At 70.8% G+C, this 230,686-nt stretch carries 209 protein-coding genes and 4 tRNA genes (2 of these 213 cut by a window edge); 163 read left to right on the forward strand and 50 right to left on the reverse strand.

Going from position 1 to position 230,686, the window contains the following annotated elements:
* A protein-coding gene (gene cds1, locus FO059_RS03125) for an L-cysteine desulfhydrase Cds1 (protein WP_143906277.1) crosses the window boundary here: on the forward strand, nt 1-603 show its 3' portion. It extends 510 nt beyond the left edge of the window; the window shows 603 of its 1,113 coding nt (coding positions 511-1,113); the start codon falls outside the window, past its left edge; the stop codon is at nt 601-603.
* Here cds1 and FO059_RS03130 read toward each other — a convergent pair.
* A complete protein-coding gene (locus FO059_RS03130; RefSeq protein WP_233266993.1) occupies nt 531-1,838 on the reverse strand; it encodes an acyltransferase family protein in 1,308 nt (435 codons plus the stop codon). The genes cds1 and FO059_RS03130 overlap by 73 nt on opposite strands.
* Nucleotides 1,835-3,670, reverse strand: a complete 1,836-nt coding sequence (locus tag FO059_RS03135; protein ID WP_143910390.1) for a hypothetical protein — start codon at nt 3,668-3,670, stop codon at nt 1,835-1,837. Before FO059_RS03135 ends, FO059_RS03130 begins: the two co-directional genes overlap by 4 nt.
* A gap of 286 nt (nt 3,671-3,956) precedes the next feature.
* Between FO059_RS03135 and FO059_RS03140 the strand changes: the two genes are divergently transcribed.
* The 3 genes from FO059_RS03140 (at nt 3,957) to FO059_RS03150 (ending at nt 5,365) form a co-directional block, all read left to right on the forward strand.
* Nucleotides 3,957-4,124, forward strand: a complete 168-nt coding sequence (locus FO059_RS03140; protein WP_143910391.1) for a helix-turn-helix domain-containing protein — start codon at nt 3,957-3,959, stop codon at nt 4,122-4,124.
* 124 nt (nt 4,125-4,248) lie between these two features.
* Nucleotides 4,249-4,944: a Clp protease N-terminal domain-containing protein gene (locus tag FO059_RS03145; RefSeq protein ID WP_168226577.1), complete on the forward strand. Its 696-nt coding sequence runs from the start codon at nt 4,249-4,251 to the stop codon at nt 4,942-4,944.
* Between the two features lie 40 nt (nt 4,945-4,984).
* Nucleotides 4,985-5,365 (forward strand): phage holin family protein, encoded by a 381-nt coding sequence (locus FO059_RS03150; protein WP_372497874.1) that lies wholly within the window; start codon nt 4,985-4,987, stop codon nt 5,363-5,365.
* Between the two features lie 47 nt (nt 5,366-5,412).
* Here FO059_RS03150 and FO059_RS03155 read toward each other — a convergent pair whose 3' ends face one another.
* On the reverse strand, nt 5,413-6,282 hold the full coding sequence (locus FO059_RS03155; protein ID WP_143906283.1) for a 1,4-dihydroxy-2-naphthoate polyprenyltransferase: 870 nt from the start codon (nt 6,280-6,282) through the stop codon (nt 5,413-5,415).
* A gap of 54 nt (nt 6,283-6,336) precedes the next feature.
* Complete coding sequence (locus tag FO059_RS03160; RefSeq protein ID WP_143906285.1) at nt 6,337-6,876, reverse strand: MarR family winged helix-turn-helix transcriptional regulator; 540 nt, start codon at nt 6,874-6,876, stop codon at nt 6,337-6,339.
* Nucleotides 6,877-7,129: 253 nt separating this feature from the next.
* On the opposite strand from FO059_RS03160, the gene FO059_RS03165 reads away from it, so the two are divergent.
* Nucleotides 7,130-10,585, forward strand: coding sequence for a BTAD domain-containing putative transcriptional regulator (locus FO059_RS03165; protein ID WP_158726653.1), 3,456 nt, complete (start codon nt 7,130-7,132; stop codon nt 10,583-10,585).
* A 42-nt stretch (nt 10,586-10,627) separates the two neighbouring features.
* Here the strand turns inward: FO059_RS03165 and FO059_RS03170 are convergent, their stop codons facing one another.
* The 3 genes from FO059_RS03170 to FO059_RS03180 form a co-directional block, all read right to left on the reverse strand.
* On the reverse strand, nt 10,628-11,494 hold the full coding sequence (locus tag FO059_RS03170) for an ABC transporter permease (RefSeq protein ID WP_143906289.1): 867 nt from the start codon (nt 11,492-11,494) through the stop codon (nt 10,628-10,630).
* On the reverse strand, nt 11,491-12,510 hold the full coding sequence (locus FO059_RS03175; protein ID WP_143906291.1) for an ATP-binding cassette domain-containing protein: 1,020 nt from the start codon (nt 12,508-12,510) through the stop codon (nt 11,491-11,493). The genes FO059_RS03170 and FO059_RS03175 overlap by 4 nt, the downstream gene beginning before the upstream one ends.
* A gap of 77 nt (nt 12,511-12,587) precedes the next feature.
* Nucleotides 12,588-13,247, reverse strand: a complete 660-nt coding sequence (locus tag FO059_RS03180; protein ID WP_143906293.1) for a TetR/AcrR family transcriptional regulator — start codon at nt 13,245-13,247, stop codon at nt 12,588-12,590.
* Between the two features lie 125 nt (nt 13,248-13,372).
* Between FO059_RS03180 and FO059_RS03185 the strand changes: the two genes are divergently transcribed.
* Together FO059_RS03185 and FO059_RS03190 are read left to right on the forward strand one after the other, a co-directional pair.
* Nucleotides 13,373-14,569, forward strand: coding sequence for a phosphotransferase family protein (locus FO059_RS03185; protein WP_143906295.1), 1,197 nt, complete (start codon nt 13,373-13,375; stop codon nt 14,567-14,569).
* 56 nt (nt 14,570-14,625) lie between these two features.
* Entirely contained in the window at nt 14,626-15,789 is a 1,164-nt protein-coding gene (locus tag FO059_RS03190) for a hypothetical protein (protein ID WP_143910392.1), read from the forward strand.
* Nucleotides 15,790-15,827: 38 nt separating this feature from the next.
* On the opposite strand, the gene menE is transcribed toward FO059_RS03190, so the two are convergent.
* From menE to FO059_RS03225, 7 genes are all read right to left on the reverse strand, one after another.
* Nucleotides 15,828-17,024 carry an o-succinylbenzoate--CoA ligase gene (gene menE, locus FO059_RS03195; RefSeq protein ID WP_143906297.1) on the reverse strand — a complete coding sequence of 399 codons (1,197 nt, stop codon included), beginning with the start codon at nt 17,022-17,024 and terminating at the stop codon, nt 15,828-15,830.
* A 7-nt stretch (nt 17,025-17,031) separates the two neighbouring features.
* Nucleotides 17,032-17,373, reverse strand: coding sequence for a DUF3349 domain-containing protein (locus FO059_RS03200; RefSeq protein WP_143906299.1), 342 nt, complete (start codon nt 17,371-17,373; stop codon nt 17,032-17,034).
* Nucleotides 17,370-17,756 carry a DUF3349 domain-containing protein gene (locus FO059_RS03205; protein WP_143906301.1) on the reverse strand — a complete coding sequence of 129 codons (387 nt, stop codon included), beginning with the start codon at nt 17,754-17,756 and terminating at the stop codon, nt 17,370-17,372. The genes FO059_RS03200 and FO059_RS03205 overlap by 4 nt, the downstream gene beginning before the upstream one ends.
* A gap of 22 nt (nt 17,757-17,778) precedes the next feature.
* The gene (locus FO059_RS03210) at nt 17,779-18,036 is read right to left on the reverse strand and encodes a hypothetical protein (protein WP_143906303.1); all 258 of its coding nucleotides are present in this window, start codon (nt 18,034-18,036) and stop codon (nt 17,779-17,781) included.
* A complete protein-coding gene (locus FO059_RS03215) occupies nt 18,033-19,286 on the reverse strand; it encodes an inorganic phosphate transporter (RefSeq protein ID WP_143906305.1) in 1,254 nt (417 codons plus the stop codon). Before FO059_RS03215 ends, FO059_RS03210 begins: the two co-directional genes overlap by 4 nt.
* Nucleotides 19,287-19,435: 149 nt before the next feature.
* A complete protein-coding gene (locus tag FO059_RS03220; RefSeq protein ID WP_143906307.1) occupies nt 19,436-20,452 on the reverse strand; it encodes an LmeA family phospholipid-binding protein in 1,017 nt (338 codons plus the stop codon).
* A 376-nt stretch (nt 20,453-20,828) separates the two neighbouring features.
* Entirely contained in the window at nt 20,829-21,719 is an 891-nt protein-coding gene (locus FO059_RS03225; RefSeq protein WP_143906309.1) for a 1,4-dihydroxy-2-naphthoyl-CoA synthase, read from the reverse strand.
* 51 nt (nt 21,720-21,770) lie between these two features.
* Here FO059_RS03225 and FO059_RS03230 point away from each other — a divergent pair, with 51 nt between their 5' ends.
* The 7 genes from FO059_RS03230 to FO059_RS03260 all read left to right on the forward strand — a co-directional run bounded on the left by FO059_RS03230 (nt 21,771) and on the right by FO059_RS03260 (nt 30,065).
* A complete protein-coding gene (locus FO059_RS03230; RefSeq protein ID WP_372497869.1) occupies nt 21,771-22,430 on the forward strand; it encodes a PaaI family thioesterase in 660 nt (219 codons plus the stop codon).
* Nucleotides 22,431-22,452: 22 nt separating this feature from the next.
* Nucleotides 22,453-23,454: an o-succinylbenzoate synthase gene (locus FO059_RS03235; protein ID WP_143910394.1), complete on the forward strand. Its 1,002-nt coding sequence runs from the start codon at nt 22,453-22,455 to the stop codon at nt 23,452-23,454.
* Between the two features lie 215 nt (nt 23,455-23,669).
* Nucleotides 23,670-25,217, forward strand: coding sequence for a lipase family protein (locus FO059_RS03240; RefSeq protein WP_233266991.1), 1,548 nt, complete (start codon nt 23,670-23,672; stop codon nt 25,215-25,217).
* Between the two features lie 210 nt (nt 25,218-25,427).
* The gene (locus FO059_RS03245; protein ID WP_143906311.1) at nt 25,428-27,122 is read left to right on the forward strand and encodes a 4Fe-4S binding protein; all 1,695 of its coding nucleotides are present in this window, start codon (nt 25,428-25,430) and stop codon (nt 27,120-27,122) included.
* Nucleotides 27,123-27,208: 86 nt separating this feature from the next.
* A complete protein-coding gene (gene menD / locus FO059_RS03250; protein ID WP_143906313.1) occupies nt 27,209-28,906 on the forward strand; it encodes a 2-succinyl-5-enolpyruvyl-6-hydroxy-3-cyclohexene-1-carboxylic-acid synthase in 1,698 nt (565 codons plus the stop codon).
* Between the two features lie 20 nt (nt 28,907-28,926).
* Entirely contained in the window at nt 28,927-29,379 is a 453-nt protein-coding gene (locus FO059_RS03255; protein ID WP_143910396.1) for a DUF3592 domain-containing protein, read from the forward strand.
* A complete protein-coding gene (locus FO059_RS03260; RefSeq protein WP_268892891.1) occupies nt 29,376-30,065 on the forward strand; it encodes a demethylmenaquinone methyltransferase in 690 nt (229 codons plus the stop codon). The genes FO059_RS03255 and FO059_RS03260 overlap by 4 nt, the downstream gene beginning before the upstream one ends.
* A 6-nt stretch (nt 30,066-30,071) precedes the next feature.
* Here the strand turns inward: FO059_RS03260 and FO059_RS03265 are convergent, their stop codons facing one another.
* Nucleotides 30,072-31,382, reverse strand: coding sequence for a geranylgeranyl reductase family protein (locus FO059_RS03265; protein ID WP_143906317.1), 1,311 nt, complete (start codon nt 31,380-31,382; stop codon nt 30,072-30,074).
* A gap of 254 nt (nt 31,383-31,636) precedes the next feature.
* On the opposite strand from FO059_RS03265, the gene FO059_RS03270 reads away from it, so the two are divergent.
* From FO059_RS03270 to FO059_RS03285, 4 genes are all read left to right on the forward strand, one after another.
* Complete coding sequence (locus FO059_RS03270; protein ID WP_233267008.1) at nt 31,637-32,653, forward strand: polyprenyl synthetase family protein; 1,017 nt, start codon at nt 31,637-31,639, stop codon at nt 32,651-32,653.
* Between the two features lie 82 nt (nt 32,654-32,735).
* Nucleotides 32,736-33,602 carry a zinc metalloprotease HtpX gene (gene htpX / locus FO059_RS03275; protein ID WP_268892890.1) on the forward strand — a complete coding sequence of 289 codons (867 nt, stop codon included), beginning with the start codon at nt 32,736-32,738 and terminating at the stop codon, nt 33,600-33,602.
* A 95-nt stretch (nt 33,603-33,697) separates the two neighbouring features.
* Nucleotides 33,698-34,267: an ATP:cob(I)alamin adenosyltransferase gene (locus FO059_RS03280; RefSeq protein ID WP_143906321.1), complete on the forward strand. Its 570-nt coding sequence runs from the start codon at nt 33,698-33,700 to the stop codon at nt 34,265-34,267.
* 56 nt (nt 34,268-34,323) lie between these two features.
* The gene (locus FO059_RS03285) at nt 34,324-36,135 is read left to right on the forward strand and encodes a BCCT family transporter (RefSeq protein WP_143906323.1); all 1,812 of its coding nucleotides are present in this window, start codon (nt 34,324-34,326) and stop codon (nt 36,133-36,135) included.
* Nucleotides 36,136-36,168: 33 nt separating this feature from the next.
* Here the strand turns inward: FO059_RS03285 and FO059_RS03290 are convergent, their stop codons facing one another.
* Nucleotides 36,169-36,660: a YajQ family cyclic di-GMP-binding protein gene (locus FO059_RS03290; RefSeq protein ID WP_143906325.1), complete on the reverse strand. Its 492-nt coding sequence runs from the start codon at nt 36,658-36,660 to the stop codon at nt 36,169-36,171.
* 166 nt (nt 36,661-36,826) lie between these two features.
* On the opposite strand from FO059_RS03290, the gene FO059_RS03295 reads away from it, so the two are divergent.
* From FO059_RS03295 to FO059_RS03420, 26 genes are all read left to right on the forward strand, one after another.
* Nucleotides 36,827-36,909: transfer RNA gene (locus FO059_RS03295), tRNA-Tyr, on the forward strand.
* A 313-nt stretch (nt 36,910-37,222) separates the two neighbouring features.
* Nucleotides 37,223-37,295 (forward strand) — tRNA-Thr (locus FO059_RS03300).
* A gap of 47 nt (nt 37,296-37,342) precedes the next feature.
* Nucleotides 37,343-37,415 (forward strand) — tRNA-Met (locus tag FO059_RS03305).
* A gap of 98 nt (nt 37,416-37,513) precedes the next feature.
* Entirely contained in the window at nt 37,514-37,678 is a 165-nt protein-coding gene (gene rpmG, locus FO059_RS18300) for a 50S ribosomal protein L33 (protein ID WP_158726652.1), read from the forward strand.
* Between the two features lie 182 nt (nt 37,679-37,860).
* Nucleotides 37,861-38,352 carry a (3R)-hydroxyacyl-ACP dehydratase subunit HadA gene (hadA, locus tag FO059_RS03315; RefSeq protein ID WP_143906330.1) on the forward strand — a complete coding sequence of 164 codons (492 nt, stop codon included), beginning with the start codon at nt 37,861-37,863 and terminating at the stop codon, nt 38,350-38,352.
* A 62-nt stretch (nt 38,353-38,414) separates the two neighbouring features.
* Complete coding sequence (locus FO059_RS03320; protein WP_143910398.1) at nt 38,415-38,843, forward strand: MaoC/PaaZ C-terminal domain-containing protein; 429 nt, start codon at nt 38,415-38,417, stop codon at nt 38,841-38,843.
* A 241-nt stretch (nt 38,844-39,084) separates the two neighbouring features.
* Nucleotides 39,085-39,157: transfer RNA gene (locus tag FO059_RS03325), tRNA-Trp, on the forward strand.
* Between the two features lie 58 nt (nt 39,158-39,215).
* Nucleotides 39,216-39,545: a preprotein translocase subunit SecE gene (gene secE, locus FO059_RS03330; protein ID WP_143906331.1), complete on the forward strand. Its 330-nt coding sequence runs from the start codon at nt 39,216-39,218 to the stop codon at nt 39,543-39,545.
* Between the two features lie 175 nt (nt 39,546-39,720).
* Nucleotides 39,721-40,695, forward strand: coding sequence for a transcription termination/antitermination protein NusG (gene nusG, locus FO059_RS03335; RefSeq protein WP_372497867.1), 975 nt, complete (start codon nt 39,721-39,723; stop codon nt 40,693-40,695).
* Nucleotides 40,696-40,760: 65 nt separating this feature from the next.
* Nucleotides 40,761-41,195, forward strand: a complete 435-nt coding sequence (gene rplK, locus FO059_RS03340) for a 50S ribosomal protein L11 (protein ID WP_143906333.1) — start codon at nt 40,761-40,763, stop codon at nt 41,193-41,195.
* Nucleotides 41,196-41,308: 113 nt separating this feature from the next.
* Nucleotides 41,309-42,022: a 50S ribosomal protein L1 gene (gene rplA, locus FO059_RS03345; protein WP_143906335.1), complete on the forward strand. Its 714-nt coding sequence runs from the start codon at nt 41,309-41,311 to the stop codon at nt 42,020-42,022.
* A gap of 383 nt (nt 42,023-42,405) precedes the next feature.
* Nucleotides 42,406-42,939 (forward strand): 50S ribosomal protein L10, encoded by a 534-nt coding sequence (gene rplJ, locus FO059_RS03350; RefSeq protein ID WP_143906337.1) that lies wholly within the window; start codon nt 42,406-42,408, stop codon nt 42,937-42,939.
* A 105-nt stretch (nt 42,940-43,044) separates the two neighbouring features.
* Nucleotides 43,045-43,434, forward strand: coding sequence for a 50S ribosomal protein L7/L12 (gene rplL, locus FO059_RS03355; protein WP_143906339.1), 390 nt, complete (start codon nt 43,045-43,047; stop codon nt 43,432-43,434).
* 463 nt (nt 43,435-43,897) lie between these two features.
* Complete coding sequence (locus tag FO059_RS03360; RefSeq protein ID WP_143906340.1) at nt 43,898-45,028, forward strand: ABC transporter ATP-binding protein; 1,131 nt, start codon at nt 43,898-43,900, stop codon at nt 45,026-45,028.
* 17 nt (nt 45,029-45,045) lie between these two features.
* Entirely contained in the window at nt 45,046-45,846 is an 801-nt protein-coding gene (locus FO059_RS03365) for an MlaE family ABC transporter permease (protein WP_143910400.1), read from the forward strand.
* A 6-nt stretch (nt 45,847-45,852) separates the two neighbouring features.
* Nucleotides 45,853-46,710 carry an MlaE family ABC transporter permease gene (locus FO059_RS03370; RefSeq protein WP_143906342.1) on the forward strand — a complete coding sequence of 286 codons (858 nt, stop codon included), beginning with the start codon at nt 45,853-45,855 and terminating at the stop codon, nt 46,708-46,710.
* 3 nt (nt 46,711-46,713) lie between these two features.
* Nucleotides 46,714-48,033, forward strand: a complete 1,320-nt coding sequence (locus tag FO059_RS03375) for an MCE family protein (RefSeq protein ID WP_143906344.1) — start codon at nt 46,714-46,716, stop codon at nt 48,031-48,033.
* A gap of 8 nt (nt 48,034-48,041) precedes the next feature.
* Nucleotides 48,042-49,112, forward strand: coding sequence for an MCE family protein (locus tag FO059_RS03380; protein ID WP_143910401.1), 1,071 nt, complete (start codon nt 48,042-48,044; stop codon nt 49,110-49,112).
* A complete protein-coding gene (locus tag FO059_RS03385; RefSeq protein ID WP_143906346.1) occupies nt 49,109-50,110 on the forward strand; it encodes an MCE family protein in 1,002 nt (333 codons plus the stop codon). Before FO059_RS03380 ends, FO059_RS03385 begins: the two co-directional genes overlap by 4 nt.
* Nucleotides 50,111-50,113: 3 nt before the next feature.
* Nucleotides 50,114-51,346: an MCE family protein gene (locus tag FO059_RS03390; protein ID WP_143906348.1), complete on the forward strand. Its 1,233-nt coding sequence runs from the start codon at nt 50,114-50,116 to the stop codon at nt 51,344-51,346.
* Nucleotides 51,347-51,459: 113 nt separating this feature from the next.
* Nucleotides 51,460-52,776 carry an MCE family protein gene (locus FO059_RS03395; protein WP_158726789.1) on the forward strand — a complete coding sequence of 439 codons (1,317 nt, stop codon included), beginning with the start codon at nt 51,460-51,462 and terminating at the stop codon, nt 52,774-52,776.
* On the forward strand, nt 52,776-54,023 hold the full coding sequence (locus FO059_RS03400; RefSeq protein ID WP_143906353.1) for an MlaD family protein: 1,248 nt from the start codon (nt 52,776-52,778) through the stop codon (nt 54,021-54,023). Before FO059_RS03395 ends, FO059_RS03400 begins: the two co-directional genes overlap by 1 nt.
* A 190-nt stretch (nt 54,024-54,213) precedes the next feature.
* Nucleotides 54,214-54,927 (forward strand): hypothetical protein, encoded by a 714-nt coding sequence (locus FO059_RS03405; RefSeq protein WP_143906355.1) that lies wholly within the window; start codon nt 54,214-54,216, stop codon nt 54,925-54,927.
* 11 nt (nt 54,928-54,938) lie between these two features.
* Nucleotides 54,939-55,736 carry a hypothetical protein gene (locus FO059_RS03410; RefSeq protein WP_143906357.1) on the forward strand — a complete coding sequence of 266 codons (798 nt, stop codon included), beginning with the start codon at nt 54,939-54,941 and terminating at the stop codon, nt 55,734-55,736.
* Nucleotides 55,737-56,222: 486 nt separating this feature from the next.
* Nucleotides 56,223-59,714 carry a DNA-directed RNA polymerase subunit beta gene (gene rpoB / locus FO059_RS03415; protein ID WP_143906359.1) on the forward strand — a complete coding sequence of 1,164 codons (3,492 nt, stop codon included), beginning with the start codon at nt 56,223-56,225 and terminating at the stop codon, nt 59,712-59,714.
* 127 nt (nt 59,715-59,841) lie between these two features.
* Complete coding sequence (locus FO059_RS03420) at nt 59,842-63,822, forward strand: DNA-directed RNA polymerase subunit beta' (protein WP_143906361.1); 3,981 nt, start codon at nt 59,842-59,844, stop codon at nt 63,820-63,822.
* 94 nt (nt 63,823-63,916) lie between these two features.
* Here FO059_RS03420 and FO059_RS03425 read toward each other — a convergent pair whose 3' ends face one another.
* A complete protein-coding gene (locus FO059_RS03425; RefSeq protein WP_158726788.1) occupies nt 63,917-64,444 on the reverse strand; it encodes a SixA phosphatase family protein in 528 nt (175 codons plus the stop codon).
* Between the two features lie 135 nt (nt 64,445-64,579).
* Between FO059_RS03425 and FO059_RS03430 the strand changes: the two genes are divergently transcribed.
* From FO059_RS03430 to FO059_RS03450, 5 genes are all read left to right on the forward strand, one after another.
* Nucleotides 64,580-65,074 (forward strand): MarR family winged helix-turn-helix transcriptional regulator, encoded by a 495-nt coding sequence (locus tag FO059_RS03430; protein WP_143906365.1) that lies wholly within the window; start codon nt 64,580-64,582, stop codon nt 65,072-65,074.
* The gene (locus FO059_RS03435; RefSeq protein WP_143906367.1) at nt 65,071-66,663 is read left to right on the forward strand and encodes a DHA2 family efflux MFS transporter permease subunit; all 1,593 of its coding nucleotides are present in this window, start codon (nt 65,071-65,073) and stop codon (nt 66,661-66,663) included. Before FO059_RS03430 ends, FO059_RS03435 begins: the two co-directional genes overlap by 4 nt.
* Nucleotides 66,664-66,853: 190 nt before the next feature.
* Nucleotides 66,854-67,354, forward strand: coding sequence for a DUF3558 domain-containing protein (locus FO059_RS03440; RefSeq protein WP_268968816.1), 501 nt, complete (start codon nt 66,854-66,856; stop codon nt 67,352-67,354).
* Between the two features lie 20 nt (nt 67,355-67,374).
* A complete protein-coding gene (locus FO059_RS03445; RefSeq protein ID WP_158726787.1) occupies nt 67,375-67,920 on the forward strand; it encodes a DUF3558 domain-containing protein in 546 nt (181 codons plus the stop codon).
* Nucleotides 67,921-68,051: 131 nt separating this feature from the next.
* Nucleotides 68,052-68,954, forward strand: a complete 903-nt coding sequence (locus tag FO059_RS03450; protein ID WP_143906373.1) for a PaaI family thioesterase — start codon at nt 68,052-68,054, stop codon at nt 68,952-68,954.
* A 107-nt stretch (nt 68,955-69,061) separates the two neighbouring features.
* Here FO059_RS03450 and FO059_RS03455 read toward each other — a convergent pair whose 3' ends face one another.
* Nucleotides 69,062-69,763, reverse strand: a complete 702-nt coding sequence (locus FO059_RS03455) for a TetR/AcrR family transcriptional regulator (protein ID WP_143906375.1) — start codon at nt 69,761-69,763, stop codon at nt 69,062-69,064.
* Between the two features lie 159 nt (nt 69,764-69,922).
* Between FO059_RS03455 and FO059_RS03460 the strand changes: the two genes are divergently transcribed.
* The 9 genes from FO059_RS03460 (at nt 69,923) to acuI (ending at nt 80,953) form a co-directional block, all read left to right on the forward strand.
* Nucleotides 69,923-71,137, forward strand: coding sequence for a lipid-transfer protein (locus FO059_RS03460; RefSeq protein ID WP_143906377.1), 1,215 nt, complete (start codon nt 69,923-69,925; stop codon nt 71,135-71,137).
* An 86-nt stretch (nt 71,138-71,223) separates the two neighbouring features.
* Nucleotides 71,224-71,655 carry a type II toxin-antitoxin system Rv0910 family toxin gene (locus FO059_RS03465; protein WP_143906379.1) on the forward strand — a complete coding sequence of 144 codons (432 nt, stop codon included), beginning with the start codon at nt 71,224-71,226 and terminating at the stop codon, nt 71,653-71,655.
* 10 nt (nt 71,656-71,665) lie between these two features.
* The gene (locus FO059_RS03470; RefSeq protein WP_143906381.1) at nt 71,666-72,586 is read left to right on the forward strand and encodes a MaoC/PaaZ C-terminal domain-containing protein; all 921 of its coding nucleotides are present in this window, start codon (nt 71,666-71,668) and stop codon (nt 72,584-72,586) included.
* 65 nt (nt 72,587-72,651) lie between these two features.
* On the forward strand, nt 72,652-73,521 hold the full coding sequence (locus FO059_RS03475) for an SDR family oxidoreductase (protein WP_143906383.1): 870 nt from the start codon (nt 72,652-72,654) through the stop codon (nt 73,519-73,521).
* A 5-nt stretch (nt 73,522-73,526) separates the two neighbouring features.
* On the forward strand, nt 73,527-75,791 hold the full coding sequence (locus FO059_RS03480) for an acyl-CoA dehydrogenase (RefSeq protein ID WP_143906385.1): 2,265 nt from the start codon (nt 73,527-73,529) through the stop codon (nt 75,789-75,791).
* A gap of 100 nt (nt 75,792-75,891) precedes the next feature.
* On the forward strand, nt 75,892-76,758 hold the full coding sequence (locus tag FO059_RS03485) for a class I SAM-dependent methyltransferase (protein WP_143906387.1): 867 nt from the start codon (nt 75,892-75,894) through the stop codon (nt 76,756-76,758).
* 198 nt (nt 76,759-76,956) lie between these two features.
* Nucleotides 76,957-78,456: a hypothetical protein gene (locus FO059_RS03490; protein WP_143906389.1), complete on the forward strand. Its 1,500-nt coding sequence runs from the start codon at nt 76,957-76,959 to the stop codon at nt 78,454-78,456.
* 216 nt (nt 78,457-78,672) lie between these two features.
* Entirely contained in the window at nt 78,673-79,842 is a 1,170-nt protein-coding gene (locus tag FO059_RS03495; RefSeq protein ID WP_233267067.1) for a lipase family protein, read from the forward strand.
* A gap of 118 nt (nt 79,843-79,960) precedes the next feature.
* Nucleotides 79,961-80,953, forward strand: a complete 993-nt coding sequence (acuI, locus tag FO059_RS03500) for an acrylyl-CoA reductase (NADPH) (RefSeq protein ID WP_143906391.1) — start codon at nt 79,961-79,963, stop codon at nt 80,951-80,953.
* A gap of 40 nt (nt 80,954-80,993) precedes the next feature.
* Here acuI and FO059_RS18625 read toward each other — a convergent pair whose 3' ends face one another.
* Nucleotides 80,994-81,779, reverse strand: a complete 786-nt coding sequence (locus tag FO059_RS18625) for a DnaJ family domain-containing protein (protein ID WP_143906394.1) — start codon at nt 81,777-81,779, stop codon at nt 80,994-80,996.
* 186 nt (nt 81,780-81,965) lie between these two features.
* Between FO059_RS18625 and FO059_RS03510 the strand changes: the two genes are divergently transcribed.
* Nucleotides 81,966-83,477, forward strand: a complete 1,512-nt coding sequence (locus FO059_RS03510) for a hypothetical protein (protein ID WP_143906396.1) — start codon at nt 81,966-81,968, stop codon at nt 83,475-83,477.
* A gap of 60 nt (nt 83,478-83,537) precedes the next feature.
* On the opposite strand, the gene FO059_RS03515 is transcribed toward FO059_RS03510, so the two are convergent.
* Nucleotides 83,538-84,407 (reverse strand): glycine-rich protein, encoded by an 870-nt coding sequence (locus FO059_RS03515; RefSeq protein WP_199257148.1) that lies wholly within the window; start codon nt 84,405-84,407, stop codon nt 83,538-83,540.
* Between the two features lie 254 nt (nt 84,408-84,661).
* Between FO059_RS03515 and FO059_RS03520 the strand changes: the two genes are divergently transcribed.
* From FO059_RS03520 to tuf, 16 genes are all read left to right on the forward strand, one after another.
* Nucleotides 84,662-85,495 carry a TIGR03084 family metal-binding protein gene (locus tag FO059_RS03520; protein WP_143906401.1) on the forward strand — a complete coding sequence of 278 codons (834 nt, stop codon included), beginning with the start codon at nt 84,662-84,664 and terminating at the stop codon, nt 85,493-85,495.
* Entirely contained in the window at nt 85,492-87,243 is a 1,752-nt protein-coding gene (locus tag FO059_RS03525; protein WP_143906403.1) for an acyclic terpene utilization AtuA family protein, read from the forward strand. The genes FO059_RS03520 and FO059_RS03525 overlap by 4 nt, the downstream gene beginning before the upstream one ends.
* Before the next feature lie 56 nt (nt 87,244-87,299).
* A complete protein-coding gene (locus FO059_RS03530) occupies nt 87,300-88,433 on the forward strand; it encodes an acyl-CoA dehydrogenase family protein (protein ID WP_372497914.1) in 1,134 nt (377 codons plus the stop codon).
* Nucleotides 88,430-90,040, forward strand: a complete 1,611-nt coding sequence (locus FO059_RS03535; protein ID WP_143906405.1) for an acyl-CoA carboxylase subunit beta — start codon at nt 88,430-88,432, stop codon at nt 90,038-90,040. Before FO059_RS03530 ends, FO059_RS03535 begins: the two co-directional genes overlap by 4 nt.
* 67 nt (nt 90,041-90,107) lie before the next feature.
* Nucleotides 90,108-92,186: an acetyl/propionyl/methylcrotonyl-CoA carboxylase subunit alpha gene (locus FO059_RS03540; RefSeq protein ID WP_143910404.1), complete on the forward strand. Its 2,079-nt coding sequence runs from the start codon at nt 90,108-90,110 to the stop codon at nt 92,184-92,186.
* Entirely contained in the window at nt 92,183-93,343 is a 1,161-nt protein-coding gene (locus FO059_RS03545) for an acyl-CoA dehydrogenase family protein (RefSeq protein ID WP_143906407.1), read from the forward strand. The genes FO059_RS03540 and FO059_RS03545 overlap by 4 nt, the downstream gene beginning before the upstream one ends.
* Nucleotides 93,344-93,398: 55 nt before the next feature.
* Nucleotides 93,399-94,208 (forward strand): enoyl-CoA hydratase family protein, encoded by an 810-nt coding sequence (locus tag FO059_RS03550; protein WP_143906409.1) that lies wholly within the window; start codon nt 93,399-93,401, stop codon nt 94,206-94,208.
* 63 nt (nt 94,209-94,271) lie between these two features.
* On the forward strand, nt 94,272-94,910 hold the full coding sequence (locus tag FO059_RS03555) for a TetR/AcrR family transcriptional regulator (RefSeq protein WP_143906411.1): 639 nt from the start codon (nt 94,272-94,274) through the stop codon (nt 94,908-94,910).
* A gap of 192 nt (nt 94,911-95,102) precedes the next feature.
* Nucleotides 95,103-109,217: an amino acid adenylation domain-containing protein gene (locus FO059_RS03560; RefSeq protein ID WP_143906413.1), complete on the forward strand. Its 14,115-nt coding sequence runs from the start codon at nt 95,103-95,105 to the stop codon at nt 109,215-109,217.
* Nucleotides 109,214-109,483 (forward strand): MbtH family protein, encoded by a 270-nt coding sequence (locus FO059_RS03565; RefSeq protein WP_143906415.1) that lies wholly within the window; start codon nt 109,214-109,216, stop codon nt 109,481-109,483. Before FO059_RS03560 ends, FO059_RS03565 begins: the two co-directional genes overlap by 4 nt.
* Nucleotides 109,480-110,469 (forward strand): ATP-binding cassette domain-containing protein, encoded by a 990-nt coding sequence (locus tag FO059_RS03570; protein WP_143906417.1) that lies wholly within the window; start codon nt 109,480-109,482, stop codon nt 110,467-110,469. Before FO059_RS03565 ends, FO059_RS03570 begins: the two co-directional genes overlap by 4 nt.
* Before the next feature lie 173 nt (nt 110,470-110,642).
* On the forward strand, nt 110,643-111,458 hold the full coding sequence (locus FO059_RS03575; RefSeq protein WP_233267071.1) for an ABC transporter permease: 816 nt from the start codon (nt 110,643-110,645) through the stop codon (nt 111,456-111,458).
* A 364-nt stretch (nt 111,459-111,822) separates the two neighbouring features.
* A complete protein-coding gene (gene rpsL, locus FO059_RS03580) occupies nt 111,823-112,197 on the forward strand; it encodes a 30S ribosomal protein S12 (RefSeq protein WP_143906421.1) in 375 nt (124 codons plus the stop codon).
* A complete protein-coding gene (gene rpsG, locus FO059_RS03585) occupies nt 112,197-112,667 on the forward strand; it encodes a 30S ribosomal protein S7 (RefSeq protein WP_143906423.1) in 471 nt (156 codons plus the stop codon). Before rpsL ends, rpsG begins: the two co-directional genes overlap by 1 nt.
* Nucleotides 112,668-112,802: 135 nt before the next feature.
* On the forward strand, nt 112,803-114,905 hold the full coding sequence (gene fusA, locus FO059_RS03590) for an elongation factor G (protein WP_143906425.1): 2,103 nt from the start codon (nt 112,803-112,805) through the stop codon (nt 114,903-114,905).
* A gap of 206 nt (nt 114,906-115,111) precedes the next feature.
* Complete coding sequence (gene tuf / locus FO059_RS03595) at nt 115,112-116,302, forward strand: elongation factor Tu (RefSeq protein ID WP_143906427.1); 1,191 nt, start codon at nt 115,112-115,114, stop codon at nt 116,300-116,302.
* Between the two features lie 79 nt (nt 116,303-116,381).
* Here tuf and FO059_RS03600 read toward each other — a convergent pair whose 3' ends face one another.
* From FO059_RS03600 to FO059_RS03625, 6 genes are all read right to left on the reverse strand, one after another.
* The gene (locus FO059_RS03600; protein ID WP_143906429.1) at nt 116,382-116,987 is read right to left on the reverse strand and encodes a hypothetical protein; all 606 of its coding nucleotides are present in this window, start codon (nt 116,985-116,987) and stop codon (nt 116,382-116,384) included.
* Nucleotides 116,984-117,595 carry a DUF6286 domain-containing protein gene (locus FO059_RS03605; protein ID WP_143906431.1) on the reverse strand — a complete coding sequence of 204 codons (612 nt, stop codon included), beginning with the start codon at nt 117,593-117,595 and terminating at the stop codon, nt 116,984-116,986. The genes FO059_RS03600 and FO059_RS03605 overlap by 4 nt, the downstream gene beginning before the upstream one ends.
* Complete coding sequence (locus tag FO059_RS03610) at nt 117,592-118,020, reverse strand: Asp23/Gls24 family envelope stress response protein (RefSeq protein WP_158726784.1); 429 nt, start codon at nt 118,018-118,020, stop codon at nt 117,592-117,594. The genes FO059_RS03605 and FO059_RS03610 overlap by 4 nt, the downstream gene beginning before the upstream one ends.
* Nucleotides 118,013-118,192 carry a DUF2273 domain-containing protein gene (locus FO059_RS03615; RefSeq protein ID WP_143906434.1) on the reverse strand — a complete coding sequence of 60 codons (180 nt, stop codon included), beginning with the start codon at nt 118,190-118,192 and terminating at the stop codon, nt 118,013-118,015. The genes FO059_RS03610 and FO059_RS03615 overlap by 8 nt, the downstream gene beginning before the upstream one ends.
* A gap of 73 nt (nt 118,193-118,265) precedes the next feature.
* Nucleotides 118,266-118,766: an Asp23/Gls24 family envelope stress response protein gene (locus FO059_RS03620; protein ID WP_143906436.1), complete on the reverse strand. Its 501-nt coding sequence runs from the start codon at nt 118,764-118,766 to the stop codon at nt 118,266-118,268.
* A gap of 160 nt (nt 118,767-118,926) precedes the next feature.
* Nucleotides 118,927-120,060, reverse strand: coding sequence for a CaiB/BaiF CoA transferase family protein (locus tag FO059_RS03625; protein ID WP_199257144.1), 1,134 nt, complete (start codon nt 120,058-120,060; stop codon nt 118,927-118,929).
* A gap of 346 nt (nt 120,061-120,406) precedes the next feature.
* Between FO059_RS03625 and FO059_RS03630 the strand changes: the two genes are divergently transcribed.
* The 5 genes from FO059_RS03630 (at nt 120,407) to narI (ending at nt 128,660) form a co-directional block, all read left to right on the forward strand.
* Nucleotides 120,407-121,642, forward strand: a complete 1,236-nt coding sequence (locus tag FO059_RS03630; protein ID WP_143910406.1) for an MFS transporter — start codon at nt 120,407-120,409, stop codon at nt 121,640-121,642.
* Nucleotides 121,643-121,793: 151 nt separating this feature from the next.
* The gene (locus tag FO059_RS03635) at nt 121,794-125,507 is read left to right on the forward strand and encodes a nitrate reductase subunit alpha (RefSeq protein WP_372497913.1); all 3,714 of its coding nucleotides are present in this window, start codon (nt 121,794-121,796) and stop codon (nt 125,505-125,507) included.
* Nucleotides 125,507-127,189: a nitrate reductase subunit beta gene (gene narH / locus FO059_RS03640; RefSeq protein WP_143906438.1), complete on the forward strand. Its 1,683-nt coding sequence runs from the start codon at nt 125,507-125,509 to the stop codon at nt 127,187-127,189. Before FO059_RS03635 ends, narH begins: the two co-directional genes overlap by 1 nt.
* Entirely contained in the window at nt 127,189-127,890 is a 702-nt protein-coding gene (narJ, locus tag FO059_RS03645; RefSeq protein WP_143906440.1) for a nitrate reductase molybdenum cofactor assembly chaperone, read from the forward strand. The genes narH and narJ overlap by 1 nt, the downstream gene beginning before the upstream one ends.
* Nucleotides 127,887-128,660, forward strand: coding sequence for a respiratory nitrate reductase subunit gamma (narI, locus tag FO059_RS03650; RefSeq protein ID WP_143906441.1), 774 nt, complete (start codon nt 127,887-127,889; stop codon nt 128,658-128,660). The genes narJ and narI overlap by 4 nt, the downstream gene beginning before the upstream one ends.
* Nucleotides 128,661-128,678: 18 nt before the next feature.
* Here narI and FO059_RS03655 read toward each other — a convergent pair whose 3' ends face one another.
* Nucleotides 128,679-129,509 carry an oxygenase MpaB family protein gene (locus tag FO059_RS03655; protein ID WP_143906443.1) on the reverse strand — a complete coding sequence of 277 codons (831 nt, stop codon included), beginning with the start codon at nt 129,507-129,509 and terminating at the stop codon, nt 128,679-128,681.
* Between the two features lie 145 nt (nt 129,510-129,654).
* On the opposite strand from FO059_RS03655, the gene FO059_RS03660 reads away from it, so the two are divergent.
* Nucleotides 129,655-130,287 carry a TetR/AcrR family transcriptional regulator gene (locus FO059_RS03660; RefSeq protein ID WP_143906445.1) on the forward strand — a complete coding sequence of 211 codons (633 nt, stop codon included), beginning with the start codon at nt 129,655-129,657 and terminating at the stop codon, nt 130,285-130,287.
* A gap of 15 nt (nt 130,288-130,302) precedes the next feature.
* Here the strand turns inward: FO059_RS03660 and FO059_RS03665 are convergent, their stop codons facing one another.
* Nucleotides 130,303-131,010, reverse strand: a complete 708-nt coding sequence (locus FO059_RS03665; RefSeq protein WP_143910408.1) for a GntR family transcriptional regulator — start codon at nt 131,008-131,010, stop codon at nt 130,303-130,305.
* Between the two features lie 79 nt (nt 131,011-131,089).
* Nucleotides 131,090-132,226, reverse strand: a complete 1,137-nt coding sequence (locus tag FO059_RS03670) for an acyl-CoA dehydrogenase family protein (protein WP_143910409.1) — start codon at nt 132,224-132,226, stop codon at nt 131,090-131,092.
* A 275-nt stretch (nt 132,227-132,501) separates the two neighbouring features.
* On the opposite strand from FO059_RS03670, the gene FO059_RS03675 reads away from it, so the two are divergent.
* From FO059_RS03675 to FO059_RS03685, 3 genes are all read left to right on the forward strand, one after another.
* Nucleotides 132,502-133,965 carry an aldehyde dehydrogenase family protein gene (locus FO059_RS03675; protein ID WP_143906447.1) on the forward strand — a complete coding sequence of 488 codons (1,464 nt, stop codon included), beginning with the start codon at nt 132,502-132,504 and terminating at the stop codon, nt 133,963-133,965.
* A gap of 76 nt (nt 133,966-134,041) precedes the next feature.
* Nucleotides 134,042-135,007: an oxygenase MpaB family protein gene (locus tag FO059_RS03680; protein ID WP_143906449.1), complete on the forward strand. Its 966-nt coding sequence runs from the start codon at nt 134,042-134,044 to the stop codon at nt 135,005-135,007.
* A gap of 32 nt (nt 135,008-135,039) precedes the next feature.
* Nucleotides 135,040-135,534 carry an FABP family protein gene (locus tag FO059_RS03685; RefSeq protein WP_143906451.1) on the forward strand — a complete coding sequence of 165 codons (495 nt, stop codon included), beginning with the start codon at nt 135,040-135,042 and terminating at the stop codon, nt 135,532-135,534.
* Between the two features lie 11 nt (nt 135,535-135,545).
* Here the strand turns inward: FO059_RS03685 and FO059_RS03690 are convergent, their stop codons facing one another.
* Complete coding sequence (locus FO059_RS03690) at nt 135,546-136,742, reverse strand: TetR/AcrR family transcriptional regulator (RefSeq protein WP_143906453.1); 1,197 nt, start codon at nt 136,740-136,742, stop codon at nt 135,546-135,548.
* A 74-nt stretch (nt 136,743-136,816) separates the two neighbouring features.
* Here FO059_RS03690 and FO059_RS03695 point away from each other — a divergent pair, with 74 nt between their 5' ends.
* Nucleotides 136,817-137,623, forward strand: a complete 807-nt coding sequence (locus tag FO059_RS03695; RefSeq protein WP_143906456.1) for an enoyl-CoA hydratase-related protein — start codon at nt 136,817-136,819, stop codon at nt 137,621-137,623.
* 60 nt (nt 137,624-137,683) lie between these two features.
* Here FO059_RS03695 and FO059_RS03700 read toward each other — a convergent pair whose 3' ends face one another.
* Nucleotides 137,684-139,540, reverse strand: coding sequence for a penicillin-binding transpeptidase domain-containing protein (locus FO059_RS03700; RefSeq protein WP_143906458.1), 1,857 nt, complete (start codon nt 139,538-139,540; stop codon nt 137,684-137,686).
* Nucleotides 139,541-139,750: 210 nt separating this feature from the next.
* Here FO059_RS03700 and fadD5 point away from each other — a divergent pair, with 210 nt between their 5' ends.
* The 9 genes from fadD5 to FO059_RS03745 are packed head-to-tail and all read left to right on the forward strand — an operon-like array spanning nt 139,751 to nt 149,719.
* Entirely contained in the window at nt 139,751-141,370 is a 1,620-nt protein-coding gene (gene fadD5, locus FO059_RS03705; protein ID WP_143906460.1) for a fatty-acid--CoA ligase FadD5, read from the forward strand.
* 10 nt (nt 141,371-141,380) lie between these two features.
* Nucleotides 141,381-142,193, forward strand: a complete 813-nt coding sequence (locus tag FO059_RS03710; RefSeq protein WP_143906462.1) for an MlaE family ABC transporter permease — start codon at nt 141,381-141,383, stop codon at nt 142,191-142,193.
* On the forward strand, nt 142,190-143,050 hold the full coding sequence (locus FO059_RS03715) for an MlaE family ABC transporter permease (RefSeq protein ID WP_143906464.1): 861 nt from the start codon (nt 142,190-142,192) through the stop codon (nt 143,048-143,050). The genes FO059_RS03710 and FO059_RS03715 overlap by 4 nt, the downstream gene beginning before the upstream one ends.
* Nucleotides 143,047-144,159: an MCE family protein gene (locus FO059_RS03720; RefSeq protein WP_143906466.1), complete on the forward strand. Its 1,113-nt coding sequence runs from the start codon at nt 143,047-143,049 to the stop codon at nt 144,157-144,159. The genes FO059_RS03715 and FO059_RS03720 overlap by 4 nt, the downstream gene beginning before the upstream one ends.
* Complete coding sequence (locus FO059_RS03725; protein ID WP_143906468.1) at nt 144,159-145,232, forward strand: MCE family protein; 1,074 nt, start codon at nt 144,159-144,161, stop codon at nt 145,230-145,232. The genes FO059_RS03720 and FO059_RS03725 overlap by 1 nt, the downstream gene beginning before the upstream one ends.
* Nucleotides 145,229-146,320: an MCE family protein gene (locus FO059_RS03730; RefSeq protein WP_233267065.1), complete on the forward strand. Its 1,092-nt coding sequence runs from the start codon at nt 145,229-145,231 to the stop codon at nt 146,318-146,320. The genes FO059_RS03725 and FO059_RS03730 overlap by 4 nt, the downstream gene beginning before the upstream one ends.
* Nucleotides 146,317-147,426 (forward strand): MCE family protein, encoded by a 1,110-nt coding sequence (locus FO059_RS03735; RefSeq protein WP_233267064.1) that lies wholly within the window; start codon nt 146,317-146,319, stop codon nt 147,424-147,426. Before FO059_RS03730 ends, FO059_RS03735 begins: the two co-directional genes overlap by 4 nt.
* Nucleotides 147,423-148,496, forward strand: coding sequence for an MCE family protein (locus FO059_RS03740; protein WP_143906470.1), 1,074 nt, complete (start codon nt 147,423-147,425; stop codon nt 148,494-148,496). The genes FO059_RS03735 and FO059_RS03740 overlap by 4 nt, the downstream gene beginning before the upstream one ends.
* The gene (locus tag FO059_RS03745) at nt 148,493-149,719 is read left to right on the forward strand and encodes an MCE family protein (protein WP_143906473.1); all 1,227 of its coding nucleotides are present in this window, start codon (nt 148,493-148,495) and stop codon (nt 149,717-149,719) included. Before FO059_RS03740 ends, FO059_RS03745 begins: the two co-directional genes overlap by 4 nt.
* Nucleotides 149,720-149,791: 72 nt before the next feature.
* Here the strand turns inward: FO059_RS03745 and FO059_RS03750 are convergent, their stop codons facing one another.
* Both FO059_RS03750 and FO059_RS03755 read right to left on the reverse strand, forming a co-directional pair.
* The gene (locus tag FO059_RS03750; RefSeq protein WP_143906475.1) at nt 149,792-150,367 is read right to left on the reverse strand and encodes a hotdog fold domain-containing protein; all 576 of its coding nucleotides are present in this window, start codon (nt 150,365-150,367) and stop codon (nt 149,792-149,794) included.
* Nucleotides 150,368-150,563: 196 nt separating this feature from the next.
* Nucleotides 150,564-151,091, reverse strand: coding sequence for a hypothetical protein (locus FO059_RS03755; protein ID WP_143906477.1), 528 nt, complete (start codon nt 151,089-151,091; stop codon nt 150,564-150,566).
* 890 nt (nt 151,092-151,981) lie between these two features.
* On the opposite strand from FO059_RS03755, the gene rpsJ reads away from it, so the two are divergent.
* From rpsJ to map, 24 genes are all read left to right on the forward strand, one after another.
* Nucleotides 151,982-152,287: a 30S ribosomal protein S10 gene (rpsJ, locus tag FO059_RS03760; RefSeq protein WP_003938093.1), complete on the forward strand. Its 306-nt coding sequence runs from the start codon at nt 151,982-151,984 to the stop codon at nt 152,285-152,287.
* A 29-nt stretch (nt 152,288-152,316) separates the two neighbouring features.
* Nucleotides 152,317-152,973: a 50S ribosomal protein L3 gene (gene rplC / locus FO059_RS03765; RefSeq protein WP_143906479.1), complete on the forward strand. Its 657-nt coding sequence runs from the start codon at nt 152,317-152,319 to the stop codon at nt 152,971-152,973.
* The gene (gene rplD, locus FO059_RS03770) at nt 152,970-153,641 is read left to right on the forward strand and encodes a 50S ribosomal protein L4 (RefSeq protein ID WP_143906481.1); all 672 of its coding nucleotides are present in this window, start codon (nt 152,970-152,972) and stop codon (nt 153,639-153,641) included. Before rplC ends, rplD begins: the two co-directional genes overlap by 4 nt.
* Complete coding sequence (gene rplW / locus FO059_RS03775; RefSeq protein ID WP_143906483.1) at nt 153,638-153,952, forward strand: 50S ribosomal protein L23; 315 nt, start codon at nt 153,638-153,640, stop codon at nt 153,950-153,952. Before rplD ends, rplW begins: the two co-directional genes overlap by 4 nt.
* A gap of 49 nt (nt 153,953-154,001) precedes the next feature.
* Nucleotides 154,002-154,841 (forward strand): 50S ribosomal protein L2, encoded by an 840-nt coding sequence (gene rplB / locus FO059_RS03780; protein ID WP_143906484.1) that lies wholly within the window; start codon nt 154,002-154,004, stop codon nt 154,839-154,841.
* A 13-nt stretch (nt 154,842-154,854) separates the two neighbouring features.
* Nucleotides 154,855-155,136, forward strand: a complete 282-nt coding sequence (gene rpsS, locus FO059_RS03785) for a 30S ribosomal protein S19 (RefSeq protein ID WP_143906485.1) — start codon at nt 154,855-154,857, stop codon at nt 155,134-155,136.
* Complete coding sequence (gene rplV, locus FO059_RS03790) at nt 155,133-155,540, forward strand: 50S ribosomal protein L22 (protein WP_143906486.1); 408 nt, start codon at nt 155,133-155,135, stop codon at nt 155,538-155,540. Before rpsS ends, rplV begins: the two co-directional genes overlap by 4 nt.
* Nucleotides 155,540-156,328, forward strand: a complete 789-nt coding sequence (gene rpsC, locus FO059_RS03795; RefSeq protein ID WP_143906487.1) for a 30S ribosomal protein S3 — start codon at nt 155,540-155,542, stop codon at nt 156,326-156,328. The genes rplV and rpsC overlap by 1 nt, the downstream gene beginning before the upstream one ends.
* Nucleotides 156,329-156,330: 2 nt before the next feature.
* Complete coding sequence (gene rplP / locus FO059_RS03800) at nt 156,331-156,747, forward strand: 50S ribosomal protein L16 (RefSeq protein WP_143906488.1); 417 nt, start codon at nt 156,331-156,333, stop codon at nt 156,745-156,747.
* Entirely contained in the window at nt 156,747-156,983 is a 237-nt protein-coding gene (gene rpmC / locus FO059_RS03805; RefSeq protein ID WP_143906489.1) for a 50S ribosomal protein L29, read from the forward strand. Before rplP ends, rpmC begins: the two co-directional genes overlap by 1 nt.
* Nucleotides 156,980-157,291, forward strand: a complete 312-nt coding sequence (gene rpsQ / locus FO059_RS03810; protein ID WP_143906491.1) for a 30S ribosomal protein S17 — start codon at nt 156,980-156,982, stop codon at nt 157,289-157,291. The genes rpmC and rpsQ overlap by 4 nt, the downstream gene beginning before the upstream one ends.
* 211 nt (nt 157,292-157,502) lie before the next feature.
* A complete protein-coding gene (rplN, locus tag FO059_RS03815) occupies nt 157,503-157,871 on the forward strand; it encodes a 50S ribosomal protein L14 (RefSeq protein WP_143906493.1) in 369 nt (122 codons plus the stop codon).
* Nucleotides 157,871-158,185: a 50S ribosomal protein L24 gene (gene rplX, locus FO059_RS03820; protein ID WP_143906495.1), complete on the forward strand. Its 315-nt coding sequence runs from the start codon at nt 157,871-157,873 to the stop codon at nt 158,183-158,185. Before rplN ends, rplX begins: the two co-directional genes overlap by 1 nt.
* Nucleotides 158,186-158,187: 2 nt before the next feature.
* Nucleotides 158,188-158,754 carry a 50S ribosomal protein L5 gene (rplE, locus tag FO059_RS03825; RefSeq protein ID WP_143906497.1) on the forward strand — a complete coding sequence of 189 codons (567 nt, stop codon included), beginning with the start codon at nt 158,188-158,190 and terminating at the stop codon, nt 158,752-158,754.
* Between the two features lies 1 nt (nt 158,755).
* The gene (locus FO059_RS03830; RefSeq protein ID WP_143906499.1) at nt 158,756-158,941 is read left to right on the forward strand and encodes a type Z 30S ribosomal protein S14; all 186 of its coding nucleotides are present in this window, start codon (nt 158,756-158,758) and stop codon (nt 158,939-158,941) included.
* Between the two features lie 93 nt (nt 158,942-159,034).
* Nucleotides 159,035-159,433 carry a 30S ribosomal protein S8 gene (rpsH, locus tag FO059_RS03835; RefSeq protein WP_143906501.1) on the forward strand — a complete coding sequence of 133 codons (399 nt, stop codon included), beginning with the start codon at nt 159,035-159,037 and terminating at the stop codon, nt 159,431-159,433.
* 11 nt (nt 159,434-159,444) lie between these two features.
* Entirely contained in the window at nt 159,445-159,984 is a 540-nt protein-coding gene (gene rplF, locus FO059_RS03840) for a 50S ribosomal protein L6 (protein WP_143906503.1), read from the forward strand.
* A gap of 2 nt (nt 159,985-159,986) precedes the next feature.
* Nucleotides 159,987-160,394, forward strand: coding sequence for a 50S ribosomal protein L18 (gene rplR / locus FO059_RS03845; protein ID WP_143906505.1), 408 nt, complete (start codon nt 159,987-159,989; stop codon nt 160,392-160,394).
* Nucleotides 160,395-160,425: 31 nt separating this feature from the next.
* Entirely contained in the window at nt 160,426-161,079 is a 654-nt protein-coding gene (gene rpsE, locus FO059_RS03850; protein ID WP_143906508.1) for a 30S ribosomal protein S5, read from the forward strand.
* A 2-nt stretch (nt 161,080-161,081) separates the two neighbouring features.
* Entirely contained in the window at nt 161,082-161,267 is a 186-nt protein-coding gene (gene rpmD / locus FO059_RS03855) for a 50S ribosomal protein L30 (RefSeq protein WP_143906510.1), read from the forward strand.
* A complete protein-coding gene (rplO, locus tag FO059_RS03860) occupies nt 161,264-161,707 on the forward strand; it encodes a 50S ribosomal protein L15 (RefSeq protein WP_143906512.1) in 444 nt (147 codons plus the stop codon). The genes rpmD and rplO overlap by 4 nt, the downstream gene beginning before the upstream one ends.
* A gap of 267 nt (nt 161,708-161,974) precedes the next feature.
* A complete protein-coding gene (secY, locus tag FO059_RS03865) occupies nt 161,975-163,288 on the forward strand; it encodes a preprotein translocase subunit SecY (protein ID WP_143906514.1) in 1,314 nt (437 codons plus the stop codon).
* The gene (locus FO059_RS03870) at nt 163,285-163,830 is read left to right on the forward strand and encodes an adenylate kinase (protein WP_143906516.1); all 546 of its coding nucleotides are present in this window, start codon (nt 163,285-163,287) and stop codon (nt 163,828-163,830) included. The genes secY and FO059_RS03870 overlap by 4 nt, the downstream gene beginning before the upstream one ends.
* A 2-nt stretch (nt 163,831-163,832) precedes the next feature.
* Entirely contained in the window at nt 163,833-164,627 is a 795-nt protein-coding gene (map, locus tag FO059_RS03875) for a type I methionyl aminopeptidase (protein ID WP_143906518.1), read from the forward strand.
* Nucleotides 164,628-164,652: 25 nt separating this feature from the next.
* Here the strand turns inward: map and dtd are convergent, their stop codons facing one another.
* On the reverse strand, nt 164,653-165,123 hold the full coding sequence (gene dtd / locus FO059_RS03880) for a D-aminoacyl-tRNA deacylase (RefSeq protein ID WP_143906520.1): 471 nt from the start codon (nt 165,121-165,123) through the stop codon (nt 164,653-164,655).
* Nucleotides 165,124-165,169: 46 nt separating this feature from the next.
* Nucleotides 165,170-165,685, reverse strand: coding sequence for a hypothetical protein (locus FO059_RS03885; protein ID WP_143906522.1), 516 nt, complete (start codon nt 165,683-165,685; stop codon nt 165,170-165,172).
* Between the two features lie 260 nt (nt 165,686-165,945).
* On the opposite strand from FO059_RS03885, the gene infA reads away from it, so the two are divergent.
* The 15 genes from infA (at nt 165,946) to FO059_RS03960 (ending at nt 176,123) form a co-directional block, all read left to right on the forward strand.
* Nucleotides 165,946-166,167, forward strand: a complete 222-nt coding sequence (infA, locus tag FO059_RS03890) for a translation initiation factor IF-1 (protein WP_143906524.1) — start codon at nt 165,946-165,948, stop codon at nt 166,165-166,167.
* 92 nt (nt 166,168-166,259) lie between these two features.
* Nucleotides 166,260-166,373, forward strand: coding sequence for a 50S ribosomal protein L36 (gene rpmJ / locus FO059_RS03895; RefSeq protein ID WP_143906526.1), 114 nt, complete (start codon nt 166,260-166,262; stop codon nt 166,371-166,373).
* A gap of 174 nt (nt 166,374-166,547) precedes the next feature.
* Nucleotides 166,548-166,922: a 30S ribosomal protein S13 gene (gene rpsM, locus FO059_RS03900; protein WP_143906528.1), complete on the forward strand. Its 375-nt coding sequence runs from the start codon at nt 166,548-166,550 to the stop codon at nt 166,920-166,922.
* Between the two features lie 3 nt (nt 166,923-166,925).
* On the forward strand, nt 166,926-167,333 hold the full coding sequence (gene rpsK, locus FO059_RS03905; protein WP_143906530.1) for a 30S ribosomal protein S11: 408 nt from the start codon (nt 166,926-166,928) through the stop codon (nt 167,331-167,333).
* 33 nt (nt 167,334-167,366) lie between these two features.
* A complete protein-coding gene (gene rpsD / locus FO059_RS03910; protein WP_143906532.1) occupies nt 167,367-167,972 on the forward strand; it encodes a 30S ribosomal protein S4 in 606 nt (201 codons plus the stop codon).
* Nucleotides 167,973-168,100: 128 nt separating this feature from the next.
* The gene (locus FO059_RS03915; RefSeq protein ID WP_143906534.1) at nt 168,101-169,141 is read left to right on the forward strand and encodes a DNA-directed RNA polymerase subunit alpha; all 1,041 of its coding nucleotides are present in this window, start codon (nt 168,101-168,103) and stop codon (nt 169,139-169,141) included.
* A gap of 57 nt (nt 169,142-169,198) precedes the next feature.
* Nucleotides 169,199-169,756, forward strand: a complete 558-nt coding sequence (rplQ, locus tag FO059_RS03920; RefSeq protein WP_143906536.1) for a 50S ribosomal protein L17 — start codon at nt 169,199-169,201, stop codon at nt 169,754-169,756.
* 6 nt (nt 169,757-169,762) lie between these two features.
* Nucleotides 169,763-170,668, forward strand: coding sequence for a tRNA pseudouridine(38-40) synthase TruA (gene truA / locus FO059_RS03925; protein WP_233267063.1), 906 nt, complete (start codon nt 169,763-169,765; stop codon nt 170,666-170,668).
* A gap of 68 nt (nt 170,669-170,736) precedes the next feature.
* Entirely contained in the window at nt 170,737-171,612 is an 876-nt protein-coding gene (locus tag FO059_RS03930; protein WP_143906538.1) for a hypothetical protein, read from the forward strand.
* A gap of 502 nt (nt 171,613-172,114) precedes the next feature.
* On the forward strand, nt 172,115-172,558 hold the full coding sequence (gene rplM / locus FO059_RS03935) for a 50S ribosomal protein L13 (RefSeq protein WP_143906540.1): 444 nt from the start codon (nt 172,115-172,117) through the stop codon (nt 172,556-172,558).
* Nucleotides 172,559-172,614: 56 nt separating this feature from the next.
* Nucleotides 172,615-173,100 carry a 30S ribosomal protein S9 gene (gene rpsI / locus FO059_RS03940; RefSeq protein WP_372497912.1) on the forward strand — a complete coding sequence of 162 codons (486 nt, stop codon included), beginning with the start codon at nt 172,615-172,617 and terminating at the stop codon, nt 173,098-173,100.
* Between the two features lie 186 nt (nt 173,101-173,286).
* The gene (glmM, locus tag FO059_RS03945) at nt 173,287-174,639 is read left to right on the forward strand and encodes a phosphoglucosamine mutase (RefSeq protein ID WP_143906545.1); all 1,353 of its coding nucleotides are present in this window, start codon (nt 173,287-173,289) and stop codon (nt 174,637-174,639) included.
* Between the two features lie 86 nt (nt 174,640-174,725).
* Entirely contained in the window at nt 174,726-175,097 is a 372-nt protein-coding gene (locus tag FO059_RS03950) for a hypothetical protein (RefSeq protein ID WP_143906547.1), read from the forward strand.
* Entirely contained in the window at nt 175,094-175,669 is a 576-nt protein-coding gene (locus tag FO059_RS03955) for a hypothetical protein (protein ID WP_143906549.1), read from the forward strand. The genes FO059_RS03950 and FO059_RS03955 overlap by 4 nt, the downstream gene beginning before the upstream one ends.
* The gene (locus tag FO059_RS03960; protein WP_143906551.1) at nt 175,662-176,123 is read left to right on the forward strand and encodes a hypothetical protein; all 462 of its coding nucleotides are present in this window, start codon (nt 175,662-175,664) and stop codon (nt 176,121-176,123) included. The genes FO059_RS03955 and FO059_RS03960 overlap by 8 nt, the downstream gene beginning before the upstream one ends.
* A gap of 6 nt (nt 176,124-176,129) precedes the next feature.
* Here FO059_RS03960 and FO059_RS03965 read toward each other — a convergent pair whose 3' ends face one another.
* Nucleotides 176,130-177,092 carry a dienelactone hydrolase family protein gene (locus FO059_RS03965; protein ID WP_143906553.1) on the reverse strand — a complete coding sequence of 321 codons (963 nt, stop codon included), beginning with the start codon at nt 177,090-177,092 and terminating at the stop codon, nt 176,130-176,132.
* A gap of 94 nt (nt 177,093-177,186) precedes the next feature.
* On the opposite strand from FO059_RS03965, the gene glmS reads away from it, so the two are divergent.
* The 3 genes from glmS to FO059_RS03980 all read left to right on the forward strand — a co-directional run bounded on the left by glmS (nt 177,187) and on the right by FO059_RS03980 (nt 182,491).
* Entirely contained in the window at nt 177,187-179,055 is a 1,869-nt protein-coding gene (gene glmS, locus FO059_RS03970) for a glutamine--fructose-6-phosphate transaminase (isomerizing) (RefSeq protein WP_143906555.1), read from the forward strand.
* A 46-nt stretch (nt 179,056-179,101) separates the two neighbouring features.
* Nucleotides 179,102-180,598, forward strand: a complete 1,497-nt coding sequence (locus FO059_RS03975; RefSeq protein WP_143906557.1) for a bifunctional ADP-dependent NAD(P)H-hydrate dehydratase/NAD(P)H-hydrate epimerase — start codon at nt 179,102-179,104, stop codon at nt 180,596-180,598.
* A gap of 303 nt (nt 180,599-180,901) precedes the next feature.
* Entirely contained in the window at nt 180,902-182,491 is a 1,590-nt protein-coding gene (locus FO059_RS03980; RefSeq protein ID WP_233267062.1) for a sugar transferase, read from the forward strand.
* 40 nt (nt 182,492-182,531) lie between these two features.
* Here the strand turns inward: FO059_RS03980 and FO059_RS03985 are convergent, their stop codons facing one another.
* On the reverse strand, nt 182,532-183,689 hold the full coding sequence (locus FO059_RS03985; protein ID WP_143906559.1) for a class I SAM-dependent methyltransferase: 1,158 nt from the start codon (nt 183,687-183,689) through the stop codon (nt 182,532-182,534).
* Between the two features lie 32 nt (nt 183,690-183,721).
* Between FO059_RS03985 and FO059_RS03990 the strand changes: the two genes are divergently transcribed.
* Complete coding sequence (locus tag FO059_RS03990; protein WP_143906561.1) at nt 183,722-184,303, forward strand: dTDP-4-dehydrorhamnose 3,5-epimerase family protein; 582 nt, start codon at nt 183,722-183,724, stop codon at nt 184,301-184,303.
* A 28-nt stretch (nt 184,304-184,331) separates the two neighbouring features.
* Here the strand turns inward: FO059_RS03990 and FO059_RS03995 are convergent, their stop codons facing one another.
* From FO059_RS03995 to FO059_RS04015, 5 genes are all read right to left on the reverse strand, one after another.
* On the reverse strand, nt 184,332-185,414 hold the full coding sequence (locus FO059_RS03995) for an NAD-dependent epimerase/dehydratase family protein (protein ID WP_143906563.1): 1,083 nt from the start codon (nt 185,412-185,414) through the stop codon (nt 184,332-184,334).
* Nucleotides 185,415-185,418: 4 nt separating this feature from the next.
* Entirely contained in the window at nt 185,419-186,120 is a 702-nt protein-coding gene (locus FO059_RS04000; protein WP_143906565.1) for a PIG-L deacetylase family protein, read from the reverse strand.
* Nucleotides 186,117-186,935, reverse strand: a complete 819-nt coding sequence (locus FO059_RS04005; RefSeq protein WP_143906567.1) for a sugar phosphate nucleotidyltransferase — start codon at nt 186,933-186,935, stop codon at nt 186,117-186,119. The genes FO059_RS04000 and FO059_RS04005 overlap by 4 nt, the downstream gene beginning before the upstream one ends.
* A gap of 38 nt (nt 186,936-186,973) precedes the next feature.
* On the reverse strand, nt 186,974-188,200 hold the full coding sequence (locus FO059_RS04010; RefSeq protein ID WP_143906569.1) for a class I SAM-dependent methyltransferase: 1,227 nt from the start codon (nt 188,198-188,200) through the stop codon (nt 186,974-186,976).
* A gap of 98 nt (nt 188,201-188,298) precedes the next feature.
* Entirely contained in the window at nt 188,299-189,669 is a 1,371-nt protein-coding gene (locus FO059_RS04015; protein WP_143906571.1) for a glutamate-1-semialdehyde 2,1-aminomutase, read from the reverse strand.
* A gap of 183 nt (nt 189,670-189,852) precedes the next feature.
* On the opposite strand from FO059_RS04015, the gene FO059_RS04020 reads away from it, so the two are divergent.
* From FO059_RS04020 to FO059_RS04040, 5 genes are all read left to right on the forward strand, one after another.
* On the forward strand, nt 189,853-191,256 hold the full coding sequence (locus FO059_RS04020; RefSeq protein WP_143906573.1) for a YveK family protein: 1,404 nt from the start codon (nt 189,853-189,855) through the stop codon (nt 191,254-191,256).
* Between the two features lie 132 nt (nt 191,257-191,388).
* Entirely contained in the window at nt 191,389-192,780 is a 1,392-nt protein-coding gene (locus tag FO059_RS04025) for an O-antigen ligase family protein (protein ID WP_158726782.1), read from the forward strand.
* Nucleotides 192,780-193,892 carry a glycosyltransferase family 4 protein gene (locus FO059_RS04030; protein WP_143910414.1) on the forward strand — a complete coding sequence of 371 codons (1,113 nt, stop codon included), beginning with the start codon at nt 192,780-192,782 and terminating at the stop codon, nt 193,890-193,892. Before FO059_RS04025 ends, FO059_RS04030 begins: the two co-directional genes overlap by 1 nt.
* The gene (locus FO059_RS04035; RefSeq protein ID WP_210416605.1) at nt 193,889-196,240 is read left to right on the forward strand and encodes a glycosyltransferase; all 2,352 of its coding nucleotides are present in this window, start codon (nt 193,889-193,891) and stop codon (nt 196,238-196,240) included. The genes FO059_RS04030 and FO059_RS04035 overlap by 4 nt, the downstream gene beginning before the upstream one ends.
* The gene (locus FO059_RS04040; RefSeq protein WP_143906577.1) at nt 196,237-197,463 is read left to right on the forward strand and encodes a glycosyltransferase family 4 protein; all 1,227 of its coding nucleotides are present in this window, start codon (nt 196,237-196,239) and stop codon (nt 197,461-197,463) included. The genes FO059_RS04035 and FO059_RS04040 overlap by 4 nt, the downstream gene beginning before the upstream one ends.
* Here the strand turns inward: FO059_RS04040 and FO059_RS04045 are convergent.
* Genes FO059_RS04045 through FO059_RS04055 form a run of 3 tightly spaced genes read right to left on the reverse strand, consistent with a single transcriptional unit; the run spans nt 197,440 to nt 201,664 of the window.
* Complete coding sequence (locus FO059_RS04045; protein WP_143906579.1) at nt 197,440-198,993, reverse strand: oligosaccharide flippase family protein; 1,554 nt, start codon at nt 198,991-198,993, stop codon at nt 197,440-197,442. The two genes, FO059_RS04040 and FO059_RS04045, sit on opposite strands and share 24 nt — an antisense overlap.
* Entirely contained in the window at nt 198,990-200,411 is a 1,422-nt protein-coding gene (locus FO059_RS04050; RefSeq protein ID WP_143906581.1) for a polysaccharide pyruvyl transferase family protein, read from the reverse strand. Before FO059_RS04050 ends, FO059_RS04045 begins: the two co-directional genes overlap by 4 nt.
* Nucleotides 200,408-201,664: a phenylacetate--CoA ligase family protein gene (locus FO059_RS04055; RefSeq protein WP_235671114.1), complete on the reverse strand. Its 1,257-nt coding sequence runs from the start codon at nt 201,662-201,664 to the stop codon at nt 200,408-200,410. Before FO059_RS04055 ends, FO059_RS04050 begins: the two co-directional genes overlap by 4 nt.
* A gap of 402 nt (nt 201,665-202,066) precedes the next feature.
* Here FO059_RS04055 and FO059_RS04060 point away from each other — a divergent pair, with 402 nt between their 5' ends.
* From FO059_RS04060 to FO059_RS04085, 6 genes are all read left to right on the forward strand, one after another.
* Nucleotides 202,067-203,407 carry a nucleotide sugar dehydrogenase gene (locus FO059_RS04060; protein WP_143906583.1) on the forward strand — a complete coding sequence of 447 codons (1,341 nt, stop codon included), beginning with the start codon at nt 202,067-202,069 and terminating at the stop codon, nt 203,405-203,407.
* A 5-nt stretch (nt 203,408-203,412) separates the two neighbouring features.
* Nucleotides 203,413-204,465 carry a glycosyltransferase family 2 protein gene (locus tag FO059_RS04065; RefSeq protein WP_143906585.1) on the forward strand — a complete coding sequence of 351 codons (1,053 nt, stop codon included), beginning with the start codon at nt 203,413-203,415 and terminating at the stop codon, nt 204,463-204,465.
* A gap of 3 nt (nt 204,466-204,468) precedes the next feature.
* Entirely contained in the window at nt 204,469-205,050 is a 582-nt protein-coding gene (locus FO059_RS04070) for a YdcF family protein (protein WP_233267058.1), read from the forward strand.
* A 1-nt stretch (nt 205,051) separates the two neighbouring features.
* The gene (locus FO059_RS04075; RefSeq protein WP_143906587.1) at nt 205,052-206,080 is read left to right on the forward strand and encodes a hypothetical protein; all 1,029 of its coding nucleotides are present in this window, start codon (nt 205,052-205,054) and stop codon (nt 206,078-206,080) included.
* A 210-nt stretch (nt 206,081-206,290) separates the two neighbouring features.
* Nucleotides 206,291-206,950 carry a TetR/AcrR family transcriptional regulator gene (locus tag FO059_RS04080; RefSeq protein ID WP_143906589.1) on the forward strand — a complete coding sequence of 220 codons (660 nt, stop codon included), beginning with the start codon at nt 206,291-206,293 and terminating at the stop codon, nt 206,948-206,950.
* Nucleotides 206,951-207,564: 614 nt separating this feature from the next.
* Nucleotides 207,565-208,068, forward strand: a complete 504-nt coding sequence (locus tag FO059_RS04085; protein ID WP_143906591.1) for a PAS domain-containing protein — start codon at nt 207,565-207,567, stop codon at nt 208,066-208,068.
* A 9-nt stretch (nt 208,069-208,077) separates the two neighbouring features.
* Here FO059_RS04085 and FO059_RS04090 read toward each other — a convergent pair whose 3' ends face one another.
* Nucleotides 208,078-209,115, reverse strand: a complete 1,038-nt coding sequence (locus FO059_RS04090; RefSeq protein WP_143906594.1) for an LCP family protein — start codon at nt 209,113-209,115, stop codon at nt 208,078-208,080.
* A gap of 187 nt (nt 209,116-209,302) precedes the next feature.
* Between FO059_RS04090 and alr the strand changes: the two genes are divergently transcribed.
* The 6 genes from alr to FO059_RS04120 all read left to right on the forward strand — a co-directional run bounded on the left by alr (nt 209,303) and on the right by FO059_RS04120 (nt 213,885).
* On the forward strand, nt 209,303-210,451 hold the full coding sequence (alr, locus tag FO059_RS04095; protein WP_143906596.1) for an alanine racemase: 1,149 nt from the start codon (nt 209,303-209,305) through the stop codon (nt 210,449-210,451).
* Nucleotides 210,451-210,918: a tRNA (adenosine(37)-N6)-threonylcarbamoyltransferase complex ATPase subunit type 1 TsaE gene (tsaE, locus tag FO059_RS04100; RefSeq protein ID WP_143906599.1), complete on the forward strand. Its 468-nt coding sequence runs from the start codon at nt 210,451-210,453 to the stop codon at nt 210,916-210,918. The genes alr and tsaE overlap by 1 nt, the downstream gene beginning before the upstream one ends.
* A 60-nt stretch (nt 210,919-210,978) precedes the next feature.
* On the forward strand, nt 210,979-211,665 hold the full coding sequence (gene tsaB / locus FO059_RS04105; protein ID WP_143906601.1) for a tRNA (adenosine(37)-N6)-threonylcarbamoyltransferase complex dimerization subunit type 1 TsaB: 687 nt from the start codon (nt 210,979-210,981) through the stop codon (nt 211,663-211,665).
* Nucleotides 211,662-212,192 carry a ribosomal protein S18-alanine N-acetyltransferase gene (gene rimI / locus FO059_RS04110; RefSeq protein WP_372497911.1) on the forward strand — a complete coding sequence of 177 codons (531 nt, stop codon included), beginning with the start codon at nt 211,662-211,664 and terminating at the stop codon, nt 212,190-212,192. Before tsaB ends, rimI begins: the two co-directional genes overlap by 4 nt.
* Nucleotides 212,189-213,235: a tRNA (adenosine(37)-N6)-threonylcarbamoyltransferase complex transferase subunit TsaD gene (tsaD, locus tag FO059_RS04115; RefSeq protein ID WP_143906603.1), complete on the forward strand. Its 1,047-nt coding sequence runs from the start codon at nt 212,189-212,191 to the stop codon at nt 213,233-213,235. Before rimI ends, tsaD begins: the two co-directional genes overlap by 4 nt.
* A gap of 158 nt (nt 213,236-213,393) precedes the next feature.
* Nucleotides 213,394-213,885: a DUF4282 domain-containing protein gene (locus tag FO059_RS04120; RefSeq protein WP_143906605.1), complete on the forward strand. Its 492-nt coding sequence runs from the start codon at nt 213,394-213,396 to the stop codon at nt 213,883-213,885.
* A gap of 94 nt (nt 213,886-213,979) precedes the next feature.
* Here the strand turns inward: FO059_RS04120 and FO059_RS04125 are convergent, their stop codons facing one another.
* Nucleotides 213,980-215,734: a TIGR03767 family metallophosphoesterase gene (locus FO059_RS04125; protein ID WP_143906607.1), complete on the reverse strand. Its 1,755-nt coding sequence runs from the start codon at nt 215,732-215,734 to the stop codon at nt 213,980-213,982.
* A 255-nt stretch (nt 215,735-215,989) separates the two neighbouring features.
* Here FO059_RS04125 and groES point away from each other — a divergent pair, with 255 nt between their 5' ends.
* A complete protein-coding gene (gene groES / locus FO059_RS04130; protein WP_143906608.1) occupies nt 215,990-216,289 on the forward strand; it encodes a co-chaperone GroES in 300 nt (99 codons plus the stop codon).
* A gap of 142 nt (nt 216,290-216,431) precedes the next feature.
* On the forward strand, nt 216,432-218,042 hold the full coding sequence (gene groL / locus FO059_RS04135; protein WP_143906610.1) for a chaperonin GroEL: 1,611 nt from the start codon (nt 216,432-216,434) through the stop codon (nt 218,040-218,042).
* A gap of 139 nt (nt 218,043-218,181) precedes the next feature.
* Here the strand turns inward: groL and FO059_RS04140 are convergent, their stop codons facing one another.
* Nucleotides 218,182-218,487 carry a WhiB family transcriptional regulator gene (locus FO059_RS04140; protein WP_143906612.1) on the reverse strand — a complete coding sequence of 102 codons (306 nt, stop codon included), beginning with the start codon at nt 218,485-218,487 and terminating at the stop codon, nt 218,182-218,184.
* A gap of 346 nt (nt 218,488-218,833) precedes the next feature.
* Here FO059_RS04140 and FO059_RS04145 point away from each other — a divergent pair, with 346 nt between their 5' ends.
* The 3 genes from FO059_RS04145 to FO059_RS18315 all read left to right on the forward strand — a co-directional run bounded on the left by FO059_RS04145 (nt 218,834) and on the right by FO059_RS18315 (nt 221,557).
* Nucleotides 218,834-219,805 carry a hypothetical protein gene (locus FO059_RS04145; protein ID WP_143906614.1) on the forward strand — a complete coding sequence of 324 codons (972 nt, stop codon included), beginning with the start codon at nt 218,834-218,836 and terminating at the stop codon, nt 219,803-219,805.
* Nucleotides 219,806-219,987: 182 nt separating this feature from the next.
* The gene (locus tag FO059_RS04150) at nt 219,988-220,593 is read left to right on the forward strand and encodes a sigma-70 family RNA polymerase sigma factor (protein ID WP_143906616.1); all 606 of its coding nucleotides are present in this window, start codon (nt 219,988-219,990) and stop codon (nt 220,591-220,593) included.
* On the forward strand, nt 220,571-221,557 hold the full coding sequence (locus FO059_RS18315) for an anti-sigma-D factor RsdA (protein WP_158726780.1): 987 nt from the start codon (nt 220,571-220,573) through the stop codon (nt 221,555-221,557). Before FO059_RS04150 ends, FO059_RS18315 begins: the two co-directional genes overlap by 23 nt.
* A gap of 157 nt (nt 221,558-221,714) precedes the next feature.
* Here the strand turns inward: FO059_RS18315 and FO059_RS04165 are convergent, their stop codons facing one another.
* Nucleotides 221,715-222,122 carry a DUF5319 family protein gene (locus FO059_RS04165; RefSeq protein ID WP_143906621.1) on the reverse strand — a complete coding sequence of 136 codons (408 nt, stop codon included), beginning with the start codon at nt 222,120-222,122 and terminating at the stop codon, nt 221,715-221,717.
* Nucleotides 222,123-222,346: 224 nt separating this feature from the next.
* Here FO059_RS04165 and guaB point away from each other — a divergent pair, with 224 nt between their 5' ends.
* The 4 genes from guaB to FO059_RS04185 all read left to right on the forward strand — a co-directional run bounded on the left by guaB (nt 222,347) and on the right by FO059_RS04185 (nt 229,453).
* The gene (gene guaB, locus FO059_RS04170) at nt 222,347-223,897 is read left to right on the forward strand and encodes an IMP dehydrogenase (protein ID WP_143906623.1); all 1,551 of its coding nucleotides are present in this window, start codon (nt 222,347-222,349) and stop codon (nt 223,895-223,897) included.
* 103 nt (nt 223,898-224,000) lie between these two features.
* On the forward strand, nt 224,001-225,140 hold the full coding sequence (locus FO059_RS04175) for a GuaB3 family IMP dehydrogenase-related protein (RefSeq protein WP_143906625.1): 1,140 nt from the start codon (nt 224,001-224,003) through the stop codon (nt 225,138-225,140).
* 136 nt (nt 225,141-225,276) lie between these two features.
* Entirely contained in the window at nt 225,277-226,995 is a 1,719-nt protein-coding gene (locus tag FO059_RS04180) for a GMC family oxidoreductase (protein WP_143906627.1), read from the forward strand.
* An 88-nt stretch (nt 226,996-227,083) separates the two neighbouring features.
* The gene (locus FO059_RS04185) at nt 227,084-229,453 is read left to right on the forward strand and encodes a heavy metal translocating P-type ATPase (RefSeq protein WP_143906629.1); all 2,370 of its coding nucleotides are present in this window, start codon (nt 227,084-227,086) and stop codon (nt 229,451-229,453) included.
* On the opposite strand, the gene FO059_RS04190 is transcribed toward FO059_RS04185, so the two are convergent.
* Nucleotides 229,454-230,686, reverse strand: the 3' portion of a protein-coding gene (locus FO059_RS04190) for a cytochrome c oxidase assembly protein (protein WP_143906631.1). 885 nt of this gene lie beyond the right edge of the window; only the last 1,233 of its 2,118 coding nucleotides appear in the window; the start codon falls outside the window, past its right edge; its stop codon occupies nt 229,454-229,456. It abuts the gene before it with no gap.

The raw sequence follows: 230,686 nt of genomic DNA on the forward strand, positions 1-230,686 counted from the left end.
GCCACGGACTGGCGCGGCAACAACAACATCGCGGAATCGATCTTCGAGCAGATGTCCGACGAGGACAACCCGATCCCGGACTGGGTGGTGGTGGGCGCGGGGACCGGCGGAACCAGCGCGACGATCGGGCGGTTCATCCGGTACCGGCGGCATGCGACGCGGCTGTGCGTGGTGGACCCGGAGGGGTCGGTGTTCCACGACGCCTGGCGTACCGGAGACCGCGAGGTGACCGCGGCGGGCGGATCGCGGATCGAGGGCATAGGCCGGCCGCGGGTGGAGCCGTCGTTCATCCCGTCGGTGGTGGACGAGATGATCCGGGTCCCCGACGCCGGATCGATCGCCGCGGCGCGCCACGGTTCCGCGGCGATGGGGCGCAGGCTGGGAGGGTCGACCGGAACCAACCTGTGGGGGGCGTTCGAGCTGATCGCCCACATGGTCGACGAGGGCCGCTCGGGCAGCGTCGTGACCCTGCTGTGCGACGGCGGCGAACGCTACGCCGACACCTACTACGACGACGGCTGGGTCGCCGATCAGGGCATCGGGCTCTCGGACGCGGAGGCGGTGCTCGAGGAGTTCTCCGCCACGGGCCGGTGGCGGCGCTGACCGGGGTCGTGTGGGGCTGCGGCTCCGGCGGTGGCCGCGTCGTCGTGCCGAGGTGAACGGCGCGCGCCGCCCGGCTGCGTGAGACGCGCCAGCAGCCAGGCGAGCGGGATCGTGACCACCGCCGTCGCCTCGGCGAGCACGGAGACGGATCCGTGGAACGGGCGGTATCCGAGCGCATCCATCAGCAGCTCCATCACCAGCAGGTGCAGGAGATAGAACTCGTAGGAGATCCCGCCGAGCCACACCACCGGCCGCCACGCGAGCGCACGCGCGAACAGCGTGGGACGCGCTCCTCCGCGGGCCAGCGTCAGCGGAGCCAGGACGCCCAGCGAGCACACGGTGTACAGGAGGTTCTTGGCGATCGACTGCCCGGTGCCCACGGGCATGATCGTGCCCTCGCCGGCGATCGGCGTGCAGGCGACGGCGAACGCGGCCGCGGCGACAGCGAGGCACGCGGCGGAGAACAGCCGCGGCCGGCGGGGGAGTCCGCGGCGCCGCAGCGCGGGCTCCGCGGCCGCGAGCATCATCCCGGCGACGAACCAGATGAGGAAACTCGGCAACCACAGCCGCGCGGTGAGATCCACCCGTGCCGCGGCGAGCCCCGGGAGCCGGTAGAACAGATCCGTGTGGGTGGCCCATATCCACAGCGGTGACAGCGCGGCGACGGCGGCGAGGGTCGGCAGCGCCCGTGCCGTCCCGCCTCTGCTCCGCAGAGCTCGCGCCACGGCCAGGCCGATCAGCGGCAGCACGAGGTAGAAGCTCACCTCCACGGCGATGCTCCACAGCTGGGTCAGCGAATCGTGCAGGTGCCCGTAGCCGTAGATCTGGGTGAACGTCATGTTGCGCAGGAAGCCGTCCCATCCGCGGCCGAACGGGCCGGAATCGCGCAGCAGGTAGACGGCGTACACGAGGACGACGACGGCCCAGTACGCCGGGAGGATCCGCTGTGCCCGCGCGCGCAGATACCGGGTGGGGGAGGGCCTCGTCGGCGTGGCGGAACCGGCGAGCCCGGCACGCACCCACGGACGGATCAGCAGGTAGCCGGACAGTGCGAAGAAGAAAGGCACGCTCACCTCGAGCCGCGCGCCGAAGCGGCCGAACGCGTCGTCGGTGTAGTTGCCGGTCCAGAAGAAGGCGTGCGACACGAGCACCATCAGGCACGCGACGGCGCGCAGCCCGGTCAGCGCCGCCACGCGGTGGCCGTGCTGCGGTGCGGGCGCCGCGGGACCGGTCACGGGTTCGGCAGTGCGCCGTCGTCGCCGGCGGCCGCGCGGGACCCGGCGTCCGAGGACTGCGCGGGGACGACGGAGCCGAACGGGCCGCCGCCGAAGCACAGGTTCAGATCGGGGGTCACGGCGGAGACGTCCACGGTGGCGCCACCGCCCGTCAGGCGCACGTACGCCGTGCCGAGACCGCTGTGGACCGGCACGGTGACGGGGGGCCCGCCGGACATGGAGACCTCGATCGTGCCGTCGCGGTTGCTCAGATAGTTGAGCTGCGCCGTCCACACCCAGGGGATCACGGGCTGGGAAAGCGCGATTGCGCCGTCGACCCCGGGCGCCACGGCCACTGCATCCCCGGTGACGCGCGTGCCGCAGCCGGGAGCCATGCCTTCGGTGAGCGCGCGGACCCAGGACACCTCCGCCGGCACCAGGTGCCCGTCGTCATCGAGCATTCTCAGGGCGGGGGTGGAATCGGAGAACGCGGGACGGTCGCGCAGCGGGCCGAAGACCTGGCTGGACTGGTTGTAGGGCGCGGCCACCGGCAACAGCACCCAGATCGACACCGGCTGCGAGAGCAACGGGACGTCCCTGTTCGCGGCCAGTTCGGCCTTGGCGGTCGTAACGTAGTCCACCGTGGGGTTGTCGCGCCAGCGCTGGTCGAACGTGAAGGTGGACCACAGGCTTCCGGCGAGGAAGGCGACGGCGGCCAGCGCGGTGAACGCCGGCCGGCTCCGCACGGACAGGAACGGCCGGAACGCCGGGTGCGTGGCGCGGCGCGGCGCCTGATCGATGATGGCGAGCGCGATGGCGACGACCACCGCGGTGTCGGCGACGTACCGGAGAGTCTGGGCGATCTCGACCGCGGTGGCGTCACCCCCGCGGGTCGTCACCATGGCGAGCTGCGATGCCAGGGCGTACGCGGCCACCGACGGCCACACCCACCCGATCCGCCGTCGTCGCAGGTGGTTGCCGACGATGACCGCGACGATGAGGAGCCAGGAGACGACGACCAGTACGACGGGCGGGGTGGCCCATGGCGGGCTCGGCGGCCAGCGGTCCCAGCTCCACGGGCCGCCGAACAGGGCGGGGAGCAGTCCGAGCGAGGTTCCGTGCTGCAGCAGACCGGCCGCGTCGTCGATGTTGTCGGTGCGCAGCGGCGACGCGACGTGGGAGAAGTAGACCGCCGCCCAGGCGGCGAGGATCACCAGGGCGGACGCCCAGAGGGGGGCGCACGCGCGTGCGGTGGAGCGGAGCGGCCGTCGGATGCCCGACGTGTGGGCCAGCAACGCCACCGCGACGAACGCGACGAACGGGATGACCACCGACTTTTCGTAGAACGCGAGCGCGATGACGAGAGCGGCGGCGCCCGTCACCGCGTGCCGGACGCGCCCCGTCCGGTACAGCAGGATCGCCTCGGCCGTCACCAGGGCCAGCCCCGCCTGCAGCGGAAGCTGGTTGAGGCCGTTCGCCCACCATGCGAACGACGGCAGGGTGAGCGGCGAGAACAGGTAGAGCGCCAGCGGGATCAGCATCGTGGGCCGACTGCCGAGGATCACGCGGAGCACCCGCAGGACCGCCAACGATGCCAGCGCCTGCAACACGACGAGGCTGATCGCCGGGAGCGCCCAGTCCAACGGGGCGATCCTGGTGAGGATCCCGGCTACGAGGAAGGCGCCGGGCATGAGGTGGCCGTCGTGGTCGTACAGGAGGAACTCTGCGGAGAGCAGAGGGTGGTCGCCGGACCGGGCGACGAGTATCAGGTCGTCCCAGTAGAAGTACCCGCGGGCGGCGACGGTCCCGCGGATCAGTAGCTGAACGGCGATGAGTGCGAACGCGGCCATCATCACGCGGCGGGTGCCCGTGAAGGCTCGGGGCGATCCCGCGCGGCGCGCACGGGATCGTTCGGGCGCGATGGTCACGACGCACCACGATAGTGGAACGGAACTCATGTCAATAAATGTTGACAGCATTGAGGTGTCAACGTACATTGACGTTATGGATGCGGGATCGAGGATCGACGGAGCCGCCGGGGAGGCGCCGGATGACGGGGACACGACGGAAGTCGGGGAGGGCGCGGGTTCGGAGGACACCGCCGCGCTCGTCCGGGGCGCCGCCGCGGCGGAACCGGCCATCGGGCTCGTGGCCGTGCGCGCGCTGCGGCGCCTCACCGAACGGCTCGAGAGCCTGCAGGTGGATGCGGCCCGCAGGCAGGGCTGGTCCTGGCAGGCGATAGCCGACCTTCTCCAGGTCAGTCGCCAAGCAGTGCACCAGAAGCACGGCCGGCGCACGCACCGTTGATGCGGACCGCTCGGGGCGCATCCGGCAGCGCACAGTACGAAACAGACTGGCGCACAGTTCGAAACAGACTACGGAGGACACGATGTTCGAAAGATTTGCGCGAGACGCGCGCCGCATAGTGATAGTGGCGCAGGATGAGGCGATCGACCTGGGAAGCGCCCAGGTGGACCCTCGGCACTACCTGCTCGCGATGCTGCTCGCGGCGGAACCGCCCGTGCGGAGAGTGCTCGAGGACGCGGGATTCACGGTGGAGCAGGTGCGCGACGATATCCGTACCGCCGACGCGACTGTGCACGACGCGGCGCAGGACCGGCCGGGGACGGCGCTGAACGCCGAGGACGTGGATGCGCTTCGCTCGATCGGAATCGATCTGGACGCGGTGCGTGAAAGCATCGAGGCGCAGTTCGGACCGGAAGCGCTCTCCGACGAGGTCGCCGCTGATGATCCGGCGCCCGACGCGGGCTTGCGGGACGAAGAGCGTCCGTCGGAACGCGGACGGGGGAGGCCGGGCGATCGACGGCACCCCGACGGCGATTGCGGCCACGGCCACGGCCGCGGCGGGCCGCACGGTCGCCGGGGCAGGGGCCGGCGCGGCGGCGGGCGCTTCGGCAGGGTTCGCTTGGACGCGGACGCGAAGAGATCTTTGCAATCCGGGTTGGGTCACGCCGTCCGTGAGCGGGCGGGGGAGATCACCGGCGCATACCTGTTGTTGGGGGTGCTGTCCGGCGCGTCGGGGCCTACCAAGCGGCTCATCGAAACCCGTACGACGACGGAAGCGCTGGCCGACCGAGTGAAGGCCTCGATGGGTTCCGCTGCGTGACGGTGGCGCGCAGCCGCGACGATGGCACGATGGTCTGATGATCAGTTTCGGAGTGCGCCTCGTCAGCAACGCGGTCGCCATCTGGGTGGCGACCTATCTGCTGGCCGGCATCTCGCTCGACACCGACCAGCACGACACGGCGACGGCCGTCCTGGTGTTCCTCGGGGTCGCCCTGGTGTTCACGGTGGTCAACCTGATCATCAAGCCGATAGTCATGGTGCTGTCCCTGCCGCTGCTGATCCTGACGCTGGGGATCTTCTACTTCGTGGTGAACGCGTTGATGCTCATGTTCACCGCGTGGCTGTCGCAGGAGTTCGGCTGGGGCTTCGAAGTCGAGGGATTCGGCACCGCCCTGCTCGGCGCCATCGTGATCTCGATCGTCAACATGATCCTGTCGGTTCTGATCCCCGATCGTCGCTGATCCCCGATGATCGCCGCCGACGGGCGCAGGACGCCCGGGACTCGCGACTATGCGAGTCCGAGCGCGAGGCCGGTGGCGACCGACCAGGCGAGCATCGCCAGACCCGTGTCGCGGAGCGCGGGGATGAGCGCCATGCCGTCGGCGCCGGTACGCACCGGTGCGGCGGCGCGGGCGGCGAGGGGCAGGGCGATCACGGCGAAGAGAGCCCATGGACTGCGGAATGCGAGCGCGACGGTGGCCGCGAAGGGCACCGCCATCAGCACCATGAAGAGCACCCGCGTCCGTGCGTCACCCAGGGTGACGGCGAGGGTGGTCTTGCCGGTCTCGCCGTCGGAATCGATGTCGCGGAGGTTGTTGGTGACCAGCACGGCGCTCGAGAAACAGCCGACCGCCACCGCACAGGCGATCCCCGCCCAGTCGACGCGGCCCGCCTGGACGAACTCGGTGCCGAGCACCGCCACCAGACCGAAGAACACGAACACCGCGATCTCGCCGAAACCGGCGTACCCGTAAGGCTTGGAGCCGCCGGTGTAGAACCAGGCGCCGAGCACGCACAGGATGCCGACGATGATCAGCCACCACGCGCTGACGAGCGAGAGGGCGACACCCGCGATCCCGGCGACGCCGAAGCACGCGAACGCGGCGAGCTTCACGGCGCCCGGCCGGGCGGCGCCGGAACCGACGAGCCGCATGGGACCGACACGCTCGTCGTCCGTGCCGCGGATGCCGTCCGAGTAGTCGTTGGCGAAGTTGACGCCGATGATCAGTGCAACGGCGACGACGAGTGCCAGCAGCGCCTTCCACCACACGAAGCCGTCGATGGACGCGGCCGCTCCGGTACCGGCGACGACGGGCGCGATGGCGTTGGGAAGTGTCTTGGGGCGTGCGCCCTCGATCCAGTCGGCGATGGTGGCCATGGTGTGGAGTCTTTCAGCACGGCCCGACGGGTCTGTCGCCGGTGTGCAACACCCTCAACACCGCGGCGGCATTGCGGGCATCGGCAGCGACTCGACGGCGGGCATCCCGCGTGCTTCAGTGAACAACCGCGAGAAGAAGCTCTCCAGTGCGGGGAGCTCGTCGTCGGTGATGTGCCGCGTGAAGTGCCGTCTGATTCCCTCGCGGTGGACGCGTGCGGCGTCGCGGAGCCGATCGCGGCCGGCGCCGGTGAGGGAGACGCGGACCCCGCGGCGATCGGTGCTCAGTCGCACGCGTTCGACGAGGCCTGCCGATTCGAGCTTGTCGACGACACGGGTGAGACCGCTGGTGGTCACGAGGACGCCCTCGGCGAGTTCCCCCATGCGCATGGCGCCGTCGGCGCTGTCCCGCAGGCGCAGCAGCACGTCGTATTGCGCCAGGGTCAGGCCGGCTTGCTCCGCCAGTTCTTCGCCCAGTTCCTGGACGATGATGCTGTGGGCGAACAGCATGTCTCGCCACACGCGCAGCGACCTCGCATCGGAGGTCGTCGGGTCGGCGACCGCGGTCGCGTTCTGGTCGTGTGGGGAGTCGGGCACGGGGATCGGTCCTCATGGATGTTCGGTGGCCGGAATCGGCCGACGGATCGGAATCGTACGGTGGGGCATGTGCGGGCGGAGGGTCGGGCCGCAGACGCGAGCCGGTCGGGGACGGGGCCTGGGTCTGGTAGTTGCTTTTGCAACAATCGTACCCTCGCAATTATCCTGCTGCCGATACCAGTACCGGGCCGCGTGTTGATCGATGAGGGATGCGGTGGCGGGCGCCGGTCCGCATACGATAGGCGCTGACGTGGTGGATGACGGGATTGCACAGGCGGAGGCGGCGTGGGCCGCGGATGCGGTCGTCGCCGTCCTGGGTCCGGTGTCGGTGCTGCGGGACGGTGGCCTCGTTCCCGTGCCCGGTCGGCGCCCGCGCACGCTGCTGGCGGCCTTGGCCCTGGATCCCGGCCGATTCACCAGCGCGTCGTCGTTGATCGACGAGGTCTGGGGCGATGCATTGCCCCGGGATCCGATGAACGCCCTGCACACTCAGCTGTCCCGGCTGCGCGCGCTGCTCCCGGACGATGTGCTGGAACAAGGCCCGGCCGGATACCGGCTGGCACTGGCGCGCAGCGGGGTTGACCTGTCCGCTGCGGAGGACAGGATCGTCGGCGCGGAGGCGGCGGCCCTGCGTGGCGAAGCGGCCCCGGCGCTGGTGCTGCTCGACCGCATCGGCGGACTGATGCGCGGCGTTCCCGGCGATGATCTGCCGGACGGCCCTGTGCGCGATGCGCTGCGGGCGTCCGCATCCCGGCTGCGGAAGCGCGCAGAGGTGGTGTACATCGACGGTGCGATCGCAGCGGGCAGGCACGCGGATGCATTGCCGCTACTGCGTGAACACTGTGAGAGCCGGCCGCTGGATGAGCCGGCGCACGCGAAGCTGATGCGCGTGCTCGCGGAGACGGGCCGTGGAAACGAGGCGGTCGCGCTGTACGCGAAGCTCCGCTCGAGGCTGGCGGACGGGCTCGGTACCGACCCGTCCGAAGAGCTGAGTGCCGTGCACCTGGCGATCCTGCGCGGCGAACTTGGCGGCGTGCCGGACGGCGGCGGTGACGCGCCCACGGAGTCGGCGGCGCCGTGGTCGATCGGGCTGCGTGCGGAGCCGAACGCGCTCATCGGGCGCGATGCGGACCTGGCCGCGGTGCACGCGCTCCTCGGGTCGTCGCGCGTCGTCACCATCGTGGGGCCCGGCGGGACGGGCAAGACCCGGCTGGCCAACAGGGTCGGCACGACCCGGACGGAGCACAGCCGGGTGGCGCTGGTGGAGCTGGTCGGGGTGCGCAGCGATGAGGACGTGGCGGCCGCCGTCGCGGGGACGCTGGGCCTGGGTGACGCCGACCTCGCCGACAGGCTTTTGACCGACCCGGTGGCGCGCAGGCAGTCGCGCGCGGCGACAGACCCGAGGGACCGGCTCAGGCAGTCGTTGACATCCACTCCGACGCTGCTGATTCTGGACAACTGCGAACAGGTCGTCGGCGCATGCGCCGAACTCGTGGCCGACCTCACCGCGTCGTGCCCGCACCTGACCGTTCTCGCCACGAGCCGTATCCCGCTGATGATCTCCGCGGAGTGGACGTACCCGCTGGCGCCGTTGCCGGTGGCGCAGGGGGACCCGGGCCGCCGCGACCCGGCGGCCGCGTCTCCGGCCACGGAACTGTTCGCCGCGCGTGCGCGTGCGGTGCGGCCTTCGGTACGGCTCGACGACGCGGCCGTAGCGCGGCTGTGCACTGCGTTGGACGGGCTTCCGCTGGCGATCGAACTCGCTGCGGCGCGTGTCCGCACGATGAGTGTGGAACAGATCAACGAGCGCCTGAGCGATCGTTTCGCGCTGCTCAACGGCGGTGATCGGGCGGCACCGCGACGTCATCGCACGTTGCACGCGGTGATCGACTGGAGCTGGAACCTCCTCGGCCGCCGCGAGCAGGACGCGATGCGGCGGCTCTGCTTCTTCCCCGGAGGCTTCGGAATCGACGCCGCGCGCCACGTGATCGGCCACGGCGACGAGGGCGCGGATGGCGACGGGGCGGTCTCGGTCGACGACGCGATCACGGCGCTTGTCGAGCAGTCCATGCTGGAGGTCGCCGAGACGGACGAGCCGTCGGGGCTGAGGTACCACATGCTGGAGACGGTGCGCGAGTTCGGTTTGCGCCGGCTCGAATCCGAGCCCGGCGAACACGACGAGGTGGAGTCCCGGTTCTGCGAGTGGGCCGCGGAGCTGTCCACCCGGGCCACGATGCAGATCATCCACGGCGGAACAGCCGAGTCCATGCTGGAGATCGAAGTCGAGCACGAGAATCTGGTCTTCGTCCTGCGTGCGGGCCTGGAAGCGGGGCGGACGCCGGTCGTGCTGCCGGTGTTCGCCGTGCTCGCGGCGTACTGGTCCATCCGCGGCTCGCACCCGGAGGCGGCACTGTGGGGCGGGCGCGTGCAGGAGCACTGGTCCGAGCTCGAGGCTCGCGACCGGCGCCTGGGGCGGGAGCGGATGGCGTGGGCACGTGACGAGGCGATCGACACCGATGTGCTGTACGTGGTCCTTCTCATCGTCTTCGGCTACCAGCTCGTCCTCAACGATCGTCGCGCCATCGCACGGACACGCGGACGCATCCGCACCCTGCTGCGCATGAGGCCGCCTATCGGTGCGGAAGTCGGCTTCCTCGTGCGGATGGCGACGGTGACGAAGCCGGTGCAGCTGGGGCGGATGTTCGCGCGTGGCGTGCGGTCCGCCGACCCGGGGGTGCGTGCTATCGCCCATTCCTTCCGCGCCAACACGCACGAGAATTCCGGCCACTGGGCCGAGGCCCGGCGTGACGCGGTGCTGGCACTGGACCTTGCCCGGCAGCGGGGCGACCGGTGGAGCGAGGGGATGTCCGCCCAGATGCTCGGCCAGCTTTCCGGCCAGGCAGGTCGCCACAGCGAGGCCGTGGACTATTACCGGCTCGCCGCGCGGGTCCTGTGGGAGGTGCACGCCTACGAGGAGAGCATCCAGATCCGCGGCTTCATCGCGGCGGCGCTCGTCGGCGCCGGCAACCCGGAGGCGGGCCGGCGCGAGGCCCTCGCCGCGCGCGGTATCGGCGAGGTCGTGGGGGCGTCGGCGCCGGGTGGACGGCACCCCGACTCGCAGTACCGGGCGTCGATCGCCGCGGCCTTGGCGGAGGCGGCCCTGGCGGAAGGCGACGTGGACCGCGGCATGCGCCGGTACTGGGAGGCCGTGACGGACGGCATCGGGGTGCACGGCACCGATCAGTCGGCGGCTGTCGATCCGCACATGGGCCTTTTGATCGCGGCGGCCACCTGTGCGCATGCGGAAGGCGGAGACGCGTCGCGCGCGTGCGAGCTCGCGCGGATACTGGCTCGCGGAGTGGTGCCGAGGCTCACCGCGGGCCTCGCGGGATCGAGGGAATCGGTGGTCGATCTGCCCGTCACCGCCGCGATTCTGCTCGCGATGACCGTGGCGGAGTTCGTCGGTCACAGCGCAGGCGGGGACGCCGAAGCCGCCCTTTTCGCGTGGGAGTTGGCGTTGGCGTCGCGGGCGCACGCGCGGCAGGACTACCCGTCGATGCGGCTGGGCAGGTGGACGGACGTCGCCCGGATCGCCGCGGGCGATGCGGAGGTCGAGGCCGCACGTCGTCGAGCAGCGCGCCTGGTGCGGCCCGCGCTGGTCCGGGAGCTGGTGGCAGCTTTGGGCCGCGACCGGCCCGCACTCGGATGAGCGCGGGCCGATCGCGGCCGGGTGGCGGCACCGACGGAAGGCTCAGGCTTTGCGCATGTAGGCGCGCACCGTGATCGGTGCCATCACGGCCACCACGACGGCGGCGGCGGCGAGGGTCCAGACGACCTCCATGCCCACGTGCCCGTTGTTCGCCAGTTCTCGTACGGCGCTCACCAGGTGCGAGACGGGGTTGATCTTGACGAAGCCCTGAAGCCAGCCCGGCATGGTCTCGACCGGGACGAAGGCGTTGGACATGAAAGTGAGGGGGAAGAGCACGATCATCGACACGCCCTGCACCGTCGACGCCTTGTTCATCACCACGCCCATGAAGGCGAATATCCAGCTGATCGCCCAGGCGCACACGATCACGAGGACGCCGGCCGCGATCACGCCGAGCGCTCCGCCGCCGGGGCGGTAGCCCATGATGAGGCCGACGATGAACGTGATCACGGTGGCCACCCCGTAGCGGACCACGTCCGCCAGCAGCGCGCCCGACAGCGGCGATATGCGGGCGATCGGCAGCGACTTGAACCTGTCGAACACGCCCTTGTCCATGTCCTCCCGCAACTGCGTGCCGGTGACGATGGACGTCACGATCACCGTCTGCACGAGGATGCCGGGGATCACCACCGGCAGATAGTCGTCCACGGCGCCGGAGATCGCGCCGCCGAAGATGTAGGTGAACATCAACGTGAAGATGATCGGCTGGACCACCACGTCGAACAGCTGCTCGGGGTTGTGCTTGATCTTCAGCAGTCCGCGGTAGGCCATGGTGCGCGTGTGAGACAGCGTCTGCCGCAGGCCGACGGTGTGAGACGTCGCCGTGACGCGGCGGGGAGTCGGCACCGCATGCGGCGAGCGGTCCGGATCCGGACGTGCGGGTGCGGCGGTCGTGGTCGTGGTCGTCATTGTGCGCCCCCGTTCTGGGTTCCGGTGTCCCGCGCGTCGGCCGGGGCACCGGTGATGGTGAGGAACACCTCGTCGAGGCTCGGCTTCTGCACCGTCAGCTCGGCGGCGATGATGCCGTGTTCCCGCAGGTGGATGAGGAGGTCGGGCGTCTGGGCGGGATCCGCCATCGGTGCGGTCAGCCGGCCCGATTCGGCCGTCATGCCCACCGTTCCCCCCAACGCCTCGGAGATGAGGACGCGTGCGCGTTCGCTCTGCGCGGGGTCCGCCAGCGTGATCTGCAGCGACGAGCCGCCGATCGACGCCTTGAGGTCGTCCGCGGTGCCGTCGGCCACCACCCGGCCGTGGTCGATGACGGCGATGCGGTCCGCGAGCTGATCGGCCTCGTCCAGGTACTGGGTGGTCAGCAGCACCGTGGAGCCGTCGGTGACGAGCCTGCGGATCGTCTCCCACATCTGTGTGCGCGCGTGCGGGTCCAGGCCGGTGGTCGGCTCGTCCAGGTAGAGCAGCGGCGGCGCCGAGATGAGGCTGGCCGCCAGGTCGAGCCGGCGGCGCATGCCCCCGGAGAAGTTCTTCAGCGGCCGTGCGGCGGCTTCGGTGAGGTTGAACTCCTCGAGCAGCTCGGCGGCGCGCCGGTTGGCGTCGCGCCGGCCGAGCCCCAGCAGGCGGGAGAATACGACGAGATTCTCGGTGGCGGTCAGATCCTCGTCGACCGAGGCGTACTGGCCGGTGACGCCGATGAGTGAGCGCACCGCGGTCGGTTCGCGGCGGACGTCGTGCCCGAAGATCCGGGCTTCGCCCGAGGTGGCCCGCAGCAGTGTCGCGAGCATGCGGATGGTGGTCGTCTTGCCGGCGCCGTTGGGGCCGAGGACCCCGTACACGGTGCCGGTGGGAACGGTGAGGCTGACGCCGTCGACCGCGCGGAACCCGCCGAACTCCTTGACGAGATCCACCGCCTCGATCGCCGGCGGGCTGGTGATGGCGGCCGTGTCAGGGGCCGCCGGTTCAGTGACTGTCATGGACACGATGGTGCGGTGGCCCGCTTGCAGAACGCTTGCAGCGGCCCTGCACCTGATTGCAGACCGCTGTCGCCGGACTAACCGTGGTCGAGGATGCCGCGAAGCAGCAGGTCGGTCATGCGCTTGGCGGATTGCTCCGCGTCGTCGGTGTCGCGCAGGCACACGGCGAAGATCGCGGCCCCGGCGATCGCGTCGATGATCGCGTCCGCGTCGAGCCCGGGCCGGGCGGCCCCCGTCGAAGCGGCCTGATCGAGCAGCCGGCCGAGCGCCTCGCGCAGCGGGTCCAGCTGGTCGATGACCAGGCGCCGGTGCAGCTCCGGATCGGACCGGGTCTCGGCGATCAGTCCGGGCACGCCCGCGCGCGCAGCGGGAGCGCCGAACAGTCTGTATGCGCCGGCGACGAGCGTCGAGACCGCGCCGATGAGGTCGTCCGGGGGAAGGTCGCCGGGCTCGACGGACGGGTAGACGGCGTCGTGGATGAGCTGTGCCTTCGAGTTCCACCGCCGGTAGATGGCAGGGCGGCTGACGCCGGAGCGGGTCGCGATCGCGTCGATGCTCGTGCGGTTGTATCCGCGCTCCGCCAGCAGTTCACGGGCCGCTTGCAGCGCGGCTGCGTCGATGTCGGGGTTGCGTTGCGGTCCCAGCCTGTGGTGGGTGCCTCCCGCCCTGGTCCGGGGTCCTTCGGTACGCTCCACGTCCGATCCGTCTCCCTGCCTGTGCTCCGTCGATCTGCCCATGACGGACGAGCCTGCCTACAGCCGAACAGTCCTATTGTGACCCATTGCACATCGCGAACTATGTCGTTACAGTGTGTCACTACTTCATGGGGATCGCGATGCGATGACGTAATCGAGGGGTGCTGATGCCGGAGGACTCACCGGACATGGGGACGGATTTCACCGAAGTCGCCCGGCCGTCGGATTCCCGGTCGGAGTCCGGCGATCTGGCCGACCGCTTCGGACTGTGGCTGACGGGGATCGTCGGCGCCGACGCGCGACCGGAGGTGGGGGAGACGTCGGTCCCCACCGCTGCCGGCATGTCCAGCGACACCGTGATGGTCGACGCGGCGTGGACGTCGGACGGAACGCGGAACAACCATCGCCTGGTGCTCCGCATGGCGCCGGGCGAGGACGCGATGCCCGTGTTCCCGTCGTACGACCTGGCCCTGCAGGCGGCCGTGATGCGGGCGGTCCGTGAGCGCACGGCCGTCCCGGTGCCGCGCGTGTACCGGTATGAATCGTCCGTGGAACCGCTGGGCCGCGAGTTCCTGGTGATGGAGCGGGTGGACGGGGACATCCCGCCGGACGTCATGCCCTACAACTTCGGCTCGTGGGTCTCCGAGGCCTCCCCGGAACAGCGGCTGCGCCTGCAGGAATCGTCCGTCGAAGTGCTCGCCCAGTTGCATGCGATGGCGGATCCGGAAGAGGTGCTGTGCGCGGCGGCCGGGCCGGCGGAGGTCGCCGCGCCCGTCGTCCCCGCCGACGCGGGGGGCGCGCTGCGCGAGCATCTGCAGGGACAGCGCCGCTACTACGAGTGGGCCTCCGACGGCGGTCCGCGGTCGCCGCTGATCGAGCGCGCATTCGACGTGCTCGAATCGACGTCGCCCGCAGTGGCCGGACCACCGGTGCTGTGCTGGGGCGATTCGCGCATCGGGAACATCGTCTTCCGCGACTTCCGTCCGGCGGGCGTGCTGGACTGGGAGATGGCGGCGCTGGGGCCCCGGGAGATGGACCTCGGCTGGACGATCTTCCTGCACCGGTTCTTCGAGGACCTCGCGGCCCAGGCCGGCCTGCCGGGACTTCCGGAGATGCTCCGCCGCAGCGACGTCGTGGCCCAATACGAACGGTCCACCGGCCATACGGTGCGGGATCTCGAATGGTTCGTCACCTACGCGGCGCTGCGCCAGGCCGTGATCATGTACCGGATCCAGCGCCGGACCATCGCCTTCGGGCAGGCGGAGCAGCCGGGGGATCCCGACTCCATGATCATGCACCGCAAGGGCCTGGAAGAGATGCTGGACGGGGTCTACTGGCCCGCGCTCGCGGAGGCCGGGCTGTGACCCGCCGGGAGGGCGTTCCGGTCGGCGGCGCGGCACAGGGTACCGCGCTGAGCCCCATGGACGACTATCCGGTGCACCAGATCTCCGAGGTGGTCCGGCACGTCGGGACCTCCGACCGGAACTTCTACGACCGCTACTACTTCAACTGCGCCCCGCGGTTCGACGGGCAGGGGCAGAGCGGTGTGGACGGGCCGTTCGCCCTGATCATCGGCCTCGGTCAGTATCCGAATCTCGGCGTGGCGGATGCTTTCGCCGTCCTGCGCCGCGGCGACGACCACCTGGTGGTGCGTGCGTCGAAGGCGCTCGGCGAGGACCGGATGGACACCAGCGTGGGCCCGTTCCGCCTCGAGGTGATCGAGGGGCTCCGGCGGTTGCGGGTGGTGCTCGAGGCGTCACCCGACAATCCCGACCTGTCGTTCGACCTCACCTTCACCGCTGATTCGCCGGCACACCTGGAGGCCCGTCACTTCGACCGGAGCCTGGAGCGCGTCACCTTCGACACGCAGCGGTTCGTGCAATCCGGCACGTGGTCGGGATCCGTCACAGTGGAACAGGTGCGGACGCCGGTGGAGGATCACCAGTGGTCCGGCAACCGCGACAGGTCGTGGGGCGTGCGGCCCGTCGGCGAGCCCGAACCGCCTGGCCGCCGCGCCGACCCGGCCGAAACGGAGCGCAGCTGTTTCTTCTGGATCTACGCGGTGCTGCGGTTCTCCGAGTTCGTCATCATCACGATCCTGCAGGAGGACGCCGACGGCGCACGGATCGTCGAGGACGCGGTGCGGCTGTGGCGTGATCCGGAGCGTGCGCCTGAGACGCTGGCGCTGCCGGAGCACACTCTGCGGTTCGCGCCGGGCGGGCGCGAGGTGACCCATGCGGAGCTCGTCTTCCAGCGCCGGGACCCGTCCGGCGGCCTCGCCGATCCGCTCCGGGTCGAGTGCACGCCGGCGGTGGCCTGCTACATCGGCGTGGGCACCGGGTACGGGCTGGAGCAGGACTGGCGGCACGGCATGTGGCAGGGGCCGCTCACGGTCCAGCAACTACGCCGTGCGGTTCCGGAGATCGCCCCGTGGGAGCGGATGCTGTGCCCGGTGGACAACCTCGTCCGGTGCACGCTGAGCGAGGACGGGGGCATCGAGGAGGGCGAGGGTCTGTTCGAGTGCGCGGTGATCGGCACCTATCCCCGCTACGGCTTCCACGGTCTGGGCGACGTCGCCGAGTAGCGGCGACTCCGCATCGGTGCCGTGCGCCTGCCGGTCCGTCACCCGCCTTCGAGGCGGGCGCGCAGGGTCCGGCGGTCCACCTTGCCGGGGCCGCGCAGGGGGAGCTCGTCGACGATGAACATCGCGCGCGGTGCGGCCTTGGCCCCGAGGCGGTCGGCGACAGCCGATCGCAGGGACTCCAGCGTCGGCGCAGGACCGGCGCCGGACACGACCGCGACAACCACGCGTTCCCCGAGCCGGTCGTCGGGCAACCCGACCACCGCGCATTCCCGCACGCCGGGGACCCGGTTCAGAACCGCCTCGACGACCTGGGGCACCACGGTCAGGCCGCCGCTGGTGATGGCTTCGTCCAGACGTCCGGTGATCGTCAGCACGCCGTCGTCGACGGTGCCCGCGTCGTCCGTCCGAAACCATCCCGGATCGGCGAACGCCGGGTGGTCCGGCGCGTCCAGGTAGCCGGCCGCCAGGACCGGGCCGCCCAGCAGCACCCGGCCCGTCCCTTCTTGTCCGGGCACCGGTTCCAGCCGCACGCGCACGCCGTCCAACGGGACTCCGTCGTACACGCAGCCGCCGCATGTCTCGCTCATGCCGTAGGTCCGCACCAGCGTCAGCCCGGCGTCCGCGGCATGCTCGCACAACGTCGCCGGTGTCGCCGCGCCGCCGACGAGGATGGCGTCGAACCCGCGCAGCGCGTCGGTCGCCGCCGGATCGTCGAGCGCTTTGACGAGCTGGGTGGGCACCAGCGAGGTGTAGGCGCGGCCGGCGGGCATGCGCCGCGCGGCGTCGACCAGTGCCTCCGGGCGGAAGCCGCGCGCGACGTCGACGATCACCGGCTCGGTGCCCGCCACGACCGACCGCACCAGGACCTGCATCCCCGCGATGTGGTGCGGGGGCAGCGGCAGCAGCCACGTTCCGGGGCCGCCGAGCCTGCTGTGCGTGGCGCGCGCACCCGCCGCAAGCGCGGATCCTGTGAGGAGGGCGCCCTTCGGGGTGCCGGTGGTCCCGGAGGTGGCGACGACCATGGCGACGCCGCCGCCGACAGGGGAGCCGGGCGGGAGCGCGCCGGTCAGGCGGGCGGTCTCCCGTTCGTCGCCGGCCGGGACGGGAAGGAGCGCGTCGCCGTCTCCGTCGATGGCCGCGGCGATGCGGGGCAGGAGCGCCACCGCGCGGGGGGAGGAGGGCACGGGGAGGGCGGCGAGCCTGCGGCCTGCCCGGGCGGATGACGGGACGGTCATCTGCGGGTCAGCGGCGCCGATCGTGCGAGGCCGAGTGCTGATCGTGCGGCGAGTGATGCATGTGCGCCAACGGCCAGCCGCCCTCGACGAGGTGCGCGCGTACGCGGTTGACGTCGCGTTCCGCGGGCATCTCGTTGGTGATCTTGGTGATGAGCACCTGGATGTCGGCCTTGGTGATGGGCAGGTCGCCGCGCGCGACCAGCTCGTCCGCGAGCATCTGCACCTCGTCGTGGGTGAGGCGGCGTTCCAGCAATGCGAGCAGCGGGATGTAGTCCTGCTCCGGAACGCCCTCGGGGTAGCCGGCCCGCAGCCAGTCGACCACTGCACCGACGATCGGCGGAAAACTCATGCGCTCTCCTCCTGTTCGGGTTCGGCCTCCTGCGGGGACTCGGCCTCCTGCGCGGCGCCCGTGTTCCGGAGCCAGTCGGGGTTGTCGTCGATGCTCTCCGGGTCCGCCAGCGGCCACCCGCCCGCGGCCAGCCGCACGGCGACCCGGCGGACATCGTCCTCGAGCGGGTTCTCGCTGGTCAGTCGGGCAATGGTGTCCTCGATCTCGCCGACTTCGATCGGGGTATCGGCGTCCGCGATGAGTGCGTCGACGACTTCGCGGATCTCCTCGTCGGTGAGCTTGCGCTGCAACACCGCGAGCAGGGGGAAGTAGTCCTTCGGCGGCACGCCTTCCGGATAGCCGGCGCGGAGCCAACCGGTCACTGCGGCGATCAACGGGTGCACGCGCCCACCTCCTTCGGGAGCATCAGTGCCCGCCGGTGAGGACGATGGCCGCGATTCCCGCTGCCACCGCCGCGATGACCAGGGCGAAGCACGCGTACGCCGCGACCCGGCGGGCGGGCGAGGGCGCGGCGGTGGTGGTCTCACCGTGCTCGTCGACGCCCAACGCACCACCATAGAGGAGCTTCAGGCTGACGGCGAATACGGCGGGGATGCCGGCCCCCAGCACGAGACCCACGGCGATGACCTGCCAGAGCGAGTTGAGGGTGCCGGTGACGCTCATCGTGCCGCTCCCTTGAAACGGTGCGGTCGGTCGCCCAGCGCGGCGTGCGAGTCGAGCGGCGGCAGGCCCTCCGGGGTGTCCGGTGCCGTGGGGGAGGCGTCGGGCGAACCGGCCGGCGCCGAATCGGCGGCCCAATCGGCGTTGACGTTCTCTGCGTTGACGGCCTGGCGGCGCGAGCGGTTCCACATCCACCCGGCCATGGCCAGCAGGATGGCGAACACCACGACGACACCCGTGGCGCCCCCGATGTAGTGGGCGAGGGCCCAGCACGCGGCGCCGACGAGGCCGGCCGCCGGCAGCGTGATCACCCACGCGATGGCCATGCGCCCGGCGACGGCCCAACGCACTTCGGCGCCCTTGCGGCCGAGCCCGGTGCCCATGATCGAACCCGTGGCCACGTGGGTGGTCGACAACGGGAGCCCCAGGTGGCTCGAGGTCAGGATGATGGCGGCCGACGAGGAGTCCGCCGCCATGCCCTGCGGGGAATCGATCTCCACCAGTCCCTTGCCGAGGGTGCGGATGACGCGCCAGCCGCCGAAGTACGTGCCGGCGGCGATGGCGATGGCGCACGCGGCCTTCACCCAGAACGGCATCGGATCGTCCGCGTTGATCGCGCCGTGGGCCACGAGCGCCAGGAAGATGACGCCCATCGTCTTCTGGGCGTCGTTGGTGCCGTGTGCCAGGGAGATCATCGACGCCGAGCCGATCTGGCCCCAGCGGAATCCACGGCCGCGCTTCTCGGCGGGGACGCCCGAGGTGATCTTGTAGATGAGGCGGGTCCCGACGGTGGACACCAGGCCGGCCACGACGGGCGCCAGCAGCGCGGGGAGGACGACGCGGCCGAGGACGCCGCCCCACTCGACCCCGGACGTGCCGAGTGCGGCGAGCGCCGCGCCGATCAGACCGCCGAACAGTGCGTGCGACGAACTCGACGGCAGGCCGAAGAGCCAGGTGGACAGGTTCCAGATGATGCCGCCGACCAGGCCGGCGAACACGATGAACAGCAGCGCTTCGCCCTGGACCGCGTCGAGGGAGACGATGCCCTTGGCGACGGTGGCGGCCACGGCGACGGACAGGAACGCGCCGAGCAGATTCAGGGTGGCGGAGAGCGCGACGGCGACCTTGGGCCGGAGCGCACCGGTGGCGATGGAGGGAGCCATCGCATTGCCGGTGTCATGGAAGCCGTTCGTGAAGTCGAACGCCAGCGCGGTGACGATCACGATCGTGAGTACGAGCAACTCTGCAGTCACACGCCCGAGTGTGTGACTCTCCGGCGAAAATGTCTAACGTGCGGAAGTCGCTGACCTGCAAGTTGTGGATCGGGTAGGCCAAAGTTCACCCAGAGTTCACCTGAACGGCCCCTCCGTGTCGTGTTGGCGGCCCGCTGGTGTCTGCGCCGTCACATCCGTGCAGGCCGCGGTGCGTTTCCGGCGTCCTCCGCCTCGCCGCCGTCGCCGCCGTCCGCGGCAACGCCGCGACCCGCGTACCGGAGGGCGGCGCGGATGAGGCCGGTGAGCTCGCTGAGGGGGACCGTGGAGATGCGGCCCTCGGACCTGTCGCTCTGGCCGCGGAGCACGAGCGTGCGCGGCCCCGTCTCCACCTCCGTCAGCCGCAGGTTCCACGGAAGCTCGGGCACGGTCAGCGTGCGCACCCGCAAACCGGGGATCTGGCGCGTCTTGCCCCGGACACGGGGGCGGCTGCTCAGCGCCATCCGCGACACCCGCAGCTCGGTGGGCGCGAACTGCAGGTCGCCGTCGTGCACCCTGGGGGCCACGATCACGTGGCCGAGGCGTTGTGCGCGGCTCCAGGACGCCCGCATGACGCCGTCGGCGTCGATGTCGACGGTCAGGTCCGGCAGCTGCGTCCGTACCAGCCGGCGCAGCTCGTGCGCGGACAGCCGCAGTTCCACTTCGATGGTGCCGAACTCCAGCGCCGGCGAGTAGGCGGTGCGCAGCTGGATGTCGCGGCAGTCCACCTCGGCGTGTTCGACGTGGACCTGCAGGCCTGGCCTGGGTGCCTGGCCTGCGGGCGGTTCCGCGGGGTTCCCCACCCAGTGCAGGCCCGCGGCCGTCGCGCGGATGCGTGCGAATTGGCCGCGCGCCAGGCCGAGGGAGTCGACCTCGGTGTCCAGCTCGGTGGGCGTGAGTGTGAGCGTGCCGTTGCCGGCCTGCATGCGCACGCGCTTGTGCAGGAACTGGTCGGCGACGGTGCGCATCGCGTTCTGCAGGAACTGTGCGGGCGTGAGTGGAACGCCGCCGCTGCCGCCCATCGGGTTGATGAGCGCTGAGCCGATGTCGGAGCCGAACAGCGACCTGCTCACGCCCAGCCCCATGCCGACGCCGGTGTCGATGACGCGCTCGACGTCGCGCAGGCGCCGCTGCCAGCCGATGTTGAACGGGTCGAACGGGTCGATCATCGGACTCGGCCGTCCGGGGGGTTCGTGCCGTTCATGGTGGTCTCCGTGGTTCGGGCGCGCCTGCGGCGCCGCATGGGTCTTCTCAGGCTAGTCGCCGTCCGGGCCGTCGGCGCCGTTCCGTTGCCCGGGCGGGCGACGGGCGGCGAAAGTAGACTGGGCATGAGGAGTTCGAGGGTGCCGAACCGGGAGGTGCCGTTGTGAACACGTATATGCTGCTGGGAATTGCCACCGCCGCGTATTGGATCAGCGGATGGGACAACCTGAGCCGGACGATCGCGCACTTCGTCACCGGGTGAGCCTCCAGGGGGCGGCCCGGTGGGACCGCCCCCGTCCGATGACGCTCGCGCGGTGATGCCGGCCTCTGCGGCGACGGGACTCAGTAGTACCAGGGGTGCCCGGACCAGTCCGGGTCGCGCTTTTCGAGGAACGCGTCGCGGCCCTCCACGGCCTCGTCGGTCATGTAGGCCAGGCGCGTGGCCTCGCCGGCGAAGAGCTGCTGCCCCACCAGGCCGTCGTCGAGCAGGTTGAACGCGTACTTGAGCATGCGCTGCGCCTGCGGCGACTTGCCCATGATGGCGCGCGCCCACTCGATGCCGACCTCCTCGAGCCGGTCGTGGTCGACCACCTCGTTGACGGCGCCCATTCCGTGCATCTGCTCCGCCGTGTAGGTGCGGCCCAGGAAGAAGATCTCGCGGGCGAACTTCTGCCCCACCTGCTTGGCCAGGTAGGCGCTGCCGAATCCGCCGTCGAAGCTGCCCACGTCGGCGTCGGTCTGCTTGAAGCGCGCGTGCTCGCGGCTGGCCAGCGTCATGTCGCAGACCACGTGCAGGCTGTGCCCGCCGCCCGCGGCCCAGCCGTTCACCAGTGCGATCACGGGCTTGGGCATCATCCGGATCAGGCGCTGCACCTCGAGGATGTGCAGCCGGCCGGCGCGTCCCTTGTCGACGGTGTCGGCGGTGTCGCCGCTGGCGTACTGGTATCCGCCGCGGCCGCGGATGCGCTGGTCGCCGCCCGAGCAGAAGGCCCATCCGCCGTCCTTGGGGCTCGGGCCGTTGCCGGTGAGCAGCACCGTGCCCACGTCGGCGCTCATCCGGGCGTGGTCGAGCGCGGCGTACAGCTCGTCGACGGTCTGCGGGCGGAACGCGTTGCGCACCTCGGGCCGGTCGAACGCCACGCGCACGACGCCGAGCTCGCGGTGCCGGTGGTAGGTGATGTCCTCGAAATCGAAGCCGGGGACGGGCTGCCAGTGCTGAGGATGGAATGTCACGCCATGAGGATAGGCCGCGGCCGCGGGCGCCCGTCCGGTTAGCGTGCAGGCATGGAAGAGATGACGCGCGCCACCGGCGCCGACGACGCCGTGCGGGACGACGGCGGAAAGCGGCGGGGCGGTTTCCCCATGTTCAGTGCGGCCTCCGAGGACGGCGGGCCGCACTTCGGCCGGTTCGTCTCCGCGATGCGCGACCTCCAGGACCTCGCCGTATCCGCGGCCCCGGACCCGGAGGTGTTCGGCGCGGCGGCGGACAAGGCGGAGGAGCTCGCGGCGATGCTGCGCCCGTACGCGGCGGAGGAAGGGAGGTCGCCGGCCAACAGGTCGATCGGGCTGCCGGGCCGCGGAAGCCTGTTGATGCTGCCGTGGATGCTCACCGGGCTCGAACCCGGGCGAGTCACGGCGGCGGGCGTGTTCCGCCGCTACCACCTCGGCGGCAACGGCGCGGCGCACGGCGGGGTGCTGCCGCTCCTGTTCGACGACATCTTCGGCATGGTCACCCACGCGCAGGGCCAACCGGTCTCGCGCACCGCTTATCTGACCGTGAACTACCGGAACGTCACGCCGCTGGAGAAGGAGCTCACGGTGGAGGCGACGGTGGACTCGGCCGACGGCCGCAAGACGTATGTGTCCGGCCGGCTGTGGGACGGCGGAACGCTGCTGGCCGACGCCGACGCGCTGATGGTGCGCCTGCAGCCGTGGCAGCCGTGAGGAGCCCGCGGTGGGCGGACCGGTGAGCGTGCTGCCGACCCTGGACGCGCTCCGCGACGGCGCGGCGGTGGTGTCGCTGCCGATGACGGTGCGTTTCCGCGGCATCACCGACCGCGAAGTGATGCTGATCCGCGGGCCGCACGGCTGGGGCGAGTTCGGCCCGTTCCCCGAGTACGCGGACGGGGAGGCGTCGGCGTGGCTGGCGTCCGCCATCGAGTCCGCCTGGCAGCCGTGGCCGCGGCCGCTGCGCGCGGTGGTGCCGGTCAACGCGACGGTCCCGGCGGTGCCCGCGGCGCGGGTGCCCGAGGTGCTGGCGGCGTTCCCGGGCGCGCGCACGGCGAAGGTGAAGGTGGCCGAGCGGGGCCAGACGCCGGCCGACGACGTGGCACGGGTGGCGGCGGTGCGCGAGCAGGTCCCGGTGGTGCGCGTGGACGCCAACGGCGGCTGGTCGGTGGGAGAAGCGGAGCGCGCGCTGCGTGCGCTGAGCGCGGACGGGCCCCTCGAGTACGCGGAGCAGCCGTGCGGCACGGTCGGCGAGCTGGTGGAGCTGCGCGCCCGCGGTACGGGCGTGCCCATCGCCGCCGACGAATCGATACGCAAGGCCGACGACCCGCTGCGCGTGGTGCGTGCCGGCGGAGCGGACATCGCCGTGGTGAAGGCGGCGCCGCTCGGCGGCGTCCGTCGCCTGCTGGCCGTCGCGCAGCAGGTGGGGGTGCCGGTGGTGGTCTCCAGCGCCATCGACTCCGCCGTGGGGATCGGCACCGGATTGGCGGCGGCCGCGGCGCTGCCGGATCTCGTGCACGCCTGCGGGCTCGGCACGGGCGGGCTGCTGGCGGAGGATGTGGCACCGCCCCGGTCCTGGGTGCCGGACGGTGCCGGCGGACTCGGGCTCGCCGTGGGCAGGGCCGAGCCCGACACCGATCGTCTCCACGCTCTGGCGGCGCCGCCTGAACGGCGCCGTTGGTGGTTGGACCGGCTCGCGCGCTGTCACGCGCTACTGGCGGCCGCCCGGTCCGCGGGGTGACGGCCGGCCCTCGAAGGGCGGGCCCGGACGGCGACGACCGCCTGTATGCACTGTTTCACTTGACACTGTAAACGTGATGCACAAGACTTACTCGCCGGTAATGTTGCCGGCACCCGTCGGCGCGGACAGCCGAAAAGGGAGGGCATCGCGTGATCTTCGACAGCACCGGGACGGGCGGGAATCGAGGGCCGGCGCGTCGGAGATGGTGCCGGTCGGTGCTCTGCCTCGCCGCGGCGGCGATCGTGCCCGCCGCGGCGGCGCCCGCGATAGCGGGTGCGCAGCCCGCGGGCCCCGCGCGGTCGGTGGGCGACGCCGGAGTGGCGGCGCTGCAGGATCTGTCCCGGTTCCAGGAGCGCACGGGCTCGTCCGATTTCAGTGCGATCGAGGGGATCTCGGGGTCCACCGCATTGCCCGGCGTCGAGGGGTCGCTGGGCACTGCGGGATCGATGGACCTGTACGGATCGGCCAACACCGCGGACACGCCCGTGCTCGGCGTGGGGTCCACGGATCCGGCGACGGCCCCGACAGGGTCGACGCTGTCCGATTCGCCCGCCGGCCGGGACATCGAAGCGTTCTACCGTCCGCCAGCGGAACTGCCCGATGCGCCGGGGCGGATCATCCGCTCGGAGCCTTCGCACCTGGCGTGGTCGGTCCCGGGCACCGGCGGGCCGTATCCGGGCGAAGCGACGCGGATCATGTACTCGTCCGAGGACACCCACGGTGCCCCGAACGCCGTCACCGGCACCTTCTTCGCGGCCGAGGCCCCCTGGACGGGGCCCGGGGAGCGGCCGCTGATCGTCATCGCCCCGGGCACGCAGGGGCAGGGCGACGCGTGCGCGCCGTCCAAGTTGATCAATTCCCTGACCTCGGGCTCGGCGCAATCGGGTCCGTTGCTGGAGTACGAGATGATCCCGGCGTCGATCTGGCTGGCCAAGGGTGCGAACGTGGTGATGACCGACTACGAGGGGCTGGGCACCCCGGGCATGCACACCTACGTCAACCGGGTCTCGGAGGCGCACGCCGTCATCGACGCGGCCCGGGCCGCCGGTGATCTGGCGGGGTCCGGCGTCACCGCCGCCACCCCGATCGGGTTCTACGGATATTCGCAGGGCGGCGGCGCTGCCGCGGCCGCGGCCGAGCTGCTGGGAACCTACGGCGGCGACATCGCTCCCCGGGTGGCGGGCGTGGTCGCGGGGGCCCCGCCCGCCGACCTGTCCGCCACGCTCGACGCGGTCGACGGCACCTCGTTGGCCGGTGTCATCGGCTACGCGCTCAATTCGATGCGCACGGCCTATCCGGACGTCGTCCAACCGGTGCTCGACGCCGAGATCAACGATCGGGGCCGCCGGATGCTCGACGCGGTGTCCCTGCAGTGCGTCGGCGAGACCGCCGCGCAGTTCGGCTTCGCGGACACGACCGCGTTCACCCGCACGGGTGAGTCGGTCTCGCAGATCGTCGCCCGCTACCCGAAGGTGGCCGAGGTGATGGAGGAGAACCGCATCGGCAGGATCAAGCCGGACGCGCCGGTGCTGGTGCTCAGCGGGACCAATGACGACGTCGTCCCGTACGGTCAGGCGGAGCAGCTCGCGTCGGACTGGTGCTCACTGGGCGGGGACGTGCGCTTCGACACCTTCGTGGCACCGTCGATCCTCGACGGGGCGGCCCTGGGACACGTGATGCCGATGCTCGGCGGGACGACCACCTTCGTCGACTGGCTCGACGCGCGTTTCGCCGGCGAACCCGTGCAGAGCACCTGCGGCTGACGGGCGTCGGCACCGCGATTTCCCACGGGATCCGGACTGACCGCTAGAACGAGTGAACCTGTTCTAGTTATGATGGGGTCGACGCCGCGGCGCGAAGGCTTGCAACTCTCGCCGAGGCGCGCCGGAACATACTGTGCCGAGCGGGCGGTGATCCGGCTGCGCGGCGCGCGCGGCGGTCGCTGCGCAGGGAACGCGAACGTGAGGACAGTCATGACCTATGTGATCACTCAAGCGTGTTGCAACGACACGGCGTGCGTCGACGTCTGCCCCGTCGACTGCATCCGGCCCACGGCCGACGACGAGCTGTTCGCCACCACCGAGCAGCTCTACATCGAGCCCGCCACGTGCATCGACTGCGGCGCGTGCGTGGACGCCTGCCCGGTGGATGCGATCTTCCCGGAGGATCAGCTCAGCGAGGAGAACGCCAAGTACACGCAGATCAATGCGGAGTACTTCGACAAGCATCCGCTGGTGGTGGATTGGGATTCCTTCGTCCCGCCGTCGCCGATCGTCGTCCCCAAGGATCAGGCGCCGCTGCGGGTCGCGGTGGTGGGGGCCGGGCCCGCCGCCACGTATGCGGCCGAGGCCGTGGTCACCCAGGGCGGGCGGTCGGTGGAGGTCGACATCTTCGACCGCCTGCCCTCGCCCTGGGGCCTGGCGCGCGCCGGCGTGGCGCCGGACCATCAGGGCACGCGCATCATCACCGACACTTTCGAGACGATCGTGCGCAAGCCGACGATCGCCGCCCATCTCAACGTGGAGGTGGGCACTCACATCAGCCACGAGGAGCTGCTGGCCCACCACCACGCGGTGATCTACGCGGTGGGCGCCTCCACCGACCGGCATCTGGGCGTCGAGGGCGAGGATCTGCCCGGCAGCGTCTCCGCGACCGGCTTCGTGGCCTGGTACAACGGCCACCCGGACCATGCCGACGACGTCTACGACCTGTCCGGCGAGCGCGCGGTGGTGATCGGCAACGGCAACGTGGCCCTCGACGTGGCGCGGGTGCTGGTGACCGATCCCGACGAGCTGGGCGGGACCGACATCGCGGACCACGCCCTGGCCGCGCTGCGGGAGAGCAACATCCGCGAGGTCGTCGTGCTGGGGCGGCGCGGCCCGGTGCAGGCGGCGTTCACCAGCAAGGAGCTGATGGGGCTCGACGACGTGCCCGGAGTGGACATCGTGGTGGACCCGGCCGACCTGGAACTGGACGAGCACAGTGCCGCGTTCCTCGCATCGGATGAGTGCCCGTTCCCCGTTCCCCGCAAGATCGAGTGGCTGCGCGAGTACGCCTCCCGCACGCCCGACCCGTCGCGCAAGCGCATCGTGTTGCAGTTCCTCGGCTCGCCGGCCTCGATCGAGGGCGACGGGCGCGTGGAGCGCGTCGACGTGGTGCGCAACGAGCTGGTCGCCGACGAATCCGGCAGGCTCCGTGCGCAGTCCACCGGCGCGACCTCCACGCTGGAGACCGGTCTGGTGCTGCGGTCCATCGGGTACCGGGGCACGCCCGTGGCGGGACTGCCGTTCGACGAACGCCGTGGCGTGATCCCCAACGAGGCCGGACGGGTGGTCGACCCGGACGGCGGCGGGCCGGTCCAGGGGGTCTACGTGACCGGCTGGATCAAGCGCGGACCCACCGGCACGCTCGGCACCAACAAGAAGTGCGCCGGGGAGACGGTCGAAAAGCTGGCCGAGGACGTCAAGGCCGGTCTGGCGGGACGGCCAGTGGAGAGCCGCGAGGCGCTGGACAAGCTGCTCGCCGGGCGGCGCCCGGACGCCGTCGGGTTCGATGAATGGCGGTTGCTGGACCAGGCGGAGAAGGCGGCGGGCAAGGAGGCCGGACGGCCCCGCGTGAAGGTGACCGACCTGCAGGCGATGGTCGACATCGAGAAGGGGCGCAGCTGACCCGCGCCGCGGCCGTCCGTGATCCGCGAGATACGCCGGGGGCTCCGGGCGCGTCCGCCCGCCGGCCTCGTGGGACCCTGGAACATGTGAATCCGTCCACGGCGCAGGCTGCCGTCATCGTCGATGAGCTGGTGCGCGGCGGGGTGAGCGACATCGTGCTCTGCCCCGGCTCCCGCAACGCGCCGCTGTCGTTCGCGCTGTACAAGGCGGCGACGGCGGGTCGGGTGCGGTTGCACGTCCGCATCGACGAGCGCACGGCCGGGTTCCTGGCCGTGGGGTTGGCCGTGGCATCGGGGCGCCCCGCGGTCGTCGTGATGACCTCGGGGACCGCCGTCGCGAACCTGGGCCCCGCGGTTCTGGAGGCGAACTACGCGCGCGTGCCGCTGGTGGTGCTCAGCGCCAACCGCCCGTACGAGCTGCTGGGCAGCGGCGCCAATCAGACGGTGGAACAGTTCGGGCTGTTCGGCACGCAGGTGCGCGCGGCCATCAGCATCGGCCTCGCCGAGCCGGAGTCGCCGGGTGCGGACTCGTCCCGGCAGAACGCCGCGTGGCGCACGGTGGTGTGCCGGGTGCTGGCGGAAGCCTCGGGAACGCGGTCGCGGTTGGCCGGCCCCGTGCAGTTCGACGTCCCGCTGCGCGAGCCCTTGGTGCCGGAGGCCGACTGGACGGACGGGCAGGAAGACCAGGATGCATTCGGCGGGGGCACGGTCGGCGGGGACGCGCTCGCGGCCGCACATCCCGGCCGGGCGGACGGTGCGCCGTGGACCCGGGTCCCGCAGGCGGCGACCGAGGTGCGGGTGCCGCTGGACCTCACCGCGGACACCGTCGTCATCGCGGGCCACGGCGCGGGGCACCATCCCGAACTGGACGGACTGCCCACCATCGCCGAGCCCACGTCGCGGCAGCGGGGAGTCCCCACGCATCCGTGGGCGCTGCTGTCCGTCCGGCCGCGGCAGGCGGTGATCCTGGGCCGGCCCACGCTGCACCGGCCGGTGTCGGCGCTGCTGGCGCGGCCGGACGTCGACGTCATCGCCTTGACGACGGGCCCGCGCTGGCCGGACGTGTCGGGCAATGTGGTGCTCACGGGCACGACTCCGGACGTCGCCGGCGCCCCGTCCGAGGAGTGGCTGCGGGCGTGCGCGGAGGCGGATCGGCGTGCGCGCGCCGCCATCGACGACGGCCTCGACGAGCATGTCCCGGCGACCGGGCTGCACGTGGCACGCGCGGTGCTGCGGGGACTGCGCGCCGGCGATCAACTGGTGCTGGGCGCGTCCAATCCGGTGCGCGACGTGTCGCTGGCCGGACGCATCCCGGACGGGGTCGCGGTGCGTTCCAACCGGGGCGTCGCGGGAATCGACGGGACGGTGTCGACGGCGGTGGGCGCGGCCTTGGCGCACCCGGGGCGCACGGTGGCGCTGCTGGGCGACCTCACGTTCCTGCACGACGCGAGTGGTCTGCTCATAGGTCGTTCCGAGCCGCGGCCGGACGAACTCACGATCGTGGTGGCCAACGACGAGGGCGGCGGGATCTTCGCGCTGCTCGAGCAGGGGGAACCGCGCTACTCGGACGCTTTCGAGCGGGTGTTCGGCACGCCCCACGACGCGAATCTGGCCGCGTTGTGCGCCGCGTACGGCGTGACGCACCGCAAGGCCGACCCCCCGGAGCTGGCCGGGATCCTCGCGGAAACCGGTCGGCGGCCCGGCGGCATCGAGGTGATCGAGGTGACCACGCACCGCGAGGGCCTACGCGGACTGCACGAGGCCCTGCGCGGCCGGGTGTCGTGACGGGGCCCGCCGCACCGGCGATGCGCTGGCCGAAGATCACGCGGCGAGCAGGCCGCCGGATCGTCATCGGCGTCGCGGTCGTGGTGACGGTGCTCGGGATCGTGCTCCTGCTGGCCTGCTGGCGCACCGACAGGGCCATCGAATCGGACATGGGAACAGCCTCGGCCGAGGTCCTCTCCGCCGGGCATCTGCGTTCGTCGATCAGCTTCGCCACCCCCGACGGGGTCACGCACAACCCGCCGACCGGGGTGCTGTATCCCACGGGGCTGACGCAGGGACAGTTCATCGAAGTGGAGTACGACAGGGGAGATCCCGACATGGTGCGGGTCAAGGGGCGCGATGCCGCCGTCGCCGTGGTGCCGGTGGGATCGGTGGTCCTCTGCACGTGGCTCGCGGCCGGAGCGACGCTGCTGGTGCTGCGGCTGCGGTCGCGGCGGCAGGCCGAGCGGCGCCAGGTAGCGTCACACGGGTGAACAGGGCATCACTGCAGAAGGATCCGCGCGAGGTCGCGTCGATGTTCGACGGGGTGGCCCGCCGATACGACCTGACCAACACCGTGTTGTCGTTCGGTCTGGACAGGTCGTGGCGCCAGGCCACCCGGCGTGCTCTGGGCCTGCGGCCGGGGGAGAGGGTGCTCGACCTCGCCGCCGGCACCGCGGTGTCGACGGTCGAACTGGCCCGGTCCGGCGCATGGTGCGTGGCCACGGACTTCTCGCAGGGGATGCTGACCGCCGGGCGCGGGCGCGCGGTGCCGAAGGTGGCCGGTGATGCGCTGCACCTGCCGTACGCCGACGCGTCGTTCGATGCGGTGACGATCTCCTTCGGGCTCCGCAACGTCGCCGACACCGACGCCGCCCTCGCGGAGATGGCGCGCGTGACCCGTCCCGGCGGGCGACTGGTGGTGTGCGAATTCTCCACCCCGGTGTTCGGCCCGTTCCGCACGGTCTACATGGAGTACTTGATGAAGGCGCTTCCGCAGGTGGCCGAAGCCGTCTCGTCCAATCCCGACGCCTACGTGTACCTGGCGGAGTCGATCCGCGCCTGGCCCGATCAGCGCGGGCTCGCGCAGCGGATCGACGCGACCGGATGGTCGGGTACGGAGTGGCGGAACCTGACAGGGGGCATCACCGCACTGCATCGGGCCGTGCGCCGGGGGTGACGCGCGTCAACCGGCGAAGGGCGCGCGCTGATCCGTACGCGCTGATGCACGCCCCGCGCCGCGCCACGCGCGGGCGATCACGTCGGCGTCCTCGTCGGTCACGAGGTTGCCCATCACGCGTACCGCCACCTCCATCAAGCGCCGCGAGCGCATCGCCACCGGCCCGCCGGCGGGGAGCACGCGGGGCACCGTCAGCAGTCCCGCGAGGCGGCGGGCGATCGAGAACGCGTCGCCGTAGTGGGCGGTGAGCAACGCCGGCCAGGCGCGGGTGAGCCCGCCGCCGGAATCCCCGCCGCCCAGGAGGTCCACCATCAGCCGGCCGCCCTCGAGGCCGTAGTCGATGCCCTCGCCGTTGAGGGGGTTCACGCAGGCGGCCGCGTCGCCGACCAGGGCCCAATTGGGGCCCGCCACGCCGGAGACCGCCCCGCCCATCGGCAACAGTGCCGATGCCGGCGCGGCGGGATCCCCGTGCAGGTCCCAGTCTTCGCGCCGGCACCGCACATAGTGGTCCAGCAGCGGACGGAGCGCGCCCTGCGCCGGGCGGGCGGCGGTGGCGAGCGTTCCGACGCCGATGTTGACGCGCCCGTCGCCGAGCGGGAACAGCCACCCGTAGCCGGAGAGCAGGGAGCCGTCCGGATCGCGCAGTTCGAGGTGCGAGGAGATCCACGGATCGTCGTGCCGGCCGGAGTCGATGTAGGCGCGCGCGGCGACGCCGTACGCGGTGTCGCGATGCCAGCGGCGCCCCAGCATCCTGCCGACCGGCGAGCGCACGCCGTCGGCGACGATCAGCGTGCGGCAGCGCACGTCGAACTCGGAGGTCCGCGGGCCGCCGGGCGGGGCGGACTCCCGCACCCGGACCGACCGGACGCGGCCGTCCGTCGCGCGGTCGACCCCGATGACCCGCGCGCCGTCGAGCATCCTGGCGCCGGCGTCGACCGCGCCCGCGCGGATCCGGTCGTCGAGGACGGAGCGTGGGACCGCGCTGCCTTCGGAGGGGAATGCGCCACCGGGCCAAGGCATCTCGAGCTGACGACCGAAGCCCTTCAACCGCAGGCCCTTGTTGACGGCCTGCGCGCGGGCCCAGCCGCCGAGCCCGAGCCGGTCGAGCTCGCCGAGCGCCCGGGGGGTGAGGCCGTCGCCGCAGGTCTTGTCACGCGGGAACCGCGCGGCGTCGAGCAGCAGTACGTCGTATCCGGCACGCGCGGCCCACGTGGCCGCCGCCGAACCCGCGGGGCCCGCGCCGACGACGAGCACCTCGGCCTCGGCGGAGGCGCTGGGGGTCGGGTGCCGGCTGTCCCGGCTGGCAGAGGTGTGCACACGACCATCTTGGCAGCCGCGTCCGGCCCGGCGCCGACCGCGCGGAGCGCGGCCACGGCCCGGCGGGTGTGCGAGGCTACTATGCAACGGCGCTCCCGCGCCGGGCGTCGCGGCTCCGTCGGACCGCGCGACGCGGCGGGGAGTGCGCCGCCGGCCTGGCAAGTGCACTGCGTAAGGGGCCGGACGGGGCGTACCGGGTACGGTCACCTGGGGTGGTCGGCGCCCGACGACATCGAGACAGGACAGGTATCAGGATCGTGAGCACGGATGCGTCCACGGACACCATCGTCGCCGGCGTGGATCTGGCTGATCCGGACTTCGCCGCGCGGATCCGCGCCCGGATGGCGGAGTCGGAGCGGCTTCTGGTGGGCGAGCTCTCCGTCGGCGAGGACTTCCTCACCGAGCCCGTGCTGCACCTCGCGGCGGCGGGCGGCAAGCGGTTCCGGCCGCTTTTCACGCTGTTGAGCAGCGAGTTCGGTCCCGATCCGGACAACGCGGACGTCGTCACGTCGGCGGTGGTGCTCGAGATGGTCCACCTGGCCACGCTCTATCACGACGACGTCATGGACGAGGCGGCGATGCGTCGCGGCGCGGAGAGCGCGAACTCCAAGTGGTCCAACTCGGTCGCGATCCTGTCCGGCGATTACCTGTTCGCGCAGGCTTCGCGCCTGGTGTCCACCCTGGGGCCGTCGGCGGTGGAGATGATCGCGCGCACTTTCGCCGCCCTGGTGACCGGGCAGATGCGCGAGACCGTCGGCGCCCGCCGCTCCGACCCCGTCCGCCATTACCTCGACGTCATCGGTGAGAAGACCGGCTCGCTGATCGCCGCGGCCGGCACCTTCGGGGGGCGATTCTCGAATGCGGACGAGGACCGGTGCGCGACGCTGCACCGGCTGGGGGCGGCCGTCGGAATGGCATTCCAGATCTCCGACGACATCATCGACATCACCTCGGCGTCCGACCAGTCCGGAAAGACGCCGGGCACGGATCTGCGCGAGGGCGTGCACACCCTCCCGGTGCTGTACGCGCTGGCCGGTGACGGTCCGGATGCCGCGCGCCTGCGCGTGCTCCTCGACAGGCCCGTCGCCGACGATGCGACGCTGTCGGAGGCGCTCGAGCTCCTCTCCGGATCGGACGGCATGGCCCGGGCGAAGGCGACACTCGCCGACTACGCCCGGCATGCCCGCGCGGAGCTCGCGACGCTGCCGGACGGGCCCGCCAACCGGGCGCTGTCGTCGCTGGTCGACTACACCACGGCGCGGGTCGGCTAGGTCGCGCATCTCACCGAGGCCGCAGGGAACCGTCGCGGCGCGGGATGCGTTGAACGGGTGTAAGGCTGCGAAAGGGCAGAACGTGCACTCTCACTCGAACGGTCTCAAGACCGCGCTGCTGCTGGGCGGGATGTCCGCGCTGATCGTGGTGATCGGCGGGGTGTTCGGCAGGACCGCGTTGATCATCGCGATCGTGCTCGCGGTGGGGATGAATGCCTACGTGTACTTCAACAGCGCCAAGCTCGCGCTGCGTTCGATGCACGCCTACCCGGTCACCGAGGTGGAGCAGCCGGAGATGTACCGGATCGTGCGGGAGCTCGCCACCCGCGCGCACAAGCCCATGCCGCGGTTGTACGTCAGTCCCACCAACGCGCCGAACGCCTTCGCCACAGGCCGCAATCCGCAGAACGCCGCGGTGTGCTGCACGCAGGGGATCCTGCGACTGCTCGACGAGCGGGAGCTGCGCGGGGTGCTGGGGCACGAGCTGTCGCACGTGTACAACCGGGACATCCTGATCTCCTCGGTCGCGGGCGCGCTCGCCGCGGTGGTGACCGGGCTGGCGAACATGGCGATGTTCGCCGGGATGTTCGGCGGCGGCCGCGAGGAGCGGTCGAACCCGCTGGCGCTACTGCTGGTGGCCATGCTGGGCCCCATTGCGGCCGGTCTGATCAAGATGGCGGTGTCCCGTTCCCGCGAGTACCAGGCCGACGAGTCCGGCGCCGAGCTCTCCGGCGACCCGCTCGCGCTCGCGTCCGCGTTGCGCAAACTGGAGTCCGGAACGCAGGCCGCGCCGCTGCCGCCCGACCCCAAGCTGGCGGCCCAGTCGCACATGATGATCGCGAACCCGTTCCGGGCCGGGGACCGCATGCAGCACATGTTCTCGACGCACCCGCCCATGGCGGACCGCATCCGTCGTCTCGAGTCGATGGCAGGCGGGCCGGGAGCCTGAAACCCGCGGCCCCGCTGCTTCTACGGCAGGGCTTTTCACCAGTGTCTATTCCGATGCGACCTGAATAAGGCTGCGCACGCTCTTACGATGCGGGCATGCCCTCATCGGACGTGTCACAGCCCGTGCGTGCGCCGGCGGATCCGGTCGATACCCGACTGATGCTCGCCGGCGGTTGCGAGGAAGCGGCGGCGGTGCTGGGCGTCGCCGTGTCCACCGGCGCCACCCTGCCATTCAGCGTGGTGCGGCTGCTTGCACGGTTGCAGAACGACCTTTATGACATCTCCGCTGTCGTGCGGGCCGGAGTGCGCGGCGACGAGCCGCCGGTGGAGCTGCGCGATGTCTACGTCGAGCGTGTCGACCGTGCCGTCGAGCACTACGAGGCGATGCTCGAGCCCGCCGTCGTCGCGGCGCTGCCGGGCGGCACGCACACGGGCGCGTCGTTGCACCATGCCCGCACCGTCGTCTTCCGCGCCGAGCGCGCCGCCAGGGCCGTCGGTGCGGATCCGATGATCATCCGCTATCTCGTCGCGCTGGAAGTCCTCGTCGTGGTGCTCGCCCGGCTGGCGAACGCCGAGCACGGTGACACCGACTGGCAGCCCGGACTGTCCGGGCGTCTCGACCGGATCGAACTCTGGGAGCCGCTTCCCGAAGGCTGGGGGCCCTGACCGGCCCTGCACCACAGCGGGAATCCACCCGAACCGGCGAAGCCTGAGAGGGGATCATGAGTTCAAGCGACGACGACGGCGCCGTGGCGGGAAAGCCCGCGCAGGGCGAGGAGCCCCGCAACCCGTTCAGTACCAAAGGCCCCAAGGCCATCGATCCCGTCGTGTTCTGGATCGCCCTGGGCCTGATCCTCGTCTTCGTCGTCCTCGGCGCCGTCTTCCCCGACGGGACGGGCCGCGTGGCAGGCACGGCACTCGACTGGGTGATCTCGAATTTCGGATGGGCGTTCATCCTGTCGGTGGCGGGTTTCGTCGCCTTCACCTTGTGGCTGGCGATCAGCCGGTACGGCCGCATCCCGCTCGGCCAGGCGGGGGACAAGCCGCAGTTCTCCACGGTCTCGTGGATCGCGCTGATGTTCGCGGCCGGAATGGGCGTGGGCCTGGTGTTCTGGGGCGTCGGCGAGCCGATCACCCACATGATGGAACCCCCGCCTGACTCCGGTGTGCAGGCCGGCACCCGCGAATCCGCGCGCGTGGCGATGCAGTACTCGTTCTTCCACTGGGGAATCCAGCCGTGGGCGATCTACGGCGTAGTCGGGTTGGCGCTGGCCTACTCCACCTACCGCAAGGGCCGGGGCAACCTGCTCTCCGCGCCGTTCACCCCGCTGATCGGCGACCCGGAGAACGCAGTCGGCAGGGTGATCAACATCTTCGCGATCGTCGTCACCAAGTTCGGCTCGGCGACGTCGCTGGGCCTCGCCGGCCTGGAGATCGCGGCGGGGCTGTCGTACGTGTTCGGCCTCGACGCGGACAACAACGTCGCCGTCATTTCGATCCTCATCCTCACTGTGGTCTTCGTCATCACAGCGGTGTCCGGCGTCGAGAAGGGCATGAAGCACGCCAGCAACATCAACCTCGTTCTGGCCTTCGCGTTGATGCTGTTCGTCCTGATCGCCGGCCCCACGGTGTTCATCTTCGACATCTTCGGGCGATCGTTCGGCGACTACCTGTGGAACTACATCCCCATGACCTTCCACACCGCGGGGTTCGGCAGCGAAGCACTCAACGGCTGGCTGTCGAGCTGGACGATCTTCTACTGGGCATGGTGGGTGTCCTGGGCGCTGCACGTGGGGACGTTCCTGGCGCGCGTGTCCAAGGGACGCACCATCCGGGAGTTCGTCGCCGGCGTCGTGATCGTCCCCGCGCTCGGCGGCATGGTGTGGTTCGCCGTGTTCGGAGGGGCCGGACTGAAATCCCAGCTCACCGAGAAGAACGACTTGTGGCGGGTGATGCAGGAGACCAATGCGGACGGCGGATCCGGGCCCGCGGCGGCGCTGTTCTCGCTGTTGCAGGAGTACCCGTGGTTCTCCGTCATCGGCACACTGGCGATCCTCCTGGTCGCGATCTTCTTCATCACCGCGGCGGACACCGGGGCGATGGTGCTCGGCATGCTGTCCTCCCGCGGGATCACCGAACCCCGCCATGTGATCAGCGTCATCTGGGGTGCGATGAGCGCCGCGGTCGCCATCGTCCTGCTCTACGTGGGCGGCCTCGACGCCATCGAGACGTTCGTGATCCTCGCGGCCACCCCGTTCATGCTGCTGATGATCGGCATGGCGGTGAGCTTCTATCTGGACCTGCGGCACGATCCGCTGCGTACGCAGATCGCCGCGCCGGTGCGCAAGCACGCCCCCGATCCCATCGACACGTCGATCGAAGCGCGCCGACGAGAACGAGCGGAGGCGAAGAGGCTGCGCCGTTCGGGCGGCTCCATCGCGCCGGATCCGGATGTGGAGAAGATCGCGGGCGGGGCCTTGCTCGGAGAGACGGATCCGGTGGCGGAACCGCCCGACGATGAGGGGGAGAAATGACCGGCGCCCGCCTGCGCGGGCGCCGGCCGGAGATCACCGGTAGTTGACGAACTGCAGCGCGATGTCGAAGTCGCTCGCCTTGAGCAGCGCGATCGTCGCCTGCAGATCGTCCCGCTTCTTGGCGGACACCCGCAGTTCGTCGCCCTGGATCTGGGCCTTGACCCCCTTGGGGCCCTCGTCCCGGATCTTCTTGGAGATCTTCTTGGCCTTGTCCTGGTCGATGCCCTGCACCAGAGAGCCTGTGATCTTGAACGCCTTGCCGGAGGCCTGCGGTTCGCCCGCGTCGAAGGCCTTCAGTGAGATGTCGCGCCGGATCAGCTTCTCCTTGAACACGTCGAGAGCGGCCTTGACCCGCTCCTCGGCCTCGGCGGACAGGACGATCGCCTCCTCGCCCGACCATTCGATGCGGGCGCCGGTGCCGCGGAAGTCGTAGCGGTTGGCCAGCTCCTTCGCCGCCTGGTTCAGGGCGTTGTCCACCTCCTGGCGGTCGACCTTGCTCACGACGTCGAATGACGAATCTGCCACCGGTTCTACTCCTCAGGATCGGTTGAAGCGCCGGGCGCGTTCCACGCCGGCTCCCGGCCGACGCTATCGCCGGGGACTGCTCGTGGCCAGCCGATTTGCGCGACCCCGGATCTGTGCGTGTAGTGTGCCAATCGCGCCAGGCGGTGGTTTCCGCCGGGAGATGCACGGCAGGTTGCCCGAGCGGCCAATGGGAGCGGACTGTAAATCCGCCGGCTTACGCCTACGTAGGTTCGAATCCTACACCTGCCACAACAACGCGAATGCCCCTGTTCCACCGGTGGAACAGGGGCATTCGCGTTCCTGTCCGGCCCTGCCGGCGCCGAGAGGGAGGCGCCGCCCGCCGTGGTCCAGGGCTGTTCGGCGCGCGCCCGCGGGGCGGGTCGAGGCCGCCGGCGAGCGATTTTGCGATGCGGGTCGGCTGTGTGTACTCTCGTGAAGGCTTGACGGCGAGAAGGTGGCCGGTGCACGCATGATGGCGTGCGGCGGTACCGATCGGACGGCATCGGGGTGCGCGTTTCAGCGCGCCGGATGGACCGGTTACACTTTCCCGTGTTGAAGGCACGCCCCCTTAGCTCAGTCGGTAGAGCGTTTCCATGGTAAGGAAAAGGTCGACGGTTCGATTCCGTCAGGGGGCTCGCACGGGTGAACGCCCTGGCAGAATGGTCAGGGCGTCGTCCAGCAAGGCGGTGTAGCTCAGTCGGTAGAGCAAGCGGCTCATAATCGCTGTGTCGCCGGTTCAAGTCCGGCCACCGCTACCGAAATGGAAAGTCCGCGGCCTCTGGCCGTCGGCGTATTACCCCTGGGGCGCGGCTGCCAGAGCCCACCCACAGACCGACCCGAAGGAAGGCATCTCGTGGCTGCCACCGACGTCCGTCCCAAGATCACGCTGGCCTGCGAGGTTTGCAAGCACCGCAACTACATCACTCGCAAGAACCGTCGGAATGACCCCGACCGTCTTGAGATGAAGAAGTTCTGCCCCAACTGCGGCAGCCACCAGGTCCACCGCGAGACCCGCTGAGCTTGCTGCCGGTCCGGCCCGGCGATCCAGCGCGGCAGTGACTTCGGTCGCTGCCGCGCATTGCCATGTGCGGACCGGCCTTATTCGGGGCGATCACCTGCGCGGCGTTCATCCGCGGAGCACTGCGGCGCACGGCTCCGAAGCCCCCGCGGATGCTCAGCGCGCCGAAGAAGGGGAGAACGATGGCACTGCCGCCCGGGTTCGAGGACACGCACTATCACATCGACGACATCTATCAGGTCGCGCGTGACAAGGTGCGCGAGTTCGCCCTCGCCGTCAAAAGCGAGCACCCCGCGCACCACGATGAACAGGTGGCGCGGGATCTCGGATACGAGGGCCTCGTGGCGCCGCCCACGTTCTTCGCGATCTTCGGCGCACTGGCGCAGCGCCGGCTCCTGGAACTGGGCGGGCTGAATCTTGCCCGGGTCATGCAGACGGACCAGCGCGCGGAGTTCCACAAGCCGCTGGTGGTGGGTGCGCGTCTGAACTGCGAGGTCTCCGTGGAGTCGGTGCGCGCGATGGCGGGCGCGGACATCATCGTGTCCAAGAACGTCGTCGCCGACGCCGGCGGCGAGCCCGTGCTGACGACCTACACGACGGTCGTGCACCGGGAAGCCGGCGACGCGGACGAGGGCGTGAACGACGAGATCATGGAGGCGGTTCGAGCGCTATGACCGGATGTGGACGCCCCGATGACGGGCACGACGCGGCAAGCGCGGAGCAGATGACGGTCCGCGTGGGCAGGCGGGAATTCGAATCGGTCGAGGTGGGGGATGCGCTGCCACCGCGCGCGGTGCCGGTCGGCAGGGCGGACCTGGTGCGGTATGCGGGGGTGTCCGGCGACCTCAACCCGCTGCATTGGGACGACGCCATCGCGGCGCGGCTCGGACTCGACAGCGTCGTCGCCCACGGGATGTTCACGATGGGCGTCGGCGCGGGTTACGTGTGCGATTGGGTGGGCGACCCGGGTGCGATGCTCGACGTCAGCGTCCGGTTCACCAGCCCCGTCCTGGTTCCGCCCTTCCCCGGGCAGGCGCAGGTGGAGCTCACCGGGAAGGTGAAGTCGGCCGATCCGGACACGCGCACCGTGGTCGTCGCGCTGCAGGCCAGATCCGCCGGAAAGAAGGTCTTCGGGCGGGCCACGGCCACCGTCCAACTCGCCTGACCCGATCCCTCGATTGCGGCCTGGCGGGGTGCATGCAGTACAGTAGAGGCTCTGCGAGGGTATGAAGCCTCACGGTGTTCCCCCCGCGGCCGTTCGTGCTGTTTCCGGCTGGCCTGTTTTCGGGCGGGCTGCCGGGCCGGTAGGGTCGCGGGTGCCGCATGTGAGTGGTGCGGGCAGGATCATGCGTGAGGCTTGTCCACGCAGCTGGTCGGCTGAGGAGCAGTGTTTCGGGGCCGGCCAAAGGGGCGTAGCTCAACTGGCAGAGCAGCGGTCTCCAAAACCGCAGGTTGCAGGTTCAAGTCCTGTCGCCCCTGCCCACGATCGCCGAACACATCGCCGAACACTTCGGTGCCGGTCTAGGAGAGGAACGCGGTGAGCGACGAGCAGGACATGGCTTCCGGCGACGCTCGGCCTTCCGGGAAACGCGGCCGTGCCGACGCCGTCACCACCGTGCCTCGCCCGAAGGTCCGCAAGAAGCCCTCCTCCGAGGGGGACGCTTCGGGTAAGAGTCGCAATCCGTTCTCCTTGATGCTCCGGTTCCTGCGCGAAGTCGTGACGGAGCTGAAGAAGGTCATCTGGCCGACCAAACAGGAATGGTTCACCTACACGGTCGTCGTCCTGGTGTTCATCGTGGCTCTCATCGGACTCACCACGGGGCTCGATATCGGCTTCGGCAAGGCCGTATCCGTGGTGTTCGGCTGAATCAGTAGTATTCGACGGTGAGGATCCACCGGTACGGTGGGGCGAGGCGTCCTGGGCGAGGGCGCGGACGTGCCGGCGAAACGGGACAGGTCGCCTACAGCGTCGGCCGGCCGGAGCGGGGATGTGACCGCCCGCCGGAACGCAGGCGACGAGACTGAAAGAAAGCGAGTGCCCAGTGAGCACCCACGAAAGCGATGCCGAGCAGTCGGACGTCGAACTTCCCGGCGTGCCTGCCGACGATGCAGCGACCGCCGCGGAGGCCGCCGTGCCGGGTGTTCCTGAGGCCGACGACAGCGCGTCCGCGCCCGGCGAGGGCGCCGCGTTGTTCTCCGACGGCGGCGCCTCTTCGGAGCCGGCCGGGAACGGCGCGGACGACGCCGCGGTGACGGTGGCCGACGCGCCCGTGAGCGATGACGACGGCGCGGGCGACGATGACGCGGCGGGGGACGGTTCCGGAGCCGCCGAGGACGGCGAGGCCGCCGCCGGGCCGTCGGAGGGGTCGGAGGCGGAGGACGGCGGCGAGGAGCCGCAGGTCGACCCGGAGCGCGAGCTGCGCAGGGAACTGCGCCGTCTCGAAGGCGACTGGTACGTCATCCACTCCTACGCGGGGTACGAGAACAAGGTGAAGACCAACCTCGAGACCCGTGTGCAGAACCTCGACGTGGGCGACTACATCTTCCAGGTGGAGGTGCCGACCGAGCAGGTCACCGAGATCAAGAACGGCCAGCCCAAGCAGGTCAACCGGAAGATCCTGCCGGGCTACATCCTCGTCCGTATGGACCTCAACGACGAGTCGTGGGGAGCAGTGCGCAACACCCCCGGCGTCACCGGCTTCGTGGGTGCCACCTCGAAGCCGTCTCCGTTGAGCCTGAAGGACGTTGTCAAGTTCCTGCTGCCCCAGGGCGAGAAGAAGAAGTCCGGGGCAGGCAAGGTGTCGGCGTCGACCGCCGGCGAGTCGGCCACGAGGCCGGCCGTCGAGGTCGACTTCGAGATCGGCGAGTCCGTGACGATCATGGACGGGGCCTTCGCGACGCTGCCCGCCAGCATCAGCGAGGTCAACGTCGAACAGCAGAAGCTGAAGGTCCTGGTGTCCATCTTCGGCCGTGAAACGCCGGTGGAACTGAACTTCGGGCAGGTCTCGAAGATCTGACCGGGTCCTTCATGCATCGATGACAGCCCCGGCCGCAAGCCGGGGGCAGTGATAGGAAACGAAAGATGCCCCCCAAGAAGAAGAAGCTCGCTGGGCTCATCAAGCTCCAGATCCAGGCAGGCCAGGCCAACCCGGCCCCGCCCGTCGGTCCGGCGCTCGGTCAGCACGGCGTCAACATCATGGAGTTCTGCAAGGCCTACAACGCGGCGACGGAATCGCAGCGCGGCAATGTGGTGCCCGTGGAGATCTCCGTCTACGAGGACCGGTCCTTCGACTTCAAGTTGAAGACCCCGCCGGCCGCGAAGCTGCTGCTCAAGGCCGCCAACCTGGCCAAGGGCTCCGGCGAGCCGCACAAGAACAAGGTCGGCTCGGTCACCATGGACCAGGTCAAGGAGATCGCCAAGACCAAGGAGTCCGACCTGAACTCCAACGACATCGATGCCGCCGCGAAGACCATCGCCGGCACCGCCCGTTCCATGGGTATCGAGGTGAAGGGCTGATCGACGCCCGGCGGCCGTAGGCCCCGGGGGATCGTGTTCCCCGCTCGACATCGGAACCGTGGGAGGGCCGGCCAGGCCCGTCACCACGACTGACCTCAAAGGACAGATCAATCATGGCAAAGCGCAGCAAGGCGTATCTCGCCGCGGCCGAGAAGATCGACCAGGCGAATCTCTACACCCCCCTTCAGGCCGTCAACCTGGCCAAGGAGACCTCTTCGTCCAAGATGGACGCGACCGTCGAGGTCGCTCTGCGGCTCGGCGTGGACCCCCGCAAGGCAGACCAGATGGTGCGCGGCACCGTCAACCTCCCGCACGGCACGGGCAAGACCGCCCGCGTCATCGTCTTCGCGGCGGGCGCGAAGGCCACCGAAGCCGAGGAGGCCGGTGCCGACGCGGTCGGCGCCGAGGACCTCATCGAGCGCATCCAGGGCGGCTGGCTCGACTTCGACGCGGCGATCGCCACACCCGACCAGATGGCCAAGGTCGGCCGCATCGCGCGTGTCCTGGGCCCGCGCGGCCTCATGCCGAACCCGAAGACCGGCACGGTGACCAACGATGTGGCGAAGGCCGTCGCCGACATCAAGGGCGGCAAGATCAACTTCCGCGTGGACAAGCAGGCCAACCTGCACGTGGTGATCGGCAAGGCGTCCTTCGAGCCGAACAAGCTGGTGGAGAACTACGGTGCTGCGCTCGACGAGGTGCTGAGGGTCAAGCCGTCCTCGGCGAAGGGCCGCTACATCAAGAAGGCGACGATCGCGACGACCACCGGTCCGGGCATCCCGGTGGATCCGACGCGCACCACGCGACTTCTCGACGACAGCGAGTAGCGTCACGCCCGTTGTGCTGATCGGCGGATACGCCGACCATCTGGACGGAGCGAAGGCCGGCCGCACCCTCCGGGGCGGCCGGCCTTCGGCGTGCCGGGCGGGGACGGGGCGGGGTCGATTTGGTCGGTGCAGTGCATGTCAGGTATCGTCGTCCTAGAAGTTCGACTCGATCGAAGTTCTACCGAAGACCGTTGGTCACCGCCTGCCACGTGCAGGCGGCCTAAGGTCCGGGTTCGACCCGGCGGCCCACGCAGGAGAACGAGGTAGGGGAAGACGCGGCGGCCCTCGGCCGCCGCAACGCGATTCCCTTTACACGCCCCGTGCGCCCTGCGCCGGGGCGTCTGTCGTCTCCGGGCACACGAGTGCAAGAAAGGAGGCGAAGCATGGCCAAGCCGGAGAAGGTCACCGCGGTTGCGGAGATCGCCGAACGTTTCCGGGAATCGCACGCGGCCGTCGTGACGGAATACCGTGGACTCTCGGTCACCGCACTGATGGAACTGCGTCGCGCACTCGGTTCGGACGTCACCTACTCGATCGCCAAGAACACGCTGGTCAAGCGTGCCGCGGCGGAGGCCGGTGTCGAGGGGCTGAACGACCTGTTCGTCGGCCCCACGGCGATTGCCTTCGTCAGGGGAGAGGCCGTGGACGCGGCCAAGGCGATCAAGAAGTTCTCCAAGGACCACAAGTCGCTGGTCATCAAGGGGGGCTACCTCGACGGCGCCACGCTTTCCGTGGACGAGGTCGAGACTTTCGCAGATCTTGAATCGCGCGATGTCCTGCTGGCGAAGCTCGCAGGCGCGATGAAGGGCAACCTCACCAAGGCGGCAGGGCTGTTCAACGCCCCGGCCTCTCAGGTCGCGCGACTGGGCGCGGCCTTGCAGGACAAGAAGGCCGCAGAAGGCGAAGCGGCCGCCTGATCCGCGCAAGCGAGTCACGCATACACCCATGCGCACACGCGTGCGCACCCCAACTCGTCCGACACGCGGCGGCTGGGGATCAGACTGACAGGAAGGACCGCCACCATGGCGAAGCTCAGCACTGAAGAACTGCTCGACGCGTTCAAGGAGCTCACCCTCCTCGAGCTCTCCGAGTTCGTGAAGGCCTTCGAGGAGACCTTCGAGGTCACCGCGGCCGCTCCGGTCGCCGTTGCCGCCGCGGGCGCCGCGCCGGCCGGTGGGGACGACGCCGCCGCCGAGCAGGACGAGTTCGACGTCGTTCTCGAGTCCGCCGGCGACAAGAAGATCCAGGTCATCAAGGTCGTCCGCGAGATCGTCTCCGGGCTGGGCCTGAAGGAGGCCAAGGACCTCGTCGAGAGCGCTCCGAAGGCGATCCTGGAGAAGGTCGACAAGGATGCCGCGGACGCGGCGAAGGCGAAGTTCGAAGAGGCCGGCGCCAAGGTCACCGTCAAGTAATCCGGCGGGCCGTACGGCCGACTATCGATACGAAAGATCACGACTTCGTATCGGTTTGCACCAGCAAAGGTGGACCACCCTACGGGGTGGTCCACCTTTGCTTTTAGGCCGTGGCCTGCATCCGTGCCGGGCAGGAGCGGGCGTCTGACACGGGTGGAGAGACCCGGGAAGTGGGCCCACGGCGGTGATGTGTGGTGGAATACATCCTGATCGGACCATGGTTCAGCACTCCTCGTGGGCGGTGTCGGGGCACCGACGGGGGCGTGAGGACGCCCGGCGGGCGGCGGAGGCGCGCCGGCGGGTGCCGCAGCTCCGCTGCGTCGGACATGGTGTGAGACGGAGTGGTCACACGCGCGTCCCCTACTGACTCGTCAGTAGGCCGGTGGACAGCGGGTTGGGCCTATGGGATAAGGTGACGCGAACCACATCAGGGATGGTGTGGTGAACATTCGTGGGAGGTGTCGTGGGAGTCGAAGTCGCAGTCGAGGGGCTCACCAAGTCTTTCGGTTCGCAGAACATTTGGCAGGACGTGTCGTTGACGCTCCCCGCGGGTGAGGTCAGCGCACTGCTCGGACCGTCGGGCACGGGCAAGTCCGTGTTCCTCAAGTCGCTGATCGGACTCCTGCGCCCGGAGCAGGGGTCGATCGTCATCGACGGCACGGACATCCTGCAGTGCTCGTCCAAGGAGCTCTACGAGATCCGGCAGATGTTCGGCGTGCTCTTCCAGGACGGCGCGCTGTTCGGTTCGATGGATCTGTTCGACAACGTGGCGTTCCCCCTGCGGGAGCACACCAAGAAGAGCGAGTCCGAGATCCGCAAGATCGTCATGGAGAAGCTCGACCTGAACGGGCTCATCGGCGCGGAGAACAAGCTCCCGGGCGAAATCTCCGGCGGCATGCGCAAGCGCGCCGGCCTCGCGCGCGCTCTGGTCCTGGACCCGCAGATCATCCTGTGCGACGAACCGGACTCCGGCCTGGACCCTGTCCGCACCGCATATCTGAGTCAGCTGATCATCGACATCAACGCCCAGATCGATGCCACGGTCCTCATCGTGACGCACAACATCAACCTCGCCCGGACCGTCCCGGACAACCTCGGCATGCTCTTCCGCAAGCAGCTGGTCATGTTCGGTCCCCGGGAGGTGCTGCTGACCAGCGACGAGCCGGTGGTCGAGCAGTTCCTCAACGGCCGGAAGATCGGCCCCATCGGGATGTCCGAGGAAAAGGACGACGCCCAGATGGCGGCGGAGCTGGCCGCGCAGGCCGCCGGTCACCACGACGGGTCCCCGGAGGAGGACGTCCGCGGCATCTCACGGCAAATGGAGGCCAGCCCGGGCATGCCGGAGCGCCAGGCGGTGGCCCGGCGGCAGGCGCGTGTCCGCGAGATCCTGCACACGCTGCCCGCCGACGCGCAGAAGGGCATCCTGGCCAGCCTGGAGGGCCGGTACGGAGCCGATGGGTTCGGCGACGAATACGGCTATGGATCGGAGCAGGAAGGCGCCCACCGCGCGCCCTCCCACAGCGCGTCCGACCCCGATACGGAGGTATTCGCGTCGGCGGACCCGCAGCCGCCCAGCGCTGAAGGCCGATCGTGACGGACGCCGCGGTCGGCATGCGGGAGAACCGCTATGTCGACGCCGTCTTCCGTGGAATCCAGGGCGCCCTGAGCCAGGCCGGCCTGATGTTCCAGCTCTTCGTGGACGTCGGCCGGGCCACGTTGCAGCGCCCGTTCCAGTTCCGCGAGTTCATTCTGCAAGCCTGGTTCATCGCGTCCGTCACGATCCTGCCGACCGTCCTGGTCGCGATTCCCTTCGGCGCCACGGTGTCGTTGCAGACGGGGTCGCTGATCAAGCAGCTCGGTGCGGAGTCGTTCACGGGTGCCGCAAGCGTTGTGGCCGTGATCCAGCAGGCGAGCCCCCTCGTGGTGGCGCTGCTGATCGCCGGCGCCGCCGGCTCCGCAGTGGCCGCGGACCTGGGATCGCGGACCATCCGCGAGGAGATCGACGCGATGCGGGTGCTCGGAATCGACCCGATCCAGCGGCTGGTGGTGCCGCGGGTGCTGGGAATGGTGCTCGTCGCCGTGCTGCTCAACGGGCTGGTGAGCGTGGTCGGCGTGGCCGGCGGATACTTCTTCAACGTCGTCGCGCAGGGCGGCACTCCCGGCGCGTATCTCGCGTCCTTCTCGGCCCTGGCGCAGCTTCCGGACCTGTGGATCGGTGAGATCAAGGCGGCGGTCTTCGGTCTCATCGCCGCGGTGGTGGCGGCGTACAAGGGCCTCAACCCCAAGGGCGGACCCAAGGGCGTCGGCGATGCGGTGAACGAAGGCGTCGTCATCACCTTCCTGCTGCTGTTCTTCGCGAACATCATCCTGACCGCCGTGTACCTGTCCCTCGTCCCGCCGAAGGGAGCGTGAGCGCTCATGACGATCGCGCGTGAACGCAGCGTCCTGGGGATGCGGGCCAAACGGGCCGCACGCGTCCCGGTCAATATCCTCGACCGGGCCGGCGACCAGATGTCCTTCTACGGGCAGGTGCTGGTGTGGATACCGCGGACGCTGACCCGATACCGCCGCGAGGTGGTGCGACTGCTGGCCGAGGTCTCCTTCGGTGCGGGCGGCCTCGCGGTGATCGCCGGGACCGTCGGCGTCATCTTCATGATGTCCCTGTTCGTGGGCGTCGTGGTGGGCATGGCGGGCTACGCTTCGCTGGATCAGCTCGGCGCCTCGGTGCTCACCGGGTTCCTGTCGGCCTACGTCAATACGCGCGAACTCGCACCGCTGATCGCCGCGCTCGGTCTGTCCGCCACCGTCGGTTGCGGCTTCACCGCGCAGCTCGGCGCCATGCGGATCTCCGAGGAGATCGACGCGCTGGAAGTGATGGCCGTGCCCAGCGTGCCGTTCCTGGTGTCCACGCGCGTGATCGCGGGGTTCATCGCCGTGATCCCGCTTTACATCGTGGGGCTGCTGGCGTCCTACCTGGCCTCCCGTCAGGTGAACACGTGGATGAACGGCCAATCCCCCGGGTCGTACGACCACTATTTCAATCTGTTCCTATCGCCGATAGACGTCTTGTGGTCGTTCGGCAAAGTCCTGATATTCGCCTTCGTCCTCATCCTCATCCACTGCTACTACGGGTACTCCGCGTCAGGCGGGCCCGCCGGGGTGGGCGTCGCCGTGGGACGTGCGGTGCGGACGGCGATCGTGATCATCGCGGTCCTCGACTTCTTCCTGAGCCTCGCCATCTGGGGCACCACGACGACGGTCAGAGTGGGGGGCTAGCACATGGGTTCCCAGGGTTCGACGGTGCGCCGCAGGCTGCTCGGGGTGATGCTGTTCGCGTTGGTCATCGGGTTCGTGGCGGTGACGGTGTTGCAGTACAACAAGGCGTTCACGACGTATACGAGCATCTATCTGGTGACCGACAGTGCGGGTAATGCGTTGCCCGAGCGTGCGGATGTGAAGGCGCGGGGGGTGATCATGGGGACGGTCGGTTCGACGCAGGCGCACGGGGACAAGGTGGTGCTGCGGTTGGATCTGGATCCGGAGCTGGCGCGTGAGGTGCCGCCGGAGACGACGGCGCGGTTGTTGCCGAAGACGTTGTTCGGCGAGCGGTATGTGGCGTTGCAGGTCCCGAAGGGGTCGTCGGGGCACGTGTCGGAGGGGGACACGATCTATCAGGATGAGTCGGGCAATGCGGTGGAGATCGGGCACATGCTCGATACGGTGTTGCCGATTCTGCAGGCGGTGCCGCCGCAGGATCTGTCGGTGACGTTGACGGCGATCAATCACATGCTCGAGGGGCAGGGGGATGCGATCGGGCGGGGGATCGAGCAGCTCGATGAGATCACCGATCGGGTGGTGGACCGGTTGCCGGATGTGAAGGCGGATATCCGGGGGATCGCGGATTTCGCGCGGACGTATTCGACGGCGGCGCCGGATCTGGTGGATGCGCTCGATAATCTGCGGACCACGAGCAAGACGGTGGTGGATATGCAGGATCGGATCCATGATCTGTTGCTGGCGGGTGCGGATACGGCGCGGGCGGCCTCGGATCTGATCGATCGGACGCGCGGGGATTTCGTGGCGGTGTCGGCGCAGTCGGTGCGGCCGTTGGAGGTGTTCGCGGACGCGTCGCCGGCATTCGGCTGCACCTTCGATTCGTTCGCCGAGATCCATGAGCGCGGAAAGAAGATCGTCGGCTACAACGAGCCCAATCCGGGGATCCGGGTGACGCTCGAGCTGGTGAACCCGCGGGGCCGCTACCTGCCGAACCAGGACGAGCCCCGGCTGTTCGATACGCGCAAGGCGCGTTGCTACCCCAAGGCGGTGCCCGGGCAGAACTATCCGATCCCGGACGGCACCCTCAATGACGGGTCGTATCAGCCGCCGGTGATCAACACGGGCGGGGCGCCCACGCTGTATCCGCCGGATCCGATGTACGCGGCGGAGCCGGCGTCGCAGTACCGGGGTTCGCAGTCCGAGCAGGACGCGTTGGCGCAGGTGTATGCGGCGGCGTCGGGTGCGGATGCGGCGTCGATTCCGGGGTGGACGACGGTGATCGGTGCGCCGTCGCTGCGTGGCAACGAGGTGGCGTTCAAGTGAGGCGGCAACTGCGCGGGCTCACTGCGCCCATCGTCAAGCTGGTCATCTTCGGCGTCATCACGATCCTGATGACCGGGGTGCTCGCCGTGTCCATCGCCAACATCGGCGGCGGGAGCGGTACGCAGTATTACGCGGAGTTCACGGACGCGACCTCGCTCAACAATGGCGACGACGTCCGGATCGGTGGTGTCAAAGTGGGGCAGGTCTCCAGCATCGAGGTGATCGACCACAACAAGGCCAAGGTGGGCTTCACGGTCAACAGGGACGGCGGGCTGCCGGCGGACAGCGTGGTGAGCCTGAAGTTCCGCAACCTGATCGGGCAGCGGTACGTCTCGGTGAGCCAGGGCGACGACCCGGGCGCGGGCAAGCTCGCCGAGGGCGACACGATCCCCGTCGATCAGACGAATCCCGCGCTGAACCTCACTCAGCTCTTCAACGGCTTTCGACCGCTGTTTCAGACGCTGCAGCCGGGCGACGTCAACAAGCTCGCCTTCTCGATCATCCAGGTCTTCCAGGGCGAGGGGCAGACGGTCGCCGACCTGGTCGCGACCACGTCGACCCTGACCAACACGATCGCCGACAAGGACGCGGTCATCGGAAAGGTCATCGACAACCTCAACGTGGTGCTCGACACCGTGAACGACCACGCGGAAGGCCTCGACCAGATGGTCGTCAACACGCGGAACCTGGTGGCCGGGCTCGCGGCCGACAGGGACGCGATCGGCGAGGCCGTCTCGTCGCTGGCCGACCTCACGGATGCGACGACCGACCTGATCGAACCGGCGCGGCCGTCGATCCAGGGGCTGATCTCCGGGACCAACCAACTGGCGACCGGGTTGAACGCGCAGGAAGCCGACGTGGACAAGGTCCTGCAGACGCTGCCGAAGAAGTACGAGGCGCTCAACCGTACTGCGATGTACGGCTCGTGGTTCCAGTTCTATCTGTGCGGCCTCGACATAGTCATGGGACCCGGGCATTCGGACAACCTCGACCTGTCGAGCGTCTCGAACCTGCCGGCCGTCAACCAGGCGCTGTACACGAACATGGCGCCGCGCTGCCATGCGGGAGGTGACCGGTGACAATCCGACGCAATCCGATACTGACGGGCGTCATCGGCATCCTCATGGTGGTGCTGCTGGCCGTGGCGTCGTTCTCGTTCAAGTCGCTGCCCTTCATCGGGGCCGGCCCCGTCTATCACGCGGAGTTCGCTGAGGCCGCGGGCCTCAAGGAAGGCAACGAGGTGCGTGTGGCAGGGGTCAAGGCCGGCCAGGTGACCGGCGTGGAGCTCGAGGGCGACAAGGTCCTCGTCGCGTTCCGGGTGACCGACACGTGGGTCGGCGACCAGTCGACGGCGAGCATCCAGATCAAGACCCTGCTCGGCTCGAAGTACCTGGCGCTCGACCCGCGCGGCTCCGAACGCGCCGATCCCGACGTCACCATTCCGCTCTCGCGGACCAGCTCCCCGTACGACGTGGTCCAGGCGCTCTCGGACGCGGCGGAGAGCGTGGGGGAGATCGACAGCGCCCAGCTGGCGCAGAGTATGCAGGTGCTTTCCGAAGCGTTCGCGAAGACCCCCGAACACGTGCAGAGCGCCCTCGACGGCGTCACGCGGCTCTCGGAGACCATCGCCTCGCGTGACCAGGAGATCCGGCACCTCTTCGACGCGACGAAGCAGACGAGTCAGATCCTCGCCGATCGCAACCAGGAGTTCGAGCAGATCCTGGCGCACTCGGCGGACCTGCTCGCCGAGTTCAACGCGCGACGGGACGCCATCCACCGGCTGCTGGTCCGTACTCAGGACCTGTCCACTCAGCTGAGGGGCCTGGTGGCGGACAACGAGGAGCAGATCGGACCGGCGCTGACCCAGCTGCAACAGGTTGTGGATCTGCTGCAGAAGAACCAGGACAACATCGACAAGGCGCTGGTGCAGGCGCCCGTGTTCTACCGGCTGTTCAACAACTCGCTCGGCAACGGGCGCTGGTGGGACACGATCGTCGGAAACGTGGTCCCGCCGGGGCTCCCCGACGTGCCGTCGCCGCGTGAACCGGTCCGCAAACTCGACGGGGGAGGGAACTGACGCATGGCTGTGCTCAATCGTGTTTCGAACAAGCTCGTCGCGTTCATCGCGCTGTTCCTGGTGCTCCTGGCGGTGGCGGGGACCGCGGTGTGGTTCGTCTTCTTCCGCGCCGAGCCCACCCGCATCACCGCGTACTTCGATCGGACGGTCGGCATCTACTCCGGGTCCAAGGTGATGGTCCTCGGCGTGGAGGTCGGAAAGGTCGCTTCGGTCGACCCCGCCGGCGCGGACGTGAAGGTGGTCATGACCGTCGACGGCGACGTGGACATCCCCGCGGGGGTCACCGCAGTTCAGGTGACGCCCTCCGTGGTTCCCGACCGGTACGTGCAGCTGGCGCCGGCGTACTCGGGCGGCCCGAAGCTTCCGCAGAACGCCACACTCGACCGCGACCACACCCGCACCCCCGTCGAGATCGACGAGATGTACAAGAGCATCCAGGAGGTGTCGGAGGCGCTGGGGCCGGACGGCGCGAACAAGAACGGCGCGCTGACCAACCTCGTCAACAGCGCCGCCGCCAATCTGGACGGTAACGGCGATTCGATCAACAAGACGATCGAGAAGCTCAGCGATGCCGCTCGGACGCTGTCGGACTCGCGCGGGGACATCTTCGCCACCGTCCGCAACCTGCAGACGTTCGCGAGCACTCTCGCGGAGCACGATGCGCAAGTGCGGGAGTTCAATTCCCAGATGGCGCAGTTCAATGATTTCCTGGACGGCGAGCGCGGCAACATGGCCGAGTCGATCAAACAGTTGTCCTACGCGCTCGGCGACGTGTCCCGGTTCGTCCATGACAACAAGGACCTGCTTGAGAGCAACATCAAGGGACTCGCATCGGTCACCCAGACGGTCGCGGGCCACCGTGAGGGGCTCAAGGAATCGCTGTCCCTGATGCCGCTGGCCATCGCCAACTTCATCGACGCGTACGACCCCGACTCGGGCACCGTCCAGATGCGGCTCGGCTTCCCCATGCTGCAGGACCCGCTGTACGAGATCGGCTGCCAGATGCTGAACATGGGCAAGATGGGTCCGGGCATCCCCGAGTACGAGGCGCTGGAGAAGAAGATGCGGCCGGTCATGGACCAGTGCAAGGCCATCGCCGACAAGGTCACCGCGGGTGTCAAGACTCCGACGCTGAATCTGCCGTTCGGCGTCCTCAGTGGCGACAATCTGCAGCGTTCCCCGGTCCCGGGGACGGTGCCGGGCGTCGTTTCGCCGCGGTTCGAGGGGGGCAACTGATGTGGTGGCGTAGGAGTGCGGCGCCCGCCTCTGGGGCGCAGGCGTGCCCGGAGGGGGAACCGCGCCAAGGCATGCGCGGCGTAGGGCGCGGCCGGCTGGCGGTAGGGGCCTGCATGGCCGGTGCCGCGCTGGTGCTGAGCGCGTGCGGGACTAGCGGCGTGTACAGCCTGCCGCTGCCCGGCGGCGCGGACACCGGCGACCATCCGATGACGATCACCGCGGACTTCGCGGACGTGCTCTCCCTCGTGCCCCAGTCCGCGGTGAAGGTCGGCGGGATCGCCGTCGGCCAGGTCAAGACCATCGAGCTCGCCCCGGACGGCTGGTCCGCGCGATTGACGCTGGAGATCCGGGGTGACGTGGGCCTGCCCGCCAACACCGCCGCCCGGATCGAGCAGACCAACCTGCTGGGCGAGAAGTTCGTGGCGCTGAGCCCGCCGACCGCCGTCGCGCCTACGGGCACGCTGGAGAACGGGGCGCAGATCCCGTTGCAACGGACCGGCCGCAGCACGCAGATCGAAGAGGTCCTCGGCGCGCTGTCTCTGCTCCTCAACGGCGGCGGGGTGGCGCAGGTCCAGCCGATCGTCGAGGAGATGAACAAGGCGATCGGCGGGCGCGAGTCGCAGACACGGGACCTGCTGGGACAGTTCACGGACCTGGTGGCCGGCGTCAACGAACAGCGGCAGTCGATCAGCGAGGCGCTCGACAGCCTGCAGACCCTCACCGGCACGGTCAGCAATCAGCGCGAGCAGATCCAGGCCATCCTGGAGGAACTGCCGGAAGGGGTCCGGATCCTCAGCGAACAGCGTCCCGACTTCGTCGCGCTGCTCAACCAGCTCGACCGCCTGGGCAAGGCGGGCACCGAGGTCATCACGACGACCCGTGAGGACGTGCTGCGGGACCTGCGTGCGATGCGCCCCACGATCCAGGCGCTGGCCGACAACGTCCCGTCGCTGGTGGGCGCACTGCCCATCCTGCCGACCTTCCCGATCCCCGATGAGATCCTGCAGGGTATCGAGGGCGGCTACGCGAACGTGTGGGTGTCGGCGGACCTGCGCATCGGTGAGACGCTCGCGAACCTCGGCGTGGGGCGTCCCGATCCGCGATATGTCAAGCCGTACGGTGAGCATCAGGTGCCCGTCGACCTCAGCAATCCGTGGATCAACGGCAACGGCCCGCGACGCGGCTGGCCGACGGTGACGCTGCTGCCCTTGGCGGATGCCGCGCCGCCGTTCCAGCGCAATCCTGCGAGCCTGCCGCTCGGCGTCGTCGACGACGCGACCGACGCGGTACGGCAAGGGGCGGAAGCGGTACAGGACGGACTGGACCGCGCAGCCGATGCGCTGCCGCAGATCGGCCAGGTGGCCACGCCGCCCGCAGACGGGCAGGCACCCGCGGGCGATCCGGCAGACGGCCAGGGAGGTGGTGACTGATGCTGTCCCGACTGATGAAGATCCAACTGGTCGCGTTCGTCGTCATCGCCGTGCTGGGCATCGTCTACGTGGGCGGAAAGTACGCCCGCCTGGACGACCTCGTCGGCGTCGGCCGGTACACGGTGCACATGAACCTGAACCACTTCGGCGGGATCTTCCCCAACGCGGAGGTCTCCTACCGCGGCGTCCCCGTGGGCAGAGTCGGGGAGATGAGGCTGACGCCGGACGGGCTGCAGGTGGACCTGGAGCTCGAGAACGGGGGTCCCCAGATTCCGGAGTCCACACGCGTCGTCGTGGCCAACCGTTCGGCCATCGGCGAGCAGTACGTGGACTTCCAGCCGGTCAACGAGTCCGGTCCGTTCCTGGATGGCGGCGACGTCATCCCGGCGGACCATACGTCCACGCCGATCCCCATCGAGGACCTGTTCCAATCGGTGTCGGGCCTCACGGAGTCGGTGCCGGTGGACGCGCTGAAGACCACCTTCACCGAGCTGGGCAAGGCGTTCAACGGTCGCGGGGACGACCTGCGCTCGCTGGTGCAGTCCGTGAACTCGTTCACCGACGAGGCGTCGAAGAACCTGCCGCAGACCCTGGACCTCATCACGGACAGCGTCACAGTGCTGGGCACGCAGTCCGATCAGTCCTCGGCCATCCAGTCCTACAGCGCCGACCTAGACCGCATCACCCGGCAGCTCAAGTCGAGCGACCCGGACGTGCGGCGTCTCATCGGGACCGCCAAGGACGCCAGCGACGAGGTCGGCGATTTCGTCGGCAGGAGCGGCGACGATATCGCCTCTCTGCTCGCGGGGGCCAACGTGATCAGCGGCGTCGCCGATGAAGTCTGGGAAGGGCTGCGGGTCCTGCTGGCCGCGCTGCCGGCGTTGGGCGCGGCGTCGCCCACCGTCGCCCCGGGGGACGACACGATCCACATGGGCGTCGTGCTGGAGACCAACAACCCGGTCGCGTGCACACGGGGCTACGAGGGCACGCAGCAGATTCTCGCCGAGATGAAGGCGAAGAATCCGGACTTCGACGACACCACTGACGAGTTCCCGGTGAACCTCGACGCGTCCTGCGACGTGCCGCTCGGCAACCCGACGGGCGTGCGGAGTTCGGACCGGATCAAGTATGCGGACCCGAACACCGTGCAGCCCTGGGACGACAAGCCGAAGCAGGACCCGGACAAGCTGTATCTGCGGCCGATCGCGTCGCAGGTGGCGGCGCTGCTGGGCGTGACTCCGCGCTGACGGCCGGCGCCGGCGATCCGGTACGGGCGCGGGGCGGTCCCGGCACGTAGCCTGCAGTGGTGCCTGGGGGTGAATGCGGGGCGTGCGGAAGACAGGCCGGAGCCCGGTGCCGCCTCACCGCGTGGCCGGGACGCGCAAGGTGGGCGGTCCGGGAGGCCCCGGGGTAGTCGAAACATCAGATTGGATAACTGTGACCGAAGCTGCGTCCCCGACGGACGGCGGAAAGCGTTCGCGCGACAAGGGCCTGATCGTGACCGTCGCACTGTGTTCAGCCGCGCTCGTGGCGGCGGTGGTGATGGCCGTGCTGTGGACCGTCGCCACCGTCCAGAGCGATTCGGCGGCGAACGCCGTCGCGTCGGACCGCAACGCGGCGGCGGACGCCGCGGGAGAGGCCGCCGTGGCGCTGACGACGGTGTCGATGGACGACATCGACAAGAGCCTCGACGGGATGCACGACGTGACCACGGGTGAGCTCGCGCAGCAGTTCGCGCAGGGCCCGGCCCGCGACGACCTGTCGGCGGCGCTCAAGGAGACCGGCGTGTCGATGCGGACGGATCTCAACTCGGCGGTGCTGACCTCGTTCGACGACGAGAAGGAGACCGCCTCGGCCCTCGCCTTCGTGGTGCGGACGCAGACGCTCCCCGACGGCCAGGATCGGGTGATGCGACAGGGGATCGGAATGTCGCTGGTCAAGCAGGACGGCGCGTGGAAGGTGTCGGACTTCGACACGCGCTTCGCCGGCGTGGGGGATGCGGAGGGGAACAACACGGGAGCCGAGGACGTGCCCGCGCAGCCGGCGCCCGCCGACCCGGGCGCCGGCGCACCGGCACCCGGCGGTGACGGGACCGGCGATACAGGCGGTCCGGCGCAGGGATCCGGCCAGCAGAACCCGGCAGGGTCGTGAGGAGGCTTTCGATGAGGTTCGGTAAGAAGCCCGGCGACATGTCGGCGGATGCGGACGCGACGGACGCCGCGAAGAAGGCCGAGGACACGACGCAGGCGGACGCCGCCGACGAGTCTTCGGCGTCGGACACCGCGGCGTCGGACACCGCGGCGTCGGACACCGCGGCGGCGGACACCGCGGCGGCGGATACAGAGTCGGCGGATACAGCGGAAGGGGCTGTCCCCCTGACGGACGACGAAGCGACGGACACCGGAGCGAATGATCCCGGTGCGAAGGCCGGCGCGCCGCGGGGAGGGCGTCGTCGGCGTCTCGCGATGATCACCGCCGCTGCGGCGACGGTGGTCTTCACCCTGGCGGCGGCGCTCTCGGGATGGCAGTGGGCCGAGAACAACGGCCCGCATCCGGCGGATGTCAACGCGGCGTTCGTGGACCAGTCCGGGACGGCGCAGGCCGCGCAGGCCGCGCGCGACATCGTCCAGGGCGTCTTCTCGTACTCGTACCAGGACCTCGACGCCTATCAGGATTCGCTCGCGAAGTTCCTCAACCAGGACATGCTGACCAGCTACCAGCAGACCGCCGATCAGAACGTGCAGATCATCACGCAGGCCAAGACCACCATCAAGGCCACCGTCGGCGAGGGCAATGTCGGGATCGAGAAGCTCGACGGCGACAAGGCCACCGCGGTCGTGATCATGGAACGCTCCGGTACCAACGGCGACTCGCAGCAGATCTCGGACGCCGCGCCGATGCGCGTGCAGATGGAGAAAGTCGACGGCCAGTGGAAGGCCTCGGACATGCGGCTGCTCTGAGGGCGTGATCACGCGGCGCGACCGCCACCCGCCGGAAGCGCGGTCGACGCCGGTCCGCGGCCGACCGGCGGAGGCGAAACGCCGGGCGGAGTCTTGACGTGGCGGCGCGGAACGGTCACCCTGATCCCGGACAGAAGGCCGTATCCGATCGCCGCTGGAGGAAGCAGGCGCGGGTCCCGGTGGCGGATGCCCGTCGCGCGCAGGTGGGCGCGACGGGTCCAGCGGTCATTACGGCGCTCGACATTGTTCGGGGATTGCGCTACTGTTGGACGTTGCGCTGGCTGCCTCCTGTCCACTTACCGTCTCCGGCGGGTCCTGGCGCCTGGTCCAATTGCGGAACTGCAGTGCGGAAACGCGGTGCGGGGCCCGCGAGTACCGATCAGGCCGCTTGTCACCTGTGGGTGCGGATTTGTCGGGAGTGCATCCGGCAGAATCCGCAGAACAGGTACAGCGGCGGCCGCCCGATTCGACGGCGGCGCGCGTGAGGTGCTGGAAGGACGCATCTTGGCAGTCTCCCGCCAGACCAGGAAAGAATCAACGATTCCCGGGGCCCCCAGGAGGATCTCTTTCGCAAAGATCCAAGAGCCGATCGAGGTGCCCGGGCTCCTGGACATCCAGACGGATTCATTCGAGTGGCTGATCGGAGCGGAGGCATGGCGCGACCGTGTCGCCGCCCGTGGTGACACGCAGAGGCGGGGCGGGCTCGAGGAGATCCTCACCGAGCTCTCGCCCATCGAGGACTTCGCGGGCACCATGTCGCTTTCCTTCAGTGAGCCGCACTTCGAGGACGTCAAGGCGTCCATCGAGGAGTGCAAAGAGAAGGACATCACCTACGCGGCCCCGTTGTTCGTGACCGCCGAGTTCATCAACAACGAGACCGGCGAGATCAAGAGCCAGACGGTCTTCATGGGCGACTTCCCGATGATGACCGACAAGGGCACGTTCATCATCAACGGCACCGAGCGCGTCGTCGTGTCGCAGCTGGTGCGCAGCCCCGGCGTGTACTTCGACGACTCGATCGACAAGTCCACCGAGAAGGAACTGCACAGCGTCAAGGTCATTCCGGGCCGCGGCGCGTGGCTCGAGTTCGACGTGGACAAGCGCGACACCGTCGGCGTCCGCATCGACCGCAAGCGGCGTCAGCCGGTGACCGTGCTGCTCAAGGCGCTCGGCTGGACCAGCGAGATGATCACCGAGCGGTTCGGCTTCTCGGAGATCATGATGTCCACGCTCGAGAAGGACGCGACGGGCGGCGTCGACGAGGCGCTCCTGGACATCTACCGCAAGCTGCGCCCGGGCGAGCCGCCCACGAAGGAGAGCGCGCAGGCGCTGCTGGAGAACCTGTTCTTCAAGGAGAAGCGCTACGACCTGGCCCGCGTCGGCCGCTACAAGGTCAACAAGAAGCTGGGCATGAACTCCGCCGGCGCGGACGATCCGCTGGTGCTCACCGAGTCCGACATCGTCACGGCGGTCGAGTACCTCGTGCGCCTGCACGCCGGCGAGACCTCGATGGTCTCCCCGGATGGTGTCGAGGTGCCGGTCGAGGTGGACGATATCGACCACTTCGGCAACCGTCGCCTGCGCACGGTCGGCGAGCTGATCCAGAACCAGATCCGCGTGGGCCTGTCCCGCATGGAGCGAGTGGTGCGCGAGCGCATGACCACCCAGGACGTCGAGGCGATCACGCCGCAGACGCTGATCAACATCCGGCCGGTCGTCGCCGCGATCAAGGAGTTCTTCGGGACCTCCCAGCTGTCGCAATTCATGGACCAGAACAACCCGCTGTCGGGGCTCACCCACAAGCGCCGCCTCTCGGCGCTGGGTCCGGGCGGCCTGTCGCGTGAGCGCGCCAGCCTCGAGGTCCGCGACGTCCACCCGTCGCACTACGGCCGCATGTGCCCGATCGAGACCCCGGAGGGCCCGAACATCGGCCTCATCGGCTCGCTCTCGGTGTACGCGCGGGTCAACCCGTTCGGGTTCATCGAAACGCCGTACCGCAAGGTCGACAACGGCGTGATGACCGATCAGGTCGACTACCTCACGGCCGACGAAGAGGATCGTCACGTCGTCGCCCAGGCGAACTCGACGACCGACGCCGCCGGCAACTTCACCGACGAACGCGTCCTGGTTCGCAAGCGGGGCGGCGAGGTCGAGTACGTCAGCCCGATGGAGATCGACTACGTCGACGTCTCGCCGCGCCAGATGGTCTCCGCCGCGACGGCGATGATCCCGTTCCTGGAACACGACGATGCCAACCGTGCGCTGATGGGCGCCAACATGCAGCGTCAGGCCGTCCCGCTGGTCCGCAACGAGTCCCCTCTGGTGGGCACCGGCATGGAGCTGCGTGCCGCGGTCGATGCCGGCGACGTCATCGTCTCGGCGAAGGCCGGCGTCGTCGAGGAGGTCTCCGCCGACTACATCACCGTCATGGCGGACGACGGCAGCCGCACCACCTTCCGGCTGGAGAAGTTCGAGCGGTCCAACCAGGGCACGTGCGCCAACCAGCGCCCTGTCGTGGACGAGGGCATGCGCGTGGAGGCCGGCCAGGTTCTGGCGGACGGCCCGTGCACCGAGAACGGCGAGATGGCGCTGGGCAAGAACATGCTCGTGGCGATCATGCCGTGGGAGGGTCACAACTACGAGGACGCGATCATCCTCTCGCAGCGGATCGTCGAGGAGGACGTCCTCACCTCGATCCACATCGAGGAGTACGAGGTCGACGCCCGCGACACCAAGCTCGGCGCGGAGGAGATCACGCGGGACATCCCCAACGTCTCGGACGAGGTGCTCGCGGATCTCGACGAGCGCGGCGTGATCCGCATCGGCGCCGAGGTGCGCGACGGCGACGTGCTCGTCGGCAAGGTCACGCCCAAGGGCGAGACGGAGCTGACGCCCGAGGAGCGGCTGCTGCGCGCCATCTTCGGCGAGAAGGCGCGCGAGGTCCGCGACACGTCGCTGAAGGTGCCGCACGGCGAGTCCGGCAAGGTCATCGGCGTCCGCGTCGTCGACCGTGACGACGATGACGAGCTGGCCCCCGGCGTCAACCAGCTGGTGCGCGTGTACGTGGCGCAGAAGCGCAAGATCCAGGACGGCGACAAGCTCGCCGGCCGGCACGGCAACAAGGGCGTCATCGGCAAGATCCTCCCGCAGGAGGACATGCCGTTCCTGCCGGACGGCACGCCGATCGACATCATCCTCAATACGCACGGCGTTCCGCGGCGTATGAACATCGGCCAGATCATGGAGACCCACCTGGGTTGGATCGCCAAGACCGGCTGGAAGGTCGAGGGCGACCCCGAATGGGCCGAGCGGCTTCCGGAGGAGATGTACGAGGCGGGCCCCGACACGATCACCGCCACGCCGGTGTTCGACGGCGCGGAGCCGACGGAGATCGAGGGCATGCTCGGCTGCACGCTCAAGAACCGCGACGGCGAGCGGATGGTGGCCCCGGACGGCAAGGCGACCCTGTTCGACGGGCGTTCCGGCGAGCCGTTCCCGTACCCGGTGGCGGTCGGCTACATGTACATGATCAAGCTGCACCACCTGGTGGACGACAAGATCCACGCCCGTTCCACCGGGCCGTATTCGATGATCACGCAGCAGCCGCTCGGCGGTAAGGCGCAGTTCGGCGGCCAGCGCTTCGGTGAGATGGAGTGCTGGGCGATGCAGGCCTACGGCGCCGCCTACACCCTGCAGGAGCTGCTGACCATCAAGTCGGACGACGTCGTGGGCCGCGTGAAGGTGTACGAGGCCATCGTCAAGGGCGAGAACATCCCTGAACCGGGCATCCCCGAATCGTTCAAGGTTCTGCTCAAGGAGCTGCAGTCGCTGTGCCTGAACGTCGAGGTGCTCGCCTCCGACGGCGTGGCCATCGAGATGGGCAGCTCGGACGACGAGGACCTCGAGCGGGCCGCGGCGAACCTGGGCATCAACCTGTCCAAGAACGAATCGGCGACGGTGGACGACCTGGTGAACTAGGTGCCCGCCTCCCGGCCGGGCCAGCTCCGGCCGGGAGAGGGCGCAACGGATATTCAACTTTTCTGGCAGTCAGGACCACGGCCGCAAGGCACGGGTCCATATCCCGCAAGCGGGGAAAGGAAGTTACGTGCTCGACGTCAACTTCTTCGACGAACTCCGGATCGGTCTCGCCACCGCCGAGGACATCCGCAACTGGTCCTTCGGCGAGGTCAAGAAGCCGGAGACCATCAACTACCGCACGCTCAAGCCCGAGAAGGACGGCCTGTTCTGCGAGAAGATCTTCGGTCCCACCCGGGACTGGGAGTGCTACTGCGGCAAGTACAAGCGCGTCCGCTTCAAAGGCATCATCTGCGAGCGCTGCGGCGTGGAGGTCACGCGCGCCAAGGTGCGCCGCGAGCGCATGGGCCACATCGAGCTCGCTGCGCCGGTCACCCACATCTGGTACTTCAAGGGCGTGCCGAGCCGCCTCGGCTACCTGCTGGACCTGGCCCCGAAGGATCTCGAGAAGATCATCTACTTCGCGGCCTACGTGATCACGGCGGTCGACGAGGAACTGCGTCACAACGAGCTGTCGACGCTCGAGGCCGAGATGACGGTGGACCGCAAGGCGGTCGAGGATCAGCGTGACGCCGACCTGGAGGAGCGGGCCCAGAAGCTCGAGTCCGACCTGGCCGAGCTCGAGGCCGAGGGCGCCAAGGCCGACGCGCGGCGCAAGGTCAAGGACGCCGGCGAGCGCGAGATGCGGCACATCCGCGAGCGTGCGCAGCGTGAGCTGGACCGTCTCGATGAGATCTGGACGACCTTCACCAAGCTCGCCCCCAAGGACCTCATCGTCGATGAGGGGCTCTACCGGGAAATCGAAGACCGCTTCGGCGAGTACTTCGAGGGCACGATGGGCGCGGAGGCGATTGAGAAGCTCATCGAGGCCTTCGACATCGCGGCCGAGGCGGAGAACCTCCGCGAGACCATCCGCTCCGGCAAGGGGCAGAAGAAGCTGCGCGCGCTCAAGCGGCTCAAGGTCGTCGCCGCGTTCCAGAGTTCGGGCAACGACCCGGCCGGCATGGTCCTCAACGCCGTGCCGGTGATCCCGCCGGAGCTGCGTCCGATGGTGCAGCTGGACGGCGGCCGGTTCGCCACCAGCGACCTCAACGACCTGTACCGGCGCGTGATCAACCGGAACAACCGCCTCAAGAGGCTGATCGACCTCGGTGCGCCCGAGATCATCGTCAACAACGAGAAGCGGATGCTCCAGGAGTCGGTGGACGCGCTGTTCGACAACGGCCGCCGCGGTCGCCCGGTCACGGGACCGGGCAACCGGCCGCTCAAGTCGCTGTCCGATCTGCTCAAGGGCAAGCAGGGCCGCTTCCGCCAGAACCTGCTGGGCAAGCGCGTCGACTACTCGGGCCGCTCCGTGATCGTCGTCGGCCCCCAGCTCAAGCTGCACCAGTGCGGCCTGCCGAAGCTGATGGCCCTCGAGCTGTTCAAGCCGTTCGTGATGAAGCGGCTCGTGGACCTCAACCACGCGCAGAACATCAAGTCGGCCAAGCGGATGGTGGAGCGTCAGCGCCCGCAGGTGTGGGACGTGCTCGAAGAGGTCATCAACGAGCACCCGGTGATGCTCAACCGTGCGCCCACGCTGCACCGCCTGGGCATTCAGGCGTTCGAGCCGCAGCTGGTCGAGGGCAAGGCCATCCAGCTGCACCCGCTGGTGTGCGAGGCGTTCAACGCCGACTTCGACGGTGACCAGATGGCCGTGCACGTGCCGCTGTCGTCGGAGGCGCAGGCCGAGGCCCGCATCCTGATGCTGTCGAGCAACAACATCCTGTCGCCGGCGTCCGGCCGCCCCCTTGCGATGCCGCGTCTGGACATGGTGACCGGCCTGTACCACCTGACCCGCGAGGTCGAGGACGCCGACGGCTCGTACACGCCGTCGGCGACGGACCAGGCGGCGACGGGCGTCTACTCGACGCCCGCCGAGGCGATCATGGCCGTCGACCTGGGCGAGCTGACGATGCAGGCGCGCATCCGCGTGCGCCTGGACCGGCAGCGTCCCCCGGCCGAGATCGAGGCCGAGCGATTCCCGGACGGCTGGAAGCCGGGTGACTCGTGGCTGGCCGAGACCACGCTGGGCCGCATCCTGTTCAACGAGCTGCTCCCGGTGGACTACCCGTTCATCGACGAAGTGATGCCGAAGAAGCGGCAGGCCGCGATCATCAACGATCTGGCCGAGCGCTACCCGATGATCACCGTCGCCCAGACGGTGGACAAGCTCAAGGACACCGGCTTCTACTGGGCGACCCGTTCGGGCGTCACCGTGGCCATGTCCGACGTGCTGGTGCCGCCGCAGAAGACCGAGATCCTGGAAGCGTACGAGAAGCGCGCCGATCAGACCGAGAAGCTGTACCAGCGCGGCGCGGTCGGCGAGTCGGAGCGCAACAGCGAGCTGGTCAAGATCTGGTCCGAGGCCACCGAAGAGGTCGCCAAGGCCATGGAGGCCAACTACCCGGACGACAACCCGATCCCGATGATCGTGAAGTCCGGCGCAGCGGGCAACATGACCCAGGTCCGTTCGCTGTCCGGCATGAAGGGCCTGGTGACCAACCCGAAGGGCGAGTTCATCCCGCGGCCCATCAAGTCCTCGTTCCGCGAGGGCCTGACCGTGCTCGAGTACTTCATCAACACGCACGGCGCCCGCAAGGGCCTGGCGGACACGGCGCTGCGCACGGCCGACTCGGGCTACCTGACCCGCCGCCTGGTCGACGTCTCGCAGGACGTCATCGTGCGTGAGGTCGACTGCGCGACGCCGCGCGGCATCACGATCGCCATCGCGGAGACCGAGCTCGACGCGGCGGGGGAGCCCACGGGCAACCTGGTCCGCGACGCGCACGTGGAGACCGCCGCGTTCGCCCGCACCCTCGCATCCGATGCGCTGGACGCGGACGGCAACGTGGTCGTGGCGAAGGACAGCGACCTGGGCGATCCGGCGATCGAGAAGCTGCTCGCCGCCGGCGTCACAAAGGTGAAGGTCCGCTCGGTCCTGACCTGTGCCACCGGCACGGGCGTGTGCGCCAAGTGCTACGGGCGTTCGATGGCCACCGGCCAGCTGGTGGACATCGGCGAGGCCGTGGGCATCGTCGCGGCGCAGTCGATCGGCGAGCCGGGCACGCAGCTCACCATGCGCACCTTCCACCAGGGTGGTGCGGGCGGTGACGACATCACCGGCGGCCTGCCGCGTGTGCAGGAACTGTTCGAGGCGCGCGTGCCCAAGGGCAAGGCGCCCATCTCCGAGCAGTCGGGCCGGGTGCGCATCGAGGACGACGACCGCTTCTACACCATCACCGTCACGCCCGACGACGGCGGCGAAGAGGTCGTCTACGACAAGCTGTCCAAGCGGCAGCGCCTCGCCAAGCACCGTCCCGAGGGCGAGCAGTACGAGCGCGTCCTGCAGGACGGCGACCACGTGGAGGTGGGCCAGCAGCTTCTCGAAGGTGCTGCGGACCCGCACGAGGTCCTGCGCATCATGGGCCCCCGCGACGTCCAGGTGCACCTGGTCAACGAGGTGCAGGAGGTCTACCGGGCCCAGGGCGTGTCGATCCACGACAAGCACATCGAGGTCATCGTGCGGCAGATGCTCCGCCGCGTGACGATCATCGATTCCGGTGCCACGGAGTTCCTGCCCGGATCGCTGGTCGAGCGCGCCGACTTCGACGCGACCAACAAGCGGGCCGTCCAGGAGGGTCAGGAGCCGTCCGCCGGCCGTCCGGTGCTCATGGGCATCACGAAGGCGTCGCTGGCCACCGACTCGTGGTTGTCGGCGGCGTCCTTCCAGGAGACCACGCGCGTGCTGACCGACGCGGCGATCAACCGTCGCAGCGACAGCCTGGTGGGCCTGAAGGAGAACGTGATCATCGGCAAGCTGATCCCGGCCGGAACCGGCATCAACCGGTACCGGAACATCCAGGTGCAGCCGACGGAGGAGGCGCGCGCCGCCGCTTACGCGGTGCCCGCCTACGACGACGCGTTCTACGGACCCGACGGCGGCTTCGGCAGCGCCACCGGTGCCGCGGTGCCGCTGGACGACTTCCCGTTCTCCGGCGACTACCGCTAGCAGGCCCCGCCTCCGGCAGAACCGCAGACACGGCCCCCGGCCTCCCCACGTGGGAGGACCGGGGGCCGCGGCGTCTGTCCGGCGGGCGGCCCGGTCACGGCATGTGGATTCCCGTGATGGTGGCGAACGGGTCCGCGGCCGGCCCCCACAGCGCGTCGGGGAGCGCCGCCCACGGCGAGTCCGTCGACATGGTCACGTAGGCGCCGACGGGCATTCCCCGGCGGACCCGGCCGGAATGTGCTCCCGCGGGGTCGAGCACGAGGGCGGCTTCCGGTAGCCCGGGGAAGTGCCCGATAACCAGCAGCGTGGTCGTCGACGCGGAGGCCAGCGCGATCTCGCCGAGAACCGCGGTCGCGTCGGCGTTGTACAGGGCAGGGGAGGACGTACAGGCGGAGTCCGCGTCGCGCCACCGTGCTCCGCGGGAGACCCCGCGGAACGTTTCGCGGGTGCGCAGCGCACTGGAGCACAGGACTGTGTCGATGCGCCGGCCATCGGCCGCGAACCACCGGCCCGCCGCTTCGGCCTGCGCCGCGCCGGTGGGCGTCAAGGGCCGTTCGTGGTCTGCCGTGCCGGCGGGGGAGGTGGCCTGGCCGTGCCGCATGAGGATCAGCGTCCGGGGCATGCCCGCGACGATAGACGGCATTGCGGTGCGGTGCGCACAGCCGTGGTGTGGTCTAGATCACCAATAGTCGCCGACGTGACGAGCCGCCTAATGATTGCAATGGTGAAACAATCGCACGGACGGTAGTATTTTCCCGTGACTGCAACATCGGAAGACGGCCTCGCCGAGGTGTTCGACCAGTTGATCGGTGCGATCCACAAAGGCTCCGATTCGGACGTGCTCGACGAGTTCGTGCGCATGGACCTCACTCTGACGCAGGTCCGCGTCGTGATCATGCTCGCGGTGCACGGCAACGAACTGCCGATCAACGAGGTGGCCGACTGCCTCAAGGTTTCGGTGGCGACGGCCGGCCGCACCGTCGACCGTTTGGTGACGCTCGGACTGGCCGAGCGTCGCGAAGACCCGGACGATCGCCGGAGCAAGCTCGTCTCGCTCACATCGGAGGGACAGAGGCTGGCCGACTTGCAGCGCGAGGGAATGCGGGACCACATCCGTGCGTTCTCCCGTGAGCTGCCCGACGAAGTCGCGGTGCACCTGCGGGATGCCATCGCTGCCGCGCTCGACGCCATCCCCGAACATCTCCGTGCAGGCGCGACCTGCTCGCTCAACAACGTCAGGACCTCCTCATGACATCTTCGAACTCCCCGGGCGCGGCAGCGCCGCCCGGTGGCGTCGAGCAGCCGGCCAAGGATCCGACCGCGCTCGATGCCAAGCTCCTCAAGGTCGCCGGCGTGGTCGTGCTGGGCGCGATCATGGCGGCGCTCGACATGACCGTCGTCAACGTCGCCATCCCGACGTTCCAGGAGGCGTTCGACGCCTCCTACGCGGACGTCGCCTGGTCGGTCACCGCGTACACGCTGGCCCTCGCCACCGTCATCCCGCTCACGGGCTGGGCGGCCGACCGCTTCGGCACCAAGCGCCTGTACATGACGGCGCTGGTGCTGTTCGTCATCGGCTCGGTGGCCTGCAGCCTCGCGTGGTCGCTCGAGGCGCTGATCGGCTTCCGCGTCCTGCAGGGACTCGGCGGCGGCATGCTGATGCCGCTGAGTATGACGATCCTGACCCGTGCGGCCGGGCCGCAGCGCATCGGCCGGGTCATGGCGCTGCTGGGCGTGCCGATGCTGCTGGGCCCGATTGGCGGCCCCATCCTCGGCGGCTGGCTGATCGACGCCGTCTCCTGGCACTGGATCTTCCTGATCAACGTGCCCGTGGGTGCGCTGGCGATCCTCGCCGCGGTGATGGTGCTGCCCAAGGACGAGACGCATCCCGGCGAGAAGTTCGACTTCCTCGGCATGCTGCTGCTCTCGCCAGGGCTGGCGCTGTTCCTGTTCGGCGTCTCGTCGATTCCTGAGGAAGGCACGATCGCGGCGACCCGTGTGCTGGGCCCCGGCATCGCCGGCCTGGTGCTGATGGTGGTCTTCGTGCTGTACGCGCTGCGCAAGAAGAACGCCCTGATCGACCTGTCGCTGTTCAAAGACCGCAATCTGACGATCTCCGTGGTCACGCTGATCCTGTTCGTGGTCGCGTTCATGGGCACGATGATGCTGCTGCCCAGCTACTTCATGCAGATCCGCGGGGAGTCGACGCTCATGGCGGGGCTGCTGGTGGCGCCGCAGGGCATCGGGGCGATGATCTCGATGCCGATCGGCGGCAAGCTGGTGGACAAGTTCGGGCCCAAGTTCGTGGTGCTCCCGGGCATCGCCCTGATCGTCCTGGGCCTGGGCGGATTCACGCAGGCCGGCGTCGACACCTCGTTCTGGTACACGGGCGGTTCGCTGTTCGTCATGGGTCTCGGCATGGGCTGGACAATGATGCCGCTGATGACCTCGGCGCTCGCGACGTTGACGGACCACCGCATCGCGCGCGGCTCGACGCTGATGAACATCGTCCAGCAGACGGGTGCGTCGATCGGTGCCGCGGTCATGTCCGTGGTGCTCACCAACCAGATGATCGACCACGGCGTCGACTCCGCGAAGATGCAGAGCCAGCAGGCCGCGGGCGGCCCGGTGCCGCCGGGCGCCGCCGAGCAGATGCAGCAGCTGCTCAACGGTGCTGCCGACGCCTTCAGCAACACGTTCGTCGTCAGCGTCGTCATCGTCGCACTGACGCTGATCCCGGCGGCGTTCCTGCCGCGGAAGAAGATCGCGCCGACGGACGTCTCCGGTGAGGAGATCCCGGAGACGCCCGATGAGAACGATCGCGAGCTGGTGACGAAGTAGAGCAGTGGTGCAGTGACGCCGTGGGCGTCGCGGCGCGGTGAGAAGCACCGTCGATGCCGGAGGCGGGCCTGTCCGATACGGACGGCCCGCCTCCGGCTCGTTCCGCGCCGCGGCGGGAGGGCACTGATAGCCTCGCCGGGTGAGGCGACAGCTCTGGTTCGGTGCGCTTGCGGGGTCCCTCGCGCTGATCGTGGCGGGGTGCGGCGGATCCGCCGGCCCGGCGGGTAGCGAATCCCCGATGCCGACCTCGAGCGCGCCCAGGGCGGCCGCCGGGCCCGCCGGCCCGCATCTGGGGCAGTGCGGTTCGGTGACCGACGCCGAGGTGGCCGCAGCGACGGGGATGCCGCAGCCGATGCGCGCGGTGCGCGACACGGTCGGCTGCCAATGGGACGTCGGGACCCTCGGCGTCGGTTCGCATGTGAGCTTCACCTGGTATCGGGGCAGCCCCATCGGACGCGAACGCGCCATCGACAACGCCGTCGGCCGGGACGTGTCCGATGTGACCATCGGCGGCCGCCCCGGCTTCTCCTCCCGGATCGGGCCGTCGCTGTGCGAGGTGGGGGTCGATTACGGTGCGGACTTCTTCCTGTGGTCCGTCGACTACGGTGCCGACACGGCAGGCCCACCGGAGGGCGGCGTGTGCGATGCGGCGACGTCGCTCGCAGCGATGACCGCGGAGCGTGCGCAGTGATCGGCAGGCACACTCCGGCGATGCGGGCGGATCCGCCGCGCGCGCGCCGACCGCGCAGGCCGGCGCGGGTGGCGGGGCTGCTGGCGTGTTGCGTACTGGCGGCCGGGTGCGCGCAGACCGTCCGGGGAGAGGCGAGTGTGGCGGAGCCGTCCGGCGGATCCGCGGAGCAGCAGTACGTCAACCTGCTCAGGGAATGCACCGTGGTCCCGGAGGACGTCATCGCGGATACGGCTGGCGTGCAGGCGGTGGTGGACACCTTCTCCGGCGCGGTGTGCAGATGGCGGTCGTTCGACGGGGCCACGGACGTCCAGTTGAACTGGTTCGAGAGCGGCACGATGGACCGGGAGAAGTCCGTGGCCGAGAGGCTCGGCTACACCGTGGAGACGGTGCGGATCTCGGGGGCCCCGGCGTACGTGATGCGTGCGCCGGACGACGCCTCGTCCTGCGGTGCGGTGGCGCGCGCGGGAGATTCCGGCGTGGTCGGCTGGTGGGTTCACGGGGCGCCGGTGGATCCCTGCGCGGCAGCGCGCACGCTGGTGGAATTGAGCATCAACCGCGCCCTGTGAGGGTCTCGGCCCGGGGGCTCCGCCCGGCGGCGATCGGGCGGCGCCCGACCCTTCGACGCTACAGGCGGGCGGGCGGCGGAGTTGAGCGACCCGGGTCGTGTCGCGCGCGGCGCGCCGACTTAAATGGGGATGTGACTTTCGATGCACGGCAGACCCCGCTCCTGGACCCCGTCAACGCCGCGCTGGGCGTGCGGCTGCGGGAACAGGGCCAGGGCGGGCTGGTGTACGAGCAGGAGCTGGGCCCCCGCTTCCACGATCACCGGGGGCTGTCCACGCTGGGCTCGGTGGGGGTGCTGCTGGACACGGCCGTGGCGGGCACCGTCTACGCGGCGCTGCCGTCGGGCAAGCGGTCCGTCGCCGCGTCGCTCACCGTCTCCTCGGCCGGCTCCGTGCCCGATGCGGGGACGGTCGCCGTGTACGGGCGCATCGAGAACCTGGACACCGACGCGGGGATCGGCGTGGCGTCCGGTTCGCTGCGCGACGAGGACGGGACGGTGTGCGCGATCGTCAGCGCCCGTGGCGTGGTGGTGGACCGCAACTTCGACCACGGCGCGGGGGCCCGCGCGCCCGAGCTGCCGCCGGTCACCGAGCCCGCTTCGGGGGAGGACCTGCGTGACCGGCTGGGGCTCGACGTGGTGCAGGGCATCGCCCTGGGCGAAATCCCCCGCGGGGCGATGGCCGAGCTCATGGGGCTCGAGGTGCGCATCGTCGAGACCGGGACCATCACGGCCGTCCTCGCCCCGCAGGAGTGGATGGCCAACAGCATGGGCACTCTCCAGGGCGGCATTCTGCTGGCCGCCGCCGACCTGATCTGCGGGCTCGCCGCAGAGACGGCCACCGACCCCGGCGAGGGGTATCGGGTCCTGGACCTGCGCACCGACTTCGTGCGTTCGCCCGCGGTCACCGGCCCTGATATCAGGCTCGAGGCCAACGTGGTGCGCGCGGGACGCAGGATCGAGCTGGTGGAGGCCAGGATCGCCACCGACGACGGCCGGCTCCTCACCCGCGCCTCGGCGTCGGTCCTGCGCCTGTGACGCACGCGCATCCGTGACGCACGCGCATCCGTGACGCACGTGCGTACGTGATCCGCGCCCGTGCGCGCCCCCGAGCCCGCGGGCGGAGCACGTCAGACTGCCGCACGTCAGGCCGTGGGCGCCAGCTCCGAGACGGGCGCGTCCGGGTCGATCGCCACGCCCGCTTCGCGCATCGTGCCGTCGAGCACCTGCCAGATCGCGACGCGCAGGAACTCTCCGAGGCGGTCGATCGTCAGCGTGGACGCGGGGTTGCCCAGCCACCGATTGACGGCGGAGTCGACGAGCCCGGTGACGCCGAAGGCCAGTGTCTCGGCGATGTCGGTGGGCTTTCCCAGCCCCTCGAGCACCCCAGCGATCAGGTCTGACAGCCGCACGGCGATGGCGGTCTTCGTGCCGGTCACCACCCGGGATCCCACGGTGCGGTGCGACGCCGAACCGACGCCGAGGAACTGGTGCAGCCGGGGCGATTCGACGATCCAGCGCAGGTAGGCGGAGACGGCGTCGTCGATGGCCTCCCGGACGGTGCCGCGCGGGGTCAGCGTGGGGGAGATCGTCTCGAGGAGCATCCCGATGATGCGCTCGCGGATCTGCTCGTCGAGGTCCCCGCGTCCGGAGAAGTGCCGGTAGACGACCGAACGCGGGATCCCGGCACGCCGGGCGATGGCCTGCACGCCCACGTCTTCGGCGGACTCGCCGATGACCTCCACCGCGGCGGTGAGGATGAGTTCACGTCGCTCGGCCTTGTGGCCGGCCCACCGTGTGGCGCGCCCGTCGGGGCGCTCGGCGCCGGTGGGGGGTTCTTCCGTCATGCGCGGGTGGTCACTCCTGGGGTCGTCGGGCACGTGATCACAGTACCCATCCGGTGATTGACGCGACAGCATGTCTCACTTAGATTGATGAGACGTGGCGTCGCACACACTCTCAAGGGCGCCGAGACTACCGAGGGGACGGTGACGATGGGGCCGGGTATGCGTAATCGAAGCGGTCGGCGGGTGTTCGTGGTGGGCGTGGGGATGACGGACTTCGTCAAACCCGGGTCGCGTGAATGGGACTACCCGGACATGGCGCGCGAGGCGGGCACGGCGGCGCTCGCCGACGCGGGCGTCGGCTACCGGGAGGTCGAGCAGGCGTACGTCGGCTACGTCTACGGCGAGTCGACGTCCGGCCAGAGGGCGGTCTACGAGCTGGGCCTCACCGGCATCCCGGTCGTCAACGTGAACAACAACTGCTCCACCGGATCCACCGCGCTGTACCTGGCGGCGCAGGCCGTGGCGGGCGGACTTGCGGACTGCACCCTGGCGCTGGGCTTCGAGAAGATGCAGAAGGGCTCGCTGGGCGCCACCTACGACGACCGTGAGCAGCCGATGATGCGGCACCTGCTGGCCACCGCCGAGCTGCAGGAGTTCGCCATGCCGCCCGCTCCGTACATGTTCGGCGCGGCCGGCGTCGAGCACTCCGAGCGCTACGGCACCACCGCTGAGCAGTTCGCGAAGATCGCGGTGAAGAACCACCGGCACTCCAAGAACAATCCGCACGCCCAGTTCCGCGACGAGTACTCACTGGCCGAGATCCTCGGTTCGCGGGCCATCCACGGGCCGCTGACCAAGCTGCAGTGCTCGCCCACCTCGGACGGGTCCGGTGCGGTCGTCGTCGCGTCGGAGGACTTCGTCGACCGGCACGGGCTGGCCGGGCAGGCGGTCGAGATCGTCGGCATGGCGATGGTCACCGATCTTCCCAGCACGTTCGAGGACCAGTCGGTGATCAGCCTCGTCGGCTCCGACATGACCCGCACGGCCGCGCAGCGGGTGTACGAGCAGGCGGGGATCGACCCTGGCGACGTCGACGTGATCGAGCTGCACGACTGCTTCTCCACCAACGAGCTCCTCACCTACGAGGCGCTGGGGCTGTGCGCTGCGGGCGAGGGCGGCGCGCTCGTCGACGCCGACGACACCACCTACGGAGGCCGCTGGGTGGTCAACCCGTCCGGCGGGCTCATCTCCAAGGGACACCCGCTGGGCGCCACCGGCCTGGCCCAATGCAGCGAGCTGACCTGGCAGCTGCGCGGCGCCGCGGACGCGCGCCAGGTCTCCTCGGCGGCCGCGTCGTCCGGGGTGGCGCTGCAGCACAACATCGGCCTCGGCGGCGCGGTCGTCGTCGCCGCCTATCGGCCCGCCGAACGCTGACGGGGCGCGGCGCGCCGCGCCGGAATCCGCAGCACACCGAAGAGCAGTACATCAAAGACAGCACGCACAGCGAAGGAGCTTCACCAATGGCATCGGTTTCCGTCTCCGCCACCCTGCCCACCGCGCCGGAGAAGACCTGGGACGCGCTCTCGGACCTGTCCCGGTGGGAGGAGTGGCTGACCATCCACCAGTCGTGGAAGAGCGGGCTGCCCACGGAGGTGGCGGTGGGCGCGCAGTTCACCGAGGTCGTCTCGGTGATGGGCATGGCCAACAAGATCGAGTGGACCGTCACCGAGGTGACCGTCCCGCAGTCCGTCACCATCGAGGGCACCGGCATGGCCGGGGTGAAGGTGCAGTTCACGCTGCAGGTCCAGCCCGACGGGGAAGGGTCGCGCGCCGTGATCGACGCGTCGTTCACCGGCACGATGATCGTCGGGCCCATCGGCAAATCGGTGGCCAAGAACGCCAAGGGCGACCTCGAGGCGTCGCTGGCGCGTTTCGCCGAGATCTTCGGCTGAGGCGCGGGCAGTGACCTCATCGGACACACGGGCGGCGCGCCCTGCAGAGCCGGTCGCGTTCGACGGCGCCGGCCTCGGGGTGTGGACGGACCCGGAGCGCTTCGAGGTGACGGCCGAGCGCATCGCCGAGTACGCCGCCGCCACCAACGACCCCATCGACGCCCACCGGGCCGGCCGCGTCGCTCCGCCGGTGTTCGCGGTGGTGCCGGTGTTCCTGTCGATGGCGCCGGCCGCGCTGTCGGTGGCGCCGCCGGAGCTGCTGATGAAGCTGGTCCACGGCGAGCAGGACTTCCGCTTCCACCGGCCGATCGTCCCCGGCGACACGCTCGTCGCGCGCGCCCGTCCCGTCGGCTACGCGGGCAGGGGCAGCGGGTCCAGCGTGGTCGTGCACGCCGAAACGCGCACCGAGGCCGGGGAACTCGTGGGCGAGCAGTGGCTCACCGCGTTCTTCCGCGGGGTCGACGCGGGCCCGGGAGAGGGGGAGCAGGCGCCGCCGCACCCGCTCGACCCGGCGCTGCGCGCGGCCGCACCGGCCGCGGAGGTGCGTCAGCGCATCGACGACGACCAGACCTTTCGGTACTCACCGGCCTCCGGCGACCCCATGCCGATCCATCTCGACGACGAGATCGCGCAGATGGCGGGCCTTCCGGGGATCATCAACCACGGCCTGTGCACCATGGCCTTCACCTCGTGGGCCGCGCTCATCGAGCTCGCCGGCGCGGACACCGCGCGGCTGCGGCGCCTCGCGGTGCGGTTCGCGCGCCCAGTACTTCCCGGCCAGACCATCGACACCCGGTTCTGGCGCGCGGCCCCGGACCTCGCGGACGCCGGGGAGACCGCGTATTCGTACGAGACCGTCGTGCCGGGCGGCGCGGGCGAGACCGCCACCACGGTCATCACGGACGGGCTCGCCGTCATCGCCGACGCCTGACCCGTCCCTATCGGATCCGGGCGGGGTGCCGCCCTCCATCACGACATCGCAAGGGAGTACTGCACATGGGAATCCTTGAAGGACGGGTAGCCGTCATCACCGGCGCGGGCCGCGGCATCGGCCGCGAGCACGCGCTGCTGTTCGCCCGCGAGGGGGCGCGGGTCGTCGTCAACGACGTCGGCGGCGCCAACGACGGCTCGGGGGCCGACGCGGGGCCGGCGCAGCAGGTGGTCGACGAGATCCGGGCCGCGGGCGGGCAGGCCGTGGCGAACGCGGGCAGCGTCGTCTCGTGGGCGGACGCGGCGGCGGCGGTCGACCAGGCGGTCGACGAGTTCGGCCGGCTCGACATCCTCGTCAACAACGCCGGGATCCTGCGCGACGCGTTCATCGCGGGAATGGACGAGGATCAGTGGGACGCGGTGCTGGCCGTGCACCTCAAAGGGCACGCCGGCATGCTGCACCACGCGGCCGCCTATTGGAAGAAGCAGACGAAGGCGGGCGAGCCCGTGGACGCGGCGGTCGTCAACACCGCGTCCGCGTCGGGGACGTTCATGCCCAACGCGGGGCAGGCGAACTACGGCGCGGCGAAGGCCGGAATCGCCGCCCTCACGCTGGTCGCGGCCGACGAGCTGGACCGCTACGGGGTGCGCGTCAACGCGATCGCGCCCATCGCGCGCACGCGGCTGACGCTGGCGACGCCGGGCATGGGCGCGCTGTTCGCCCAGGAGGTGCCCGCCGGCGAATTCGACGCGTTCGACCCCGCCAACATCTCCCCGGTCGTCGCGCACCTGGCGTCGCAGAAGTGCTCTCTGACAGGCAAGGTGTTCGCGGTGCAGGGCGGCGCCATCTCGGAACTCGCGGGCTGGCACGACGTCTCGACCATCGAGGCGGACGGCCCGTGGGAGCTCGACGACCTCGCAGCAAGGCTCGGGTGACCGCGATGGCCGCAGAACGCAGGCACGCCGCGTACGAGCTGGGGCTGGGCCTCGCGCAGGAGCACACCGACCTCGCGGAATCGGTCCGCGCCTTCGCCGAGCGCACCATCACCACCGACGGGGTGCGGGCGGCGCTGGAGGCCCCCGCGGAGGAGAAGTTCCCGCGGTACTGGCGGGACCTGGCCGAGCTGGACCTGCTGGGCCTGCACGTGCCCGAGGAGCGCGGAGGCGCCGGGGGCGGGCTGCTCACGGCCGCAGTGGCGATCGAGGCGCTCGGGCGCACCGTCGCGCCGGGTCCGTACATCCCCACGGTGCTGGCGTCGGCGGTGCTCGCCGCCGCCGACGACAAGGCGGGGATAGACCTGCTGCCGGGCCTGATCTCGGGGGAACGCACGGGCGCGGTGGCGCTGGGGCCGGCCGTCGCGGGGGCCGCAGGGATCACGGGCCGCCGCGACGCGGACGGGCTGGTGCTGGACGGGGCCCTCGACGCGGTGCTCGGTGCCGCCGCGGCCGACGTGGTGATCGTGCCCGTGACGATGACCGACGGCAGGGAAGGCGCCGTCGGGGAGGACTCCGGGGATGCGGTGTGGGTCGCGGTCGACGGCCCGCAGCTGCGGCGCACCGAGCAGGACGGGGTGGACCTGCTGCGCCGATCGGCGCGGATCGAGGCCGCCGGTCTGCGGGTGCCGGAGTCCCGCGTGCTGGCGGCGCCGGTTCCGGGCCGAGTGCGTGCCATCGCGACGGTCGTGCTCGGCGCCGAGGCGCTGGGCGTGCTGTCGTGGTGCGTGTCCACGGCGTCCGGGTACGCCATGACGCGGGAACAGTTCGGGCGCCCCATCGGGAAGTTCCAGGCGGTCAAGCACACCTGCGCGCGGATGGGCATCGCGCTGGAGAAGGCCCGCGCGACGCTGTGGGACGCCGCCCGCGCGCTCGACGGCGGCGACGCCGATGCCGTCTTCGCCGCCGACATCGCCGCCACCGTGGTGCCCGATGCGGCGGTGGCGGTGGCGCAGCAGTGCATCCAGGTCCACGGGGGCATCGGCTTCACCTGGGAGCACGACGCGCACCTGTACTACCGACGGGCGCTGGCGATCCGCGGCGTCCTGGGCACCCGCGAGGAACGCGCGGGCCGGGTGGCCGCGGCCGCGCTGGCCGGGACCCGCCGCGAGTGCGCGCTGGAGCTTCCGGCCGAGGCCGACGCTCTGCGCGGGCCCATCGCCGCCGCGTTGCGGGAGATCGCCGCGATCGACGACGAGGACGAGCAGCTCGTCGCGCTCGGCGACGGCGGTTGGGTGCAGCCGCACCTGCCGCGGCCGTACGGGCGCGGGTCGGGGCCCCTCGAACAGGTCGTCATCGCCGAGGAGATCGGTACGGCGGGCATCGCCATGCCGCAGCTGCTCATGGGCGGCTGGGCCGTCCAGGCGATCGTCGCGCACGGCACCGAGCGGCAGAAGCGCGAGCTGGTCGTGCCGACGCTGCGCGGGGAAGTGGTGTGGTGCCAGCTGTTCAGCGAGCCGGGCGCCGGTTCCGACCTGGCGTCCCTGACCACCCGGGCGGTGCGGGTCGACGGCGGCTGGGAGATCACCGGCCAGAAGATCTGGACCACCGTCGCCCAGTTCGCGCAGTGGGCCATGCTCATCGCACGGACGGACCCGTCGGCGCCCAAGCACGAGGGCATCACCTACTTCGTGCTCGACATGTCCGCACCCGGTGTGACGGTGCGGCCGCTGCGCGAGATGACCGGCTCAGCGCTGTTCAACGAAGTGTTCCTGGATCGCGTGTTCATCCCGGACTCGGACGTGGTGGGGGCGGTGGACGACGGCTGGCACGTCGCGCGCACGACCCTCGCCGGCGAACGTGTGGCGCTGAGTCAGAAGATGGAGGCCTACGCCACCGACGCCGATCTGCTGGCCTTCGCGCGCGGCCGCACGCTCACCCCGGTGGGCCGCCACGAACTCGGTGAGCTGGTGGCCGAGAGCCAGGCGGTGGACCTGCTGGGCGTGCGCGCGGTCCTGGGACAGCTCTCCGGCGCGGACGTGAGCACCACGTCGAGTGTGGGCAAGCTGCTCGCGATGGGGCTGGGCCAGTCGATCGCCGAGTACGTGGTGGCGCAGCTCGGACCGGCCGGAGCGGTGACGGTGCCGGGCATGCCCAGCGACAAGGCGATCGAGCAGTTGATCGCGGGGCGGGCCACCACCATCTACGGCGGCACCACCGAGGTGCAGCTCAACGTGATCGCCGAGCGGATGCTGGGCCTGCCGCGGGACTGACGGGCGGCCGCGTCAACGGATCGCGCGAGCGGGTACCGGACGGAGGTCCCGTCGGCGATCATGGGGGCGACGGGCCGATACAGGAGACGGGGTGCGCGAGATGGACGAAGGTGCAGGAGCTTCGGGAGCTGCAGGAGCTGCGGGCGGGGCGGGCGCGCTGGACTGGGACGGGGAGCACGGCGCGTTCTGGGTGCGAGAGCAGGAACACCAGGACGCGGTGCTGCGGCCGTTCGTCGCGCCCCTGCTCGACGCGGCCGGCGTCGACGCGGGCACGGCGGTGCTCGACGTGGGGTGCGGCTGCGGGGCCACGACGCGGGCGGCCGCCGAGCGCGGGGCGGCCCCGGTGATGGGGCTGGACCTTTCCTCGGCGATGCTCGCCCGTGCCCGCGAGCTGGCGACGGCGCAGGGGGCCGGGGGCGTGGACTTCGTGCAGGGAGACGCGCAGACGCACCCCTTCGCGCCGGCCACGTTCGACGCCGTGATCAGCCGCTTCGGCGTGATGTTCTTCGACGATCCGCACGCCGCGTTCCGCGGGTTCGCGCGGGCACTGCGCCCGGGCGGCACGCTGGCGTTCGTGTGCTGGCAGTCCGCCCGCCGCAATCCGCACATCTCCCTGCCGATGCGCGCCATCGTCGCCGCCTTCCCCGAGGCGCTTCCGCGGGACACGCCGCAGCCGCCGTTCAGCATGGCGGAGCCGGACGACGTCCGGGAACTGCTGGAAGGCACGGGGTTCGGCGATGTGGGATTCGAGCCCATCGAGCAGGAGTTGCGGGTGGGCGACGATCCCGACCAGGTGCTCGCGCACTACCTCTCGGGCCCGATGGCGCGCCTGCTGCTGGAACCGCAACCGGCTGCGGAGGTCGAGGCCGTGGCCAAACGCATCCGCGGGCAACTGGCCGAACACGCCGGGTCCGACGGCGTCCACCTGGGCTCGGCGGCGTGGCTGGTGACCGCCCGCGCCCGCTGACCGCCGCGGGCATCGGGCGGGCGTCCGCGGAACCGCGTCGGCGCGGAGCGGGCGTCCGCTACCGTATCGGCTGTGAACGGGCGCGATTCGGAGGGCGACGGCGCAGTCGACCCGCAAGATTCTGGGACGCAACATGATTCCGGCGGTCGGGGTGCGCGCTTCGCGACCGGCCGGGACAGGGCCGGGGGAGGCGGCCCGGTGCGTAACGGGGCGGTCGCGGGTGCGGCCCTGGCGAGCGCGCTGCTGGCCGGATTCGTGCTGGCGGGGGCCGAGTTCCCGCATGCGCCGAGGCGGGTGAACTTCGCGTTCGTCGCAGACGGCGTCCCGGGAGCGGACGGCGAGATCGTCCGCGCGCCGTGGGAATGGCTGCAGCACCTGGCTCCCGGCATCGGGGTCCTTGTCGCGGTGGGGGTCTGCGCGATGCTCGAGCTCAGGGAGCGGCGTTCCGGAGTCGGCGGCGGGGGCGGTGCGCGGTCCCGGTCCGTGCCCTGGCGGGTCACCTCCTGGTCGGTCGCGCTGGCCGGGGTCGTGCTCCTCGCCGTGCTGCTCGCGGCCGACCGCGACGTCGTGACGCCCGGCGCCGACGCGGCGACGGGCGTGGGCCTCGCGGTGGCGGCCGGTGTGCTCCTCGGCGCGTCTGCGCAGGCGTCGGCGGGCCGGCGGTGGGCCCTGCCAGTCCTGGTCGGCGGCGCCGCGGTGGCCTGCGTGCTCGCGCGGCCGGCGGCGGTGACCTGGGCGATGGACACGTTCAGCGGCGGATCGTCGGCGTACTTCTCCAGCGGAGGCGCCGCGGAGTCCGGCTCGTGGTGGTTGCCGCTCGCGGTCGCGGGCGTGCTGATCCTCGCCGCCGCGCTGGTGGAAGCGCTGCGGCCCGGACAGGGAGGCGTCGGGACCGCCCGCGCGACAGCGCAGGAGCGTCCGGGTGCGCGGCGCGGCGCGGCGGTGCGGACCGGCGCGGTGGTGCTGCTGGTGGCGGGCGGCTACGGCCTCTACCTGCTCGCCCGCTCCACAGACGGGTGGGGTGTATTGGGCGCGGGTCTGGCGCTGACAGTGGCGCTGTTCGGGCTATGCGGCCTGCTTCTGGGCGATGACGGCGGGACGGTGCCGGCCGCGCTGGCGACGACGGTGGTGGCAGCGCCGCTCGTGGCGGAGGCCACGGGCACGATGATCCTCGGGATGCCGGTCGTGGTCGCGTTCGTGGTCCTCGGCGTCGCGGCGGCGGTCGCGGGGGTGCGGTGGCCGTCGGTGGGTCTCGGCTTCGCGGTGCTCGCCGTGGTCGGCATCTTCGGCGTGGTCACGTTCGGCGATCTGCAGACGCTCGTCGTGTTCCGGCTGCTCGTGACGGCGGTCGGCGGGTCGTACCTGCTGGCGTCGTGCGTCGTCCTGCGCCCGGCGGGGCCCGGCTCGCCGTCGCCGGCGGTTCCGTGGCCGGGCGGCTCCGCCGGAATCGGATGCCGCGCCCGGCCCGCGGTGCTCGCGGCGGCGGTGCTGTTCGTGACGTCCGCGCCGGCCGCGCTCGCGGAGACCGTCACGGCGCGGTTGCGCGGTGCGCCCGGGGACATTTTCGCGGGGTCCGGCGTGGAAGGGGCGTCGCCCGGTGTCGGTGTGGCGATGGTGCTCACGGTGATCTGCTGCGCCGTCGCCTACGCGCTGATCGCGGTCCGCGCGGCGCGGCCGATGCTGTGGTCCGGGTCATAGACGGGTGTATAGTTTGCGCCGATCCGGAGTGGGAAGAAGGCGAGGCGCGCAGTGACCGTACGAGACCTGGCTGTACGAGACCTGACTGTACGAGACCTGACTGTACGAGGCCGTGACCAAGCGCCGCCTACCCGCGCGTCGGGCGGCCGAAGGCGGCGTCTCGCGGCGGCGGGCGCGGCGCTTGCCGCCGTCGGTGCATTCACCCTGGCCCCCACGGTGTCCGCCGCGCCGACGCCGGCGGCCGCGCAGGCAGAGGCGATCGCGCAGGCAGAGGCGATCGCACAGCTCGCGCCGGGCGCGCTCCTGTCCAACCCCGTCGAAATCGACCCGTCCGCCGCGGGCGGAACGCTGTGGATCCCCGGCACGGCGCGGGCCTGGAAGGTCGAGTACCGCACCACGACGTCCGGGGAGAAGCCCGCAGTCAGCACCGGCATGGTGTACGTGCCGCAGGGCCAGGCGCCGGAGGGCGGCTGGCCGGTGGTCTCGTGGGCGCACGGCACCACGGGCCTCGGCGATTCCTGCGCGCCGTCCGGCACCGGATGGTCCCAGCGCGACCTGGACTACCTGGCGCACTGGATGGGCCAGGGCTACGCGGTGGTCGCCACCGATTACGCGGGCCTCGGCACGCCCGGCGGCATGCCCTACCTGGACGGCAAGGTGGAGGCGCACAACGTCGTCGACATGGTCACCGCGGGGCGCAACGTCGCCGGGGCGGACCTGTCGCGCGAGTGGGTGGTGATCGGCCAGTCGCAGGGCGGCGGCGCGGCCATCACCACAGCGCGCTACGCCGACGAGTACGGCGGGCCGGACCTGGACTACCGGGGCGCCGTCGGCACGGGCGTGCCGGCGTACATCGAGAACATCGTCGCGATCGCCGGCCCCGGCATGCCGCCGATCGCCCTGCCGAAGGGCATGACCGCGTACGGCCTCTACATTCTTGCGGGCCTCGACACCGCGCACCCCGACTTGGACATCCCCTCCGTGCTCACCGACCAGGGCCGCGCGCTGCTGGAGCAGGCCAAGGTGCAGTGCCTCCACGACTTCGAGCAGACCGCGGCCGGGACCGTCCTCGGTTCGCTGTTCACCGCGCCGTTGTCGTCGCTGCCGGACTTCCACCGGGTGCTGTTCGACTACATGAAGATGCCGGAGGACGGCTTCGGCCAGCCGTTCTTCATCGGCCAGGGGCTGAAGGACACCGACATCATCATGCCGTCGACGCTGATCTACGCGGAGACCCTGCGGCGCAACGGTCAGCCGCTCACCTTCCGCGCGTACCCCACCGACCACAGCGGCACCATGGCGGCGTCGCTGCCGGACAGCACGCCGTTCGTGCGGTCGCTGTTCGACGGGAACCCGCCCGCGCCGTCGTTCGGTTCGGCGGAATAGAACGGCCCGGCGCGGAAAGCGCGGCCCGGGAACGGCGCGGCCCCGCGGTGGCGGGCGCCCGCGTGGCAGTCTGGACGGCGAGCACGGTCACAGCGGCCGCACAGACGGGAGTAGCCACATGAGCGCGGACGACACCTATCCTGCGTACGTCGTCGAGGAGAAGGGCAAGCCCGCGCGGCTGCGGCGGCTGACCGATGCCGACCTGCCCGAGGGCGACGTGACGGTGGATGTCGCGTACTCGTCGTTGAACTTCAAGGACGGGCTGGCGGTGACGGGCAAGGGGCCGATCGCGCGCAGGCTGCCGATGGTGTGCGGGATCGACCTGGCCGGCACGGTGTCCGCCTCGGGGTCGCCGCAGTGGAAGCCGGGCGACGAGGTGGTGCTCACCGGGTGGGGGCTGTCCGAGACCCACCCGGGCGGCTTCACCACCCGCCAGCGTGTGCGCGGGGAGTGGCTGGTCGCCAGGCCCGACGCCCTCACCGCGGAGCAGTCGATGGCGATCGGGACCGCTGGACTGACCGCCATGCTCTGCGTGCTCGAACTCGAGGGTTCGGGAATGACTCCCGGCCAGGGTCCGGTGCTGGTCACCGGCGCTTCGGGCGGTGTGGGCAGCGTGGCCGTCGCGGTGCTCGCGAAGCTCGGCTACGAGGTGGTCGCCGCGACGGGCCGCCCCGAGTCCCGCGCGTACCTCGGCGACCTGGGCGCGTCGTCGTTCGTGGACCGCGCGGAACTGTCCGAGCCGGGCCGACCGTTGCAGAAGGAGCGGTGGGCGCACGCGGTGGACACGGTGGGCAGCACCACGCTGGTGTCGGTGCTCTCGCAGATCGGTTACCGGGGTTCGGTCGCCGCCTGCGGGCTCGCCGGCGGTAACGACCTGCCGGCGACCGTGCTGCCGTTCATCCTGCGCGGGGTGTCCCTGCTGGGCGTCGATTCGGTGCAGTGCCCCACCGACGTGCGCGCCGAGGCGTGGAAGAGGCTGGGCGCGGACCTCCCGCAGGACCTGCTGGCGCAGCTGACCACCGCGCGGGGATTCGCGGACATCCCGCGGCTCGCGGAGGACATTCTGGCGGGCCGGACGCGCGGTCGCGTGGTCATCGACATCAACCGGTGACGTTCGCCGGCCCCGGCCATGCTGCCGCTGAGGGGCCTCGTCAGCCCGGCCGTAGCGCGGCCACCACCGATCTGGGTGCCGGGTTGACGTGCGCGACCCCGTCGATCACCACGGTGGGGACGGTCTCGTTGCCGTCGGCGACGGACCGGACGAAGGCGGCGGCCCGGGCGTCGTCCCGGATGTTGATCATCGCGGGCCGCAGCCGCCGGGCCCACAGGATGGCCCGCAGGCGCTGACAGAAAACGCAACCGGGGCGCCAGTACACGGTGACCCGGGGTGCGGGCGCGGCGGTGCCGCCAGTGCAGGGATCATCGGACACTTCTGCAGTTCTCGCTTCCTTGCGTGCCGGGCGGGCGGTCCGCGCGGCGGGTGGAACAGGAGCGGCAGGACCAGGGTCGGCGGGATCGGCGGCCCCGGGGCCACCGCGCCACCGCGCCACCGCACTGTCTGCGTCCACCAGGCCGATCGGCAGCATCGGCGGGGACGGGGCGCGCATCCATTCCGCGATGCGCCGGTTGAGCTCGGCGACGTGGGCGCGCACCTCGTTCTCCGCGCCGGGTGTGCGCGGGTCGATGTCCGCGACGGTGCGGGGGAGCTCGTCGACCTCCCGGCGCAGCTGCAGAGAGATCGGCAGCAGCGCGTCGGTGGACAGGCCCTCCTCCTCGAGTTTGCGGCGTACCCAGCCCATGTCGTCGTCCGTGCGCGACGGGGGGATGGGCTTGCCGGTCCCCGGCAGGCCGTCGAGGTCGCCGCGCTCGGTCGCGACGCGGATCTGCCGCTCCACCCACGATTCGACCGTCGTACCCGCCGGCTTGCGCTCGGTCATGGGTCCGCTCCTCCGATCGAGGATCCGCGTTCCTCCGGTCGTCCCTCCGCCTCTTCTCGATTGTCGGCGCCGACGCCGCGCGCGGCAAGCACCGGCCGTAGCCCTGTACTCGCCCGTACGGTTTTCGGCCGGTATAGATCGGGGGAGGGCCGCCGGATTCGCGACCCCCGAACCGGAAGGACCCTGATGAGCGAAACGGCCGCCACCGCGGGCGCACACTGCACGGAGGCATCTGCCACGGCACCCGCGGCGGGGGTGGAGTTCGCCCGCGCCGGGGAGGCGCGCCCGACGACCTCGCCGATGCGGTCGGTGCTCGCGGCGGCCGCGGCCGCCGCGTCGGACGACCTCGCGGCGCGCGTGGCGGGCAGCCGCGACTGGCGCACGGACTATGCGCCGCTCATGGCGGAGCTGACCTCCCATTCGGCGCGCGACGCGGACATGGCCTGGGCCATCGCGGACGCGGGAACCGCCCGCGCGCGGCGGGAACTGGTCTGGGAGTCCGCCACCGGCGCGGTTCCGCTCGACCAGGTGGGCGAGGAGGACTGGTCGGTGCCGGCTCCCGCGACCGGGCAGGTCATCGGGGCCGCGGAGCCGGAGCCGACGTTGCGCGTGCCGTACCGCGGCGGTGTCCTCGAGGGCGACGCGCTCGTCGCGCAGCTCGGCCGGTGGGTGGCGGCGGGGGTCGTCGAGCCCTCGTTCGCACTGGCGATCACGCGGGTGGTGGAGAACCCGCAGTGGCTCTCGCTGCCCGGCCGCACCATCGCGATGATGGGCGCGGGCGGCGAGCTGAGCCCGCTCGAACCCTTCGCCCGGTGGGGCGCGGACATCCTCGCAGTCGACCTGCCCGCCGAGCGCGTGTGGGACCGCATCGTGCGAATGGCGGAGGAGGGTACGGGGCGCGTCCGCTTCCCGGTGGATGCGGACGGCACCCCGGGCCTGGACATCGTCGGCGCGCCGGCGGTGGCGGCGGCCTGGCTGGACGGGCACGCGGGCGCGGGCGACGCGGCGGGATCGCGTCTGGTCTTCGGCATGTACGCCTACGCGGACCGGGGCGCACACGTGCGCATCAGCATGGCCACCGACCTGATCATCGAGCGGCTCCTGGCGGCGCATCCTTCGACCGCGCTCGCCTATCTGCAGACGCCGACGGACGCGTTCGTCGTGCCGCCCGAGGTGGTGGCGGCGGGCCACGGCGCCTGGGACGGCCGCGACGCCAAGCGCTACCTGCAGGCGCCGCTGCGCTTGGCGGGTCGCGGCGCGCTGTTCGAGCCCTCGTACCGGTCCGTGCACGAGGACGGCACCGCGGTGGCGGACATCCTCGTGCCGCAGCAGGGCCCCAGCTACGCGATGGCCAAGCGGCTGCAGCGCTGGCGCGGGATCAGCGCCGAGCGCGCCGGGCACGCGGTGTCGTTCAACGTGGCGCCCGCGTCGTGGACCCGGTCGGTGACGAAGAACCGGGTGCTGGCGGCGGCGTACAAGGGGGCGCGGCGGTTCGGCGTGGAGATATTCGCCGCGGACACCACGCGGGTGCTCATGGCGGCACTGCTGGCCCACGACCTCAACCACGCCGCCGGCGCGCGTCCGCACCCCGAGCACCTGTTCGCGGATCAGGCGGCGCACGGCGGGCTGTGGCGCTCGGCGTACGAGCCGAAGACCGTGCTGGGCTTCGCGGCGCTGCTGGGGATGGCGCGGCTGTAGCCCTCGGGCGGCGGCGTACTGCCGACTCCAGGCCTTCGTGATTCCGGACGCTCCGGGGGCTTACGTTCCGAGTGAATCGCTGAGGCTGCCGAACAGCGTGCACAAGGATCCGGTGCAGTCGTCCGTGGAGTAGACGATGGTGACCGAGGCGGCGTCATCGGTCGGTGCAGGGGCGTTGCCACCGGTGGGGACCAGTGAGGAACCGCCGCCGCCGCCGGCGCTTTCGCCGCCGCCGCCACCACCGAACAGTCCGCCGCCGCCACCGCCGCCGCCGTCGCAGTAGGATCCGTAGTCGCCGACGCCGCCGGCCCCTCGCGTTCCGGGGGACGCTGCGGCGGAGCCGCCTGCGCCGCCCGCGGATTCAGTACCGGCGCCGCCGCCACCGGGGGCGCCGTGCCCGGCGTCGCCGCCGGGGCCGGAGTGGACGCAGGCGCCGCCGCCTCCGCCACCCGCCGCGATGATGACCCGCGAACCGAGGGTGCCGGAATCCGATTCCGTGCGGCTGACGGTACGGACGTCCGTCGCCCCGCCACCGCCCCCGCCGTCGTAGCCGCCGTCGCCTCCGCCGTTCCAGCCTCCAGCCGTCTGATTCCCGTGGCCGCCGTCCCCGCCGACCTCGATGTATAGCGTCTCCACCTGCGCGGTGTCGATGATTCCGGACACCCGCGCACCACGGCCCCCGGCGCCGCCTCTCCAGCCGGACATTCCGTGACCGCCGATCGCGGTGACGTCGACGTTCGCGATGCCGTCGGGGACCGCGAAGGTCTGCTCGCCGCCGGTGAAGGTGTAGGTGCAGGTGACCGTGCCGTCCCCGTCGCTTGTGCACTCGTCGGGCAGGGCGGGGGCGGCGCCGGCCAGCGCCGGTACGGCCAGAACGTAGGCGCCGGCCAGGGTGAGGCCCGCGACGCCGGCCCCTGTGCGGTGTTTCATCGTGCGGTGCGAATGGATTCGGGACATGAGGAGCTCCGTCCGTCGATAATATTAAATGGGCATGAAATAAACGGTACTCTTCGTCCGTGAGTGACGGCAAGGGTTCGGCGCGACGCGGCGGTGGGCGGCTGGGCGGCGTGATTCCAGCAACCAGGGCACGAGTTCGTGGAGAAAGTGACCTGGAATGCTGGATCGGCGCGTCAGCCCGCTCCCGCCGCACCCAAAAACAATCATTCATGCTTGATTGTTCGCCGATGCTGTGTGACGCTGGGCACGTGGTTGATCTCGAACCGGTCCTGGCGGACCTCGACGCGGAGGGCGAGGCGCTCGACGCGCTCGTCGCGGGCCTGGAACCCGGGGGGTGGTCCACTCCGACGCCGGCCGCAGGCTGGACCATCGCGCATCAGATCGGGCACCTCGCCTGGACGGACGCGGCATCGTTGACGGCCGCGACCGACGAGGCCGGATTCCACGAGCTCGTCGCGGCGGCCTGGGCGGACCCCACCGGATTCGTCGACGTGGGCGCGGAGCGGTGGGCGCAGACGGCCCCCGGGGAGCTGCTGGCGGCCTGGCGCGCGGGCCGGTCGGCGCTCACGAGCGCGCTGCGCGACAGGCCGACGGGGGAGAAGGTGCCGTGGTTCGGCCCGCCGATGAGTCCCGTGTCGGTGGCGACGGCCCGGATCATGGAGACGTGGGCCCACGGCGAGGACGTCGCCGACGCGCTGGGCGTGACCAGGGCGCCGTCGGCCCGGCTGCGGCACGTCGCCCACATCGGGGTCCGCACGCGCGACTTCGCCTTCGCCGTCCACGAGCTCCCGCCGCCGGACACGCCGTTCCGCGTGGAGCTCACCGCCCCCGACGGCGACGGCTGGGCGTGGGGGCCTGAGGACGCCGCACAGCGGATCACCGGGCCCGCCCTGGACTTCTGCCTGCTCGTCACCCAGCGGCGGCATCCCGACGACCTCGCCGTCACGGCGGACGGCGACGACGCGAGGAGATGGATGACGATCGCACAGGCCTTCGCGGGCGCACCTGGAGGCGGGCGTCCTCCGCTCTCCGCGCAGCCGCGGCGGGAGGAGGCCCGATGACACCGCTCGCGTCCGGCCCGGACCTGATCCGCGTCGGCAACTGCTCCGGCTTCTACGGCGACCGCATCTCGGCCATGCGCGAGATGCTCGAGGGCGGCGAGCTGGACGTTCTCACCGGCGACTACCTGGCCGAGCTCACCATGCTGATCCTCGGCCGCGATCGGATGAAGCACCCTGAGCTCGGCTACGCCAAGACGTTCGTGCGCCAACTCGAGGACTGCCTGGGCCTGGCCCTGGACAAGGGGGTGCGGATCGTCGCCAACGCGGGCGGGCTCAACCCGGCCGGGCTGGCCGCGCGGCTCCGCGAGCTGGCGGCGGAGCTGGGCCTGCCTGCGACGGTCGCGCACGTCGAGGGCGACGACCTGGCGCCGCGGGCCGCCGAGCTGGGACTGGGCGAGCCCCTCACTGCCAACGCGTACCTGGGGGCGTGGGGCATAGTCGAGGCGCTGCGCTCCGGCGCGGACGTCGTCGTGACGGGGCGGGTCACGGACGCGTCGGTGATCGTCGGTCCTGCGGCCGCCCACTTCGGCTGGCGCCGCACGGATTACGACGCGCTCGCCGGGGCCGTGGTCGCCGGACACGTCATCGAGTGCGGCACCCAGGCCACCGGCGGGAACTTCTCGTTCTTCCGCGAGATCCCCGACATGTCGCGGCCGGGCTTCCCCCTCGCCGAAATCCGCCGCGACGGGTCGTCGGTGATCACCAAGCACGGCGGCACCGCGGGCGCTGTCACCGTCGACACCGTCACCGCGCAACTGATGTATGAGATCCAGACCGCGCGCTACGCGAACCCGGACGCCACGGCGCGGCTGGACACGATCGCGCTCGCACAGGACGGTCCCGACCGCGTCGCCATCACCGGGGTGCAGGGCGAGCCACCGCCGCCGGACCTCAAGGTCTCGCTCAACACGCTCGGCGGGTTCCGCAACGAGATGACGTTCGTGCTGACGGGGCTGGACATCGCGGCGAAGGCGGACCTGACCCGGCGGCAGCTCGAGTCTTGGCTGCCGACCCGTCCCGCCGAGCTGACCTGGGACCTCGCCCGGGTGGACCGCGCGGACGCCCCCACCCAGCAGCAGGCGAGCGCACTGCTCACCTGCGCCGTGCGGGACCCGGACCCGGACGTGGTGGGCAGGGCGTTCTCCAACGTCGCCGTCGAGCTCGCGCTGGCGGGCTACCCGGGCGCCACGCTCACGTCGATGCCCGGCGTCGCCTCGCCCTACGGCGTGTTCGCCGCCGGATACGTCGACCGCGGGACGGTGCCGCACGTCGCTGTGCTGCCGGACGGCGCACGGGTGGACATTCCGCCGGCCGGCGAGACCCGCGTGCTGGAACCGGTGCCGGACCCCGCGCCGCCTGCGGGCGGGGAGGACGGGGACGGCCCGACGCGCAGGGTCCCGCTGGGCGCAGTGGCCGCGGCCCGCAGCGGCGACAAGGGCGGCAACGCCAACATCGGCGTCTGGGTCCGCACCGACGCGCAGTGGTGGTGGCTCTCGCGCGCGCTCACCGTCGACGCGCTGCGCGGGATGCTGCCGGAGACCGAGGGCCTGCCGATCACGCGCACGCTCCTGCCGAACCTGCGGGCGGTCAACTTCGTGATCGAGGGCATCCTCGGGCAGGGCGTCGCGTACAACGCGCGATTCGACCCGCAGGCCAAGGGCCTCGCCGAGTGGCTGCGCTCGCGCCGCATCGACATGCCCGCGTCCGTCGCGGACACCGGAATCGACGTCGAGGAGTCGGCACTGTGACAGGAGACCTGCGGGGGAGCGCCGGAAACCACTGGGACGGCCCCGACGCCGCCGCGCTGCGCAGCACCGTGAGCGCCTTCATGGCGCGCGAGGTGCTTCCGCACCAGGACGAGTGGGAGCGGGCGGGCGAGCTGCCGCGGAGTCTTCACCGTGCGGCGGGCGCGCTGGGGCTGCTGGGCGCCTCGTTCCCGGAGGCTGCGGGCGGCGGGGGCGGGTCGCCGCGGGATGCGGTGATCATCTGCGAGCAGATGCACTACGACGGGTGCTCCGGCGGGCTGTTCGCGTCCCTGTTCACCTGCGGGATCGCGGTGCCGCACCTGATCGCCGGCGGCGACCCCGGCCAGATCGACCGGTGGGTGCGGCCGGCACTGGAAGGCACGGCCATCGGCGCGCTCGCGATCACCGAGCCCGGGGGCGGTTCGGACGTCGGCCACCTGCGCACCCGCGCGGTCCGCGATGGCGACCACTACGTGGTGGACGGCGCCAAGACCTTCATCACCTCGGGCGTGCGCGCCGACTTCGTCGTCGCCGCGGTGCGCACGGGCGACCCCGGCGAGCCCGGCGGCCGGGGTGCGGGCGGCGTTTCGCTGCTGGTGGTGGAGAAGGGCACGCCCGGGTTCGAGGTGTCCCGCAGGCTCGACAAGATGGGCTGGCTGGCCTCCGACACGGCCGAGCTGGCGTTCACCGGCTGCCGGGTGCCCGCGGAGAACCTGGTGGGCCCGGAGAACAGCGGCTTCCTGCAGATCGCTCAGGCCTTCGTCACCGAGCGGGTGGCGCTGGCCGCGCAGGCGTACTCGGCGGCGCAGCGCTGCCTGGACCTGACGCTGGCGTGGTGCCGCGACCGGGAGACGTTCGGCAGGCCGCTCATCGCCCGCCAGCCGGTGCAGGACACGCTCACCGAGATGGCGCGGCGCATCGACGTGGCCCGGGTCTACACGCGCCACGTCGTCGACCGGTATGCGGCGGGCGACGACGACCTGGTGGCCGAGGTCTGCTTCGCGAAGAACACCGCGGTGGAGACCGGGGAATGGGTGGCGCACAAGGCGGTCCAGCTCTTCGGCGGCATGGGGTACATGCGCGAGAGCGAGGTGGAGCGCCAGTACCGGGACATGCGCATCCTCGGCATCGGCGGCGGCACCACGGAGATTCTGACCGGATTGGCGGCGAAGCGATTGGGGTTCCAGGGATGAGCACGTTGAAGACTCTCCTCGACACGGGGTCGGAGGAGTACCGCGCCGCGGCCGAGGCCATGGGGCGCAAGCTCGACGAGATCGGCGCCGAGGTGGACAAGGCGCTCGCCGGCGGCGGGGAGAAGTACGTCGAGCGGCACCGGCGCCGCGGCAAGCTGCTCGCCCGTGAACGCATCGAGTTGCTCATCGACGAGGACTCGCCGTTCCTCGAGTTGTGCACGCTCGCAGCCTGGGGGACCGACTTTCCCGTGGGCGCCAACGTGGTCACCGGGATCGGCGTGGTCGAGGGCGTCGAGTGCATGATCGTCGCCAACGACCCCACCAGCCGTGGCGGCGCGTCGAACCCGTGGACCATCAAGAAGTCCTTCCGCATCAACGAGATCGTCCAGCAGAACAGGCTGCCGGTCATCTCGCTGGTGGAATCGGCCGGCGCCGACCTGCCGACGCAGAAGGAGGTGTTCATCCCCGGCGGGCGGATGTTCCGCGACCTCACTCGCGCGTCGGCCTCCGGGATACCCACCGTGGCACTGGTGTTCGGCAACTCCACTGCCGGTGGCGCATACATCCCCGGCATGTCCGACCACGTGGTGATGGTCAAGGACCGCTCCAAGGTGTTCCTCGGCGGACCGCCGCTGGTCAAGATGGCCACGGGGGAGGTCTCGGACGACGAGTCCCTGGGCGGCGCGGAGATGCACGCCCGCACGTCCGGGCTGGCCGACTACTTCGCGCAGGACGAGTACGACGCCATCCGCATCGGCCGGTCCATCGTCAAGCGGCTGAACTGGCACAAGAAGGGGCCCGCGCCCCTGCTCGGCCCCGGCGGACAGGCGCCCGCGCCGCTGTACGACGCGGAGCAGCTCCTGGGCATCGTGCCGGAGGATCTCAAGGTGCCGTTCGATCCGCGCGAGGTCATCGCGCGCATCGTCGACGGGTCCGAGTTCGACGAGTTCAAGGCGCTCTACGGGTCGTCGCTGGTCACCGGATGGGCGCGGTTGCACGGCTATCCCGTCGGGATCCTCGCCAACGCGCGCGGCGTGCTGTTCTCCGAGGAGGCGCAGAAGGCCGCGCAGTTCATCCAGCTGGCCAACCGGGCGGACACCCCGCTGCTGTTCCTGCACAACACCACCGGCTACATGGTGGGGGCGGAGTACGAGCAGGGCGGCATCATCAAGCACGGGGCGATGATGATCAACGCGGTGTCCAATTCGACGGTGCCGCACCTCTCCCTGCTGATCGGCGCCTCCTACGGCGCGGGCCACTACGGCATGTGCGGCAGGGCGTACGACCCGCGATTCCTGTTCGCCTGGCCCAGCGCCAAATCCGCGGTGATGGGTCCCGCCCAGCTCGCAGGGGTCATCTCCATCGTCAGCCGCGCGAGCGCCGAGGCGAAGGGACGTCCCTTCGACGAGGAGGCCGACGCCGGGATGCGCGCGATGGTGGAGGCCCAGATCGAGGCCGAGTCGCTGCCGATGTTCCTGTCCGGCCGCGTGTTCGACGACGGCATCATCGACCCGCGCGACACCCGGACGGTGTTGGGGATGTGCCTGTCCGCCATCGCGTCCGCACCGATCGAGGGCACCGGCAACTTCGGTGTCTTCAGAATGTGAGCCTGCCGTGACCGATCCAGCCGTTTCGCAGCCCCGGGCGGCCACGCCCGTGCCGGGCCCTGCCCGGGTGAGCAGCTCCGCCCCGGTCAGTACCGTCCTCGTGGCCAACCGCGGCGAGATCGCCCGGCGCGTGTTCGCCACCGCGCGCCGCACCGGACGCGGTACCGCCGCCGTCTATTCCGATGCCGACGCGGACGCCCCGCACGTGCGCGAGGCCGACTCGGCGGTGCGGCTGCCGGGCGAGGCGCCGGGCGAGACCTACCTGCGCGCCGACCTGCTCGTGGCGGCGGCGCGCGCCGCCGGCGCGGACGCGGTCCACCCCGGATACGGCTTCCTCTCGGAGAACGCCGACTTCGCGCGCGCCGTGGTCGATGCCGGGCTGACGTGGATAGGACCACCGGCCGCGGCCATCGAGCTGATGGGCTCCAAGGTGGAATCGAAGAAGCGGATGGCGGAGTCCGGGGTGCCGGTGCTCGAGCAGCTGGAGCCCGGTGCGGTCACCGAAGACCAGCTGCCGGTGCTCATCAAGGCGTCGGCGGGCGGCGGCGGACGGGGCATGCGGGTGGTGCGTGCTCTGGCCGACCTGCGCCCGCAGATCGAGGCCGCACGCGCCGAGGCCGCCTCCGCGTTCGGCGATTCCACCGTGTTCTGCGAGCGCTACCTGGAGACCGGCCGGCACATCGAGGTGCAGGTGATGGCCGACGCGCACGGGACGGTGCTCGCGCTGGGGGAGAGGGAGTGCTCCATCCAGCGCCGGCACCAGAAGGTGGTCGAGGAGGCGCCGTCGCCGCTGGTGGAGCGCATCGACGGTGCGGGCGGAGACATGCGCGCACGCCTCTTCGACGCCGCGCGGCAGGCCGCGTCGGTGATCGGCTACGAGGGCGCGGGCACGGTGGAGTTCCTGGCCGACGAGCAGGGCCGCTTCTACTTCCTCGAGATGAACACGCGCCTGCAGGTGGAGCACCCCGTCACCGAGATGACCACCGGTATGGACCTGGTGGAGATGCAGTTCCGTGCGGCGGAGGGCGCGCGCTTCGGGGAGGATGCGCAGCCCACGGCGGCGCGCGGGCACGCCATCGAGGTGCGCCTGTATGCGGAGGATCCGGCGGCCGAGTGGCAGCCGCAGTCCGGTACGGCCCGCAGGTTCTCGGTGCCCGGCGTGACCGCGCGGTTCTCTGTGCCGGCGGACGAGCGGGGCCTCCGGCTGGACTCGGGGATCGAGGACGGCTCGGTGGTGGGCGTGCACTACGACGCGATGCTCGCCAAGGTCATCGCGTGGGCGCCGAGCAGGGGCGAGGCGGCGCGCATCCTCGCGGCGGCGTTGGCGCGCGCCCGGATCCACGGCCTGGTGACCAACCGCGACCTGTTGGTCAACATTCTGCGGCACCCGGCATTCCTCGCCGGCGAGACCGACACGGCGTTCTTCGGCAGGCACGGGCTCGACACGCTCTCCGCGTCGCTCGCGGGCGCCGGGGACGAACGCGTCTCGGCGCTCGCCGCGGCGCTGGCGCAGGCCGCCGCCAACAGAGCGTCGGCGCGGGTCGTGCCGGGTCTGCCCAGCGGGTGGCGCAACGTCGCTTCGCAGCATCAGCGCAAGGACTTCCGCGGCGCCCACGGAACCCACGAGGTGGACTACCGGCTGACCCGCGACGGCCTCGCCACGGGCTTCGTCGACGGGGTGGGACTCGTCTCGGCGTCGCCGGACCAGGTGGTGCTCACCGTCGATGGTCTGCGCCGCGAGTACGCGGTGGCCCGCTACGGCGGCGGCCCGCCGTCCTGGGACCGGGTGCACGTGGACTCGTCGTCGGGGCCCTGCGCCTTCGAGGCGGTCCCGCGCTTCGTCGACCCGTCCGAGGCGCAGGCGGCGGGCTCGCTGCTGGCGCCGATGCCCGGCACCGTGATCCGGCTGGGCGCGGCCGTCGGCGACACCGTTGCGGCCGGGCAGCCGGTGCTGTGGCTCGAGGCGATGAAGATGGAGCACGCCATCGCGGCGCCGGCGGACGGCGTCGTCGCCGAGATCGGCGTCGGCGCGGGAGACCAGGTGGAGGTCGGCGCCGTCCTCGCGGTCGTGGCGGGGCCGCAGGAGGCGGCCGAGCCGGAATCAGCGGAGCCGGGAGACACGCGGCAGACAGGGGAACAGGCATGAGCTTCATCGAAACGGACGAGCAGAAGCAGCTGCGCGAGTCCGTCGCCGGGCTGGCCTCCCGGTACGGGTACGTCGACTACGTGCTTCCGCGCGCACGGCGCGGCGAGCCGCTCACCGAGCTCTGGGACGAAGCGGGCAAGGCGGGGTTCCTGGGGGTCAACCTGCCCGAGGAGTACGGCGGGGGCGGCGCGGGCATCTACGAGCTGGCGCTGGTGCAGGAGGAGCTCGCCGCGAAGGGGGCCGGGCTGCTGCTGGTGGTGGTCTCTCCCGCCATCTGCGGCACCATCATCGGCAAGTACGGCACCGCCGCGCAGAAGGACTCCTGGCTGCCGGGCCTGGCGGACGGCAGCCGGAAGATGGCCTTCGGGATCACCGAGCCGGACGCCGGTTCCAACTCGCACCGGATCACCACCACCGCCCGTCGCGACGGGGACGAGTGGCTGCTGCGCGGCAGCAAGGTCTTCATCTCCGGAGTGGACCAGGCGGACGCGGTGCTGATCGTCGCCCGCACCGAGGATCACCGGACCGGCAAGCTCAAGCCGGCGCTCTTCATCGTCCCCACGGACGCGGAGGCCTTCACGGCCCGGCCGATGGCGATGGACATCATCGAGCCCGACCACCAGTTCACGCTGTTCCTCGACGACGTGCGGCTGCCGGCCGATGCGCTCGTCGGCTCCGAGGACGCCGCACTGATGCAGCTGTTCGCTGGGCTCAACCCCGAACGGATCCTGGGGGCCGCCATGGCGGTGGGGGTGGGCCGCTACGCGCTCGACGCGGCCACGGCGTATGCGCGTGAGCGTGCGGTGTGGGACGTGCCCATCGGGGCCCACCAGGGCATCGCCCATCCGCTGGCGCAAGTGAAGATCGAGCTGGAGCTGGCGAAGCTCATGATGCAGAAGGCCGCGGTGCTGTACGACTCGGGCGACGACGGTGGTGCGGCAGAGGCGGCCAACATGGCCAAGTACGCGGCGGCGGAGGCCAGCATCAGGGCGCTCGACCAGGCCATCCAGACGCACGGCGGCGGCGGGCTTTCGGAGGAGTACGGGCTGGCGGCGATGCTCGGCGCCGCCCGCATCGCCCGGGTCGCGCCGGTGAGCCGCGAGATGATCCTCAACTTCGTTTCGCAGCACAGCCTGCACCTGCCGCGGTCGTACTGACACGCCCTGGACGGGAACAGCCGAGGAGCACGATGCGAGTGGGAAGCGGGAAAGCATGACCGGGAAGCAGAGCGACGGGCCCTTCGTCGGGTACGGCACCGACGGCGTGCGCGCCACGTTGACGCTCGACTCGCCGCACAACCGCAACGCGATCTCCCCGCGCCTCATCGCCGATTTCACGGCGGGGCTCGCGCGGGCGCAGGAGGATCCGCAGGTCCGGGCGATCGTTTTGACCCACAGCGGCGGGACGTTCTGCGCGGGCGCCGACCTTAGCGCGGCCGCCGGCGGGGACACAGGAGGCGGGGACACGGGAAGCGGCGAGGGCGCCGCGCCGTCGCCCACGGCGGCCATGGCGGGCCTGCTGCGCTCGATCCTCGAGTGCCCCAAGCCCGTGATCGGTCTGATCGACGGGCACGTGCGGGCCGGCGGCATGGGCCTCGTCGGCGCGTGCGACATCGTAGTGGCCGGGCCGCGATGCACGTTCGCGCTCACCGAGGCGCGCCTGGGGCTGGCCGCGTCGATCGTCTCGTTGACGGTCCTGCCCCGGATGAGCTCGCGCGCCGCCGGGCGGTATTTTCTGACCGGCGAGACTTTCGACCGCGAGCGCGCGGAGGCCATGGGGCTGGTGACCGTGGCCGCCGACGACGCTGCGGCGGCGACCGACCGGTTGGTGGCCGAGCTGCGCAAGGCCTCACCGCAGGGCCTCGCCGAATCCAAGGCGCTGCTCACCCGCGGGCTGCTGGCCGGTTTCGACTCGGACGCCGCGCGGCTGTGCGAGCGGTCGGCGCGGCTGTTCGGGACGCCGGAGGCGATCGAGGGCATGACGGCGTTCCTGCAGAAGAGGGCGCCGTCCTGGGCGGAATGACACCGGGCCGGGCTGGGCCCGCAGGCGTGGACGCGCCGACGACAGCGGTGGAGGAGAGCGCAGATGACCGGCCGTCGTACCGAAGTGCGTGAGCCCCAGCAGGACCGGAGCCGTGCCACCCGGCAGCGATTGCTCGAGTCGACGATCGAGCTGCTGGCCGCGCACGGCTGGGCGGGTTCGACGGTGGCCGAGGTCGCCGAGCACGCCGGGGTGTCGCGCGGCGCCGCGCAGCACCACTATCCGACCCGCGAGGACCTGATCACGGGCGCGCTGGAGTACATGTTCGACAGCCGCATGGCCGAGCTCCGCGGCAGCGCCGCAGAACTCGAGGCGGGCCCGCGGCGCACCCTGCTCGTCGTCCGGCGTGTGGTCGACCACTTCACCGGGACGCTGTTCAAGGCGGCGCTGCAAGTGTGGACCGCGGCCGCGGCGGACGAGGAACTGCGGGCCCGCATCGTGCCGCTGGAAGCGAAGTTCGGCCGGCACGCGCATCGGACGACCGTCGAGATGCTCGGCGCGGACGACGCGGACCCGGTGGTGCACACTCTCGTCCAGGCCACCCTGGACATGGCCCGCGGACTGGGGCTGGCCGACGTGCTGACCGACGATTCGGCCCGCCGCGACCGCATCGTGCGGCAGTGGGCGGACACGCTGCATGCCGCTCTGGAGCCGGGCACCGCCGCCCGCCCCGCCGACCGCTGAGGTCCCCCTGCCGCGCCAGTGCGTCCGCAGCCGATCTCGCGCCGCGACCCATCCGCCGCATACTCGGCGCCGAAGCCCTACGCGAGAGCTGATTCGTCGGCGGTGGGCCGCGCTGCATCCCGTGCATGCCAGCACAGTCCAGCGGGCACCCGCCGCCGGCGTCTCGGACGGCCAGCGCGGAGGGAGCCACGTATGCAACGCCACGTCGAGCACGATCGCCGGGACGGGCAGGTGTCCGATGAAGGCGGACCGGGGCGGCCGTTCCCCCTGACGGACGCGCAGCGGGGGCTGTGGGAGGCGCAGACGCTGTCCCCGGACGTGCCGGTGACGATCGCCCAGTACCTCGACCTGCCAGGGGCGATCGATCCGCAGGCGGTGGCGGATGCGGTGCGGCTGACCGGTCAGGAGGTGGAGGCCGCGCAGACGCGGATCGTCGTGCGCGACGGCGAACCCCTCCAGCTGGTGGACCCGGAGCTGCCGCTGGATCTGGCCCGGCTCGACTTCCGCGGCGAAGAACGGCCGTGGGCGGCGGCGCAGGCGTGGATGAGAGCCCACGCCGCAGAGCGAGTCGACGTCCTGCGGGACAGGCTGGTCTGCAACGCGCTTCTCCAGGTGGGGGACGAGCACTACATCTGGTATTGCCGCTGTCACCACATCGTCTTCGACGGATACTCGGCGATGAAGGTGGCCGAACGGATCGCGCAACGGTACGGCGCACTGGTCGCAGGCGCCGGCGTGGGCGCGGCCGGTGCCGCCGGCGCGGCCGAGTTGCAGCGGCTCGCGGCCGAATACCGGCGATCGGAGCGGTGGTCCGTCGACCGCGACTACTGGGCGCGCAAGCTGGACCCGCTGCCGGCGGCGCACAGCCTCGCATCGGGGCGGACGGCCCCGGCGCACCCCTCCAGCCTGCGTGCCGGGTCGGCGTTGCCGCAGGAGACGATGGCGGCGATCCTGCGTATGTGCGCCGACCGCGACATCCGACCGGAGTCGGTGATCGCCGCGACGATGGCGTTCTACCTGGCGTCCTTCACCGGCGAGCAGGACGTGACCCTCAGTCTGCCCGTGGCGGCGAGGCCCGGCCGGGATCTCCGCAGAGCGGGCGGCGTGCTGTCGAACATCGTCCCGCTGCGTGCCGGTCTCACGGCGCGGACGACGGTCGGCGGGCTCGTGGACGAGATGAACGCCGAACTCCGCGGCGCCGTCGCGCATCAGCGGTACCGGTTCGAGGACATGATGCGCGACGCGGGGGCGTCCACCGGGCGGCGCGGCTTCCTCGGCCCGTTGATCAACATCATGATGTTCCACGACGGGATCGATTTCGGCCCGGTCGCTGGGACGATGCACATCCTGTCGACCGGCCCGGTGGAGGACCTGTCGGTCAACGTGTACCCGGCGGCGGGCGGCAGCCGGACCGTGGTGGATTTCGAGGCCAACCCGAACCTTTACGCCGAGGGGGATCTCCGGGACCACCACGGGCGGTTTCTCGCCCTGCTCGGCGCGGTCGCCGACGCCGATCCTTCGACACCGGTCGCGCGGCTGCCGATCATCGGCGCGGACGAGCGTCACCGGGTTCTTGGGACCTGGAACGACACCGCGGTGGATCTCGACGAGGCGACGCTTCCGGCGTTGTTCCGGGCGGCCGCGGCGCGGTATCCGGACGCGTCCGCCCTGGTCATCGACGATGACGACGCGGGGGCGGCCGAGGGCGTCGGCCGGGAGACTCTGACCTACCGCGAGTTCGACGCGCGAACCGACCGTCTGGCGCGGGCCCTGAGCGCGCGGGGCATCGGTCCCGGATCGACCGTGGCCGTCGCCGTGCCGCGGTCGGCCGCCGCGGTGATCGCGGTGTACGCGGTGGTCAAGGCCGGTGCGGCGTATCTCCCGCTCGATCCGGCGCATCCGGCGGAACGGACCGCGTACGTCGTCCGCACGGCGCGCCCGGCTTGCATCCTCGCCGCCGCGGATCTGGCGGACGGCATGGTGGAAGCCCTGGACGGCGGCCCGGGATCCGGAGAATCGGGCGCCGCCGAACCGGGGGAGTGGCCGACGGTGCTGCGGATCGACGGCTCGGGCGCGCTCCCCCGCGCGCACACGGCCGGGCGCGGGGCGGTGCTGCGCGACCCTCGCCCCGACGACGCCGCGTACGTCATCTTCACCTCCGGGTCGACGGGGCGGCCCAAGGGGGTCGCGATCAGCCATCGGGCCATCGCGAACCGCCTGCGCTGGATGCAGCATCGGTACGCGCTCACCCCGGCCGACACCGTCGTGCAGAAGACCCCGATGTCCTTCGATGTCTCGGTGTGGGAGCTGTTCTGGCCGCTGCAGGCGGGGGCGACGATGCTCCTCCCGCGCGACGGGGGCCACCGGGATCCGGCCTACCTGGCGCGGCTGATCGACGGCGCGGGCGTCACCGTCGCGCACTTCGTGCCGTCGATGCTCGCGGCGTTCGTCGCCGAGCCGGCGGCGTCGGCGTGCACCTCCTTGCGGATGGTCCTCTGCAGCGGTGAGGCGCTGCCGTCCAAGACGGTTCGGGACTACCAGGCGGTTCTGAGCGCGCCGTTGCACAACCTCTACGGGCCGACGGAGGCGGCCGTCGACGTCACCGCCACCGAGTGCCTGCCGGGGGATCTGGCCGGCGACACCGTCCCGATCGGCGCCCCGGTGTGGAACACCCGCGCCTACGTGCTCGACGGGCTTCTGCGACCGGTACCGGCCGGCGCGGTCGGCGAGCTGTATCTGGCGGGCACGCAGCTGGCGCGCGGCTATGTCGGCCGTCCCGCGTTGACGGCCGGGCGGTTCGTCGCGGACCCGTTCGGCGGCGGCGGGCGGGTGTACCGCACGGGCGACCTGGCACGGTGGCTGCCCGACGGGCGCCTGGAGTTCCTCGGCCGCACCGACTCCCAGGTCAAGATCCGTGGTCTGCGGGTGGAGCTCGGTGAGATCGAGGCCGCGCTCACGGCGGAGCCCGGCGTCGGCCAGGCGGTCGCGACGGTGCGCGGCGAGGGTGAGCGGGCGGTCATCGTCGCCCACATCGTCTGCGACGCAGAGCATTCCGGGCATGGCGATCGCGCGGCGGTCGGGCGCGATCTGCGCCGGCGCATCCGCGCGCGTCTGCCCGAGTACATGGTTCCGGCGGCGGTGATGATCCTGGACGACATGCCGGTGACCGCGAACGGCAAGCTCGACAGGGCGGCGCTGCCCCGGCCCGACTTCGACGCGCGCCCCGCGGACAGGGCGCCGCGGACGATGGCCGAGTGGACCGTGGCCGAGGCCTTCGCCGACATCCTCGACGTGCGGGCGCCGGGCGCGGAGGCCGACTTCTTCGACACCGGCGGCAACTCGCTGCTGGCGACACAGCTGGTGGCGCTGCTGCGGGAGCGGACCGGCGTCGAGCTGTCGATCGCGGACGTGTTCGACGCGCCGACGGTCGCCGCGCTCGCGGCGGTGCTGCCCGACGACGCCGGCGCGCGTGTCGAAGCCGGTGCGGCCGGCCCGGACGCCGGCGGCGCGGTGCTCCCGCCCCGCCCGGCCGAGGTGCCGCTCTCGCCCGACCAGCGGCGTCTGTGGTTCCTCAACTCGCTCGACCGCGGGTCGGGCGAGTACAACATCCCGTTCGCGCTGGAGTTCGCGGAGGCCCCGGATCGCGCGGCCCTGCGCGCGGCGCTCGGCGACGTGGTGGCCCGGCATGAAACGCTGCGCACCGTCCATCCGCAGGGGGAGGACGGGCCCCGTCAGGTGGTGCTTCCAGCAGGGGAGGTGCGCCTGCCGGAGGAGACGGTGCCCGCTTCCGTGATGCCGGACCGGCTGCACGCCTTCGCCGCCGAGGGATTCGACGTCACGCGTGACCGGCCGCTGCGCGCCGTCTTGCTCCAGGCGGGCGGCAACCGAGAGGGCGACGACCACGTCGACGATTCCGCAGCCGATGACGCCGCTTCGCGGTACGTGCTCGCCGTATCCCTCCACCACATCGCGGCGGACGGATGGTCTCTGACGCCGCTCGCGCACGACCTCGCCACCGCGTACGAGGCCCGCCGCAGTGGTGCGGCGCCCACTTGGCAGCCCCTGCCGGTGCAGTTCGCGGACCACACGATGCGCCGCCTGGCACGTCTGGGCGATCCGCACGACCCGCACAGCCGCCTGCGCCGCCTGCGCGCGCACTGGGCCGAGGTGCTCGACGGCTTCGCAGAGCAGGACGCGCTGCCCGCCGCGCCGTCGTGCGGCGGCCGCCGCACGGGGTGGGGCGGCGCCGTGGGGTTCCGCATCGAGCCGGATCTGGCGGACGCCCTGCACACGCTCGCCCGCCGGCACGGCGCCACCCGGTTCATGGTCCTGCACGCGGCGCTTGCGACCCTGGTCCACCGGCTCGGCGGCGCCACGGACGTCGGGATCGGCACGCCGGTGGCCGGGCGCACCGACCGCGACCTGGCCGGGCTCGTGGGCATGTTCGTCAACACGCTCGTCCTGCGCACCCCGGTCGATCCGTCGCGCGGCTTCAACGCGCTGCTGCGCACGGCCCGGTCCGTCTCGCTCGACGCGCAGTCGCACGCCGAGCTTCCGTACGAGGAGATCGTGAACCTGGTGCGCGCGGCGCGCCCCGACGACGAGCGGGACCGCGAGCCGACGCTGTTCCAGGCGGTGCTCTCGCCGCAGGACCGGCGGGGCACGCGCCTGGTCGCCGGCGGCCTGGAGGCGACCGCCGCGCCCATCCGCACCGGCACGGTCAAGTTCGACCTCGAGGTCACGGTCGAGGAACCGGATGCGGAGGGCGCCGACGGGATCCGCGGCGAGTTCGCCTACGACGACGGCCTGTTCGACGACGCGACCGCGACGGCGATGGCCGAGCGGTTCGTGCGGATACTCGACGCGGCCGTGCGGGCGCCGGAACTCCCGCTGGACCGGCTGGAGATCCTCGCGCCGGACGAGCTCCGCGCGATGGTCCCGCTGCGGGGACCGGCGGCGCCGCGCGATCGCACCCCCGGCGCGCAGACCCTGGGCCGGATGCTCGCCTCCGCGGCGGCGCGCAATCCTGGCGCGCAGGCCGTCGTCGCGGACGGCCGCGCGTGGACGTACCGGACGCTGGACGAGCGGTCGAACGCGTTGGCGCGCACGCTCATCGCGCGCGGCGTCGGGCCGGAGTCGTTCGTCGCCGTCGCGATCGGCCGATCGGTGGAGGCGCTCGTCGCGATCTGGGCGGTCGCGAAGAGCGGTGCCGCCTACCTGCCGATCGACCCCGGTTATCCGCTCGAACGCATCCGGTACATGCTCGCCGATTCCGGTGTGCGTTACGGGCTGTGCACACTGGACGGCCTCGATGCCGATCCGGAGGCGGAGGCCGGCGCGGGCGCGGACGCCTGCCCCGCCGATCCGTTGCGGGACGTCGAGTGGATCGCGGTGGATTCGTCGCCGGTGCGCGACGAGTGCGCCCGCGCGTCCGCCGCGCCCATGCGGGACGCGGAGCTCGTCCGTCCGGCGCACCCCGCGCAGCCCGCGTACCTGATCTACACCTCGGGATCGACCGGGCGGCCTAAGGGCGTCGTGGTCACGCACCGCGGCCTCGCCGGCCTGGCCGAGACGGAACGGCGCCGGTTCTCCGTCGGCCCGGACGCGCGCGTCCTCCACTTCGCGTCGCCGAGCTTCGACGCGTCGGTGCTGGAGATCCTCATGGCGGTCGGCTCGTCGGCGACGCTGGTGGTGGCCCCCGCCGGCATGGTCGGCGGCAGCGAGCTGGCCGACCTGCTCGAACGCGAGCAGGTGACCCACGCGTTCATCACCCCGGCGGCGCTGACCTCGCTGCCCCGGCGCCCGCTTCCGTCGCTGACGACGCTCGTGGTGGGCGGCGACGTGTGCCCGCCCGGCGTCGTCGCCGACTGGTCGCCGGACAGGCTGATGGCGAACGCGTACGGGCCCACCGAGGCCACGGTGGCCGTCACGGTCGGCGGGCGGCTCGCGCCGGGGCGTACGGCCGTCATCGGGTCGGCCGGGCACGGGGTGGAACTGCTCGTGCTCGACACCCGGATGCGGCCGGTGCCGCCCGGCGTGACCGGCGAGCTCTACCTGGCCGGTGAGGCGCTGGCCCGCGGCTACCACCGACGCCCGGCGCTCACCGCGGAGAGATTCGTCGCGGATCCGTTCGGCGCTGCGGGCGCGCGGATGTACCGCACCGGGGACCTGGTGCGGGCGGACCGGGACGGCGCTCTGACCTTCGCCGGGCGCGCCGACTCGCAGGTCAAGCTGCGGGGATTCCGCATCGAACCGGGAGAGGTCGACGCCGAGCTCGTGGCGTTCCCCGGGGTCCGCGAGTCCCGCACCCTGGTCCGGGGCGACGGGGCGACGGCGCGATTGGTCTCCTACGTGCTGGCGGATGACGGCTCCGCGCCGGGGGAGACGGAGATTCTCGACGCTCTGCGCGGCAGGCTGCCCGGCCACATGGTGCCGGCCGCGGTGGTGCGGCTTCCCGCGTTCCCCCGGACCACGGCCGGCAAGCTCGACACGGCGGCGCTACCGCGGCCGGAGCTCGCCGCGCCGGCGTCGAGGACCGCGGAATCGCCGGAGGAGAAGCTGGTGGCCGCCGCGTTCGCACACGCGCTCGAGGGCGCGGCGGCGGACGGGACCGACGGCGACCCCGGCGCGGTCGATGCGGATCGCAGCTTCTTCGCGCTCGGCGGGAACTCGCTGCTCGCCGTGCAGGTGGCCGAGCGGATATCCGCGGCGGCGGGTGCCACCGTGAGCGTGCGGGAGGTGTTCGACAATCCGAGCGTCGCCGCGCTCGCCGAGGTCCTCGCGGCGCGCGCCGACGTCCACGACGGGCTCCGCGGCCCGGATGGACTGGCAGGGGAGCCCGGCGCAGGGCGGATCGCAGGACCGGACGAGTGCGTGCCGTTGTCCTCCGCACAGCAGCAGATCTGGCTCGAGTACCGCAAGAACCCCGACGCCGACAACTACAACATCGCCTTCGCCGTGGACATCCGCGCCGCGGCCGGAACAGGCATTGCTACGGACGCGGCCGGAGGACCGGACATCCCGGCGCTGAAGGCCGCGTTGGCGGACGTCGTCGGCCGGCACGAGGCGCTGCGCACGGTGATCGTCGACTCCGGGGACGGGCCGTTGCAGCGTGTCCTGGCCCCGGCGCTCGACGCGCTGCCGACGGACGCGCTGCGGGTCGAGCCGCTCGCACCGGGGGAGCGCGCCGGACGGATCGCGGCGGTGGCGGCGCGCCCGTTCGACCTCGAGCATGAGGCGCCGTTCCGGGCGCGTCTCCTCGACCCCGGCGACGGGAGCTGCGTGCTGGTGCTGGTGGTGCACCACATCGCGGCGGACGGCGGATCGATGGAACCGTTGGCGCGCGACCTCGCCGAGGCCTACGCGGCGCGCCGCGGGGGCCGATCGCCGCAATGGCGCCCGATGCCCGTGCGGTACCGCGACTACGCCCTCCGGCAACGGGCGCGGCTCGGCGACGTGGCCGACCCGCGGAGCCCCGCCACCGCGCAGCTCCGGTACTGGGCGGACCGTCTCGAGGGCCTGCCCGCCGAGACCCTGCCGCCCCTGGACCGGCCGCGCCCGCGGGATCGCGACGGCGAAGCCGGTGTGGGAAAGGCCGGTGTGGGCGGGACCGGCGTCGGCGAGGTCGGCTTCACGGTGCCGCCGGGTGTCCGCGAGCGGCTCGCCGGGGTGGCCGAGCAGGCCGGGGCCACCGAGTTCATGGCTGTCCACGCGGTGCTCGCCATGCTGCTGGCGCGGCTGAGCGGTTCCGGTGACGTCGCGATCGGCACCCCTGTGTCCGGGCGCGGGGCGGACGGGCTCGAGCGGCTCGTCGGCATGTTCGCCAACACGGTGGTGCTCCGCACTGCGGTGGACCCGGGGGCGGGATTCGCGGAGCTCCTCGAGGCCTCGCGCGCCACCACGCTCGACGCCCTGGCCCACGCCGACGTCCCGTTCGAGCGCGTGGTCGGGGCATGCGATCCGCCCCGGCTCCCCGGCCGGCACCCGCTGTTCCAGGTGGCGCTGACAGTGGAGGAACGCGGGGTGCCGACGCTGCGGCTGCCTGGGCTCGATGCCACGACGACGACGGTCGGCAACGCGGCCGGCAAATTCGACCTCGAGGTGCGCTTCCAGCCGGGCGACGGTGGAGCACTGACCGGCACGATCGCCTACGACCGGGCGCTGTTCGACGAGCCGACGGTGCGGGGATTCGGCGCGCGACTGGTCCGTGCCGCGGAGGCGGTGTCCGCTTCGCCCGGTGCGCCCGTCGGCGACGCGCCGATCATCACTGGCGCAGAGCGCGCGGCGGCCACCGCCCCGCCCGCGGCCGTCGCCGCGGAGCGCACGCTGGCCGCGATCCTCGACGAGGCCGTGCGGCGCGAGCCGGACCGGACCGCGATCCGCGACGGCGCGCGCTCCCTGACCTACCGGGAGCTCGACGCGCTCGCGAACCGGGCGGCGCGGACGCTGCTGGCCCACGGGGCCGGCCCCGGCTCCCCGGTCGCGATCGCGATCCCGCGCTCACTCGAGTCGGTGCTCGCGGTCTGGGCGGCGGCTCGCAGCGGCGCGGCGTTCGTGCCGATCGACCCCGCCTATCCGCCCGATCGGATCGCCCACATGATCGCGGACTCCGGCGCCCGGATCGGGCTGTGCGCGTCCGGGCAGGACGCCCCGCAGGCGGCGGGCGTGCGGTGGCTGCCGATCGACCCGGCGGCGCCCGTGCTGCCGGGCGACGCGAGCGCGGCGCTTCCGATCACGGCGGAGGAGCTGGCCGGCCCCGTGCGGCCGGACGACGTGTCGTACATGATCTACACCTCGGGGACGACCGGCCGGCCCAAGGGCGTCATGGTGACGCACGCCGGCCTGGCGGGGCTCGTCCGCGCCCAGAACGCGGCGTACGGGACCACCCCGGAGTCGCGCGTGCTGCACTTCGCCTCGCCCAGCTTCGACGCCTCGATGCTGGAGATCCTGCTGGCGTTCGGCGCGGCCGCCACGATGGTGGTGGCACCCGCGGACGTGTACGGCGGCGCGGAACTGGCGTCGCTGCTGATCCGCGAGGATGTCACGCACGCCTTCATCACCCCTGCCGCCCTGATGTCGGTGGACCCCGCGGGAGTCGATTCGCTGCGGGTGGTCGCCGTGGGCGGCGACGTGTGCCCGCCAGCGCTCGTCGAACGGTGGACGCGCGGCGGCAGGACCGTCCTCGACGCCTACGGGCCGACGGAGGCGACGATCGTCGCCACCATGAGCGGTCCGCTGGCGCCCGGGCCGGACGTCCCCATCGGGCGGCCGGTCGACGGCGCGGGGGCGTACGTGCTCGACGCCCGGCTGCATCCGGTGCCGGCCGGGGTGACCGGCGAGCTCTACCTCTCGGGGCCGGGGATCGCGCGCGGCTACCGCGGCCGGGCCGGGCTCACCGCCTCCCGCTTCGTCGCGCATCCGTGGGGGGCGCCCGGCGAGCGGCTGTACCGGACCGGCGACCTGGTGCGCCGGGGGCGCGACGGCGCCCTGCGCTACCTGGGCCGCGCCGACGGCCAGGTCAAGGTGCGCGGCCACCGGATCGAGACTGCGGAGGTCGACGGCGCGCTCGCCGGGCATTCCGCGGTGCGCTATGCGGTGAGCGTGGTCCGGGACGGGCGCCTGCTGTCGTATGTGGTGGCCGGTCGCGGTGCCGATCTGCGCGCGGTGCGGGAGCGGGCGCGGGCGGCGCTTCCCCGCCAGATGATGCCCGCCGCGATCACCCGCGTGGACGAGCTGCCCGTGACGGTCAACGGCAAGCTCGACGCCGCCCGCCTGCCCGAACCCGATTTCGACGCGGGCGCCGAGGTGCACATCGAGCCGCGGACCGACCGGGAACGCCGCATCCGCGACATCATCGGCGCGGTTCTGGGCTCCGGCCGCATCGGGGTGACGGACGACCTGTTCGACCTCGGCCTCGATTCGCTGCTGGCCACCCGGGCCGCGCGCGATCTCGCGGAGGCGTGCGGGCGGGACGTGCCGGTGCGGGCGCTGTTCGACAATCCGACCGTCGCGGAGCTCGCGGAGTGGGCGGCCGGGGCGGCCGCGGAGACCACGCACAACGACCTGAAGGGCGGCAGCCCGCTGGACGGCAACGCGCCGGAAGACGTCGTGCGGGACGACGGAGTGCGTGGGGAGCAGCGACTGCCGCAGCGCGTTCCGCTGGCGCCGGCGCAGCACAGCCTGTGGGTTCTGGAACGCATCGCGGAGCATTCCGCGTCGTACAACATCCCCCTCGCCGTGCGCATGCGCGGCCCGCTCGACGTGCCCGCGCTGCGCGGCGCGATCCGGGATCTGGTGGAACGGCACGAGCCGTTGCGGACCGTGCTCCCCGACTCCGCGGACGGGCCGCACCAACGGATCCTGGACGTGCCGGACACGGCGCTGCTGCTCGAGGCCCGGCCCGCGGCGGGCGCCCCGCTCGACGGGGAGATCCGCCGGCACGCCACGCGTGCGTTCGACATCACGGCCGAGTCGCCGTTCCGCGCGGTGCTGCTGCGCGCGGATTCCCATGGGGACGCGGGCGCGGACGAGTCGGTCCTGCTTCTGGTGCTGCACCACGTCGCCGCGGACGGCGCGTCGCTCACGCCGCTGATCCGGGACCTCACCGAGTTCTACGCCGCCCGCGCAGCCGGACGGCCGCCGCGGCTTCCGGATCTGCCTCTGCGGTACGCCGACCATGCCGCGCGTAAGCGGGCGCTCCTCGGCGGGGAGGCCGCCCCGACGGCGGAGGCGCGCCGGCAGATCGATTTCTGGACCGCCAGGCTGGCCGGCGCTCCGCAGGAATCCGCCATCCCCGCGGCGGACAGGCCGCGGCCCGCCACGCCGTCGGGCCGCGGCGGGGAGGTGCCTATCCCCTTGCGGGACGACACGATGGCGGCCGTCCGCAGGTTCGCGCGCAGCCGGCGTGCGAGCACCTTCATGGTGCTGCACACTGCGCTCGCGGTGCTGATCGCGCGGGTCGCCGACGACCCCGACGTCACGATCGGGACTCCGGTGGAGGGACGGGACCGGCCGGGGATGACGGACCTGGTGGGCATGTTCGCCGGCACTGTCGCACTGCGCACCGTCATCGACCCGGCGGCGACGTTCGCCGAGAACCTCCGGAGCGTGCGCGATCGCGACCTGGACGCGTTCGCCCACGCCGACGTCCCCTTCGAGCGGGTCGTCGCGGCCCTGAATCCGCCGCGGCACCCCGCGCGTCACCCCGTGTTCCAGGTGGCGCTGTCGGTGGTGGGCGCCCGGTTGACCGGAACGGTCGACGCGGGGCTGCCGGGACTGCGCGTCGCCGTCGACGAGGTGGCGACGGCGACGACGAAGTTCGACCTGCAGGTGACGGTGCGCGAGCGCAGCGACGGGGGAGCGGATGCCGCGCTGGAATACGCCGCCGACCTCTACGACGACGATCGCGCGCGGGAATACGCGCGGATCTTCGCGTCCATCGTCGAGCAGGCGGTGGACGCCGACACCGACGGCGACGTGGTCGCGGGCGACATCGCGTTGGTCGACGCGAGCGCGCGCGGATCGACGGCGCCGTTGCGCAGTGCGGACCCCGCGGCCGGGGATGCGGCGCCGCTGCTGCCGGAACTCCTGACGGCCCAGGTGGGGCGGCGGGGCGAGGCGCCGGCCCTCGTGCTCGGCGCACGCACCGTGTCGTACGCCGAGCTCGACGCCCGGTCGAACCGGCTGGCCCGCGTGCTCATCGGGTACGGGGCCGCGCCGGAGACCACGGTGGCGGTCGCGATGCGGCGGTCGATCGAGTCGGTGCTGTGCCTGTGGGCGGTGGCCAAGACGGGGGCGGCCTTCATGGCGGTCGACGGCGACTATCCGCCGGCGCGGATCGGGCGGATGCTCGCCGATTCCGGGGCCCGCCTGGGCATCGTCGGCGACGACGTTCCCGAGGGCCCGACCGGCCCGGCCCGGTGGCTGCGGCTGGACGACCCGGCGTTCGCGCACGACTGCGCGGCGGCGTCGCCGGATCCGGTCGGCGACGCGGACAGGGTGCGGCCGTTGCGCGCCGCGCATCCCGCGTATCTCGTGTACACCTCCGGGTCCACCGGCACGCCGAAGGGCGTGATGGTCGCGCACGCGGGCCTGGCGAACTTCGCTGCGGAGGTGCGCGAGCGTTACCGCATCGGGACGGACAGCCGCACGTTGCACTTCGCCTCGCCGAGTTTCGACGCCGCGATCCTCGAGGCGCTCCTCGCATTCCCGTCGGGGGCCACCATGGTGATCGCCCCGGCCGACGTCTACGGCGGCGACGTGTTGACGGAGCTGCTGGCGGAGCAACGGGTGTCGCACGCGTTCATCACGCCCGCGGCGCTCGACACCGTGGACCCGCAGCGGCTGCCCGGGCTCGGCACGGTGCTCGTCGGCGGTGAGGCGCTGCGCCCGGACCTCGCGGAGCGCTGGGCGTCCGGCCGGGTGCTGTCGAACATCTACGGGCCCACCGAGACCACGATCGTCACCACGATGAGCCGGCCGGTGGGCGAGGGGCCGATCACCATCGGCGGCCCCATCCGCGGCGTCGAGGCGATGGTGCTCGACCGGCGCCTGCATCCGGTGCCGCGGGGCGTGGTCGGCGAGCTGTACCTGGCGGGACCGCCGCTGGCGCGCGGATACCACCGCCGTCACGGGCTGACCGCCGGCAGCTTCGTCGCGAACCCCTTCGGCCGTCCGGGCTCGCGGATGTACCGCACCGGCGACCTGGTGCGGCTGGGCGCGGACCGGTCCATCGAGTACCGCGGACGCATCGACCACCAGGTCAAGATCCGCGGCTTCCGCATCGAACCCGCCGAGGTCGACGCGGTGCTCGCCCGTCATCGCGACGTGGCCGCGGCGGTGACGGTGCCCGTGCGCGGCCCTGGCGGGGAGACGGTGCTCGCCACCTACGTGCAGCCCGCTCGGCGGGCCGGGGCCGCGCCCGGATCGGACGGTGCAGCGGCAGCTCTCGACAGCGGTGAACTGAGGGATTACGCGGCCTCGGTGCTGCCGCGGCACATGGTGCCGGCGGCGGTGCAGGAGGTCGACCGGATCCCGTTGACACCCGTCGGCAAGCTGGACCGCTCCGCGCTGCCGGCGCCCCGGCTGCAGGCCGACCGCGACGGGCGTGCCCCGGCGACGCCCCTGGAGAAGACGATCTGCGCGGTCTTCACCGAGGTGCTCGGCGGCGACCCGGTGGGCGCCGAGGACGGGTTCTTCGAGCTCGGCGGGACGTCACTGTCGGCGACGCGCGTCGTGGCGGAGCTCCGCGGCTCCGGACTCCCGGAGCTGCGGCGGGTCCCGCCGCGGTGGCTGTTCACCGACTCGACCCCTGCGGCACTCGCCCGGCGGTGTGCGGCCGCGGCCGACGGGGCCGGAAGCGATGCCGCCGACGGCGTGCGGCGCGGCGCGGCGGACGACGACTCCCTGGCGGTGCTGCTGCCGATCCGCGACCGCGGCGCGCGGGCCCCGCTGTTCTGCGTCCACCCGGCGATGGGGTTGTCCTGGGGGTACAACGGCCTGCTCGAGCACCTGGGCCGCGACCGGCCCGTCTACGGGCTGCAGGCGCCGAATCTGCGCGGTACGGAGGAGCTGCCCGGATCGATCCCGCGGCTCGCCGAGCGGTACGTCGCGGAGATCCGCCGCGTCGCTCCGCACGGCCCCTACCACCTGCTGGGGTGGTCGCTCGGCGGGTTGATCGCCCACGAGATGGCGACACTGCTCGCCGCCGACGGCGAGGTGGTGGCGACGTTGACGATGCTCGACAGCTTCCTCCCGGGACAGCGCGGCGCCGAGTTTCGCGAGACGCCGAGCGTCGCCGAACTCATGGCCGAACTCACCGGCGCGCACCCGGAATCCGCTGCCGCGGGCGCAGGTGCCCCGGGCGCCGATGCGGGGGCGCCGGAATCGGACATGACCATCGAGCCGGACATGACGATCGAGGACGCCGCGGCGCTGCTGCCCGGCGCGGGCAGCACTCTGGCCGGGCTGGGCGTCGACGAGCTGTGGCGGATGTACGACGCCTACGCGCAAGGCGTCGAGCTCGCGGCCGCGTTCCGCCCCGACCTGTACGAGGGGGACGTCCTGTTCGTCACCGCGGCGCGCGGCGGGCCGGACGGCCCGCGGGCGTTCACGGACTGGCCGCGGCACGTCGGCGGCGACCTGCGCGAGATCACAGTCGACTGCGTGCACGCGCGGATGACGTCGCCGGAGGCGCTCGCCGTCGTCGGGCCGGCGGTCGAAGACTTCCTGGGCCGCGGTGACGCCGCGGTGCGGGACGCACGGCGGTCAGGACTGATCGCAGCACCTACGACAGGAGGACGATCATGAGCGCATCACACGGACAGGGTCCCGCCGCGAACCCCTTCGACGACGAGGATTCCGGCTTCCTGGTGCTCGTCAACGACGAGGGGCAGCATTCCCTGTGGCCGGTGTTCGCGCCGGTCCCCGACGGCTGGTCCGTCCGCCTCGGCGAGTCGTCGCGGCAGGACGCCGTGGACTTCGTGGATCGGAACTGGACCGACATGCGGCCGGTCAGCCTGGTGCATGCGATGGACGGATCGCCCGGAGCCCCGGATGGGGAGCGGTCGCGATGACGGACCTCGCGGTCGAAATCAGAGGTCTGGTCAAGCAGTTCGGCCCGGGCGGCCGGCGCCGGGCGGGCGCCGTCCGCGCGCTCGACGGCATCGACCTGGCGATCCCGGCGGGCACGATCACGGCAGTGCTGGGGCCGAACGGCGCCGGAAAGACCACGGCCGTGCGCATCCTGAGCACGCTGCTGCGCCCGGACGCGGGCACGGTGCTGCTGGACGGCGTGGACGTCGTCGCGTCGCCCGGCCGCGTCCGGCGCAGGATCGGGCTGTCGGGGCAGTACGCCGCCGTCGACGGCAACCTCACCGGCTTCGAGAACCTGCGGATGATCGGCCGGTTGTACGGATTGCCGCGCCGGGCCGCCGCTGCCCGTGCCCGCGAACTGCTCGGCCGGTTCTCCCTGGACGACGCAGCGGACAGGCCGTCGTCCGGATACTCGGGCGGTATGCGGCGCCGCCTCGACCTGGCGGGCGCGCTCGTCGCCCGCCCCGCCGTCGTGGTCCTCGACGAGCCGACCACCGGCCTCGACCCGCGCGGGCGGAGGGAGATGTGGGAGGTCGTCGAGGCGCTCGTCACCGACGGCACGACCGTTCTGCTGACCACGCAGTACCTGGAGGAGGCGGATCGGCTCGCCGATGCGATCACCGTCATCGACCGGGGCACGGTGATCGCCCGCGGGACCGCGGACGAGCTCAAGGCGCAGGTCGGCGGTGACCTGGTGACGGTCGAGGTCGGCGGGCAGGACGAGGTGCCGACCGCGGTCCGTGCGCTGGCCGCTGTCGGCGACGGGGACCCGCAGGTGGACGGCCGCGCCGTGTCCGTGCGCGCCCGGGACGGCGGCCGATCGCTCGCCGCGGCGGTATCACGGCTCACCGTCGACGGGGTGCGGGTCGAGGACGCCTCGCTGCGGGAGACGAGCCTGGACGAGTTCTTCCTGGCGGTGACCGGGCGGGAAGCCGCCGGTGCCGACGCGACGGCGGGGGTGTCGTGATGGCGGGGCGGGACTCGCTCGCGGTGCGCGCGCCGGACAGGGCGGAGGACGTGACGGACACCGGAGGGGCGACGGTATCGGCCGCGGCCGCCGACGCGGAACGCCCCGCTGCCGCGGCACCCCCGGGCGGGGTGCCAGAGCACCCCGGGACTCCTGTCGACGTGGCGGCGTACCTGCGCGCGGCGGAGGGTCGCCGGACGCGCCGGGCGTTCACCGACAGCGCGGTCATCGCCTTCCGGAACCTTCTGACGATCAAGCGGGTCCCCACCCTCCTCGTCAGCGCGACAGTGCAGCCGCTGATGTTCGTCGCGCTGTTCGCCTACGTGTTCGGCGCATCGCTCGGGGGCGGCGAGTACCGGGAGTTCCTGATGGCCGGGATCTTCACCCAGACGGTGGTGTTCAACGCCGCGTTCACCACGGTGGGGTTGGCCGGCGACCTGCAGTCCGGTCTGATCGACCGGTTCCGGTCTCTGCCGATGTCGCGCCTGGCGGTGGTGCTGGGCCGGACGGTCTCGGACTTCGTCGTCAACGTGATCAGCGTGGTCGTCATGGTCGGCTGCGGGTACCTGATCGGCTGGCGGATCACCGGCGGGGTCGGCGACGCGCTGGCCGCCTTCGGGATCCTGGCGCTGTTCGCGTTCGCCATGTCGTGGGTGGGCGTGTTCACGGGGCTCGTGGCACGGAACGTCGAGGTGGCGCAGAGCGTGGGATTCCTGTGGATGTTCCCGTTCACCTTCATCTCGTCGGCCTTCATCTCCGCGCAGAGCCTGCCCGGCCCGCTGCGCGTGCTCGCCGAGTGGAACCCGATCACGGCGGTCGCCACCGCCGGCCGCCGGCTGTTCGGCAATCCGGCGCCGCCGGACTTCCCGGTTGCGACGGGCTGGGCGGCCGAGCACGCCCCGCTGTACGCGCTGGTGTGCGCGGCGGTGATCATCGTCGTCTTCGGTACCCTTTCGTTGCTGTCGCATCGCCGGGTCGCGCGCGCCTGACGGGGCGGCCGCGCGTACCCGCTGCGTCTTCGTTCGCTTGCTCAGGCCGTGTGCGCGCTTCGGCCGTGAGCCCGCTTTGACCGTGTGCGCTGCGGCCGGGTATCGTAGACGGCCGTGCCCGGCTTGCCGGGTCGATCTGTGTGCCTGCCCGACGGTATGGCCAAGTGTGCGTTCCCGCGCTGCGCGCGCGGGCGAGCATCTGGCTGCGCTGTGAGGGGATGCGACACGCCCGACCGTGGGGTTCGGGTGAGGGGCAGTAGCTATCTTGTCCCAACTGCGAAAACCCTAATTTCACATCAGCAATGTTCGTCTCGACCGGCCGACTCGATCAGCCGCGCCGGCCGAGCCACAGAGAAAGACGGTTATGCCAACCATTCAGCAGCTGGTCCGCAAGGGCCGCCACGACAAAGCGGTGGGGGGTAAGACCACTGCGCTCAAGGGGAGCCCCCAGCGCCGTGGCGTCTGCACCCGCGTCTACACGACCACGCCGAAGAAGCCGAACTCCGCTCTTCGCAAGGTGGCACGTGTGCGCCTGACCACCGCCGTCGAGGTCACCGCCTACATCCCGGGCGAGGGCCACAACCTCCAGGAGCACTCGATGGTCCTGGTCCGCGGCGGTCGTGTGAAGGACCTGCCGGGCGTGCGCTACAAGATCATCCGCGGCTCCCTCGACACCCAGGGTGTCAAGGGTCGCAAGCAGGCACGCAGCCGCTACGGCGCCAAGAAGGAGAAGAGCTAATGCCTCGTAAGGGTCCCGCCCCGAAGCGTCAGCTGGTCAACGACCCGGTCTACGGATCGCCTCTCGTGTCGCAGCTGGTCAACAAGATCCTCAAGGACGGCAAGAAGTCCACCGCCGAGCGCATCGTCTACCAGGCGCTCGAGCAGACGCGCGAGAAGACCGGCACCGATCCGGTCGTCACTCTCAAGCGCGCGCTCGACAACGTCAAGCCCGCACTCGAGGTGCGCAGCCGCCGCGTCGGTGGCGCCACCTACCAGGTGCCGGTGGAGGTCCGTCCGGGCCGCTCGACCACGCTGGCGATGCGCTGGCTGGTGACCTTCGCGCGTCAGCGACGCGAGAAGACGATGGTCGAGCGTCTGGCCAACGAGATCCTCGACGCCAGCAACGGACTGGGCGCGGCGGTCAAGCGGCGTGAGGACACGCACAAGATGGCCGAGGCCAACAAGGCGTTCGCGCACTACCGCTGGTGATCCGTCCCCGGCGGGGCGGGCTGCGGCCCGCCCGGCCGGGTGGATCACGGTGCCGGCTCTCGCGTGCCGGCGCAACAGAATCCCGGGCCCAGGAGGGTCCACCGAATCACCGAGTCACGAGCGGGGAAGAATCCTGTGGCACAGGACGTGCTAACCGACCTCAAGAAGGTCCGCAATATCGGCATCATGGCGCACATCGATGCCGGCAAGACCACGACCACCGAGCGCATCCTCTACTACACCGGTATCAACTACAAGATCGGTGAGACGCACGACGGTGGCGCCACGATGGACTGGATGGAGCAGGAGCAGGAGCGGGGGATCACGATCACCTCCGCCGCCACCACCTGTTTCTGGAAAGACACCCAGATCAACATCATCGACACGCCGGGTCACGTCGACTTCACCGTCGAGGTGGAGCGTTCGCTGCGCGTGCTCGACGGCGCCGTCGCGGTGTTCGACGGCAAGGAGGGTGTCGAGCCGCAGTCCGAGCAGGTCTGGCGCCAGGCCGAGAAGTACGACGTCCCCCGCATCTGCTTCGTCAACAAGATGGACAAGCTGGGCGCGGACTTCTTCTTCACGGTGCGCACCATCGAGGAGCGCCTCGGCGCGACGCCGCTGGTCCTGCAGGTGCCGATCGGTGCCGAGGACCACTTCGACGGTGTCGTCGACCTCGTCGAGATGAAGGCGCTCACCTGGCGCGGCACCGTGGCGCCGGGCACCGAGCCCGTCGTCGAGGAGATCCCCGCGGACCTCCAGGAGACGGTCGACGAGTACCGGGAGAAGCTCCTCGAGGCGGTCGCGGAGACCGACGAGGCCCTGATGGAGAAGTACTTCGGCGGCGACGAGCTCACCGTCGAGGAGATCAAGGGCGCCATCCGCAAGGTCACCATCGCCAGCGAGCAGTACCCGGTGCTGTGCGGCACGGCGTTCAAGAACAAGGGCATCGAGCCGATGCTCGACGCGGTCCTCGACTACCTGCCGACCCCGGTGGACGTCGAGGCGGTGCAGGGCCACGCGGTGGACAACCCCGAAGAGGTCCTCGTACGGCACCCGTCCAAGGACGAGCCGTTCGCGGGTCTCGCGTTCAAGGTCGCGGCGCACCCGTTCTTCGGCAAGCTCACCTACGTGCGCGTCTACTCGGGCCACATCGCCTCCGGCACCCAGGTCATCAACTCGACCAAGGGCAAGAAGGAGCGCATCGGCAAGCTCTTCCAGATGCACTCCAACAAGGAGAACGCCATCGATGAGGCCCAGGCCGGCCACATCTACGCGTTCATCGGGCTCAAGGACGTCACCACCGGTGACACGCTCTGCGATCCGGCCAACCCGATCATCCTCGAGTCGATGTCCTTCCCGGAGCCGGTCATCGAGGTGGCCATCGAGCCCAAGACCAAGTCCGACCAGGAGAAGCTCGGCACCGCGATCCAGCGGCTCGTCGACGAGGACCCCACCTTCAAGGTGCACCTCGACGACGAGACCGGCCAGACCGTCATCGGCGGTATGGGCGAGCTGCACCTGGACGTGTTCGTCGACCGCATGCGGCGCGAGTTCAAGGTCGAGGCCAACATCGGCAAGCCGCAGGTGGCCTACCGCGAGACCATCCGCAAGACCGTGGAGAAGTACGACTACACCCACAAGAAGCAGACGGGCGGCTCGGGCCAGTTCGCGAAGGTCATCATCAAGCTGGAGCCCTGGGAGGGCGAGGAAGGCGAGACCTACTCCTTCGAGAGCAAGGTGACCGGCGGTCGCGTGCCGCGCGAGTACATCCCGTCGGTCGATGCCGGCATCCAGGACGCCATGCAGTACGGTGTGCTGGCCGGGTACCCCATGGTCAACGTCAAGGCAACGCTGCTCGACGGCGCCTACCACGAGGTGGACTCCTCGGAGATGGCGTTCAAGGTCGCCGGGTCGATGGCCTTCAAGGAGGCCGCGCCGAAGGCCAAGGCGGTCATCCTCGAACCGCTGATGGCGGTCGAGGTCATCACGCCCGAGGACTACATGGGCGAGGTGATCGGTGACCTGAACTCCCGCCGTGGCCAGATCCAGGCCATGGAGGAACGCAGCGGTGCCAGGGTCGTCAAGGCCACGGTTCCGTTGTCGGAGATGTTCGGCTACGTCGGAGACCTTCGGTCGAAGACACAGGGCCGAGCGAACTACACCATGGTGTTCGACTCCTACGCCGAGGTTCCCGCGAACGTCGCCAAGGAGATCGTCGCGAAGGCGCACGGAGAGTAATCTCCGTCTCATCGCGCGCCGGACACCAGGGCGACGGTGGGATACTGCACTGTTGACACGCCGTGTCGGATCCATGCAGGGATCGGCACACCGTGTCCGCGGTGGTTCCCGCCGGTCGGGCCCTGTGCACGACCAGAAGTACTGACCAGAACATCAACTGCACTGCTGCCAGGCAGCACGCAACAATGAGTCCAGGAGGACAACCAGTGGCGAAGGCGAAGTTCGAGCGGACGAAGCCGCACGTCAACATCGGGACCATCGGTCACGTTGACCACGGCAAGACCACCACCACCGCTGCCATCACCAAGGTGCTCGCGGATGCGTTCCCCGACCTCAACGAGCCGTCGGCGTTCGACACGATCGACAAGGCGCCCGAGGAGAAGGCTCGTGGCATCACGATCAACATCTCCCACGTCGAGTACCAGACCGACAAGCGCCACTACGCGCACGTCGACGCCCCCGGTCACGCGGACTACATCAAGAACATGATCACCGGTGCCGCCCAGATGGACGGCGCGATCCTGGTCGTGGCCGCCACCGACGGCCCGATGCCGCAGACGCGTGAGCACGTGCTGCTCGCCCGTCAGGTCGGCGTGCCCTACATCCTGGTCGCCCTGAACAAGGCCGACATGGTCGACGACGAGGAGATCCTCGAGCTCGTCGAGATGGAGGTCCGCGAGCTGCTGGCCAGCCAGGACTTCGACGAGGACGCGCCGATCATCCCGATCTCCGCGCTCAAGGCGCTCGAGGGCGACGAGAAGTGGACGCAGTCCGTCCTCGACCTGATGAAGGCCGTCGACGATTCCATCCCGGACCCGGTGCGCGACACCGAGCACCCGTTCCTGATGCCCGTCGAGGACGTCTTCACGATCACGGGCCGCGGCACGGTCGTCACCGGCCGCATCGAGCGTGGCGTGGTCAACGTCAACGAGGACGTCGAGCTCATCGGCATCAAGCCCGAGTCCACCAAGACCACGGTCACGGGCATCGAGATGTTCCGCAAGCTGCTCGACCAGGGCCAGGCGGGCGACAATGTGGGCCTGCTGGTGCGCGGCATCAAGCGTGAGGACGTCGAGCGCGGCCAGGTCGTCATCAAGCCGGGCGCCTACACCCCGCACACCGAGTTCGAGGGCCAGGCCTACATCCTGTCCAAGGACGAGGGCGGCCGTCACACGCCGTTCTTCAACAACTACCGCCCGCAGTTCTACTTCCGCACCACCGACGTCACCGGCGTCGTGGAGCTGCCGGAGGGCACCGAGATGGTCATGCCCGGTGACAACACCGACATGTCCGTCAAGCTGATCCAGCCGGTCGCCATGGACGAGGGCCTGCGCTTCGCGATCCGCGAGGGTGGCCGCACCGTGGGTGCCGGCCGCGTCACGAAGATCATCAAGTGATCGACTGACCACAGCCGACGAGCGGCGCCGATCCGGACAGGATCGGCGCCGCTCGTCTCTGTTCTGCCGGTGTCCCCGGTCAGCCGCTGACCCGTCCGGGCTGCCCGGTCGGGGGCCGCTGCGGCTTCGACAGCTCCAGCAGCACGCGCAGGCGCGGGGCGGAGGACCCGAGCGTCGCCGCCAGGTGGTCCGCGGCACCGGCCGCACCCCGTCGGATCTCGTCGGGGTCGGAGTCGGCCGCCGCCCGGACAGCCACCGTGATGACCGTGCCGCCGCCCGATGCCCGCGCGGTGGCGGAAGCGTTCTCGACGCCGGCGATCGCCGCGAACTCGCCCGACACCGCGGAGCACAGCGCGGACGGTTCCACCGCGGCCCGGCCGAGCGGCGAGGAGCCGAGCGTGATCCGCCGCGCGCGGCGGGGGCGCAGGTAGGCCACGAGGATCGCCGCCCCCGTCACCAGGGCCAGGGCCCCGGCGGCGAGCAGGGCCCACGGCCACCAGGACTGCGCGGGCGCGAAGTAGTACCAGCGTCTGTCCAGGTGGATCGACCACGCGGCGGACAGGTCCAGTCCCGCCCACAATGCGATGCCGTATGCGCCCGCGGCGGTCGACGCAGCCCCGACGAGCGCGGTGACCGCGCGTGCGACGGCCTCGAGCGCGCGCCCGGGGCTCCGGCGACCGGTCACCGTACCCGCCCGCTTCCGGGGCGGTTCTGCGTGGGCAGGACCCGGACGATGCGGACCCGCGGAATGGGCGTCGGGTGCAGCGTGCGGGTGAACGGCTCGACACGCTCGCGGACGAGCTCCGCGAGCGCGGTGTCTCCGGGCGGAGGGTCCCCGGGGCGCTCGGGCACGGTGACCGTCACCTGGACGCGGCGGCGGGTCGCGGTGGTCCGTGCGGAGTCCACGGCGGTCACCTGCTGCGCCCGCGCGCTGCAGGCTCGGGCGACGGCCGTCTCCGACAGCCACACCGGGGGATCGGCGGCCGTGCGGATGTGCGTGCGCCGACGGGGGCGGAACGCGGCCACCAACGCGACGACACCGACGACGACGGACGTGGGTGCCGCGTAGTACATCCAGGTCCGCCACGTCAGGCCGGAGATCCAGGTGGTCGCCGGGGCCAGCCACGGGGCGCTGGCCAAGATCCCGTGGTAGATGAGCAGTTCGCGCAGGGCGACGACGCCGGCGGCGAGGAGGCCGATGCCGACGAGCACCATCGTCACCGCGGCTGCGGGCGCCGCGCGCGGTTCCGGCGCGGCGCCCGCCCCGGAGCCGGCCGGGGCCGTGGTCGTCATGTCACGCGGCGGGCGATGGCCTCGCCCGCCGGGACCGAAGGTGCGATCCGCTCGACGGTGACATCGACCTGGCGGACGTGCAGGCCCGTCAGCTCCTCGATGCGGTCGGCGACCCGGGTCTGTACGGACTCCGTGAGCGACGGCAGGGAGACCGGCCACCGGGTGGCTATCCGTACCGCCACGGCGGCCTCGGCGCCGTCGATCACGGCGAGCGCGCGCGGCAGGCCGCGGCCGCGGACCCGGTCGAGCCCCTCGGACGACCGGACGACGCCGTCGACGGCGAGCACCTCGGCGCACGCGATGCGCGAGACGACGCGGTCGCGGATGACGAGGGTGCCGCGGGAGCCGGGCCCCCCGTCGTCGGCCGGTGTGCCGTCGGCGGGCGCGCTGTGCGTTGCCTCCGTCGTGGTCCGGGGCTCAGCCACGGCCCCTGCTCCGGAGCAGTCCGGCGAGATCGATGGCGCCGTCGTGGTGTGCGCCGAGCGCGAGCCCCACCGCGCCCAGCAGCACCGCGAAGACGAACCCGAGCAGGCCGCCCGTGGTGCCCGCGATGACGAGGAGGATGCCGGCGATGAGGCCGACCGCTGCCATGCTCATGGGTTCTCCTGTGGATCGGTGTGGCGGGCGTGGCGGATGGCGCCGGCCGCACGCGCCCGGCGCCGGGCGGGCGTCACTGGACGCGCGACGGGTACTCGGCGTCGGAGACTTCGTCCTCGGAGGGCAGATGGACGTCGTAGACGGTGACGTTGACCTCGACGACCTCCAGTCCGGTCATCCGCTCGACCGCGTCGATCACGTTGCGGCGGATCGCGGCGCCCAGGTCGTAGATGGGCACCCCGTAATCCGCGACGATGCCGATGTCGATGGCCGCCTGGCGTTCGCCCACCTCGACGGCCACACCCTGCGAGTGGTTGACGCGGGCGCCGGGGATCCGCCCGCGCAGCGCCTCGACCGCGCGTGCGGTACCGCCGCCCAGCGCGTGCACGCCGTCCACCTGCCGGGTGGCGGTGCCCGCGATCTTGGACACCACGGTGTCGGTGAGGATGGTGCGGCCCTGGTCGGTCACCAGCTGCGTCGATGCGGAGCCCGCCTGCGGTGCTGCGGCCAGGGGCCGTGGTCCGCGCTCCGGGCCGGTGCTGCCGGGCTGGGCGGAGGAAGCGGGTGTCGCCATGGTGTTGCTCCAGTCGTGATCACGCCGTCGGTGGTTTCCGGTGCTGTGCGGGCGCGGCCTGGCTGTTGCACCGGTCGCCGCGTCGGGGCCGTCGTGGGCACCCCTGCAATCGTACGGCGGATCCCGGCGCGGGCGGGTGCAGTATGAATGGGGTGCCCGGTCAGGCCCACACGGTGTCGATGTCGGTGTACTCGCGCGGCGGCGCGGACGGGACGGGTGCGGGCGTGCGCGAGAAGCGGGGGGCGGGCATCGGCTGGACGACGCCGTCGAGGTCGGCGAGGATCCCGCGGGCGGCGACGTGCGGATCGCCGGCGGCCTCGCCGAAGCTGAGGACGGGCGTTGCGCAGGCGTCGGTGCCGTCGAACACCGCGGCCCACTCGTCGCGGGTCTTCGTGGCGAAGGCGTCGACGAGTGTCGCGCGCAGCTCCGGCCAGCGCTTGCGGTCCTGCTGCGGGGGCACCGAATCGGGATCGATCCCGAGGCCGTCGAGCAGCCGGGCGAAGAACTGCGGCTCGATGGCGCCGACGGCGAAGTAGCCGCCGTCGGCGCACTCGTAGGTGTCGTAGAACGGGGCGCCGCCGTCGAGCAGGTTCGCGCCGCGTTCGTCGCTCCACATTCCGCGGCCGCGCCACGACCACATCATCTGCGCCAGCAGTGTGGATCCGTCGATCATCGCCGCGTCCACCACCTGCCCCCGGCCGGAGACGGTGGCCTCGTGCATCGCGGCGAGGATGCCGAAGACGAGGAACATCGAACCGCCGCCGAAATCGCCGACCAGGTTGAGCGGGGGCACCGGACGCTCGCCCGGCCGGCCGATCGCGTGCAGCACGCCGGTGAGGCTGATGTAGTTCATGTCGTGGCCGGCGCGCTGCGCCATCGGGCCGTCCTGGCCCCAGCCGGTCATGCGCCCGTAGACGAGCCGCGGGTTGCGGGCCAGGCACTCGTCGGGGCCCAGGCCCATCCGTTCCGTGACCCCGGGGCGGAAGCCCTCGATGAGGACGTCCGCCCGCTCGATCAGGTGCAGCACCTTCTCCACGTCGGCGGCGTCCTTGAGGTTCGCGGTCACCGCACGGCGGCCTCGTTGCAGCTGATCGCCGGACGGATCGGCGCCGGCACGGTCGACGCGGACGACGTCGGCGCCGAGGTCGGCCAGGAGCATGGCCGCGTGCGGGCCGGGGCCGATCCCCGCCAACTCGACCACGCGCACGCCGTGCAGCGGGCCGCTCCGCGTAGTGGAGTCTGTGGCGGCTGCGTGGTCGGCGGGGTCGGAGGTCGTGTTCCGGGTCGGGTTCACAGTGCGTTCTCCAGGGTTTCTCTCGGGTTTTCCAGGGCGTGTGTCCAATGACACGATTCTGCGCAGCCTAGCAAGCGCTTGGCCGCGTTCGACACGGTCAGGGGCCCGAGGGGGCCTGCACGTGCCCGGAAATCGGCTACGACACTGTGTCGTAATTGCGAGTCGCGCACATCCGTGCGTCGCCGCGCCGGACTCCCGTGATTAGCCCGATCGGACTAGTCCGGATCGCTCACGGCGACTGCGCTGCTGGGCTAAGTTGTGGTCGGACGAGGCAGTTTTCGGTGGCATGCGGACGACGGGCCCGGCAGGCCAGCCTCGCAGCGACGCGATGGGGAGTATTCCCGTGATGATTCGGTTGGGCGCACGCGGCAATCTGTTTCTGGCCACGTTCGTGTCGATGATCGATTTCTGGGTCTGGAACGACCTCGGTCCGCTGTCCTCGCGGTATTCCGAGTCGATGTCGCTGTCGTCCTCGCAGAGCGCGATCATGGTCGCGATGCCGGTGCTGGTCGGCTCGCTCGGGCGGATCCCGGCGGGCGCACTCACCGACAAGTACGGCGGCCGCAGAATGCTCCTCGTCGTGACGATCGCTTCGATCATCCCGATCCTGCTCGTCGGCTACTTCGGGTCGTCCGGCAACTACGTCGCGCTGCTGGCGTCCGCGCTGCTGCTGGGCGTGGCGGGCACGGTGTTCGCCGTCGGCATCCCGTTCGTCAGCGCGTGGTACCCGCCGGAGCGCAAGGGGTTCGCCACGGGCGTGTTCGGCGCGGGCATGGTGGGCACCGCGGTGGCGGCGTTCTTCACCCCCCGGTTCGACAACTGGTTCGGCGGCATGCAGACGCACATCATCCTGGCCGTCGTCCTGGCCGTCACCGCGGTGATCGTGTTCCTCGGCGCCTCGGACGCGCCGCAGTGGAAGCCGCAGACCGACCCGTTCCTGCCCAAGATGTGGGCGACGATGAAGCTGCCCGTCACGTGGAACATGTGCGTGCTCTACGGGCTGGTCTTCGGCGGCTTCGTCGCCTTCGCCAGCTACCTGCCCACCTACATCGCCACGATCGACGTGTACGACTTCGATCCCATCCAGGCGGGCAGCCGCACCGCGGCGTTCGCGGTCGCGGCGGTGGTCGCCCGGCCCATCGGCGGCATGATCTCCGACCGCGTCCCGCCGAAGAACGTCGTACTCGTGTCGGTCGCCGGCACCGCGGTGTTCGCGGCGCTGGTCAACATGCAGCCCAAGCCGGAATGGCAGGCGGGGCTGGTGTTCGGCGGGCTGGCGTTCTTCCTCGGCATCGGAACCGGCGGCGTGTTCGCATGGCTCTCGCAGCTCGCCCCCGCGAACAAGGTCGGCAGCGTCACGGGCATGGTCAGCGCCGCCGGCGGGCTGGGCGGCTACTTCCCGCCGCTGATCATGGGCGCCACCTTCGACGAAGCCGGCAACAACTACCACCTCGGTCTGACTCTGCTGGTGATCACGGCGGTGATCATCCTCGTGTACACGGCCATGCTCGTGCCGGCGGCCGACCCGACACGGCGCGTGAGCAGACCCGGCGCCAAACCGAAGGAGGGCGCGTCGACATGACCTGCGGCGCGGCGGCGGTCCTTCCCCGCACCCCGAACTCATCGTTCATCCCGACGACCACCACAAGGAGACCGGCGTGACATCCACCGACATTCCTCGGACCGGCGCCCCGCGGCACGGGAGGGCACGCACCGACGGGCCGTTGGCGGACGTGCTGCTGGACACCGGCAGGTTCTTCCGCCGCGGCGCCGAATTCTCCGTGGACAAGCGCACGGTGAGCCTCGAGGGCGGGCGCGACGGCGACGTGTTCTACCGCGACCGCTGGAGCCACGACAAGGTGGTCCGCTCCACACACGGGGTCAACTGCACCGGCTCGTGCTCGTGGAAGATCTACGTCAAGGACGGGATCATCACCTGGGAGACGCAGGAGACGGACTACCCGTCGGTGGGCCCCGACCGCCCCGAGTACGAGCCGCGCGGCTGCCCCCGCGGCGCGGCGTTCTCCTGGTACACCTATTCGCCCACGCGCGTGCGATACCCCTACGGGCGCGGCGTGCTGGTGCAGATGTACCGCGAGGCCAAGGCGCGCCTGGGCGACCCGGTCCTCGCCTGGGCGGACATCCAGTCCGATCCGGAACGCCGCCGGCGCTACCAGCAGGCGCGCGGCAAGGGTGGCCTGGTACGCATCTCCTGGGACGAGGCCGCGGAAATGGTCGCGGCCGCGCACGTGCACACCATCAAGGAACACGGCCCGGACCGCGTCGCCGGATTCTCGCCCATCCCCGCGATGTCCATGATCTCGCACGCGGTGGGCGCGCGCTTCGTCGAGCTGCTCGGCGGCGTCATGACCTCCTTCTACGACTGGTACGCCGACCTCCCCGTCGCGTCGCCGCAGGTGTTCGGCGACCAGACGGACGTGCCCGAATCCGGCGACTGGTGGGACGCGTCGTACCTGCTGATGTGGGGATCCAACGTGCCGATCACGCGCACGCCCGACGCGCACTGGATGACCGAGGTCCGCTACCGCGGCACCAAGGTCGTCTCGATCAGCCCCGACTACACCGACAACACCAAGTTCGCCGACGAGTGGATGCCCTGCGCGGCCGGCACAGATGGCGCGCTGGCGATGGCGATGGGGCACGTGATGCTCCGCGAGCACTATGTGGACGGTTCCACCCCGTTCTTCAGCGACTTCGCTGCACAGTTCACCGACCTTCCGTACTTGATCAGGCTCGAGGAGCGCGACGGCGCCTACATCGCGGGCAAGCGGCTGGTGGCCGCGGACCTGCCGGGCCTGGAGGCGGACCAGGAGCTCGCCGAGTTCAAGCCGGTGCTGCTCGACGCCGCCACCGACAGCCACGCCGTGCCGCGGGGCAGCCTCGGCCACCGCTACGCCGAATCCGACGAGGGCGCGTGGAACCTCGACCTGGGCGACATCGCGCCCCGGCTCACCGTCGGCCGCGAGGACGCTCCCGGCGGAGGGCATTCCTGGGACGGCGCGGCGCCCGAGAGCGTCGAGGTGCTCATCACCGGGTTCGACACCGTGGAGGGGCGCGCGGAGGTCCACCGCCGCGGGGTGCCGGTGCGGCGGGTGGGCGGCCACCTGGTGTGCACGGTGCTGGACCTGATGCTCGCCCAGTACGGGGTGGCGCGTCCGGGGCTCCCGGGGCAGTGGCCCACCGGCTACGACGACCCGTCGGTGCCCTGCACGCCCGCGTGGCAGGAGCCGATCACCGGGGTGAGCGCCGAGCAGGCCGTGCGCGTCGCCCGGCAGATGGCGGCGAACTCCATCGAATCCGGCGGCCGCACCATGATCATCATGGGCGCCGGCATCTGCCAGTGGTTCCACGGCGACGCCACCTACCGCGCCGTCCTCTCGCTGCTGCTGCTCACCGGTTCGATGGGCCGCAACGGCGGGGGCTGGGCGCACTACGTGGGCCAGGAGAAGGTCCGTCCCATCACCGGGTACTCGACGCTGGCGATGGGCCTGGACTGGTCGCGCCCGCCGCGGCAGATGGCCGGCACCACCTACTGGTACGCCCACACCAACCAGTGGAGCTACGACAACTACCGGGCCGACGCGCTGTCCACCCCGCTGGGGCGCGGGCGCTTCGCCGGCAAGCACACGATGGACGTGGTCTCGGCGGCGACCGCGATGGGGTGGTCCCCGTTCTACCCGCAGTTCGACCGCTCGAGCCTGGACGTGGCCGACGAAGCCGAGGCGGCGGGGCGCGGCGACGACGTGCCCGGCTACGTTGCCGACCAGCTGGCGTCCGGAGACCTCAAGCTGGCGGTGACCGACCCGGACGCGCCGGAGAACTGGCCGCGCGTGCTCAGCATCTGGCGTTCCAACCTGCTGGGCTCGTCGTCCAAGGGCAACGAGTATTTCCTGCGCCACCTGCTGGGGACGTCGTCGAACATGAGCGCGGAGCCGATGCCGGAGGACGTGCGGCCGGTGACGGTGCGGGTGCCCACGCGCGAGGACGGCAGCGCCGAGGTGCCCGAGGGCAAGCTCGACATGGTCATGTCCATCGACTTCCGCATGACCTCGACCACGCTGCTCTCGGACATCGTGCTGCCCGCGGCCACCTGGTACGAGAAGCACGACCTGTCCAGCACCGACATGCACCCCTACGTGCACGCATTCAGCCCGGCGATCGATCACCCGTGGGAGTCGCGTTCGGACTTCGAGGCGTTCCAGACCATCGCCAAGGTGTTCAGCCGGCTCGCGGCACGGCACCTGGGCGTGCGCAAGGACGTGGTTCTGGGCACGCTGCAGCACGACACCCCGGGCGAGACCGCCTACCCGCGCGGGGCCGAGGACAACTGGCTGGAGACGGGGGCGACGCCGATCCCCGGCAGGACGATGGGCCCCATCGCGGTGGTCGAGCGCGACTACGGCGCCATCGCGGACAAGTGGGCGACGCTCGGTCCGCTGGTGGACACGCTTGGCATGACGACCAAGGGCGTCACCTTCCACCCGGACGAGGAGGTGGCGCAGCTCGCCGCCATGCACGGCGTGATGGACCGCGGGGCCGGCGCCGGACGGCCGGCGATCGACACGGCGGTGAAGATGTGCGAGGCGGTGCTGCGGCTGTCCGGCACCACCAACGGCCGGCTGGCGGTGCAGGGGTTCAAGGATCTCGAGCGCCAGACGGGGCGGCGCATGGCGCAGCTCGCCGAGGGCTCCGAGGAACGGCACATCACCTTCCAGGACACCCAGGCGCACCCGGTGCCGGTGATCACCAGTCCGGAGTGGTCCGGCAGCGAGACCGGCGGGCGGCGTTACGCGCCGTTCACGCAGAACATCGAGCACCTCAAACCGTTCCACACCGTCACCGGGCGCATGCACTTCTTCCTCGACCACGACTGGCTCGAGGAGATCGGCGAGCAGATGCCCGTCTACCGCCCGCCGATGAACCTGCACGCGCTCTACGGCGAGCCGAAGCTGGGGGAGACGGGCGAGCTGGGCCTGGCCGTGCGCTACCTGACCCCGCATTCCAAGTGGTCGATCCACTCGGAATACCAGGACAACCTGTTCATGCTCTCGCTCTCCCGCGGCGGCCCCACCATGTGGATGTCGCCGGAGGACGCGACCACCATCGGCGCCGCCGACAACGAGTGGGTGGAGGCGGTCAACCGCAACGGCGTGTTCGTTTGCCGGGCCATCGTCTCGCACCGGATCCCCAAGGGCGTCGTGCTCGTCTACCACGTGCAGGAGCGCACCATCGACACCCCGCTCACGGAGACCACCGGCCGGCGCGGCGGCATCCACAACTCGCTCACCCGGCTGCTCGTCAAACCCTCGCACCTGGCCGGCGGCTACGGCCAGAACAGTTACGCGTTCAACTATCTCGGCCCCACGGGCAACCAGCGTGACGAGGTCACGTTCGTCCGTCGCCGCTCCCAGGAGGTGACCTACTGATGCGCGTCATGGCTCAGATGGGCATGGTGATGAATCTCGACAAGTGCATCGGGTGCCACACCTGCTCGGTCACGTGCAAGCAGGCGTGGACCAACCGTGCGGGCATGGAGTACGTCTGGTTCAACAACGTCGAGACCCGGCCCGGCCAGGGGTATCCGCGCACCTACGAGGACCAGGACAAGTGGCAGGGCGGCTGGACGCTGGACCGCAAGGGCCGGCTGCGGCTGCGGGCCGGCGGCCGCATCAAGAAGCTCGTCAACATCTTCTCCAACCCCAAGCTGCCGTCGATCCAGGACTACTACGAGCCGTGGACCTACGACTACGAGAACCTGACGACGGCGCCCGCCGGCGAGCACATCCCCGTCGCCGCGCCGCGCAGCCTGCTCACCGGCGAGCCGATGAAGGTCACCTGGTCGTCCAACTGGGACGACGACCTGGGCGGCAGCCCGGAGATCGTGCCCGGCGACCCGATCCTCAGCCAGGTCGGCGAGGAGGTCAAGCTGCAGCTGGAGCAGACCTTCATGTTCTACCTGCCGCGGATCTGCGAGCACTGCCTCAACCCGTCGTGCGCCGCGTCCTGCCCGTCGGGCGCCATCTACAAGCGTTCCGAAGACGGCATCGTGCTGGTCGACCAGGACAAGTGCCGCGGCTGGCGCATGTGCGTCTCCGGCTGCCCGTACAAGAAGGTCTACTTCAACCACCGCACGGGCAAGGCGGAGAAGTGCACGTTCTGCTATCCGCGCGTGGAGGTGGGGCTGCCGACGGTGTGCGCGGAAACCTGCGTGGGCCGCCTGCGGTACATCGGGCTGATGCTCTACGACGCGGACGCCGTGCTCGAGGCCGCCAGCACCGAGGACCCGCAGGACCTCTACGAATCGCAGATGCGCGTGCTGCTGGACCCGAACGACCCCGAGGTGATCGCCGGCGCCCGCGAGGCGGGCATCTCCGACGACTGGATCGAGGGCGCGCAGCGTTCGCCGATTTACGCGCTGATCAAGCAGTACAAGGTGGCGCTGCCGCTGCACCCGGAGTACCGGACCATGCCGATGGTCTGGTACATCCCGCCGCTGTCGCCGGTGGTGGACGCGATCGCGCGGGACGGCCACGACGCCGAGGACGTCGGCAACCTGTTCGGGGCCATCGACGCGCTGCGCATCCCCAAGGAGTACCTGGCGGGGCTGTTCACCGCCGGGGACACCGGCATCATCGACGACGTGCTGCACAAGCTGGCCGCGATGCGCTCGTACATGCGCGACATCAACCTGGGGCGCGAGCCGCAGGCGCACATCCCCGCGGCCGTCGGCCTGAGCGAGGAGGAGATGTACGAGATGTACCGGCTGCTCGCACTGGCCAAGTACGACGAGCGGTACGTCATCCCCACCGCCTACCAGAACGAGGGCCACAAGCTGGAGGAGACGGCCACGGAGTGCCCGCTGGACTTCGAAGGCGGGCCGGGGATGTACATGGCGGGTTCGGGGCCGTTCGGCGAGACGTCCGGCACCCCGGCACCGGTCGCGGTGGAGACTTTCAACGCGCTCAAGCAGCGGCAGACAAGCGAGCACACGGCGAGCAGCCGCGTGAACCTGCTCAACTGGGACGGCCTGGGCAGCCCGCCCGGACTGTTCCCGTCGGAATCCGGGGGCACCGCCGAAGACGGCGGAGCGGCCGGAAAGGACGTGTGATGAAGCTCTTCCGACGATCCACGGGCATCGCCGACAGTCACCGTCGGCTGGTGTGGCAGTCGGTGTCGCTGCTGCTGGCGTACCCGGAGGACGAAGCCGACGGCATGCCCTGCTACTCCGAGCGCCTCGAGCTGGTCGGCGGCCTGCTCGACGACCTGCCGCCGTCCGTGGCCGAACCGCTGCGGCGGTGCGTCGACGGGTTGGCCGGCACGGACGCGTACGACGCGGCGCAGCGATATGTGGAGACGTTCGACCTGCGCCGGCGGCGGTCGCTGTTCCTGACCTACTGGACCGACGGCGACACCCGCAACCGCGGCAACGCGATGCTCCAGTTCGCGGACGCCTACCGTGAGGCCGGGGTGGAGCCGCCCGAGGGCGAACTGCCCGACCACCTGGCCGTGGTGCTCGAGTTCGGCGCCACCGTCGAATTCAAGTCCGGGATGGCGCTGCTCACCCGGTATCGCGCGCCGCTGGCTCTGCTGCAGGACGCGCTGGGGCAGATGGGCTCCCCGTACGCGGGGGCGGTGGAGGCGGTGCTGGCGACGGTGCCGGAGCCGGACCCCGAGCAGACGCGGCTCGAGGCGCAGCGGATCGCGCAGGAGGGTCCGCCGAGCGAATCGGTGGGCCTGGACCCCTATTCGGTGACGGTGCCGGTGGACGCGCTGGCCGCGTCGCTCCGCACGGTGGGAGGATCCCGATGAACAGCAGCAACGGCGCGCTGGAGATCTTCTGGGACGTGATCCCGTACGTGTCGCTCGCGATGATGATCGTCGGGCTCGTCTGGCGGTACCGCTACGACAAGTTCGGGTGGACCACCCGGTCCTCACAGCTCTACGAGTCCCGGCTGCTGCGCATCGGCAGCCCCCTGTTCCACTACGGCATCATCGTCGTGTTCCTGGGGCACATCATCGGTCTGGTGATTCCGGAGAGCTGGACCCACGCGATCGGCATCTCCGAGTCCGTCTACCACTGGGTGGCGCTGAGCGCGGGTGGTATCGCCGGCCTCGCGACCCTCGTCGGCGTAAGCATCCTCATCTACCGGCGGCGCCGCACGGGTCCCGTGTTCATCGCCACCACGTGGAACGACAAGTGGATGTACGTGCTGCTCGTCGCCACGCTGGTGGCCGGGTTGTCCACCACCGTCATCGGCATGACCCCGTCGGGCCGGGCGCCGGACGCGAACTACCGCGCTACCGTCTCGCCGTGGTTCCGCGACTTCTGGAGCCTCCAGCCGGACGGCAGCCTCATGGCCGCAGCCCCCGTCCAGTTCCAGGTGCACGTGGCGATCGCGCTGGTGCTGTTCGCCATCTGGCCGCTCACGCGGCTCGTGCACGTGTTCAGCGCCCCGGTGTGGTACCTGTTCCGCCCGTACATCGTCTACCGCAGCCGCAGCGCCGCCAAGGAAGGACACCTGCTCGGTTCGGATCCGCAGCGACGCGGCTGGACGCGCGACGCACCCGCCCGCTGGTAGCCGCGCCGCCTGCAGGGCTCAGTGCGCCAGGCCGCGGCCGGACCGCAATCGCCGGCGCATGTCGGCCAGGTAGAGCCGCGCCGGGATCGTGCGGACGAACCGCGGCACCAGGCGGTAGGCCATCGGCAGGACGCGGAAGAGCAGATCGAACGCCCGCTGGTGCCGGGTGCTCCACGGCAGGGCGAAGGCGTCGCGCGCCTGCTGCGGCAGCAGCCCCGTCGTGACGAACCGGTTCAGCGGCATCGCCGGGCGCAGGAACCACGGCGCGCTCCGGGTCGCCAGTAGCCGCCGAGTGAACTCGCGGACCTGATCGTCGACGCTGAGCGTGTCCATCGTGCGCTCCCAGTAGCGGTCGAACCCGGCGACGGTGTCCGGCCACATTTCCGGGCGCACCTGCAGCGCCGTGCCGTAGGCCATCGACTCGCGGTAGACGCGCTCGGCCGACACGGGTCCCAGCGGGCCGCGGAACCGCCGGTGCAGGTCCACCCCGCCGTGGTACAGGGTGGCGGCCACCCACAGCTGCAGTTCCGGATCGAAGGCGTTGTAGGTCTCCGAACGCACCGGCACGTGCGCCTTGTTGACCATGCGCACGATCGCGCTGCGCTCGTCGTCGGTGCCCAGCGACACGGCGTAGATGTAGCTCATCGTGGTGCGCAGTCGGCTGAGCGGGCGGTGCAGGACGTCGCTGTGGTCGGCCACGCCGTGCCCCACGCCGGGCATCGCCAGCTGCAGCAGGATCGCGGCGCCCGCCCCCAGGAACACGTAAGCCTCGTCGACGTAGTCGGCCACGCCCACCGACGGTGTTCCGTCGGCCTCCGTAGCCAGGTCCGTCGCCTGCGGTGCTGCCATGCCGTCTCCGTTCCGTGCCGCCGCTTATCGAGGCTGCCGCTTCTTGTGGCCGTCGCTTCGTGTCGCGGGGCGCTGCCAATGCAACAATTTGATTCCAACTGTTGCATGCGACCGTCGGCTCCGCAAGGGTGGTTAGCCTGTGGAGGTGACGGATGACGGTGTGCGGGCGCTGATCGGAGCGGACGAGGGCGTCGCGGACGCGGACGCCCGGATCCTCGAGGCCGCGCTCGAACAGTTCGCCCTCACCGGCATCCGCAAGACCAGCACCGACGACATCGCGCACCGGGCGGGCGTGAACAGGGCGACGCTCTACCGCCGGCTCGGCACCAAGGACGACGTGGTGCGCGCCGCGTATCTCTATGAGGCGGCGCGGGTGCTCACGCACATCGAACGCTCTGTGGAAGGCATCGACGAGCTCGAGGAGTACGTCGTCACCTTCTTCACGGTCACCGTCCGGGCCGTCCGCGGGAATCCGCTGCTGGAGCGGATGCTGCGCGTGGACCGCGACGAGACGCTGCGGTCGCTCACCATCGGGGCGGGCGACGTGCTCACCCTCGCGACCGCGTTCCTCGCCGACAAGATCAGTACGTTGCGCGCGAGCGACGCGGGGGCCGGGGATGGCGACGCGCGGCTCGGCGACGTCGACGCGCTGTCCGCCGTGCTCGCCCGGCTCACGCAGTCGCTGCTGCTCACGCCGGACGGCCCGCCGCGGCTGGACGACGACGAGGAGTTCCGGGTGTTCGCGACCGCGCTGCTGGTGCCCCTGATCCGCGGGTGAGCCCCCGCATGGCGGCTAATCGTCCCGTTCGTCGTCGTCCCAGTCGTCCCACATGCGCACCGCGTCGAGGTGGGCGACGAGCCGCCGTGCGCCGTCGGTGAACTGCGACCGGGTCTCCTCCTCGACCGCGGGCAGGTCGTGGTCCCGCAGTGCCGCGATCAGCCGACGGTGGCCCGCCACCGCGCCGGCGCCCCAGTCCGGGTCCGCGGCGTATAGCGCGTACGGGGTGTAGCGGACGGCGTTGTGCAGGAACCAGGCCAGCTTGTCGGAGCCTGCGATCCGGTTGAGCCGGCGGTGGAACTCGAACTCGCGCAGCGCGACGGTCTCCACGTCCGGGCCGGCCAGGGAGGCCTCCAGCGCGTCGCAGTGCGCGGCGAGGTCGGCGAGGTCGGCGTCGGTGACGCGGCGGGCCGCGCGCGCCGACAGCTCCACTGCGATACGTCCCTGCAGCCAGAAGATGTCGACGACGTCCTCGCGGCTGAGCGGGTTGACGACGTAGCCGCGGTGCGGGACCGACTCGACCAGCCCCTCACCGCGGAGCTTCGACAGCGCCTCGCGCACGGGGGTGACGCTGACGCCCAGTTCCGCGGCCGTCTCATCGAGGCGGATGAAAGCCCCCGGGCGCACCTGCCCGGACATGATCCGGGCGCGCACGTGGTCGGCGACGTCGTCGGACAGCTGGGGGCGTCGCCGAAGGCGACCTTGCGGCGCTGGTGAGGCGATGGCGCCGGGCCCAGTGATGGCGCCGGGCCCAGTGGTGGCGCCGGGCCCAGTGGTGGCGCCGGTTGAGGCGGTCACGGCGTCACAGCCCGTAGGTCTTGCCGACGACGTCCCGCTGGATCTCGTTGGTGCCGCCGTAGATCGACGAGACAAGCGTGGCGCGGACGTGGCGTTCCATGTCGAACTCGGTGGCGTACCCGTAGCCGCCCATCATCTGCATGCCCTCGAGCGCGACCTTCTTGGCGGTCTCGGTGGCCTTGAGCTTGACCATCGACGCCTCGCGGGGGAACAGCGCGCCGGGGTTGTCGTCGACCATCCGCGCCAGCCTGTAGACCAGCAGGCGGGTGCACTCGATCTCGGTGGCCAGGTCCGCCACGCGGTGCCGCAGGCTCTGGAATGTTCCTACGGGACGACCGAACTGCTTGCGTTCGCTGATGAACTCCAGCGCGTCCGCGAAGGCCCGCTGCGCGGTGCCGAGCATCATGGCGCCCAGGATGAGCCGCTCGATGTTCAGGCCAGTCATGAGCTGGCCCCAGGCGGCGTCGACCTCGCCGATCACCGCGTCCTCCGGAAGTCGCACGTCGGTGAAGTACAGGTCGTTGACGTCGTTGCCGCCCATGGTGGGGATGCCCTTGATGGTCAGACCCGGGGTGTCGGCCGGCACGTGGAACATCGTCAGGCCCCGGTGCTTGTCCTCGCCGCGGGACGTGCGCGCCACGAGCAGGATCGCGTCGGCGATGTGGGCGTTGGAGCACCAGGTCTTCTGGCCGTTGATCGTCCAGCCGTCGGCGGTGCGCTCCGCCTTGCACGACACGTTGCCCACGTCGGAGCCGGCCTCGGGTTCGGACATCGAAATGGAGTAGCTGCGGCCGTCGACGACGCCGCCGAGGACCTCCTTCTTCTGCGCGTCGGTGCCGAACTTCTGGTAGGCGGCGCCGGTGATGAGAGTGGGGCCGATGCCGCCGACGGGCGCCATGCCGCGCGCGGTCGCCTCGAGCAGGATGCACAGGTCCACCATCGAGCCGTCCGAGCCGCCGAACTCCTCCGGCACGGTGAGCCCCAGCCACCCGAGCTCCGCCATCCGGCTGTAGAACCGCGTGTTGTGGTGGACCGTGCCGTGCTCGGTCAGTGCGTCCCGCTGCTCGCGGGTGCCGCACTCGCGCCGGCACATGTCGGCGACGGCACGCTGGAACGCGGCCTGCTCGTCGGTGAACCCCATCGCCTCCGGCTGCAGTCCCGTCGATACGTCGGTGATCCCCTTCGCCATGCGGCCTCCTCGCCGTTCGCGCACCGCGCACCGCGCACGGTGTGCCGTGTTCTGTGGCCGTCCGCGTGCCTTGTCGCGCCGCGGCCCGGCGCATACTGTGGTGTCCACCACAGTAGATCACATCAAATATATGTGATGCGATACTGCGCTCACGGGGAGAGGCCGCTCACGGGGAGGGGCCGCTCACAGGGAGAGGCTCAGCGGCGGTGGAAGGAGTGCGTGACGGCATGACGCAGACCGAGAACGGGCAGAGGGCGGACGGCGCGGCGGCGCAGGCGGGCACGGCCGCGCAGCCGGGGGCGGCCGCGCAGCCGGGGGCGGCCGTCGACGCCGCCCGCGCCGCGGCGCAGTGGTGGGACGCCCAGGACTTCCGCGGCAGGCGCGGCTGGCTCCGCGACCTCGCCCGGGTGCTCGCACGCGGCGCGGACGAACTCGCCGGGGTGATCGCCCGGGAGACCGGCAAGCCCGACGACGACGCGCTGCTCGAGGTCATGCTCGCCGTCGAGCACCTGGACTGGGCGTCGCGCAACGCCCGGCGGGTGCTGCGGCGGCGGTCGGTGCCGTCGGGCGTGGTCGGCATCGACCAGGCCGCGTCCGTCGGCTACCGGCCGTACGGCGTCGTCGGGGTGATCGGCCCCTGGAACTATCCGCTGTACACGCCGATGGGGTCGATCGCCTACGCGCTCGCCGCCGGCAACGCCGTCGTCTTCAAGCCCAGCGAGCTCACCCCCGGCGTCGGTGAGTGGCTGGCGCGGGCCTGGCAGTCGCTGGCGGCGCCGCAGCCGGTGCTCCAGGTGGTCACCGGAGACGGCGCGGTGGGGGCCGCGCTGTGCCGCGCGGGCGTGGACAAGGTCGCCTTCACAGGTTCGACGGCGACGGCGAAACGGGTCATGGCCACGTGCGCGGAGAGCCTGACGCCGCTCATCGCGGAATGCGGCGGCAAGGACGCGATGCTGGTGGCGGCCGACGCCGACCTGGCGGCCGCCGCCGGCTACGCGGTGTTCGGCGGGCTCGGCAATGCCGGGCAGACCTGCGCAGGAGTCGAACGGATCTACGTCGCGGAAGAGGTGTTCGACGCGTTCACGGCCGCGGTGACCGACCGCCTGCGCGCGCTGCGGGCGGGGGTCGACTACGGCCCGATGACGATGCCGGCGCAGACGGACATCGTGCGCGCGCAGATCGCCGACGCGCTGCGCGGCGGCGGGCGGGCACTGGTCGGCGGGGAGGACTCCGTGCGCGGGCGGACCATCGAACCCGTCGTACTCACCGGCGTCGCGCCCGATTCGACGGCCGTCACCGACGAGACCTTCGGGCCCGTGCTGGTGATCGAGCCGGTGGCCGACCTCGACGAGGGCGTGCGCCGGGCGGACGCCTCGCGCTACGGGCTCGGCGCGTCGGTCTTCACCGCCGACACCGACGCGGGGAAGGCGGCGGCGGAACGGCTCGACTGCGGTGTCGTCACGGTGAACTCCGTCCTGGGATTCGCCGGCGTGCCCGCGCTGCCGTTCGGCGGCACGGGCGACTCCGGCTTCGGCCGCATCCACGGCGACGACGGCCTGCGGGAGTTCGCGACGGTCAAGTCGATGACGGTGACGAGGTTCGCCACTCCGCTGAAGCTGATGACGATGCGGCGGCGCCGGCGCGACATGCGCATCGCGCGACTCATGCTGCGCGTCCGGCACGGCCGCTGAATCGGAGCGCCGGGTGATCCGGCACGGACACGGCCGCGGAGGGCGGCGACGCCCCCGCAGACGAAGGAGGTACGACATGGGAATCAGGACCGCACCCGGAACGTGCAGCTGGCTGCCGTACATCCGCACGCTCGACCCGGAGCGCGACCGGCACGAGATCCACCGGCTCACCGCCGGATTCGAGTTCCCGTTCGACTACCAGCGGGCGCTGGAATTCGCGCTGTTCCGCACGTACTGCGTGCCGTCGGTCTCCGCGGTGCTCGCGGAATCGGGGGAGTTCGCCGCCCGACCGCAGAAGCGCTACGACGACACCGCGATCCTCATGGCCGAGATGCTGGAGCACGGCATCGACTCCGACCGCGGCCATGAGTCGGTGCGCAACGTCAACCGCATGCACGCGATGTACGAGATCTCCAACGACGACATGCTCTACGTGCTGTCCACCTTCATCTACGACCCCATCGACTGGATCGACCGGTACGGGTGGCGCCGCCTGGATCCGGTGGAACGGCTGGCCGCCTACCACTTCTACGTCGAGATCGGCCGGCACATGGCGATCCGCGACATCCCCGCCGATTACCAGGCCTTCGCCCGGTTCAAGCTGGAGTACGAGCGCGACCGTTTCCGATACGCCGACACCAACAACGCGATCGGCCGCTACACGCGCGATCTCTACTGCTCCTGGTTCCCCGCGCCGCTGCGTCCGCTGGTCGCGCGCGGCGTGTACGCCATGCTGGACCAGCGGATGTCCGACGCGTTCGGTTTCCCGTCCGGATCGCCGCGCCTACGGGCGCTGATCGAGTCCGCGCTGCACGCCCGCAGCGCCGCGGTGCGGTTCCTTCCGCGACGCCGGGCTTCGCGCAGCACCCACGACCCCCGCAATCGCACGTATCCGGGCTACCCGGGCGACTACCGCCCGCGCGACCTCGGTGTCGAGCGGGCGCGCGGGCACGTGGGGAGGCTGGGCGGTGTCGGTCGGGGCGAGGCGCGCGTGTCCGACGCCGCCGCCGGTGCCCGGAGCCCGGCCGGTCCCGCGTCGTAGTCTGGGGCGATGAGCGACGAGAGCCTGTGCCGATGAGCGAAGAGAAGACCCCGCACGGTGTCCTGGGCCCGCTTGCCGGATTCGCCGGCCGCTGGGCCGGCGGTGGCGAGGGGCACTATCCGACGATCGACGATTTCGCGTACGAGGAGGAGATCGACTTCTCCTGGGACGGCCGGCCGTTCCTGACGTATCTGTCGCGCACGTGGGCGCCCGGCCGTGCCCGCCCGATGCACACGGAGACCGGGTTCCTGCGCGCTGTCGGCGGCGGCGAGGCGGAGCTGCTGGTCACCCAGCCGACGGGGTTCACCGAGATCCACCGCGGGCCGGCCGAATCCGGCGGCCCGGGCGACGCGGTCTTCGCCCCGGAGCAGCTGCACATCGCCGGCTCGCCAGATGCCAAGCCGGTGCACGGGGTGCGCAGGCGGTTCACGGTGGACGGCGACACGCTCACCTACGAGCTGTGGATGGCGCACGCGGACACCCCCATGACGCACCACCTGAGCGCCGCCCTGCACCGCCGCGGCTGAGCGGCCTCGGCCTATCCGCCGAGCTGCAAGGCCAGGACCAACTCCTCGACCTGTGCCTGGACGCTCTCATCGGCGGTGAAGCGCACCGCCCGGCCGACATCGAGGATCATGGCGAACGCCGCATGCGCCAGGTAGACGGCCTCGTTCCGGCGCAGCTCCGGGCGCAGCCGCAGCACCGAGTCCGCCCAGGACTCCGCCACGCGGCGGTGGGCGGCGCGGAGCATGCGCCGGCGGCTCTGCGGCAGGTTCGACACCTCGGCGAAGTAGAGCGTCAACTGGTCCGGATGTCGGAAGGACCGGCGGATGTAGAGCCTCGCCACCATGCGGAGGGCCGCTTCGGGGTCCCGTGCGGAGGCGGCGGCAGCCTGCTGTGCGGGTCCGAGCCCCTCCGCGGTCCGGCTGAATGCCGCGTCGAGCAGCGCGGGCTTGCCGTCGTAGTGCCGGTATACGCCCGACGCCGTCATTCCCGCGGCCGCGGCGATCTCCTCGACGCTCACCTCGTGGTAACCACGGCGCGCGAAGAGCCGGATCGATTCGGTCAGCAACGCCTCGCGCGGGTCGGCCGGTGCCGGCGGGCGGTCGGGGCCGCGCGGTGCGGCGGCGTCCGGGGCGCGCTCGGGCGCGGCCGGGCCGGGGGACGGACTGTCCACCACGGCGAGGCAGCCGTTCACGAGCACAGTGATGATGCGCTTCCGCGCCAGGGGGGTGCGGTGGCCGGTGACGCTGCCGAGGATGCTCAACGCGGCCGTGGTGCGCAGGCGCACCTGCGCGGCGGTCATCTCCGGGTGCAGTGCGCGTACGGGCTCTGCCAGGCGTGCACTGACGGTGCGCATGGTCCGGACCACCCGGAGCCTGTCCTCCTCGCTCAGCAGCCGCGCCTCCCACCGGTAGAGTCCGCCGCTGCGCCGGTGTTCGATCGACGTGGCGGCGAGCGATTCCAGGAGCGCGGTGAGGCGGGCGCACGGATGCGCGGCCGGCTCGGGCGGAAGGTCGGTCGCCTCGTAGAGGGCCTGCGTCAACGACTCGACGGAGTGCAGGAACAGCGCGTACTTGCTTGGGAAATGCCGGTAGAGCGCGGGGCCGGACACTCCGACGGCGGCGGCGATCTCATCCATGCCCGCCCCGTGATAACCGTGCTCGTCGAAAGCCTCCGCCGCGACGACGGCGATCCGTTGCCTGCGATCGCGGGGACGTATCTGGGCCGACATGGATAGAAAGTTAACCGCAGTTCCCTCGTCCCGTGGTTGTATCGAGGGGAAACCAAGACGGACGGGAGCGGAGGATGACGGATGCCGGCGGGCCCGACGGCGTGCGAGTGGTGTCGACGGCCGGGGTGTTGACGGTGACCATCGACCGGCAGGCCCGGATGAACGCCCTCGACTCGGCGACGGTCGAAGAGCTGGTCCGCGCGTTGACCGAGGATGCCCGTGACGAGGCTGTGCGCGCGGTGGTCCTCACCGGGGCGGGAACGGCGTTCTGCACCGGCGCCGACCTCGTGGCGATGTCGTCCGACAGGCCGGCCGGCGCGGCGGAGGCCGATGAGCGCGCGCGGGCCACGATGCGGCGTGCCGAAGAACTGATCCGCGCCATCGTCGAAGCCCCGGTGCCTGTCGTGGCGGCGGTGAACGGCGCCGCCGCCGGGCTCGGGGTCTCGGTGGCGCTGGCCTGCGATCTGGTCTACGCCGCGGAGGATGCGTACTTCCTGCTGCCGTTCACCGGCATCGGACTCATGCCGGACGGCGGCGCGAGCCTGCTGGTCCCGGCTGCGGTGGGGCGCGCCCGCGCCAATGCGATGGTGCTGCTGGGCGACCGGCTGCCCGCCGCCGAGGCGCAGGCATCCGGACTGATCTGCGAGGCGGTGCCGGCGGAGCGCCTGTCCACGCGGGTCGACGAGGTCGCCGCGCGTCTGGCGTCCCGCTCGCGCCGGGCGCTGGAGGCCACGAAATCGGCGATGGCCGCCACGACCCTCGCGCTGCTGGATACGGCGCTGGCGACGGAGGCGGAGTCGCAGCGTGCCCTGCTCACCGGCCCCGACCTGCAGGAGGGGATCGCGTCGGTGCTCGAGCGCCGCGCGCCGCAGTTCCGCTGAGGCCCGGGCGCCGCGCCGGAGGCGTCCGGCGGTGCCACCGTCGACGCGCGGCGAGAGCGGTCAGCTGCCGGGGGTGGCGCCCAGCGCGTCGAGGAACGCGCGGGTCACGTCGGTTGCGGGCCCGGTGGAATCGGCTCCCTGGACGAACACGGAGAACGCCATGTCGCCGAGGATCCCGATGAACCACCCGTGTGCGCGCCGGTCCGTCACGTCGGCGGTGCCCGCCACGCCGGAAAGGCCGTCGATGTCGCGGAGCGCGGACGCGTTGCCTGCCGCGACGGCCTCGTTCATCATCAGGCGCACCGATTTGGCGGTGCCCTCGGACACTGTGGCCGGCGGGTCGTCCGCGGAGCCCTTCCGGCCGACGACGAGTATCGGGGAGAAGCGGTCGCCGTCGTCGGCCAAGGTCGCGGCCACGACGGCCATTCCGAACGGGCTCGCCGCCACCTGGCCCTGGCCGATGCCGGCTTCGATCCGCGCGGCACCCGGCTCGGTGGGCGGCACCGAACCGGTGAGTGTCGTCAGCCCCGGGGTGTCGAAATCGGCTCCGACGCCCAGCGCTTCGGCAGTTCCCGGGAGCGCGCCGTCCGGCAGCGCGCCGGTGATCGTCGCCAGCGTGGTGAGGCACGGCGCGGCGAAAGCCTGGGTCAGGGTGACGGGGCCCAGGTCCAGGTCGTCGGGGTTGAACACCGTGCGACCGTCCACGGTGACCTGCGCGGGACAACCGACGATGTCGTCGGGCGCGATGCCCGACCCGCCGAGTGCCGCGGAGACCGTCACCAAGGAGAACACCGAGCCGGGGGCGTAGAGGCCGTTGAGTGCCACGGGACCGCGGGCCGATGCGGCCGCATTCTGCGCGACGGCGCTCACCCCGCCATTGGACGGGGTGAGCGCGACGATCGCCGCCGGACGTTCTGCGGAGTCCACGGCACCCTGCGCCGCCTTCTGGACCTGCAGATCCATCGTCGTGGGTACGTTCTGGACATCCTCGGGCAACTTGGCCTGCACCCGGACGTCTTGCTCGTACCCGGGGTTGTCGATGTCCACCGACCACCCCGCGGACCGGGACAGGATGCTGCGCCAGACATTCGGGATCCCGTCCAGTGCGGGGGAGTGCACCGCCGGGTCGACGGTCAGCAGCCGGCCGCGCTGGGGCAGCGCGACGGAGGCGATGGCGTCGAGGTCTGCGCGGAGCGGGTCGACGTCCTCCGGCCGCAGCGTGACCACCACGTAGCGGCTCGGCTCCGGTGCCGCGGCGTCCGCGGCGGGGGCGTCGCGGGCCGACGTGGATTGCTCCTGCTCCGCCTCGGCCATCCCCTCGGTGATCGACTCGGCGGTGATCGACGGGTCGACACCGTGCAGGACGTCGGCCAGCGCGGCGATGTCGTCGGCAGTCGCGTCGAGCGCGATGGCGACGTCGGTGACCGTCTGCCACCGCATGAGGTCGTTGCGGTTCCTGTCGATCACGGGGCTCGCCAGGTCGAGGTCCTGCGAGTAGACGAGCCGTCCGCCGGGCTGCAGCCGGGAGTCGATGATGTGCGGCGACCACGGGACCTTGCCGTCCTCGAGGCGGTCGATGGTGCCGGTGGTCTCGGTCTTGTAGCCGTCGGGCAGCTTCCAGGAGGTGTGCGTGGTGAGCGTGCCGCGCAGCGATTCGAGCGTAGACAGGTGCGCGGTGGCGTTCCCCATCCCCCGGAAGGTCGCGGTGAGGGCCTTTTCGGCGGCCTCCGGGTCGTCGGTCATCGACGCTGCCCGGTCCAGTTCGTGGTCGTTGACTGCCTTGACGAACTCGCGCATCGGATCCGTCGGCGCGCCCAAGGTGATGCCGCACGCGGTCGTGCACAGGAGGATGACGGCACCGCCGAACGCCGCCGCGGTGCGTGCGATGCGGCGTCCCCCGTCGCGCGGAATCGGCATGGACCAAGTTGAACAGACGGCGCCGGTGATGTCATCAGGTGACCCGCCGCCGCGCCCCTCGGTACGGCGCCGTGCGGCAGGCCCGGCGCAGAATCGCCGTTAACAAAACGCGCTTGCGAACCTGCCGTATATGTAATACTCGCCACATCTCGCCGGGCTGCGGCCCGGCGGCGGACGGGGAATCCGACGGCGACGACAGGGGCACCGACCATGGCAGCAGACGTCTCGGGTGCGGGGGCCGCTGCGGCGCCCCAGCGCTTCACCCGCAACACCTGGAACAACTGGGTGGCGGGCCACGCGGTGATGAGGCCGAATGCGGAGGCCTTCCGTCACCGGGGGACATCGACCACCTGGGCGCTGCTGCACGCACGCGCGGAGGCGATGGCGTCAGCACTGTCCCGCCGGGGGATCGTGCAGGGCGACAGGGTCCTGCTGCTGACCCTCAACCGCACCGAGTTCTTCGAGGCGGTGCTGGCCGTGAACGCGCTGGGGGCCATCGCGGTGCCGGTGAACTTCCGCCTCACCCCGCCGGAGTGCGCGTACATAGCGGAGAACTGCGGCGCGCGCGCCGTCGTCACCGAGCCGACCCTCGAGCCACTGGTGACCGCGCTGCGCGGCCTGGTCCCGTCGCTGGCCCTGGCGGTCACGATGGCACCGGACGGCGCGGACGGGTCGGCCGGTGCCGGTGCCGCGGACGGATTCGAGGGCTTCGAGGAGCTGATCGAGGAGCAGGGCGAGCCGTACGCGCCGCGCGACGTCCCCGAGGACTCGCCGAGCCTTATCCTCTACACCTCCGGCACCACCGGGCGGCCCAAGGGCGCGGTGCTCACCTATGCCAACATGGCCGCCCAATCGTTCACCTGCATCAGGGCACTGCAGATGGGGCTCGACAGCGTGGGCCTGCTGGCGGCGCCCACGTTCCACGTGGCCGCGCTGGGCTCGATCGCGCCGGCGCTGCAATTGGGAACCACCACCGTCATCCACCCGCTGGGCGCGTTCAGCCCCGCCGACGTCCTGGACACCTGGGAACGTGAGCGGATCACGTCCACGTTCATGGTGCCGGTGCAATGGCAGGCCGTGTGCGCGGATCCGACGGTCAAGGACCGCGACCTGGCGCTGCGCACGATCTCGTGGGGCGCGGCGCCCGCGTCGGACACCGTGCTGAAGGCGATGGCCGAGACCTTCCCCGACGCGCTCAACGTCGCGGTGTTCGGCCAGACGGAGATGTCGCCCATCACCTGCGTGCTCGACGGGGCAGACGCCCTGCGCAAACTCGGCTCCGTCGGCCGGGTGATACCGACCATCCAGGCGCGCATCGTCGATGACGAGATGAACGACGTCCCACCGGGCGAGGTCGGGGAGATCGTGTACCGCGGGCCGACCCTGATGCAGGGGTACTGGAACGACCGCGCCGCCACCGACGCTGCGTTCGACGGCGGCTGGTTCCACTCGGGGGACTTGGTTCGCGCGGACGAAGAGGGCTTCATCTTCGTGGTCGACCGCAAGAAGGACATGATCATCTCCGGCGGCGAGAACATCTACTGCGCCGAGGTCGAGAACGTGCTCTACGGGCATCCGTGCATCCGGGAGGCCGCGGTGATCGGGCGGCCGGACCCCAAGTGGGGAGAAGTCCCGGTGGCCGTCGTCGCGCTGGAGGGCGACGGGCCCGACCTCGACGCGCAGTCGCTCGCCGAGTGGCTGGGCGACAGGCTTGCGCGCTACAAGCACCCGCACGAGGTGGTCGTGGTCGACGCGCTCCCGCGCAACGCCAGCGGCAAGGTCGTCAAGGGCGAGCTGCGGAAGAACGCACCGGCGGCGAAGACCGGGTAGGAGGGCACAGGTGACCTATGGCCTGCCCGCGGCGCGGGGGCCGTTCCACGATCTCGCGCTCCAGGTCGGCGGCCTCGTCGCGTTCTCGGCGCGCGCGCTGGTCGCCGCCCCGCGCGCGGCGGTGCGCGGGCGGCTGCCGCTGCGTGAGGCGGTCGAGCAGACGGCGTTCCTCGCGCGGGTCTGCAGCGGCCCGGCGCTGCTGCTGATGCTGCCGATCGGCGTGCTCATCGCCGTGTCGGTGGGGTCCCTCGCAGCGCGGCTCGGTGCGGGCGGCTACTCGGGCGCAGTCACGGCGTTCGTCGTGGTGGGGCAGGCCGCGGCGCTGGTGTGTGCGCTGATGCTCGCCGGCGTCGGCGGCTCCGCCATCTGCGCGGACCTCGGTTCGCGGACCATCCGCGAAGAGATCGAGGCCCTCGAGACCATGGGCATCGACGTCATCGAGCGCCTCGTCCTGCCGCGGATCATCGCGGCCGTGGTCGTCTCGGTGATGCTGTGCGCGCTGGTGACCCTGGCGGGGGTGCTCACCTGCCTGCTCTATCAGGTCTACGTGCAGCATCAGTCGTCCGGCGCGTTCCTGGCGACGTTCGCGCAGTACGGGCGCCTGTCCGACTTCACCACCGCCATGATCAAGGCCGCGGCTTTCGGGCTGACCTCGGCGCTGATCGCCTCGTTCAAGGGGCTGCACGCCAAGGGCGGGCCGAGCGGAGTGGCGGACGCGGTCAACGAGACCGTCGTCCTCGCCTTCGTCGTCGTGTTCGTCGTCAACACGGTGCTGTCGCAGCTGTACTCGGTGATCGTGCCGGCACCGGGGGCGTACGCATGATCGGTCTCGGCACCGTCGGCCGCGTGCGCCGCGCAGGTCTACCGCTGCGGCGCACCTACGACGGCGTCGCCCGCTTCGGCGAACACGTGACGTTCTTCGTGCACGTGCTCGCCGGCATCCCCTTCGCCGTGCGCAAGTACTGGCGCCACATCCTGCGCGAGATCGGCGACGTCAGCTTCGGCAGCGCGTCGCTGCTCGCGGGCGGCGGCACCATCGGGATCGTGTTCGCCATGTCGGGTGTCGCGGCGATCATGGTCGGCGTCGAGACCCATCGGGGCCTGGAGCTGATCGGGATGACCTCCCTCAGCGGCCTGCTCTCGGCCATCGCCAACACGCGCGAGCTGGCACCGGTGGTCGCGAGCATCGCCCTCGCCGCCAAGGTCGGCACCGGGTTCACGGCCAAGCTCGGCGCCATGCGCATCTCCGACGAGATCGACGCCCTCGACGCCATGGCGGTCCGGTCCGTGCCGTTCCTCGCCAGCACGCGGGTCGTCGCGGCGATCGTGTGCGTGGTGCCGATCTACATGGTGGGACTGCTCGCCGCCTACATCGCGACGAGATTCACCGTCGTGACCATGGGGGGCGACTCCGCCGGCACCTACGACTACTACTTCCACCTCGGGCTCGGCGCGTCGGACCTGTGGTTGTCGCTGACCAAGGCGCTGGTGTTCGCGACGATCGTCGCGCTCGTGCACTGCTCCTACGGTTTCCACGCCTCCGGTGGCCCGGAGGGTGTGGGCCGCGCCGCCGGCCGCGCGCTGCGGACGAGCATCCTCGCCATCGGCATCGCCGACGTGGCCATGACGTTCGCGCTCTGGGGCATCGAGCCGTCGGTGCCGGGGCTGGGACTGTCATGAACGGGTTCGGGGCGCCCCGCGGGCATGTGCACGCCGCACGTGGTCAGGGCCGCCCCGCGCCGCGCCGGCTCACGGCGTCGAAGGGGGCCCTCGCGCTGCGCGGAGCAGCCGCCGTCATCGCGATCGTCGTCGGCGCGGCCGCGTTCGTCGCCTACGGGAACGGGGTGTTCGCCGGGCACCCGGAGATCACCGCGGACCTGCCGGCGGAGGCGGGGCTGCTCACCGGGTCCGTGGGCGTGCAGTACCAGGGCGTGCCGGTCGGCGAGGTCACGGCGATCGACGCGGGCACGGACGTGTCGACGGTCCACTTGCGCATCGACCCGGACGCACTCGGACGCATTCCGGCCGCGGTGAAGGTGCGCGTCGCGCCGAACACGCTGTTCGGCGACGTCGTCCTCCAACTGGTTCCGGACCCCGCGCGGTCCGCGCCCGGCGGGCGCCTGCAGGCGGGAGACGCGCTGCCTGCCGACACCTCGCCGGCGGCGGTCCGCCTCTACGACGTCTACGAGCACGCCGTGGCGACGATGGACCGCCTGCAGCCGCAACACCTCCAGACAGCGCTCACCGCGATGGCCGACGCGCTGCGCGGGCGGGGCGACGACCTGGGCCGGTCGCTGGACCGGCTCTCGCGATCCGCCGGCACGCTCGTGCCCGACACCCGGAGCCTCCTGGCCCGCGCGCCGCAGTTCGCGGCCGTCACCGAGTCCGCCGACGCGGCCGCCGCCGACGGGCTGGGCGTGCTCCGCGACATCACCTCGCTGTCGAAAGCGGTCACGGACAGGCCCGACAGCCTCGCCGCGTTCTTCCGATCCGCGGGGGCCGCCGCGTCGTCCGCCGCCGCCGTGGCCGGCGAGAACACCGGGGCCCTCCGCCGGATCGTAGACCAGGCGGCCCCTGCCCTCACGGCGGTCGACGCGGGGCGTAGGGGGCTTCCGGACACCTTCGAGGCGCTCCGGCGGTTCACAGACAAGGGGGTCGCGGCCTTCGACACCGGGGTTTTCGACATCACCGCCGTGCCGAGCTTCAGCGACCCGATGCCGTACCCGGCGGCGGATTGCCCGCGCTACGGCGGTCTCGCGGGGGCGAACTGCGGCGGGGGAGGCGACTGATGGCGTCACCGGCAACCGCCCTCCGCCGCCTCCGGCCGGGCGCGTCCCGCAGGGACGGGCTGCGCGGGCCGCTGACCGTCGTCGCGGTGTTCGTCGTGCTCGGAATCGCGGCCGCCGTCGTCGTGTCCAACACCCTCACCGTGCCCGTGCCCGGCGGCACCCGCGCCTACTCCGCGGCGTTCACCTCGGTGCCCGGCCTGTCCCCGGGGGATGCGGTGACCGCGGCGGGTGTGCGGGTGGGCCGCGTCGACTCGGTGACCCGCGCCGACACCGCCGACGGGGGCGCCCACGCCGTCGTCGCGTTCTCCGTGCGTGACGACGTCCCGCTCGACGCGCAGGTGCATGCGGCGATCCGCTACGGCGACATGCTCGGCGTGCGCTACCTCGCGCTGACGGCGCCGCTCACGGAATCGGGTGCGCGTTTGCCCGCGGGGGCCCGCATCCCTCCGGCGAGGACGAGCCCGCCGCTGGATCTGACGGCCGTCTTCGACGGCTTCAAGCCGCTGTTCGACGCACTCGACCCGGCGCAGGTGAACTCGCTGGCACGCTCCATGGTCGACGCGTTCGGCGGCGGAGACGGAGACGTGCGGGTGCTGGTGGGCAGGGTCGCGGACGTGACGGAGAGCCTGGTCGGCCACCGCGAGGCGATCGCGCGGGTCGTGGACAACCTCGGGGTCCTGGCGCAGGCGGCCGACCGGCGGGGACCCGAACTCACGGGGCTCATCGACGGCTTGGCGCAGATCTCCGGCACGATGGCGCAACGCAACGATGAGCTCATCGGCATCCTCGACGACGGCGGTCGGGCCGCAGGCGCGGCGGCGGCGGTGCTGGAAGGGCGCGTCGACACGCTCGCGGGAACCCTTCGTCGGCTCGGGGAGACGGCGGACTCGTGGGTGGACAACACAGACGAGTTCAACCGGACCATGGCGCTGCTGGTCCCCTTCACCCGGTCCGCCGGCCGGATCACCGACTACGGTGCCTGGCTGCAGTTGTACCCGTGCACGCTCACCGCGAAGGTCGGGGACCTCGAGGCCAACCTGCTGGGCCCGGCCCACAGCGAGGCGTGCCGATGAGCCGGACCGGAATCGCACGGCGATGGATGCGACGCGCCCGGCGCGCCGGTGACGTCACGATCACCGGGCGCGGATCGGAGCGCGGGCGCTCACGCGCACTCGTCCTCGTCGGCGGCGCGGGGATCGTCGCGGCCGCCCTCGTGCTGCTGGCGGCGGTGGCGCTGCCGCACGGCCGATACCTGCTGCGCACCGACCCCTATACGGCCGAGCTCGCCAACGCCGCGGGACTCGAAGCCGGCGATCCGGTGCTGGTCGCGGGCGTGCCCACCGGCAAGGTGGAATCGATCGACTTCGCGGGGGACCGCGTGGAGGTGCGGTTCCGGCTGGACGACGGCCGCCCGCTGGGCGCGCGGACCACGGCATCGGTGCAGCTCGCGACGATACTCGGCAAGAGGTACCTGGCGGTCGACCCGGCCGGCAGCGGTGAGGTGGGGCCGGACAGGACGATCCCGCTGGCGCGCACCACCGTCCCTTACAGCCTGGACGAGGCCTCGCGGTCCGCCGCGGACACCGCCCAGGAGATCGACGTCCGCGCGGTGGAGGAGATGGTCGACGCGCTGCGGGACTCGCTGCCGCAGGATCCGGACACCGTGCGCCGGGCCGTCACCGGGGTGTCCGCGGCGGCGGAGGCCATGAACGAGAACTCCGCGCAGATCGGTGTGCTGCTCGATGCGGGGAAGTCCCTCACCGGGCTGCTGGCCCGGCAGGACCGGTCGCTCGACACCGTCTCCGCCGAGGCGCGGACGATGCTCGGAGCGCTCGCCGCGCGGCGGCAGGCGATCAGCGGCCTCGCCGAGGACCTGCGCACCATCCTCGGCGCGGCCGACGCGGTCCTCGCCTCGGCGGATGGTGCCGGGCCCGGCGGGGCCGGGGGGCTCGACCGGCTCGTGGGCGACCTGCGCTCGGTGCTGGCCACCCTGGACGGCAACGCGGCGCGCATCGGCGAGGTCGTCGACAGGCTGCCGCCGGTGGTCCGCGCGGTGGTCGATGCCGGCGGCAACGGAAACTGGATCGACGTGTCGGCGCCCGCAGGGCCCGTGCCCGACACGTTGCTGTGCGTGTTCGGCGTGATGGAGGGCTGCCGGTGACCGCCGGGGCACGGCCTGCGCGCCGTCCGTGGCGTGTCGCCGCGGCGGTGCTGGGCGTGCTGGCGCTGTTCGCGGCGGCGTTGTGGTTCGTGTTCCTCCGCGGGGACGACGCGCGCCGGGTCGTCGCCGATTTCACCCACGTCGAGGGCATCCACCCGGGAAGCAAGGTGGATGTGCTCGGCGTGCCGCTGGGCCGGGTCGAGTCGGTGCGGCCGCGTGGCGGCGCGGTGCGCGTGACGATGACGCTGCGCGAGGACGTCGAGCTGCCGGCCGACGTGAACGCCTATGTGATGAACCCGTCGGTGATCAGTGCGCGCTTCATAGAACTGGGCCCGGTCTACCGCGGCGGCGCCCGCTACTCCGACGGCGACGTCATCCCGGTGGCGCGGACCCACGCGCCGATCAACTGGGACGAACTGCTCGGCAGCTTCGACACGATCGCGGACGCCCTCGGCCCGGACGGCGGCGACGTCGGGTCCCTGATCGACCAGGCGGCGCAGGTCACCGACGGGCTGGGCGCGTCGGTGCACAGGGCGATCGAGCAGGTGGGTTCGGCGACGTCGCTCATCGGGGCGCGCGCCGATCAGATCGGCGCGCTCGTCGACGACCTCGACCGCATCGCCGACGCGCTCGGCGCCAGGCAGGGCCGGATCGCCGACACCGTCCGCTCGCTCGCGGCGCTGGGCGACGAGATGCAGCGGCAGGATCTCGACGTGGGCACACCCGTGACGCAGTTGAACAGCCTGTTCGACAGGGTCGGCGCGCTGCTCGAGTCCCGGTCCGACGACGTGGCAGGGGCCATCGCCGACGCCCGCGCGGTCACCGGGCTCCTCGCGTCCAAGCCGGCGAACCTCGCGGAGTTCCTCGACCTGACCCCGCTGGCCCTGCAGAACATCGACCGCGCGATCGGCCCCGACGAGCGTGCCCGGCTGCGCCTCGACGTCTCCTCGAGCGGCGACCAGTTCGCGGTGACGCGGCGGCTCTGCGACGAGCACCCGGGCCCGCTGTGCTTCGCGCCGGGGCTCACCAATCCCGTGCCCATCCCGCTGAGCCGGTCGGACCCGTTCGGCCCGCTGGTGGAGCGATTCGGTGAGGAGGGTCGATGACACGTCGCCCGCACAACCGGCGCCGCGGCGTACTCGCCGCGGTCGCCGCCACCGTCGCCGCGGGGATGTCGACCGCGGCGTGCGGTCCTGGGCTGCAGGACCTGCCCGTCGGTCACGAGGCGGAGGGCGACTCCTACGGCGTGACGGCCGTCTTCGACCATGCCGATCGGGTGATGCCGGGTGCGCCGGTGCGCATCGGCCAGCTGACGGTGGGCCGGGTCCACGACCTGTCCACCGACGGCCGCGCCGCCGACGTGCGGCTGAGCCTGCGCAGCGACGTCGACATCCCGGCGGACGCCTCCGCCGTCATCGAGGTGCCGTCCGCGTTGGGCAGCCCGTTCGTGCGGATCGAGCCGGACGGAGGCGCCGGGGACGGCCCGGAACGAGGCGGTGAGCGCATGCTCGCGGACGGCGACACGATCCCGCTCGCGCGGACGCGGGTGGGGCCCGAGCTGGAGACCAGCCTCGCCACTCTCGGACTTCTGCTCAACGGCAGCGGGCTCGACCAGCTGCAGACGGTGATGGCCGAGCTCGACGCCGCATACGGCGGACGCGGCGGGCAGGTCCGCGGCCTGATCGACGACGCGAACACGCTGCTCGGCGACGTCGATGCACAGCGTGAGGGCCTCGACCGGACGCTTGCGGCGATGGACTCGCTGACCGGCACGCTGGCCGGGCACCAAGACGATATCGACCGAGCGCTCGTGCAGGCTGCACCGATGGCGACGCTGCTCGCCGCGCAGGGTGACCGGATAGCGGATCTCGTCGACTCCGGCGCGGACCTCGCTGCGCACGCCGACGCGCTGTTGTCGACGTCCTCGGTGCGGATCGGCGCGGAGATCGACCAGGTGTCCCGGATCCTGGAGGCGCTGAGCGGGTTCAACGCCACCGATACGGACACGCTGCGCAGTGCCGACGAGTTCATCGCGAGCTTCACGTCGGTGATCCGGGGCGACTACCTGCTGTTCGACGGCGCACTGGACATCCCCCGGTCGCTGTTCGAACTGTGGGCGGGGGAGCGGCTGCCCGCGGCATCGCAGCCGCCGCCGGCGGCGGGAGGCCCGCGATGAGCCGCCGGGTCGTCGTCCAGCTGGTCCTGTTCGTGGTGATCGGGCTGACCGCCACGGTGTTCGGCGTGCGGTACGTCGCGGGCCCGCAGAGCTTCGGCGGCGCGATCAGCGTGACGATCACAGCGGACGGCGCCTTCGGGGTGGGGCCCGGCGCGTCCGTCACTTACCGGGGCGTGCCGGTCGGCCGAGTGACATCGGTGACGATCGGCGACGGGGCTCCGGCCGGCGGCGGGGCCGTGGCCGGGACAGCGGTGGCGATCGCGGCGGATCTGGACCCCGACGTCCGGATCCCGGTGTCCGCCACGGCGCGCGTGGTGGGGGCGAGCGCGCTCGGGATCCGATCGGTGGACCTCGCCGCCGATACGGCGGAGGGGCCCTTCCTGCGCGACGGTGACGCGGTGACCGCGCCGGCGGAGCAACAGCCGCAGCAACTCGGCGCGCTGCTGGCCGACGCCTCCGGCCTGCTGGGCACTCTCGACCCCGATTCGTTGCACAGCCTGGGGGCGACGATGAGCACGGCATTCGAGGGCACCGGGCCGGTGCTGCGCAGGATGATCGACGACACCGATCGGATCACGGCCGCGCTCGACGCGCATGCCGCGACGGTCGCCGGCCTCGTGGAGGGCGGGTTGCCGGTCGTCGACGCGCTGGCGGACGCGGGCGGCGGGTTCCCCGACGCGGTGGCGGCCGCCCGCCGCATCACCCGTCAGCTCGTCGAGCACCAGGGCACGTTGACGCACCTGCTGTCGGACGCGCCGGCCCCGATGCAGAAGGTGGGCTACCTGCTGACGGGCTCGCGGTCGGACATCACGGGCCTGGTGGCCGCGGGCGACACGATCAGTGCGATCCTCGGCGACCGGGATGCCGCGCTGAGCGCGGGACTGACGGCGTTCCCCCGGACCCTCGATCAGTTGACGTCCGTCCTGCACGACGGGCGTGCCGAATTCGTCCTCGTCGCCACACAGGGGCCGGTGTGCTACTACGACACGCCCCGGCGGGCGGTCGGCGACACGTCTGCCAGGGACGCGAATCCGGACCTGTACTGCCCGCCCGGCGAGGACCTGGAGCAGCGTGGATCACGCAACGCTCCGCGGCCCGACGACCTGGGGCTGCGGAACGCGACGCGTCCGGGAACCCCCGTGGGGCCGCCGATGGCCGAGGATCCGTGGCTGATCCCCACGGGCCGGGACCTGCTGCGGCAGCTCACCGCCGGAGGCGGGTGACGGGCGGAGGCGGGTGACGGGCGGAGGCGGGTGACGGGCGGAGGCGGGTGAACGGCCGCGGCGGTCGACCGGCTAGCGCGGGGTGACCCAGGTGGTGATTCGTGCCCGCACGACGAGCGTGCCGCTGCGGTCGAGGATGCGGACCGGCACCGCCATCTCCGTGCCCTCCGTGATCGCGTCGAAGTCGGGGACGGCGTCGGATCCCTGGTCGGCGCCGCCGCCCGCTGCATCGGTTTCCAGCTCGGCGATAGCCCGCAGGCCCGTCGTCGCCTTGGCGAGGTACTCGACCTCCATCGCCTTCGGGATCCACCGGTGCGTAGCGGGCACCGTCGCCTCGCACAGCATGCCCATCGCCATTTCCGCCAGGTTGCAGGCGGCGATGGCGTGGAAGGTGCCCAGGTGGTTGTGGATGCCCCACCACTTGGGCGCGGTCACCTCGCACCGGCCCGGCTCCATGACCTTCACCGTCGGCAGCACTGTGGCGAAGTACGGCACGCGTGCGCACAGGCCGATCGAGAACAGCGCGTCGCCCAGGCGGCCCGCGGGCAGCCGCTTGCGCAGCGCGTAGGTGGGGCTGACCGGGGCCGGCCCGTCTGCGGCGGGTGCGGCGGACGCGGGCGGGGTCCGGTCGGCGGGGATCGCGTTCATGGTTTCCCTCTCTGCGGGCGGTGGCGCGCCGTCGGCGGTTCCGGCGGGGGCGAGTGCGCCTTTGCGTGTCGCCGCGCAGCAACCCTACTCGATAGTAAGAAGCGCGTGCCGGTCCGCACAGCACGGCACCGCCGCCCCCGGCGGGATGCGGGTGCGGCGGTGCCTGGACGGAGGGCCCGGCGGGCCGGGGAGCCGGTCAGCGGTTGGCGAGCATGTCCATGAACGTCTGCTGGATCTGGGCGGCATTGGGCGAGCCCATGGCACCGCCGATGACCAGCCCGGGGATGCAGCCGAATACCAGTAGCCAGCAGCCGACGACGGAGCCGATGGCGGCGCCGAATGCGCCGCCGTTCTGTACGCCCCAGAGCCATTCGCCGACCAGCTTGTTGAACTGGCCCACCGCGTCCGCCTCCACGCGGTGGAGGGTGAGCGTCTTGCCGTCCGCACCGATGGCGGCATCGACCGGCGCCGCGACGTCCGTGCCCGGCAGCGTGAGCGGAATCGACTCGACCACATTGCCTGCGGCGTCGCGGACGTCGATGGTGCCGTCCCCGGAGGTGAAGGAGAATGCGCCGGCGTCGAGGATGACGCTGTCGCCCGCCGGCTGCGACTGTGCGGACTCCGGCGCAGGAGCGGCCGCGGCGGTGGTCGTGGCGCCGACGGCGACGGCCGCAGCGGATACGGCCGCGATGGCCGCGTTGCGGCCGAGGCGGGTCAGGTTCATCGTCTTCTCCGTTCAGTTGTGCGTGTCCGCGCGCGTGATGCCGTCGGCGGATCCTGCCGGCGTCCTCTGCCCGTCGGACCCACCGGCACCGTGACTCGCCGGGGCGGTGCCTCGGCGAGGAGGTGCCTCGCCGGGGCGGTGCCTCGCCGGGGCGGTGCCTCGGCGAGGAGGTGTCCGGTGGGTTCCGGATGGGTGGTTCCGGATGGGGCTGCGGGAGCCGACGCGCATTTCAAGGTGTCTCAATCTCAGGATCATAATCCCTCGGCACGGCCTCGGCAGGTCGACGCGGAAATTCCGCGGGAGGTCCCCGGCGTCGCGGCCGGGGCCGGTCGCTGCATCAGGGGCGCCGCCTGCGGCGACCGCGGAGATCGAGTGGTATCGGACACGATTTGGCAGGACCGGGCGCGTCGGGCATACTGTCGGGGTTGCCTTGAGTGCGTCCTGTGTCGTCGGCGAGGCCCCGCAGGGGTTTTTCGTCCGTTGACGCGGGGGTGCGCGCAGGCGGGTGCGGCCGCTCGGATAGAGTGGTCGCCCGGCCGACCAAGGCCTGTGTACGACGTGCCTGAAAGTGCCCGCCCGGCGGGTGCGGCCGGTGCGTTCTCCGCGGCGAAGCGCGGATCCGCCCCCCGGGGGGTGGTGTCCGGGATATTCGTCGCGTGAGAAGCGAGCGGGCGACACGCCCGACCGCGTGTACCGGTGGACCATGACAGATGAACAGCGGCGACGATGAGCCCTGGTGCTGATCGCAGTCGGCGGTGCCGATCACGAGAGATCGTCGATCACAGGCGTGCGGCCGGCCTCACTCGACCACATTCCGCTGCCATCGGTCCGGTAATGAACGAAGCGGCGCCTCCCGGGCGTCGCGACACGGCAAGCAAAGGACTACAAGCGTGGCGGGACAAAAGATCCGCATCAGGCTCAAGGCCTATGACCATGAGGCGATTGACGCGTCTGCGCGCAAGATCGTCGAGACGGTTACCCGCACCGGCGCCCGCGTCGTCGGTCCGGTGCCGTTGCCCACCGAGAAGAACGTCTACTGCGTCATCCGTTCGCCGCACAAGTACAAGGATTCGCGCGAGCACTTCGAGATGCGTACCCACAAGCGCCTCATCGACATCCTCGACCCGACGCCCAAGACCGTCGACGCGCTCATGCGCATCGACCTGCCTGCCAGCGTCGACGTCAACATTCAGTGAGCCCGGGAAGACGCAGCGGAGAACATTCAATGACTGATACCGAGATCAAAGGCATCCTGGGCAACAAGCTCGGCATGACGCAGGTCTTCGACGAGAACAACCGGGTCGTCCCGGTGACCGTCGTCAAGGCCGGTCCGTGCGTTGTCACCCAGGTGCGCACCGAGGAGCGCGACGGCTACAGCGCCGTCCAGCTGGCTTTCGGCGCCATCGACCCGCGCAAGGTGAACAAGCCCGTCGCGGGCCACTACGCCAAGGCCGGGGTCACCCCGCGCCGCCACATCGTCGAGCTGCGGGTGCCGGACGCCTCCCAGTACGAGGTGGGCCAGGAGCTCACCGCCGAAGCATTCGCGGACGGCACGATGGTCGACGTCACCGGCACCAGCCGCGGCAAGGGCTTCGCCGGCACGATGAAGCGTCACGGCTTCGCCGGCCAGGGCGCCAGCCACGGCACACAGGCCGTCCACCGCCGCCCGGGCTCGATCGGCGGCTGCGCCACGCCGGGCCGCGTGTTCAAGGGCATGCGCATGGCCGGCCGCATGGGCAGCGACCGCGTGACCACGCAGAACCTGACCGTCCACAAGGTCGACACCGAGGCCGGTCTGCTGTTGATCAAGGGTGCGATCCCGGGCCGCAAAGGCGGCCTCGTGATCGTCAAGACCGCAGTGAAGGGTGGTGCGCAGGCATGAGCGCCGAGAACACCGTCAATCTCACCCTCGACGTCCACGTCCCGGCCGGCGGAACCGACGGTTCCGTGGAGCTGCCGGCCGACATCTTCGACGTCGAGCCGAACATCCCGCTGATGCACCAGGTCGTCACCGCCCAGCTCGCGGCGGCACGCCAGGGCACGCACAAGGTGAAGACGCGCGGCGAGGTCCGTGGCGGCGGCCGCAAGCCGTACCGCCAGAAGGGCACCGGCCGCGCACGCCAGGGCTCGATCCGCGCACCCCAGTTCACCGGCGGTGGCACCGTGCACGGGCCGCAGCCGCGCGACTACTCGCAGCGGACCCCCAAGAAGATGAAGGCCGCCGCGCTGCGTGGCGCGCTGACCGACCGGCTGCGCAGCGACCGCATCCACCTGGTCTCCGAGCTGGTGGAGGGCCAGGTGCCGTCCACCAAGAAGGCGCTCGGCTTCCTCGGCCGCCTCAGCGACCGCTCGAAGTTCCTCGTGGTGGTTCCGCGTGAGGACGTCGTGACGTGGCAGAGCGTCCGCAACATCGAGGGCGCGCACCTGATCGCACCGGATCAGCTCAACACCCACGACGTTCTGCGCAGCGACGACGTCGTCTTTTCCGTTGCGGCGCTCGAGAGCTTCGTGTCCGCCCGCAGCACGGCAGCGAAGGAGGTCTCGGCATGAGCATCGCGGAGATCAAGTCCGACCCGCGAGACATCCTGGTCGCACCGGTGGTCTCGGAGAAGTCGTACGGGCTCATGGAGGACAACGTCTACACCTTCCTGGTGCGCCCGGACGCCAACAAGACGCAGATCAAGATCGCCGTGGAGAAGGTCTTCGGGGTCACGGTCACGTCGGTGAACACCGCCAACCGTCAGGGCAAGCGCAAGCGGTCACGCCTCGGCTACGGCCGGCGCAAGAGCACGAAGCGCGCCTTCGTGACGCTGTCCGACGACAGCAAGCCCATCGAGATCTTCGGAGGGCCGGTCGGCTGAGCCGCGGCTCGCCCACCGGAACTCGTAGAAGGTAAGGACTTCAAGACTCATGGCAATCCGTAAGTACAAGCCGACGACACCGGGCCGCCGCGGCTCGAGCGTCGCCGTTTTCTCCGAGATCACGCGCTCGACGCCGGAGAAGTCGCTGGTGCGTCCCCTGCACAGCAAGGGGGGACGCAACGCGCACGGCCGGATCACGACCCGGCACCAGGGCGGCGGGCACAAGCGCGCCTACCGGGTGATCGACTTCCGCCGGCACGACAAGGACGGCGTGCCGGCCAAGGTCGCGCACATCGAGTACGACCCCAACCGCACCTCGCGGATCGCGCTGCTGCACTACTACGACGGCGAGAAGCGCTACATCATCGCGCCCAAGGGCCTCGGGCAGGGCGACGTGGTGGAGGCGGGACCGAACGCCGACATCAAGACCGGCAACAACCTGCCGCTGCGCAACATCCCCGCGGGCACGGTGATCCATGCGGTGGAGCTGCGTCCCGGCGGCGGCGCCAAGATGGCCCGCTCGGCGGGCGCCAGCATCCAGTTGCTGGGCAAGGAGGGCAACCACGCGAGCCTGCGTATGCCCTCCGGCGAGATCCGCCGCGTCGACGTGCGCTGCCGCGCCACCGTCGGCGAGGTCGGAAACTCCGAGCAGTCCAACATCAACTGGGGCAAGGCCGGCCGCATGCGGTGGAAGGGCAAGCGCCCCTCCGTCCGCGGCGTCGTGATGAACCCCGTCGACCACCCGCACGGCGGTGGCGAGGGCAAGACCTCGGGCGGCCGCCATCCGGTCAGCCCGTGGGGCCGGCCCGAGGGCAGGACCCGCCGACCCAAGAAGGCCAGCGACGCGATGATCGTCCGTCGTCGCCGTACCGGCAAGAACAAGCGCTAGGAGGGAGTGAAGGATGCCACGCAGCCTCAAGAAAGGCCCGTTCGTCGACGACCACCTCCTGGCGAAGGTGGACGCGCAGAACGAGAAGGGGACCAAGCAGGTCATCAAGACCTGGTCCCGCCGCTCGACCGTGATCCCCGACTTCATCGGACACACGTTCGCGGTGCACGACGGCCGCAAGCACGTGCCGGTGTTCGTCTCGGAGAACATGGTCGGACACAAGCTCGGTGAGTTCGCGCCGACCAGGACGTTCAAGGGCCACATCAAGGACGACCGGAAGAGCAAGCGCCGATGAGCACACAGTCAGAGACACAGGCCGTCGCGCAGACGGCGAAGGCCACCGCGCGTTTCGTGCGGGTGACCCCGATGAAGGCCCGTCGCGTCGTGGACCTGGTCCGCGGCCGGGGCGTCGGCGACGCGCTCGACATCCTGCGGTTCGCGCCGCAGTCTGCGAGCGACCCCGTCGCCAAGGTCGTGGCGAGCGCCGCGGCGAATGCGGAGAACAACCTCGACCTCGACCCGAGCACGCTCGTCGTGTCCGCGGCCTACGTCGACGAGGGCCCCACCTTCAAGCGGTACCAGCCGCGTGCACAGGGCCGGGCGTTCCGCATCCGCAAGCGCACCAGCCACATCACCATCGAGGTCCAGTCGGTGCCCGGCCAGGGCAACGGCCGCGGCCGTCGGAAGGGAGCTCAGTAGTGGGCCAGAAGATCAACCCGCACGGGTTCCGACTGGGAATCACCACCGACTGGAAGTCGCGGTGGTACGCGGACAAGCAGTACGCCGACTACGTCAAGGAAGACGTGGCCATCCGCCGGTTGCTCTCGACCGGCATGGAGCGCGCCGGCATCTCGAAGGTGGAGATCGAGCGCACCCGTGACCGCGTCCGCGTGGACATCCACACGGCGCGCCCGGGGATCGTCATCGGCCGCCGTGGCTCGGAGGCCGACCGCATCCGCGGAAAGCTCGAGAAGCTGACGGCCAAGCAGGTGCAGCTGAACATCCTCGAGGTCAAGAACCCCGAGGCCGACGCGCAGCTGGTCGCCCAGGGCGTGGCCGAGCAGTTGTCCAACCGCGTCGCGTTCCGGCGGGCCATGCGCAAGGCCATCCAGTCGGCCATGCGTCAGCCGCAGGTCAAGGGCATCCGGGTGCAGTGCTCCGGTCGCCTCGGCGGTGCGGAGATGTCCCGCTCGGAGTTCTACCGCGAGGGTCGCGTGCCGCTGCACACCCTGCGTGCAGACATCGACTACGGCTTCTTCGAGGCCAAGACGACCTTCGGCCGCATCGGCGTGAAGGTGTGGATCTACAAGGGCGACGTCGTCGGCGGCCGCCGCGAGGTGGCGGCCAACGCCGCAGCCGAGCGCGGTCCGCGTCGTGAGCGCCCGGCGCGTTCGCGTCGTCCGTCCACGGCCGGCCAGGGCGGGGGCCGTGCGGCCACCGCGACTGCGCAGGCCGAGGCGCCCGCCGCAGAGAATCAGGAGGGCTGACGATGTTGATGCCACGACGGGTCAAGCACCGTAAGCAGCATCACCCCAAGCGCAAGGGCATGGCCAAGGGCGGCACCGAGGTCACGTTCGGTGACTTCGGCCTGCAGGCCCTGGAGCCGGCGTACATCACGAACCGCCAGATCGAGGCGGCGCGTATCGCGATGACCCGCCACATCAAGCGCGGCGGCAAGATCTGGATCAACATCTTCCCGGATCGCCCGCTGACCAAGAAGCCGGCCGAGACCCGCATGGGCTCCGGCAAGGGTTCGCCGGAGTGGTGGGTCGCGAACGTCAAGCCCGGGCGCGTGATGTTCGAGATGAGCTACCCCAACGAGGAGATCGCCCGCGAAGCACTGCTGCGTGCGGCGCACAAGCTCCCCTGCAAATGCCGGATCGTGACTAGGGAGGGGAGCTTCTGATGGCAACGGGAACCCAGGCATCCGAGCTCCGGGAGCTCGGCGAGGAAGAGCTGACCACGTCGCTCCGTGAAGCCAAGGAGGAACTGTTCAACCTCCGCTTCCAGATGGCGACCGGGCAGCTCGACAACAATCGCCGCCTCCGGACCGTCCGGCGCAACATCGCCCGGATCTACACCGTGCTCCGCGAGCGTGAGCTGGGGCTCGCGGCCGGACCGGACGAGGACGGCGCCGCATGAGTGAGGACAAGACAGTGAGCACCACCGAGAACGCAGCGAGCACGGAAGCGGCCGACGAGCGCGGCCGCCGCAAGATCCGTATCGGCTACGTCGTCTCCGACAAGATGGAGAAGACGATCGTCGTCGAGCTCGAAGACCGCGTCAAGCACCCGCTGTACGGCAAGATCATCCGCCGCACCAGCAAGGTCAAGGCGCACGACGAGAACAGCGTGGCCGGCGTGGGCGACCGCGTCCAGCTGATGGAGACCCGGCCCCTGTCCGCCACCAAGCGGTGGCGGCTGGTCGAGGTCCTCGAGAAGGCCAAGTAGTACTCGGTGCGGCCGGCCGACCGCGAAAGCGGGGGCCGGCCGCACCGGTGCACTGCCCAACCCTTATGATGGTCTGGTTTGCCGCACGGGCTCGCGTCCGTGCGGCGTGCCCCGCCATCGTGCGGGAGCCCGCCCCGAGGGGCGGGCGAACGACCGCGTGCGTCGGGTCGGTAATCCGGCGCACATCGAGTCCAGGTCAAGGAGAACTCTAGTGATCCAGCAGGAGTCGCGGGTCCGAGTTGCCGACAACACCGGTGCCAAGGAGATCTTGTGCATCCGTGTTCTCGGCGGCTCCGGTCGCCGCTACGCCGGAATCGGCGATGTCATCGTCGGCACGGTCAAGGACGCCATCCCCGGCGGCAACGTCAAGCGCGGCGATCTGGTCAAGGCCGTGATCGTCCGGACCAAGAAGGAGCGCCGTCGTCCGGACGGCTCCTACATCCGCTTCGACGAGAACGCCGCCGTCATCATCAAGCCGGACAACGATCCGCGCGGTACGCGCATCTTCGGGCCCGTGGGCCGCGAGCTGCGCGACAAGAAGTACATGAGGATCATCTCGCTTGCGCCGGAGGTGCTGTGATGAAGGTGCACAAGGGCGACACGGTCCTCGTCATCTCGGGTAAGGACAAGGGCGCCAAGGGCAAGGTCATCAAGGCCATCCCCGAGCGCAACCGCGTCATCGTCGAGGGCGTGAACCGCATCAAGAAGCACACCGCCGTCTCTGCGAACCAGGCCGGCGCGCGCGTCGGCGGGATCGTCACCCAGGAGGCCGCCCTTCACGTCTCGAACGTGATGGTCGTCGACTCCGACGGCAACCCCACCCGCGTCGGGTACCGCACCGACGAGAACGGCAAGCGGGTGCGGATCTCCCGTCGCAACGGGAAGGACATCTAGAGATGACGAGCACCGAGAACAAGATTCAGCCGCGCCTGAAGCTGCAGTACCGCAGCGAGATCCGCGACGCCATGCAGAAGGAGTTCTCCTACGAGAACGCCATGCAGGTGCCGGGGCTCGTCAAGGTCGTCGTGAACATGGGCGTCGGCGACGCGGCCCGCGATGCCAAGCTCATCAACGGCGCCGTCCGCGATCTCTCGCTGATCACCGGACAGAAGCCCGAGATCCGCCGCGCACGCAAGTCCATCGCGCAGTTCAAGCTGCGTGAGGGCATGCCCATCGGCGCCCGGGTGACCCTGCGCGGTGACCGCATGTGGGAGTTCCTCGACCGTCTGCTCTCGATCGCGCTGCCCCGCATCCGCGACTTCCGCGGCCTGTCGGGCGAGCAGTTCGACGGCAACGGCAACTACACCTTCGGCCTTTCCGAGCAGTCGATGTTCCATGAGATCGACATCGACTCGATCGACCGCCCGCGCGGTATGGACATCACCGTCGTGACCACCGCCACCAACAACGACGAGGGCCGCGCGCTGCTCAAGCAGCTCGGCTTCCCGTTCAAGGAGAAGTGAGATGGCGAAGAAGGCGCTCGTCAACAAGGCGAACCGCAAGCCCAAGTTCTCAGTTCGCGCATACACGCGGTGCCAGCGTTGCGGACGCCCGCACTCGGTGTACCGCAAGTTCGGACTGTGCCGCGTCTGCTTCCGCGAGATGGCGCACGCGGGCGAACTGCCGGGAGTTCACAAGAGCTCCTGGTGATCCACCACCACACCACTTCGCGGTAGGCCTGCTGCGCCGCCCCGGCGGCGTCCAAGAGGGAACCATTGCGAGAAAGGTATACAGGTCACTTCCATGACCATGAGCGATCCGATCGCAGACATGCTCACGCGTCTGCGCAACGCCAACTCGGCGTACCACGACGAGGTTTCCATGCCGTCGTCGAAACTGAAGGTGAACATCGCCGAGATCCTCAAGCGTGAGGGCTACATCGGCGATTACAAGGTCGAGGACGCGCGGGTGGGCAAGACCCTCACGCTGGTCCTCAAGTACGGCCCTGCGCGTGAGCGCAGCCTCGCCGGCATCCGCCGCGTGTCGAAGCCCGGCCTGCGCGTGTACGCCAACTCCACCAACCTGCCCAAGGTCCTCGGCGGCCTCGGCGTGGCGATCATCTCGTCATCGACCGGACTGCTCACGGACCGCCAGGCAGCCAAGCAGCGAGTAGGCGGGGAAGTCCTCGCCTACGTCTGGTAGGGGGTCGAAGAATGTCTCGTATCGGTAGAGACCCGATCACCGTCCCCGGCGGCGTCGATGTGGCCATCGACGGCCAGGACGTCAAGGTCAAGGGGCCCAAGGGCGAGCTGGCACTGACACTGAACGACGTCATCGGCATCGCGAAGGCCGAAGACGGACGTCTGGAGGTCACGCGCGCAGACGAGGACCGTGACAGCCGCGCGCTGCACGGCCTGTCCCGCACGCTGGTGCAGAACATGGTCACCGGCGTCACCGAGGGCTACCTCATCAAGATGGAAATCCACGGCGTCGGCTACCGCGTGGCGCTGAAGGGTTCCACGTTGGAGTTCTCGCTGGGCTACAGCCACCCCGTCACCGTCGACGCGCCCGAGGGCGTGAGCTTCCAGGTCGAGAACCCCACCCGGTTCTCCATCAGCGGCATCGACAAGCAGAAGGTCGGCCAGGTCGCCTCCAACATCAAGCGGCTGCGCAAGCACGACCCGTACAAGGGCAAGGGCATCCGCTACGAAGGTGAGCAGGTCCGTCGCAAGGTCGGAAAGACGGGTAAGTGATCATGAGTGAGACTGCACAGACCAACGGCAAGCGGGTTCCGCGCGGCACGGACGTGTCCACCGCGCGCCGTATCGCGCGGAGCCGTCGGCACTTCCGCCTGCGCAAGCGGCTTTCCGGCACGCCGGCCCGCCCGCGCCTCGTAGTGAAGCGCTCCTCCCGGCACATCCACGTCCAGGTCATCGACGACACCGTGGGCCACACCCTGGCCGCTGCGTCGAGCATCGAGGCCGACGTCCGCGCCGTGGACGGCGACAAGACCGCCAAGGGCGTCAAGGTCGGGGAGCTCATCGCGGCCCGCGCCAAGGCGGCCGGCGTGACCGCGGTCGTGTTCGACCGCGGCGGCAATGCCTACCACGGCCGTATCGCGGCGCTCGCGGACGCGGCGCGCGAGGGCGGGCTGGAGTTCTGATGAAGACGATCAACAACGGAAGGACTGTCTGATGCCGGGACGTCAGCGGCGTGACGGCGGACGGGGTCCCGCCGGACAGAACGGCCCCAACAGTGACAACAAGGGTCAGGGCGGCCAGGGCGGCCGTGGCGGCCGCGGCGGCCGGGACAACCGGTCCCGCGACGCGGAGAAGTCGAACTTCATCGAGCGGGTCGTTACGATCAACCGCGTCTCGAAGGTCGTCAAGGGCGGCCGCCGGTTCAGCTTCACCGCTCTGGTGATCGTCGGCGACGGCAACGGTGTCGTCGGCGTCGGCTACGGCAAGGCCAAGGAAGTGCCGGCCGCCATCCAGAAGGGTGTCGAGGAGGCTCGGAAGAACTTCTTCCGCGTGCCGATGATCGGCAGCACCATCACCCACCCGGTGCAGGGGGAGGAGGCCGCAGGCGTGGTCATGCTGCGTCCGGCCAGCCCGGGTACCGGTGTCATCGCGGGCGGCGCCGTGCGTGCGGTCCTCGAGTGCGCCGGCATCCAGGACATCCTGTCCAAGTCGCTCGGCAGCGACAACGCGATCAACGTCGTGCACGCGACGGTGGCCGCGCTCAAGGGTCTGCGTCGTCCCGAGGAGGTCGCGGCGTCCCGCGGCCTGCCGATCGAGGACGTGGCCCCGGCGGCGATGCTGCGGGCACGTGCCGGGCAGGGGGCATGACGATGGCACAGCTCAAAGTCACCCAGGTCCGCAGCACCATCGGAACCAAGAAGAACCAGCGTGACAGCCTGCGTACCCTCGGGCTCAAGCGGATCCGGCACACCGTGGTCCGCGAGGACTCGGCGGAGACGCGCGGACTGATAAACGTGGTCTCGCACCTCGTCACGGTGGAGGAGGTCTCACAGTGACCATCAAGTTGCACCACCTTCGCCCGGCGCCGGGCTCCAAGACCGACCGCACACGCGTCGGCCGCGGTGAGGGCTCCAAGGGCAAGACCGCGGGACGCGGCACGAAGGGCACCAAGGCCCGTAAGAACGTGCCGGCCGCCTTCGAGGGCGGGCAGATGCCGCTGCACATGCGGCTGCCCAAGCTCAAGGGTTTCAAGAATCAGTTCCGCACCGAGTTCCAGGTCGTCAACGTCGGCGACATCGCGCGGCTGTTCCCCGAAGGCGGGACCGTCGGGGTGGCCGAGCTGGTCGCCGCCGGTGCCGTCCGCAAGAACCAGCCGGTGAAGGTTCTCGGCGACGGCGAGATCAGCGTCAAGGTCGACGTCACGGCGGACAAGTTCTCGGCGTCCGCCGCGGACAAGATCGCGGCCGCCGGCGGCACTGTCACCGCCACGGCCTGACCGACGCGTAGCGTGCGGCCGATCCGCGTCCGGAAGCTGTTCCGGGCGCCGGCGCGACCGTCCACGCAGAAGCGCGCATGCCGCGGATGGGGCCTTGCGGGCCCCGTCCGCGGCATCGCTGTCTGCGCCCACTGTTAGAGTTCAATCGTCGTCCGCGCGCCGGCCGGACCACGCCGGTGGGGATTGCCCGGGCCGCCGCCCGATGAGGGTGGGCGGGTCGGTGGGTTCTTTCCCGGGCGCCCCGTCAGCACACATCCAGGAGGACACTTGCTCTCGGCCTTCGGATCTGCCTTCAGGACTCCGGACCTGCGGCGGAAGATCCTGTTCACGCTCGGCCTGATAGTGCTGTATCGGCTGGGCGCGATGATGCCGTCGCCCGGCGTGGACTTCAAGGTGGTCCAGCAATGTTCCGCGGACGCCCTCGGCGGCGACGGTGACGCGGCCGGCGTGTACACGCTCATCAACCTGTTCTCCGGCGGCGCCCTGTTGCAGCTGTCCGTGTTCGCCATCGGCATCATGCCCTACATCACGGCGAGCATCATCGTCCAGCTGCTGACCGTCGTCATCCCGAAGTTCGAGGAACTGCGCAAGGAAGGCCAATCCGGCCAGGCCAAGATGACGCAGTACACGCGGTACATCACGATCGCGCTGGCGCTGCTCCAGTCCACCGGCTTCGTCGCACTGGCCAACAGTGGCAACCTGCTGCGGGGCTGTGATCAGCCCATCCTGGCCGACTCGAGCATCTTCGGACTCGTCGTGACGACTCTCGTCATGTCCGCGGGCGGCGTGCTGCTGATGTGGTTCGGCGAGCTCATCACCGAGCGCGGCGTCGGCAACGGCATGTCGCTGCTGATCTTCATCAGCATCGGCGCCGGCCTGCCGACGATGGGCAAGTCCATCCTGGATCAGGGCGGGCTCAAGTTCACGCTGATCATGCTCGCGGTGCTGGCGATCCTCGTCGGCGTCGTGTTCATCGAGCAAGGCCAGCGCCGCATCCCGGTCCAGTACGCCAAGCGGATGGTGGGCCGGCGGATGTACGGCGGCACGTCCACCTACCTGCCGCTCAAGGTCAACCAGGCCGGCGTCATCCCGGTGATCTTCGCGTCGTCGCTGCTGTACCTGCCCACTCTCGTGGCCCAGTTGACGAGCAACAACGGCACCGAAGAGCACTGGTGGAACAAGATCATCAACCAGTACCTGTCCAACCCCGCGGACACCGGCTACATCATCATCTACTTCCTGCTCATCATCTTCTTCACCTACTTCTACGTGGCGATCACGTTCAATCCTGAAGAGCGTGCGGACGAGATGAAGAAGTACGGTGGGTTCATTCCGGGGATCCGTCCGGGGCGGCCGACGGTGGAGTACCTGCAGTACGTGCTCACGCGGATCACCCTTGTGGGCTCGCTCTACCTGGGCATCATCACGGTGCTGCCGAACTTCTTCCTGGGCGCGGCGGCAACGGCGAGCATGGCGTTCGGCGGCACGTCGATCCTGATCATCGTCGTCGTCGCCCTCGACACCGCGAAGCAGATCGAAAGCCAGTTGTTGCAGCGAAACTATGAAGGGTTCCTTCGATGAGAATTGTTCTACTCGGTCCCCCCGGAGCAGGTAAGGGCACGCAGGCCGCCATCCTGTCCGACAAGCTCGGCGTGCCGCACATCTCGACCGGCGATCTGTTCCGCGCGAACATCGGCGAAGGCACCGACCTGGGCGTGGAGGCGAAGCGGTATCTCGACGCCGGCGAACTGGTCCCCAGCGAGTTGACCAACCGCATGGTGGAGGCCCGTCTGAGTGAGGCCGACGCCGCCCAGGGATTCCTGCTCGACGGCTTTCCCCGCACAGTCGACCAGGCGGAGGCGCTCGAGGGGATCCTCGGTCGGCTGGGCACCGCTCTCGACGCCGTCCTCGAGTTCGTCGTCGACGAGGACGTCGTGGTGGAGCGCATGCTGTCCCGCGGCCGCGATGACGACAAGGAAGACGTCATCCGCAACCGGCTGCGTGTGTACCGCGCGGAGACCGCACCGCTGCTGGACCATTACCGGTCCATCGAGGTGAGCGTCGACGCGGTGGGCGAGATCGAGGAGATCAACGCGCGAGCCATGGCAGCACTGGGCAAGTAGCCGTGGGTTTCGCGCGACGTCGCAAGGTGGTGCCGTTCCGCACGGCCGGGGAGCTCGACGCCATGGCAGCCGCGGGCGCGGTGGTGGGACGGACCCTCGTGGCGGTCCGGGACGCCGCGGTGCCCGGGGCCAGCACGCTGGACCTGGACCGTGTGGCGGAGGCGTCGATCCGGGCCGCGGGGGCAGTGCCCTCGTTCCTGGGATACCACGGGTTCACCGGTTCCATCTGCGCGTCCCGCAACGACGTGGTGGTCCACGGCATCCCCCGTGCGGACGACCTGCTGGGCGAGGGCGACCTGATCTCGATCGACTGCGGCGCCATCCTCGACGGATGGCACGGCGACTCCGCGTGGACCTTCGCGGTGGGCGGAGTCTCCGCAGCGGAGGAGGAGCTCAACGCCGCCACGGAGCAGTCGCTTGCGGCGGGGATCGCGGCGATGCTTCCCGGGAACCGGCTGACCGACGTGTCGCATGCGATCGAAAGCGGGACCCACGCGGCGGAGAAGGCGCACGGCAGGGTCTACGGCATCGTCGACGGCTACGGCGGCCACGGTATCGGCCGGGAGATGCACATGGACCCGTTCCTCGCCAACGAGGGCGCGCCCGGAAAGGGCCCCCGGCTGGTGGTCGGCTCCGTGCTCGCCATCGAACCGATGCTCACCCTGGGTACCGACCAGACGACCGTTCTGGAGGACGGGTGGACGGTGATCACCGACGACGGCTCCAGGGCTTCGCACTGGGAGCACACCGTGGCGGTGACCTCCGACGGTCCGCGCATCCTGACGACCCGCCCCTGACGCGCCGCCGCGGCCCGGTCCGGCCCTAGGCGTCGAGGAGGATCGTCACCGGGCCGTCGTTGGTGGACGCGACCTGCATGTGCGCGCCGAAACTCCCCGATTGGACCCGGGCGCCCAGTCGGCGGAGTTCACCGGTCAGCGCGTCGACGAGGGGCTCGGCCACCGAACCCGGGGCGGCCTGGTTCCAGGACGGGCGCCGGCCTTTGCACGCGTCACCGTACAGAGTGAACTGGCTGACGACCAGGACCGGAGCGTCCAGGTCCGAGGCCGAGGTCTCGCCGTCGAGGATGCGGAGTCGCCAGATCTTCGCCGCCAGCGCGGCCGCCGCGGCGACGTCGTCGGAGTGCGTTGCACCGACGAGCACGAGCAGCCCCTGCCGGGCGCCTGGCGCATCCGTGTCCGCTCTTCCTGGGCCGCTGTCGCCGAGGATTTCGCCGACTGTCTCGCCGTCGACCTGCACTCGCGCCCACGTGACCCGCTGAACGACCGCTCGCATGCCGCCATTCGATCAGATGCGCATCCGGGCGCGGCGTCCGGTGCGGTCACCCCGCGTCGCCGTCGCACCCGGTGGATCGGTGCCGGTCGGCTCCTTCGGGCGGGCCGACGAGCACGGGCGGGCGTCCCGGCGCGCGATGCCATCGATCGCCGCGCGCATCGGTGAAGGTGATCGCCGGCAGGACGGGGGTGTCCGCGAGATGACGCAGGGTCTGCCGGTGCTCCCCGGGCAGTACGATTCCGATCCTGGTGGGTGCCGGGCCCCGCCCGTCGGCCGCATCGACGGGGTCGAGCACATCCGCCGCCTGCACCTCGACGTCGTGGATGGGGTGCCCCGAACGGTTCGCGACGACCAGCTCGGACTCGGCGATCCAAGCGCTCACGTGGTCGGCGTGCGCCCGGCGCGCGCGCATGCGGTCGCCCATCTCGCGCAGCAGGCGATGCCGACGTTCACGGTGGATCTGCCAGAATCCGACCCCGAACGCGGCGACGGTGCCGATGGATCCGAACCAGGTGGCGAGGTCTCCGAAGCTGTCGAACCACTGATGCGGTGCTGCGGCCATGGTCGTGATCCTTGTCGTCCGGTGCGGGGAGGTTTTCGCCGCGCGGGCGCGGGCGTGTACCCTGGTCGATTGGTGCGTGCTGCGCGCGTGTTCCGTGCCGCCTGATGGCGACCGGAGCCGCCCGGGTCGGGCGGCAGGGCGCGGGCCTGTAGTGAGCAGGTCTGTAGTGAGCATCATCCCTTAGGAGGACGAGTAGGCGATCGATTCGGGATCGTCCGGGCACGCCCGGACGATCGGTCGACGCCAGGATCGCGGAGGACATGGCCAAGAAGGACGGCGCCATCGAGGTCGAGGGGCGTGTGATCGAACCCCTGCCCAACGCAATGTTCCGCGTTGAGCTGGAGAACGGACACAAGGTCCTTGCCCACATCAGTGGCAAGATGCGGCAGCACTACATCAGGATCCTTCCCGAGGATCGGGTGGTGGTGGAGCTGTCGCCGTATGACCTCTCCCGCGGTCGGATCGTTTTCCGGTACAGGTGAGAACCCTTTCCGGCCGGTCCCGGTCGGGAGGACTACGATTCTGCGGCGCCGCTGGCGGCGTCGCGGAGTGATCTTCAGGAGATTCGACAGACGTGAAGGTGCAACCGAGCGTCAAGAAGATCTGCGAGAAGTGCAAGGTGATCCGCCGTCACGGGCGGGTCATGGTGATCTGCGACAACCCGCGCCACAAGCAGCGCCAGGGTTAGGCAGCGCCGGCCAACGCACAATTGCGATCGGCTTGCCGAGCGACATGACAGCCTCCCAGAACCAGCCGCACCCCATGCGGGCGCGGTCCACCCCCGGCACGGAGGCCGGGGCCCCATCGAATACGGGGACGGGCTGGGAGAAGACCTCCGAACACCGAGAACAGGATCTGCCACATGGCACGACTCTCTGGTGTGGATCTGCCCCGCGAAAAGCGGATGGAGATCGCACTGACCTACATCTACGGGATCGGCCGTACCCGCTCCCACGAGATCCTCGCGGCCACGGGCGTCAACCCCGACCTGCGCAGCAAGGATCTCACCGACGAGGACCTCACGAAGCTGCGTGACTACATCGAGAACAGCCTGAGGGTGGAGGGCGACCTTCGCCGCGAGGTGCAGGCGGACATCCGTCGCAAGATGGAGATCGGCTGCTACCAGGGCCTGCGGCACCGCCGTGGACTTCCGGTCCGTGGTCAGCGCACCAAGACCAACGCGCGCACGCGCAAGGGACCCAAGAAGACCATCGCCGGCAAGAAGAAGGCCAGGTAAGCAATGCCACCGAAGTCACGCGGCACCGGCCCCAAGAAGGGCACCCGACGCAGGGACAAGAAGAACATCCCGCTCGGCGCCGCACACATCAAGAGCACGTTCAGCAATACGATCGTCTCGATCACCGACCCCGCGGGCAACGTCGTCTCGTGGGCGTCGTCCGGCCATGTGGGCTTCAAGGGGTCGCGCAAGTCGACCCCGTTCGCCGCGCAGCTGGCTGCGGAGAACGCCGCGCGCAAGGCGCAGGAGCACGGCATGAAGAAGGTCGACGTCTTCGTGAAGGGCCCGGGCTCGGGTCGCGAGACGGCGATCCGCTCGCTGCAGGCCGCCGGCCTCGAGGTCGGCACAATCTCTGATGTCACCCCTCAGCCGCACAACGGCTGCCGTCCGCCCAAGCGGCGCCGGGTCTAGCGGGAACTGGAAAGGATAGGAGGCTAAAGGTTCATGGCTCGTTATACCGGACCGGTCACCCGCAAGTCGCGACGTCTGCGCGTCGACCTCGTCGGAGGAGACCAGGCGTTCGAGCGTCGCCCCTACCCGCCCGGCCAGCACGGCCGCGCGCGGATCAAGGAGAGCGAGTACCTCCTGCAGCTGCAGGAGAAGCAGAAGGCGCGCTTCAGCTACGGCGTGATGGAGAAGCAGTTCCGCCGCTACTACGAAGAGGCCGCGTCGCGTCCCGGCAAGACCGGTGAGATCCTGCTCGTCCTGCTCGAGTCGCGTCTCGACAACGTGGTCTACCGCGCAGGGCTCGCGCGCACGCGCCGCCAGGCACGTCAGCTCGTCAGCCACGGCCACTTCCTGGTCAACGGCAAGAAGGTCGACATCCCCAGCTACCGCGTGTCGCAGTACGACATCATCGACATCAAGGAGAAGTCGATGAGCACGCTGCCGTTCCAGGTGGCGCGGGAGACCCAGGGCGAGCGCAACGTCCCCGGCTGGCTGCAGGTCGTCGGCCCGCGCATGCGGGTGCTCGTGCACCAGCTGCCGGAGCGCGCGCAGATCGACGTGCCGCTGCAGGAGCAGCTCATCGTCGAGTACTACTCGAAGTAGATCGTGCGTCCCCGTGCGGCCATGGCCGCACGGGGCGCTGTCCCGGACAGCGTTCGGGGCTTCCCCGAGGGTCTCGGGGTCCGTCAGGTGGACGTCAAATAGCGGACGTCCGTACAGGAGGAATGTCAATGCTCATCTCGCAGCGACCCGTGCTGACCGAAGAGGTCATCGCGGACAACCGCTCGAAGTTCGTGATCGAGCCGCTGGAGCCGGGGTTCGGCTACACGCTCGGCAACTCGCTTCGGCGCACGCTGCTGTCGTCCATCCCGGGCGCGGCGGTCACCAGCATCCGGATCGAGGGTGTGCTCCACGAGTTCACCACGATCCCGGGCGTGAAGGAGGATGTCACCGAGATCATCCTCAACCTCAAGGGGCTCGTCGTGAGTTCCGAGGAGGATGAGCCGGTCACGATGTACGTGCGCATGCAGGGGCCCGGTGTGGTCACGGCAGGCGACATCGTCCCGCCGAGCGGCGTGGAGGTGCACAACCCCGATCTGCACATCGCGACGCTGAACGAGAAGGGCAAGCTCGAGATCGAGCTCGTGGTCGAGCGTGGCCGCGGCTATGTCCAGGCGATCCAGAACAAGGCCGCCGGCGCGGAGATCGGCCGTATCCCGGTCGACTCCATCTACTCGCCGGTCCTCAAGGTGACCTACAAGGTCGAGGCCACCCGTGTGGAGCAGCGTACGGACTTCGACAAGCTGATCCTGGACGTCGAGACGAAGCACTCGATCTCGCCGCGTGACGCCATCGCGTCGGCCGGCAAGACGCTGGTCGAGCTGTTCGGATTGGCTCAGGAGCTCAACGTCGAGGCGGAAGGCATCGAGATCGGGCCGTCGCCCGTCGAGGCCGACCACATCGCGGCGTACTCCATGCCGATCGAGGAGCTGGAGCTGGCGGTCCGCTCGAACAACTGCTTCAAGCGCGAGGGCGTCCACACCGTGGGCGACCTGGTGGCGCGCAGCGAGTCGGATCTGCTGGACATCCGGAACTTCGGACAGAAGTCGATCAATGAGGTCAAGGTCAAACTGGCCGCCCTCGGTCTGGCGCTCAAGGACAGCCCTCCCGGGTTCGACCCGTCCACGATCGCCGGATACGACCCGGAGACGGGCACGTGGACGGACACGGACGACGACGATCAGGACTTCGCCGAGACCGAACAGCTGTAACCGTCTTCACCCGGAACGCCGGAGAGGCCGTCCCGGGTACCTACAAGGAGCACTACAATGCCCAAGCCCACAAAGGGTGCCCGCCTCGGCGGGTCGGCTTCGCACCAGAAGGCCATCCTGGCCAACCTGGCCACTGCGCTCTTCGAACACGGTCGGATCACCACCACCGAGTCGAAGGCAAAGCGGCTGCGTCCGTACGCGGAGAAGCTGATCACGAAGGCCAAGGCCGGCACGCTGGCAGACCGACGCGAGGTGATGAAGAACATCACCGACAAGGACGTCGTCCACCACCTGTTCGCCGACATCGGACCGCACTTCGCGGAGCGCGACGGCGGGTACACCCGCATCGTCAAGACGCTTCCGCGCAAGGGTGACAACGCCTCGATGGCGATCATCGAGCTGGTGCGCGAGCAGACCGTGTCCTCCGAGGCGGACCGTGCGCGTCGCGTCGCGGCCTCGCAGGCCCAGGAGAACCCGGTGGCCGAGGTCGCCGACGAGGCGACCGACGCCGAGGTCGAGAACGCCGAGGAGGTGGTGGAGGGGATCGAGGAGACCACCGCCACCGCGGCCGACGCGACCGAGGCCGGAGACGACAAGGCCGCGGACAAGGAATAGTCCCCAGTGGAGGAATCCTTTCATCGCGCGGGTGAGCCCGCCGTCGCAGACAGCGGCGGCGGGCTCACCCGTCTGCGCCTCGACATCGCCTACGACGGCACCGACTTCTCCGGGTGGGCCAAGCAGCCCGGCCGCAGGACTGTGTGCGGCGTGCTGGAGGAGGCGCTGGCGACGGTGCTGCGCACGCCCGCCCGCCTGACGGTGGCGGGCCGGACGGACGCCGGAGTGCACGCGGCGGGGCAGGTGGCGCACCTGGACCTGCCGGCGGACGCCGTGCCCGGCGACCCGTCGCGGTGGGTGCGCCGCTTCGCCCGGCTTTTGCCGCAGGACGTCCGCATCCGCGAGTTCACGCCGGTCCCCGGCGATTTCGACGCGCGATTCTCCGCCCTGCGCCGCCACTACGCCTACCGCGTGACCGCCGCGGAGTCGGGCGCCGACCCCGTGCGGGCCAGAGACACGGCGGTGTGGCGGGGGCCCGTCGACGTGGAGGCCATGCGGGAGGGCTCGGCCGCGCTGGTGGGGCTGCACGACTTCGCCGCGTACTGCAGGCGCCGCGACGGCGCGACGACGGTCCGTGAACTGCAACGGTTCGACTGGGTCGAGGCAGACGGGGGCGTGCTCGTGGCCTACGTCAGCGCGGACGCGTTCTGCTGGTCGATGGTGCGCAGCCTCGTCGGGGCGGCGCTGACGGTGGGGCAGCACCGGCGCGCCCCGGAGTGGATGACGGAGCTGCTGGCGGAGCGGGCGCGTTCCAGCGCGGTGCCCGTCGCGCCCGCGAAGGGGCTCAGCCTGATCGGTGTCGACTATCCGGCGGAGGACGCCCTCGCCGCGCGGAACAGAAGAACAATGGACAAGCGTGACCCGGTCGAAGCGCACGGCGGGGGCGGGCCGGGCGGGTGCTGCGGCGACTGACCGGTCGGGTGCGCTGGGCGCGCCGACGGCGGCGTCGAGCCGGCGCGGGGTTCGGGGGAGGGGAGAAGTTGCAGGCTGAGAGCGGTACTCGCGCGGCCACGGTGGTCGTCGACATCGGACCCGCCGGGATTCGCGCGTGGGCGAACGGGGACGTCACGCGGCAGCGGGCGGCGGTGCTGCGCACCGGGGGCGGGCTGGTGTACGGGGACGAGGCCGCGCGAGGTGCGGGGGCCGACCTGGGCGCCTTCGAGGGGTGCCTCGCGGAGGCGGTGGACGAGGAGTACACGGCGCTCGGGGCCTCGGTTTTCCGGACCGTCGAGCTGTTCCGCGGATTGCTGCTGCATGTGCTCACGGCGGTGGGGGCCGTCGGCGGTGTGCTTGCACCGGGCGTACCGCGGCGGATGGTGCTGGTGCTGCCGGGCCAATGGGGCGCGATCCGCCGCGGCGTCGTCGAGCGGGCGGCCGCCGCCGTGGCCGACGGGGTCGTCACGGTGGGCTCGAGTTGCGCGGCGGTGGCCGCAGCGGAGGCCGAGGACTCGATCCGGCGCGGCGGCGCGGTAGGCGTCGTCGAGCAATGGCCAGGTTGTGCGGTCGTCTCTGTGGTGGAACGGGCGTCGCCCGCTCACCAGGCGTCCGTTCCGGGCCGGCCGGCAGGCGCGGACCGGTTGCCGGAGCACCGCGGTGCCGTCTGCCTGCCGGGCGTCGTGCCGGGATGCGGCGGGGGCGAGGGAACGGGGGCGGGCGCCGGGGCCGACGTCGGGCGCGGCCTGTTCACCGCGTTGGCCGGCCTCAATGCCGGTGTGGCCCCGGACTCGGTGATAGCGGTGCCCCGGTCCGGTCGGGAGTTCGACCGCACGCTCGGCGCGGCGGATGGGGCCCGCGTGCTGTTCATGGACGGGGACGCGCCGTTGCGCGGTGCGGTGCTTCTGGCGAGGGCGCTGTGACGGCTCCGGGTCACGTTTTCGCAGGGCATGGACGCGCTTGGAGGAGATCTGCGGCGACCGGAACCGGGATGGGCGCCGCTGCGTCCTAGTCAGTGTGGGGGACAGCGGGGCGCCCGGGCCGGCAGCGGCCCGATCGCCATCTCGGTCCGATCGTCCCGCGTCTCCTGGCGGAGCGCGGCTCGAGGAGGGAGCGGACCGAGGCGCCGACGCAGACGACGGCGCGCGCTGTGAACCTGGGGGAGATGGGGGAAAGGCCGGTCGGGTCCACGTGAGGGGGCGTGGGGCCACGGCCACGGCGGTCCGGTGCGGGAGTCGGAGGGGAGGTCCGGCCCCGCACCGGGCCGTGCGCGGTCCGGCCCGCTTTGACGGTGCCCACCGGCGGTCGGTATCGTGCTTCTTTGGTGTGTTGCCACGCAGGCCGCCCCCGGGTCTCCACCGGCCGCCGGGGCCGTCCGGCACGCACCCAGGCCGGCAGATCATTCGACAGACGAGGAACAACCTAGTGTCCACGTACACCCCGAAGGCCGGTGACGTAACCCATCAGTGGTACGTCATCGACGCCACCGATGTGGTGCTCGGGCGGCTCGCCAGCAAGGCTGCGACGCTGCTCCGCGGCAAGCACAAGCCCACCTACACCCCCAACACGGACGGCGGGGACTTCGTCGTCGTCGTCAACGCCGAGAAGGTCACGCTCACCGGCAAGAAGCTGACGGACAAGCGCAGCTACCGGCACTCGGGCCACCCGGGCGGGCTCAGCTCGCTCTCGGCCGGCGAGATGATCGCCAAGCACCCGGACCGCTTCGTCGAGGACGCGATCAAGGGCATGCTTCCGCACACCAAGCTCGGCCACGCCATGGCCTCGAAGCTCAAGGTGTACGCGGGTCCTGAGCACCCCCACGCCGCGCAGAAGCCGGTGCCGTTCGAGATCAAGCAGGTGGCCCAGTGACGGCGCCGGAGGAGAAGAACGTGACCAACCCCGAGAACGAAGGCCTGCAGGCCCCCATCGCCGATAGCGTGGAGGTCGTCGACGAGGGCGTCGTCGACGAGGGCTACGAGGTGGCCGAGGAAACCTTCGCGGCGCCGGTTCCGCAGCTGGGCGGCGACCGTCCGGTGCAGACCGTCGGGCGCCGCAAGGAGGCCGTCGCGCGGGTGCGTCTGCTGCCCGGCACCGGCGGCTTCACCCTCAACGGCCGGACCATCGAGGACTACTTCCCCAACAAACTGCACCAGCAGCTGGTGAAGTCCCCGCTGGTGCTCGTGGAGCGCGAGGAGTCCTTCGACATCCACGCGCGCCTGCACGGCGGCGGCCCCTCGGGTCAGGCCGGCGCACTGCGTCTGGCCATTGCGCGCGCCCTGGTGGACGTGCAGCCGGAGGACCGCTCCACGCTCAAGTCCGCGGGATTCCTCACCCGTGACGCGCGTGCGGTCGAGCGTAAGAAGTACGGCCTGAAGAAGGCCCGCAAGGCCTCGCAGTACTCGAAGCGCTGATTCGACGGCGCCGCCGGCCCCCGGGTCGGCGGCGTCCCCGCGCACACCGAGGGCGGGCGTCGGGAAGGATCCGGCGCCCGCCCTCGGTTTTTCAGATCTGCACGCACATGACCGCGTGGCGGATGCTCCGTCCGATGCACCATGCACCGCCGGACGGCCACGCCGCGGGAAGGACCTCGACCAGACATGTCACGACTCTTCGGCACGGACGGGGTCCGCGGGGAAGCGAACTCCACCCTGACTGCGGATCTCGCCCTGGCGCTGTCGGAGGCGGCGTCCACAGTCCTCGCCTCACCGTCGGCGGGTTCGGTCCGTCCCGTGGCGGTGCTCGGGCGCGACCCCCGGGCCAGCGGCGAGATGCTCGAGGCGGCGGTGTGCGCGGGGCTTGCGGCCTCGGGCGTCGACGTCCTGCGCGTGGGTGTGGTCCCGACGCCGGCCGTCGCGTACCTCACCGCGGCCTACGAGGCCGACATGGGCGTGATGATCTCGGCGTCGCACAATCCGATGCCGGACAACGGCATCAAGATCTTCGGCCGCGGCGGCCACAAGCTCGACGACGCGGTGGAGGATCGGATCGAGCAGCTGCTGCGCCCGGGCAGCGAGGCGCAGCGCCGTGCCTACCGGCCGACGGGTGCGGCGATCGGCCGCGTGCGGAGCGCCCCTGAGGCGCTCGACCGCTACCTGCAGCACCTCGCGGCGGCGTCGGACACGCGCCTGGACGGTGTGACCGTGGTGGTCGACTGTGCCAATGGTGCCGCCCACCGGGCCGCGCCCCTGGCCTACAAGGCGGCGGGCGCGAAGGTCGTGGCCATCAACGACGAGCCCGACGGCATCAACATCAACGACCGGTGCGGATCGACTCACTTGGACGACGTGCGCCGTGCGGTGGTGGAGCAGGGGGCCGACCTCGGCCTGGCCCACGACGGCGACGCGGACCGCTGCCTCGCGGTGGACGCGGAAGGCAACGTGGTCGACGGCGACGTGATCATGGCGATCTTGGCGGTGGCGATGCGCGAGGCCGGGGAGCTGTCGGAGGACACCCTGGTGGCCACGGTGATGAGCAACCTCGGCCTGCACCTGGGGATGCAGGCGGCCGGGATCACGGTGCGCACGACCGCGGTGGGCGATAGATACGTGCTGGAGGAACTGCGGCGCGGGAGCTACAGCCTGGGCGGAGAGCAGTCGGGGCACGTGGTGCTGCCGGACCACGGCACCACCGGCGACGGCGTGCTGACCGGGCTCAGGCTGATGGCGCGCATGGCCGGGACCGGCCGCACACTGGCCGAGCTGACGAAGGTGATGACGGTCCTTCCGCAAGTTCTCGTGAACGTGCGCGTCGAGGACAAGAAGGCCGTGGCCGATTCCGCTTCCGTCGGTGAGGCGGTGCGTCTTGCCGAGGCGGAGCTGGCGGGACGCGGTAGGGTGCTGCTGCGGCCGTCGGGGACCGAGCCGCTGGTCCGGGTCATGGTCGAGGCCGAGGATATCGCCGTGGCCCGCAAGCTCGCGGACACGCTGTCGGACGCGGTGTCCGGAGTGTAGATGGAACGCGGGCCGGTTACCGGGGTGTCGCGCGGGGGCGCGAGGAGATCCGCGGCGACGGTCGGCACGGAATGCACGGGGGACTCATGGGGGAATCCGGGGCGGCGGAACGCCGCGGGCGGTTGTGCGTGGACCACGCGGAGGTCGACGCGGTCCTTCGTGCGCTCGGCGCGAGCGCGTCGGACGCCTATACGGCGGCGGGGGCGATCTCGCAGGCCGCTGGGCAGGGCGTTGCGGATGGCGGTGGTGATCCTGCGGTGGCGCAGGTCGACGCCGCATTGCGGCGGTGGCTTGATGGTGTCCACCGGGGCGTACTGGATTGGGCGGCGACGCTCGACGCGTGCGCGCAGCACGTCCGCCGCACGGCCGGTGCCGCGGCCGACGCGGATGCGGAGGTCGCCGCGCGGCTCCGGTCCTGGAGCCCCACCGCGCCCGGCGGCGCCCCAGAGCCGCTGTGACGTCGCGGGCCCTTCCCTCAGGGTGGGAGCACCTCGTCGCGGACGGCGACGCGGCCCGGCGCGCGGACAGATCGCACAGCGCCGGGTCCGGCGAGGATGCAGGCCTGCGCGAGCTCTGGGAGCGTGCGGCGGGCGCCGACCCCTCGGAGCTTCGGCGGCGTGCCGACTGGTGCGACGCGCGAGCGGCCGACATCGACGGCCTCGCGGACTCCGGCCGCGCCCTCCCGGCGGGGGTGCTCCGGGCGCTGGGCAGCGGCGCGGAGACGCCGGCGCGCGGCGTGGAGGATGCGCTGCACGTGCTCGGCCACCACGCCGATGCGCTGCGGAACGCCGCCGCGGCCCTGCGTGCGGGAGCGGGGGCCGTGGACACGGTGCGCGCGCGGCACGTGAACGCGCTTGCGGCCATGGCGGGTCTCGCCGTGGGAGCGGGCCGGGACGCCTCAGCTCCCGATGATCTGCAGGCGGCGTTCTCCCGTTCGTGCTCGCAGACCGCAGCGTCGATGCGCCGGATCGAACACGCGCTGTCCGAGGCTCTCGACGAAGGCCGGTTTGCGGGGGGCTCCCGTGTTTGAGCAGCGTTTCGATCACATCTGCGAGGACCACGCTCAGGCGATGGATGCGATCGAGCAGAAGATCCGGGAGGTCGTGGCCAGGCGGAACGGAGGCCTCGCCGATGCGGGCACGGACCCCGCGGCGAGGCGGTCGCCGGCGTCCGTTGCGGCGGACGGGATCGACGCCTCCTTGCACGGGGCCGCCGGCGGTGCGCGGCGCGGGCCCGCACCGTCCCCGCCCGTGCAGTCCCCGCCGGGGCAGCCCGCGCCGGCGGGGCCGCCTTCTCCGCAGTCCCCGGAGGGGCGACGGCCGGATGCGCGCGTGCCCGTGCCTATGGGGCAGGAGTCGATCGGGCCCACACCGGGGCTGGAGCGCGCGGCGGACACGGCACCGTGGCCGGAGCGCGATGGGGAGGCGCGGCGCGGCGCGGCGTTCCTCGACCCGCGCTGGAACTCGGACCTGCCCTGGCAGTGATCCTGGTCAGCGCCCGGTCAGGGCGCCGAGCACACGTGCGCGGGTACTCGGCGCGGCCGGGTCGACGGGCTCGTCTGCGACAGCGGCGGTGCCGGGCAGCACGGTCGCTTCATCCCTGAACACCGCGTGCTCCTTGCTGTCGGCGAGCGTGGCCAGCAGGAAACCCGTCAAGCATGCGCGCGTGGTGGCCTGCAGGTGCTTGTCTGAGCCCGCCATGCCGAAGAACGAGGCGAGCCTGCGGTCCTCCACGATCGTGCCGTCCTCCGCGGCGGCGACGATGCGGGTGGTGACGGAGCCGCCCAGGGCGGCGGCCAGCGCGGTGGACTCGGCGGACGCCAGGCCGTCGGGGCCGGGCTCGGACAGCACCAGGGTGGGGGCCTCCACCAGGCCGGCCGACGGCAGTGCGGACGGGCTCGTCGGCGCCGCGAACAGCGTGGCGACAGCGGCGACGGGCTTGCGTGCGCGGGGGTCGAACGGCTGCGCACGCTTGGACTTGCGGCCTGACCGGCCGCGTGGCGGCTCCTCAGCGTCCGAGGCCCGGCCCTGACCGTCGGCTGCGCCGTGGCCGCCCGCGGCCAGGACGGCCGCGCCGGCGCCGAAACCGTGCCCCGTCATGGCCACCTTGGCCGGGTGCACGCTGATCCGGCCGGGGCCCAGCCGCACGCTGGTGGCGATGTCCGCGGCGGTGCCGAGGTCCTGGGCGAAGGACCGGGCGGACGGGACTGGCCCGCGTTCGGACGCCGGGGCCACGACCACGAACCCCCAGGAGGCCAGGTGCGCGAGAGTATCGAGGTACCGGCGCGGGGGTGTGAGCCAATCGTGCCCGAACACCACCGCGGGCAGCCCGAAGCCGGATTCGGGGGTGCACACGACGCCCGGCAGCCCGGCGAATGCCAGGTCTCCGCGCAGCACGCGGTGCGGGCCGCGCCGGGACAGGGAGCGTGCCAGGGACTTCGGTTTGGGTGCCACGTGACGACGGTAACCGATCGTAGGTGCCCTGTCGGGACGGCTGCCGTTATCCGCCGCCGCGGGCACGGCGGCGCGGCACGTATCCTTGTGAACTATGTGCGGAATCGTGGGGTACGTGGGTGCCAAGCCCGCCCTCGGAGTGGTCGTGGAGGCGCTCCGGCGGATGGAGTATCGGGGTTACGACTCGGCCGGGGTGGCGATCCTGGACGGGGACGGAAGCCTGGCCGTGGAGCGGCGGGCGGGCCGGTTGGCCAACCTGGAAGGCGCGCTGGCGGAGGCCGGCGACGGCGTCTTCGCCGGGCACGCCGGCATCGGGCACACCCGGTGGGCCACGCACGGGCGGCCCACCGACCGGAACGCCCATCCGCACACCGACGCCTCCGGGTGCTTCGCTGTGGTGCACAACGGGATCATCGAGAACTTCGCCGCCCTGCGCGGTGAGCTCGAGGACCTGGGCGTGGACCTGGGCAGCGACACCGACACCGAGGTGGCGGCGCACATGATCGCCATCGAGTACGCGGACGGCCCGCACGCGGGCGACTTCGTCGGCAGCGCGCTCGCGGTGCTGCGGCGGCTGGAGGGGGCGTTCACGCTGGTGTTCACCCACGCCGGCGACCCGGACACCATCGTGGCCGCCCGTAGGTCCACGCCGCTGGTGGTGGGCGTCGGCGAGGGCGAGATGTTCATCGGGTCCGATGTGGCCGCGTTCATCGAGCACACCCGAGAGGCCGTGGAACTGGGCCAGGATCAGGCCGTGGTCATCACCGCGGACGGCTACGAGGTCACCGATTTCCACGGCGCGGACGCGACGGATCGCACCCGGCCGTTCACCATCGACTGGGACCTGGACGCCGCCGAGAAGGGCGGCCACGAATACTTCATGCTCAAGGAGATCCAGGAGCAGCCGGCCGCCGTCGCGGACACCCTCCGCGGGCACTTCATCGACGGCCGGATCGTGCTGGACGAGCAGCGGCTGTCCGACCAGGAGTTGCGCGACGTCGACAAGGTCTTCGTCGTGGCCTGCGGCACCGCCTACCACTCGGGCCTGGTGGCCAAGTACGCCATCGAGCATTGGACCCGCCTGCCCGTCGAGGTCGAGCTGGCCAGCGAGTTCCGGTACCGCGATCCGGTCCTCGACCGTTCCACGCTGGTGGTGGCCATCTCGCAGTCGGGCGAGACGGCCGACACCCTCGAGGCCGTGCGGCATGCGAAAGACCAGAAGGCCCGCGTGCTGGCGGTGTGCAACACCAACGGCGCGCAGATCCCGCGTGAGGCGGACGCTGTGCTCTACACGCGCGCCGGGCCGGAGATCGGCGTCGCCTCCACCAAGTGCTTCCTGGCGCAGCTGGCCGCGAACTACCTGGTGGGTCTCGCCCTCGCGCAGGCGCGCGGCACCAAGTATCAGGACGAGGTGGCGCGCGAGTACGAGGCGCTCGAGGCGATGCCCGCGCTGATCGAACGGGTGCTGCAGACGGTCGAGCCCGTGCGTCGACTCGGCCGCGACATCGCGCAGGCGCCGGCGGTGCTGTTCGTCGGCCGGCACGTGGGCTACCCGGTGGCGCTCGAGGGCGCGCTCAAGCTCAAGGAGCTCGCCTACATGCACGCGGAGGGGTTCGCCGCGGGCGAGCTCAAGCACGGCCCCATCGCGTTGCTGGAGGACGGACTGCCGGTGTTCGTCGTCATGCCCTCGCCCAAGGGGCGGGCGCTTCTGCACTCGAAGATGCTCAGCAACATTCGCGAGATCCAGGCGCGCGGGGCGCGCACGCTGGTGATCGCGGAAGAGGGCGACGACACTGTGCGGCCGTACGCCGACCATCTCATCGAGATCCCGCCGTCGGCGACGCTCCTGCAGCCGCTGCTGTCGACGGTGCCGCTGCAGGTGTTCGCCGCCGAGGTGGCGAAGGCGCGCGGCTACGACGTGGACAAGCCGCGCAACCTGGCGAAGTCGGTGACGGTGGAGTAGCAGTTCGGCAGGGCATTGAGGAGCTGCCGTGAGGAGGCGCTGACCGATGCGCGAGTTCCATGGCGTCGACGCGGTGCGCGCGGCGGAGGCGCCGCTGCTGGCGTCGTTGCCCGAGGGCACCCTGATGCGGCGGGCGGCCTACGGGCTGGCGCGCATTGCGGCGGCGGAGCTGGCGCGGTGCCGCGGCGGCGTCGTCGGCCGGTCGGTGCTCGTGCTCGCCGGATCCGGGGACAACGGCGGTGACGCGCTGTTCGCCGGCGCAGATCTGCGCCGGCGTGGTGCTGCCGTGACCGCCGTGCTGATGAAGCCGGAGCGGGCGCACACGGCGGGCCTGGCGGATCTGCGCGCGGCCGGCGGCGTCGCGGTGGCGGCCGAGGACGTGCTCGCCGGCCGCGTGCGAGGATTCACGGCCGCGTACGTCGCAGTCCCCGACCTGGTCATCGACGGCATCGTGGGCATCTCCGGCCGCCCCGGGCTCCGGCCCGACGCCGCGGAGCTCGTCGCGCGCCTCGAGGCCGCGGCACGGCGGCCGGTGTTCGTCGCGGCGGATCTGCCCAGCGGCGTGGACCCCGAGACGGGGGCGACGGACGGCCCGGCGGTGCGGGCGGATGTCACCGCGGCCTTCGGCGCGTGCAAGCCGGTGCACGTGTTGGGTGCGCGCTGGTGCGGACGGGTGGAGCCGGTGCCCATCGGGCTCACGCTCGGCGCGCCGGAACTGCGGCAGTGCGAGGACGTCGATGCCGGCCGCCACTGGCCGGTGCCGGGGGCGGACGACGACAAATACTCCGGCGGGGTGCTCGGCGTTGTCGCCGGCTCGCAGAAGTATCCGGGGGCGGCGGTGCTCTGTGCGGGGTCTGCCGTGGCGGCGACGTCGGCGATGGTGCGTTACGCGGGGGGCGCTGCGGACCGGGTGCTGGCGGCCTGGCCCGAGGTCGTCGCGACCGCCACGATCGGCGAGGCGGGCCGCGTGCAGGCGTGGGCGGCCGGCCCGGGAGGCGGTGTCGACGACGCGGCGGAGCGGCGGCTGCAGGGCATTCTGGCGACGGACGTGCCGGTGATCGTCGACGCCGACGGCCTCACGATCCTGGCGCGGCACCACGAGTGGGTGCGGGAGCGGTCGGCGCCGACGGTGCTGACGCCGCACGCGGGCGAGTTCGCGCGGCTGACCGGCAGTCCCGTGCCGGCGGACCGGCTCGCCGCGGTGCGGACGCTGGCGGCCGATCTGGGCGCCACGGTGCTGCTCAAGGGCAACGTCACGCTAATCAGTGAGCCCGGCCGCGTGGCGTACGCCGAGCATTCGGGGCACGCGTGGGCGGCGACGGCCGGCTCGGGCGATGTGCTCACCGGCATCGTCGGGGCGCTGCTCGCGGCGGGGCTGGATCCGGCGTTCGCGTGCGCGGCGGCGGCCCGGGTGCACTCGACCGCGGCGGGGCTGGCGGCGCAGGGGGCCGGCGCTGTGAGTAAGGAGGGGCCCGGCGCGCCCGTGTCGGCCTCGGCGGTGCTGGGGCAGGTGCGCGCGGCGGTGCGCGCTGTGCGTTCGTAGCGAAGCACTCGGGCTACGGGGGATCCCTTCGTCTGCGGGACGGAGCAAATGTGACCGTCTGGCCCTTGCGCTCATCAAAAACATAACTAGAGTATGTAAAGGAGAGTATTCAGATACTTGGTGACTCCGGTTTGGGCGTGCAGCCAGGTACCCGCTCGTATTACCGGGGTGGCGGGCACCGTGCAGGTGCCGTCGGTGCCCGGATGGTGTGCGATGCGACGCTCGTGGCGACGAGAACCTAGCGGCGGATCCGAGCCGCGGCCCGCGGCAGGACACGGAGCCGGCTGAAGGGAGGTGATTCCCGTGACGAGCACCGTCACGCGCTCCGGCGGCCTGCCGCAACCGGCCGTGCAGCGCGCGGAAGTTCCGGCGGGGACGCTCCGTTCGGTCGCGGCCGTGCCGGCCGCCGCTGTGCCGCGCGACCGGTGGCGGCGGCGATACATCCGCAAACTTGCGGTCACCGACCTGGCCGTCGTCACGGCATCGGTGGTGGCGGGGCAGGCGGCGTACCGGGTGACGGACAGTGCGGCCGGCGCGGGCGACCAGTGGCCGGTGCACACCGCAGCTTCGATGTGCATCGTGGTGGTCTGGTCCGCGTTGCTGTCCTGGGCGCAGGCGCGGGAGCCGAGCGTGGTCTCCGTCGGCGCCGAGGAGTATCAGCGGGTGTTCGATGCGACGCTGCGGGCGTTCGGTTTCCTCGGCGTGCTCGCGTTGGTTCTGCGGCTCGATTCTGCGCGCATGTTCCTGCTCGTGTCCTTGCCGGCGGGCCTGGCCGGGATCATCATCAGCCGCTGGCTGTGGCGACGATGGCTCGACCGTCAACATGCGCGCGGCCGCTGCGTCACCCGGGTCGTAGTGCTCGGTGAGAGGCGCGCGGCGGCGTCGATGGCCGTCGGCTTCGCCCAGGACGGCGCGCATGCCTACCGGGTCGTCGGCGTGTGCATTCCCGGCGTGGGAGGACCCCCGGCCCATACCGCGGGGTCCCGCGACGGCGCGACGATCACGGACGACGGCGCGGGGGCGGTCGAGGGCGACGCACTCCCGGTTCCCGTGTTCGGCGACGAGCGGTCGGTCTCCACGGCCATCGCCGCGACGGGCGCGGACACGGTGGCCGTGACCGCGACCGAACGGCTGGGCGACGAATGGATGCGCGAACTCGCCTGGGAGCTGGCCGACGCCGGCGTCGACCTCGCCGTCTGCCCCGGCGTCGGCGAGATCGCCCGTCCGCGGCTGACGATCTCGTCGGCCGCCGACGTGCCGCTGGTCCATGTCGGTGAGCCGCAGTACCGCGGAGCCAACAGACTGGGGAAGATGACCGTCGACCGCGTCGGCGCGGGCGTGGCGCTCGTGTTGCTGTCGCCGGTGTTCGCCCTGTGCGCCCTGGCGGTGGGGACGACGTCGCGCGGCCCGGTGTTCTACGTGGCAGAACGGATCGGGATCAACGGCGTCCCGTTCGCGATGATCAAGTTCCGATCGATGGTCGCGGGTGCGGACAGGCTCGTCGCGTCGTTGGCGGACGGGAACGACGGGGCGGGGCCGCTGTTCAAGCTGCACGATGATCCCCGCGTGACCCGGGTGGGCCGGCTCCTGCGGCGCTACAGCCTGGACGAGTTGCCGCAGCTGTTCAACGTCCTGCGCGGGGAGATGAGCCTGGTGGGGCCCCGGCCTCCGCTGCGCTGCGAGGTGGAGGGCTACTCCGGAGCAGTGCGCCGGAGGCTGCTGGTGCGGCCCGGCATCACCGGCCTGTGGCAGGTGAGCGGGAGATCCGATCTGCCATGGGACGAGGCCGTGCGACTCGACCTGTCCTACGTCGAGAACTGGTCGTTCATGGGCGACGCGGCCATCGTCTGGAAGACTCTCCGCGCGGTTCTAACGGGGTCCGGGGCATACTGAGACACGTCGGCGAGCGCGGCCGTCCGGATCGCCGGCCGCCCTATGCGTGCACACCGATGCCGCCGACGATCCACCGACCGTCCAGCGCCGGGTACGCCCGCTGGAGTTCCGGCAACAGGTCGGGCACGGTCAGCAGGATCCGGTCGGGGTCCGCCGCGGCCAGCTCGTCCGGCGCGATGATCGGCACGTCGGTGCCGGGCATGCGCCTGCCGCGTTTGGCGGGGGAGACGTCGGCGACGGCGTGCAGAACGGTGCGGTCCACGCCCGCCCGGTAAAGCTGCGCGACCGACCGTGACGATGCCCCGTAGGCGCACACGCGCCGGCCGGCGCGGGCGAGGCGGTGCAGAAGCGCCCGGAGGGCGGCGGCGTCGTCGTCCGCGGAGTGTTGCAGCAGCCCCAGCGTCCCCGGATCCGCCACGGCGGCGGCATTCTCGGCCGCGAGGATCCGCGCCACGGAGGGGGCGCCGTGCGGATCCGCGCCGTGGCGGATCGCGGCGAGCACCGTCCCCCCATAGAGGTCGAACTCCCACGCCTGTGCCACGTGCATGCCGACGGCGGCGAGGAGTTCCGTGAGGGCGGTGAGGCTGTAGTAGGCGAAGTGCCCGTGCCGCAGCGCGTTCCACTGCCCCTGCGCCACGATGGCGCCTAGCGAGTGGAACTGCAGAAACAGTGTGCCGTCGGGGGCGGTCGCCGCGCGGCGGCGTGCGGCGGCCGCGCGCTGGTCGGCCTCGTGCATCATGCCGAAGCTGTCGAGGACGACGTCCGCGGGAGCGGCCGTGCCGGGGTCGCTCTGATGCGTGCAGAAGCCGCGTCCGGCCAGCAGACCCAGCCAGCTGCCGCCGTGCGGACTCGCGAACTCCCGGACCGTGCCACGGGTGTCGAGCCATCCGTCCCGGGCCAGGGTCCGCACCGCCTCGTGCGCCTGATCGCGTAGCGCCTGCGGCTCCACACCCCGGGGCTCTTCCGGCGCGGTGGCGTCGGCGTCGAGCTGGGCCAGGCCGCACTTGCGGCACACCGTCATCGCCAGGGGATACAGGGGATCATGGGCGCACAGCGGCCCGTCCGCCGGGGGAAAATGGTCGGCGGCCGGCACCGATCCGAGGTCGAGCACCGTGACGAGCGCACGGCCTCCGCAACCGCGGCACGCGCGGGGGGCCGGCGCCGATTCAGTCGTGGTCGATCCTGCTGGTTTCCACATGTGCGTCACCGCGATTCTGCGATCATGGTGTGGTGCAGGTGGAGACGACCCGGCTCGCCGACGTGCTCACGTTCCTTCCGACTCCGGCGCGGGATGAACGCGGGTTGTTCACGCGCACATTCGACGCGCGCGAATTCGACGCGGCCGTCGCGTCGCACTGCAGCGGGTCTGCGCGACAGGTGGTGTCGGCTTCCTTCGTGCAGGATTCGCAGTCGCGGTCCGGGCGCGGGGTTATCCGGGGGATGCACGGGCGCTCCGGGCGGGGCGAGGCCAAGCTGGTGCGGTGCGCGCGCGGCGCTGTGCACGACGTCCTCGTCGACATTCGCCCGGACTCGGTCACCTTCGGGGCGCAGCAGTCGTTCCTCCTCGACGACGTCGCATTCCGGCACCTGTATGTGCCGCCCGGCTTCCTGCACGGCTTCCAGGCGACCAGCGACGCGGCCGACGTGTGTTACCGCATCGACCGCGAGCACGACCCGGACGAGGACATCGGCATCGCGTACGACGATCCCGACCTGGCCATCGACTGGCCGCTGCCGGTGACGGTGGTCAGTGCCCGGGATGCGGCGGCGGGCGGTTTCGCCGCACTTCTGGCGGGCCTTCGGGAACGGTGACCGCGGCCGTGCCGGTGCGGACCGGCGCTCAGGCGCTGCGGACATGGGGTTCTCCGGCTCGGCGAGGCGCCCCGGCACGCGCAGTGCCGCGCCGGAGCGGACGGAGCTCGGCGTCGACGAGCCCGTCCTCTTGCAGGATGCGTAGCCGCGCCAGGCGGGTGAAGCGCAGCCGGAAGTCGTCGTCGGTGGGCGCGGCCGCGCGATACGCGCGGTAGAGCTCGTCCGCCCCGTCCGCGACCGTCCACACCGCCCGGTAGCCGGGGAACGCGCGTCGGATGGCGGAGAAGTCCACGCGGTATGACCGCTCGTCCGCGCCTGTCTGCCCGGTGATGTCGACCTTCGCGCCCGGCACGATTTCCGCCACGGCTCCGGCGATCTGCGCCACGGTGACGTTGTTCTGTTCGTCGCCCACATTGAACGCCGCGCTGCGCACGGCGGCAGCGGGGGCGGTCAGAGCCCGTGCGAACGCCTCCGCGATGTCGAGCGCGTGCACCATCGGGCGCCACGGCGTTCCGTCGGAGAGGACCAGCACGCGGCCGGTGGTGAATGCGGACGCGACGAGGTTGTTGAGCACGATGTCGGCCCGAAGGCGGGGGGAGAAGCCGAAGGCGGTGGCGTTGCGGAGAAACACGGGACAGAAGCCGGAATCGGCGAGACGGGCGAGGTCGTCCTCGACCCGTACCTTGCTCACCGCGTAGGGGGTCAGCGGACGCAGCGGCGCCCCCTCGGCGACCAGCCCGTCGCCGGCGGCGCCGTAGACCGAGCAGGTGGAGGCGTAGAGGAATCTGCTGACGCCGGCGCGCTTGGCGAGCTCGGCGAGGCGCACCGACGCGTGATGGTTGATCGCGTGGGTGATCTCCGGCGCGAGCGATCCCAGGGGGTCGTTGGACAGCGCCGCCAGATGCACGACGGCGTCGAAGCCGGCGAGGTGGTCGACGGTGACGTCGCGGATGTCCACGGCGGTTCCCGGCGGGTCCGCGGGGGCGGGCCCCAGGAGGCAGTCCGCGAAGAGCCCGGAATCCAGGCCGCGGACATCGTGTCCCACGGCCTGCAGCACGGGCACCATGACCGTGCCGAGATACCCCTGGTGGCCGGTGACGAGTACGCGCATTACCTCACTCCTCGGATGGCGACGCGGGACGAGGGCCGGCGGCGAGGTCGACGATCGCCTTGTCGATGGTGAACGCTTCGGCGTGGACGGCGCGGCACTGCACGCCGCGCAGTCGCGAAAGGGCGAGGAAGGCCGATTCGTCGAACCAGTCCCTGCCGTGCTGCGAGGGGTAGGACTCGAACAGGATCCGCGCCTTGTCTTTGGCCTGTTCGGGGGTCAACGGCTGGTAGGCCGCCGGCCGGGGGGTGTCCGCCTCCCATTTGAGCACTTCGTAACCGAGCACCAGGTGGTCGCGGAACTCGGTGGGGACGATCGCCGCCAGCAGCCGGTGGTCCTGATGCGCGTCGTCGCGCTGCGGGGCGAACACGATGTCGGGCCGCGTCGCGGCTGCGAACCGCGCCACCGCGGACTTGACTGCTCCCCAGTGCGCGGGTGTGTGTCCGTCGGGCAGGTCCAGCACGGTCAGCCCGACGTCGGCTCCGGGGCACAGCGCCTCGAGCGCCGCACGCTCTTCTTCGGCGCGCACCGTACCGGCGCCGCAGAGCACGAGCGCGCGTACCCGGAGCGGGGCGCGGCCGTGGCCCGCCGCGTTCTCGGTGCCCGCGGCGAGAGTGAGCAGTGTGCCGCCCGCGCCGATCCCGATGTCGTCGCAGTGTGCTCCCAGCACGGCGACCTCGCGAGGTGCCCCCGCGCCCAGCGTGATCATGCGAGTGCCGGCTCCGGTGCGGGCGCGGCTGCCGACTCGGCGGCGCGTTCCCACACCATCCACGGGCGGTCGCCCCGGTGGTACGCGGCGTCCAGTTCCGCGCGCTCTTTGAATGTGTCGGCCGGCTTCCAGAAGCCGTCGTAGTGGTAGCCGAACAGGCGGCGTTGCGCGGCAAGCGCCATGCAGGCGTCACCCACGAGGTCTCCGCCGGCGGGGAGATTGTCGAACACCTCCGGGGTGAGCACGAAGTACCCGCCGTTCTCGTAGACGGGGAACCGGCTGACGGGGGTGATGGCGGTGACGAGGCCCGCGTTGTCGGTGTCGACGCAGTGGAAGGACGACTGCGGCGGGACGATGAGCATCGACGCGGCCGCGCCGGACGCGTCGAAGCGGTCCACCATCCGATCCAACGGTGCGTCGGTGAGGACGTCGGCGTAGTTGGCGAGGAACATCCCGTCGCCGTCGAGGTATGGGCGGACACGCCTCAGTCGCTCGCCGATCGCGGACTCGAGCCCGGTGTCCACGAACGTGATCGACCATCCGTCCAGATCGGAGCTGAGCGTCTGCACCTGGCCGCCGTGCAGCGTGAAATCGCCTGCCGCGGTCTGCGAACAGGACAGGAAGTACTCCTTGATGCTGCGCGCGCCGTATCCGAGGCACAGGATGAACTCCGTGTGTCCGAAGTGCGCGTAGTACCGCATCACGTGCCAGATCAGCGGCCGCGGCCCCACCATCTGCAGGGGTTTGGGGACCTGGTCGTGGGCGCTGTTGCGCATCCTCATGCCGTAGCCTCCGCAGAACAATACGACCTTCATGGCGGGTGCCTCCTCGTTGTGGCGGGCTGCGGGTAGCGCTACAGCGCTGCGGCGTGCAGCGTGGGGAGTGGGAAGACGAGTTCGCCGCCCCAGTTCTTGATGTGTCGGAGTTGCTCGGTCAGTTCGGGTTCGAGGTTCCAGGGCAGGGCGAGGACGACGTCCGGACGGTCGTGATCGATTTGCGCCGGGTCGAGGATCGGAATCCGCATGCCAGGGGTGAAGCGGCCGTGCTTGTACGGGTTGCGGTCCACGGTGTAGCTGAGCAGGTCGGTGCGGATGCCGCAGTAGTTGAGCAACGTGTTGCCCTTTCCGGGGGCGCCGTAGCCCACCACGGTCTTCCCCCGGGACCGGCAGTCGAGAAGGTAGTGCAGGACGGCGCGCCGCGTGCCCTCGGCGCGCGGCGCGAAATCGAGGTAACCGTCGATGTCGTGCAGCCCCGCCTGCTGCTCGGCGGCGAGGATCTCCGCGATGCGCGGGCTGGGATGGCGGCCGGCGGCCGCCGGCCGTGCCCAGATGCGGATGGAACCGCCGTGGGTGTCGATGAGCTTCGCGTCGACGACGGTGAGTCCCCCGGTCGCGAGCGCGGCGATCGCGGAGAAGAGCGTGTAATACTGGAAATGCTCGTGGTAGATGGTGTCGAACTGGCCGAGGCCGATCAGCTGCAGCGCGTGGTGCACCTCGATGCTCAGCCAGCCGTCGTCGTCCATGAGCGTCCGCAGCGCGGCGGTGAAGCCGATGATGTCGGGTACGTGCGCGTACACGTTGTTCGCCACGACGAGGTCCGCCGGCCCGTGCTCGCGGCGGATGCGGTGCGCGGTGTCCTCGTCGAGGAACGCGGTGACGGTGGGGACGCCGCGGGCGCGTGCCGCGTCGCCGACGTTCACCGACGGTTCGATTCCGAGGCAGGGGATGCCCGCCTTCACCGCGTGCTGCAGCAGATACCCGTCGTTGCTGGCGACCTCGACGATCAGCGAATCCCCGCCGAGGCCCAGCGTGGTCGTCGCCTCGTCGACGAATCGTCGTGCGTGCTCCACCCAGGAGTCCGCATAGGACGAGTAGTAGGCGTATTCGGTGAAGGTCTCCTCCGGCGTGACCAGGGCGGGTATCTGCAGCAGCAGGCACTCCTCGCACAGGCGCAGATGCAACGGATAGTTGCATTCGGGAAGATCCAGCTCCTCGGGGGTGAGGATCTTCTCGCACGGCGGGGTGGCGCCCAGATCGAGCACGCTGAGCATGCGGTCGGATCCGCAGAGTCGGCATTGCACGGCGTCATCCCTTCCCGAACGGCGGCGCAGTGACCGCCTCTCACCACTAGAACATACCGGAGGTATGCAAACAAGGTCCTTCGGGGAATTTGAGAACTCTAACCGGGGTGGCCTGGGCGGTCGGGTCGGCGGCGCGGGTCGGCGGCGCGACGCAGCGCGGGCGCCACCGGGCGTCCCCGGAGGAGTCCCGCGGTATCGCCGCGGTCGAGCGCTTCGCGGTAGACGCCGAGCGCCTCGCGGCAGGCGTCGACGGTGCGGTCGATCAACTCGTCCGTGTGCGCGGCGGAGGTGACGAACGACTGGCCGAGGACGCCGCGGGCCAGCATCTCCTGAAGGAAGAGCGTGCGGAATTCCTGGGAGGGCGCCCCGTCCGGCCCGCGGGTGACGAACACCAGGCAGGACGGCCGGCCGGCGGCCGAAACATATCGGGACAGGCCGGCATCCGCCGCCGCGTCGGCCACGCCGCCGGCGAGGCGGAGTCCGGCCCGCTCCATGGCGGCGACGGGGAGGTCGTCCTGATATGCCCGTACTACCGCGCGGAATGCCGCCAAACCCGTGGCCTCCGGCCCGTGGGTGGTGGAGAGCAGGAAGACGCGATCGCGGTCGGTGCGCAAGCCGCCGAGCTCCATCAGGCCGCGTTTGCCGGCGAGGGCGGAGACCGCGAAACCGTTGCCCATGGCCTTCCCCCAGCAGGACAGGTCGGGGGTCACGCCGTAGACGCCCTGCGCGCCATGCCGGGACCAGCGGAAGCCCGTGATGATCTCGTCGAAGATGAGCACCGCTCCGTGCTCGTCGCACAGCGCGCGCACACCCGCGAGGAATCCCGGGGCGGGCTCGGCCGCGGCGGTCGCGGCCTCGAGGATCACGCACGCGACGTCGTGCTGGTCGAGAGCCGACGCGAGCGAGGCGAGATCGTTGTACCGGAAGCGGACGGTCTGTGCGCGGGCGGCGTCCGGGATGCCGGCCGACATCGGTGTCGTGCCGATGAACCAGTCGTCGACGGAGAAGAAGGGCTGATCGCAGGCCGCGATCGTCTCCCTGCCGGTGGCGGCCCGCGCCAGGCGCACCGCCGCGGTGGTGACGTCGGAACCGTTCTTGGCGAATTTGACCATGTCGGCGCCGGGGACCAGGGCGAGGAAGTCCTCCGCGGCATCGAGTTCCAGGCGAGTCGGGCGGGTGAAGCAGGTGCCGCCCGACGCGGCGGCGCACACCGCTTCGACCACCGGCCGGTAGCCGTGCCCGAGGGTGACCGCGCGCAGTCCCATCCCGTACTCGATGAGCGCATTGCCGTCGGCGTCCCAAACCTGCGCACCGAGCCCGCGCACGATCACCGGCGCCATGGACTCGGGGTACTGGTCCTCGCCGCGGGCGTAGGTGTGGGCGCCGCCCGGGGTCACGTCCGCAAGCCGGTCCTGCAACGCGGCGGATCGGGTGAAGTCCGCTCTGGAAGTGCAATCGAGGGCTGTCATGTCGGTGCTCCCTTCGGCGGCGGACGATGCGGAAGCCGATGCGGTACGCGTTCCGTCAGTCTCTTAGTCTCTGCATCCACTTTAAACATACCCATGGTATTTGAATACAAGAAGTGACAGACTGTTGGTTGGTTGGCTGCGGCGACGCGAGTGACCGCACTCAGCTCCACCTCGGGAGGCGTGATGAACACATTCGGCGATCAGCTCAGTCGAATCCGCCGCAACTGGTGGATCGTGGCGGTGCTGGCGGTGGTTGGACTGGCGGCGGGGGTGGGGGCATCCCTGCTGCAACACACGACCTACACCGGCCGTGCGGCCCTGATCGTCTCGTCCAACGGACGTTCGCCCGACCAGGATGCGGTGCTGGTCCAGGGGTACGTGGACTACTTCAACGCCGACGGATACCAGCGCGAGATCCTCGCTGAGGCGGGGGTGCCGGCCGGAATCAAGGTGACCGCGAAGACTGCCGCTGCAAGCCCGATCATGCTCGTCGAAGCCACCGCGGGCGATGCCACGACAGCGGGGCAGGCGGCGACGCGGGTCGCCCAAGGATTCCGCACGAATATGAATGCGACCCGGGATTCCGGCACCGCCGAGGCCGCCGATGCGGTCAAGGCCCAGTTGGCCCAGGCGCAAGCCGCGGCCGCCGCCGATCCGAGTGCGGCGGCCGCCGCCGAGATCTCATCGCTGCAGAATCAGTTGCACTCGTTGCAGTCCGACCAGACGAACAAGCTCCAACTGCTACAGCCGGACGGCGGTGTGGCGAAGGCCGGTCCGCCGCTGGTCCGGAATGCCCTGTTCGGGTTTGTCGGCGGGATCCTTACCGGATGTCTTGCAGCACTGGCGTTCGCCGCAAAACGCAACCGTCTCGTGACTGCTACTGAAATCGCCGAGGTGACGGGGCTGGATATTCTCGCGAAGGTCCCGGACGGATCCGCTGATGATCCTGAACGCAGGAGAATCCTGCGCCGACTGGCCGCGGTCATCGCCACAGCGGGTCTTCCGGAGCGGTCGGTGATCGCGGTGATGGCCCCGGCGGGACGGGGCACTGCGGCCCGGTTGTCCAGAGACCTCTGTGAGGTTCTCCGCTCGGCCGGAGGGCAGGTGCAATTCGTGCGGGCCTGTGATGCAGGCGAGGTGACGGACCTGCATGGCGATTCGGGCGGGCGTGCATCGGGGGACCTTGGGCGGATGCAATTGCTAGGAGTCGCCGGAACAGCGGGCCGCGGCGCGGTGGACATCGGAAAGCGGGTCGAACGTCTTCGCGCCTCCGAGAACCTGACCGTGATCGATGCCTCGACAGCCGAGGATGCGGCATCCGCGTCGGCATTGTGCGTGGCCGTGGATACGGTGCTCGTAGTCGTCGAGCTCGATGAGGCACGGGCGGTCAACCTGGAGGAGTCGACGAATCTGCTGCGGCAGATGGGCGTGCCGATTCTGGGGGCGATATCGGTCGCCTCGGATCCCGGCCTCAATCGCCGGCAAGTGCGGTCGTGGCTCTCGGGACTCCGTTTCCGCCGGGAGCAGCGAGTGTCGACTACCGGAGACCGTGCTTCGCAGGCGTCCACAGCGACGGAGAGCGCGTGATCTGCGATGTCCGTGAACCTCTCTCCGCCGCGAGCGAAGCTAGTGCCGGGGCCGGGGCCGGGGCCCGGGCGGCGAGTGCGGGTCGGCGCCGTCCTCGTGTGCGGATATGCGGTCGCGATAGCCTGCGCGTTCGTGGTCGCCCCGGGCCGCGTCCCGGAGCTGCTCATCGCCGGCCCGATCGCCGCAGTAATCGTCGTTGCGGGCCTGCGCAGCCCCATCGTTGCCACGGCGCTGCTGCTCGTCACAAGCTTTCTGCGACTGGCGCTACCGAACGTGCTTTTCGACCCGTTCGTCTTCGCGTTCGCGGGCGTCCTCGCCTCCGCCGGAATCTGGGCTGTGGCGCGTGGTCGCAACCTGCCGGCGCTCGGGTTGCTGGAATTCTTCATGCTCGCGTACGTCTTGTGGAACGTGGCGTCGATGATCGCGCCGCACCAGTATCCGGCAACGACGCCGGTCAGCCCGGATACGGATTTCTCAGTGCCTCGGTACATCTTCTCCGGAACGGTGATGCCGTTCGCGATGTTCCTGGTAGGACGCCGGATCCTTGTCAGTCCGGGTCACGTGCGCGCAGTGCTGTGGATGGTGCTCGGCGCGGCCGGATACTCCGCTCTCGTATCGATTCTGCAGTTCCACGGTCCGCCTTCGTGGGTGTGGCCGCAATACATCATCACTGCGCCGAACTGGGCCGGCCGGGCGGTAGGCGTGTTCAACCAGCCTGTCGTCAACGGTCTCGTCCTCATTCTCGGATTCGTCACAGGCGTGATGCTGACCCAGGATCCCCGCGCGCGTACCGCAGAGCGATGGGCCGCGGGGCTGGTCGCCGTAGCCTGCGCCTACGGCGTCTACCTCACACACACGAGGGCGGTCTGGCTCGCATTCGCCGTGATCGTCGTTCTGGGGGCGGTGTTCGCGGCCCGTGTGCGCCGGGGCTTCCTTCTCACCGCGGCGGTGATGGTATGCGCTGTGGCGATGAATTGGTCCACCTTCCTCAGCAGCGATCGCAAAGCCGGCGGAGTCGGTTCCCCCGACGAGGTGGAAGACCGTCTCAACACCATTGCGACCGCTACCTGGGCGGTAGGACAGAAACCCTGGTTCGGCTGGGGTGTAGGCCGCTTCGCCGCAGTGAACACCTATAACCACCAGCAGTTCTCGCCGTCGGTGTCCTGGTCGCGCGGCTACGGCATTCCCTCGCACCTCAACGACCTCGGCATCCTGGCCGAGTTGGGGGTGTTTGGTCTGGTCATGTGGCTCTCGATCATCGTCCTCATCGCAATTATGCTGGTTCGCGCTTGGCGTGTGTCACGCGGAGCGGAGCTGAATCAGCATCGGCTGGTACTGATCGCGGTTGCTGCATTCGCGTCGCAGATGATCGTCGGGCTCACCGTCGATCTGCGCTTCTTCGTTTTCCCGAGCATTGTCGTGTTCCTGCTGGCAGGGCTCGCCGTGGGGATCTCCGATCGTCTGCGTACCGGTTGCGCGGTCAACCGGTTGCGAGGGAGCTCCGCAGCCGAGGCGGTGAGGTGATGCGGTGGGCGGCGGGGTCTCGACGCCGGAAGGCGGCGGGGCACGAAGGAAGAAGGCCGGTCGCGCTTTGGGCGTCGACGAGTACGAGCACACAGGGCGGAATCGCCTCGTACGTGCGCACTCTGGAGGACACGCCGTTGTGGTCGCAGTGGTCGATCACGCATGTCTGTACGCATCGGGACGGCAATTTTGCCCGCAAAGTTGCGGTGTTCGCCGCCGGGGCAGCGGAGTTCGCCTGGCGGATCCTGGTCCACCGGCCGGCGCTCGTGCACCTGCATACGGCATCGTATGGAAGCTTCGCGCGCAAATCCATTCTCGTCTGGCTCGCTGCCGCCATGCGTGTTCCGGTGGTGCTGCATGTGCACGGTGCCGGGTTCTCCGAGTTCTATAGTGGCCATGGGATATTGATCCGCGCGTACATCCGGGCGACGCTCGTCCGGGCGGATCGTGTCGTCGCTCTGGGGGATTCATGGGCCCGTCGGCTGCAGCGAATCGCTCCCGCGAGTCGGATCATTGTGATTCCCAATGCGGTCCGTGTGCGGCGTACTAGCGAGGACCCGGTATCGGACCGGACGGTGCGGGTGCTGTTTCTGGGCCGGGTGAGAGAATACAAGGGCGTGTTCGCCCTTCTCGATGCATGGCGGATCGTGCAGGCCGCTCAGGGTCGCCGGGTACGGCTGACGATCGCCGGCGACGGCGAGCTCGGCGCGGCGCGATCCCGTGCTCAGGATCTGGGATTGGACGACGCTGTCGACTTCCCCGGTTGGGTGAATCCGGACGAAGTCGAAGAATTGCTCGAACATTCCCGGATACTCGTCCTCCCGTCGCGGTACGAAGGCCAGCCGTTCGCGGTCATCGAGGCGATGGCGCACGGGTTGTGCGTCGTCGCCTCGGAGGTCGGAGGCGTGCCCGAGCTGATCGCAGATGGGTGCGGAATCCTCATCCCTCCCGATGATGTGGAGGCTCTCGCTGCCGCATTGAACCTGGTGTTGGCGGATCGGGAACTGCGTAAGAGAACGGGTGCGGCCGCGTACGCGCGAGCGCGCGCCTGTTACGACGCCGACGTGGTGTGGCGCCGAATCGATGCGATGTATCGGGACTTGGTCCGATGAACGCGGGTGCACGGCTGCGGGTTCTGTACGTGGTCCCCGACCTGGTGGCCGGCGGGGCGGAACGACATGTGGTCCAAGTCCTGCCGTGCCTCGATCCGTCGGCGTTCATCACCCGTGTGGTGTGCATCGGGCAGGAGGGGCGGCTGTTTGCGGACCTCATCGACAGTGGCGCGGTAACCGCACGTGCGCTGCACCGCAGCCGGTGGCAGGCGATCCAGGCGTGTGCGGAACTTGTCAGGGAGATGAAGGGTTTCCGTCCCGACATCGTTCTCGTGCGGGGATACAACGCTGAGGTTCTCGGACGTATCGGGGCCGCGGCTGCCCATGTTCCGCACACGGTCGTGTGGGCGCACGATTGCCGCGACGGCGACGACCGCAGCAGGCTCCGGCGCTTGCTGGACATGCTCCTCGAGCCCATCACCGACGCCTACTTCGGAGTGGCTGAGGCGCAGCGCCGGTACTTGGTCGAAGACCTGGGGCACCCGGCACGGAAGGTCCGCATCATCCGCAACGGTGTCGACCCGTCCGCGTTGGATCCCCGGGACGACAAAGCTGCGCTGGCGGATTTCGGCGTCCCCGCCGAAGCGCCGGTGGTGGGCATCGTCGCCGCATTGCGCCCGGAGAAGGACCACGAGTTGTTCCTCGATGCGGCGCGACGGGTGCTCTCCGTGGTTGCGGATGCGCACTTCCTCGTCGTCGGAGGAGGAGCGCGTCGAGAGCGCTTGGAATCGCTGGCGTGCGTCCAGGGGCTACGGGAGCGCGTGGTTTTCACCGGCGATCGCGAGGACGTGCCGTCTCTGCTGCGCGCGATGGACGTGGTCGTGCTCTGCTCACGCACTGTCGAGTGCTTCCCGATCTCACTGCTGGAGGCGATGGCGGCGGGCCGGCCCGTGGTCAGCACGGCGGTGGGAGGCGTTCCCGAGATCGTCGCGGACGGTGTCACTGGCTACCTTGTCCCGATCGGGGATGCGGCGTCCCTCGCCGCGCGAGTCATCAGGTTGCTCCGTGATCCGGCGCAATGCAGGAAATTCGGCAGCGCCGCGCGCGCACGGGTGCAATCGGAGTTCACGTTGGATCGGGCGGTGGCCGGGTCGGAGCAGGCCCTCAAGGAGGTGGCGCACGGTCTGCGCGCCGGGGCCGGACCGGTTCGTCTGACGGTGGTCCTCGACCAGGCCGGGGTGGGCGGTATCGAGGTGGTGCTGCTGGAGATGTTCAAGGCATTCGATCCCGTCCGGGTGCGCCCACGCCTCGTCTGTCTGCGCGAGGGGGGTGCGCTGTCCCGTGAATTTCGGGAACAGGGTTTCGAGGTGACGGAACTCGATCGGAGTGGGCGATACGACATGCGGACCCTGCCGCGGCTGGTGCGTCTATTGAGGAAGGACCGCACGGACGCGGTGCTGGTCACCCACCACCATCACGCTTCCTTGGCACTGGGGCGCCTGGCGGCGCTGGCGGCGCATGTCCCGGTGAATCTGGTCGCTGTGCACGACATGGATCTCACGTCGGTCGGTGACAGGTGCCTGCCGCGTTGGGCGATGGCTTCGTTGTTCCTGTCCACCGCGGTGGTGCTTCTGTCGGAGAAGCAGGGCGAGTACCTGGAGCGTGAGGAGGGGATGGGGGCGCACTGGTGGAGCCGCACCCGCAGCCGGGTGATAGCCAACGGGACGAGGATTCTCCCGGTCGCATCGTTGAGCGCCCGAGCGGAGGCCCGCGTGCTGATGAATCTGCCGGCGGACGCGTTCGTGGTCGGCATGATCGCCCGTCTCAGTGAGCAGAAGGCGCACGAAGTGGCGTTCGAGGCGGTGGCGCGGGCGGCGGATGCGCACCCTGAGCTGCACTTGGCCCTGATAGGGGGCGGGGAACGTGAGGGTGAACTGCGCGCGCTCGCCGACCGAGCGGGCATCGGCGGGCGAACCGTGTTCCTGGGCCGGCGGCGCGACGTGCCGCGGCTGCTTCCAGGCTTGGACGTGTCGTGTCTGTCTTCGGTCCACGAAGGCGCCCCGATGACGGTACTCGAATCAATGACGATGGGTCTGCCTGTGGTCGCGACTGATTGCGGGTGCCTCGCCGAGATGATCATCGACGGGGAGCATGGATTCATCGTGGACGTCGGCGATTCCGAGGCGCTCGGCGCGCGGCTGGTGCTGCTGGCCCAGGATCCGGATCTGCGGGCACGGATGGGCGCGCGGGCGCGCGCCCGCGTGCAGCAGCGGTACCGGATCGACCAGACGGCGGACGGCTACGCGCGACTCCTCCAGACGCTGCTCGGGCGCTCGACGCCGGAACTGGAGGAGCCGCCTGCTGCGTACGTAGCGACGGCGGGGCACCGTGATGAGGCGGCGATATGACAGCGCATGTGATGATCCTGGTCGAGAACCTCTCGGTTCCGTTCGACCGTCGTGTGTGGCAAGAGGCCCTCGCGTTGGCGGGCGCGGGGTACCGGGTCACCGTCATCTGTCCCCGGGGAATTGGCCGGGACCGCGACAGCGAGGTCACCGTCGACGGTGTGCGGATTCTGCGGTACCCGCTTCGGCCGGCGACGGGCGGCCCGGCAGGGTACCTGCGGGAGTATCCGGTGGCGCTGGCATGGACGCTGCGCCTGGCCCTGCGGGTGCGGCGTGAGGGCCCTGTGGACGTGGTGCAGTGCTGCAACCCGCCGGATCTCCTGTTCTTCATCGCGCTCGTCCTACGGGTCGGCGGCGCCCGGTTCGTGTTCGATCATCATGACCTGGTTCCGGAACTCGTCGCATCGCGGTTCGGCCATTCCGCAGTGCTGCGGGCCGGGACACTGATACTGGAGCGAATGACCTTCGCCGCTGCGGACGCCGTGATCTCCACAAACGAGAGCTACCGGCTCGTTGCGATTCGCCGGGGAAAGCTGGACCCGTCCCGTGTCGCGGTGGTGCGCAGCGCGCCGGACCTGTCGAGATTCCAGCGGCTCGCACCGGATCCTGACCTGCGGCGAGGAAAGCGCTACCTGCTCGCGTACCTCGGTGTCATGGGGCCTCAGGACGGAGTCGACTACGCCCTGCGTGCACTCGCGCACCTGCGCTGGGGGCTCGGCCGCGAAGATGTGCATGCGGTGTTCATGGGTGCGGGCGACGCCCATGACGATCTCGTGGCGTTGCGTGACCGTCTGGGCCTGTCCGATATAGCGGAGTTTCCGGGCAGGGTGTCCGACGAGACTGTGCGGCGGTGCCTGTCGACCGCCGACGTGTGCCTGGCTCCGGACCCGCGCAACGAGCTGAACGACGTGTCCACGATGAACAAGATCGTCGAGTACATGGCGATGGCGAGGCCATTGGTTTCGTTCGACCTCACCGAAGCGAGGGTGTCCGCCGGACCCGCGGCGGTCTACGTCCGACCCAACGATGAAGAGGCGTTCGCGTCCGCGGTCGGGGAACTGTTGGATGATCCGGCGCTGCGGGAGCGGATGGGCAGGATCGGTCGGGAGCGGGTGGAGAACAGCTTGTCCTGGGAATGTTCCCGGCACACACTTGTTGATTTCTATGCGGGGATGCTCGGGCGGTCTTCGCGTTGGGCGCCGTTAATCGGACGCACCCGTCGTTAGACCGGCTTCTTCCGTGGTCTCCAGCCCGCCGCTCCTGCGTGCACGGTCCAGGAACCTGACCACGATCCGACGCGCGGTGGACGGGGCCAGGGCCGCGAACACGATCAGGTCGATCGTGCAGAATGCGACGAGGTCGAGGGCCAAGAGGGACAGCGCCACCGGCAGCGCATGCGTATCCGAGCGGAACACCATGTGCTCGAGCGTCCCGACCGCGACAGTCGCCACCACAGCGGCCGCGATGGGTGCGGCGGACGCCGTGACCACCTCCCGGAACACGAACCCCACCACCGGGCGGGCCAGGACTACGCACACCATGCCCACCACGACGGCCGTGATCGAGACCGACAGGCCGGCGCCCACCACGCCGAGCGGCCTGATGAGTGCCACGAGCAGCGCGATGCTCAGCACCGTCTCGACCAGGGTGTACCAGTTGAGCAGGCCCGTCCGCCCGCCTCCCTTTATCGCCTCCTCGCTGACGCAGGTGAACGCCTTGCCGAGCCCCATCCCCGCCATCGCCACCAATGCGGTCCCTGCTCCGCGCCAGGGCTCGCCGAAGGCCACCACCACGGCCGGCTCGCCGGCGGCGATGAGGAGCCCGGACATGGCTGCGCCGCCGAACACCGACAACGTCAGAGCACGCAGATATCCGGCGCGGAACCGAGTGTGGTCGTGTGCGATTCGGGAGAACGCGGGGAACAGGGACACCGAGCCGACCTCGATGAGCGCGGTCACCGGGGCCTGCGAGATGCGGGAGGCGTAGCGGAACCAACCGAGTGCGGCGTCGCTGAGGCCGCGTCCCACGAACACCGACTGCGCGAGGGTTTGCACGCGTGCGCCGACCATGCCGAGCACGAGAGGGTAGCCGTACCGGGCGTGTTCGCGCCACAACCGCACGGAAGGGTGTCCACGGCCGGGCCGCCAGCGGCAGATCGTCCACACCGCGATCACCCACACGACGTAGGAGACGTAGCTGCCGGCGACCATGCTCCATACACCCGCTCCGAGCGCTGCGAGTGTCACCGCTGTCGCCGCGAAACTGACCGCCACTGCGGGGCCGACGACGATGCGTCGCGTCACGCTGAATCGTCGCTGCAGCAGCGCCTCGGGCACGTTGGTGAGCGAGAACAGCAGCAGGGTGCCCGAGCTCGCCGCCGCGACGTATCCGGCGGTGGCACTGTGGAACACGATTCCGATCAGAGGCGACAGGGCGAGGGCGCCCACAGTCATGAGGACACCCGAGCCGAGAGTTGCGTAGAAGACCGTGTCGGCGGCGTCGTCGAGCCGATCTTCACGATGGACGAGTCCGGAGCGGAGCCCGCCTTCGACGAAGTTGGACAGGAACGCGGAGAGGACGGTACCGGCGACGAACAACCCGACGACCGACGGCGACAGCAGTCGGGCCAGCGCTACAGTCTGCGCCAGGGAGACCAACTCACCCACCGCTTGTGCCGCGGCGGCGGCACAAGCGACACGGCCGATCCGCCTCGTCAGTGTGGGCGAGGTGGCCGTCGGCGGGGCCTGCGGTTTCATCGCGGGCCGGAGGCGAGGAGCGGCGTCGCACCTTCAGGACCGTCCGGCACCCCGCTTTCTTGGTGCCCGGCCGCCAATGCCGCCGCGCACCGGAACCCCTTTCGGCTGAGGTCTATCTGCACGCGCGCGGCTGCGAGCAGGGGGGCGCGTAAAGCAGGAGCCTGCGTCCACGCGGCTTCCACTGCATCGGCGAGCCGCGTGCGCAGCCCGTCGCCGTTCAGCGGAACCACTGTCACACCATCGCCGAACATGCCCGCGAGTCCATGGAACTTGTCGTCGTAGTAGGTCGATGAGGTGAGTACGACTGCGGGGATCCCCTGGGACAACGCGAATACCGCCAGGTGGTACGCGCCGGTGACGACGATCCGGCAGCCGGAGACCCGGGACGCGACGGCGCGTGGATGCGCGAATCGCGCCGGTGGCGCGATCACCTCCGAGTATCCCCTGATCAGCTGAAGGGTGGTGCGGCGGTCCTGGGCGCGATACTCGGCGATCGGTATCGCGGCGAGCGGTGCGGAGTGCTCTCCGGCGGTGCGCTTCACCACCTCGCCGACGATCCGAGCAGGCTCGTCGCCGGTGGGGAAGTAGTCGGTGTCACGTAGGCACACGCCTATCGCTCGGCCGGTCAGCGCTGCGCGCACCGAGTAGGCGAGTTCGATCGCGTCGTCGCCGGTGACCGCCCTTCGGTCGGGCGGCACCCCGAGGGCTGCGGCGAGCTCGGGGCCGCGACGCCCCTCCCGCAGACCGATATACCCGGTGCGCGGAAGTACGTCGGCCGCGCGCGCACGCAGCGGCGGGTGGTCGAGCGGCCCCAGCCCCTGGCCGAGGAGCGCGGTGGGGACCCCGTGGCGAATCGCGCACTCGAGGAGTCCGAGCACGCGGCGGGTCTGAGCCGGATCCGCGTCCGTCAGGTAGCCGCCCCCGAGCGCGAGGACCAGCGAGGACGAGCGGACAGCGGCGACGACGGGCGGGGGCGCGGGGCGGTTCGACGACGCATCCTGCTCATCCGCCTCGAGCTCGGGCGAGATGGACCCGGAAGCCAGCGAACGCAACACGTGCAATTTGTGCCGCAAGGCGTGGGCGTGTTGCGGCACGATCGCCGACGTCCTGAGGCGCGCGATGGCGGGCGGGCCGACCGATCGCGGCCCCAGGCGACCTGCCACCATCGCGGACAGACCACGATCGTTCCACGTGGCGGTGCCGGTCACGGTGATCGCTTCGGCTGCAGGGAAGTACGCCGCGAGCAGCGCAGGACTGTCGGTGAGAACGCCGATCCGGGCATCCGGCCAACGAGAACGGATGCGCTCGATAGTGATGGTGAGCATCGCGAGGTCACCGTTGTTGCGCAGCCAGTACTCCGAGTTCTCGATCAGGATGCGCGGTCTTGCCTCGCCGGAGGGGCCGGTCACGGTCGTCATCCGCCGGACACGCGCGCAACGGTGGCCGGCTCGGGCTCCACTATCGCCGAGCGGAGCTTTCCGGCGGAGGTACGAGGGATGCGGTTCATGACCACGAAACGCACCTGCTGGCCGGCGCCGAAATATCGATCGATGTTCCGACGCGCCTGTGTGCGGACGACGTCGGCGTCGTACAGCGTATCGGGTACGAGCCGGATCTCGAATCGGCCGGGGCCGCGTTGGACGATTTGGACTTCGCGGAGGTCGCGCAGGTTGTCGAGAACAATGCTTGGTACAGGCAGTGTGCGTCCGTCGGACGCCGTGAACGCGTCCTCTCGTCGCCCGTCGATCATGCCGAGCAAAGGGAAGGCGCGCCCGCAAGGACATCCGGAGCTCGGCGCGGGGCCGACCTCGTCACCGGTGCGGTAGCGGAAGATCGGAAAACCGCGATTGTGGAGCGGGGTGCCGACGATCTCGAAGCGATCGGGCAGGCCGGGGATCGCATGTAGCTCGACGATCGCATAGTCGGAGAACACGTGATAACCGCCGGCCTCGCAGACGCCCGCCATCGCGGCACGTTCGGTCTGGCCGTATTGATCGGCGATCGGGGCTGCGAAGCTCTCTGAGATCAGTGCGCGCTGAGCGGCGGTCGTCACCTCGGATGACGTGACGACCATGCGCACCTGCACGGTCCGTCCCCGATCCCGCATCAGCTGCGCTAGCAGCGCGAGGCTCGACGGCCAGCCCTCGACCACGTCCGGCGAGAAATGCTCGATGGCGTCGCATATCTGCTCTGCATGACGGTCATCGAGGTGGAAGCTGGATACCAGCAGTTGGTTCGCGCCGGGGACCAGGCGGGTCACGGAGTCGGTGCCGAATGCATGACCGCGCACTACGACCGAGCGGGCCCGGTTCGGCACTGCGAACCATCGTCGCTGGCGCTCGAGCATGGCATGCTCGACCACCGCTGACCACTGTGTGCGGTAGACCGTCACAACGCGTCCCGAGGTGCCGCTCGAGTGCGCCGACCACATGGTGGACGCCGGACGCGTGCGGAACCGGTCGGCGTCCGCGACCAGGTGCGACCGATCCAGAAACGGGAGGCGCGCGAGGTCGTCGAGGCCTCGAACGGTGCACGGGTCCACCCCCGTGTCGGCGAACCAATGTCGGTAGAAGCGCGACCGGGCGGCCGCGACCCGGATGAGGGACTTCAGGTGACGCTCCTGGAATTCGGCGAGCTCGCCAGGCGTGGCGGAAGCGGTCCGCCGGAGCATGCGCTCCGCGACCGGCGTCATCGGGTGTGCGCGGCGGATCCGGTACTGAGTGTTGAGCAGGCGTTGTGATGGGGGCATGTGAAGTCCTCCCGTGGTCGACGGCCGGCGCGCTCGTGGCCCTCGTCGTAGGACTCCCCGAAGACGGCGGGCGCAAGTAAAACATACTGTAAGTACTATAACAGCGATCGAAGAAGATGTAAGGTGTGAGGCAGCCTCCATTGGGGTCGGCAGACGGCGCCCATCGCTGAATTTCGCGTCGATAAAAACATACTGCAAGTATTAAAAGGACAGTGCTGACACACTGTTGGTCTGTCAGGTGGTACCGGGCGGGATCCCGGACATCAGAGGCGTCGGTTCGCCTCGGTTCCGGGAACGAGAGCACACGGAGATCCGGAGGATGCGATGCGAGTCGGTGAGATTCCACAGTCACTGAGCATTCTGGGACTGGGGTATGTGGGATGCGTATCGGCGGCGTGCTTCGCGTCGCGGGGGCACCGGGTCGTCGGCGTCGACGTCGACCCGACCAAGACGCGGTTTCTGCGGGAGGGGCGTGCGCCGATCGTGGAAGAGCGGATAGAACGGATCACCGCCGCCGCAGTGGCATCCGGTTTGCTGACGGCGACGCAGGACGCGCACCAGGCGATTTCGACGACCGACGTGACGATGGTCTGCGTGGGCACCCCGTCGAGAAGCGGCGGCGGCCTGTCCACCGTGTTCCTCGAGCGGGTGACGGAGGGTATCGGGCGAGCGCTCGCGGACATGGACTCGTGGCACGTTGTCGCCTATCGCAGCACCATGACGCCGGGTACCTGCCAAGATCTGCTGATCCCGACGCTGGAGCGGTTGTCGGGCAAGAAGGCAGGTCGTGATTTCGGTGTGTGCGTCAACCCTGAGTTCCTCCGCGAGGGGACCAGCGTGCGCGACTTCTTCCATCCGCCCAAAACCGTGGTCGGTGCCACGGATGAGCGCACCGAAGACCAGGTCCTGGACCTCTTCGCCGATATCGGCGGACCGCGGTTCCGGGTCGGTATCGGCATCGCGGAGATGATCAAGTACGTGGACAACAGTTTCCACGCGCTGAAGGTGGGGTTCGGCAACGAGATCGGTGCGATCTGCGCTGCGCTCGGCCTGGACTCACACCAGGTGATGGACGTGTTCCTCGCCGATACCAAACTCAATATCAGCGGCGCGTACCTGCGGCCCGGGTTCGCCTTCGGCGGATCGTGCCTGCCCAAGGACGTACGCGCGCTCACCCACACTGCACGGCTCCGCGACGTCGACGTGCCGATCCTGTCCAATGTCCTCATCTCGAACGAGACCCATATGCGCCGTGCGCTGGACATGATCATCGAGCCGGGGCGTCGCCGGATCGGGATCCTCGGCCTGGCGTTCAAGTCCGGCACCGACGATCTGCGGGAGAGCCCTATGGTGGAGTTGGCAGAGCGGCTCATCGGCAAGGGCTTCGACGTGCTCATCTATGACCCTCGGGTCGTGACATCGCGCCTGACCGGTGCCAACGCCGAGTACATCAAGGACAAGCTCCCGCACATCGGAGACCTTCTGACCGATGACGCGGAGGCGATCCTCGCGCACAGCGAAGTCCTCGTGGCCGGTGCGCGCGATGCCGCGACAATCGATGTGCTGCGCCGTGCGACGCCGGGGACGACCGTCGTGGACCTCGTGCGCCTGCCCGACGCTCCCGCTCGGCGAAGCGCCGGCGACTACGTCGGCATCGGGTGGTGATCAGGATGCCGGCGCCCTGGGTCAGCTTCCTGACCCCCGTGTACCGCACTGAATCCTATTTGCCGGCGACGATCGAATCCGTGTTGGCCCAATCAGACCCGGACTGGGAGTTGATCCTCGTCGACAATGGGATGTCCGACGAGGTGGTCCGGATCGCCGCGCGCTACCCGGATACGCGTATCCGCCTGTTGCGGCAACAGAACTGCGGCTATGCGGGCGGCGTCATGGCCGCGTCGTCCGCGGCGTGCGGCCAGTTCGTCGCCGTTCTCGACAGCGACGATCTGCTCGCCCCCGAATACGTGGACTCAGTGGCCGCGTTCATCCGCGCACATCCGAGTGTCGATGCGGTGGGGTGCGACGCGTACCAATTCGCTGACGGCAACCGAGAGCCATTCATCAGCGGATACTTCCGTTCGACAGCGATCCGACGCGGTCCACGCCGGGGGCGGCGTCTCACTGTGGACGACGTTCTGGCCGGCGAGGTCCCGTACTACAGCAGCGCCATCCGTCGCACCGCGTGGAATCAAGTGAGGGGGTATCGGCCGGGATTCTCGGACGTCGACGAGTCCGTGGTGGTGTGGCTCCGGCTCACGGAGAAGTTCGACGTGCGGCTCATCCCCGACAAGCTGGCCTGGTACCGAGTCAGGGACACGTCGCTGTCCCGGGACCCGGCCGGTGTGGAGGACTTCGAGCGGAGGCTGCTCCGATCCTTCGCACTGTTCGGGAACGACCCGGCTCGGATGTCCGCGCGCACGCGGCGCGCCGTGGACAGGAACCTGCGCAGGCTGCGATTCCAACAGGCCATGCGTCGTGCCCGACGGTCCCTGCTCGACGACGACGTGAACGCTGCTCGAGGCTACGCCCGTGCCGCGCTGGCCCAGCGGCCCTGCCTTCGGGCAGCGGTGGTCCTGGCCTCACTCACCGTGGCGCCGCACGCGGCGAAGGCGGTCCACCCGGTCAAACAGCGGATGATCGGGGCGGGGGCGCGCGCCGCCCGCATCACGAGAACGCGCCTCCGGTCGGCCGGCCCTCCGCCACCCGCCACGGCCTTGAGGTGAACCATGGTCATGCCGGACGCGCAACGGTTTTCGGTTGTAGGCCGTGCGCGGCGCCGCTGGCGGCCTGCGCTGGCGGCCTTCGTGTGCGCTTTCCTTGTGCTGGCCGTCGTCGGCTATCCCGTGTACGTCGAACCGCAGGTGGGCACTCCGCACCACGCCGACGCAATAGTCGTCCTCGGTGGGCCCGGTTCCGGGCGCTACCAGCTAGGTCTCGAACTCGCCCGCCGCGGATACGCTCCGCAGTTGCTCTTGTCGGATCCCAGCGGGGGAGAAAACGATTGGCTCAGTGGAATCTGTCGCACTGAGCATCCATTCACGGCCATATGCTTCGATCCGCACCCGGCCACGACCCTCGGTGAGGCGCGAGAGATCCGCGCAGTGGCGAAAATGCGCGGATGGTCCGACATTATTGTCATCACATACACGCCGCACGTCTCGCGGGCACGCTACATCGTTCAGAGGTGCTTCCAGGGATCGGTGACGATGCTGGCCGCGCCTACTCACTTGTCCGTCGTCGAGTGGGCCTGGGCGTATGCGTACCAGACTGCGGGTTACGCCAAAACGCTGCTGGAGAGCGGGTGCTGACGTGGTGATCGGCAGGCGGGACTTGATCGTCGGCGGTGCCGCGGTGGTGGCCGGGGGCGTCGTCGCTGCGATGGCTTCGGCTTCCTCGTTCGGTTCCGACGCGGCAGCGGGATGCCAGGCTCCGGTGAAGCCCCGAAACCGGCCCGCGCAGCCGGCTGCGATCGTTTGGGACGGTGATGGCGGGCTGCACCTTTCAGCGTATGCGCGTCCGGGCGGGCTGGTGTGCGTGGGACGTGCGAACTTCGGCGACGTGTTCACCCGGGAGCTTGCCGCTCGCGGTGCCACGGTGGTCGTCTATCTTGATGCGATCATCGACAATTCCTACGGTCGCTATCACCAACTCCTTCTGGAGGATTCGTCGATCGGTCCTGTGGTCGGCCGGTGGCCGGGCGGGCCGAGGGCCAACAAGTGGGGCATGCTGACCGACTTTCGCCCGGGCTCTGTTCTGCAGGCGAAGTTCGGCCCGGTCCTCGAACTCATCGCACGGGAGAACCCTCATGTCAGTGGCATCTTCCTGGACGATCTAGGCACCCGCTCGTGGTTTCCCGGTGTCGACTTCGAAGCGATGCCTGAGATGGAGAAGGCCGACTATCGGGCGGGCGCCATCGAACTGGTCCGGACCGCGCGCCGCGTCGCCGACCGGTACGGGCTCGCGCTCTTCGTCAACGGAACGTGGTCGGCGGACGACGGCGGCGGCTATCCCGATCCGGGCATGCACGGCTGCGCGCTCGTCGACGGCGGCGTCATCGAGCACCACGGCGTCGACGAGATCCCCTTCTTCGCCGAGTACGCGGCGTCCCCGCAGTGGGGGGCGGGGACCCCGCGCGGCATCGGATACATGTGGACGATCAACGACGCCGATCCGGCGACGCGGGCGGCATACGTGGCGGCGGGGATCCCGGCGTTCGCGACCTCGCAGGTGGACCGCGACACGGTCGACGCGCCCTGGTCGACCATCCGTGACTTCGGCTTGCCCCGGCGCGGCTGCCCCGGTGAGCCTGGGCGCCGACTCGACGCAGGCGGATGGTGACACCGTGACCGCCATGCGGTCAGGGCGGAGGGGTTCGGCTTCACAGGGGCACGGTTTTGCAAGGTTTGGACAGTGCAAAGGCCGTCAACCCTGAATAATGCGAATCGCGTGTTATAAAGACCTGAGGTTTCGGACGGACTCACTGGCCGGTTGCGCGCCAGGATCCAGGGACGCTCGCAGGGGCGGATACGGAAGGCAGGCGCGGAGCGCATGGTGAGGCAGGAGCGGGCCGAGGCCACGCGACGGCAGATCCTCGATGCCGCCGCGGAGATTTTCGCGGAGAACGGGTACATCAAGGCGAACCTGGGCGACATCGTCTCACGTGCCGACGTGACGAAGGGGGCGCTCTACTTCCACTTCGACTCGAAGGAGAGCCTGGCCCGCGAGATCGTCGACGAGCGTGATCGGCGCATCGCCGGCACCCGCCGGGCCATCGAGGCGTCGAGCATCCCGCCGGTCGAGAGCATGATCCAGCAGTCGATGGCGATCGCATCCCTGATGTACTCGGACCTCTACGTGCGCTCCGGCGACATGCTGCTGCAGGAGCTCGGTGCGGCGTGGAACGGCGCGTCGTCGTCTCCGGGGGCGGCGTACCGCAGGATCCATGAGCTGCTGGAGTCCGCGGTGGCCCGCGGCGACGTGCGCGTGGACGATACCGAGGTTCTTGCGAAGGTCCTGTGGTCGCAGTTCTGGGGCGCCCGGATGACGATGCGGATGCTCGAGGACGGCCCCGACCTCATCACCTGCCTCGAACATATTTGGCTGATGACCATTGATTCGGTGGTGATCGATGAGATGCGCGGGTATTTTCGGCAGGTCGTGAATCGTGCAGCAGAAATGCAGCGCTCCAAAATAACGGAATCAGTATGACGATGATTTCCGTACTGTGCTCGCGTCGACGGGCGAGGCGTGGCGCCGGGCGTTGATGACCCGGTTGCGCCGACCCTGGTGCGCCGACCCGAGTGCCGTCACTGTCGGAATCGCGATAGCGGCGCCGGATGTTACCGGCTCATGTGTGGCTGACGGGTGAACCACGGGTGAATCCAGGCTGAGAACGCAGTGATGTCCCAGGTCAGCATATTCTTGCGGGTGGCCGCAGAGGGGTTCTCGCAGGGCGTGCTCGACGCGCGCGCCGCGCGGCGGGGTGGGCGCTCGTGTGGCGGCCGCGCGTGGGGTCTCGACCGTTCGTGCGGCTGCGCACGGGCGGTTCGCCCTGAATGGCGAGACTTTGCAGAAGAAATTAAAGTGACAACCTTGCACAATTGATTGAGTGTGGCGTACAGTCTGTTGGCGTGAGCAGGTGCCGGCGGCAATAGGCGATGCTTGGGTCATCCCGCATGAACAGCGGGTTCGGGTTCAGGTGGTCCGGATTGCCGCGGTGCATGTGATTCGGTGCGACGACGGAGAGTGGTCTGCGCCGATCGCTGAACGGAGGGCACCCTTCGTGCGGAGGGTGAGTGGGCGAAAGTTCCTGTAGGGGCAAGATGATGGGTCATCCGCTGAACGGCCGCAGCGTCGAGGCAGGTCTCGGGGTCGGCGCAAGGAGTGGTTTCGACACGATCGGGGAGACCGCGGTCGTCGGTCTGGGCGCGCTGTCCCGCCGCGCACCGGACATATTGCCGCACGCGGCGCTCGGGGTGCTCGAGCAGCTGCCCGCCCCGGTGCTCATCTGCGCGGACGACGGCACTTCGCTCATCGTCAACGAGGAGTTCCGGACGGTCACGGGTTACGGCTCCGCAGACCTGTGCGGGCGGTCCGTCGACGATCTCTTCAGCGCAATGGGGGACTCGGTGGAGTGGCGTCGCGTCGCGTCGCGGGAGTCGTCCAGGTGGGGCGGAGCGGCCATCCTGCTCGGCCGCGACGGGGTGCCGCTGCACGTGCACGTGAACGTGGTGGCCATCCTGCTCGCCTCCGGTATGCGACTGCTCTGGTCGGTGGAGGATCGCTCGGCGGCCTACTGGGAGTGCCCGTCCACCTGGGGCGGGTGAGGCGCGGGGTCAGCGTGGCACGGCCGGCAGGCGATCGGCGCCCGCGTCCCGCGGCGGGCGCTGTCCCGCGCGCAACGCCGCCCACACTTCCTCCCCGCCCTGCCGGTTCAGGTAGACCACACTCTGGTCGCCCTCCCATCCGGTGCCGGCCACCGGCGCGGTGAGGAACTCCACGTCGTCGGGCGAGAGGTTCTGCAGTCTCCGGGCGAGGCGGATCAGGTCGAAGTCGCTGAGGCCGGAGTCCACGCTCACGGAGCCGGCGATGTCGCGGATCACCGTGTCGAGTCGTCCCGGCGAGGCCAGCAGGTTCTCGCCGGCGAGCTTGGTGAGGACCGCCCGCAGGTAGTTCTGCTGCCGCTGCACGCGGTCGAAGTCGCCGCCCGGAAGTTCGTACCGCTGACGCACGTAGATGAGCGCCTCCGCGCCGTCCAGGTGGTTCGGTCCGGCGGTGAAGGTGTGCCCGCGGCTCGTCGTCTGCTCGGCCACGTCCACCGTCACCCCGCCCAGCGCGTCGGTGACGGCAGTGAAGCCGTCGAAGTCGATCACCGCGAAATGGTCGATCCGGATGCCGGTGAGCTCCTCGACCGTATGGATCAGCAGCGGCGGCCCGCCGAACGCGAAGGCGGCGTTGATCTTATGCATTCCGTGGCCGTCGATCGGCACCCAGCTGTCGCGGGGGATCGAGACGACGTCGGCGGAGCTACCGTCCCCGGAGATCCGGACGAGCATGATCGCATCGGCGCGGCTGCCGTCGTCGGAATCCGGCGCCGCCGTGCCGGTGGTGGGGCCGTCGGCGCGGACGTCGCTGCCCATCAGCAGGAAGACCGTCTCGGAGCCTCCGGTGTCCGGGGGGCGCACGGACTCGTCCAGCCCGGCGAAGGCGTCGGGGATGCGATGGACGGGGCCGATCCAGCGGTCCTGCAGCACCAGGGCCGCGCCGCCGAGCATCACCAGAATCAGCACGATGGCGAGCGCGGCGCGGGCCAGGGCGCGCAGCACCCTTCCACGCCGCGACAGCGGGCGCCGGGATCGTGGACGTCCGGCCATCGGAGCCTCCTGATCGCCGAGAATCGCAGCGGTGCGTACCGCTCACGTCGTTTAATTGTCGCGCGGTCCGCGGTCGGATGCACGCATACCCGCGGAATGGAAGGACGACGGTCGCGGGACGGCGATCGAACGACGTGGAGCGCCGCGGCGAAGACTGTCCGCCGCCCCAGTGGCAGAATCGGACGCCATGACCGGCCAGTTCCAGACCTCCCAGCCTCAAGCCCTCGCGACCATCGACCACGACGCCCTCGCGCACAACGTCGGCGTCGTCCGCGAACGTGCCGGCGGGACCCCGGTCATGGCCGTGGTCAAGGCGGACGGTTACGGGCACGGCGCGGTGGAGATGGCCCGCACGATGCTGGCCGAGGGGGTGCGCGAGCTGGGCGTGTGCACGCTCGCGGAAGCGCTGGAGCTGCGCGCGGCGGGCATCACCGCGCCGATCCTGTCCTGGTTGCACGCGCACGACGCCGACTTCGCGCCCGCGATGGAGGCCGACGTGGAACTCGCGGTGTCCACCCGCCTGCACCTTGCGGCGGTGGTCGACGCGGCCCGGCGCGCCGGACGAGCGGCCGTGCTGACCGTCAAGGTGGATACCGGGCTCAATCGCAACGGCGTGAATGCGGACGACTGGCCGCGCCTGCTCGAGGAGATCGTCGCGGCGCAGCGGGCCGGCACAGTCCGCCTGCGCGGCGTCTTCACCCACTTCGCCCGCGCCGACGAGCCTGATCACCCCGTCATCGACAGCCAGGCCGCGCGCCTCAAGGAGATGGTCGGCCAGGCGCGCGCCGCCGGCCTCGGGCCGGAGGTCGTGCATGCGGCCAACTCCGCAGCCACCCTCACCCGGCCGGACCTGCGTTTCGACATGGTGCGGCCGGGGATCGCCCTGTACGGGCTCTCGCCGATGCCCGACGTCTCCGACTTCGGTCTGCGGCCGGTCATGCGGCTCTCCGGCCGCTTCGTCAACGTCAAGAACGTGCGCGAGGGCGACGGGGTCTCCTACGGGCACACCTGGACCGCGCCGCACGACACCACCGTCGGCGTGCTGCCGCTGGGCTACGCCGACGGCATCCCGCGCACGCTCAGCGGGCGATTCGACGTCGCCGTGGACGGGGAGCGCCGGCCCGCCGTCGGTCGTGTCTGCATGGACCAGTTCGTGGTGGACCTGGGACCGGGCTCGGGCGTGCGGATCGGGGACGAGGCGGTGATCTTCGGCGACCCGCGGCGCGGCGAGCCGCACGCCCAGGAGTGGGCGGAGGCGCTCGGCACCATCCATTACGAGGTGGTCACCGGCATCAAGGGGCGCGTGCAGCGCCGCCACATCGGGGGCCGGGACTGATGCTGCGGCGCACTCTGGCCACGGCCGCCGACACGGAGGCGTTCGGCGCCGATCTTGCCGCCGACCTGGCCGCCGGCGACCTGGTGATCCTCGACGGGCCGTTGGGTGCCGGGAAGACGGTGCTGGCGCGCGGCATCGCGCGGGGGCTCGGTGCGCAGGGACCGGTGACGTCCCCGACGTACGTGATCGCGCGCGTGCACGCGGCGGGCGGGGGGCGTCCCGACGGCGGCGCACCGGCGACGATGGTGCACGTGGACGCGTACCGGTTGGGGGACGGGCCCGCGGCGCTCGACGAGCTGGACGCCCTCGACCTCGACACCGACCTGGACGATTCGGTCGTGGTGGTCGAATGGGGCGCGGGTCTCGCCGAAAGGCTGGCCGACCACCACGTGCTGGTCCGGTTGCGGCGCGATCCGGACACCGACGCCCGCGTGGTGGAGTGGGAGCGCCGCACCGGCAGCGCCTGACGCGCGCGCCGCGGTAGGCGGCGTGCGCTGCGTTTGCGCAGGTCGGTACGATGGGGGACCGTGCTTGTTCTCACCGTCGACACCTCCACGCCCGCTGTGACCGCGGGGCTCGTGCGCCTGGCGGGCGCGGTCGCCGAGCCAGTCGCCGTGCGGGTCACCCGCGACGCGCGCGCCCATGCGGAGGTGCTCACCCCGCAGATACTGGAATGCCTGCAGGAGGCCGGGGCCGCGCCGACGGATCTGGATGCGGTCGTCGTGGGCGCCGGGCCCGGGCCGTTCACCGGGTTGCGCGTGGGGATGGCGACGGCCGCCGCGTTCGGCGACGCCCTCGGCATCCCCGTGCACGGGGTGTGCAGCCTCGACGCCATCGCCGCCCAGGTCGTCGCCGACGCGCGCGCAAGCGAGGGCGTGCTGCAGGAGTTCCTGGTGGTCACGGACGCGCGACGTCGCGAGGTGTACTGGGCACGGTATCGGGGCGGAGCCCGGGTCGAGGGGCCGGAGGTGGTCAAGCCGGCAGACCTCGCCGTCGGCGCCGCGGATGCCGCGGCCGGGTCCTCCGAGCACGTCGGCCTGCTCGGCCTCACCGCGCTCCCGCCGCGGTCGCCCACCCCCGCGGGAATCGCGGCACTCGCCGCGGCGGAGATCGCCGCGCACACCGAGCCCGCGCCGCTGGAACCGCTCTACTTGCGCAGGCCCGACGCCGCCGAGCCCCGGCCGAGGGTGCGCGCGGCGAAGGCCCCGGCGTGAGCGGCGACCGCACCCCGGACGGGCAGATCTCCGTCGGCCCGCTCGATTTCGCCGACGCCCACGCGTGCGCCGCGCTCGAGCGGCTGCTTTTCGCCGGGGAGAGCCCGTGGCCCGCGGCGGCGTTCGCCGAGGAGATGCGCGCGCCGCACACGCGGTTCTACGCTGCCCGCCGAAGCACCCCGGAGCATCCGCGGCCGTGGCTCGTCGGCTACGCGGGCATCGCGCTGCTCGGCGGGGCGGAGCCCGAATCGGAGGTCCACACCATCGCCGTCGACCCGAAGGCCCAGGGCCGGGGAGTGGGGCGCAGGCTGTTGACGCTCCTGCTGGCCGAGGCCGACGCGCACGGCGGGCCGGTGTTCCTCGACGTGCGCACCGACAACGCACCGGCGATCGCGCTGTACCGGAGCGAGGGCTTCGAGAACATCGGGATGCGCCCGCGCTACTACCAGCCCAGCGGGGCGGATGCGTACGTGATGTGCAGGCCGGCGGCCGATGGTGCTGCAGAAACGAAAGGGACCGCCCGATGATCGTCATGGGTATCGAGAGCTCGTGCGACGAGACGGGCGTGGGCATCGTGCGCCTGGAGGCCGGGGCCGACGGCGCCGCGCGCGTGGAACTGCTGGCGGACGAGGTGGCCAGCAGCGTCGACGAGCACGTCCGCTTCGGCGGGGTGGTGCCGGAGATCGCCTCGCGTGCGCACCTGCAGGCCATGGTGCCGACGATGCGCCGGGCGCTCGCCGCCGCCGGCGTGGACCGGCCGGACGCGGTGGCCGCCACGGTGGGCCCCGGGCTCGCCGGCGCGCTGCTGGTGGGGGCGGCCGCCGCGAAGGCCTACGCCGCCGCGTGGGGCGTGCCGTTCTACGGGATCAACCACCTGGGCGGGCACGTGGCCGTCGACGCCCTGGAGCACGGCCCGCTGCCCCGGTCCGTGGCGCTGCTGGTGTCCGGCGGGCACACGCAGCTGCTGCTGGTGGACGGCCTCGGCGCGCCGATCGTCGAACTCGGCTCCACGGTGGACGACGCCGCGGGGGAGGCGTACGACAAGGTCGCACGACTGCTGGGCCTCGGCTACCCGGGCGGCCCCAAGATCGACGCGCTGGCGCAGGAGGGCGACCCGTCCGCCATTGCGTTCCCGCGCGGCATGACCGGCCCGCGCGACGCCCGGCACGCCTTCTCGTTCTCGGGGCTGAAGACGGCCGTCGCCCGGCACGTCGAGAAGTGCGAGCGCGACGGCGTCCCCGTCCCCGCAGCCGACGTGGCCGCGTCGTTCCAGGAGGCCGTGGCAGACGTACTGACGATGAAGGCCGTGCGTGCGTGCGTGGACGAGGGCGTCGGCACGCTGCTCATCGGCGGCGGCGTGGCCGCGAACTCGCGAGTGCGGGCGTTGGCGGAGGAGCGATGCGCCGCAGCGGGTATCGCGCTGCGGGTGCCGCGGCCGCGGCTGTGCACCGACAACGGCGCGATGATCGCGTCGCTGGGCGCGCACCTCATCGCCGCGGGCGCCACGCCGTCGCCGTTGGGGATCTCCACCGATCCGGGGCTTCCGGTGCAGACCAGCCAGGTTCGGTGAGGCGCGGGAGCCGCGTCATTTTCCGAAAATCTGTTACTTCATATACGGTGATGCTGCCGCGGCGCCGTCGGAACACGGTGCGATGCGCGGCGGCCGGGGGGTGTCATCAGCCGGACCCTGCCCGGCAGATGACACGTATGCGATGAGGGGAGTTCAGCATGACGATGCCACCGCAGGGCGGATCCGGGCAGCCGCCGCAGGGAGACTTCGGAGGGCAGCCCGAGGGCGCGTATCCGGCGCCCGGTCCGGGGCCTTACCCGACGGCCGCGTGGGGAGCCGGGTATCCCGCCGGTCCGCAGCAGCCCTACCCGGGCCCGCAGCAGCCGTACCCCGGCCCGCAGGCGCAGCCTGCGGACAAGGGATTCTTCGGTGCACTGTTCGACTTCGATTTCGAGCACGTCGTCACCCCTCGGATCGTCAAGATCGCCTACATCCTGGCCGCGGTCGTGATCGCACTGCTGTACTTCGTCTTCACGGTGGCGGCCTTCTCGGAGTCCGTGGCCGGAGGCTTCGTGGTGATGCTGATCGTGGGGCCGCTCATCGGGCTGGTGTACCTCGTGCTCGCGCGCATCACGCTCGAGTTCTACCGGGCCATCGTGGTGATGGGCGCGGACATCCGTGAGATGAAGAACGCGCAGATGAGGCTCTAGGGTTCGCGCGGCGCGGAAGGTGCGACGCACACGGGGGCGGGCCGCCACGGCCCGCCCCCGAGTGCGTCCCGGCGGAGACGGCCGACCCCGCGACTCACGCGAACGGCGACGCGAGCAGCAGCTCCACGTTGTGATCGGCCGGGCCGCCCATGTTGTCCGGGTCCCGGTTGACGTCGTTGTAGGACAGTTCGCGGTAGAGCGACGCGAGTCCCAGCGGCGACAGGTCGTCGTACGGCACCTGGCAGGGGGCGTCCGATTCGATGAGGGTCGCCAGCAGCGACAGCGTGCCGTCGGCGTTGTCGACCACCTCGATGACGCGCGCGTACTGCGGGAAGTCGATGTGCGACGCGGTATTGACCTCCCAGAATCCCTGCTGCGCGGTGGGTCCCGGATGCGGGGTGACCTTGTTGGCGTGCGTGTGGCCGTTCACCCAGGCGCACACATTGGGGAAGCGGTGCAGCAGGGCCACGAGCTCGGCGCCGGAGTGGCGCGGCTCCGCCGGGTTCTCCGGGTCGGGGATGAGCAGGCCGGTCGTATCGCTGGTGTGGTGGCTGAAGAGGACGAAGAGGGTGTCGTCGGCGCCGGTGCGCACCTCGCGTCCGCCGGCGTCGAAGTATCTGCTGCTGCCGGCGGCGAGGGTCTGTTCGATCCAGCGGAACTGGGCGTCGCCGAAGGACCCGTCGACGAATCCGCCGCGGTTGGTGGAGTCCATGCTGATGCCGACGACCCCCGGTGCGATCTCGAAGCCGTAGTAGCCGATGCCGGTTTCGGGTGCGTCGGCGGCGAAGCCGTGGCCGTGCGGCCCGGGGCCCAGGTAGCGGGGGTCGAAGTGTGCTGCCATGAACTCCCGGGGCGTGAACGGCGCGCGGCGTTCGTCGGGGGTGACGATGCGGGCGGGGTTGGTCATCTGCCCGATGAGCCCGGGCACGGCGGCCGGGTCGGCGCGCAGCGCCCGCTGGAGCCGCTCGGCCTCCTCCGCCGAGCCGGGCGCGCCCAATTTCAGGTTGCTCGTGTACAGGTCGGTGATCGGCGGGATGCCGCTGGGGGCGGTGCCCAGGACGCTGTCGTCGTGGTTGCCGAACACCGCGAACCACGGCACCGTCAGCCCGGGGCTGGACATCGGCGCCAGCGCGGCGTCGAAGTAGCCGTCGATGACGGGGAACCCGGCGCGCTTGAAGCTGTCGGTGTGCCGCGACTCCGGGTTCCAGTACAGGTCGAAGCCGGAGTCCTGGGTGCCCTCGTAGCGGTGCAGGTCGCCGGTGTTCGGTGTGAACCGGCCGCCGCTGAGCGCGGTGAGATACCAGTCCAGCTCCACGTGCTCGTGGTTGTCGGTGTTGTCGCCTGTGGTGACGACGGCGTCGAACCGGCGGCCCGAGTGCGGCCCGCCGGCCAGCGCGTTGATGCGGCCCACGAGCGAGGTGAGCCCCTGCGTGGTGAGCAGGTCCTGGGGGCGCGACGCGGACCCGATGAGCGGGTGGACGAACTCGACGCGCACGGGGGACTGGGCGTCGAGGATGTGCATGTCCGTCATCTGGACGAGGGAGGCGAGCGCGCGCCGGCGGTCGGCACGCGCGGCTTGTGCAGGCGCGAGCTCGGTGCGCACGACCACCGGGTATGCGGGCCCGGCCGTGAGCCGCTGGTACCCGTGCGGCCCGGCGGGGGTGGCGACGGCCTCGAGCGTGGTGCCGGCCGTCGACCCGGCGAGGGCGTCGGCGTGGGCGGTGGCCGGCGTCCAGAACCCGCCGCCGATGCGGCTCGGGGCGGCGGCGCCGAGCACGTTCAACGTGAGTGCCCCGCCCAGGCCTGCGCCCGCGCCGGTCAGGAACCTTCTGCGATTCACCTTGGTCACGGCCGTCATCCTATGTGATCTGGACGACCATCCGGCAAGAATCGGGAGGGGGATGCGTGTCGGGCGTCGCGGGGCCAGCAGCGGGAAGGGTTGAGCGCTGGCACTCGCATGTATAGAGTGCTAGTTGGTACCGAAGCGGTTCCGGCACCCGCGACGACGGGACTGCGTGACGCACCGATCCGACTACATTCGATCCGCGCCCGGCGGGGGACGACCCCGCGGGTGTGTATGACCACTGAAAGTGGAGGGCTCATCGTGGCGAGCGTGAACATCAAGCCGCTCGAGGACCGGATCCTCGTCAAGACCAACGAAGCGGAGACGACGACCGCCTCCGGCCTGGTCATCCCCGACACGGCGAAGGAGAAGCCCCAGGAGGGCACCGTCATCGCCGTGGGCCCCGGTCGCTGGGACGACGAGGGCGAGAACCGCATCCCCGTCGACGTGTCCGAGGGCGACACCGTCGTCTACAGCAAGTACGGCGGCACCGAGATCAACTACAAGGGCGAGGACTACCTCATCCTGTCGGCGCGCGACGTCCTCGCGGTCATCGGCTAGCAGTTCCCCCGGGCGTCGGCCCGTACCGCATCGCGGTCCGGGCCGCAGCCTGTGACGTGACCCGCCCCGGAGGCGCCGCCCGAGCGGCGGCCCCGGGGCGGGCCCGTATCAGCGAACTGCCGAGAAGATCCGGAGGAGAGCCATGGCCAAGCAGATTGAATACAACGAACAGGCGCGCAACGCGATCGAGCGCGGCGTGGACCAGCTCGCCGACGCGGTGAAGGTGACGCTGGGACCCCGCGGCAGGAACGCGGTGCTCGCCAAGGCGTTCGGCGGCCCCACCATCACCAACGACGGTGTGTCGGTGGCGCGCGAGATCGAGCTCGAGGACCCGTTCGAGAACCTGGGCGCCCAGCTGGTCAAGTCGGTCGCCACCAAGACCAACGACGTGGCGGGCGACGGCACCACCACGGCGACGGTGCTGGGCCGGGCGATCGTGTCCGGCGGCATCCGCAACCTGGCCGCCGGCGCGAACCCGGTGGCGCTGGGCGCCGGCATCGCGCGGGCGTCGGAACACGTCACCGCGTCGCTGCTCGACGCCGCGCGCCCCGTGGAGGGCAAGGACGCGATCGCGAAGGTCGCCACCGTCTCCTCGCGTGACGAGGAGATCGGCACGATGGTGGGCGAGGCGATGACGGTCGTGGGCGCCGACGGCGTCGTCACCGTCGAGGACTCCGGCACCATCGACACCGAGCTGCAGGTGACCGAGGGCGTCCAGTTCGACAAGGGATTCCTGTCCCCGTACTTCGTCACCGACGTCGAGGAGCAGGAGGCGGTGCTCGAGAACGCGCACATCCTGCTGTTCCGCGAGAAGATCAGCTCGCTGCCGGATCTGCTTCCGCTGCTGGAGAAGGTCGTCGAGAGCGGGCGGCCGCTGCTGATCATCGCCGAGGACGTCGACGGCGAAGCGCTCTCCACCCTCGTCGTGAACGCGTTGCGCAAGTCCCTCAAGGCCGTCGCGGTCAAGGCGCCGTTCTTCGGCGAGCGCCGGAAGGCGTTCCTCGACGACCTCGCGGTCGTCACCGACGGTCAGGTGATCACGGCCGACGTGGGCCTGACGCTGCAGTCGGCGGAGCTGTCGATGCTGGGGACGGCCCGCCGCGTGGTGGTGACGAAGAACGACACCACCATCGTCGACGGCGCCGGCGCCAAGGAAGAGGTGGATGCGCGCGTGGCGCAGCTGCGCGCGGAGATCGAGTCCTCCGACTCCGAGTGGGACCGGGAGAAGCTCGCGGAGCGCGTGGCGAAGCTCGCGGGCGGCGTGGCCGTGATCCGCGTGGGTGCCGCCACCGAGACCGAGCTCAAGGAACGCAAGCACCGGGTCGAGGACGCGGTGGCGGCGGCCAAGGCCGCCGTCGAAGAGGGCGTGGTCCCCGGCGGCGGGACGGCGCTGGTCACGGCCTCGGCGGGGCTTCGGGAGCTGGCGGAGTCGGCCACCGGCGATGAGGCCGTGGGGATCGAGCTCGTGCGCACCGCGCTGCAGGCGCCGCTGTACTGGATCGCCGCCAATGCGGGCGTCGACGGCGCCGTGGTCGTCGAAAAGGTTGCGGAACTCCCGGCCGGACACGGCTTCAACGCCGCGACGCTTGAGTACGGCGACCTGGTCGCGGACGGCGTCATCGACCCCGTGAAGGTCACGCGGTCCGCGGTGGAGAACGCCGCCTCCGTGGCGCGCATGGTGCTCACCACCGAGGGCGCCGTGGTGGACAAGCCGGAGGAGGACGACGACGCCGGGGCAGGCCACCAGCACTGATCGCGGCAGCTGCCGCAGTGGCAGGACGACCGTGGCCCGCGGGCACCGCACAGGTGCCCGCGGGCCACGGTCGTTTCCGCCTGCCGCGGGTCGTCCGGACCGCGGCAGGCGCCACCCGGCGGGGTGGGGATCGGGAGGGTCAGGAGGCGGCTCGGCCGGAGCGCGCGCGCCCGCGTTCCTTGATGATCGACAGGCGCTCGGATTCGGACAGTCCACCCCAGATGCCGTACGGCTCCGCCATCGCCAGCGCATGCTCGCGGCATGTGACCAGCACCGGGCATTGCGCGCACAACTGCTTGGCGCGCTGTTCGCGCGCGGCGCGGGCATGGCCGCGCTCACCGTCGGGATGGAAGAAGACGGACGAGTCGACTCCCTGGCACAGGCCCTGCTGCTGCCAGTCCCAGTCGTCGACGAGAGGGCAGGGGATGGCGTGCGGGCGGCTCATGGCACCTCCGTCGGTGATCGTTCCGGGCGGGTCTGTTGCGCGGCGGGTCCGCTGCGCGCCGTCCGGCCTTGGTTCGGGGCCATCCGGAGTGACACGCGGCACGACGTCGTCGGGCGTGCTGCCACTCTAAGCAGGTGCGGAAAATCGTGTCAAACGCCTGTGTGTCACTCGCGGGAGGATTCGCAGCGGACAACCGGAGGATCGTGGGTGCGCGATCCCAACATCTGAAACGCACCATCGCCTGTTGGGGCCGTGCCGGATCCCTTCGGGGCGCTCGTGCACACTCGGCGGAAACAGACGGGGCGGTGCGGACGGGGCCGTCCACGCGACGACGAGGACGGTGCGGATGATGCCTGCATGGACGGAGGCCGGCGGCGCGGATCCGGACGTGGTGCCGGAGGGGGCCGATGCGCGTGCCCGCCTTCTGCACTCGGCCGCGTTCGGGGACGGGCCCGCGAGCATTGCGGGGCGCATCGGCGACGGTGCCGCGCCGCCCGTCGATGGCCCCAGGCGCGGACTTCCCGCCGCGCGCACGCCGCGTGAGCTCTGGTGGCGGGCGGTGGCGCACTCGGGGGCCGGGTTCTACGCCCGGGCCGGCAGCGATCTGGCTGTTCTGACGGCAGCGGGGGCCGGGGCGGGATGGGACGCGCTGGCCGCGTCGACCGCCGCCTCGCTGCTTCGGCAGATGGGCTGCCACGAGCGGGCGGCCGTCCTCGACGGCCGCGCGCTGGCGCGGCTCGCCGGCGCCGGACCCGCCGCGGCCGGACCGGTTGCCGGGCATGCCCGCGCGGATGCCCTGACGGGGCTCGCGGCGGATCGCCTGGGGCGCGGAGATTGGCGCACGGCGCAGCGGCTTCTGACCCGATGCCGGGCGCTGCTCGAACCCGAGGGCCCCCGGAAGGCGCGGGGCGCGTGCGCGGCGCCCCGATTGCTGTTGCGCGTGCACTGGGTGACGGCGGAGACCGCGATGACGGCGGGCGACGCGGCCTCGGCGGTCGCCGCGGCGCGCGCCGCGCAGGAGATGCTGGACGCCGGGGCGTTCCCCTCCGAGCGGCACCGGGTGAAGACTCTGCTCGTCGCGGCGGCGGCGGAGGCGGTGGCGGGCAGGCCCGTCCCGGCGGCCGGCATGGCGTCGCGTGCGCATGCCGCCGCCCGGTCGGCGGGGCTGGTCCCGCTCCGGTGGGCGGCCGCCATGCTTCTCGCAGGCGTGACGGAGAACCCGACCGCCGCCACGGCCGAATCCGACGTGCGGGCGTGCCACGACGTCCTGGCCGTCCGCGGAGGCGACGATCCGCGCCTGATGAGAGGCGGTCTTTGAGCCTCCGGGACCCACGTCCCAGGCGGCCGTGGAGACCCTGGAGACGCGAACACGGCGCGGCGCGGAGGTGCCACAGTGCACCGCGGCGCACCCCCGGCCGATAGGGTGGGGCAGGACAATCGACTTGAAACATGCATCGCCGCTGTTCGCCGGCGGGGCGAGGACTGGGGCTTGAAGGCACGATGACGCGACCGGACGACGAGGTATCCCGGGATGTCGCGGATGCCGTGGCGGGTGATCGCGCCGCTCTGCATCGGCTGCTGACCGAGATCCGCCCCCTCGTCGTACGTTACTGCCGCGCCCGGGTGGGTTTCGCCGAACGCGGTTTCGGCTCGGCGGACGACGTGGCGCAGGAAGTGTGCATGGCGGTGGTGACGGCGCTGCCGCGCTACAAGGATCAGGGCAAGCCGTTCATGGCGTTCGTCTACGGGATCGCCTCGCATAAGGTCGCGGACGCGCACCGTTCCTCCGCGCGTAACAAATCGGAGCCCACCGCAGATATACCGGATGAGATCGGGCGCAATGGTGTCCAGGACGGCACGTACCTGGACCCGGAGCAGTCGTATCTGGATGCGGAATCCCGTGTGCGGGTGGAGCGGCTCCTCGAGGGGCTGCCGAGCAAGCAACGCGAGATCGTCGTTCTTCGATTGATCGTCGGGATGTCCGCGGAGGAGACGGCGGCTGCGGTGGGCAGTACCGCCGGTGCGGTGCGCGTGGCCCAGCACAGGGCGCTCGCGAAGCTGAGGAATTCTTTTGGAGAGGCGGGTGAGCAGGGTGTCCGAGCGTGACAGCGCGACGGGCGACGAGTCCCCGGGGTCGGACCTCGCCGCCATCCTGCGCGATGATGAGTTCATCGAATCGATACTCCGCGGCGGCGAAGTGCCGGCCGATGGGGACGGCGAGGCCGAGCTCGCAGTGCTGTTCTCGAGCGCCCGCCATCAGGTCGTGAACACGCCGATGCCGGGCATGCCGTCGGAGGACGAGCTCGCCGCCGCTCTGGCGTCGGGGGTCGCGGAGGCGGGCGGGGGTGCAGTGGTTCCGCTGCGCCGGAGCCGCCGGCACCGCTGGATGACGACGGTGACCGCAGGCGCGGCCTCGGTCGCGGTGCTGCTCGGCGGCATCGCGGTGGCAGGGCATTTCCTGGGGGCGGGCGAGCCGGTCGGACACAGTTCGGAGGACTTCGTCACCGCGGCCAGCATCCGCGACGATCTGGCCCACGCGAAGAACCTGCTGGCCAAGGGGGATCTGCAGGGCGCCCTGGCGATCCTCGATTCGGCCACGGCGAAGATGGACAAGATCCGCGGGGACTCCGCCTTCAACGAGCTCGACGACACCCGCGTCGACCTCTGGGCGCAGGCCACAGGGCGGCCGAAATCCGAGGCGCCGGCGGTGGGTGCGGACGCGCCCGCCCCGGCCCCTGCACCCACGAGCACGGTCGCGCCGCCGACCCCGCCGCCCCCGCCGCCGTCCATCGGCATCGAAGGCGTGCCAGGCCTGCCGAACATCACCGTGCCGCTGCCGCAGATTCAGCTGCCGCAGCTGCCGCCGGTGCAGATCCCGCAGTTGCCGTTGCCCCAGGCGCCGAAGCCGCCGGCGACCACCACGCCGGCGCCGACGACCACGCCGACTCCCACGCCGACGGAGACGCCGGCGCCGTCATCCAGCGCCGACCAGCCGCCGCCGGTGATCTTGGAGGCGCCGACGCCCACCGGGAACGAGCAGAAGCAGCTGACGGATCTCGACCCGAACTGACGAGCGGTGAGTGGGTCCCGATCGGTCGGATCGGGTCACGGGTCGACCCGCGTGGGAAAAGTGCACAACACGGCGATCGCCGCCGCGCCCTGAGTGGGCGTGGCGGCGATCGTCGTGAAGCGGAAGATCCGGGTGAATCCGGGAACGGCCGGACGGCTCAGATGTCGTGGCCGTCGCTGAACAGCGAAGCGTCGTTCATCGCGGCATCCGCGTATCCGCGGCAGTAGTCCCAGGTGACGTAGTCTTCAGGCTGCGGGTCGAAGGCCGGCTCGTGCGGGCGCACGCTGCCGTCGACCAGCAACTGCATGAGGTTGGCACGCAGCATCTCCCAGTCATGGAAGTGGTCGTCGTGGCAGTCCTCGCAGGCGATGACCAGGCCGCGCACTCCGCGGTGGCCCAGCAGCGCCTCGTAGACCGCGAGGTCGGCCAAGTCCTCCTCGACGGCCAGGCGTTCATGGGCGTCGAGCGGCTGGGCCGGTTCCTGGGAGTCGAAGGCCGCGGCGGGATCGGCGGGGTCGCCCGCGAACGGATCCGGCGGCAGGCCGGGCGGCAGATGCTCGTGCACGATGCCCACGGTACTTGGGGAGCACCCGAACCCGCCACCGCAGTCCCGCAATGCGCGCGTCGCGGAGACGGGCCGTGCGCCTGTAGCCGGAACACGGCGGCGGCATCCCGCATGGTGACGGCGGTCTCGTGGTGCGCGGGCCGGGCGGTCCGGACGCGTGGATCCCGATACCATGGACGGCATCCCCATCCGCAGCGGCCACATCCAGGAAGGCCAAACATCGTATGAGCAATCCGGCCGGGCAGGTAAACGGAAACGTCAGGTTCGGCGGCGACCGCGACGACAAGGTCGCGATGACCGGACTGACGTTCGACGACGTCCTGCTCCTCCCCGCGGCCTCCGAGGTCATTCCCGGCGGAGTCGACACGTCCACGCAGGTCACGCGCAATATCCGGCTGCGTGTGCCGCTGGCCAGCTCGGCCATGGACACGGTCACCGAGGCGCGGATGGCCATCGCGATGGCCCGGGCCGGCGGCATGGGCGTGCTGCACCGCAATCTGTCGGCCGACGCGCAGGCGGGGCAGGTGGAGACGGTCAAGCGGTCCGAGGCCGGAATGGTGACGGATCCGGTCACCTGCAGCCCGTCGCACACGTTGGCGGAGGTGGACGCGATGTGCGCGCGCTTCCGCATCTCCGGGCTGCCCGTGACGGACGAGTCGGGCGAGCTGGTGGGCATCATCACCAATCGCGACATGCGCTTCGAGATGGACATGGGCCGCAAGGTCTCCGAGGTGATGACGCGGACGCCGCTGGTGACCGCGCAGGAAGGCGTCTCGGCGGAGGCCGCGCTGGGGCTGCTGCGGCGCCACAAGATCGAGAAACTGCCGATCGTGGACGGCGGCGGCAAGCTCACCGGGCTGATCACGGTCAAGGATTTCGTCAAGACCGAGCAGTACCCGGATGCCACGAAGGACCGCGACGGGCGTCTGCTCGTCGGCGCGGCGGTCGGCGTGGGTGAGGAGTCGTGGACGCGCGCGATGAGCCTCGTGGATGCGGGAGTCGACGTTCTCGTCGTCGACAGCGCGCACGGGCACTCGGCGGGTGTGCTGGAGATGCTCTCGCGGCTGCGCAAGGAGGTCGACAGCCGGGCCGGGGCCGGCGGAGTCGACATCATCGGCGGCAACGTCGCCACCCGCGGCGGCGCGCAGGCGCTGATCGACGCCGGCGTGGACGCCGTCAAGATCGGCGTGGGGCCCGGGTCGATCTGCACCACGCGCGTGGTGGCGGGCGTGGGGGCTCCGCAGATCACCGCGATCCTCGAGGCGGCGGCGGTGTGCCGCCCGGCGGGGATCCCGATCGTCGCCGACGGCGGCCTCCAGTTCTCCGGCGACGTCGCGAAGGCGCTGGCCGCGGGCGCGTCCACTGCGATGCTCGGCTCGCTGCTCGCAGGGACGGCCGAGTCCCCCGGTGAGCTCGTGCTGGTGGGCGGCAAGCAGTTCAAGGCGTACCGCGGTATGGGCTCGCTGGGGGCGATGCAGGGGCGCGGGCAGGGTAAGTCCTATTCCAAGGACCGCTACTTCCAGGACGACGTGCTCTCCGAGGACAAGCTCGTACCCGAGGGCATCGAGGGCCGGGTGCCGTTCCGCGGGCCGTTGGGCTCTGTGATCCACCAGCTCACCGGCGGGCTGCGCGCGGCGATGGGATACACCGGCGCCCGCACCATCGCGGAGTTGAACGACGCGCAGTTCGTCCAGATCACCGCGGCCGGGCTCAAGGAGAGCCACCCGCACGACATCCAGATGACCGTCGAGGCGCCCAACTACTATTCACGCTGACCGGCGGTGCGCCGAGGTGCGCGCCGCGGCGGCATAATGGACGGTCGGCGGCCGCCACGTGAGGTGGCCGCCGTGCTCTTCGGAACCAGGAAAGGGGACACGCGTGCGTGACCTCGTGGAGATCGGCATCGGGCGCATCGCCCGGCGCACCTACCAGCTCGAGGACATCGACATCGTCCCCTCACGCCGCACGCGCTCGGCGAGGGACGTGTCCACGGCCTGGCAGATGGACGCCTACAGGTTCGACATCCCGCTGCTCGCGCACCCCACCGACGCGCTCGTCTCGCCGCAGTTCGCGGTGGAGATGGGCAAACGCGGCGGGCTGGGCGTGCTCAACGGCGAGGGGCTGTGGGCACGGCACCGCGACGTCGAGGACAAGCTCGCGCAGCTGATCGAGGTCGCCCAGGGCGAGGACGGTGAGGACGCGGCCATCCGCATGCTGCAGCGGCTGCACGCCGCGCCGGTGGACCCCGACCTCCTGGGGGAGGCGGTGGGCGCCATCCGCGATTCCGGTGTCACGACGGCCGTGCGCGTGAGCCCGCAGAACGCCGCCGCGCTCACCCCGCACATCGTCGCCGCGGGGGTGGACCTGCTGTTCATCCACGGCACGATCATCTCCGCCGAGCACGTGGGCGCGGGGGAGGCCGAGCCGCTCAACCTGAAGACGTTCATCAACGAGCTCGACGTCCCCGTGGTGGCGGGCGGCGTCAGCGACCACCTCACCGCGCTGCACCTGATGCGGACGGGCGCGGCCGGCGTCATCGTGGGCTACGGGGCGGCCGACGGGGTCACCACCAGCGGCGAGGTGCTGGGCATGGGCGTGCCGATGGCCACCGCCATCGCCGACGCCGCCGCGGCCCGCCGCGACTACCTGGACGAGACCGGCGGCCGGTACGTGCACGTCATCGCAGACGGCGACATCCACACCTCGGGCGACGTCGCGAAGGCCATCGCGTGCGGCGCCGACGCGGCGGTCCTGGGGACCCCGCTGGCGCTCGCGGAGGAGGCCCCGGGCAAGGGCTGGTACTGGCCGACGGTGGCGGCGCACCCGTCCATGCCGCGCGGCGCCATCGTGCCCGTCACCTTCGACGACCGCCCGAGCCTCGACACCGTGCTCGGCGGTCCGGCGGACGACCCGTTCGGCTCGCTCAACCTGGTGGGCGGCCTGCGGCGCTCGATGGCGAAGTCCGGGTACTCCGACCTCAAGGAGTTCCAGCGGGTCGAGCTGAGCGTGCGCGGATAGGGCGATCGGGCCGGGTGGCGCCGGAAGCCTCCCGCCTTGCCGACTGTGAACGACGGCACACATATACCCGGTACCTGACGTTATAGTAAGCTCCGCTCCACGGACTCAGGGCAGTGGTCGATGTGGAGGCAGCGCGATGGCACCAGGCGTGGACGGGCCGGACTACGACGTGGTGGTCGTCGGGTCGGGATTCGGGGGCAGCGTCAGCGCGCTCCGCCTGACCGAGAAGGGCTACTCCGTGGGAGTCCTCGAGGCGGGGCGCCGCTACGCCGACGACGAGTTCGCCGCCACCAGCTGGGACCTCAAGAAGTTCCTCTGGGCTCCGCGGCTCGGCTGCTACGGGGTGCAACGCGTCCACATGCTGCGCGACTGCCTCATCCTCGCGGGCGCCGGCGTGGGCGGCGGTTCTCTGAATTACGCGAACACCCTCTACAAGCCCACCGGGCCGTTCTTCAACGACCCGCAGTGGGCGCACATCACCGACTGGGAGGACGAGCTCACCCCCTTCTACGAGCAGGGCCGGCGGATGCTCGGGGTGGTGCAGAACCCCACGATGACGCCCGCCGACGAGGTCATCAAGTCGGTGGCCGACGACATGGGCGCGGGCGACACGTTCATCCAGACGCCGGTGGGCGTGTACTTCGGCGAGGCCGGAAAGACGGTGGACGACCCGTACTTCGGCGGCGTCGGGCCCGCCCGCACCGGGTGCATCGAGTGCGGCGAATGCATGACGGGATGCCGGCACGGCGCCAAGAACACGCTGGTCAAAAACTATCTGGGACTGGCCGAGCGGGCCGGCGCCAAGGTGCACCCCATGACCACCGTCACCGCCGTGCGCCGGCGGGCCGACGGGCTGTGGGAGATCTCCAGCGAGCGCACCGGCGCCTGGGTGCGCAAGCAGCGCCGCACGTTCACCGCCGCCAACGTGGTCCTCGCCGCGGGCACCTGGGGCACCCAGAACCTCTTGCATGCGATGCGTGACACGGGCACGCTGCCCGGGCTTTCGGGCAAGCTCGGCGAGCTCACCCGCACCAACTCGGAGTCCATCGTGGGCGCGGGCAAGTTCGCGGTGGACCCGGAGAGGGATCTGACCAAGGGCGTCGCCATCACCTCGTCGTTCCATCCGACGGACGACACCCACATCGAGCCGGTCCGCTATGGCAAGGGCTCCAACGCGATGGGGCTGCTGCAGACGCTCATGACCGACGGCGGCGGGCCGATTCCGCGCTGGCTCAAGCTGCTCCTGCTGATCCTGCGCCACCCGCTGATGACCCTGCGCATGCTCAACGTGCGGCGGTGGTCGGAGCGCACGATCATCGCGCTGGTCATGCAGAACCTCGACAATTCCATCACGACGTTCACCAAGCGGGGGCTGCTGCGGCGGCGGCACATCAGCAGCCGCCAGGGCCACGGCGAACCCAACCCGTCGTGGATCCCCGCGGGCAACGAGGCCACGCGGCGGATCGCCGACAAGATCGACGGCATCGCGGGCGGCACCTGGGGCGAGATCTTCAACATCCCGCTCACCGCGCACTTTCTGGGCGGCGCGGTGATCGGTGACGGGCCGGACGACGGTGTGATCGACCCGTACCACCGGGTGCACGGGTATCCGACGATGTACGTGGTGGACGGCGCGGCTGTGTCGGCCAACCTGGGCGTCAACCCGTCGCTCACCATCACCGCGCAGGCGGAGCGTGCAGCTTCGATGTGGCCGAACAAGGGCGAGGCCGACGCGCGGCCGCCCCAGGGCGAGGGCTACCGGCGCATCCGGCCGGTGGCGCCCCGCAGCCCGTTCGTCCCGGCGGACGCGCCCGGAGCGCTGCGGTTGCCGATCACGCCGATCCAGGCGAGCTGACCGGGGCCGACGCCGTGCGGCCGGCGGGACGGCCGTGTCTGTGATCGGGGTAATGGGGCGAGAGGCGGCGGGCAGGCACAATCGGGCCATGCGCTTTGTTTCGACGGAGACCCTTGGCGAGGACGCCAGGTCTGTCAGCGAATCCGGCGAACCGGACTTCGACACTGCAGCGGGATCGGACGGCGACGCCGCTCTCCGCCGCATCGACTTGGAGGTCGGTGGCATGACCTGCGCAGCCTGCGCCAGTCGTGTCGAGAAGAAGCTGGGCAAGCTCGACGGCGTGGTCGCGGCCGTCAACTATGCGACGGGACGGGCCACCGTCGACGCTGCCGCGGGGGTGTCGGAAGAGGAGCTGCGCCGCACCGTCGAGTCCGCTGGATACACGGCGACGGCCGCGCAGGATGCCCCCGACGCGGATACTCGACGCGCCCGCTACCACGATGAGTTGCGTTCGCTGCTGGTGCGTCTGGCGGTGGCGGTGGTGCTGTTCATCCCGGTGATGGACCTGTCGGTGATGTTCGCGGTGGTGCCGTCGACGCGGTTCGCCGGGTGGCAGTGGCTGTTGCTGGCGCTGTCGATTCCGGTGGTGACCTTCTCCGCATGGCCGTTCCACCGGGCGGCGCTGGTCAACCTGCGGCATGGCGCGGTCACGATGGACACGCTGGTGTCCACCGGCATCACGGCCGCCACCGCCTGGTCGATCTACACCATCTTCACCCCGTCGATGCTCGAGCACGAGGCCGACGGCGTGTGGGACGCGGTGATGCATTCCAGCACCATCTACTTCGAGGTGGCCACCGGTGTCACCGCGTTCGTGCTGTTCGGCCGGTTCCTGGAGGCTCGGGCCAAGCAGCGGGCGGGCGACACGCTGAACGCCCTCGCCGCGCTGGCCGCCAAGGAGGTCACCATCCTCACCCGGGCGGGCGTGGAGATGCGGATTCCCGCCGACCGGCTCGGCGTGGACGACGTCTTCGTGGTGCGCCCCGGCGAGACGATCGCCACCGACGCCGTGGTGCAGGCCGGCGGCTCCCTGGTGGATGCCTCCGCCATGACCGGCGAGGCCCGGCCCGTCGAGGTCGGAGAGGGTGACGCGGTGCTCGGCGGCACTGCGGCGCTGTCCGGGCGGCTGGTGGCCCGGGCGACCGCGGTGGGCGCCGAGACGCGCCTGGCGGAGATGGCCCGGATGGTCGCCGAAGCGCAGTCCGGCAAGGCCCAGGTCCAGCGCTTGGCGGACAAGGTGTCATCGGTGTTCGTGCCGGTCGTGTTCGCGTTGGCGATCGCCACCTTCCTGGGCTGGTGGCTGCTCGGCGACGGGTCGCTCGCGGACGCGGCGAACCCGGCCCTGGCGGTGCTCATCATCGCCTGCCCGTGCGCGCTGGGGCTGGCGACGCCCACCGCGCTCATGGTCGCGTCGGGGCGCGGTGCGCAGCTGGGCATCTTCATCAAGGGGCCGCAGGCGCTGGAAGCCACCCGCGGAATCGACACGGTGGTGTTCGACAAGACCGGCACGATCACCGAGGGGAGGCTGACGGTGCAGTCGCTGGTGGTCGACCCCGGCGCGGCACTGGAGAGTGCGCCGGAGGGGGAACACCGGCGCGAGGAGGCCCTGCGCCTGGCGGCGGGCGTCGAGAACGCCTCCGAGCACGCGGTGGCCGCGGCGATCGTCGGCTACGCGCGGGACGCGGGCATCACGGTGCCGGAGGTGGCCGGATTCGAGGCGGCCACCGGCCTGGGCGCGCGCGGCACGGTGGAGGGCCGGGACGTGCACGTGGGCCGGGAGCGGGCGCTCCAGGAGGCGGGGGCGATCGTGTCTCCGCTGCTGCGCTCGGCTGTCGCCGAGGCGGAGGACGCCGGCCGCACCACGGCCTTGCTGGCCGTCGACGGGACGGCGGTGGCCGCGTTCGGCCTGGCGGATTCGGTCAAGCCCGACGCGGCCGAGGCGGTGGCGCGTCTGCACGGCGCGGGCCTGCACACGGTGATGCTCACCGGCGACGGCCCGGTGGCGGCGCAGCGCATCTGCGAGCAGGTGGGCATCGACGAGTTCCATTCCGGCCTGATGCCGGGTGACAAGGTGGGGCTGGTGCGCGGCCTGCAGGAGCGGGGCCGGCGCGTGGCGATGGTCGGCGACGGGGTCAACGACGGCCCGGCGCTGGCGACCGCCGACCTGGGCATGGCGGTGGCCACCGGCACCGACGTGGCGATCGAGGCGGCGGACGTCGTGCTGGTGCGCCGACGGTTGACCATCGTGCCGGACTCGGTGGACCTTGCGGCGGCCACGTTGCGCACCATCCGGGGCAACCTCATCTGGGCGTTCGGCTACAACGTGGCGGCCATCCCGATCGCGGCGTCCGGGCTGCTCAACCCGATCGTCTCGGCGGCGGCGATGGCGTTCAGCTCGTTCTTCGTGGTGAGCAACTCGCTGCGATTGCGCCGGTTCGGCGCCGTGGACGGCCGATAGTCACCGTCGGATGCGCTGCAGTTCGTCCAGCAGCGCCTCCGCGCCGTCGGCGTCCTCGGCGGACGCGGTGCCGCCAGGGCCGTCGCCGGAGTGCGGTGCCCTCCCGACGGCCCGGTATTCGCGCCGGAACCAGCGCACCAGCAGGATCGTCACCGCGATGAGCACCGGGATCTCCCCGGAGACCCAGGCCAGCAGACCGCCGATCATCTGGTCGTGGAGCAACCCGTCGGCGTCGAGCAGGTCGAAGGCCTGGTAGAACGTGTTTCCCAGGACGGTGTCGGAGGTCATGACGACGATTCCGAACAGCGCGTGGAACGGCATGATCGCCAGCAGCATCCCGATGCGCCCCAGGTTCCCCAGGCGGCGTCCCGGCAGGCCGGCGCCGACGATCGGCCAGAAGAACAGGCAGCCCGTCACCAGGAAGTGGATGTTCATCCACTGGTGGCCCCAGTGGTAGCGGATCACGTCGTCGAACAGCGGCGTGAAATAGAACCCGAACAGGGTCACGACGTAGATCGTCAGGGCTACCCACGGCGTGGTGAGCATGCGGACCAGGCCCGAGCGGGTGAAGGTGTCCACCCATTCGCGCGGACCCGATATGCCGCCCGGGCGCGGGGGCGTGGCGGCGCGGATCAGGCCGAGCGGTGCCGCGGCAACCAGCATGGGGGCCGCGGCCAGGTTCAGGATCAGGTGCAGCACCATGTGCATGCTGAACTGCGCGCTCGACCACGTGTTCACCCCGGACGAGGTGGACAGCGCGATGAGGACCCAGCCCGCCGCCCACAGCCAGGTGCGGTGCGCCGGCCAGGTCCCGCCGGTGCGGTGCAGCCGGCGTACGGCAAGAAGGTATCCGCCCAGCATGACCACGGCGATCGTCAGCCACAGCGCGTCCACCCGCCACTCGGTCACCAGGCCCGTCCACGTCCATGGCCCGGGGATGTCGTAGCCGATGTAGATCTCGTGCCCGGTGGTCGCGGTGCGCAGCAGCGACGGGGACGGGACGCGGCCGGCGAATGCGGCCGCGGCGAACGCGGCGAGCACCAGTACCAGGTCCGGGAGCAGCTGACGCGGGCCGGCTCCGGGCTTCACCGGTCGGCGGACGCGGGCCACGGCGAGGACGGCCAGCAGGACGGTGGCGGCCGTCTGCGCCAGTGCCGCCACGCCGTAGGCGGAGGTGAGGTCGCCGCCGCGGAGCTGCAGCCAGGTGATCCCCGCGCCGGACAGGCCCAGCAG

The organism is Tomitella fengzijianii (assembly GCF_007559025.1).
In the GTDB taxonomy this organism is placed as follows: Bacteria; Actinomycetota; Actinomycetes; order Mycobacteriales; family Mycobacteriaceae; genus Tomitella; species Tomitella fengzijianii.

Coding starts and splice junctions, on each gene's coding strand:
- rpsD (WP_143906532.1), top strand. CDS start 167,367: ATGGCTCGTTATACCGGACCGGTCACCCGCAAGTCGCGACGTCTGCGC.
- rpmD (WP_143906510.1), top strand. CDS start 161,082: ATGGCACAGCTCAAAGTCACCCAGGTCCGCAGCACCATCGGAACCAAG.
- FO059_RS03255 (WP_143910396.1), top strand. CDS start 28,927: ATGCGCTGGCCGAAGATCACGCGGCGAGCAGGCCGCCGGATCGTCATC.
- FO059_RS03135 (WP_143910390.1), bottom strand. CDS start 3,670: ATGATGGCCGCGTTCGCACTCATCGCCGTTCAGCTACTGATCCGCGGG.
- FO059_RS03395 (WP_158726789.1), top strand. CDS start 51,460: ATGGCCGGTGCCGCGCTGGTGCTGAGCGCGTGCGGGACTAGCGGCGTG.
- narI (WP_143906441.1), top strand. CDS start 127,887: ATGAACAGCAGCAACGGCGCGCTGGAGATCTTCTGGGACGTGATCCCG.
- rpsS (WP_143906485.1), top strand. CDS start 154,855: ATGCCACGCAGCCTCAAGAAAGGCCCGTTCGTCGACGACCACCTCCTG.
- FO059_RS03475 (WP_143906383.1), top strand. CDS start 72,652: ATGGGAATCCTTGAAGGACGGGTAGCCGTCATCACCGGCGCGGGCCGC.
- rpsH (WP_143906501.1), top strand. CDS start 159,035: ATGACCATGAGCGATCCGATCGCAGACATGCTCACGCGTCTGCGCAAC.
- FO059_RS04005 (WP_143906567.1), bottom strand. CDS start 186,935: ATGAAGGTCGTATTGTTCTGCGGAGGCTACGGCATGAGGATGCGCAAC.
- rpsQ (WP_143906491.1), top strand. CDS start 156,980: ATGAGTGAGGACAAGACAGTGAGCACCACCGAGAACGCAGCGAGCACG.
- FO059_RS03390 (WP_143906348.1), top strand. CDS start 50,114: ATGGCTGTGCTCAATCGTGTTTCGAACAAGCTCGTCGCGTTCATCGCG.
- FO059_RS03155 (WP_143906283.1), bottom strand. CDS start 6,282: ATGGCCACCATCGCCGACTGGATCGAGGGCGCACGCCCCAAGACACTT.
- FO059_RS03535 (WP_143906405.1), top strand. CDS start 88,430: ATGAGCACGTTGAAGACTCTCCTCGACACGGGGTCGGAGGAGTACCGC.
- FO059_RS04065 (WP_143906585.1), top strand. CDS start 203,413: ATGCCGGCGCCCTGGGTCAGCTTCCTGACCCCCGTGTACCGCACTGAA.
- FO059_RS04020 (WP_143906573.1), top strand. CDS start 189,853: ATGAACACATTCGGCGATCAGCTCAGTCGAATCCGCCGCAACTGGTGG.
- FO059_RS04090 (WP_143906594.1), bottom strand. CDS start 209,115: ATGGCCGGACGTCCACGATCCCGGCGCCCGCTGTCGCGGCGTGGAAGG.
- FO059_RS04055 (WP_235671114.1), bottom strand. CDS start 201,664: ATGCTCCGGCGGACCGCTTCCGCCACGCCTGGCGAGCTCGCCGAATTC.
- FO059_RS03190 (WP_143910392.1), top strand. CDS start 14,626: ATGGACGACTATCCGGTGCACCAGATCTCCGAGGTGGTCCGGCACGTC.
- rplW (WP_143906483.1), top strand. CDS start 153,638: ATGAGCATCGCGGAGATCAAGTCCGACCCGCGAGACATCCTGGTCGCA.
- FO059_RS03480 (WP_143906385.1), top strand. CDS start 73,527: ATGGCCGCAGAACGCAGGCACGCCGCGTACGAGCTGGGGCTGGGCCTC.
- narJ (WP_143906440.1), top strand. CDS start 127,189: ATGAAGCTCTTCCGACGATCCACGGGCATCGCCGACAGTCACCGTCGG.
- FO059_RS04015 (WP_143906571.1), bottom strand. CDS start 189,669: ATGACAGCCCTCGATTGCACTTCCAGAGCGGACTTCACCCGATCCGCC.
- FO059_RS03555 (WP_143906411.1), top strand. CDS start 94,272: ATGACCGGCCGTCGTACCGAAGTGCGTGAGCCCCAGCAGGACCGGAGC.
- FO059_RS04035 (WP_210416605.1), top strand. CDS start 193,889: ATGAACGCGGGTGCACGGCTGCGGGTTCTGTACGTGGTCCCCGACCTG.
- FO059_RS03525 (WP_143906403.1), top strand. CDS start 85,492: ATGACACCGCTCGCGTCCGGCCCGGACCTGATCCGCGTCGGCAACTGC.
- FO059_RS03375 (WP_143906344.1), top strand. CDS start 46,714: ATGGGTTCCCAGGGTTCGACGGTGCGCCGCAGGCTGCTCGGGGTGATG.
- infA (WP_143906524.1), top strand. CDS start 165,946: ATGGCCAAGAAGGACGGCGCCATCGAGGTCGAGGGGCGTGTGATCGAA.
- FO059_RS03280 (WP_143906321.1), top strand. CDS start 33,698: ATGCCCTCATCGGACGTGTCACAGCCCGTGCGTGCGCCGGCGGATCCG.
- FO059_RS03720 (WP_143906466.1), top strand. CDS start 143,047: ATGAACGGGTTCGGGGCGCCCCGCGGGCATGTGCACGCCGCACGTGGT.
- FO059_RS03630 (WP_143910406.1), top strand. CDS start 120,407: ATGATTCGGTTGGGCGCACGCGGCAATCTGTTTCTGGCCACGTTCGTG.
- rpsK (WP_143906530.1), top strand. CDS start 166,926: ATGCCACCGAAGTCACGCGGCACCGGCCCCAAGAAGGGCACCCGACGC.
- menE (WP_143906297.1), bottom strand. CDS start 17,024: ATGACCGTCCCGTCATCCGCCCGGGCAGGCCGCAGGCTCGCCGCCCTC.
- FO059_RS03655 (WP_143906443.1), bottom strand. CDS start 129,509: ATGGCAGCACCGCAGGCGACGGACCTGGCTACGGAGGCCGACGGAACA.
- FO059_RS03170 (WP_143906289.1), bottom strand. CDS start 11,494: ATGACGACCACGACCACGACCGCCGCACCCGCACGTCCGGATCCGGAC.
- alr (WP_143906596.1), top strand. CDS start 209,303: ATGACCGGCCAGTTCCAGACCTCCCAGCCTCAAGCCCTCGCGACCATC.
- rplP (WP_143906488.1), top strand. CDS start 156,331: ATGTTGATGCCACGACGGGTCAAGCACCGTAAGCAGCATCACCCCAAG.
- FO059_RS03550 (WP_143906409.1), top strand. CDS start 93,399: ATGACCGGGAAGCAGAGCGACGGGCCCTTCGTCGGGTACGGCACCGAC.
- FO059_RS03245 (WP_143906311.1), top strand. CDS start 25,428: ATGACCTATGTGATCACTCAAGCGTGTTGCAACGACACGGCGTGCGTC.
- rplK (WP_143906333.1), top strand. CDS start 40,761: ATGCCCCCCAAGAAGAAGAAGCTCGCTGGGCTCATCAAGCTCCAGATC.
- FO059_RS03210 (WP_143906303.1), bottom strand. CDS start 18,036: ATGAGCGTCACCGGCACCCTCAACTCGCTCTGGCAGGTCATCGCCGTG.
- acuI (WP_143906391.1), top strand. CDS start 79,961: ATGAGCGCGGACGACACCTATCCTGCGTACGTCGTCGAGGAGAAGGGC.
- hadA (WP_143906330.1), top strand. CDS start 37,861: ATGGCACTGCCGCCCGGGTTCGAGGACACGCACTATCACATCGACGAC.
- FO059_RS03740 (WP_143906470.1), top strand. CDS start 147,423: ATGACACGTCGCCCGCACAACCGGCGCCGCGGCGTACTCGCCGCGGTC.
- FO059_RS03410 (WP_143906357.1), top strand. CDS start 54,939: ATGAGGTTCGGTAAGAAGCCCGGCGACATGTCGGCGGATGCGGACGCG.
- FO059_RS04185 (WP_143906629.1), top strand. CDS start 227,084: ATGCGCTTTGTTTCGACGGAGACCCTTGGCGAGGACGCCAGGTCTGTC.
- FO059_RS03230 (WP_372497869.1), top strand. CDS start 21,771: ATGGAAGAGATGACGCGCGCCACCGGCGCCGACGACGCCGTGCGGGAC.
- FO059_RS04180 (WP_143906627.1), top strand. CDS start 225,277: ATGGCACCAGGCGTGGACGGGCCGGACTACGACGTGGTGGTCGTCGGG.
- FO059_RS03995 (WP_143906563.1), bottom strand. CDS start 185,414: ATGCGCGTACTCGTCACCGGCCACCAGGGGTATCTCGGCACGGTCATG.
- FO059_RS03950 (WP_143906547.1), top strand. CDS start 174,726: ATGGGGGAATCCGGGGCGGCGGAACGCCGCGGGCGGTTGTGCGTGGAC.
- FO059_RS04040 (WP_143906577.1), top strand. CDS start 196,237: ATGACAGCGCATGTGATGATCCTGGTCGAGAACCTCTCGGTTCCGTTC.
- FO059_RS03200 (WP_143906299.1), bottom strand. CDS start 17,373: ATGAGTTTTCCGCCGATCGTCGGTGCAGTGGTCGACTGGCTGCGGGCC.
- FO059_RS18625 (WP_143906394.1), bottom strand. CDS start 81,779: ATGACCGAGCGCAAGCCGGCGGGTACGACGGTCGAATCGTGGGTGGAG.
- FO059_RS04120 (WP_143906605.1), top strand. CDS start 213,394: ATGACGATGCCACCGCAGGGCGGATCCGGGCAGCCGCCGCAGGGAGAC.
- FO059_RS03400 (WP_143906353.1), top strand. CDS start 52,776: ATGCTGTCCCGACTGATGAAGATCCAACTGGTCGCGTTCGTCGTCATC.
- FO059_RS03510 (WP_143906396.1), top strand. CDS start 81,966: ATGAGCGAAACGGCCGCCACCGCGGGCGCACACTGCACGGAGGCATCT.
- FO059_RS04080 (WP_143906589.1), top strand. CDS start 206,291: ATGGTGAGGCAGGAGCGGGCCGAGGCCACGCGACGGCAGATCCTCGAT.
- FO059_RS03425 (WP_158726788.1), bottom strand. CDS start 64,444: ATGCCCCGGACGCTGATCCTCATGCGGCACGGCCAGGCCACCTCCCCC.
- FO059_RS03285 (WP_143906323.1), top strand. CDS start 34,324: ATGAGTTCAAGCGACGACGACGGCGCCGTGGCGGGAAAGCCCGCGCAG.
- groL (WP_143906610.1), top strand. CDS start 216,432: ATGGCCAAGCAGATTGAATACAACGAACAGGCGCGCAACGCGATCGAG.
- FO059_RS03370 (WP_143906342.1), top strand. CDS start 45,853: ATGACGATCGCGCGTGAACGCAGCGTCCTGGGGATGCGGGCCAAACGG.
- rplF (WP_143906503.1), top strand. CDS start 159,445: ATGTCTCGTATCGGTAGAGACCCGATCACCGTCCCCGGCGGCGTCGAT.
- guaB (WP_143906623.1), top strand. CDS start 222,347: ATGAGCAATCCGGCCGGGCAGGTAAACGGAAACGTCAGGTTCGGCGGC.
- FO059_RS04060 (WP_143906583.1), top strand. CDS start 202,067: ATGCGAGTCGGTGAGATTCCACAGTCACTGAGCATTCTGGGACTGGGG.
- FO059_RS03515 (WP_199257148.1), bottom strand. CDS start 84,407: ATGAAACACCGCACAGGGGCCGGCGTCGCGGGCCTCACCCTGGCCGGC.
- FO059_RS03725 (WP_143906468.1), top strand. CDS start 144,159: ATGGCGTCACCGGCAACCGCCCTCCGCCGCCTCCGGCCGGGCGCGTCC.
- FO059_RS03690 (WP_143906453.1), bottom strand. CDS start 136,742: ATGTCGGCCCAGATACGTCCCCGCGATCGCAGGCAACGGATCGCCGTC.
- FO059_RS03545 (WP_143906407.1), top strand. CDS start 92,183: ATGAGCTTCATCGAAACGGACGAGCAGAAGCAGCTGCGCGAGTCCGTC.
- narH (WP_143906438.1), top strand. CDS start 125,507: ATGCGCGTCATGGCTCAGATGGGCATGGTGATGAATCTCGACAAGTGC.
- tsaE (WP_143906599.1), top strand. CDS start 210,451: ATGCTGCGGCGCACTCTGGCCACGGCCGCCGACACGGAGGCGTTCGGC.
- FO059_RS03700 (WP_143906458.1), bottom strand. CDS start 139,540: ATGCCGATTCCGCGCGACGGGGGACGCCGCATCGCACGCACCGCGGCG.
- FO059_RS03615 (WP_143906434.1), bottom strand. CDS start 118,192: ATGAGCATGGCAGCGGTCGGCCTCATCGCCGGCATCCTCCTCGTCATC.
- FO059_RS03175 (WP_143906291.1), bottom strand. CDS start 12,510: ATGACAGTCACTGAACCGGCGGCCCCTGACACGGCCGCCATCACCAGC.
- FO059_RS03685 (WP_143906451.1), top strand. CDS start 135,040: ATGAGCGAAGAGAAGACCCCGCACGGTGTCCTGGGCCCGCTTGCCGGA.
- FO059_RS03670 (WP_143910409.1), bottom strand. CDS start 132,226: ATGGGGTTCACCGACGAGCAGGCCGCGTTCCAGCGTGCCGTCGCCGAC.
- rpsL (WP_143906421.1), top strand. CDS start 111,823: ATGCCAACCATTCAGCAGCTGGTCCGCAAGGGCCGCCACGACAAAGCG.
- FO059_RS03745 (WP_143906473.1), top strand. CDS start 148,493: ATGAGCCGCCGGGTCGTCGTCCAGCTGGTCCTGTTCGTGGTGATCGGG.
- dtd (WP_143906520.1), bottom strand. CDS start 165,123: ATGCGAGCGGTCGTTCAGCGGGTCACGTGGGCGCGAGTGCAGGTCGAC.
- FO059_RS03975 (WP_143906557.1), top strand. CDS start 179,102: ATGCGCGAGTTCCATGGCGTCGACGCGGTGCGCGCGGCGGAGGCGCCG.
- FO059_RS03730 (WP_233267065.1), top strand. CDS start 145,229: ATGAGCCGGACCGGAATCGCACGGCGATGGATGCGACGCGCCCGGCGC.
- rpsG (WP_143906423.1), top strand. CDS start 112,197: ATGCCTCGTAAGGGTCCCGCCCCGAAGCGTCAGCTGGTCAACGACCCG.
- FO059_RS03570 (WP_143906417.1), top strand. CDS start 109,480: ATGACGGACCTCGCGGTCGAAATCAGAGGTCTGGTCAAGCAGTTCGGC.
- FO059_RS03460 (WP_143906377.1), top strand. CDS start 69,923: ATGCGTAATCGAAGCGGTCGGCGGGTGTTCGTGGTGGGCGTGGGGATG.
- fadD5 (WP_143906460.1), top strand. CDS start 139,751: ATGGCAGCAGACGTCTCGGGTGCGGGGGCCGCTGCGGCGCCCCAGCGC.
- FO059_RS03485 (WP_143906387.1), top strand. CDS start 75,892: ATGGACGAAGGTGCAGGAGCTTCGGGAGCTGCAGGAGCTGCGGGCGGG.
- FO059_RS03605 (WP_143906431.1), bottom strand. CDS start 117,595: ATGACGACCACGGCCCCGGCCGGCTCCGGGGCGGGCGCCGCGCCGGAA.
- FO059_RS03455 (WP_143906375.1), bottom strand. CDS start 69,763: ATGACGGAAGAACCCCCCACCGGCGCCGAGCGCCCCGACGGGCGCGCC.
- FO059_RS03180 (WP_143906293.1), bottom strand. CDS start 13,247: ATGGGCAGATCGACGGAGCACAGGCAGGGAGACGGATCGGACGTGGAG.
- rplX (WP_143906495.1), top strand. CDS start 157,871: ATGAAGGTGCACAAGGGCGACACGGTCCTCGTCATCTCGGGTAAGGAC.
- FO059_RS03915 (WP_143906534.1), top strand. CDS start 168,101: ATGCTCATCTCGCAGCGACCCGTGCTGACCGAAGAGGTCATCGCGGAC.
- rplQ (WP_143906536.1), top strand. CDS start 169,199: ATGCCCAAGCCCACAAAGGGTGCCCGCCTCGGCGGGTCGGCTTCGCAC.
- FO059_RS03445 (WP_158726787.1), top strand. CDS start 67,375: ATGCGGGCGGATCCGCCGCGCGCGCGCCGACCGCGCAGGCCGGCGCGG.
- tsaD (WP_143906603.1), top strand. CDS start 212,189: ATGATCGTCATGGGTATCGAGAGCTCGTGCGACGAGACGGGCGTGGGC.
- FO059_RS04085 (WP_143906591.1), top strand. CDS start 207,565: ATGATGGGTCATCCGCTGAACGGCCGCAGCGTCGAGGCAGGTCTCGGG.
- rplC (WP_143906479.1), top strand. CDS start 152,317: ATGACTGATACCGAGATCAAAGGCATCCTGGGCAACAAGCTCGGCATG.
- FO059_RS03755 (WP_143906477.1), bottom strand. CDS start 151,091: ATGAACCTGACCCGCCTCGGCCGCAACGCGGCCATCGCGGCCGTATCC.
- rplL (WP_143906339.1), top strand. CDS start 43,045: ATGGCGAAGCTCAGCACTGAAGAACTGCTCGACGCGTTCAAGGAGCTC.
- FO059_RS04070 (WP_233267058.1), top strand. CDS start 204,469: ATGGTCATGCCGGACGCGCAACGGTTTTCGGTTGTAGGCCGTGCGCGG.
- FO059_RS03830 (WP_143906499.1), top strand. CDS start 158,756: ATGGCGAAGAAGGCGCTCGTCAACAAGGCGAACCGCAAGCCCAAGTTC.
- FO059_RS03560 (WP_143906413.1), top strand. CDS start 95,103: ATGCAACGCCACGTCGAGCACGATCGCCGGGACGGGCAGGTGTCCGAT.
- FO059_RS04140 (WP_143906612.1), bottom strand. CDS start 218,487: ATGAGCCGCCCGCACGCCATCCCCTGCCCTCTCGTCGACGACTGGGAC.
- FO059_RS03985 (WP_143906559.1), bottom strand. CDS start 183,689: ATGTGGAAACCAGCAGGATCGACCACGACTGAATCGGCGCCGGCCCCC.
- FO059_RS03185 (WP_143906295.1), top strand. CDS start 13,373: ATGCCGGAGGACTCACCGGACATGGGGACGGATTTCACCGAAGTCGCC.
- FO059_RS04045 (WP_143906579.1), bottom strand. CDS start 198,993: ATGAAACCGCAGGCCCCGCCGACGGCCACCTCGCCCACACTGACGAGG.
- rplJ (WP_143906337.1), top strand. CDS start 42,406: ATGGCCAAGCCGGAGAAGGTCACCGCGGTTGCGGAGATCGCCGAACGT.
- FO059_RS03675 (WP_143906447.1), top strand. CDS start 132,502: ATGACGCAGACCGAGAACGGGCAGAGGGCGGACGGCGCGGCGGCGCAG.
- FO059_RS04150 (WP_143906616.1), top strand. CDS start 219,988: ATGACGCGACCGGACGACGAGGTATCCCGGGATGTCGCGGATGCCGTG.
- rplE (WP_143906497.1), top strand. CDS start 158,188: ATGACGAGCACCGAGAACAAGATTCAGCCGCGCCTGAAGCTGCAGTAC.
- rplB (WP_143906484.1), top strand. CDS start 154,002: ATGGCAATCCGTAAGTACAAGCCGACGACACCGGGCCGCCGCGGCTCG.
- rpsE (WP_143906508.1), top strand. CDS start 160,426: ATGCCGGGACGTCAGCGGCGTGACGGCGGACGGGGTCCCGCCGGACAG.
- FO059_RS03435 (WP_143906367.1), top strand. CDS start 65,071: ATGACATCTTCGAACTCCCCGGGCGCGGCAGCGCCGCCCGGTGGCGTC.
- FO059_RS03365 (WP_143910400.1), top strand. CDS start 45,046: ATGCGGGAGAACCGCTATGTCGACGCCGTCTTCCGTGGAATCCAGGGC.
- FO059_RS03680 (WP_143906449.1), top strand. CDS start 134,042: ATGGGAATCAGGACCGCACCCGGAACGTGCAGCTGGCTGCCGTACATC.
- FO059_RS03750 (WP_143906475.1), bottom strand. CDS start 150,367: ATGAACGCGATCCCCGCCGACCGGACCCCGCCCGCGTCCGCCGCACCC.
- rplV (WP_143906486.1), top strand. CDS start 155,133: ATGAGCACACAGTCAGAGACACAGGCCGTCGCGCAGACGGCGAAGGCC.
- FO059_RS03520 (WP_143906401.1), top strand. CDS start 84,662: ATGCTGTGTGACGCTGGGCACGTGGTTGATCTCGAACCGGTCCTGGCG.
- FO059_RS03220 (WP_143906307.1), bottom strand. CDS start 20,452: ATGATCGACCCGTTCGACCCGTTCAACATCGGCTGGCAGCGGCGCCTG.
- rplA (WP_143906335.1), top strand. CDS start 41,309: ATGGCAAAGCGCAGCAAGGCGTATCTCGCCGCGGCCGAGAAGATCGAC.
- rplD (WP_143906481.1), top strand. CDS start 152,970: ATGAGCGCCGAGAACACCGTCAATCTCACCCTCGACGTCCACGTCCCG.
- glmS (WP_143906555.1), top strand. CDS start 177,187: ATGTGCGGAATCGTGGGGTACGTGGGTGCCAAGCCCGCCCTCGGAGTG.
- FO059_RS03870 (WP_143906516.1), top strand. CDS start 163,285: ATGAGAATTGTTCTACTCGGTCCCCCCGGAGCAGGTAAGGGCACGCAG.
- FO059_RS04000 (WP_143906565.1), bottom strand. CDS start 186,120: ATGATCACGCTGGGCGCGGGGGCACCTCGCGAGGTCGCCGTGCTGGGA.
- rpsM (WP_143906528.1), top strand. CDS start 166,548: ATGGCACGACTCTCTGGTGTGGATCTGCCCCGCGAAAAGCGGATGGAG.
- FO059_RS03465 (WP_143906379.1), top strand. CDS start 71,224: ATGGCATCGGTTTCCGTCTCCGCCACCCTGCCCACCGCGCCGGAGAAG.
- FO059_RS03715 (WP_143906464.1), top strand. CDS start 142,190: ATGATCGGTCTCGGCACCGTCGGCCGCGTGCGCCGCGCAGGTCTACCG.
- FO059_RS04145 (WP_143906614.1), top strand. CDS start 218,834: ATGATGCCTGCATGGACGGAGGCCGGCGGCGCGGATCCGGACGTGGTG.
- FO059_RS04050 (WP_143906581.1), bottom strand. CDS start 200,411: ATGACGACCGTGACCGGCCCCTCCGGCGAGGCAAGACCGCGCATCCTG.
- FO059_RS03620 (WP_143906436.1), bottom strand. CDS start 118,766: ATGGCGACACCCGCTTCCTCCGCCCAGCCCGGCAGCACCGGCCCGGAG.
- FO059_RS03695 (WP_143906456.1), top strand. CDS start 136,817: ATGACGGATGCCGGCGGGCCCGACGGCGTGCGAGTGGTGTCGACGGCC.
- rpmC (WP_143906489.1), top strand. CDS start 156,747: ATGGCAACGGGAACCCAGGCATCCGAGCTCCGGGAGCTCGGCGAGGAA.
- rplR (WP_143906505.1), top strand. CDS start 159,987: ATGAGTGAGACTGCACAGACCAACGGCAAGCGGGTTCCGCGCGGCACG.
- FO059_RS03565 (WP_143906415.1), top strand. CDS start 109,214: ATGAGCGCATCACACGGACAGGGTCCCGCCGCGAACCCCTTCGACGAC.
- FO059_RS03885 (WP_143906522.1), bottom strand. CDS start 165,685: ATGGCCGCAGCACCGCATCAGTGGTTCGACAGCTTCGGAGACCTCGCC.
- glmM (WP_143906545.1), top strand. CDS start 173,287: ATGTCACGACTCTTCGGCACGGACGGGGTCCGCGGGGAAGCGAACTCC.
- FO059_RS04030 (WP_143910414.1), top strand. CDS start 192,780: ATGCGGTGGGCGGCGGGGTCTCGACGCCGGAAGGCGGCGGGGCACGAA.